This window comes from Ancylobacter mangrovi, from assembly GCF_024752355.1.
Classification (GTDB): Bacteria; Pseudomonadota; Alphaproteobacteria; order Rhizobiales; family Xanthobacteraceae; genus Ancylobacter; species Ancylobacter mangrovi.
This window is the reverse complement of the sequence record NZ_JANTHZ010000004.1, coordinates 113691-333556: the sequence shown is the minus strand read 5'-3', so window position 1 is coordinate 333556 and position 219866 is coordinate 113691. Positions and strand designations below refer to the sequence as shown.

Annotated in this window: 193 protein-coding genes, 1 tRNA gene, 1 rRNA gene and 1 other annotated feature (1 of these 196 only partly in view); of the genes, 124 read left to right on the top strand and 71 right to left on the bottom strand. The window is 69.7% G+C overall.

Annotated elements, in window-relative coordinates:
• The first annotated feature begins 36 nt into the window (after positions 1–36).
• The 4 genes from rrf to NVS89_RS12215 all read left to right on the top strand — a co-directional run bounded on the left by rrf (position 37) and on the right by NVS89_RS12215 (position 7297).
• Positions 37–151, top strand: a 5S ribosomal RNA gene (gene rrf, locus NVS89_RS12230).
• Positions 152–972: 821 nt separating this feature from the next.
• Positions 973–2196: a GGDEF domain-containing protein gene (locus tag NVS89_RS12225; protein WP_258733017.1), complete on the top strand. Its 1224-nt coding sequence runs from the start codon at positions 973–975 to the stop codon at positions 2194–2196.
• A gap of 447 nt (positions 2197–2643) precedes the next feature.
• Complete coding sequence (locus NVS89_RS12220) at positions 2644–4782, top strand: putative bifunctional diguanylate cyclase/phosphodiesterase (RefSeq protein ID WP_258733016.1); 2139 nt, start codon at positions 2644–2646, stop codon at positions 4780–4782.
• 13 nt (positions 4783–4795) lie between these two features.
• Complete coding sequence (locus NVS89_RS12215; RefSeq protein WP_258733015.1) at positions 4796–7297, top strand: hybrid sensor histidine kinase/response regulator; 2502 nt, start codon at positions 4796–4798, stop codon at positions 7295–7297.
• 49 nt (positions 7298–7346) lie between these two features.
• On the opposite strand, the gene NVS89_RS12210 is transcribed toward NVS89_RS12215, so the two are convergent.
• Together NVS89_RS12210 and NVS89_RS12205 are read right to left on the bottom strand one after the other, a co-directional pair.
• Positions 7347–8315, bottom strand: a complete 969-nt coding sequence (locus NVS89_RS12210; RefSeq protein WP_258733014.1) for a crotonase/enoyl-CoA hydratase family protein — start codon at positions 8313–8315, stop codon at positions 7347–7349.
• Between the two features lie 588 nt (positions 8316–8903).
• A tRNA-Arg gene (locus NVS89_RS12205) sits at positions 8904–8980 on the bottom strand.
• Positions 8981–9515: 535 nt separating this feature from the next.
• Between NVS89_RS12205 and NVS89_RS12200 the strand changes: the two genes are divergently transcribed.
• Positions 9516–10355, top strand: a complete 840-nt coding sequence (locus NVS89_RS12200; protein WP_258733013.1) for a HesA/MoeB/ThiF family protein — start codon at positions 9516–9518, stop codon at positions 10353–10355.
• Between the two features lie 250 nt (positions 10356–10605).
• Here NVS89_RS12200 and NVS89_RS12195 read toward each other — a convergent pair whose 3' ends face one another.
• Together NVS89_RS12195 and NVS89_RS12190 are read right to left on the bottom strand one after the other, a co-directional pair.
• Positions 10606–10926 carry a TM2 domain-containing protein gene (locus NVS89_RS12195; RefSeq protein ID WP_258733012.1) on the bottom strand — a complete coding sequence of 107 codons (321 nt, stop codon included), beginning with the start codon at positions 10924–10926 and terminating at the stop codon, positions 10606–10608.
• 105 nt (positions 10927–11031) lie between these two features.
• The gene (locus tag NVS89_RS12190; protein ID WP_258733011.1) at positions 11032–12033 is read right to left on the bottom strand and encodes a 2-hydroxyacid dehydrogenase; all 1002 of its coding nucleotides are present in this window, start codon (positions 12031–12033) and stop codon (positions 11032–11034) included.
• Between the two features lie 361 nt (positions 12034–12394).
• Here NVS89_RS12190 and NVS89_RS12185 point away from each other — a divergent pair, with 361 nt between their 5' ends.
• The gene (locus tag NVS89_RS12185; protein WP_258733010.1) at positions 12395–13021 is read left to right on the top strand and encodes an SH3 domain-containing protein; all 627 of its coding nucleotides are present in this window, start codon (positions 12395–12397) and stop codon (positions 13019–13021) included.
• 19 nt (positions 13022–13040) lie between these two features.
• Here the strand turns inward: NVS89_RS12185 and NVS89_RS12180 are convergent, their stop codons facing one another.
• From NVS89_RS12180 to irrA, 3 genes are all read right to left on the bottom strand, one after another.
• On the bottom strand, positions 13041–13292 hold the full coding sequence (locus NVS89_RS12180; protein WP_258733039.1) for an SH3 domain-containing protein: 252 nt from the start codon (positions 13290–13292) through the stop codon (positions 13041–13043).
• The gene (locus tag NVS89_RS12175; protein ID WP_258733038.1) at positions 13174–13617 is read right to left on the bottom strand and encodes a DUF4236 domain-containing protein; all 444 of its coding nucleotides are present in this window, start codon (positions 13615–13617) and stop codon (positions 13174–13176) included. The genes NVS89_RS12180 and NVS89_RS12175 overlap by 119 nt, the downstream gene beginning before the upstream one ends.
• 153 nt (positions 13618–13770) lie before the next feature.
• Complete coding sequence (gene irrA, locus NVS89_RS12170) at positions 13771–14298, bottom strand: iron response transcriptional regulator IrrA (RefSeq protein ID WP_309486184.1); 528 nt, start codon at positions 14296–14298, stop codon at positions 13771–13773.
• 452 nt (positions 14299–14750) lie between these two features.
• On the opposite strand from irrA, the gene fabA reads away from it, so the two are divergent.
• The 4 genes from fabA (at position 14751) to NVS89_RS12150 (ending at position 18977) form a co-directional block, all read left to right on the top strand.
• Positions 14751–15257 carry a 3-hydroxyacyl-[acyl-carrier-protein] dehydratase FabA gene (gene fabA / locus NVS89_RS12165; protein ID WP_258733036.1) on the top strand — a complete coding sequence of 169 codons (507 nt, stop codon included), beginning with the start codon at positions 14751–14753 and terminating at the stop codon, positions 15255–15257.
• Positions 15258–15350: 93 nt separating this feature from the next.
• Positions 15351–16571: a beta-ketoacyl-ACP synthase I gene (gene fabB, locus NVS89_RS12160; protein ID WP_258733009.1), complete on the top strand. Its 1221-nt coding sequence runs from the start codon at positions 15351–15353 to the stop codon at positions 16569–16571.
• 30 nt (positions 16572–16601) lie between these two features.
• Positions 16602–17435 carry an enoyl-ACP reductase FabI gene (gene fabI, locus NVS89_RS12155; RefSeq protein WP_258733008.1) on the top strand — a complete coding sequence of 278 codons (834 nt, stop codon included), beginning with the start codon at positions 16602–16604 and terminating at the stop codon, positions 17433–17435.
• Between the two features lie 81 nt (positions 17436–17516).
• Complete coding sequence (locus tag NVS89_RS12150) at positions 17517–18977, top strand: alpha/beta hydrolase (protein ID WP_258733007.1); 1461 nt, start codon at positions 17517–17519, stop codon at positions 18975–18977.
• A 122-nt stretch (positions 18978–19099) separates the two neighbouring features.
• Here the strand turns inward: NVS89_RS12150 and NVS89_RS12145 are convergent, their stop codons facing one another.
• From NVS89_RS12145 to phnA, 7 genes are all read right to left on the bottom strand, one after another.
• Positions 19100–19357, bottom strand: coding sequence for a YMGG-like glycine zipper-containing protein (locus NVS89_RS12145; RefSeq protein WP_258733006.1), 258 nt, complete (start codon positions 19355–19357; stop codon positions 19100–19102).
• A 392-nt stretch (positions 19358–19749) separates the two neighbouring features.
• The gene (locus NVS89_RS12140; protein ID WP_258733005.1) at positions 19750–21387 is read right to left on the bottom strand and encodes a dipeptide ABC transporter ATP-binding protein; all 1638 of its coding nucleotides are present in this window, start codon (positions 21385–21387) and stop codon (positions 19750–19752) included.
• Positions 21388–21397: 10 nt separating this feature from the next.
• Positions 21398–22348 carry an ABC transporter permease gene (locus NVS89_RS12135; RefSeq protein WP_258733004.1) on the bottom strand — a complete coding sequence of 317 codons (951 nt, stop codon included), beginning with the start codon at positions 22346–22348 and terminating at the stop codon, positions 21398–21400.
• On the bottom strand, positions 22348–23211 hold the full coding sequence (locus NVS89_RS12130; RefSeq protein WP_258733003.1) for an ABC transporter permease: 864 nt from the start codon (positions 23209–23211) through the stop codon (positions 22348–22350). The genes NVS89_RS12135 and NVS89_RS12130 overlap by 1 nt, the downstream gene beginning before the upstream one ends.
• Entirely contained in the window at positions 23208–24767 is a 1560-nt protein-coding gene (locus NVS89_RS12125) for an ABC transporter substrate-binding protein (protein ID WP_258733002.1), read from the bottom strand. The genes NVS89_RS12130 and NVS89_RS12125 overlap by 4 nt, the downstream gene beginning before the upstream one ends.
• The gene (locus NVS89_RS12120; protein WP_258733001.1) at positions 24767–26107 is read right to left on the bottom strand and encodes an alkaline phosphatase family protein; all 1341 of its coding nucleotides are present in this window, start codon (positions 26105–26107) and stop codon (positions 24767–24769) included. The genes NVS89_RS12125 and NVS89_RS12120 overlap by 1 nt, the downstream gene beginning before the upstream one ends.
• Before the next feature lie 3 nt (positions 26108–26110).
• Positions 26111–27388: a phosphonoacetate hydrolase gene (gene phnA, locus NVS89_RS12115; protein WP_309486543.1), complete on the bottom strand. Its 1278-nt coding sequence runs from the start codon at positions 27386–27388 to the stop codon at positions 26111–26113.
• Between the two features lie 173 nt (positions 27389–27561).
• Here phnA and NVS89_RS12110 point away from each other — a divergent pair, with 173 nt between their 5' ends.
• Positions 27562–28464 carry a LysR family transcriptional regulator gene (locus NVS89_RS12110; protein ID WP_258733000.1) on the top strand — a complete coding sequence of 301 codons (903 nt, stop codon included), beginning with the start codon at positions 27562–27564 and terminating at the stop codon, positions 28462–28464.
• A 57-nt stretch (positions 28465–28521) separates the two neighbouring features.
• Here NVS89_RS12110 and NVS89_RS12105 read toward each other — a convergent pair whose 3' ends face one another.
• On the bottom strand, positions 28522–29352 hold the full coding sequence (locus NVS89_RS12105) for an alpha/beta fold hydrolase (RefSeq protein WP_258732999.1): 831 nt from the start codon (positions 29350–29352) through the stop codon (positions 28522–28524).
• A 228-nt stretch (positions 29353–29580) separates the two neighbouring features.
• Positions 29581–30564 carry a helix-turn-helix transcriptional regulator gene (locus NVS89_RS12100; protein WP_258732998.1) on the bottom strand — a complete coding sequence of 328 codons (984 nt, stop codon included), beginning with the start codon at positions 30562–30564 and terminating at the stop codon, positions 29581–29583.
• 279 nt (positions 30565–30843) lie between these two features.
• Here NVS89_RS12100 and NVS89_RS12095 point away from each other — a divergent pair, with 279 nt between their 5' ends.
• Positions 30844–33816 carry an HD domain-containing phosphohydrolase gene (locus tag NVS89_RS12095; RefSeq protein ID WP_258732997.1) on the top strand — a complete coding sequence of 991 codons (2973 nt, stop codon included), beginning with the start codon at positions 30844–30846 and terminating at the stop codon, positions 33814–33816.
• A 135-nt stretch (positions 33817–33951) separates the two neighbouring features.
• Positions 33952–34881, top strand: a complete 930-nt coding sequence (locus NVS89_RS12090; RefSeq protein ID WP_258732996.1) for a glutaminase — start codon at positions 33952–33954, stop codon at positions 34879–34881.
• Positions 34882–35025: 144 nt separating this feature from the next.
• On the opposite strand, the gene NVS89_RS12085 is transcribed toward NVS89_RS12090, so the two are convergent.
• A complete protein-coding gene (locus tag NVS89_RS12085; RefSeq protein ID WP_258732995.1) occupies positions 35026–35214 on the bottom strand; it encodes a DUF2735 domain-containing protein in 189 nt (62 codons plus the stop codon).
• Positions 35215–35667: 453 nt separating this feature from the next.
• Between NVS89_RS12085 and NVS89_RS12080 the strand changes: the two genes are divergently transcribed.
• Entirely contained in the window at positions 35668–36702 is a 1035-nt protein-coding gene (locus NVS89_RS12080) for a glutamine synthetase beta-grasp domain-containing protein (RefSeq protein WP_258732994.1), read from the top strand.
• A gap of 265 nt (positions 36703–36967) precedes the next feature.
• Here NVS89_RS12080 and NVS89_RS12075 read toward each other — a convergent pair whose 3' ends face one another.
• From NVS89_RS12075 to NVS89_RS12065, 3 genes are all read right to left on the bottom strand, one after another.
• Positions 36968–38401 (bottom strand): phospholipase D-like domain-containing protein, encoded by a 1434-nt coding sequence (locus tag NVS89_RS12075; RefSeq protein WP_258732993.1) that lies wholly within the window; start codon positions 38399–38401, stop codon positions 36968–36970.
• 445 nt (positions 38402–38846) lie between these two features.
• Positions 38847–41261 carry an endopeptidase La gene (gene lon, locus NVS89_RS12070; RefSeq protein ID WP_258733034.1) on the bottom strand — a complete coding sequence of 805 codons (2415 nt, stop codon included), beginning with the start codon at positions 41259–41261 and terminating at the stop codon, positions 38847–38849.
• A 52-nt stretch (positions 41262–41313) separates the two neighbouring features.
• Positions 41314–41736: an Hsp20/alpha crystallin family protein gene (locus NVS89_RS12065; protein WP_258732992.1), complete on the bottom strand. Its 423-nt coding sequence runs from the start codon at positions 41734–41736 to the stop codon at positions 41314–41316.
• 312 nt (positions 41737–42048) lie between these two features.
• Here NVS89_RS12065 and NVS89_RS12060 point away from each other — a divergent pair, with 312 nt between their 5' ends.
• The 7 genes from NVS89_RS12060 to NVS89_RS12030 all read left to right on the top strand — a co-directional run bounded on the left by NVS89_RS12060 (position 42049) and on the right by NVS89_RS12030 (position 47699).
• Positions 42049–43047, top strand: coding sequence for an aldo/keto reductase (locus NVS89_RS12060; protein ID WP_258732991.1), 999 nt, complete (start codon positions 42049–42051; stop codon positions 43045–43047).
• Positions 43048–43302: 255 nt separating this feature from the next.
• Entirely contained in the window at positions 43303–44334 is a 1032-nt protein-coding gene (locus tag NVS89_RS12055; RefSeq protein WP_258732990.1) for a DUF2778 domain-containing protein, read from the top strand.
• Positions 44335–44458: 124 nt separating this feature from the next.
• On the top strand, positions 44459–45718 hold the full coding sequence (gene glyA, locus NVS89_RS12050; protein ID WP_258732989.1) for a serine hydroxymethyltransferase: 1260 nt from the start codon (positions 44459–44461) through the stop codon (positions 45716–45718).
• A gap of 277 nt (positions 45719–45995) precedes the next feature.
• Entirely contained in the window at positions 45996–46670 is a 675-nt protein-coding gene (gene nthA / locus NVS89_RS12045; RefSeq protein WP_258733033.1) for a nitrile hydratase subunit alpha, read from the top strand.
• Positions 46667–47008, top strand: a complete 342-nt coding sequence (locus NVS89_RS12040) for a nitrile hydratase subunit beta (protein WP_258732988.1) — start codon at positions 46667–46669, stop codon at positions 47006–47008. The genes nthA and NVS89_RS12040 overlap by 4 nt, the downstream gene beginning before the upstream one ends.
• Positions 47005–47370: an SH3-like domain-containing protein gene (locus tag NVS89_RS12035; RefSeq protein WP_258732987.1), complete on the top strand. Its 366-nt coding sequence runs from the start codon at positions 47005–47007 to the stop codon at positions 47368–47370. Before NVS89_RS12040 ends, NVS89_RS12035 begins: the two co-directional genes overlap by 4 nt.
• Positions 47371–47372: 2 nt before the next feature.
• Positions 47373–47699, top strand: coding sequence for a nitrile hydratase accessory protein (locus tag NVS89_RS12030; RefSeq protein WP_258732986.1), 327 nt, complete (start codon positions 47373–47375; stop codon positions 47697–47699).
• Between the two features lie 6 nt (positions 47700–47705).
• On the opposite strand, the gene NVS89_RS12025 is transcribed toward NVS89_RS12030, so the two are convergent.
• Positions 47706–48356 carry an HAD family acid phosphatase gene (locus tag NVS89_RS12025; RefSeq protein WP_258732985.1) on the bottom strand — a complete coding sequence of 217 codons (651 nt, stop codon included), beginning with the start codon at positions 48354–48356 and terminating at the stop codon, positions 47706–47708.
• An 80-nt stretch (positions 48357–48436) separates the two neighbouring features.
• Positions 48437–49384, bottom strand: coding sequence for a LysR family transcriptional regulator (locus tag NVS89_RS12020; RefSeq protein WP_258732984.1), 948 nt, complete (start codon positions 49382–49384; stop codon positions 48437–48439).
• A 178-nt stretch (positions 49385–49562) separates the two neighbouring features.
• Here NVS89_RS12020 and NVS89_RS12015 point away from each other — a divergent pair, with 178 nt between their 5' ends.
• The 8 genes from NVS89_RS12015 to rpe all read left to right on the top strand — a co-directional run bounded on the left by NVS89_RS12015 (position 49563) and on the right by rpe (position 58619).
• The gene (locus NVS89_RS12015; RefSeq protein ID WP_258732983.1) at positions 49563–50588 is read left to right on the top strand and encodes a class 1 fructose-bisphosphatase; all 1026 of its coding nucleotides are present in this window, start codon (positions 49563–49565) and stop codon (positions 50586–50588) included.
• A gap of 10 nt (positions 50589–50598) precedes the next feature.
• The gene (locus NVS89_RS12010; RefSeq protein ID WP_258732982.1) at positions 50599–51474 is read left to right on the top strand and encodes a phosphoribulokinase; all 876 of its coding nucleotides are present in this window, start codon (positions 50599–50601) and stop codon (positions 51472–51474) included.
• An 86-nt stretch (positions 51475–51560) separates the two neighbouring features.
• Positions 51561–53516 carry a transketolase gene (gene tkt / locus NVS89_RS12005; protein WP_258733032.1) on the top strand — a complete coding sequence of 652 codons (1956 nt, stop codon included), beginning with the start codon at positions 51561–51563 and terminating at the stop codon, positions 53514–53516.
• 16 nt (positions 53517–53532) lie between these two features.
• Complete coding sequence (fba, locus tag NVS89_RS12000; protein WP_258732981.1) at positions 53533–54618, top strand: class II fructose-bisphosphate aldolase; 1086 nt, start codon at positions 53533–53535, stop codon at positions 54616–54618.
• Positions 54619–54833: 215 nt separating this feature from the next.
• Positions 54834–56303 carry a form I ribulose bisphosphate carboxylase large subunit gene (locus tag NVS89_RS11995; protein WP_258732980.1) on the top strand — a complete coding sequence of 490 codons (1470 nt, stop codon included), beginning with the start codon at positions 54834–54836 and terminating at the stop codon, positions 56301–56303.
• Between the two features lie 26 nt (positions 56304–56329).
• Positions 56330–56749, top strand: a complete 420-nt coding sequence (locus NVS89_RS11990; protein WP_258732979.1) for a ribulose bisphosphate carboxylase small subunit — start codon at positions 56330–56332, stop codon at positions 56747–56749.
• 197 nt (positions 56750–56946) lie between these two features.
• Complete coding sequence (cbbX, locus tag NVS89_RS11985; protein ID WP_258732978.1) at positions 56947–57900, top strand: CbbX protein; 954 nt, start codon at positions 56947–56949, stop codon at positions 57898–57900.
• 47 nt (positions 57901–57947) lie between these two features.
• Positions 57948–58619 (top strand): ribulose-phosphate 3-epimerase, encoded by a 672-nt coding sequence (gene rpe / locus NVS89_RS11980; RefSeq protein WP_258732977.1) that lies wholly within the window; start codon positions 57948–57950, stop codon positions 58617–58619.
• A 102-nt stretch (positions 58620–58721) separates the two neighbouring features.
• Here rpe and NVS89_RS11975 read toward each other — a convergent pair whose 3' ends face one another.
• Positions 58722–59774 (bottom strand): hypothetical protein, encoded by a 1053-nt coding sequence (locus NVS89_RS11975; protein WP_258732976.1) that lies wholly within the window; start codon positions 59772–59774, stop codon positions 58722–58724.
• Between the two features lie 206 nt (positions 59775–59980).
• Here NVS89_RS11975 and NVS89_RS11970 point away from each other — a divergent pair, with 206 nt between their 5' ends.
• Positions 59981–60247, top strand: coding sequence for a DUF2934 domain-containing protein (locus NVS89_RS11970; protein WP_258732975.1), 267 nt, complete (start codon positions 59981–59983; stop codon positions 60245–60247).
• A 92-nt stretch (positions 60248–60339) separates the two neighbouring features.
• Here NVS89_RS11970 and NVS89_RS11965 read toward each other — a convergent pair whose 3' ends face one another.
• On the bottom strand, positions 60340–60612 hold the full coding sequence (locus NVS89_RS11965; RefSeq protein WP_258732974.1) for a hypothetical protein: 273 nt from the start codon (positions 60610–60612) through the stop codon (positions 60340–60342).
• Positions 60613–60663: 51 nt separating this feature from the next.
• On the bottom strand, positions 60664–61101 hold the full coding sequence (locus tag NVS89_RS11960; protein ID WP_258733031.1) for a cupredoxin domain-containing protein: 438 nt from the start codon (positions 61099–61101) through the stop codon (positions 60664–60666).
• A 438-nt stretch (positions 61102–61539) separates the two neighbouring features.
• Between NVS89_RS11960 and NVS89_RS11955 the strand changes: the two genes are divergently transcribed.
• Both NVS89_RS11955 and NVS89_RS11950 read left to right on the top strand, forming a co-directional pair.
• Positions 61540–62670 carry a metallophosphoesterase family protein gene (locus tag NVS89_RS11955; RefSeq protein WP_258732973.1) on the top strand — a complete coding sequence of 377 codons (1131 nt, stop codon included), beginning with the start codon at positions 61540–61542 and terminating at the stop codon, positions 62668–62670.
• A complete protein-coding gene (locus NVS89_RS11950; RefSeq protein WP_258732972.1) occupies positions 62667–65294 on the top strand; it encodes a DNA-binding protein in 2628 nt (875 codons plus the stop codon). Before NVS89_RS11955 ends, NVS89_RS11950 begins: the two co-directional genes overlap by 4 nt.
• Positions 65295–65310: 16 nt before the next feature.
• Here NVS89_RS11950 and NVS89_RS11945 read toward each other — a convergent pair whose 3' ends face one another.
• Both NVS89_RS11945 and NVS89_RS11940 read right to left on the bottom strand, forming a co-directional pair.
• Positions 65311–66099 (bottom strand): sulfite exporter TauE/SafE family protein, encoded by a 789-nt coding sequence (locus NVS89_RS11945; RefSeq protein ID WP_309486542.1) that lies wholly within the window; start codon positions 66097–66099, stop codon positions 65311–65313.
• Positions 66096–67796 carry a bifunctional protein tyrosine phosphatase family protein/NAD(P)/FAD-dependent oxidoreductase gene (locus NVS89_RS11940; RefSeq protein WP_258732971.1) on the bottom strand — a complete coding sequence of 567 codons (1701 nt, stop codon included), beginning with the start codon at positions 67794–67796 and terminating at the stop codon, positions 66096–66098. The genes NVS89_RS11945 and NVS89_RS11940 overlap by 4 nt, the downstream gene beginning before the upstream one ends.
• A 167-nt stretch (positions 67797–67963) precedes the next feature.
• Between NVS89_RS11940 and NVS89_RS11935 the strand changes: the two genes are divergently transcribed.
• The 4 genes from NVS89_RS11935 to NVS89_RS11920 all read left to right on the top strand — a co-directional run bounded on the left by NVS89_RS11935 (position 67964) and on the right by NVS89_RS11920 (position 72110).
• Positions 67964–68617, top strand: coding sequence for a peroxiredoxin (locus NVS89_RS11935; RefSeq protein ID WP_258732970.1), 654 nt, complete (start codon positions 67964–67966; stop codon positions 68615–68617).
• A 5-nt stretch (positions 68618–68622) separates the two neighbouring features.
• Positions 68623–69021: an ArsR/SmtB family transcription factor gene (locus NVS89_RS11930; protein ID WP_309486541.1), complete on the top strand. Its 399-nt coding sequence runs from the start codon at positions 68623–68625 to the stop codon at positions 69019–69021.
• 117 nt (positions 69022–69138) lie between these two features.
• Positions 69139–69194: a sequence feature (sul1 is cis-regulatory element that is thought to sense ions involved in sulfur or methionine metabolism; They are found in Alphaproteobacteria), on the top strand.
• Positions 69195–69258: 64 nt separating this feature from the next.
• Positions 69259–70740, top strand: coding sequence for a SulP family inorganic anion transporter (locus NVS89_RS11925; protein WP_258732969.1), 1482 nt, complete (start codon positions 69259–69261; stop codon positions 70738–70740).
• A gap of 131 nt (positions 70741–70871) precedes the next feature.
• Positions 70872–72110, top strand: coding sequence for a CaiB/BaiF CoA transferase family protein (locus NVS89_RS11920; RefSeq protein WP_258732968.1), 1239 nt, complete (start codon positions 70872–70874; stop codon positions 72108–72110).
• A gap of 19 nt (positions 72111–72129) precedes the next feature.
• Here the strand turns inward: NVS89_RS11920 and NVS89_RS11915 are convergent, their stop codons facing one another.
• The 3 genes from NVS89_RS11915 to uxuA are packed head-to-tail and all read right to left on the bottom strand — an operon-like array spanning position 72130 to position 75748.
• A complete protein-coding gene (locus NVS89_RS11915) occupies positions 72130–73053 on the bottom strand; it encodes a sugar kinase (protein ID WP_258732967.1) in 924 nt (307 codons plus the stop codon).
• On the bottom strand, positions 73050–74534 hold the full coding sequence (locus NVS89_RS11910) for a mannitol dehydrogenase family protein (RefSeq protein ID WP_258732966.1): 1485 nt from the start codon (positions 74532–74534) through the stop codon (positions 73050–73052). Before NVS89_RS11910 ends, NVS89_RS11915 begins: the two co-directional genes overlap by 4 nt.
• Entirely contained in the window at positions 74531–75748 is a 1218-nt protein-coding gene (gene uxuA, locus NVS89_RS11905; protein WP_258732965.1) for a mannonate dehydratase, read from the bottom strand. The genes NVS89_RS11910 and uxuA overlap by 4 nt, the downstream gene beginning before the upstream one ends.
• Before the next feature lie 105 nt (positions 75749–75853).
• On the opposite strand from uxuA, the gene NVS89_RS11900 reads away from it, so the two are divergent.
• The 11 genes from NVS89_RS11900 (at position 75854) to NVS89_RS11850 (ending at position 90085) form a co-directional block, all read left to right on the top strand.
• Positions 75854–76567, top strand: coding sequence for a GntR family transcriptional regulator (locus tag NVS89_RS11900; protein WP_258732964.1), 714 nt, complete (start codon positions 75854–75856; stop codon positions 76565–76567).
• A complete protein-coding gene (locus NVS89_RS11895) occupies positions 76564–77838 on the top strand; it encodes an AGE family epimerase/isomerase (RefSeq protein WP_258732963.1) in 1275 nt (424 codons plus the stop codon). Before NVS89_RS11900 ends, NVS89_RS11895 begins: the two co-directional genes overlap by 4 nt.
• A 73-nt stretch (positions 77839–77911) precedes the next feature.
• A complete protein-coding gene (locus NVS89_RS11890) occupies positions 77912–78904 on the top strand; it encodes a C4-dicarboxylate TRAP transporter substrate-binding protein (RefSeq protein ID WP_258732962.1) in 993 nt (330 codons plus the stop codon).
• Positions 78905–78968: 64 nt separating this feature from the next.
• The gene (locus NVS89_RS11885; RefSeq protein ID WP_258732961.1) at positions 78969–79460 is read left to right on the top strand and encodes a TRAP transporter small permease; all 492 of its coding nucleotides are present in this window, start codon (positions 78969–78971) and stop codon (positions 79458–79460) included.
• A complete protein-coding gene (locus NVS89_RS11880) occupies positions 79457–80746 on the top strand; it encodes a TRAP transporter large permease (RefSeq protein ID WP_258732960.1) in 1290 nt (429 codons plus the stop codon). Before NVS89_RS11885 ends, NVS89_RS11880 begins: the two co-directional genes overlap by 4 nt.
• A gap of 18 nt (positions 80747–80764) precedes the next feature.
• The gene (gene uxaC / locus NVS89_RS11875) at positions 80765–82162 is read left to right on the top strand and encodes a glucuronate isomerase (protein WP_258733028.1); all 1398 of its coding nucleotides are present in this window, start codon (positions 80765–80767) and stop codon (positions 82160–82162) included.
• 270 nt (positions 82163–82432) lie between these two features.
• Positions 82433–83296 (top strand): ABC transporter substrate-binding protein, encoded by an 864-nt coding sequence (locus tag NVS89_RS11870; protein ID WP_374114565.1) that lies wholly within the window; start codon positions 82433–82435, stop codon positions 83294–83296.
• Positions 83297–83369: 73 nt separating this feature from the next.
• A complete protein-coding gene (locus NVS89_RS11865) occupies positions 83370–85010 on the top strand; it encodes an amino acid ABC transporter permease/ATP-binding protein (RefSeq protein WP_258732959.1) in 1641 nt (546 codons plus the stop codon).
• Between the two features lie 62 nt (positions 85011–85072).
• Positions 85073–86320: an acetamidase/formamidase family protein gene (locus NVS89_RS11860; RefSeq protein WP_258732958.1), complete on the top strand. Its 1248-nt coding sequence runs from the start codon at positions 85073–85075 to the stop codon at positions 86318–86320.
• A gap of 79 nt (positions 86321–86399) precedes the next feature.
• Positions 86400–88748, top strand: a complete 2349-nt coding sequence (locus NVS89_RS11855; protein ID WP_258732957.1) for an acetamidase/formamidase family protein — start codon at positions 86400–86402, stop codon at positions 88746–88748.
• A gap of 116 nt (positions 88749–88864) precedes the next feature.
• The gene (locus NVS89_RS11850) at positions 88865–90085 is read left to right on the top strand and encodes a pyridoxal phosphate-dependent aminotransferase (protein ID WP_258732956.1); all 1221 of its coding nucleotides are present in this window, start codon (positions 88865–88867) and stop codon (positions 90083–90085) included.
• Between the two features lie 81 nt (positions 90086–90166).
• Here NVS89_RS11850 and NVS89_RS11845 read toward each other — a convergent pair whose 3' ends face one another.
• The 7 genes from NVS89_RS11845 to NVS89_RS11815 all read right to left on the bottom strand — a co-directional run bounded on the left by NVS89_RS11845 (position 90167) and on the right by NVS89_RS11815 (position 96995).
• Entirely contained in the window at positions 90167–91090 is a 924-nt protein-coding gene (locus NVS89_RS11845) for a dihydrodipicolinate synthase family protein (RefSeq protein WP_258732955.1), read from the bottom strand.
• A gap of 19 nt (positions 91091–91109) precedes the next feature.
• Entirely contained in the window at positions 91110–92285 is a 1176-nt protein-coding gene (locus NVS89_RS11840; RefSeq protein ID WP_258732954.1) for a M24 family metallopeptidase, read from the bottom strand.
• 1 nt (position 92286) lies between these two features.
• Entirely contained in the window at positions 92287–93393 is a 1107-nt protein-coding gene (locus NVS89_RS11835; protein ID WP_258732953.1) for a mandelate racemase/muconate lactonizing enzyme family protein, read from the bottom strand.
• Positions 93394–93396: 3 nt separating this feature from the next.
• Positions 93397–94527, bottom strand: coding sequence for a M20 family metallopeptidase (locus tag NVS89_RS11830; RefSeq protein ID WP_258732952.1), 1131 nt, complete (start codon positions 94525–94527; stop codon positions 93397–93399).
• A gap of 77 nt (positions 94528–94604) precedes the next feature.
• Complete coding sequence (locus NVS89_RS11825; protein ID WP_309486540.1) at positions 94605–95393, bottom strand: amino acid ABC transporter ATP-binding protein; 789 nt, start codon at positions 95391–95393, stop codon at positions 94605–94607.
• 10 nt (positions 95394–95403) lie between these two features.
• Positions 95404–96132: an amino acid ABC transporter permease gene (locus NVS89_RS11820; protein WP_258732951.1), complete on the bottom strand. Its 729-nt coding sequence runs from the start codon at positions 96130–96132 to the stop codon at positions 95404–95406.
• A gap of 53 nt (positions 96133–96185) precedes the next feature.
• On the bottom strand, positions 96186–96995 hold the full coding sequence (locus tag NVS89_RS11815; protein ID WP_258732950.1) for an ABC transporter substrate-binding protein: 810 nt from the start codon (positions 96993–96995) through the stop codon (positions 96186–96188).
• A 308-nt stretch (positions 96996–97303) separates the two neighbouring features.
• On the opposite strand from NVS89_RS11815, the gene NVS89_RS11810 reads away from it, so the two are divergent.
• The 4 genes from NVS89_RS11810 (at position 97304) to NVS89_RS11795 (ending at position 101878) form a co-directional block, all read left to right on the top strand.
• Positions 97304–98206, top strand: a complete 903-nt coding sequence (locus NVS89_RS11810) for a GntR family transcriptional regulator (RefSeq protein WP_258732949.1) — start codon at positions 97304–97306, stop codon at positions 98204–98206.
• A gap of 153 nt (positions 98207–98359) precedes the next feature.
• Entirely contained in the window at positions 98360–99568 is a 1209-nt protein-coding gene (locus NVS89_RS11805; protein WP_258732948.1) for a glutamine amidotransferase-related protein, read from the top strand.
• A gap of 28 nt (positions 99569–99596) precedes the next feature.
• Positions 99597–100571, top strand: coding sequence for a hydroxyacid dehydrogenase (locus NVS89_RS11800; protein ID WP_258732947.1), 975 nt, complete (start codon positions 99597–99599; stop codon positions 100569–100571).
• A 38-nt stretch (positions 100572–100609) separates the two neighbouring features.
• Entirely contained in the window at positions 100610–101878 is a 1269-nt protein-coding gene (locus NVS89_RS11795) for a Zn-dependent hydrolase (protein ID WP_258732946.1), read from the top strand.
• 28 nt (positions 101879–101906) lie between these two features.
• On the opposite strand, the gene NVS89_RS11790 is transcribed toward NVS89_RS11795, so the two are convergent.
• The 4 genes from NVS89_RS11790 to pxpB all read right to left on the bottom strand — a co-directional run bounded on the left by NVS89_RS11790 (position 101907) and on the right by pxpB (position 105165).
• Positions 101907–102422: a c-type cytochrome, methanol metabolism-related gene (locus tag NVS89_RS11790; RefSeq protein WP_374114562.1), complete on the bottom strand. Its 516-nt coding sequence runs from the start codon at positions 102420–102422 to the stop codon at positions 101907–101909.
• A gap of 116 nt (positions 102423–102538) precedes the next feature.
• Positions 102539–103312 carry a LamB/YcsF family protein gene (locus NVS89_RS11785; RefSeq protein ID WP_258732945.1) on the bottom strand — a complete coding sequence of 258 codons (774 nt, stop codon included), beginning with the start codon at positions 103310–103312 and terminating at the stop codon, positions 102539–102541.
• Between the two features lie 16 nt (positions 103313–103328).
• Positions 103329–104405 carry a 5-oxoprolinase subunit C family protein gene (locus NVS89_RS11780; protein WP_258732944.1) on the bottom strand — a complete coding sequence of 359 codons (1077 nt, stop codon included), beginning with the start codon at positions 104403–104405 and terminating at the stop codon, positions 103329–103331.
• Positions 104395–105165, bottom strand: a complete 771-nt coding sequence (gene pxpB / locus NVS89_RS11775) for a 5-oxoprolinase subunit PxpB (protein WP_258732943.1) — start codon at positions 105163–105165, stop codon at positions 104395–104397. The genes NVS89_RS11780 and pxpB overlap by 11 nt, the downstream gene beginning before the upstream one ends.
• 270 nt (positions 105166–105435) lie before the next feature.
• Between pxpB and NVS89_RS11770 the strand changes: the two genes are divergently transcribed.
• The 8 genes from NVS89_RS11770 (at position 105436) to NVS89_RS11735 (ending at position 111881) form a co-directional block, all read left to right on the top strand.
• Positions 105436–106062, top strand: a complete 627-nt coding sequence (locus tag NVS89_RS11770) for a DUF1989 domain-containing protein (RefSeq protein WP_258732942.1) — start codon at positions 105436–105438, stop codon at positions 106060–106062.
• Complete coding sequence (locus tag NVS89_RS11765; RefSeq protein WP_309486539.1) at positions 106062–106889, top strand: amino acid ABC transporter ATP-binding protein; 828 nt, start codon at positions 106062–106064, stop codon at positions 106887–106889. Before NVS89_RS11770 ends, NVS89_RS11765 begins: the two co-directional genes overlap by 1 nt.
• Complete coding sequence (locus NVS89_RS11760; protein ID WP_258732941.1) at positions 106886–107548, top strand: amino acid ABC transporter permease; 663 nt, start codon at positions 106886–106888, stop codon at positions 107546–107548. Before NVS89_RS11765 ends, NVS89_RS11760 begins: the two co-directional genes overlap by 4 nt.
• Before the next feature lie 27 nt (positions 107549–107575).
• Complete coding sequence (locus NVS89_RS11755) at positions 107576–108517, top strand: agmatinase (protein WP_258732940.1); 942 nt, start codon at positions 107576–107578, stop codon at positions 108515–108517.
• An 80-nt stretch (positions 108518–108597) separates the two neighbouring features.
• Positions 108598–109386: a transporter substrate-binding domain-containing protein gene (locus tag NVS89_RS11750; protein WP_258732939.1), complete on the top strand. Its 789-nt coding sequence runs from the start codon at positions 108598–108600 to the stop codon at positions 109384–109386.
• A gap of 99 nt (positions 109387–109485) precedes the next feature.
• The gene (locus NVS89_RS11745) at positions 109486–110160 is read left to right on the top strand and encodes a GntR family transcriptional regulator (RefSeq protein ID WP_258732938.1); all 675 of its coding nucleotides are present in this window, start codon (positions 109486–109488) and stop codon (positions 110158–110160) included.
• Positions 110161–110168: 8 nt separating this feature from the next.
• Positions 110169–111101: a dihydrodipicolinate synthase family protein gene (locus NVS89_RS11740; protein ID WP_258732937.1), complete on the top strand. Its 933-nt coding sequence runs from the start codon at positions 110169–110171 to the stop codon at positions 111099–111101.
• A 3-nt stretch (positions 111102–111104) separates the two neighbouring features.
• The gene (locus NVS89_RS11735; protein ID WP_258732936.1) at positions 111105–111881 is read left to right on the top strand and encodes an SDR family oxidoreductase; all 777 of its coding nucleotides are present in this window, start codon (positions 111105–111107) and stop codon (positions 111879–111881) included.
• Positions 111882–111908: 27 nt separating this feature from the next.
• Here the strand turns inward: NVS89_RS11735 and NVS89_RS11730 are convergent, their stop codons facing one another.
• A complete protein-coding gene (locus NVS89_RS11730) occupies positions 111909–112583 on the bottom strand; it encodes a GntR family transcriptional regulator (protein ID WP_258732935.1) in 675 nt (224 codons plus the stop codon).
• Positions 112584–112643: 60 nt separating this feature from the next.
• Entirely contained in the window at positions 112644–113597 is a 954-nt protein-coding gene (locus tag NVS89_RS11725) for a GntR family transcriptional regulator (RefSeq protein ID WP_258732934.1), read from the bottom strand.
• A 136-nt stretch (positions 113598–113733) separates the two neighbouring features.
• Here NVS89_RS11725 and NVS89_RS11720 point away from each other — a divergent pair, with 136 nt between their 5' ends.
• The 8 genes from NVS89_RS11720 to NVS89_RS11685 all read left to right on the top strand — a co-directional run bounded on the left by NVS89_RS11720 (position 113734) and on the right by NVS89_RS11685 (position 122409).
• Positions 113734–114426: an HAD family hydrolase gene (locus NVS89_RS11720; RefSeq protein ID WP_258732933.1), complete on the top strand. Its 693-nt coding sequence runs from the start codon at positions 113734–113736 to the stop codon at positions 114424–114426.
• Positions 114423–115388 carry a sugar-binding transcriptional regulator gene (locus NVS89_RS11715; protein WP_258732932.1) on the top strand — a complete coding sequence of 322 codons (966 nt, stop codon included), beginning with the start codon at positions 114423–114425 and terminating at the stop codon, positions 115386–115388. The genes NVS89_RS11720 and NVS89_RS11715 overlap by 4 nt, the downstream gene beginning before the upstream one ends.
• A 270-nt stretch (positions 115389–115658) precedes the next feature.
• A complete protein-coding gene (locus tag NVS89_RS11710) occupies positions 115659–116972 on the top strand; it encodes an ABC transporter substrate-binding protein (RefSeq protein WP_374114564.1) in 1314 nt (437 codons plus the stop codon).
• 246 nt (positions 116973–117218) lie between these two features.
• Positions 117219–118091 carry a carbohydrate ABC transporter permease gene (locus tag NVS89_RS11705; protein WP_258732930.1) on the top strand — a complete coding sequence of 291 codons (873 nt, stop codon included), beginning with the start codon at positions 117219–117221 and terminating at the stop codon, positions 118089–118091.
• A gap of 1 nt (position 118092) precedes the next feature.
• On the top strand, positions 118093–118923 hold the full coding sequence (locus tag NVS89_RS11700) for a carbohydrate ABC transporter permease (RefSeq protein WP_258732929.1): 831 nt from the start codon (positions 118093–118095) through the stop codon (positions 118921–118923).
• Positions 118924–118936: 13 nt separating this feature from the next.
• The gene (locus NVS89_RS11695; RefSeq protein WP_258732928.1) at positions 118937–119932 is read left to right on the top strand and encodes an ABC transporter ATP-binding protein; all 996 of its coding nucleotides are present in this window, start codon (positions 118937–118939) and stop codon (positions 119930–119932) included.
• The gene (locus tag NVS89_RS11690; RefSeq protein ID WP_258732927.1) at positions 119933–121375 is read left to right on the top strand and encodes a mannitol dehydrogenase family protein; all 1443 of its coding nucleotides are present in this window, start codon (positions 119933–119935) and stop codon (positions 121373–121375) included.
• Positions 121376–121440: 65 nt separating this feature from the next.
• Positions 121441–122409, top strand: a complete 969-nt coding sequence (locus NVS89_RS11685; protein WP_258732926.1) for a carbohydrate kinase family protein — start codon at positions 121441–121443, stop codon at positions 122407–122409.
• A 61-nt stretch (positions 122410–122470) separates the two neighbouring features.
• Here the strand turns inward: NVS89_RS11685 and NVS89_RS11680 are convergent, their stop codons facing one another.
• The 5 genes from NVS89_RS11680 to NVS89_RS11660 form a co-directional block, all read right to left on the bottom strand.
• On the bottom strand, positions 122471–123394 hold the full coding sequence (locus NVS89_RS11680; RefSeq protein WP_258732925.1) for an acetamidase/formamidase family protein: 924 nt from the start codon (positions 123392–123394) through the stop codon (positions 122471–122473).
• A gap of 42 nt (positions 123395–123436) precedes the next feature.
• Positions 123437–124300: an ABC transporter permease gene (locus tag NVS89_RS11675; RefSeq protein WP_258732924.1), complete on the bottom strand. Its 864-nt coding sequence runs from the start codon at positions 124298–124300 to the stop codon at positions 123437–123439.
• Between the two features lie 13 nt (positions 124301–124313).
• On the bottom strand, positions 124314–125141 hold the full coding sequence (locus tag NVS89_RS11670; protein ID WP_258732923.1) for an ABC transporter ATP-binding protein: 828 nt from the start codon (positions 125139–125141) through the stop codon (positions 124314–124316).
• A gap of 2 nt (positions 125142–125143) precedes the next feature.
• Positions 125144–126166, bottom strand: coding sequence for an ABC transporter substrate-binding protein (locus NVS89_RS11665; protein WP_258732922.1), 1023 nt, complete (start codon positions 126164–126166; stop codon positions 125144–125146).
• 274 nt (positions 126167–126440) lie between these two features.
• Positions 126441–126824 (bottom strand): transposase, encoded by a 384-nt coding sequence (locus NVS89_RS11660; protein ID WP_258732921.1) that lies wholly within the window; start codon positions 126822–126824, stop codon positions 126441–126443.
• A 424-nt stretch (positions 126825–127248) separates the two neighbouring features.
• Between NVS89_RS11660 and NVS89_RS11655 the strand changes: the two genes are divergently transcribed.
• From NVS89_RS11655 to NVS89_RS11625, 7 genes are all read left to right on the top strand, one after another.
• Positions 127249–128490 (top strand): transporter substrate-binding protein, encoded by a 1242-nt coding sequence (locus NVS89_RS11655; protein ID WP_258732920.1) that lies wholly within the window; start codon positions 127249–127251, stop codon positions 128488–128490.
• Between the two features lie 66 nt (positions 128491–128556).
• Positions 128557–130164, top strand: a complete 1608-nt coding sequence (gene urtB / locus NVS89_RS11650; protein ID WP_258732919.1) for an urea ABC transporter permease subunit UrtB — start codon at positions 128557–128559, stop codon at positions 130162–130164.
• Positions 130161–131255: an urea ABC transporter permease subunit UrtC gene (urtC, locus tag NVS89_RS11645; RefSeq protein WP_258732918.1), complete on the top strand. Its 1095-nt coding sequence runs from the start codon at positions 130161–130163 to the stop codon at positions 131253–131255. Before urtB ends, urtC begins: the two co-directional genes overlap by 4 nt.
• Positions 131255–131983: an urea ABC transporter ATP-binding protein UrtD gene (gene urtD / locus NVS89_RS11640; RefSeq protein ID WP_258732917.1), complete on the top strand. Its 729-nt coding sequence runs from the start codon at positions 131255–131257 to the stop codon at positions 131981–131983. Before urtC ends, urtD begins: the two co-directional genes overlap by 1 nt.
• A 2-nt stretch (positions 131984–131985) precedes the next feature.
• Positions 131986–132678 (top strand): urea ABC transporter ATP-binding subunit UrtE, encoded by a 693-nt coding sequence (gene urtE / locus NVS89_RS11635; RefSeq protein ID WP_258732916.1) that lies wholly within the window; start codon positions 131986–131988, stop codon positions 132676–132678.
• A 35-nt stretch (positions 132679–132713) separates the two neighbouring features.
• Positions 132714–133649, top strand: a complete 936-nt coding sequence (locus tag NVS89_RS11630; protein WP_258732915.1) for an acetamidase/formamidase family protein — start codon at positions 132714–132716, stop codon at positions 133647–133649.
• A gap of 193 nt (positions 133650–133842) precedes the next feature.
• Positions 133843–136167 carry a Tex family protein gene (locus tag NVS89_RS11625; protein ID WP_258732914.1) on the top strand — a complete coding sequence of 775 codons (2325 nt, stop codon included), beginning with the start codon at positions 133843–133845 and terminating at the stop codon, positions 136165–136167.
• Positions 136168–136204: 37 nt separating this feature from the next.
• On the opposite strand, the gene NVS89_RS11620 is transcribed toward NVS89_RS11625, so the two are convergent.
• Positions 136205–137047 (bottom strand): polyphosphate kinase 2 family protein, encoded by an 843-nt coding sequence (locus NVS89_RS11620; protein ID WP_258732913.1) that lies wholly within the window; start codon positions 137045–137047, stop codon positions 136205–136207.
• A gap of 267 nt (positions 137048–137314) precedes the next feature.
• On the opposite strand from NVS89_RS11620, the gene NVS89_RS11615 reads away from it, so the two are divergent.
• Positions 137315–138202, top strand: a complete 888-nt coding sequence (locus NVS89_RS11615) for an aldo/keto reductase (RefSeq protein WP_258732912.1) — start codon at positions 137315–137317, stop codon at positions 138200–138202.
• A gap of 62 nt (positions 138203–138264) precedes the next feature.
• A complete protein-coding gene (locus NVS89_RS11610) occupies positions 138265–138729 on the top strand; it encodes a nuclear transport factor 2 family protein (RefSeq protein ID WP_258732911.1) in 465 nt (154 codons plus the stop codon).
• A 54-nt stretch (positions 138730–138783) separates the two neighbouring features.
• Here the strand turns inward: NVS89_RS11610 and NVS89_RS11605 are convergent, their stop codons facing one another.
• Positions 138784–139368 (bottom strand): FMN-dependent NADH-azoreductase, encoded by a 585-nt coding sequence (locus NVS89_RS11605; protein ID WP_258732910.1) that lies wholly within the window; start codon positions 139366–139368, stop codon positions 138784–138786.
• Between the two features lie 88 nt (positions 139369–139456).
• Here NVS89_RS11605 and NVS89_RS11600 point away from each other — a divergent pair, with 88 nt between their 5' ends.
• Positions 139457–139831 carry a winged helix-turn-helix transcriptional regulator gene (locus tag NVS89_RS11600; RefSeq protein WP_309486538.1) on the top strand — a complete coding sequence of 125 codons (375 nt, stop codon included), beginning with the start codon at positions 139457–139459 and terminating at the stop codon, positions 139829–139831.
• A 22-nt stretch (positions 139832–139853) separates the two neighbouring features.
• On the opposite strand, the gene NVS89_RS11595 is transcribed toward NVS89_RS11600, so the two are convergent.
• From NVS89_RS11595 to cyoA, 5 genes are read right to left on the bottom strand one after another with little or no spacing between them, the layout of a single operon-like run.
• The gene (locus tag NVS89_RS11595) at positions 139854–140564 is read right to left on the bottom strand and encodes an SURF1 family protein (protein ID WP_258732909.1); all 711 of its coding nucleotides are present in this window, start codon (positions 140562–140564) and stop codon (positions 139854–139856) included.
• A gap of 35 nt (positions 140565–140599) precedes the next feature.
• Positions 140600–141019: a cytochrome o ubiquinol oxidase subunit IV gene (gene cyoD, locus NVS89_RS11590; protein ID WP_258732908.1), complete on the bottom strand. Its 420-nt coding sequence runs from the start codon at positions 141017–141019 to the stop codon at positions 140600–140602.
• Positions 141016–141642, bottom strand: coding sequence for a cytochrome o ubiquinol oxidase subunit III (gene cyoC / locus NVS89_RS11585; protein WP_258732907.1), 627 nt, complete (start codon positions 141640–141642; stop codon positions 141016–141018). The genes cyoD and cyoC overlap by 4 nt, the downstream gene beginning before the upstream one ends.
• Complete coding sequence (gene cyoB / locus NVS89_RS11580) at positions 141639–143648, bottom strand: cytochrome o ubiquinol oxidase subunit I (RefSeq protein WP_258732906.1); 2010 nt, start codon at positions 143646–143648, stop codon at positions 141639–141641. Before cyoB ends, cyoC begins: the two co-directional genes overlap by 4 nt.
• A gap of 8 nt (positions 143649–143656) precedes the next feature.
• Positions 143657–144856, bottom strand: coding sequence for a ubiquinol oxidase subunit II (gene cyoA, locus NVS89_RS11575; protein WP_258732905.1), 1200 nt, complete (start codon positions 144854–144856; stop codon positions 143657–143659).
• Positions 144857–145052: 196 nt separating this feature from the next.
• On the opposite strand from cyoA, the gene NVS89_RS11570 reads away from it, so the two are divergent.
• Positions 145053–146372 carry an MFS transporter gene (locus NVS89_RS11570; RefSeq protein WP_258732904.1) on the top strand — a complete coding sequence of 440 codons (1320 nt, stop codon included), beginning with the start codon at positions 145053–145055 and terminating at the stop codon, positions 146370–146372.
• 48 nt (positions 146373–146420) lie between these two features.
• Here NVS89_RS11570 and NVS89_RS11565 read toward each other — a convergent pair whose 3' ends face one another.
• The gene (locus NVS89_RS11565) at positions 146421–146918 is read right to left on the bottom strand and encodes a flavin reductase family protein (RefSeq protein ID WP_258732903.1); all 498 of its coding nucleotides are present in this window, start codon (positions 146916–146918) and stop codon (positions 146421–146423) included.
• A gap of 318 nt (positions 146919–147236) precedes the next feature.
• On the opposite strand from NVS89_RS11565, the gene NVS89_RS11560 reads away from it, so the two are divergent.
• On the top strand, positions 147237–148724 hold the full coding sequence (locus NVS89_RS11560) for an aldehyde dehydrogenase family protein (protein ID WP_258732902.1): 1488 nt from the start codon (positions 147237–147239) through the stop codon (positions 148722–148724).
• 7 nt (positions 148725–148731) lie between these two features.
• On the opposite strand, the gene NVS89_RS11555 is transcribed toward NVS89_RS11560, so the two are convergent.
• The gene (locus NVS89_RS11555; protein WP_258732901.1) at positions 148732–149910 is read right to left on the bottom strand and encodes an MFS transporter; all 1179 of its coding nucleotides are present in this window, start codon (positions 149908–149910) and stop codon (positions 148732–148734) included.
• Between the two features lie 358 nt (positions 149911–150268).
• On the opposite strand from NVS89_RS11555, the gene NVS89_RS11550 reads away from it, so the two are divergent.
• The 9 genes from NVS89_RS11550 (at position 150269) to NVS89_RS11510 (ending at position 161874) form a co-directional block, all read left to right on the top strand.
• Positions 150269–151864 (top strand): GMC family oxidoreductase, encoded by a 1596-nt coding sequence (locus tag NVS89_RS11550; protein WP_258732900.1) that lies wholly within the window; start codon positions 150269–150271, stop codon positions 151862–151864.
• A 222-nt stretch (positions 151865–152086) separates the two neighbouring features.
• Positions 152087–153256 (top strand): ABC transporter substrate-binding protein, encoded by a 1170-nt coding sequence (locus NVS89_RS11545; protein ID WP_258732899.1) that lies wholly within the window; start codon positions 152087–152089, stop codon positions 153254–153256.
• A gap of 64 nt (positions 153257–153320) precedes the next feature.
• Complete coding sequence (locus NVS89_RS11540; RefSeq protein WP_374114561.1) at positions 153321–154166, top strand: ABC transporter permease; 846 nt, start codon at positions 153321–153323, stop codon at positions 154164–154166.
• Positions 154167–154195: 29 nt separating this feature from the next.
• Positions 154196–154990 (top strand): ABC transporter permease, encoded by a 795-nt coding sequence (locus NVS89_RS11535; RefSeq protein ID WP_258732897.1) that lies wholly within the window; start codon positions 154196–154198, stop codon positions 154988–154990.
• Positions 154987–156081, top strand: coding sequence for an ABC transporter ATP-binding protein (locus tag NVS89_RS11530; protein ID WP_258732896.1), 1095 nt, complete (start codon positions 154987–154989; stop codon positions 156079–156081). Before NVS89_RS11535 ends, NVS89_RS11530 begins: the two co-directional genes overlap by 4 nt.
• Before the next feature lie 247 nt (positions 156082–156328).
• Positions 156329–157432: an LLM class flavin-dependent oxidoreductase gene (locus NVS89_RS11525; RefSeq protein WP_258732895.1), complete on the top strand. Its 1104-nt coding sequence runs from the start codon at positions 156329–156331 to the stop codon at positions 157430–157432.
• Positions 157429–159000, top strand: coding sequence for an FAD-dependent oxidoreductase (locus tag NVS89_RS11520; protein WP_258732894.1), 1572 nt, complete (start codon positions 157429–157431; stop codon positions 158998–159000). The genes NVS89_RS11525 and NVS89_RS11520 overlap by 4 nt, the downstream gene beginning before the upstream one ends.
• 10 nt (positions 159001–159010) lie before the next feature.
• Positions 159011–160603 (top strand): GMC family oxidoreductase, encoded by a 1593-nt coding sequence (locus NVS89_RS11515; RefSeq protein ID WP_258732893.1) that lies wholly within the window; start codon positions 159011–159013, stop codon positions 160601–160603.
• A gap of 8 nt (positions 160604–160611) precedes the next feature.
• Positions 160612–161874, top strand: coding sequence for an NAD(P)/FAD-dependent oxidoreductase (locus NVS89_RS11510; protein WP_258732892.1), 1263 nt, complete (start codon positions 160612–160614; stop codon positions 161872–161874).
• Between the two features lie 14 nt (positions 161875–161888).
• Here the strand turns inward: NVS89_RS11510 and NVS89_RS11505 are convergent, their stop codons facing one another.
• Complete coding sequence (locus NVS89_RS11505) at positions 161889–163817, bottom strand: sigma-54-dependent Fis family transcriptional regulator (RefSeq protein ID WP_258732891.1); 1929 nt, start codon at positions 163815–163817, stop codon at positions 161889–161891.
• Positions 163818–164190: 373 nt separating this feature from the next.
• Here NVS89_RS11505 and NVS89_RS11500 point away from each other — a divergent pair, with 373 nt between their 5' ends.
• From NVS89_RS11500 to NVS89_RS11405, 20 genes are all read left to right on the top strand, one after another.
• The gene (locus NVS89_RS11500; RefSeq protein WP_258732890.1) at positions 164191–165774 is read left to right on the top strand and encodes a GMC family oxidoreductase; all 1584 of its coding nucleotides are present in this window, start codon (positions 164191–164193) and stop codon (positions 165772–165774) included.
• 3 nt (positions 165775–165777) lie between these two features.
• Positions 165778–167052, top strand: coding sequence for an NAD(P)/FAD-dependent oxidoreductase (locus NVS89_RS11495; RefSeq protein WP_258732889.1), 1275 nt, complete (start codon positions 165778–165780; stop codon positions 167050–167052).
• A 199-nt stretch (positions 167053–167251) separates the two neighbouring features.
• Positions 167252–168358 (top strand): LLM class flavin-dependent oxidoreductase, encoded by a 1107-nt coding sequence (locus tag NVS89_RS11490; protein ID WP_258732888.1) that lies wholly within the window; start codon positions 167252–167254, stop codon positions 168356–168358.
• Between the two features lie 19 nt (positions 168359–168377).
• Positions 168378–169646 (top strand): D-arabinono-1,4-lactone oxidase, encoded by a 1269-nt coding sequence (locus tag NVS89_RS11485; protein WP_258732887.1) that lies wholly within the window; start codon positions 168378–168380, stop codon positions 169644–169646.
• A 130-nt stretch (positions 169647–169776) separates the two neighbouring features.
• Entirely contained in the window at positions 169777–171759 is a 1983-nt protein-coding gene (locus NVS89_RS11480) for a sigma-54-dependent Fis family transcriptional regulator (RefSeq protein WP_258732886.1), read from the top strand.
• Positions 171760–172096: 337 nt separating this feature from the next.
• Positions 172097–173200, top strand: a complete 1104-nt coding sequence (locus NVS89_RS11475) for an ABC transporter substrate-binding protein (RefSeq protein WP_258732885.1) — start codon at positions 172097–172099, stop codon at positions 173198–173200.
• A gap of 38 nt (positions 173201–173238) precedes the next feature.
• The gene (locus tag NVS89_RS11470; protein ID WP_258732884.1) at positions 173239–174318 is read left to right on the top strand and encodes an ABC transporter ATP-binding protein; all 1080 of its coding nucleotides are present in this window, start codon (positions 173239–173241) and stop codon (positions 174316–174318) included.
• Positions 174311–176038, top strand: coding sequence for an ABC transporter permease subunit (locus NVS89_RS11465; protein WP_258732883.1), 1728 nt, complete (start codon positions 174311–174313; stop codon positions 176036–176038). Before NVS89_RS11470 ends, NVS89_RS11465 begins: the two co-directional genes overlap by 8 nt.
• A gap of 249 nt (positions 176039–176287) precedes the next feature.
• On the top strand, positions 176288–176974 hold the full coding sequence (gene paoA / locus NVS89_RS11460; protein WP_258732882.1) for an aldehyde dehydrogenase iron-sulfur subunit PaoA: 687 nt from the start codon (positions 176288–176290) through the stop codon (positions 176972–176974).
• The gene (locus NVS89_RS11455; protein WP_258732881.1) at positions 176971–177921 is read left to right on the top strand and encodes an FAD binding domain-containing protein; all 951 of its coding nucleotides are present in this window, start codon (positions 176971–176973) and stop codon (positions 177919–177921) included. The genes paoA and NVS89_RS11455 overlap by 4 nt, the downstream gene beginning before the upstream one ends.
• 3 nt (positions 177922–177924) lie before the next feature.
• Positions 177925–180135, top strand: a complete 2211-nt coding sequence (gene paoC, locus NVS89_RS11450) for an aldehyde oxidoreductase molybdenum-binding subunit PaoC (protein ID WP_258732880.1) — start codon at positions 177925–177927, stop codon at positions 180133–180135.
• Between the two features lie 264 nt (positions 180136–180399).
• Positions 180400–181617, top strand: coding sequence for a lipase family protein (locus tag NVS89_RS11445; RefSeq protein WP_258732879.1), 1218 nt, complete (start codon positions 180400–180402; stop codon positions 181615–181617).
• A gap of 139 nt (positions 181618–181756) precedes the next feature.
• Complete coding sequence (locus NVS89_RS11440) at positions 181757–182887, top strand: LacI family DNA-binding transcriptional regulator (RefSeq protein WP_258732878.1); 1131 nt, start codon at positions 181757–181759, stop codon at positions 182885–182887.
• On the top strand, positions 182884–183648 hold the full coding sequence (locus tag NVS89_RS11435) for a glucosamine-6-phosphate deaminase (protein ID WP_258732877.1): 765 nt from the start codon (positions 182884–182886) through the stop codon (positions 183646–183648). The genes NVS89_RS11440 and NVS89_RS11435 overlap by 4 nt, the downstream gene beginning before the upstream one ends.
• Before the next feature lie 53 nt (positions 183649–183701).
• Complete coding sequence (locus NVS89_RS11430; RefSeq protein ID WP_258732876.1) at positions 183702–184865, top strand: extracellular solute-binding protein; 1164 nt, start codon at positions 183702–183704, stop codon at positions 184863–184865.
• A gap of 88 nt (positions 184866–184953) precedes the next feature.
• Complete coding sequence (locus NVS89_RS11425; protein ID WP_258732875.1) at positions 184954–186039, top strand: ABC transporter ATP-binding protein; 1086 nt, start codon at positions 184954–184956, stop codon at positions 186037–186039.
• The gene (locus NVS89_RS11420; RefSeq protein WP_258732874.1) at positions 186032–186940 is read left to right on the top strand and encodes an ABC transporter permease; all 909 of its coding nucleotides are present in this window, start codon (positions 186032–186034) and stop codon (positions 186938–186940) included. The genes NVS89_RS11425 and NVS89_RS11420 overlap by 8 nt, the downstream gene beginning before the upstream one ends.
• A gap of 8 nt (positions 186941–186948) precedes the next feature.
• Positions 186949–187779: an ABC transporter permease gene (locus tag NVS89_RS11415; RefSeq protein ID WP_258733022.1), complete on the top strand. Its 831-nt coding sequence runs from the start codon at positions 186949–186951 to the stop codon at positions 187777–187779.
• A gap of 43 nt (positions 187780–187822) precedes the next feature.
• Positions 187823–189343: a UxaA family hydrolase gene (locus NVS89_RS11410; protein ID WP_258732873.1), complete on the top strand. Its 1521-nt coding sequence runs from the start codon at positions 187823–187825 to the stop codon at positions 189341–189343.
• Positions 189344–189408: 65 nt separating this feature from the next.
• Positions 189409–190593 (top strand): AGE family epimerase/isomerase, encoded by a 1185-nt coding sequence (locus NVS89_RS11405; protein ID WP_258732872.1) that lies wholly within the window; start codon positions 189409–189411, stop codon positions 190591–190593.
• A gap of 51 nt (positions 190594–190644) precedes the next feature.
• Here the strand turns inward: NVS89_RS11405 and NVS89_RS11400 are convergent, their stop codons facing one another.
• The 3 genes from NVS89_RS11400 to NVS89_RS11390 form a co-directional block, all read right to left on the bottom strand.
• Positions 190645–190854 carry a BON domain-containing protein gene (locus NVS89_RS11400; protein ID WP_258732871.1) on the bottom strand — a complete coding sequence of 70 codons (210 nt, stop codon included), beginning with the start codon at positions 190852–190854 and terminating at the stop codon, positions 190645–190647.
• A gap of 65 nt (positions 190855–190919) precedes the next feature.
• Positions 190920–191429 (bottom strand): Hsp20/alpha crystallin family protein, encoded by a 510-nt coding sequence (locus NVS89_RS11395; protein ID WP_258732870.1) that lies wholly within the window; start codon positions 191427–191429, stop codon positions 190920–190922.
• A gap of 221 nt (positions 191430–191650) precedes the next feature.
• Entirely contained in the window at positions 191651–192130 is a 480-nt protein-coding gene (locus tag NVS89_RS11390) for a BON domain-containing protein (protein ID WP_258732869.1), read from the bottom strand.
• A 220-nt stretch (positions 192131–192350) separates the two neighbouring features.
• On the opposite strand from NVS89_RS11390, the gene NVS89_RS11385 reads away from it, so the two are divergent.
• Positions 192351–193040 carry a CBS domain-containing protein gene (locus tag NVS89_RS11385; RefSeq protein WP_258732868.1) on the top strand — a complete coding sequence of 230 codons (690 nt, stop codon included), beginning with the start codon at positions 192351–192353 and terminating at the stop codon, positions 193038–193040.
• A 42-nt stretch (positions 193041–193082) separates the two neighbouring features.
• Positions 193083–193520, top strand: a complete 438-nt coding sequence (locus tag NVS89_RS11380) for a universal stress protein (RefSeq protein WP_258732867.1) — start codon at positions 193083–193085, stop codon at positions 193518–193520.
• Between the two features lie 73 nt (positions 193521–193593).
• Here NVS89_RS11380 and NVS89_RS11375 read toward each other — a convergent pair whose 3' ends face one another.
• Both NVS89_RS11375 and NVS89_RS11370 read right to left on the bottom strand, forming a co-directional pair.
• Positions 193594–194418, bottom strand: coding sequence for an aldo/keto reductase (locus tag NVS89_RS11375; RefSeq protein ID WP_258732866.1), 825 nt, complete (start codon positions 194416–194418; stop codon positions 193594–193596).
• Positions 194419–194439: 21 nt separating this feature from the next.
• The gene (locus tag NVS89_RS11370) at positions 194440–195321 is read right to left on the bottom strand and encodes an NmrA family NAD(P)-binding protein (protein WP_258732865.1); all 882 of its coding nucleotides are present in this window, start codon (positions 195319–195321) and stop codon (positions 194440–194442) included.
• A 175-nt stretch (positions 195322–195496) separates the two neighbouring features.
• Here NVS89_RS11370 and NVS89_RS11365 point away from each other — a divergent pair, with 175 nt between their 5' ends.
• Positions 195497–196399 carry a LysR family transcriptional regulator gene (locus NVS89_RS11365; RefSeq protein WP_258732864.1) on the top strand — a complete coding sequence of 301 codons (903 nt, stop codon included), beginning with the start codon at positions 195497–195499 and terminating at the stop codon, positions 196397–196399.
• A 27-nt stretch (positions 196400–196426) separates the two neighbouring features.
• Here NVS89_RS11365 and NVS89_RS11360 read toward each other — a convergent pair whose 3' ends face one another.
• Positions 196427–197974 carry a cation:proton antiporter gene (locus NVS89_RS11360; protein ID WP_258732863.1) on the bottom strand — a complete coding sequence of 516 codons (1548 nt, stop codon included), beginning with the start codon at positions 197972–197974 and terminating at the stop codon, positions 196427–196429.
• A gap of 366 nt (positions 197975–198340) precedes the next feature.
• Between NVS89_RS11360 and NVS89_RS11355 the strand changes: the two genes are divergently transcribed.
• Positions 198341–199135 carry an enoyl-CoA hydratase/isomerase family protein gene (locus NVS89_RS11355; RefSeq protein WP_258732862.1) on the top strand — a complete coding sequence of 265 codons (795 nt, stop codon included), beginning with the start codon at positions 198341–198343 and terminating at the stop codon, positions 199133–199135.
• 44 nt (positions 199136–199179) lie between these two features.
• Here the strand turns inward: NVS89_RS11355 and NVS89_RS11350 are convergent, their stop codons facing one another.
• Positions 199180–199971 (bottom strand): enoyl-CoA hydratase/isomerase family protein, encoded by a 792-nt coding sequence (locus tag NVS89_RS11350; protein WP_258732861.1) that lies wholly within the window; start codon positions 199969–199971, stop codon positions 199180–199182.
• Positions 199972–200172: 201 nt separating this feature from the next.
• On the opposite strand from NVS89_RS11350, the gene NVS89_RS11345 reads away from it, so the two are divergent.
• Entirely contained in the window at positions 200173–201384 is a 1212-nt protein-coding gene (locus NVS89_RS11345) for an MFS transporter (protein WP_258732860.1), read from the top strand.
• 184 nt (positions 201385–201568) lie between these two features.
• Complete coding sequence (locus tag NVS89_RS11340) at positions 201569–202627, top strand: aminopeptidase (protein WP_258732859.1); 1059 nt, start codon at positions 201569–201571, stop codon at positions 202625–202627.
• Positions 202628–202672: 45 nt separating this feature from the next.
• Here the strand turns inward: NVS89_RS11340 and NVS89_RS11335 are convergent, their stop codons facing one another.
• Entirely contained in the window at positions 202673–203518 is an 846-nt protein-coding gene (locus NVS89_RS11335) for a GntR family transcriptional regulator (RefSeq protein WP_258732858.1), read from the bottom strand.
• Between the two features lie 431 nt (positions 203519–203949).
• On the opposite strand from NVS89_RS11335, the gene NVS89_RS11330 reads away from it, so the two are divergent.
• From NVS89_RS11330 to NVS89_RS11305, 6 genes are read left to right on the top strand one after another with little or no spacing between them, the layout of a single operon-like run.
• Positions 203950–204990, top strand: coding sequence for an ABC transporter substrate-binding protein (locus NVS89_RS11330; protein WP_258732857.1), 1041 nt, complete (start codon positions 203950–203952; stop codon positions 204988–204990).
• Between the two features lie 29 nt (positions 204991–205019).
• Positions 205020–206072: an ABC transporter ATP-binding protein gene (locus NVS89_RS11325; protein WP_258732856.1), complete on the top strand. Its 1053-nt coding sequence runs from the start codon at positions 205020–205022 to the stop codon at positions 206070–206072.
• Positions 206073–206075: 3 nt separating this feature from the next.
• A complete protein-coding gene (locus tag NVS89_RS11320) occupies positions 206076–206915 on the top strand; it encodes an ABC transporter permease (protein WP_258732855.1) in 840 nt (279 codons plus the stop codon).
• Positions 206916–206917: 2 nt separating this feature from the next.
• A complete protein-coding gene (locus tag NVS89_RS11315) occupies positions 206918–207736 on the top strand; it encodes an ABC transporter permease (RefSeq protein WP_258732854.1) in 819 nt (272 codons plus the stop codon).
• 17 nt (positions 207737–207753) lie between these two features.
• Positions 207754–208935 (top strand): CaiB/BaiF CoA transferase family protein, encoded by a 1182-nt coding sequence (locus tag NVS89_RS11310; RefSeq protein ID WP_258732853.1) that lies wholly within the window; start codon positions 207754–207756, stop codon positions 208933–208935.
• A gap of 35 nt (positions 208936–208970) precedes the next feature.
• Positions 208971–209486 carry a MaoC family dehydratase gene (locus NVS89_RS11305; RefSeq protein ID WP_258732852.1) on the top strand — a complete coding sequence of 172 codons (516 nt, stop codon included), beginning with the start codon at positions 208971–208973 and terminating at the stop codon, positions 209484–209486.
• 55 nt (positions 209487–209541) lie between these two features.
• On the opposite strand, the gene NVS89_RS11300 is transcribed toward NVS89_RS11305, so the two are convergent.
• Positions 209542–210264 carry an SDR family oxidoreductase gene (locus tag NVS89_RS11300; protein ID WP_258732851.1) on the bottom strand — a complete coding sequence of 241 codons (723 nt, stop codon included), beginning with the start codon at positions 210262–210264 and terminating at the stop codon, positions 209542–209544.
• A gap of 467 nt (positions 210265–210731) precedes the next feature.
• On the opposite strand from NVS89_RS11300, the gene NVS89_RS11295 reads away from it, so the two are divergent.
• The 4 genes from NVS89_RS11295 to NVS89_RS11280 all read left to right on the top strand — a co-directional run bounded on the left by NVS89_RS11295 (position 210732) and on the right by NVS89_RS11280 (position 215150).
• Positions 210732–211712, top strand: coding sequence for a Bug family tripartite tricarboxylate transporter substrate binding protein (locus NVS89_RS11295; protein WP_258732850.1), 981 nt, complete (start codon positions 210732–210734; stop codon positions 211710–211712).
• A 101-nt stretch (positions 211713–211813) separates the two neighbouring features.
• Positions 211814–212272: a tripartite tricarboxylate transporter TctB family protein gene (locus NVS89_RS11290; RefSeq protein WP_258732849.1), complete on the top strand. Its 459-nt coding sequence runs from the start codon at positions 211814–211816 to the stop codon at positions 212270–212272.
• 1 nt (position 212273) lies between these two features.
• On the top strand, positions 212274–213779 hold the full coding sequence (locus NVS89_RS11285) for a tripartite tricarboxylate transporter permease (RefSeq protein ID WP_258732848.1): 1506 nt from the start codon (positions 212274–212276) through the stop codon (positions 213777–213779).
• Between the two features lie 159 nt (positions 213780–213938).
• Complete coding sequence (locus NVS89_RS11280; protein ID WP_258732847.1) at positions 213939–215150, top strand: alpha-hydroxy acid oxidase; 1212 nt, start codon at positions 213939–213941, stop codon at positions 215148–215150.
• An 88-nt stretch (positions 215151–215238) separates the two neighbouring features.
• Here the strand turns inward: NVS89_RS11280 and NVS89_RS11275 are convergent, their stop codons facing one another.
• The 4 genes from NVS89_RS11275 to NVS89_RS11260 form a co-directional block, all read right to left on the bottom strand.
• A complete protein-coding gene (locus NVS89_RS11275; RefSeq protein ID WP_258732846.1) occupies positions 215239–216276 on the bottom strand; it encodes an extracellular solute-binding protein in 1038 nt (345 codons plus the stop codon).
• 75 nt (positions 216277–216351) lie between these two features.
• Positions 216352–217536: a CaiB/BaiF CoA transferase family protein gene (locus NVS89_RS11270; protein ID WP_258732845.1), complete on the bottom strand. Its 1185-nt coding sequence runs from the start codon at positions 217534–217536 to the stop codon at positions 216352–216354.
• Complete coding sequence (locus NVS89_RS11265) at positions 217536–218765, bottom strand: CoA transferase (RefSeq protein ID WP_258732844.1); 1230 nt, start codon at positions 218763–218765, stop codon at positions 217536–217538. Before NVS89_RS11265 ends, NVS89_RS11270 begins: the two co-directional genes overlap by 1 nt.
• A gap of 58 nt (positions 218766–218823) precedes the next feature.
• Positions 218824–219866, bottom strand: the 3' portion of a protein-coding gene (locus NVS89_RS11260) for a putative 2-aminoethylphosphonate ABC transporter permease subunit (protein ID WP_258732843.1). Its footprint extends 688 nt past the window's final position; 1043 of the gene's 1731 nt are visible here — the last part of the coding sequence; its start codon lies beyond the right edge, outside the window; its stop codon occupies positions 218824–218826.

The following is a 219866-nucleotide window of genomic DNA, read 5'->3' as shown; positions in this document are numbered from 1 at the left end:
CTCCGATCCTTGCTTCGCTTCGCTGTCCTTCGCCGGCCTGGTGGCCATTGCGAGGAGCCTGAACCCGATCCCATCCCGAACTCGGCCGTTAAACTCCTCAGCGCCGATGGTACTATGTCTCAAGACCTGGGAGAGTAGGTCGCCGCCAGGCCTGCAAAGAACAGCGCGCTTCTCATACGATACCAAACACCAAAACCCCGCTCGTGGCTCAAACCACAAGCGGGTTTTGTGCGTCTGGGCGCAACGAAGGGGAAGGTGCGGGCGTCGCGCCAGTAGCCGGCACGCCCCCGGGCGGTCCCCAGTACGACATCGACGGCGTGGCCGTCGGCAGTCCCGAGCCGAGCAAATCCGAAACGCCGCAAACTGCCGACGGAACTCTGTGGGCGCCACTGATGAGCTCGCCGTCGGATGCCCATCGGCACACGCACCGCGTCGGGCCGAAGCCGCCGGGACAAGCGGCGTTTGACGATCGCCAGGTCATGTCGACTCCGGGTAACTGTTATTAGGCGACTGCCCATCTGCCGAACAGCCCCGTCCGCCGCTGGCTCTTTTTCCCCACTTCGCGGACAGGAACCCGGCAGGCGACCGGCGCACCATCTTCGCCGATCTGATGCTCCGGGTATGCAGCCATCCAGCGCGCGATTTGGTCCCGCCATCCACGCTAGTTCGCGACCGCCGCTGCGACCAAGGCCAGAGAACTTTCGAATTAGACCGCATCCGTCGTGCCGGCGCGCGAATGGCCGCCGTTTCCGACGAGACGGGCCCGCACCGTGCCATCCGCCGGCAAGGCATAGCCGGCAAATCACCATCCACGCGCTGCTCCCCGCGTCGCTTGGCCCCGCATTAGAGATTGACTTGGCCATGCCGGCAAAGGACGCTTTCGCTTGCACCGTCTCCTTCCACCCGCTCGGGTTGGACCACGTCCGCCATTGCCCGACGTCGACGCAGGACAAGCTCCGATGACGCGGTCCCATGTTCCGATGGATTGACGCCGTCGACGTGCCGCTCCTTGTGGTCGGCGTTTCCTCGTCCCGCGTCGTCGCTGCCAATCCGCCCGCGCGGGCCCTGTTCGGCGGGCGGCTCGACGGCGTGGAGGAGGCGCCGTTGCCGCTGGCCGACGTCGCCGGCGTCGAGGACGCCCTTGCCCTCGGTCGCGCGCTCGCGGCCGCGCCGGGGCGGGAACCCAGCGTCCAGCTCATGCTCCACGATGCGTCGGGGGAGCCGCTGCGGTTCGCGGCGGCGCTGAGCCCGCTGACCGACGAGCACCGCCTGCTCACGCTCGGCGAGCCTTCGTCGCGGTCGCTGCGGCGCGATTTCCTCGAGATCCTCGAACAGCTTCCCGCGCCGATCGAACTCTATGACCGCGACCTCAACGCCCTGTTCTACAACAAGGTGGCGGACGAGTTTTTCCTCTATGAAGACCAGAACATCATCCAACACGACGACTGGTGGGCGGTCGGCTTCCCCGACCCGGCCGAGCGCGACGCGGCCTTTGCCGAGTGGAAGGCGAAGACCGAGGAGACGCGGCTCGACCGCAGCCTCACCGCCACCAGCGAGTGGAAGGTGCTGTGCCGGGACGGGCTGACCCGCATGGTGCAGTTCCGCTATCGCTGGATCGGCGACTATTTCGTCATGTCGTGGTGGGACGTGACCGCGCACCGCCAGACCGAGCAGCAGCTGCGCCAGCTCGCGGTGTCGGACCCGCTGACCGGGCTGTGGAACCGGCGCCGGCTGATCGAGGACACGCAGGCGGCGCTGCTCCAGGCGGCGGCTGGCGACTCGGCCTGCTCGCTGCTGCTGCTCGACGTCGACTGGTTCAAGTCGATCAACGACCGCTATGGCCACAGTGCGGGGGACGACGTTCTGCGTGCGCTCGCCGAGCGCGGTCTTGCGGCGCTGCGGACCTCCGACGTGATGGCGCGCATGGGCGGGGAGGAGTTCGCGATCCTGCTGCCGGGGACGGATACGGAGAGCGCCATGACGCTGGCCGAACGGCTGCTGGCGACGATCCGCACGCCGATTGCCACCGGCACGGGCGCCAACGCCAGCGTTCTGGTCGAGGTGACGGCGAGCATCGGCGGCACCACCAGCCATGGCGCCGACCGTGACGCGCTCGCGCTGATCGAGCGCGCGGACAGGGCGCTCTACCGGGCCAAGGCGGAGGGCCGGAATCGGGTGGCGTTCGATGAACCGTGAGGCGGCGTCGCGCCGCTCGGGCGCGCGGCGAGTGGAGGTGATGTCGGCCGGACGACAGAGCCGCTGGGGAGTGGGCGCCGGGGATTGGGGCGCCAATCGAGGCTGTGAATCGAGGCAGCAGGGATCCGGGCGGCGCTTCCCACATGGCGGAACGAGGCTGTGAGGAAATGGATACCGCCGGGCAGGGTGACGGAATCGGGCCGGACCATCCGCCGGTTTTTCGCAAGCTACTGAATAAAAAGGTATATCAGCTTCCACCTAGCCGGCCGGAGGCGGCCCCTGCGGCCGCGGATTCCCTTGTTCCTCGCGCGCGAAACGCGGCCGGCGACCGGCGCCGGCGCCGTCGCCGACAAGGTGAAATTCAGCGCCGCCTCGTATCGCTTCAAGCTGTTTCACCGTACTGTGAGCAGGAACTGGTTCGTTTCGCGTCCGAAGGCTCAAGCAGTGATGCCCCTAATATTAATAGTCGACGATAGCTCAACGAACCGGCGTATCTACTCGGAGTTGTCGCGGCAGTTGCAGCCGGATGTTCGGGTGCGCGCTTTCGAAAGCGCGCGAAAGGCACTGCACTGGCTGACCGAGAATACTGCCGACCTCATCATCACCGACTACAAGATGCCGCAGTTGAACGGCGCGGCGCTGATCGCCGCCGTGCGGGCGCTGCCCCAGCACCGGGACCTGCCGATCATCGTCGTCACCGCCTATGACGACCGCAGCTTCCGTGTCTCCTCGCTGGAAGCGGGGGCAACGGACTTCCTGCTCAGCCCGGTGGACCATGTCGAGTTCCTGGCGCGGGCGCGCAACCTGCTGAAGCTGCGCGAGCAGCACCTGCTCATCACCCGGCGTGCGCATCTCCTGGAGATGAACCTCAACGCCAAGGACATGCAGCTGCGCGAGAGCCGGGAGGCGCTCGCCCAGGTGGTCGACACCGTTCCCGCGCTCATCAACGCGGTCGACATGGAAGGGCGCTGCGTGCTGGTGAATGCCCATCAGGCCGCCTTCGTCGGCAAGGTGCCCGCCGACCTCGTGGGTCATCCGGTCGAGGTGCTGCTGGGCGAGGAGCGGGGCCAGCTCAACCGCCGGCTCGACCAGCTGGTGCTGAAGACCGAGCGTCCCCTCGCCCCGCGCGAGGAGGAGGTGACGACGCCGGAAGGCGAGCACCGCATCTACCTCACCAGCAAGGCGCCGCTCTATGACGGCGCAGGGCGCATCACCAGCATCCTCACCAGCTCGATCGACATCACCCAGCGGCGGCAGGCGGAAAGGCGTCTCGAATATCTCGCCAGCCATGATTCGCTCACCGGCCTGCCGAACCGGCTGATGCTGCGCGATCATCTGCGGCGCGAGCTGGCGCGCGGGCGCCGCGGCGACCAGAATTTCGCCCTGCACTTCATCGATCTCGACCGCTTTAAGGCGGTCAACGACGCGCGCGGCCACCACTGGGGCGACAGGCTGCTGCAGAGCGTGGCGGAAGGGCTCGAGCAGCTCGTGGGTCCGGGCGTCACCGTGGCCCGGCTCGGCGGCGACGAGTTCGCGGTGCTTCAGCCCGACATCGACGGGGCCGAGGATGCCGGACGCCTCGCGCAGGCGATCCTCGATATGCTCACGGCCGAGGACGAGAACCTGCAACTGCCGAGGATCGGCGCCAGCATCGGCGTCACCATCGCCCCGCTGGACGGTGCCGATCCGGACGAGCTGCTGCGCAATTCCGACCAGGCGATGTACCTCGCCAAATCGGTCGGCGGGAACACGTGGCGGTTCTTCGCCGCCGACATGGCGCCGCGGGCGAGCCAGAAGGCGGAGCTCGAAGGGGAACTGCGCAGCGCGCTGAAGCGCCAGGAATTCGTGCTCTATTACCAGCCGCTGATCGACCTGCGGAGCGGGGGCGTGGTCGGAGCGGAGGCGCTGCTGCGCTGGCGCCATCCCCGGCGCGGGATTCTCTCCCCCGACGCCTTCCTCGGCCTCGCCGAGGAGACCGGCCTCATCCTGCCGATCAACGAATGGGTGTTGAGGGAAGCCTGCCGCCAGGGCGTGGTCTGGCAGGAGACGGGGCTCGGCGTGCTGCGCATCGCGGTCAATCTCTCGCCGATCCAGTTCCGGCGGCAGAAGGTCAGCGAGCTGGTGCGCGACGTGCTGGACAGCAGCAACTTGCCGCCCGCCTCGCTGGAGCTGGAACTGACCGAGGGCATACTGATCAGCCATGACGAGCAGATCGTCACCCAGATGGAGCTGCTGCGCTCGATCGGGGTAAGCCTGTCGGTCGACGATTTCGGCACCGGCTACTCGTCGCTGAACTATATTCGCAACTTCCCGCTGCACCGCCTCAAGATCGACCGTTCCTTCGTCAAGGATCTGGCCAATGATCCGCGCGCGCTCGCCATCGTGCGCACCATCATCGATCTCGGGCACATCCTGAACCTCCAGGTGCTCGCGGAAGGGGTGGAGGAGGAGGCGCAGCTCGCCATGCTGCGGGCGGAAGGCTGCGACGAGGTTCAGGGCTATTATTTCAGCCGTCCGGTCCCGTCCGAGTCCTTCGCCGAGTGGTTGACCACGCGAGGTGGCGAAGGCGTCTGCGGGGCGCTTTAGGCAGGAAGCAGATATGTCGACCTGGTCAGGGGCCGGTCGGCGGCTGGGCGCGTCGTTCCGTCGGCTGGCGGGGCGACTGCGCAACCGCCCCGACAGCGAGCACGAGATGAGCTTCAACCGGCTCATCTTCGCCTCCATCATCGTCGCCGTCCTGCTGGTCAATCGCAGCACGGGCGTGGTGGACGACTCGCTGCGAGTGATGTCGCTCTACATCCCGCTCGCCCTCGCCGTGCTCGGCCACATCGTGCTGTTTCCGGGTGTCTCGCGTGGGCGCCGCCTGTTCTCGCTGCTGCTCGACTGCTGCTTCCTCTCCTGGCAGCTCCATCTCGGCGGCGAGATCGCTTCGCTGTTCTACCCGATCTATCTGTGGGTGATCTTCGGCAACGGCTTCCGCTTCGGCCTCGCCTCGCTCGCCATCGCCATTCCGATCGCCACGCTCAGCTTCGGGGTCGTGGTGTGGACCACGCCGTTCTGGTACCAGCAATGGCATCTCTCGGCCGGCCTGCTGATCGGCCTCGTCATCCTCCCCGCCTATTCGGGCACGCTGATACGCAAGCTCTCGCTCGCCACGCGGGTGGCCGAGGAGGCGAGCCAGGCGAAGAGCCTGTTCCTCGCCAGCGTCAGCCACGAGCTGCGCACCCCGCTCACCGCCATCGTCGGCATGACCGGGCTGCTGCGCGGCACCCCGCTGGCCAGCGAGCAGCGCGAGATGGTGGAGACGGTGGACGTCGCCACCCGCTCGCTGCGCTCCCTCATCAACAGCCTGCTCGACCTCTCGCGCATCGAGGCCGGCCGGATGCCGGTGCCCGACGAGCCCTTCGACGTGCTCGCCCTGCTGCTCGACGCGCGCCGGCTGGTCGAGAGCCAGGTCCGCGAGCGGGGCCTCAGCTTCGACATCCATGTCACGCCGCGCACGCCGCTGATCCTGTCCGGCAGCCGCCAGCACCTGCACGAGGTGCTGATCAACCTGGTCGGCAATGCGGTCAAGTTCACCCATGCGGGCGGCGTGACGCTCGCCATGGACGCGCAGCCGGGCGAGGATGGAAGGCTGCGGCTGGCGGTCGAGGTCACCGACACCGGCATCGGCATCGCGGCGGCCGACCAGGGGCGCATCTTCGAGGATTTCACCCAGGCCAATTCGAGCATCCTCAACCGCTTCGGCGGCACGGGGCTGGGCCTGTCCATCACGCGGCGGCTGATCGAGCTGATGGGAGGCTCGATCTCGGTCGAGAGCGCGCCGGGCGAGGGCAGCACCTTCCGCATCGAGGTGCCACTCGCCACCGTGCCGGACGAGGGGTTCGACGGCGAGGAGCCGTGGCGCCGGCGCGGCGTGGTGCTGGTCTGCCGCGACGCGAAGCCGCTCGCCGGCGTGGTCGCGGCGCTGTCCTCGCTCGGCATCCGGCCGCTGATCGCCAATCCCGCGCTCGGCCCGGCGCGGATGTTCCCGCCCGAGGCTGATGGCGCGATCCGCCTGCTCTACGAGCCCGACACCCACAACCTGCCCTTGCTGGCGCCGGCCTCGAACGGCGCGCCGCCCAAGGCGCTGATGCTGCGGCCCGACGCCGATCCCGGCCTGCCGGACCTCGAGATCCGCCAGCGCTGCGCGGGCCTGCTTGCCACCGGCGCCACGGTGATCGAGCTCAAGCGCGCCATGATGACCGCCTGCCGGCTCGTTGCGCCGCTGGCGAGCCCGGCGGAGCCGCCGCGCGCGCTGCGCCCCGGCGAGCCGCGTCGCCTTCTGCTGGCGGACGACAACCGCATCAACCAGCGCGTGTTCCGGCGCATCCTCGAGGGTGCCGACCATTCGGTGCTGATCGTCGAGAGCGGCGAGCAGGCGCTCGACGTGCTCACCGACAAGGCCGACGATTTCGATCTGGTGCTGATGGATTTCAACATGCCCGACATGGACGGGCTGGAGGCCACCAAGCTCTACCGCATGATGGCGACCGGCGAGCGGCGGCTGCCGATCGTCGGGCTGACCGCCGACGCGAGCGCGCAGCGTGACGGGCGCTGGCAGCAGGCGGGCATGGACGACTGCCTGATCAAGCCGGTCGAGCCGGCGACCCTTCTGGCGGCGGTGGACCGGCTGGCCTCCGGCGGCGAGGGCGGACCCCTGCCGCAGCAGCGCCTGTCGCCCGCCATGCTCGACCCGTTCGGTCCGCCCAGCCTCGACGACAGGGCGATCGAAAGCTTGTGCGACCTCGGCGGTCCGCGCTTCGTGACCGAGCTGATGGAGGACTATCTGGTGGACGCGGAGATGATCCTCGCGCGGCTGGTCGAGACCGCACGGCGCGGCGATCTCCTGGCCTTCCGCGACGAGGCCCACGCCCTCCAGAGCAGTTCGGCCAATGTCGGCGCCCTGTCTCTCAGCGTGCTGTGCGCGCCGTGGCGCGAGCTCCGCGCCGAGGAACTGCGCGCCCGGGCCGCCGAGCTGGAGCGCCAGGCGCGGACCGAGCTGAACCGGACGCGCGAAGCCATGCGCGCCTGCTCGGAGCGCATGGTTGGTCTCGGGTGACGAGATACACCGGCGGGCGCCGCGCCCGCCGGTGCGCCGGACGCAGGCATCACTCCGCCGCCGTCAACATCGGGGTTGGGGTTAACAGGCCCGCCAGTCGCCGGTTCTGCGCGGCGCACAGCCGGTCCATCTTGCGCAGGTCCGCCTCCGTCAGGTTCATGGCCGCCTCGGCCCAGATGTCGACGACGTCGATCAGTTCCTCCAGCGTGACCGGATCGACCCGCCGACGCGCCCGGTAGACCGCCTGGTGGGCGTTCTGCTTGCGGCTGTGGCGGGCGATGTAGTCGATGGTGGCCTGCCGGCCCTGCCCGTCCTCCGCCAGCACGTCGACGACGCCCATCTCGAAGAGCTCCTCGGCGGTGTGCACGCGGCCCGACAGGATGAGCGCCTCCGCCCTGTTGCGCCCCATGCGGCGCTTCAGGAAGCTATAGGCGCCCATGCCGGGGAACATGTTGAACAGGATTTCCGGCAGGCCGAGCTTGGCGCTGCGCTCGGCGACGATCAGGTCGAAGGACAGCGCGTGCTCGAAGCCCCCGCCCAGCGCGTCGCCCTGCACCAGCGCCATGGTGACGACCGGTGCGTCGAAGGCGACGGCGTTGCGGTGGATGGCCTGCACGGCGACATGGCCGTAATGGCGCATGGCGTCGAGGTCGCCGGTGCGGATGCGCTGGGCGAAATGGCCGAGGTCGCCGCCCAGATTGTAGATGCCGGGCACGTCGGAGGCCATGACGAACCAGGAGAACGGCGCGGCGGCGGGGCCGGGCAGTTCGGCGAAGCTGCGGGTGATGGTGGCCTGCATCCGGCTGATGTCGCCCATCAGCTCGTGGGTGTAGGACGGCTTGCCAAGCGGCTTCATGTAGCACCAGCAGATGGCGCTCGCGGCGTCGATGCTGAGGCGAATGTTCTCGTAGCCATTGTCGCAGATTGTGCGGGCCGCTCGTTCCGTCGCCAGGTTGGTGGCGTCGGCGAACGCGCCAGCACGGGCGGGGGTGTCGTTTTCCATGCTGATGAGGGACATCTTCTCGCTCCATGTGGGTTTGTGAACCAGACACTGCCGCTCGGATAACGCCGCGCGGGCAGTTCGCTTCCCATTAGGCGTGCGAGTCGGCGCGAGAGCCAGAAGCGATTCGCGTTTAGCTGCCCTGCCGGTTCCGAATGACCCGAAATTGTGCATTCGCAGGCCTTCGCGTCCCGTGAAGGAAGGCGCTGAGCCGGCGAAGGATGGGCGCCGGGAAGGCGAAGGGGGAGGTGGCGCGATGGGCCCGCGGAGCTCCGGAACGGGCACCGCCGTCAGGAGTGATGAAGAGGGAGCTTGGCCGGTTCAGCGCAGGAGCGGGACGACGATCCGACGGGCCGGGCGCGTGGCGCCATGCCCGGGCTCCGGACCTCCGGCGAGACCCAGGGACTGACCGAGGGACTTCCGGTGCGGCGGGGCACAGGATGTTCGGTCAGATGCGAGAGACGGGTTGCAAAGCGATATCGCGCGCGCCATCGCGATCAGCGCGCCGTGTCGCCGAAAGCGAGCCCGCCGAAGAACCGTCCGGCGACTGTTCACTGGGCGGGCGAAGGGGGCGACGCGCGGTACCGAGCCTGAAGCAGGCCGAACTGGCGCACCCGGCACGATTCGAACGTGCGACCTTTGCCTTCGGAGGGCAACGCTCTATCCAGCTGAGCTACGGGTGCGTCGGGCCGTGACCGGCGCCCGGCTTTCATAGTCGAAGCCGCCGGTACGGGCAACAGGCTCGACGGACCGGCCGATGGATCGATCGCGGACCAATGAGCCTACGCGCTTGACGCGACGCCTTGTCCGCGGCGTGCCGCATCAGGACTGTCAGGCTCCTCGGGCGCCGCTTTCTCCCATGCGGTGGCAATGCCGTCCGAAGCCAGCCCACCAAGACGTGGCAGTCCGATGGCCACCACCCGCCATCAAGGCCTTGATACGCCGTGCGCCGCGATACGCCAGCCATGGCCAACCATACCGCGCTCGGCTGACTGTCGGTCGCCATCCGCCCCGCAGTTCGTCGCTCCGGTATCAAGGTAGGGTTCGTTGACGGCGGCACATGTCGGACGGTTGGCCGCAGCGGGGCAGGGCGCCCCCTCTTCCGGTGGTTTACCCACAGCAACCTTTCCGCCGCCTCATCCCCGCCATCCCCGCGCGAGCACACGACGGACGGACCGCGGCGATGGCGGGGGCGCGGTTCGTTGCTATATAGCGTGCATGAACACCGACGCTCCTCCCGCCGCCGCGCGTGCCCGCTTCTCGCCCGAGGAGGTGGAGCGCTATGCGCGCCATCTCGTGCTGCCGGAAATCGGCGGCCCCGGGCAGCAGAAGCTGAAGAAGGCCAGCATGCTGGTGGTCGGCGCCGGCGGCCTCGGCGCGCCGGTGCTGCTCTATCTCGCCGCCGCCGGCGTCGGGCGGCTGGTGGTGGTCGACGATGACGAGGTGTCGCTGTCGAACCTGCAGCGCCAGGTCATCCACGCCACCGCCGCGGTCGGCCGGCCCAAGACCGAGAGCGCGGCCGCGTTCGTCGCCGCGCTCAACCCGCATGTCGCCTTCGAGGGGGTGGCGGCCCGCCTCACCGCCGACAACGCCATGGAGCTCGTCGCCGGCGTCGACGTGGTGATCGACGGCTCGGACAATTTCGCCACCCGCTACCTCGTCTCGGACGCCTGCGCGCTCGCCGGGCGGCCGCTGGTGACGGCGGCGCTCGGGCGGTTCGATGCCACCGTCACCACGCTGCGCCCGCACGAGAAGGGCCCGGACGGCACGCCCAACCCCACCTACCGCTGCCTGTTCCCCGAGCCGCCGCCGGCCGGCACCGTGCCGAGCTGCGCCGAAGCTGGCATTCTCGGCGCGCTGGCGGGCGTCGCCGGCTCGCTGGTGGCGCTGGAGGCGATCCGCGCGGTGGTCGGCTTCGGCGAGGGGCTGGTGGGGCGGCTGCTGATGATCGACACCCTGTCCATGCGCTTCGAGACGCTGGACTATGGCTGGGACCCGGACAACCCGATCACCGGAGCGAATCCCACCGTCACCGACCTGTCCGCGCACCGGCGCTAGATGGCCGCTTGCGTGACGTGATCCGACTCGCGGAGCAGGGACGCCGGAGGCTGTCCGACGAACTGCGTTGCTCCGGCGGGCTTCGGACGACTCCGGGACCAGGCTGAATCAAGCTCGCGCGGGACAGGCGGGCGGTTACCGTGGGCGGCAGCCCGCCTTCCAGTCAGAGCATGGGAATCGGTTGTCCAAGACCGTAGCCCCCGACCGGAGCGCCCGAACATGCCCCCCGCGCCCGGCCGGCCTCGACCGCTTAGCTCGCGAGCTGGTGGGCGAGCAGATTGTTGTGGCCGGCGATCCAGCCGGGGATCAGGAACGCGTCGACCAGCACCCAGATGCCGACGATCGCCAGCAGCACCAGGCCCACGCCGGCGGCGGCCAGGATGACGCCGGCGACGGTGAGCAGAAGCTGCGCCACCGCGCTGCCGGTCCGCCCGCTGTAGAAGCGGTGGCCGCCGACGCCGCCGAGGAAGAACCACAGCACATAGGCGACGCCCAGCGACTTCTTGTTGGCTTCGTAAAGCATGAGCGAGCGGGCCTCGCCGCCCACCATGCCGACCTTGCCCGTATCCATAAGTAGCCTCCCAGCCCGAAATACAACCAATAATGGCGATAACGGGGCGAATTTGCTACTTAAAAGTGTATGAATTGACGACGACTTTGGACGGCCCGCGCGGGCCTAGAGCATGGCCGGCAGCACGCGGTCGGGCAGGCGGTGCCCGTCCATGAAGGCCTTGATGTTGACGATCACCTTCTCGCCGGTGTCGATGCGCGCCTCGACCGTGGCCGAGCCCATATGCGGCAGCAGCACCACCTTGCCGGCGCGCGCCAGCTTCAGGAGCTTCGGGCTCACCGCCGGCTCGCGCTCGAACACGTCGAGCCCGGCGCCGGCGATCTCGCCGCTCTCGATCATGCGGATCAGCGCGTGCTCGTCGATCACCTCGCCGCGCGCGGTGTTGACGATATAGGCGTCGCGCCGCACCAGCTTCAGCCGCCGGGCCGAGAGCAGATGGAAGGTCGCCGGCGTGTGCGGGCAGTTCACGGACAATATGTCCATGCGCGCCAGCATCTGGTCGAGGCTGTCCCAGTAGGTCGCCTCCAGATCCTCCTCGATATGGGCGGGGAGGGGGCGGCGGTTGTGATAGTGGATCTGCAGGCCGAAGGCCTTGGCGCGGCGCGCCACCGCCTGGCCGATCCGCCCCATGCCGATGATGCCGAGGCGCTTGCCCCAGATGCGGTGGCCGAGCATCCAGGTCGGCGACCAGCCGGGCCACACGCCGTCCTCGTTGATAATCAGCGCCGCGCCCTCGGTCAGCCGGCGCGGCACGGCGAGGATCAGCGCCATGGTCATGTCGGCGGTGTCTTCCGTCAGCACGCCGGGTGTGTTGGTGACGGTGATGCCGCGCTTGCTGGCGCCGACGACGTCGATATGGTCGACGCCGTTGCCGAAATTGGCGATCAGCTTGAGGTTCGGCCCCGCCGCCTCGATCACCTTGGCGTCAATGCGGTCGCAGATGGCGGGCACCAGCACGTCGGCGGTGGCCACCGCCTCGGCGAGCTCGGCCTGGGACATCGGCACGTCGTCGACATTGAGCCGCGCGTCGAACAGCTCGCGCATGCGCGTCTCGATCTTGTCGGGCAGCCTGCGTGTGACGACCACGAGCGGCTTCTTGCGGGCCATTCTACTCCCCGTGTGGACAGGCGCCGGGCGATCAAGCTCCCGTTAACGCTGAGGGGAGACACTCGCGCCGGTAGGCGACGCGATCCTTAGCAGACGGGTTCGGGAAACACAAAAATGCACCCATTTGCGGTGCAGGCGGTGTCCCGTGGTGGCGGCTGGAGGACCGGGGGCGAAAACCGGGCCGCGTTCCCGGACAGGGTGCGGGATGCGGGATCGACGCGCGCGACGGACGTGCGGGACAGGGGTGAACGAGACGATGGCTGAGCACGAGCTTGCGATGAGGGCGGCACGATCCGGCACGCGCCGGGCGGGGGCGAATGTTGCAGGAGCGCGCATTGCCGAAGCACCGGCGAAAGCGCGGATGGTTGCGCGCGGCAACGGGCGGGCCGGCCGGCGGAACGGCGGCCGTATTCTCGGTGCCCGGCTGATCGCGCTGGTGGCCGGGGCGGCAGTGGTCGGCGGCGTGGTGCTGGCGTCGATGGTCGGCGGTACGGTGGCGGGCGGCTCGCCTGCGCATGCGCAGGCCTCGGCCGAGCAGCCTGGCGCCATGGCCGGGCGCGCCAGCGGCCTGCCGGTGCCGCGCTTCGTCAGCATCAAGGCTGACAAGGTCAATGTCCGCTCGGGGCCCTCGCGCGACAACGCGGTCGCCTGGGTGTTCACCCGCGCCGGCCTGCCGGTCGAGGTGACGGCGGAGTTCGAGAACTGGCGCCGGGTCCGCGATTCGGACGGTTCGGAAGGGTGGATCTACCATTCTATGCTGTCGGGCCGGCGTACCGCGCTGGTCACGCCGTGGAGCAAGGGCGAGCCGGTGTCGCTGCACGCCTCGCGCGCCGCCGATTCGGCGGTGACGGCGCGGCTCGAATCCGGCGTGCTCGGCAAGGTCGAGCATTGCGACGGCAAGTGGTGCCGCTTCTTCGGCGACGATTTCGACGGCTTCATCGAGCAGGAGAAGCTGTGGGGCGTCTATCCGGGCGAGAAAGTGGACTGAGGCGGCGGCAAACGCCGTCTCACCAGCGGGCCGCGCGCGAACTCCCTTGGGCCGGGGCGAGATATCTGCCGTTTATCCATCCCTCGAAGGCGCCGACCCGCACCTCGTACCATTCGCCCTGCTGCCGGAGTGGCGAGACTTGCAGGCCCCGGTCAATGACCGCCATGGGCCGGGCGGCATAGGCCGGTCCCGAGCACAAATTCACCTTCGCCGTCGTGTAGAGCGCCTGCCATTGCGGCGTCCCGGCCGGCTCGGCGGAGAGAAAGGGCACGTCGGGCATCGCGCTGGCGGGCGGCGGTGGCTTCCTCGGAAGGTTCTCTCCAGACGATCGGTCCGCTGGCGATCTCGGTCAGGCCGTCCGGAGCGGGCGGGGGACCGGGTTGCGCGCGGGGCTCGGAAAAGGCGTTCGCCGGCCTGTGGGCGGATGGCAGCGTCGCGCGATAGTAGATCCCGCCGAGGCCCATATGGACGTAGTTGCCGCGAGGTCCGGTGCCGACGCGAAATCCCTTGATCCCGACCGACATCCCCACGCCCGAGGAGGACAGGTTGAAACGGAAGGGTCCGGACGAGACCGATTTTCGGATGTAGAAAGGCATGAACAGAGCCGCAGGTTGAACTTCGGTAGCCAACCACCGGCGACTCCTCGAGTCGAGGTGCTTTCTCGAAACGCCACGTGCTGCCAAGCCAGAAACAAAAAGGCCGGTCGCGGGGACCGGCCTTCAACTTTCTCGATCAGGTGAGCCCGTCGCTCAGCCGCGGCGCTTGGGCCTCAGGCGCACCACCACGTCGATCCGCGCCACCTCATAGCCTTCCGGCGGCTCGGGAACCCGCTCCATCTCGACGGCGGCGCTGGGGATGTCGACGAGGTTGTTCTCGCCTTCCAGGAAGAAGTGATGGTGGTCCGAGGGGTTGGTGTCGAAATAGGTCTTCGACCCGTCGATGGCGAGCTCGCGCAGCAGGCCGGCCTCGGTGAACTGATGCAGCGTGTTGTAGACCGTCGCCAGCGAGACCGGGAAGCGCGCCTTGATCGCCTCCTCGTGAAGGATTTCCGCCGAGATGTGACGGTCGCCCTTGGCGAACAGCAGCCAGCCGAGCGCCAGGCGCTGGCGGGTCGGGCGCAGCCCCACCTCGCGCAGCATGTGGCGCACGTCGTGGAACGGGCATCCGGTACGCGGCGCTCCCGCGCCCTCGCGCAGCCGCGCCACGGGCAGCACCGGCTCGTCCTCGACCAGCACGCGCGAGAAGGATACAGGATGGGGACGAACGGCTTCGCTCATCTCGTCTCGACTTCCGACCAATAAAGACCGGCGCGCGCGGAGCGATCGTCTCGCTTCATCGAGCCCGCCGGCATTCCCAACATCACGCCCGCACGGTGCCGAAGAACCAGCACGAAGGCGCATTTTTCATCTGGCATTATATCGGCACGCCCGCCGCTGGGGCAATATGGCGGCGGACGATCGTAATAATTCCAATCTACCGCTCCTCGCGGCGGAGGCGGCCCGGACGCGACGGACGTAGCGGGCGTGGAGGTACGGGGGGCGGCCGGGCCGTCACATGCGTGACATTTTGGGTTCCCTCGCAGCAAGGTCAGCGGCTTTGAGCGCGATGGACGCTGTGATAGGAAGCGCCGAGCGAGCGGTCCCGGGGCCCCTCCCGGGTGCCGGGGGCCGTTCGTGTGTTCCAGCGGCATGGCCGCTCAAGCGACAAGAAATGGATGAGTACGGGGACGATGGTGGAGCGGCAGTCGAGCTTTACGTATGAGGAACTGCTCGCCTGCGGGCGAGGCGAACTCTTCGGGCCGGGCAATGCGCAGCTTCCCGCGCCGCCCATGCTGATGTTCGACCGCATCACCGAGATTTCCGAGGATGGCGGTCCGAGCGGCAAGGGCCATGTGCGCGCCGAGCTCGACATCAAGCCGGACCTCTGGTTCTTCGCCTGCCACTTCATCGGCGATCCGGTGATGCCGGGCTGCCTCGGGCTCGACGCGCTCTGGCAGCTCGTGGGCTTCCACCTCGGCTGGCTCGGCGCGCCGGGGCGCGGGCGCGCGCTCGGCGCGGGCGAGATCAAGTTCTCCGGCCAGGTGCTGCCGACGGTGAAGAAGGTCATCTACGGCATCGACTTCAAGCGCATCATGCGCTCCAAGCTGGTGCTCGGCATCGCCGACGGCTGGCTGGAAGCCGATGGCGAGGTGATCTACCGCGCGGGCGACCTGAAGGTCGGCCTGTTCCAGACCTGACCGGGCCGCCACCGGGCATCTGCCGCTCTCGTGTCGCCCTTGCGAAGTGCCGCCTGCGAGGCCATCTCGCGGGCTTTGAAGGAAAGGAAGCCTATGCGCCGCGTCGTCGTCACCGGAATGGGCATCGTCTCGTCGATCGGCAACTCCACCCAGGAGGTCCTGGCCTCGCTGCACGAGGGCAAGAGCGGGATCAGCCGGTCCGACAGCTATGTCGAGCATGGTTTCCGCAGCCAGGTCCACGGCGCGCCGCAGCTCGACGCCAGCGCCATCGTCGACCGCCGGGCCATGCGCTTCCACGGCGGCGGCACGGCGTGGAACCACGTCGCGATGGACCAGGCGATCCGCGACGCCGGCCTCGAGGCGCACGAGATCTCGAACGAGCGCACCGGCCTCGTCATGGGCTCGGGCGGCTCCTCGACCCGCACCATCGTCGAGGCCGCGGACACCACGCGGCGCACCGGTAGCCCGAAGAAGATCGGCCCGTTCGCGGTGCCCAAGGCGATGGGCTCGACCGCCTCGGCGACGCTGTCGACCTGGTTCAAGATCAAGGGCGCGAGCTATTCCATCTCGGCCGCCTGCGCGACCACCAACATCTGCATCGGCAACGCCGCCGAGATGATCCAGTACGGCAAGCAGGACATCATGTTCGCCGGCGGCTGCGAGGATCTCGACTGGACGCTGTCCTGCCTGTTCGACGCCATGGGCGCGATGTCCTCGGACTTCAACGACCGCCCGGCCGTCGCCTCCCGCCCCTATGACAAGAACCGCGACGGCTTCGTGATCTCCGGCGGCGCCGGCGTGCTGGTGCTCGAGGAGCTGGAGCATGCGCGGGCGCGCGGGGCGCGCATCTATGCCGAGATCGTCGGCTACGGCACCACCTCGGACGGCGCCGACATGGTCGCCCCCTCGGGCGAGGGCGGGGCGCGGGCGATGCGCCAGGCGCTCGCCTCGGTGAAGGGGCCGATCGACTACATCAACCCGCACGCCACCTCGACGCCGATCGGCGATCTCAAGGAGATCGAGGCGATCCGCGAGGTGTTCGGCGACAAGTGCCCGCCCATTTCCGCCACCAAGGCGCTGACCGGCCACTCGCAGGGCGCGACCGGGGTGCACGAGGCGATCTACTCCATCCTGATGATGCAGAACGGCTTCATCGCCGCCAGCGCGCATATCGAGGAACTCGATCCGGCCTTCGCCGACATGCCGATCCCGCGCGAGCGCATCGACAATGCGAAGCTCGGCCGGGTGCTGTCGAACGGCTTCGGCTTCGGTGGTGCCAACGCGGTCCTGGTGCTCCAGCATCCGGATGCGTGAGCCCGTCGACGCGGCGAAAGGAACAGCGGCATGAGCCTGATGAAGGGCAAGCGCGGCCTGGTTATGGGTGTCGCGAACGACCATTCCATTGCCTGGGGCATTGCCAGGGCTCTGGCGGCGCAGGGCGCCGAGCTCGCCTTCACCTATCAGGGCGAGGCGCTGGGCCGGCGGGTCAAGCCGCTGGCGGAGAGTCTCGGCAGCGACACCGTGCTGGCCTGCGACGTCGAGGATCTCGCCTCGGTCGACGCCGTGTTCGCCGCGCTGAAGGAGAAGTGGGGGACGCTGGACTTCCTGGTCCACGCCATCGGCTTCTCCGACAAGAACGAGCTCAAGGGCCGCTACGCCGACACCAGCCGCGCCAACTTCACGCGCACCATGGTGATCTCCTGCTTCTCCTTCACCGAGCTCGCCAAGCGCGCCTCGGCGCTGATGCCAGCGGGCGGCTCGCTCATCACCCTCACCTATGGCGGCTCGACCCGGGTCATGCCGAACTACAACGTGATGGGGGTCGCCAAGGCGGCGCTGGAGGCGAGCATGCGCTATCTCGCGGCCGATTACGGGCCGCAGGGTATCCGCGTCAACGCCATCTCCGCCGGCCCGATCCGCACCCTCGCCGGGGCGGGCATCGGCGATGCGCGGCTGATGTTCAACTATCAGAAGCGCCACGCCCCGCTGCGCCGCACGGTAAGCATCGACGAGGTGGGCGGGGCCGCGCTCTACCTGCTCTCCGATCTCTCCTCCGGCGTCACCGGCGAAGTGCATTTCGTCGATTCCGGCTACAACATCATCTCCATGCCGCATCCCGACGCGCTCAAGGCGATCGAGGACGCGGTGGAGACCGGCGGGATCGCCGCCGCGGAATAGCGACCGGCGCCCCTTCAGGGCGCCAAGGGGGCGGCGCTGCCGGGCAGGGGTGCCCCACGCCGCGGGCGGAGGGGAAGCCTGATGTTTCGTCGTCTCGGCCGCGGCATGCGCCGTCTCGCCCGCTGGGCGATCTTCGGGGTGGTGCTGCTGGGGATCGGCTTCCTCGGGGCGCGCATCTGGTTCGCGAGCAGCGGCGCCCCGCTCGAGCCGTGGCACACCTTCATCCCGCAGGAACTCACCGTCGAGGAGATGGACCAGGGCGACTGGGCCGGCTATCTCGCGCGCGAGGAGGGGATCTTCGAGGAAGTCCGCCGCGAGGTGGTGCAGAAGCTGCCCGAGGACGAGCGCGTTCCCTCCAACCGCTATTTCGAGGGCAGCGCGGTCTATCCCCCGCACCTCTCGCACGACTGGAACCGCTCCTACGAGCTGGTGCCCGAGGGCGAGCCCAAGGGCGCGGTGGTGCTGCTGCACGGGCTGACCGATTCACCCTACAGCCTGCGCCATGTCGGCCGGGTCTACCGCGACGCCGGCTTCGTGGTGGTAGCGCCGCGCCTGCCCGGGCACGGCACCGTGCCGGCGGGCCTCGCCGAGGTCGAGTGGGAGGACTGGCTGGCGGCGACGCGCCTTGCCGTGCGCGAGGCCGCCGCCCGCGCGCCGGGCAAGCCGCTGGAGATCGTCGGCTTCTCGAATGGTGGAGCGCTGGCGCTGAAATACGCGCTCGACGCGCTGGACGATGCCGCGATGGCGCGGCCTTCGCGGCTGGTGCTGATCTCGCCCATGATCGGCATCACCCGCTTCGCGCGCTTCGCCGGGTTCGCCGGGCTGCCCGCGCTGCTGCCGGCCTTCGCCAAGGCGGCGTGGCTCGGCATCATCCCCGAGTTCAACCCGTTCAAGTACAACTCCTTCCCGGTGAACGGGGCGGTGCAGTCCTATCAGCTCACCCAGGCGCTGCAGGGCGCGATCGCCGCCCATGCGGCGTCCGGCCGGCTGGGCGAGCTGTCGCCCGCGCTCACCTTCCAGTCGGTGATGGACTTCACCGTCTCCACCCGGGCGATCGTCGACGCCTTCTATTCCCGCCTGCCGGCCAATGGCAGCGAGCTGGTGCTGTTCGACATCAACCGCAACACCAAGCTTGGGCCGCTGCTGCGCGCCACGTCCTATTCGGCGCTGCTGCGCACCCTGCCGGCCGCGCCGCGCGCTTTCCGCAGCACCGTGGTCACCAATGAGGACGCCGCCACCGACCAGGTGGTGGAGCGCACGGTGGAAGCGGGGCAGACGCAGGAGACCTCGCGGCCGCTGGGGCTTACCTATCCGCGCGACGTGTATTCGCTGTCCCACGTCGCGCTGCCCTTCCCGCCGGACGATTCGCTCTACGGCTCGGACCCCGACCCGACGCAGAATTACGGGCTGGAGCTCGGCGCGATGGCGGTGCGGGGCGAGCGCGGAGCGCTGATCGTCAATCTCGACGCGCTGGTGCGCATGTCGTCGAACCCGTTCTTCCCCTACATGATCGAGCGCATCGCCGACGGCATCGGCCACTAGGTCACGCCGGCAGTCCACCCTGGGGCGCGGCCCTCAAGCAAAAGCCGCGACGGCCGGTCGGGCCATCGCGGCTATGGGATCGGTCAGGAACGATCCGCCGGGGACATGCCCCGGCGAGACGGTCAGCAGCGCACGCGGATCGGGTTGCCCCAGCGGTCGCGGCTCCAGCACTCGCGCGGCGCCGTCGCGGCACCGACCACCGCGCCGGTCGCGGCGCCCACGCCCGCGCCGATGGCCGCACCCGAGCCGCCGCCGGCGATGCCGCCGATGATGGCGCCGGCGCCGCCGCCGATCAGCGCGCCGGTGCCGGCGCGGCGCTCGGTGGTGGTGCAGCCGGCGAGCGCGATGCCGAGCGCGGCGATGGTGATGATCCTGAGCATGAATTGCCTCCCGTTACAGGCGGACGCCAGTCCGAATGACGAAGCCAGTATTCCTCCGCCCCCGTCAGGCCGGCCGCCGGCTTCTCGCGGCCCACCGCCGCCAGCTGTGCGTCGGGAGGGCTGTAAGTCAGAGCACGGCCGTTACGAAAAGACCATCTATATTCGCAAGGACATGCACGCGCGTTCACTGTCCGCGCGGTTGGCGAACGCCCGATGTGACGTAGAGATCGGGTGGGAATGGCAAGAAGTAGCCTGTAAGTTGTATCGGGTTGCACAATACAACTTGGTATGGGCGCCGGCGCGGCCATCCTCATCTTCCCGGCGGCACGGCATCCATGGCGAGGTCATGCACTGACCCTGTCCGGAAGGTATCCGGTGCTGGAGGCGCCGCCTCACGCCGCGCGCGGCAGCAGCCGGGAGGCCAGCAGGCGCTGCGTATAGGGGTCGCGCACATGCGCCTCGTCGAGCGCGTCGGCGGCGCAGCGCTCGACGATCCGGCCCCGGTTCATCACCAGCACCTCGTCGGCGATCCAGCGCACCGCCTCGATGTCGTGGCCGACGAACAGCATGGCGAAGCCGCGCTCCTGCTGCAGCCGCCGCAGCAGGTCGAGGATCTGCACCTTCACGCTCATGTCGAGGGCGGAGATCACCTCGTCGCAGATCAGCACACGCGGCTCGCACAGCAGTGCCCGGGCGATGCAGGCGCGCTGGCGCTGGCCGCCGGAGAGCTGGTGGGGAAAGCGGGCGGCATGCTCGTGCTCCAGCCCGACCTCCTTCAGCGCGAGGGCGATTCGAGCCTCGCGCTCGCGGGCCGGCACGCCCATCAGCGCCAGCGGCTCGGCCAGCGCCCAGCCGATGGTCAGGCGCGGGTTGAGCGCGCCATAGGGATTCTGGAACACCATCTGGCACTGGCGCCGCAGCGTGCGCGGCAGCGGCCGGCCGCCGGGCACCACCTCGTGGCCGAGCAGGCGCACCCGCCCGGCGCTGAGCGGGCGCAGCCCGGCAAGCGCCGCCGCGAGCGTGCTCTTGCCGGACCCGGATTCGCCGAGCAGGCCGACCGTCCGGCCCGGCACGAGGGAGAGCGCGGCCTCGTGCACCGCCCGGTGCGGCGCGCCGAACAGGCGCCGCGCGGCATAGTCCACGCACAGCCCCTCGGCCTCGACGATCACGCCGCCGGCGTCGGGCCGGTGGGGGGCGACCTCGTCGAGGCGCCGGCGCGCGCCGACGAGGCGCGCCGTATAGGGATCGCGCGGCCGGACGAGCACCTCGGCCGCCGGTCCCGCCTCGACGACCCGCCCGCGCTGCATCACGGCTACCTCGTGCGCGAGCGCGCCCGCCACCGAGAGGTCGTGCGTGATGATCAGCAGGGCGAGCCCGCGGCGCGCCTGCAGCCGCGCCAGCAGCGCCACGATTTCCGCCTGCACGCTGGCGTCGAGGGCGCTGGTGGGCTCGTCGGCGATCAGCAGGTCGGGCGCGCCGGCGAGCGCCATGGCGATCATCACCCGCTGCTGCTGGCCGCCGGAAAGCTCGTGCGGGTAGCGCCGCGCCAGCGTTTCCGGCGCGGGCAGCTCGACCTCGGCGAGGCGCTCGGCCGTGCGCTGCCGGCGCTCGGTGCGGGAGGCGATGCCGGCGCGCCTCAGCGCCTCGTCGATCTGGTCGCCGACCCGCATGAACGGGTTGAGGCAGGCCATCGGGTCCTGGAACACCATGGCGATGCGCCGCCCGCGCAGCGCCCGCCAGCCGCGCTCGTCGCGCGGGCCGAGCTCGCGCCCGTCGACGGCGATGCGGGTCGCCTCGTCGATGTCGAGCCCCTCGGGCAGCAGGCCGAGCAGGGCGAGCGCGGTCAGCGACTTGCCCGAGCCCGATTCGCCGATCACCGCCAGGGTGCGCCCGGCCGCGATCTCGAGCGAGACGCCGTCGACCAGCCGGCGCCCGGCCTTGGCGATCACGAGGTTGCGCAGCGAGAGCAGCGGCGCGGGAGCCGGGGGGGCCTTCTTGGCCGGCGTGTTCAGGCTGACTTGGACGTTCATGGCCGCCTTCTCACGAGGACATGCGGGGATCGATCAGGCGATGCAGCAGGTCGGTCGCGGCGTTCATCGCCACCAGCGCCACCGCGACGACGACGATGGTGGCCTGGATCACCGGGTAGTCGCGGCCGTGGATCGCGTTCAGCATCAGGCTGCCGATGCCCGGCAGGCCGAACAGCACCTCCATGGTGATGGTGCCGGCGACGAGGCTGGTGAGCACGAGGCCGGAGAGCGCCAGCGTCACCGGCACGGCGGTGGGCAGCAGGTGGCGCAGCGTGACGCGCCAGCCCGGCAGCCCCTTGGCGCGGGCGGTGCGCACATGGGCGGAGGTCGCCGCCTCGGCGAGCTCCTCATAGAGCGGCTTCACGATCAGCCCGGCGCTGTCGATGCCGATGATGATCACCGGCAGCACCAGCGAGCCGAACACCGGCAGCCAGTTCAGCCAAATCGAGAAGACGAGGATGCCGACCACGCCGACGCAGAAGGTGGGGAGTGCCACCGACCAGACGTTGAAGAAGTTCACCAGCCCCCGCAGCACCGGGTTGCCGGTGGTCACGGCGCCGACCGCGACCCCGGCCGCGAGCAGCAGCCCGAAGGCGAAGCTGAGCCCGGTGAACAGCAGCGTCTCCGGCACCGCGGTCGCCAGCATGCCGGAGACCGGCCGGCCGAAGCGGATGGAATCGCCGAAGTTGCCGTGCAGCGCGCGCCAGCTCCAGGCCGCCATCTGCTCGGCGACCGGCCGGTCGAGGCCGAGCTGGTGGCGCAGTTCGCTCTGTTGGGCGGCGGTCAGGTCGCCCTCCAGCCCCTTCACGTCGACCGCGTCGCCGGGAATGAGGCGGGCGAGCAGGAACACGATCACCACGATCCCCACCGCCTGCGCGGCCATGCGCGCCAGCGCGAGTCCGACCGGCAGCAGGCGGGCGAGAAGGCGGGGAAATGCACGGGAAAGCGTGACGGCGGCCATCACATGCCCCCCCGCATCTCGCGCAGCGGGTCGAGCCCGCGCCGGACCGCCTCGCCGAGGATGGACAGCGAGAGGGTGAGCACGATGATGGCGATCACCGGGGCGAGGATCGCGTGCGGCGACACCTCGATGTAGCGGCTGGCATCCGCCACCATGCGGCCCCAGGTCGGCGCGTCCGGCGAGGAGCCGAGGCCGAGAAAGCTCAGCACCGATTCGGTCACCACGCAGCGCGGCAGCAGGATCGCCGCCTGGGTGACAAGGCCGCCGGCGAGGTTCGGCGCGAGGTGCAGGCGCAGCACATGCAGCCGGCCGCCGCCGAACAGCCTCGCCGCCGCCACGTAGTCCTTCACGCTCTCGCGGTGAAAGGTCGCCCGCGCCACATAGGCGAAGAAGGGGGCGAAGGCGATGCCGAGCGCGATCACCACCGGCCCTGCGCCCGCCCCCAGCGCGACGATGAGCAGCAGCGCCAGCAGCACGTCCGGCAGGGCGCGCACGAGGTCGATGACGGCGAACATCGCCGCTTCCGCCCAGCGCCCGAAGGAGAGCGCGACGAGGCCGAACCCGGCCCCGAGCGCGAAGGCGACCAGCGCGCCGCCGAAACCCACGATCAGCGTCGTGCGCGCGCCAATGACGAGGCGGGAGAACACGTCGCGCCCCATATGGTCGGTGCCGAGCCAGTGCGCCGGCCCCGGCGGCATGTTCAGCGCCAGCAGGTCCTGGTCCAGCGGGTCGAACGGCGCGATCAGCGGCGCGGCGAGCGCCAGCGCGACGATCAGCGCCAGCGCGAGCGCGGCGAGCGCGGTGCGCGGGGAGATCCCCCGGCGCACCGTGCCGCGTGCCTCGGAGGGCAGCGCGAGGGTCACGACCGGCCCGCGAGCCAGGTCTGGGCGACGCCGCCATCCACCCGGTTCGGCGACCAGGTGAAGCCCGGCTCGTAGCCCTGCACGTCCTTGCGGATGACGATCTGGTCGGCGTCGAGGCCGAGCGCGACGACGTAGTACTTGTCCATCACGATCTTCCAGGCGTCGAGATAGAGCTGGCGGCGGGTGGCGAGGTCGGTCTCGGCGACCGCCTTCTTCACCAGCGCGTCGTAGTCCGCGTCCTGCACGCCGCCCCACAGCACCGGGTTCGGGCCGTCGCTCATCATGCGGACATAGCGCAGGAACACGTCGGCGCGCGGGCCCGAGCTCATGCAGTTCATGTCCCAGTCGTACTGGCCGAGCCGCTTCTGGGCGCCGATGTCGTCGAGCGCGACATGGTTCACCTTGAAGCCGAGCTTGCGCACCATCTGCACCACGACCTGCGGGTAGCTCTCCTGCCAGGAGACGAACTCGATGGTCTCCTTGGCCGGGTCGACGCCGGCCTCCTTCAGCAGCGCCTTCGCCTTGTCGAGGTCGGCCTTGGCGTGCGGGTCGGCCTTGAACAACGCCTCGTCGAAATAGAGGTTGCCGGGGCCGACCATCTGGTTGGAGACGACGCCGGTGCCGGCCGAGGCGAAGTTGATGAAGGCGGCCTTGTCGATCGCGTAGCTGATCGCCTTGCGCACGCGCACGTCGTCGAAGGGCGCGCGGGGCTTGCGGTTGTTGAAGGCGACGAAGTACCAGCCGGCATCCTTGAGCTGCGAGACGCGCAGGTTCGGGTCGCTGGCGAGCTGCTTGGCGATGTCGGCCGGCACGCTGGCGATGTCGATCTCGCCGGCGCGCAGCGCAAGCTGGCGGTCGGCGTCGTCGCGCAGGTCGGCCTCGATCGCGGCGAGGTAGGGCATGCCCTTCTGCCAGTAGGCGGTGTGGGCCGGCGCGGTCAGCTTCACCTTGGGCTGCCATTCGCCGAAGGTGAACGGGCCGGTGCCGATCGGGGTCTTGATGGTCTCGTCCCAGCCCTCGGACCTGGGCGAGAGGATCCACAGCTCGCTCATCAGGTTGACGAGCGGGGCGTAGGGCTCGCGCATGATGATGACGACGGTGCGGGTGTCGCTCGCTTTGACGTCGTCGACCAGCTTCATGGCGGAGGCAAGCCAGCCGCCCTTCACCTTCTCCTTCACGCGGGTGACGTTGGCGACCACGTCCTCGGCGTTCATCACGTCGCCATTGTGGAATTTCACGCCCTCACGCAGCGTGAAGGTGTAGGTCTTGCCGTCCGGGGAGATGTCGAAGCTCTCGGCGAGGAACGGTTTCACCGAGCCGTCGTCGCTGATCGAGGTCAGCGCCTCGGCATAGATCTGCTGCACGGCGATGGAGCCGGTGTGGCGGTGCGGGTCGGAGGTGTCGAGGCCGAGCGTCGCATAGCGCAGCACGCCGCCGCGCGCCGGCGCGTTCGCGGCGTGGGCGCTGGCGGGCAGCAGGCCGTTGACGCTGCCGGCAAGGCCGGCGGCGGCGGTGCCGGCGAGGAAGGTGCGGCGGCTGAGGCGTAGCGTGGTCATCAGCGGATCTCCGGGCAGTGGAGCAAGGTGGGGAGGGACGCGGGCGGCGCGGGGATGCGCGGCACGGCGGGAAGCTGCAGGGCGGCGCCGTCCATGCCGGCGGCGGGCAGGCCGAGATGGGTGAGCACGGTCGGCGCGATGTCGACCACGGCGACCGGCGCGTCGCGCCTGCCGCCGGCGGCGAAGCCGGGGCCGTCGACAACCAGCACCGGGGCCTGCTCATGGGCGTTCAGCCCGCCATGCTGGCCGAAGCCGAGCCGGTCGGCCTTGCCGCCCTGCGGCTTCACCGCGAGGCAGGAGCCGGGCACGCCGAAGGCATTGGGGCGGTTGTCGCCCTTCATCGAGACGGCGAAGGCGAGACCGCCGGCGGCCACCTGGCCGACGCTCGGCAGCGTGTCGGCGTCCATCACCGCCCCGGCCCAGGGACGCGAAGCGAGGAAGTCGCCGAGCCGGTCGCGCCGGCCGTCATGGTCGGGATGGAGATAGACGAGCGCCGCAGTGCCGTTGGCGCACACCACCACGTCGTCGGAATCGGGGGCCGCCTTCAGGCCGGCGGCGACCAGCTCGTCCTCGATGTCAACGATGCCGCTCACCGTCTCGTGGCCGTGGTCGGAGCCGGCGATCAGCAGCACGTCCTCGCCGGCCGCGCGCAGCGCGTCGACCGCCGTCACCACGCGGGCGAGATTGGCGTCGGCCGCCTTCAGCACGCCGAGATGCTCGGGCGAGCCGAGCGGCGCGGAATGCTGGACATGGTCGGGCTCGCCGAGCCAAAGCACCGCCAGCGCGGGGCCGCCGGGCACCAGCGCCTCGTTGACGAAGCGGTGGGTCATGATCCGGTCGCCGCCGGCGTCGAGCGTCACGTCGAGCCCGTCGGCGAGCGGCATCCGGCCCGGGCCGAACGAGCCGGCGCGGTGGTAGACCCGCCCGTGCCCGTCCGGGTCGTGGGCATAGGCGGCGCCGGGCGAGACATTGTTGAAGATCACCGCCCCGCCGGTCTTCGCCCCACCCTGCCGGGCCACCCGCTGGGCCAGAGTTGGCACGGCGAGCGAGGCGCCGGTGACGCTCCGCTTGTGCTGCAGGAAGTCGGGATGGCCGGCGTCGTGCCGCACCAGTCGGCCTTCCTCGATCAGCGCCATGGTGTTGCCGGCAAGGCCATGGCGGGCGGGCCAGCAGCCGGTCGCCAGCGTGGAGGAGACCACGCGCGTCGCCGAGGGAAAGGCCGATCGATAGCCGGGAAAATATTCGGCCCGCGCGCTCAGCGCCGCGAGGGCCGGCGTGCGGTGCTCGTCCACGAAATCGCGGCGGAGCCCGTCGAGGATGACGATGACGGCGCGGCGCATCGCTCAGCCCACCCGGTTCAGCGCGACATCGAAGATGTCGAAGTTGCGCAGGCGCGCGGTGTCGCCATCCTGGGTCAGCGGGTGCGAAAGGATGAAGGGCACGCGCTGCTCGTGCAGGCTGCCATGCGAGCGCAGCCGCTCGCCGGCGAGCTGGCCGACATCGTGGTCCTCAGCCCGCGCGCCGAGCGCGGTGCCTTCGGTGCCGGTCACCACGAAGTCGGCCTCGCGGTCGGCCGGCATCTCGAAGCGGGCGGCGGCCTCGGCGCCGGAGAGCACCAGCTCGACCCCCTCCTGGCCGGCGATGGCCGCGCGCACCGCCTGCGGGTCGATGCCCTCCTTCAGGATATGCACCCGCACGAAGCCGCCGAGCGCGCCGTGGTGGCGCACGAAGGGGTCGGTGATCGGGCAGATGACGCGGGTCGCGCCGGCGCCGAAGGCGGCGTCGAGCACGTCGCCGAGATAGGTCACGCGCGGCGTGCCGTCGACCTTCGCCATGTCGGTCATGCCGTGATCGGCGGTGATGGCGATCACCGCGCCGAGCTCGGCCAGCCGGGCGAGGCGCGAATCCACCGCCGCCATGAAGGCCAGCGCCTCGGGCGCCTCGGGCGGGTATTTGTGCTGCACGTAGTCGGACAGCGAGAGATAGAGCAGCCGGGCGTGGCCGGTCTCGATCAGGCGGATGCCGGCGTCGAGCACGTAGAGCGACAGCTCGGCCGAGTACTGGTCCGGCCGGGCGAGGCCGACCAGCCCCGCGGCGTCGGCGATGCCGTGCTCGGCCTCGCTGGTGCCCTCGGCCCGCTCGGCGGAGAAGGCGATGCCTTCCAGCCCGAAGGCCAGCGCCTTGCGCAGCTTGTCCTTGGCGGTGACGACCGCGACCTTCTCGCCGATGCCCGCCAGCCCGGCGAGGATGGTGGGGGCGCGCATCAGCGCCGCGTCGAGCATCATCACCGTCTCGCCGGTGGCGCGGTCGAGGTAGAAATTGCCGGCGACGCCGTGCACGGAAGGCGGAGCGCCGCAGACGATCGAGACGTTGTTGGGATTGGTGAAGGTCGGCATGGCCGCCTCGGCCAGCGCGTCGACGCCCTCGCGCCGCATCCGCTCCAGCGCCGGCGTCACGCCGGCCCGCGCGGCCGCCTCGACATAGGCGGGATCGCAGCCGTCGAAGCAGATCACGACCGTGGTGCGCGCCGGCCGCCGGTAGCGGCGCCCGTTCACGACCATCTCCTCGCGCACGACCTCGTCCTCGCGCGGCGCGCCGGCGCCGGGCAATGCCATATCCATCTGATGATTCCGTAATTAAACTGTCGCAAACAATGCGTATGCTTATCGATTTGCCGACGCATCGTGAGTTATTCTATGTGTTTTATTATTTAGTATTGCCAGCGTGAGTAAAGCGATATTAGTTCCGTCACTATGTGAGCTTTTGGAACAGAAGAGATTTCGGAACACAGGACATGCGACGTACCCTTCCGCCGCTCAAGGCGCTGGTGGCGTTCGAGGCGGTGGCGCGCATCGGCTCGGTGACGGAGGCGGCGGAGGAGCTCGGCGTCACCCACAGCGCGGTCAGCAAGCAGCTCGCGGCGATCGAGGCCTGGTTCGGCACGCCGCTGTTCGAGAACAACCGCCGGCGCATGGTAGCGACGCCCGCCGCGGCCCAGTTCGCCCGCGCCGCCGGCGCCGCGCTCGACCTCGTCGCCTCGGCTGCGGAGGCGTTCCAGCCGCAGGCCGTGCCGCAGGTGCTGGAGGTGATCGCCCCCGCCACCTTCGCCATGCGCTGGCTGATGCCGCGCCTGCCGGACTTCCAGGCGAAGGCCGGCGAGGTCGACGTGCGGGTGCGCCCGATGCACACGGGCGAGGACTGGTCGGGGATTCCGTTCGACGTGGTGATCCGGCGCGGCGAGGCGCTGCAGGGGGATCTGCGCAGCTTCGCCCTGCTGCGCGAGGAGATCGGGCTGATGGCGCGCCCCGACCTCGCGGCGCGGCCCGGTCTCATGCAGCGGCTCGGCGCGCCGGCCGGGCGCGAGGGGGTTCGGCTGCTGGAATCCGTCACCCGCCCGGGCGAGCTCGCGCGCTGGCTGGTGGCCGCCGGCCTGCCGGCGGACCTCGCCGCCGGGGCGGCGCGCTTCGGCCATTTCTACATCGCGCTCGAGGCGGCGCTGGCCGGGCAGGGGGTGATCGCCGCGCCGATCGAGGTGGTGGCCGATCTGGTCGAGCGCGGCGACCTCGCCGAGCCCTTCCCGGAGCTGCGGGTGCACGGGCCGGACTACCGGCTCGGCTACGCGCCGGCGGGCGAGAAGGCGGCGCTGGCCGCCGCCTTCTGCGACTGGGCGGTCGGCCAGGCCGCCGCCGGGCGCTGAGCGCGCAGTGCCGAGTGCCGGCCGCGCCGCGAAAGGCGGGCGGCCGGCGCAGCCGGGTCAGCTCTCGATGAAGGCGAGCAGGTCGGCGTTGATCACCTCGGCATGGGTGGTGCACATGCCGTGCGGGAAGCCCTCATAGACCTTGAGCACGCTGCCCGCGACGAGCTTGGCCGACAGCGGGGCGGAATCGGCGAAGGGCACGATCTGGTCGTCGTCGCCATGCATGACGAGGGTCGGCACGTCGACCGCCTTCAGGTCCTCGGTGAAGTCGGTCTCGGAGAAGGCCTTGATGCCGTCGTAATGCGCCTTGGCGCCGCCCATCATGCCCTGGCGCCACCAGTTCTCGATGACCCCCTGGGAGACCTTCGCGCCCTCGCGGTTGAAGCCGTAGAACGGGCCGGCCGGCACGTCGAGGAAGAACTGCGCGCGGTTGGCGGCGAGCGCGGCGCGGAAGCCGTCGAACACCTCGAGCGGCAGGCCGCCCGGATTAGCCTGCGTCTTCAGCATCAGCGGCGGCACGGCGCCGATCAGCACCAGCTTGGCGACGCGCCCCTTGCCGTGCTTCACCGTGTAGTGGAGCGCCTCGCCCCCGCCGGTCGAGTGGCCGATGTTCACCGTGCCCTTGAGGTCGAGATGCTCGATCACGGCGGCGACGTCGGCGGCGTAGTGGTCCATGTCGTGGCCGTCCCAGACCTGGCTCGAGCGGCCATGGCCGCGCCGGTCATGGGCGACGACGCGGTAGCCCTTGGCCAGGAAGAACAGGAGCTGGGCGTCCCAGTCGTCGGCGGAGAGCGGCCAGCCATGGTGCAAGACCAGCGGCGTGGCGTCCTTCGGACCCCAGTCCTTGTAGAAGATCTCGACGCCGTCCTTGGTGGTGATGCTGGGCATGATGCGTTCCTTCACATGGTGAGACGAACTGCGGGCACGTTAGGCTGAGGCAAGGTCCCGCCGTGGCGGGCCGTCCCCGGAGAGGGACGCCGGGGCGCGCGGGCGAAGATCGGCCGGGCCGGAGCCCTCTGAAGATGGCTCGGACGCGCGGGCACCTGTGTGCCTCGTGGGCGCGCGGGCGTATTGAACAAAAGTGCGCCGTGGCGGCGCAGGCGACGCCGGCCGGCATCAGTGCCGTCCCCGCCAGGCGCCGGGCGTGGTCCCGGTCAGGCGGGCGACCAGCCGCGTCATGTGGCTTTGGTCGGCGAAGCCGCACGAGACCGCGACCTCGGCGAGGGGCAGGCGCGAATGGGCGAGCAGCGCCAGCGCACGGGTCACGCGCTGCACCACCAGCCAGTGATGCGGGGTCGCGCCCGTCGCCTCGCGGAAGCCACGGATGAAATGGCTGCGCGAGACGCCGCAGGCATCGGCGATGTCGGCGATCAGCACCGTGCCGTCCATGCCGGCCAGCAGCATCTCCTTGGCGCGGGCGACCTGACGCGGGGCGAGACGGCGCGGGGCGAGGCAGTGCCCGCAGCGCGGCGGCCGGCCGTGATGGCGGGCGGCGAGATGGGTCTGCATGGCGCACACGACCTGCTCGACGAAGAGCGGCGCGGCGTGATCCGGCCGCTCGAGCGCGGGCAGCAGCGCGCCGGCAAGGGCAGCGAGAACCGGGTCCTTCTCGCCCGGGCGGCAGGCGAGCCCTTCGGCCGCCGGCAGGTCGAGCTCGGCGAAGGTCCGGTCGAGCGCGGCGGGGGCCAGCTCCAGCAGGAAGAAGTCGAAGCCGGTCTCCACATCCGCACGATAGGGGTCGGAGAAGGAGCGCACATAGCAGGCGCCCTCGTCGAACTGGACCGCGGCCGAGCGATTGCCCTCGAAGATGCGGCGGCGATGTCCGGCCGCCAGCGCCACGCCCGCGAGCAGCCCGCGCCGGCTCGCCGGCGTTTCGACCCGGCCGGTCGCCCCGCCGACCGGTGCGCCCGGATGCGGGGCGCCATTCGAGGCGCCGTACGGGGCACCATGCGCCTTGCGGTAGATCGCGAAGCCGGCGCCGTGCAGCTCCTGGTCGCGGCCGAGCGCGGCCTGCGCGCAGCCCAGCCCGTCGCGCCCGAAGGTTCGGGAATCCGGGCACGCAGCGGAGCCGTGCGGCGCGCCTGCGGCCGCGACGCTCACCGCCCGCCCCGCATCGGCCGACCTCCGGCCTGGCCGCGCCCGCGCCGTGCCCTCATCCTGGTACGCCCCCACCTCTGCCCGTGGTTTGATCGTGCGCGATACAAGTCGCACATCGGCCTTCCCCGCGCATCCCCGCCGGAAGTCGAATGCCGGCGCGATCATCCTGTCCACCGGCGGCGCGGGTAGCGAAATACGCTTGTATTGGTTCGAACGTCGTCGTTAATTCGAAACGTAGCGGGTCGCCATTTGGCGAACAGCTCCCGAGGGAGGGCGCCCGTCATGGTGAAGAGGCGCCTTGATACTCACCTCGCGCTGGTGTTCGGCGTCACGGTGACGCTCGCGTTGGCGGGAATCGTGTTCCTCGTCAACAACCGCGCTGCGGCAATACTGGAGGACGCCACCGGGACGCTGTTCGCCCGCATGGCCGGCGAGAGCCGCTCGCATATCGACAAGAGCTTCAACAGCCTCGACCTGCTGACGCAGCTCTTCGCCGCCGATCCGCAGCTCGGCTCGCCCGAGATCGAGGATCGCGGCGAGCTGATCGAGCGGTTCCGCATCGTGATGGACACGATGCCCTACACCTCCGCGATCTATGTCGGCTACGACAATGGCGACTTCCTCCTGCTGCGTCACCTGACCTCCGACGTCGCTCGGCGCAATCTCGGCGCGCGGGCGGACGCGGCCTATCTGCTGCAGAGCGTGACTAACGGCCCCGGCGGGGTCGAAGCCGGCTTCACCTTCCTCGACGGCGCGCTGCGCAAGGTCGGCACGCTCGACCGTCCCGGCTTCAGCTACGACCCGCGCCAGCGCGGCTGGTACGTGGAGGCGATGGCGAAGGGCGGGCCGATCCTCACCCAGCCCTACCGCTTCTTCGCCACCGCCGAGACCGGCGTGACCATCGCGCACCGCCTCGCCAGCGGGCGCGGCGTGGTCGGCATCGACCTCAGCCTCGCCGACCTGTCGAGCGAGCTGAAGCGGATGAAGAGCACCCCGTCCTCCGAGATCCTGATCGCCGACGAGAGCGGCGCGGTGATCGCAGCCAGCAGCGCGAATGTCGCCACGCCCTCGAGCCTGCGCAGCGGGCCGGCGGCACGGCGGGCGGAGGGGCCGGTGCCGCCGGTGGTGCCGTTCATGCTGGCCGCGGTGCGGGCGCATCTGGAAGGCAAGCAGGCCGACAGCTTCAGCGAGCACGGAAGGCGCTGGATGATCCACGTCGCCCCGCTCGCGGTCGGCCCCTGGACCTTCGGCATGGCGGTGGCGATGCCCCATGACGAGGTGATGGCGGGCGTGCGCAGCCTGGTGGCCACGCTCGGCTGGATCAGCCTGGCGCTGATCCTGTTCGTGGTGGTGGCGATCCGCCTCACGGCGCGCGCGGTGAGCCTGCCGCTGGTGGCCATCGCCCACGAGGCGGACGCGATCCAGTCCTTCAACTTCAAGGACGCGCCGGACGAGACCCATTCCTCGGTGGCCGAGATCGACACGCTCTCGCGCGCCATCCGCAATGCGCGCCTCACCATCCAGCGCTTCATCGAGATCGGCCGCGCGCTCTCGGCCGAACGCGATCCCGACCTGCTGGTCCGGCGGCTGCTGGAGGAGACCATCAATCTCACCCATTCGCAGGCCGGGGTGATCCTGCTCAGCGAGGATGGCTGCAAGAGCTTCATCGGCATCGTCCACCGCCGCGGCGAGCCGCTCGGCGCCTTCGCCACAATCGGCCCGTTCGGCGCGGGATCGGCCGGCTTCGGCGGCCGGCTGGTGCATGCGCTGGCGCGCAGGACCGTGGTTCATCTCGAGGCCACGGAGACCGGCGGCGACCCGGTGCTCGCCCAGCTCACCGAAGGCATCACGCTGGGGCCGGGCGAGGTGTTCCGCTGCTCCGTCATCCCCCTGCTCGACCGCGGCGACGAGACCATTGGCGGGCTCGCCCTGCTCCACCGTACCGCGATCGAGGAGACGGTGTCGGACGACAGCCTCGACCTCGCCCGCGCGCTCTCCGGCAATGCGGCGGTGGCGATCGAGACCACGCTGGCGCTGAAATCGCGCAAGGCGCTGCTCGACGCGGTGATCCGCATGGTCGCGCAGGCGATCGACGCCAAGTCGCCCTACACCAACGGCCACTGCCAGCGCGTGCCGGTGCTCACGCTCGGCCTGGTGCGCGCCGCCTGCGAGACGCGCGAGGGCCCGTTCGCCGGCTTCGCGCTTTCGCCCGAGGAGTGGGAGGCGGTGGATGTCGCGAGCTGGCTGCACGATTGCGGGAAGCTCACCACGGCCGAATACGTGATCGACAAGGCGACCAAGCTCGAGACCATCACCGACCGCATCCACGAGATCCGCATGCGGTTCGAGCTGCTGAAATCCGCCGCCGAGACCACCTACTGGAAGGGTCTCGCCGAGGGCGGCGACGAACCGGCCCTGCGCGCCGAGCGCGACCGGACCTGGCGCGAGCTCGACGAGGAGTTCGCCTTCGTCGCCGAGTGCAACATGGGCGGCGAGTTCATGGAGCCGGAGAAGATCGAGCGGCTGAAGCGCATCGCCGGGCGGCGCTGGCGGCGCACGCTGGACGACCGGCTCGGCGTGTCCGCGGCCGAGCGCGGTCGGCGCGCGCGCGGTTCCGAGCGCTCACTGCCGGCGGAGGAGCCGCTGCTGTCCGACGCGCCGCACCACGTCATCGCCCATTTCCCCAACCAGCTCGACGCGCTGGAGCGCGGTCGCGGCTTCACGCTGGCGCGGCCGGAGAACCGGCTCAATCTCGGCGAGATCTACAATCTCTCGATCGCCCGCGGCACGCTGACGGCCGAAGAGCGCTACGAGATCAACCGCCACATCACCCGCACCATCGTGATGCTGGAGGCGCTGCCCTTCTCCGGCCCGCTGACCCGGGTGCCCGAATATGCCGCCGCCCATCACGAGCACATGGACGGCACCGGCTATCCGCGCTCGCTGAGGCGCGACCAGATGAGCGAAGTTGCGCGGATGATGGCGATCGCCGACGTGTTCGAGGCACTGACCGCCGCCGACCGGCCCTACCGCAAGGCGAAGACGCTGAGCGAGGCGATCCGCATCATGGGGGCGATGAAGCGGGACAACCACCTCGACCCGGACCTGCTCGACCTGTTCCTCACCTCCGGCCTTTGGCGCGATTATGCGGACCACCATCTGCGGCCGGACCAGATCGACGAGCCGGACATCGAGGCGGTGCTGGCGATCCGCCCCGCTGGCGCGCCCGAGGCGGCGGCGCCCGCTACGGTCTAAGTCAGCAACCTAATAGCCAGCGGGTCCTGTCGCCTCCGGGTCAATCTCGCCCGCACCACTGGCGGCGGGGACCCCGCATGCTTTATTGCAGCACCGTCTCTATCGAAGTTCCGTCCGCAGCCGCAGGTGCCGCCCGTGCCCGATCTTCAACGTGTCGTCCAGGAAATCGCCGAGGAGATGCGCGCGCGTCCCGACCGCGGCGACGTCGCCACCTACATCCCCGAGCTGGCCGGCGCCGACCCCGCGAGCTTCGGCATCGCGGTGGTGGGCGCGGATGGCGAGGTGGCGGCGGCCGGCGACTGCGACCTGCCGTTCTCGATCCAGAGCGTGTCGAAGGTGTTCACGCTGACGCTGGCGCTCGGCAAGGTCGGCGATCGGCTGTGGCGCCGGGTCGGGCGCGAGCCCTCCGGCAGCCCGTTCAACTCGATCGTCCAGCTCGAGGCCGAGCAGGGCATCCCGCGCAATCCCTTCATCAATGCCGGGGCGATCGCGGTGACCGACATCATCCTGTCGGGCCACCAGCCGCGCGAGGCGCTGGGCGAGATCGTGCGCTTCATGCAGTTCCTCGCCGACGACGCCTCGATCTTCATCGACGAGGCGGTGGCGGCGTCCGAGCAGCGCACGGGCTTTCGCAACCGTGCGCTCGCCAACTACATGAAGTCGTTCGGGGTTCTGGAAAATCCGGTCGACCACACGCTCGGCGTCTATTTCCACCACTGCGCCATCGCCATGTCCTGCCGCCAGCTCGCCATGGCCGGGCGCTTCCTCGCCCATAACGGGCGCAACCCCGAGAGCGGCCTGTCGGTGGTGTCGCCGGAGCGGGCGCGGCGGATCAATGCGGTGATGCTCACCTGCGGCCACTATGACGGCTCGGGCGAGTTCGCCTATCGCGTCGGCCTGCCGGGCAAGAGCGGGGTAGGCGGCGGCATTCTGGCGATCGCGCCGGGCCGGGCCTCGATCGCGGTGTGGTCGCCCGGGCTCGACGCCAGCGGCAACTCGCATCTCGGCCGGCTGGCGCTGGAGGCGCTGACCCAGCGGCTGGGCTGGTCGGTGTTCGGGGGCTGAGCCGGGGGCAATTTCGGCAGGGCGGACGGGGCGGACCCCAGAGACACGAAAGGCCGGGCTCTCACCCGACCTCGGCAGCGATCCGTGCGCGGACCCTCGTCACGCCGGGAGCGGATGCTCCCGGACCCTGTGCTTCGATGCGCGTCAGCGCTTGGGCGAGCGCTCGTCGCGTACCGCTTCCTCGTGATACCAGCTTCCACCCCAGGCGATGTCGGCCCGGGGGGCGATCTCGGCGGTCGGACGGCTCTCTATGCGCCGCGCGGCGAGACCGGCACGGCCGCCGGCCGGGAACGCGAAAATCTTCGCGCTCTCACGTTCATGGCTCGTGTTCATACCTCGTCACTCCTCTCATCCTGCGCGTTCCTGCGTCAGGCAATAAAAGCAATATAGCACAGCCTGCATGGCGTTTGCGCAATATGCCTATTTTAGGATCACAATCAGTCCAGTTTTTGTGCAGTGCCAAAGGCGTCGGGCGCATGATGTCCGGCAACGGCCGGCGGTGCCCTTTGGTTGCATGGCGTGCTGCAACGCCGCAGCGCCGGCGGGGCACTGTGGCGCCGTCAAACGTCCCGGATCGCTGGCGAATCACCTGTTCGCAAGGGCTCGGAGAGGCCGGCCGCCGGCCGCTTGGCGGCCTGCGCGCGGGATTGCCGGCATTTCGTAATGAATTTTGGCACGCTACGTGCTTGCGTGTATCGCCAGCCGTTGGCGGTCGACCATTTCTCGCACGGCCGGCAAAGCGACAGGGTCCTCGGCGCCCGGTCATTAAGCTATGAGAGATACGCAATGACGAAGTACAAACTCGAGTATATTTGGCTCGACGGTTATACGCCGGTCCCGAATCTGCGCGGCAAGACGCAGATCAAGGAGTTCGATCGCTTCCCCTCGCTCGAGGACCTGCCGCTGTGGGGCTTCGACGGTTCCTCGACCATGCAGGCGGAAGGCCGGAGCTCGGATTGCGTGCTCAAGCCCGTCGCGGTCTATCCCGACCCGGCCCGCAAGAACGGCGTCCTGGTGATGTGCGAAGTGATGATGCCGGACGGCGTCACCCCGCACTCGACCAATGCGCGCGCCACCATCCTCGATGACGAGGGCGCCTGGTTCGGCTTCGAGCAGGAATACTTCTTCTACAAGGACGGCCGTCCGCTCGGCTTCCCCGAGCATGGCTATCCGGCCCCGCAGGGCCCGTACTACACCGGCGTCGGCTTCAAGAACGTCGGCAACGTCGCCCGCGAGATCGTCGAGGAGCACCTCGAGCAGTGCCTCGAGGCCGGCATCAACCACGAGGGCATCAACGCGGAAGTCGCGAAGGGCCAGTGGGAATTCCAGATCTTCGGCAAGGGCTCCAAGAAGGCGGCCGACGAAGTGTGGATGGCCCGCTACCTGCTGCTCCGCCTGACCGAGAAGTACGGCGTGGACATCGAGTTCCACTGCAAGCCGCTCGGCGACACCGACTGGAACGGCTCGGGCATGCACTGCAACTTCTCGACCAAGTACATGCGCGAAGTCGGCGGCAAGGAGTATTTCGAGGGCCTGATGGCGGCCTTCGAGAAGAACCTCGACGACCACATCGCCGTCTACGGCCCGGACAACCACATGCGCCTCACCGGCAAGCATGAGACCGCGCCCTGGAACAAGTTCAGCTACGGCGTGGCCGACCGCGGCGCCTCGATCCGCGTCCCGCACTCGTTCATCAAGAACGACTACAAGGGCTATCTCGAGGATCGCCGCCCGAACTCCCAGGGCGACCCCTATGCCATCGCTTCGCAGGTGCTGAAGACGATCTCGGAAGTCCCGACCTCGGCTTCCGCTGCGGCCTGATCCGGCGGCGGATCCATTCCGCCGCTCCGCACTCCCGAGACGACCGCTGAACGGCGTCTCCCTGAGCCAGCCCCGCGAGGGGCTGGCTTTTTGTTTATGCGCTGTCGTCGTGGTGCATGTCTCGTGCGTGCCGCGCCTCCGGCCGTGTCGTGTCTCGACGGGGAGGCGCAGCGGTGCTCCACGCTCGCGGGGCCGCGCGCCGTCGATGCTCGTCGCGCGCCCGGGGTGCCGTCCGGTGCACCTTTGGAAGTACCCGTCCGGCGGCTCAGAGATAGGGCGAGGCGAGCCAGATCGCGCGGTTGCGCAGCCGGCGCAGGAACGGCCGGGCGCCGAGCGTCGCCAGCGTCTCGGCGCTTCCCGCATGCGCCATCTGGGCGATGCGGGCCTCGACCTCGAGCGCGACGGTCGGGTCGTACAGCTCAAGGTCGAGCTCGAAATTCAGCCGCAGGCTGCGCGGGTCGAGGTTGGACGAGCCGACATAGGCCCAGCACCCGTCCACCGCCATCAGCTTGGAATGGTCGAACATGCCGCCGGCCCGCCAGACCCGGCAATTGCCGGCGATCACCTGGTCGAGCTGGGCGGTCATGGCGTAGTCGACCAGCTTCAGATTGTTGGCGGAGGGGATGACGATGTCGACCTCCACCCCGCGCCGTCCCGCAGTCGTCAGCGCGCCGATGAGCTGCTGGTCGGGCAGGAAATAGGGCGAGCAGATGTGCACCCGGCTCTGCGCCACGGAAAGCGCGCCCATGATGGTCGAGTGGGCGTTGGCGAGGTTGTGGTCTGGCCCGGACGGCACCACCCGCACCGCGACCGTCCCGCGCGGCGGCCCGGCCGGCGCCTCGGCCCAGGCCGGCCCGCCGAGATTCTCGCCGCAGGTGAAGGACCAGTCCTGCGCGAACACGCTGAGAAGCTGCTCGACCGCGGGCCCCTCGATCCGGAAATGGGTGTCGCGCGCCGGGTCGTCCTTGCCGTATTCGCTGGTGAACTGGGCGCGGATGTTCATGCCGCCGGTAAAGCCGGTCGCGCCGTCGACGATCAGCATCTTGCGGTGGCTGCGCAAATTCGCATAGGGCAGCCGGAGCCCGATCAGGTTGCCCATGAAGAGCTGGGTCGGCACCTCGCCCTCGCGCAGCCGGCCGACGATGGAGGGCCGCGAATAGCGCGCGCCGATGGCGTCGATCAGCACCCGCACCGCGACCCCGCGCCGGTGCGCGGCGACCAGCGCGTCGGCCACCAGGACGCCGACCGGGTCGTTGTCGAAGATGTAGCTCGAGAGCGCGACATGGCGCTTGGCGGCGTTGATGGCGGCGATCATCTGCGGATAGGCGGCGTCGCCGCTGTCGAGCAGGTTCACCGCATTGCCGGAGACCAGCGGGAAGCTGCCGAGATGGTCGCCGAGCCGCTTCATCGCCGACAGGCTGGGCGAGAGCGCGATGGCGACCGGCGGCGGCTCGTGGCGCCGGCGCGGATGCTGGCTGGCGCGCCGGCGGCCGGCGGTCGAATGGCGGATGCGGTTGATGCCGGCGACCAGATAGAGGATCGCCCCGACGATCGGCGACAGCAGGATGACGCCGACCCAGCCGATGGCGGCGCGCACGTCGTCCTTGGTCATGGCGGCGTGGATCGCCGCCGCGAGGCCGATGGCGGTGCTCGCCACCAGCGTGATGTGTGGCCAGTAATGGGCGAGGAAGCTGCTCATGACGCGGCGCGGACCCGTTCGCGGCCGGCCGGCCGCGGCGCTCGGGCGGGTGCGCGAAACCCCCGGGCGGGCGCGGGAGAAACGCGCCGAAGATGCGTTGCGAACGCCAACAAGCCCCAGCCCCCGCCGATCGATTCGCCGTCCGCCTCGGAGGATGCCGGGCCGGGCGGGCTCCGGGCCACATGCGGCGAATACGGGTTCGCCGGGCATGGTCCAGATCGTTGTTCTTACGCGCTTTCCCGACGCGGGACGGAATCCGCTTCGCGCCGGAGCGCCCTAGGGTCTAGCCGCGATTGGCCTCAGCGTCACCCCCCGCCGTTCGGGGGAGATGACGCAAGGGCAAAAGAGAGGCGGGCGGCACCGGGGATACCCGGGCCGCCCGTCTCGAGGACGATACCGATGTCGGCCGCCGGGCCCGACGAATGCCGAGCCCGGCTGGCGCCGGTCAGACCGCCGCGCGCAGGGGCGGGGCGTCGGTTTCCGGCGTGGCCGGCTCCAGCGCGTTGAAGATGGCGTCGTCCACCTTCTCCAGCCAGACGAATTCCAGCCGGTCGCGCGCGTCCTGAGGAATGTCCTCATAGTCGCGCCGGTTGCGGGCGGGCAGCATCACGCGGGTCAGCCCCGCGCGGGCGGCCGCCACCACCTTCTCCTTGATGCCGCCGACCGGCAGCACCAGGCCGCGCAGCGAGATCTCGCCGGTCATCGCCGTGTCCTTGCGCACCGTGCGGCCGGTGAGCAGCGAGACCAGGGCGGTGAACATGGCGACACCCGCGCTCGGCCCGTCCTTCGGCGTCGCGCCGGCGGGCACATGGACGTGCACGTCGGTCCGCGCGAACAGCTCCGGGTCGATGCCGAGCTCGGCGGCGCGGCTCTTGACGAGGCTCATCGCCGCCTGCGCGCTCTCCTTCATCACCTCACCGAGCTGGCCGGTGAGAATGAAGCCGCCGCGGCCCGGCACCCGGGTCGCCTCGATGAAGAGGATGTCGCCGCCGACCGGGGTCCAGGCGAGGCCCGTAGCCACGCCCGGCACCGAGACGCGCAGCGCCACCTCGTCCTCGAACACGGGCGGGCCGAGCAGCTCGGACAACCCGTCGACGCCGATCCGCGCATGCTCCACGCTGCCCTCGGCGATGCCGACGGCGACGTGGCGGATGGCGCGGCCGATCTCGCGCTCGAGATTGCGCACGCCGGCCTCGCGGGTATAGGCGCGGATGATCGCCTTGAGGGCGTCGTCCTCGACCTCGACCTGCGCGGCGCCGACGCCGTTGGCCTCGAGCTGGCGGCGGACCAGGTAGCGCTTGGCGATCTCCAGCTTCTCCGAGTCGGTGTAGCCGGACAGGCTGATGATCTCCATGCGGTCGCGCAGCGGCCCGGGGATGGTGTCGAGCATGTTCGCGGTGGCGATGAACACCACGCGCGAGAGGTCGAACGGCACGCCGAGATAATTGTCCCGGAACGTCCCGTTCTGCTCGGGATCGAGCACCTCCAGCATCGCCGCCGACGGGTCGCCCTGGATGCCGGAGCCCATCTTGTCGATCTCGTCCAGCATCATCACGCAGTCGCGGGTGCCCGCCTTGCGGATGCCCTGGATGATGTTGCCCGGCAGCGCGCCGATATAGGTGCGCCGGTGGCCGCGGATCTCCGCCTCGTCATGCACGCCACCGAGCGACACGCGCACGAACTTGCGGCCGAGTGCGCGGGCGATCGACTGGCCGAGCGAGGTCTTGCCGACCCCCGGGGGACCGGCGAAGCACAGGATCGGCGCCTTGCCGTTCGGCGCGAGCTTGCGCACGGCGAGATACTCGATGATGCGCTGCTTGATCTTGGGCAGACCGAAATGGTCCTCGTCCAGGATCCGCCGCGCCTCGGCGATGTCGATCGGCGCCTCGTCCGGCAACTTCCAGGGCAGGGCGATCAGCCAGTCCAGATAGGTGCGGACCATGCCGTATTCGGGGCCCGCCTCGGACATGCGGCGCAGCCGGCCCAGCTCCTTGCGGGCCATCTGGGCGACGTCGTCCGGCATGCCGGCATCCTCGATCGCCTTCTCGAGGTCGGCGATCTCCTGGCTGTTGCCCTCGTCCTCGCCGAGCTGCTTCTGGATCGCGGCCATCTGCTCGCGCAGCAGCACCTCGCGCTGGCGCTCGTCCAGCGACGCCTTGGTCTGCTTGCTGATCTCCTGCGACAGGCGCAGCACCTCGATGCGGTGCGCCAGCACGCGCGAGACCTTGTTCATGCGCGCGACGACGTCGACCGTCTCGAGCAGCTCCTGCTTCTCGTCCGGCGAGATGTCCATATAGGCGGCGACGAGGTCGGCGAGGCCCGAGGGCGAGTTCGCCCCGCGCACCGCGGCCATCAGCTCGGGCGGCACCTGCGGCAGCAGCTCCAGCACCTCGCCGGCCTGGTTCTGCAGGTGGACGAAGCGCGCCTCGATGTCGGAGGTGCTTTCCTCGCTCTCCTCGACCCGCGTGACGCGGGCGGTGATGAAGGGCTTCTCGCGCACGAACTCGTCGACATGGAAGCGCTGCTCGCCCTGGCAGACAAGGTGATGCGTGCCGTCCGGCGCGGTGACGTAGCGCAGGATGTTGGCGATCACGCCCATGCGGTGCAGGTCCTGCGCGCCGGGCTCCTCGACGCTCGGGTCGCGCTGCATCAGCATGCCGACGGGACGGCCCTCGCGCACCGCCTGCTGGGCGGCGGCGATGGAGGCCTGGCGGCCGACCGCGACCGGCATCACGACGCCGGGGAACAGAACGAAATTGCGCACCGGCAGGATGATGAGCTGGTCCTCGGGCACGGAGCCGTTGGTGCCGCCGGCAGGGGCGTTGGTGGCCGCGCCGCCATTGCCGCCGGCATCAGCCATGCGGCGGGGCGCGTAAGTCTCGACATCGGGGCGGTTCATGGTGCTCCCCCTTTCAAACCTTGCGCAGCGCGATGGCCAGACAGCCATTCACGACGCGCGGATGGGCGACCTCGTAGCGACCGGGCGGCAGCGCGAGCTGACGCTCGAAACGGCCCTGCGGCAGCTCCATGCGATGGATGGTGGCGCGGTGGAACTCGACCGGAAGTACGCGCTCGCCGGCAATGGTGAGCACGCCGTTCTTGATCGCCACCGTCATGCGCTCGGGATCGACACCCGGCAGCGCGGCGAGCACGAGGATCTCGCGCTCGGTCTCCAGCACGTCGACTGGCGGCTCCCAGCACGGGGCGCGGTGGTGCCTCGGCGCCGTATCGGGCAGGTCGGCGGGACGGAACATCTGCCGGTGCATGCGCTCGGCGCGGTTCAGCATGTCGAGCGCTTCCGACCACATCCAGGCGCGGGGGTCAGTCTTTTTCATGAGGATCTCCTGGGCAGGCCCTGGGGCCCACCGCGCAAGATATAGTGACGTTTATGTCACACGCCAGACGGGCCGGTGCCGCCGCCGGGCGAATACGAAGCCGGACCGTATTCGGTCCGGCTTCGCCGGTCGGCGTTCGCCTTCTGCCGGCCGGGGCCGGCGGAGCGAGGCGCGCGACGAACTGCGAGGCGGCCGGTCCCTCTCGTCGCCGGCCTCATCGGCCCCATATGTGCGCTCGGACGCCGCCGGCAAGGCCGCTGGCAGCGCGGCACGTATGACCATGCGGCGGCCCTCCAGAACGGGAGCATCATCATGGAACAGATCGAACTCGGCAGCTCCGGGATCCGGACCTCCCGCGTCGGCCTCGGCACATGGGCCATCGGCGGCTGGATGTGGGGCGGCTCGGACGAGGCCGAGGCCATCGCCACCATCCGCTCAGCGGTCGAGCGCGGCGTCACCCTGATCGATACCGCGCCGGTCTACGGCTTCGGCCGGTCCGAGGAGATCGTCGGCAAGGCGCTCGCCGAGGGCGGGCTGCGCGACAAGGCGCAGATCGCCACCAAGGTCGGGCTCGCCTGGAAGGACGGAAAGGTGTGGCGCGACAGCCGGCCCGAGCGGCTGCGCCTCGAGCTCGAGGACTCGCTGCGGCGCCTGCGCACCGACGCGATCGATCTCTACCAGGTGCACTGGCCCGACCTCGAGGCGCCGTTCGAGGAGACCGCGCGCGTGCTCGAGGCGATGCGCGCCGAGGGCAAGATCCGCGCGATCGGGGTGAGCAACTATTCGCCCGCGCAGATGGATGCGTTCCGCGCCGAGGCCCGGCTCGACGCCGTGCAGCCGCCCTACAATCTGTTCGAGCGCGAGATCGAGGCCGACGTGCTGCCCTATGCGGCGCGCAGCGGCCTTACCGTGCTGAGCTACGGGGCACTCTGCCGGGGGCTGCTGTCGGGCCGCATGGATTCGGGGACCCGTTTCGAGGGCGACGACCTGCGCAAGGTCGACCCGAAATTCCGCGGCGAGCGCTTCGCCCACTATCTCGCCGCCGTCGAGGAGCTGAAGACGCTGGCACGCGAGCGCTACGGCAGGTCTGTGCTGGCACTGGCGGTGCGCTGGGTGCTCGACCAGGGGCCGACCATCGCCCTGTGGGGCGCGCGCCATCCCCACCAGCTCGACCCGGCGGGCGAGGTCGAGGGCTGGACGCTCGACGACGAGGCGAAGCACGCGATCGACGCCATCCTCGCGCGTCACGTGCCCGAGTCCATCGCCCCGACCTTCATGGCGCCGCCGACGAAACGGCCCGCGCTTGCCTGAAAAAGGTAAGCGGCAGCCGCCACCTGCTTCCCGCAGGGTTCTCGCACTTGCAAGATAGGTACATGCCGGGGGTTGGCGGCGGCATTAAGGAAATGTTACCCAATTCGGGAATAATCGGTATGAGTTGGCTCATGTTGCCCGGCGACATCATGTCGGGGCGCAGGGCCTGTTCGAATGCGGTGAGTGCCGGTACAGTTCGGGTTCTTCGCCGCGAATCCGGTTCGTGCCTGCATCGCGATTCACGCAGAGACGTCCATGCGCTTCGTCGGAACGTTCCTCGTCGGCTCGGCCAGCTTCGTCGCCATGGCGGTGGCTGTCGCCTGGGTTTCGACCACGTCCCTCCCCACCCCGGCCGACGCTGCCCGCGTCGACCCGGAGCTGCGGCTCACGCCCGCGGCGCCGCCGGTGATGGCGAAGGTCAAGGATGCTCCTCCGCCGGCGCCGGTCTACTCCGTCACCGATATCCGTAACTTCTATCCCTCCGGCGAAGTTCCGCAGCCGACCGGCTGGATGTTCAATCCCTCGGTCACGCCGACGCAGCCGGCCGTGGTGGCCGCCGCCCCGGTGCCCCCGCCGGCGAGCGCGCCCGTGGTCGAGACCGTCAGCGCGGTGCCGCTGCCGATGGCGAAGCCGATGTTCGCCGGCCGCGTCATGCCCGGCGACGAGCCCGAGGACACGCTGACCCTCGCCCCGAACCCGCCCAAGCGTAAGCAGCCGGCCGAAGTCGCCATGCTGCCGCCGCCGATGCCGGAAGACGAGGTGCCGGACGATCTCGCCACGCCGGTGCCCCAGGCGGCCAAGCCTGATGTGGCCAAGCCCGAGGCGGAGGACGCGACCCGCCTGCCGCGCGCGGGCGACACCTATGCGATCTACGACATCTCGGCCGGCAAGGTGTACCTGCCGGACGGCCGCAAGCTCGAGGCGCATTCGGGCTATGGCGACAAGTTCGACGATCCCCGTCACGTCGCGGTGAAGATGCGCGGGCCCACGCCGCCCAACCGCTACAAGCTGACCATGCGCGAGAAGCTGTTCCACGGCGTCGAGGCCGTGCGCATGACCCCGGTCGGCGATGGCAAGATGTACGGGCGCAACGGCTTCCTGGTGCACACCTACATGCTCGGGCCGCGCGGCGATTCCAACGGCTGCGTCTCGGTCGCCGACTACGACACCTTCCTCTCCGCCTTCAAGAAGGGCGAGATCGACGAGATGATCGTGGTCGACGCGCTGCCGAAGTCCAAGGGCCCGCTCAACCCGCTGCTGTCCTGGCTGTCCGGCAAGAAGAGCTGATCGGCGGGGCCGAGCGCCAAGGCGCGGCCCGCGCCCCGCGCCGCCGCCGGATCGGGCGCCGGAATTGGCGGCCGGCGGTCGGATGGACTGAAATCTCCCGCTGGCCTTCAGTCCGGACCTTCCCATGTCGACGCTCCATGCCGGCTATTTCACCGAGGGCCTCGAGGCCGATCCCGAGCTCGCGCGCGCCATAGGCGGCGAGCTGGCGCGCGAGCGCCACGGCATCGAGCTGATCGCCTCGGAGAACATCGTCTCGCGCCTCGTGCTGGAGGCGCAGGGCTCGGTGCTCACCAACAAGACGGTCGAGGGCCTGCCCTACGCCCGCTACTATGGCGGCGCCGAATTCGCCGATGCCATCGAGGCGCTGGCGGTGGAACGGGCGAAGAGGCTGTTCGGCTGCGCCTTCGCGAATGTCCAGCCGCATTCCGGGTCCAACGCCAATGCCGGCGTGTTCCTCGGCCTGCTCGGGCTCGGCGACACGCTGCTGTCGATGGACACGGCGGCGGGCGGGCATATCAGCCACGGCCATCCCGCGACGCTGACCGGGCGCGACTACCACGTCGTGCGCTATGGCGTCGCCCGCGGCAGCGAGCGGATCGAGCTCGAGCAACTGCGCGAGCTGGCGCGGGCGCACCGGCCCCGGCTGATCGTCGCCGGCGGCTCGGCCTATCCGCACGCGCTCGACTTCGCCGGCATGCGCGCCATCGCGGACGAGGTGGAGGCGCTGTTCATGGTCGACATGGCCCATTTCGCCGGGCTGGTGGCGAGCGGCCTCTACCCGCACCCGTTCCCGCACGCCCATGTCGTGACCTCGACCACCTACAAGTCTCTGCGCGGCGCGCGGGGCGGCATCGTGCTGTGGAACGACGCGGCGCTGTCGGACCGCATCAATTACGGCATCTTCCCCGGCGTGCAGGGCTCGGTGATGATGCACGCGGTGGCCGGCAAGGCGGCGTGCTTCGGCGAGGCGCTGCGGCCGGAATTCACCGCCTATAACCGCGCCGTGCTGGGCAATGCCCGGGTGCTGGCGGCGCGGCTCGCCGATGCCGGGCTGCGGCTGGTCGGCGGGGGAACCGATTGCGGGCTGATGCTGGTCGACCTGACAGGGATCGGCGTCACCGGCGACGTCGCCTCCAAGGCGCTGGAGAAGGCCGGGCTCGCGGTGAACAAGAACCTCATCCCGTTCGATCCGCGCCCGCCGGAGGCGCCTTCCGGGCTGCGCCTGTCGAGCAATGCCGGCACGGCGCGCGGCTTCGGCGCGCCCGAGTTCGAGGCGATCGGCGGCTTCATCGCCGATATCGTCAAGGCACCGTCCGACGCCGCGCTGATCGCCGATGTCGGCGCGCGGGTGCGGGCGCTGTGCGAGCGGTTTCCCATCTACTGATCTGAGAGCCGTCTCATGCTCGGCATGGCCTTGAGACGAAACGAGGCCCGCCCCGAGCGTCGCTTGCGCAATCTAGCGACACGGGAGCGTCATGATACCGTCGGACGGTCCGGCCGGCGCGGCCAATCGTCTTATCTGCTGGCAGGGCAGCACATTTACGTAGTTTTCCCTATGAACGGCATTGCCGGGCGCCGGAATTGGCGTGAATCTTGTTTCCGTCGGCACCGTGCCGGAGCCACCTGAGCGGGCGCTGCCGCTCGATCGACGGGAAAACGCCATGCCGGGCCATCACCACCCTCACGATCATGATCACGATCACGGGCCGGATGGGGACATCTCCGCCGAGGAGATGCTGACCTCGATCGACGCGGTCGATATCGGCGTGCGGGTGAAGGCGCTGGAGGAATTGCTGGCGCGCAAGGGGCTGATCGACCCGCAAGCACTCGACGCGGTGGTCGACTATTACGAACACAAAGTCGGCCCGCGAAACGGCGCACGCGTCGTCGCGCGGGCCTGGGCCGATCCCGCCTACAAGCAGCGGCTGCTGACCGACGCCACCGCGGCCATCGCCGAGCTCGGCTTCAGCGGCGCGCAGGGCGAGCACATGGTGGTGATCGAGAACACCGACAGCGTCCATAACCTCGTCGTCTGCACGCTGTGCTCCTGCTATCCCTGGCCGGTGCTCGGCCTGCCGCCGGTCTGGTACAAGAGCATGCCCTACCGCTCGCGGGTGGTGCGCGATCCGCGCTCGGTGCTGGAGGAGTTCGGCACCTTCCTGCCCGAGACGACCGAAATCCGGGTCTGGGACAGCAATTCCGAGATCCGCTACATGATCCTGCCGCGCCGCCCGCCGGGCACGGAGGGGCTGAGCGAGGACGCGCTGGCCGCCCTCGTCACCCGCGACAGCATGATCGGCGTAAGCGAGGCCCTCACTCCCGGAGGGGCGGCATGAACTCGGTGCACGACTGCGGCGGCGACGACGGCTTCGGGCGCATCATCCCGGACGGCTATGACGGCACCGAGCCGGTGTTCAAGAGCGAGTGGGAGCGGCGCATGTGCGCGCTGTTCATGGCGACCATCGTCGGCGGGCTGTTCACGGACGAGGATTTCCGCCAGTCGCGCGAGCGCCTCGAGCCCTCGCGCTACCTCACCCGTTCCTATTACGAGCAATGGTGGTTCGCGGTCGCCCGGCTGATGGTCGAGAAGGGCGTGATCAGCCCGGCCGAATACCGCGCCGAGATCGCGCGAATGGATGCGGGCACCGGCACGGGTGCGGAGGCGCGCTCATGACCTACGGTCCCGAGGAGATCGTCCGCCTGCTCGATGTCGGCGCCACCACCCGCGTCGACCCGCCGCCTCACCCCGCGCCCTACGAGGTCGGCCAGGTGGTGGTGACGCGCAACCTCCATCCGCGCACCCATACCCGCCTGCCGCGCTACTGCCGCGGCAAGCGCGGCGAGATCGTGCGCGTGCACGGCATGTACGCGCTCCCCGACCGCCGCGCGCTGGGCGACGAGAGCACGCCGGAATATTGCTACTCGGTGCGCTTCACGATGCGCGAATTGTGGGGCGAGGAGGCCCCGGCCCGCGACAGCCTGCTCATCGACCTGTGGGACAGCTACCTCGAACCGGCCGGCGCGGAGGAGCGCTGACGATGGCCCTGCCCGAGCTCGACGCGCCCGAAGCCTTCGCCGCCCCGTGGGAAGCGCAGATCTTCGCCATGGTAGTGGAGCTGCACAAAAGCGGCATGTTCGAATGGCGCGACTTCGCCGACCGGCTGAGCCGCGAGATCCACGCCCATCCGGACGAGGCCTATTATCATTGCTGGGCCCGCGCCGCGCTCGACCTGCTGATGGAGATGGGGCTGGTGGACGAGGCCGAGCTGCTGGCGCAGTCGCTCGCCGTCATCCGCTACCGGGCGCAGGACCATCATCACGTCGCGCGCACCACGCCGATCACCGTGGTGTCGGGCCGGCGCTGAGCCGCCTCAGGGAATGCGGTAGAACGGGTTCGGCAGCAGGAAGCGGCGCTCGGCGTGGCCGCCCGCGAGGTCGGAGGGCTGGTCGCCGATATTGGCGATGATGCGGAACCCCTTGGCTTCGATCGCCGCGCGCTGCGGCGCCTTGAAGTCGGCGGCGGAAGCGAAATGCGCGCCGCGCGGCACCATGGCGAGCCCGTCATAGCCGCCGAACCCGGTGGCTGCGAGGTTGCGGACCGTCGCGCCGCGCTGGCTCTCGCCGCGCCCGGTGATGAAGAACACCGCGATGCCGAGCCGCTTCGCCTCGCGATAGAGTGCCAGCGTCTGGACGATCGCCGGCGTGCCGGCCCGAAGGTCCCAGGCGGCCCAGCCGCAGGCGCGCTCCGGCAGGGCGGGGCAGGGGCCGCCGATGATACGGCCGTAATCGTCGTCCTCGATCACCTGCCAGTTGCTGAGCGCGGTGTCGTCGATGTCGAACACCATGGCGGGCCGGGCGACCTCGCCGGCGCGGCGTGCGATCCAGCGGCCGGCGGCCTTCGTCACCGCGTCGATGTCGCGCCCGTAGCCTCCGTCGTCATGGTAGCGCGTCGCGGCATTCTTGGCGTCGCCGACATTGGCCGGCTGGTGCAGCGCCGGCTCGGCCGAAGCGCCGCCCGGCATGCCCGTCGCCATCCCGAGAAGAAGCGCGGCGAGGACCAGCGCGCGAGAAACGCAGCCCGCGCGGCGGGAGCGAGGTTTCCTCATATCGGGCTCGCCTCGCGTGCCGGGGCGGGGGCGGCGGGCGAGACGCCCGGCAGGAATTCCGAGCCGCGGCGGCCGAGGAATTCGGCGAGCGCGGCGGCGGGCGGGGTCAGGCGCTTGGCGGTGCGCTTCACCACGAACCATTGCCGCACGACTGGCAGGCCCTCGATGTCGAGTATGGCAAGCCGCCCGTCGGCGACCTCGGCGGCGATGGTGTGCGAGGAGATGAAGGCGAGGCCGAGCCCCGCCATCACCGCCTGCTTGATGGTCTCGTTGGAGCCGATCTCCATGGCGATGCGCGGCTCGATGCCCGATTCCTGGAAGAAGCGCTCCATCAGCCCGCGCGTGCCCGAGCCTGGCTCGCGGCTGAGGAAGCTCGCATTGGCGAGCGCGCTCGGCGCCACCCGGCGCCCGACCAGCGGATGGTCCACCGGCGCGATCATCAGATGCGGGTGGTCGCCGATCAGCGTCTTGTCGACCTCGATGTCGAGCGGCGGGCGCCCCATGATGGCGACGTCGATGGCGTCGCTGCGCAGCGCCGCGATCATCTCCTCGCGGTTGCCGACGGTGAGCGAGACGTCGATGCCCGGATGGGTACGGGCGAAGGCGCCGAGCGCGGCCGGGGCGAAATATTTCGCCGTCGACACCAGCCCGACATCGACGCGCCCGGCCCTGAGGCCGCGCATGGCGTCGAGCGCGGCGCCGCAATCGGCCATGGCCTGCTCGATCCGGGCCACGGCCGCCAGCACCTCGCGGCCCGCGGCGCTGGGCTGGAAGCGGTCGCCGGCGCGGTCGAGCAGGGGCAGGCCGAGATGCTCCTCGAGCTGCTGCACCTGCATGGTCACGGCGGGCGGGGTGACGTTCAGCCTCTTCGCCGCCGCCGTGACCGTGCCGGTCTCGACGATGGCGGCGACGGCCCGCAGCTGCTTCAGGGTGGCATTACGCATGCGGCATTACGTTTCAATGTAATTGAATTTCATAGAAAGATTATTCGAATTTCCTTATTCGAGCAACTCAGGCAGATTAAGCACAACAAGAGGCGTCCGCCGCTTCGGGTCCCCCGCTCGAAGGCTAACGGAAACGACACGCCAAGGGCTCAAGCCCTCACATAACTGGGGAAACGCCATGATATCCCGGACCTTGCAGGACCACCTCGACGGGTGGGCCGGTTCCGATGCGTTGCGTCGCGACGTCGCGACCACCGTTCTCGCCCTTGCAGATGCCGGCCGCGCGCTCGCCGAGCTGCTGGCCGCCGGTCCGCTCGCGGGCGGCCTCGCCGAGGTGCGGGGCTTCCACGCCGACGGCGACAGCCAGAAGGAGCTCGACCTTGTGGCGGACGAGCTGGTGCGCGAGGCGCTCGCCGCCGCGCCGGTCGCCCTGCTCGGCTCCGAGGAGATGGACGAGCCGGTCGAGCTGAACCCCGCCGGCACGCTGGCGGTGGCGGTCGACCCGCTCGACGGCTCCTCGAACATCGACACCGATCTCAGCGTCGGCACCATCTTCACCATCCTGCCCTATACGGGGGCGGATGCGCTGTTGCAGCCGGGCACACAGCAGCTTGCCGCCGGCTTCCTGCTCTACGGCCCGCATGTCGCGCTGGCGCTCACCACCGGCGCGGGTACGCAGCTCTTCGTGCTCGATCGCCCGTTCGGCCAGTTCCGCATGGTCGAGGCCGAGGCCCAGGTTCCGGCCGAGACCGGCGAATACGCGATCAACGCCTCGAACGCCCGCCACTGGGACCGGGCGGTGCGCTGCTACATCGAGGACTGCCTCGCCGGCGGCGAGGGCCCGCGTGACCGCGACTTCAACACGCGCTGGGTCGCCTCCATGGTCGCCGACGCCTACCGCATCCTGATGCGCGGCGGCATCTATCTCTACCCCGGCGACGCCCGCCGCGGCTACGGCCAGGGCCGGCTGCGGCTGGTCTACGAGGCCAACCCGATCGCCTTCCTGATGGAGCAGGCGCAGGGCGCGGCGACCGACGGGCTGCAGCGCATCCTCGACATCGTGCCGGAGAGCCTGCACCAGCGCGTGCCGCTGGTGTTCGGCTCGCGTGGCGAGGTGGAGCGGGTCGCCCGCTATCACCGCGACGCCTCCGCCCTTCCCGAGCGCTCGCCCCTGTTCGGGCGGCGCGGCCTGCTGCGCGCGTGAGGAGCGGGCGATGTCGATCCATCATCCCATCATCTCGGTCACTGGCTCCTCGGGAGCGGGCACGACCTCGGTCCGGCGGATCTTCGAGCAGATCTTCCGCCGCGAGGAAGTGGTCGCCGCCTATATCGAGGGCGACGCCTTCCACCGCTACGACCGCGCCGCGATGCGCGAGGTCATGGCCGAGGAAGCGGGGCGCGGCAACCACCACTACAGCCATTTCGGACCCGATTCGAACCTGTTCGAGGAGCTGGAGGAGACCTTCCGCTCCTATGCCAAGACCGGCACGGGCAAGTTCCGCCACTACGTCCACGACGACAAGGAAGCCGCCGAATATGGCGGCGAGCCGGGCACCTTCACGCCGTGGGAGGAAATCCCCGCGCCCACCGACCTGCTGTTCTACGAGGGGCTGCACGGCGCGGTGGTGAGCGGCAATATCGACGTCGCGCGCTATGCGGACCTGAAGATCGGCGTGGTGCCGGTGATCAATCTCGAATGGATCCAGAAGATCCATCGCGACCGCTCGCACCGCGGCTATTCCACCGAGGCGGTGACCGACACGATCCTGCGCCGCATGCCGGACTACGTGAACTACATCTGCCCGCAGTTCACCTACACCGACATCAACTTCCAGCGCGTGCCGACGGTCGACACCTCGAACCCGTTCATCGCGCGCTGGATCCCGACGGCGGACGAATCGATCGTCGTCATCCGCTTCCGCAGCCCGCGCGGCATCGACTTCCCCTATCTGCTGTCGATGATCCAGGGCTCCTGGATGTCGCGTGCCAATTCCATCGTGATCCCGGGCGGCAAGCTCGACATCGCGATGCAGCTCATCCTCACCCCGATGATCCTCCACCTGGTGGAGAAGAAGCGCCGCGCCGCGTGAACCGGGAGAACATCATGCTCACGAGACACACCGATCCGACGCTCCGCCCCGCGCCCCTGAAGGCGGACGACCTGCCCCATGACGGCATGGCCAACGCGCTGCGCGCGCTCGCCATGGACGCGGTCGAGAAGGCGCAGTCCGGCCATCCCGGCATGCCGATGGGCATGGCGGACGCCGCCACCGCGCTGTTCACGCGCTTCATGAAGATCGATCCCGGCCGGCCGGACTGGGCCGACCGCGACCGCTTCATACTCTCCGCCGGCCACGGCTCGATGCTGCTCTACGCGATCAACCACCTGCTCGGCTATGCCGACATGGGGGGCGGGGAGCTGAAGCGGTTCCGCCAGCTCGGCGCCGTCACCGCCGGCCATCCCGAGCACGGCCACACGCTGGGGGTGGAGACCACGACCGGGCCGCTCGGCCAGGGGCTGACCACCGCGGTCGGCATGGCGCTCGCCGAGCGCATGATGAATGCGCGCTTCGGCGATGAGCTGGTCGACCACTACACCTATGTCATCGCCGGCGACGGCTGCCTGATGGAGGGCATCTCGCACGAGGCGATCGACCTTGCCGGGCACCTGAAGCTCGCCCGGCTGATCGTGCTGTGGGACGACAACGGGATCTCGATCGACGGCTCGACCGCGCTGTCGACCTCGACCGACCAGCCCGCCCGCTTCCGCGCCGCCGGCTGGAACGTGATCGCGGTGGACGGGCTGGCCTATCACGCGGTGGTCGACGCCATCGCCGAGGCGCGCCGCTCCGACCGCCCGACGCTGATCGCCTGCCGCACCACCATCGGCTACGGCGCCCCCACCAAGGCCGGCCGCGAGAGCGCCCACGGTGCCCCGCTCGGCGCCGCCGAGATCGAGGGCGCGCGCGAGAAGCTCGGCTGGACCCATCCGCCCTTCGAGGTGCCGGACGAATTGCGCGCGGCCTGGGCCGAGGTCGCCGCGCGCGGCCGGGCGGCCCGCGAGGCCTGGGAGGCGCGGCTTTCGACCTCTGGCCGGCGCGCGGATTTCGAGGCCGCGGTCGAGGGCGACCTGCCGGCGGATTTCGACGAGAAGCTCGACGCCTACAAGCGCATGCTGGGCGAGGAGGCGCCGAAGGTCGCCACCCGCAAGGCTTCCGAGATGGTGCTCGGCGTCGTCAACGAGGCGAGCGAGCTCACCGTCGGCGGCTCGGCCGACCTCACCCATTCGAACCTGACCCTCACCAGGGGGCTCGGATCGGTCGTGCCGGGCGCGTATGGCGGACGCTATTTGCATTACGGCATCCGCGAGCACGCCATGGCGGCGGTGATGAACGGGCTCGCCCTGCATCGCGGCTTCATCCCCTATGGCGGCACCTTCCTGGTGTTCTCCGACTATGCCCGCGGGGCGATGCGGCTCTCGGCGCTGATGGGCCAGCGCGTCGTCTATGTGATGACGCACGATTCCATCGGCCTCGGCGAGGACGGGCCGACGCACCAGCCGGTCGAGCATCTCGCCATGCTGCGGGCGACGCCGAACATCAACGTGTTCCGCCCCGCCGACGCGGTGGAGACGCTGGAAGCCTGGCAGCTTGCGCTGCACTGCGAGGGCACGCCTTCGGTGCTCGCCTTGTCGCGGCAGAACCTGCCGACCTTCCGCACCGCCTACAGCGAGGAGAACCTCACCGGCTACGGCGCCTATGTCGCGCTGAAGCCGCGCCGCCGGCGGGACGTGACGCTGCTCGCCACCGGCTCGGAGGTGGAGATCGCCTTCAAGGCGGTCGATCTCCTCGCCGCCCGCGGCGTCGATGCCGCGGTGGTCTCCATGCCGTGCTGGGAGCTGTTCGAGAAGCAGAGCGAGGCCTATCGGCGCGCCGTGCTCGGCACCGCCCCGCGGGTCGCGGTGGAAGCCGCCGCCCGGCTCGGCTGGGACCGCTGGATCGGCGATCGCGGGCGCTTCGTCGGCATGACCGGCTTCGGCGCCTCGGCGCCGGCAGGTGAGCTCTACGCGCATTTCAACATCACGCCCGAGGCCGTGGTCGACGCGACCTGCGACCTCCTGACCTGCGCCTGAGACGGAGGACGCGTCCATGGCCCGCATCACCCTTCGCCAGCTTCTCGACCACGCGGCCGAGCATGGCTACGGCGTTCCCGCCTTCAACATCAACAACATGGAGCAGGGCATCGCGATCCTCGAGGCCGCCGACGCGGTCGATGCCCCGGTCATCCTGCAGGCGAGCCGCGGCGCGCGCTCCTATGCCGGCGACATCATGCTGGCGCGCATGATCGACGCGCTCACCGAGATGTACCCCGCGATCCCGATCTGCATGCATCAGGACCACGGAAACAACGAGGCGACCTGCCTCTCGGCGATCCAGCATGGCTTCACCTCGGTGATGATGGACGGCTCGCTCCTGCAGGACGCGAAGACCCCGGCCGATTACGACTACAACGTCGCCATCACCCGGCGCGTGGTCGACGCCGCGCACTGGGTCGGCGCCTCGGTCGAGGGCGAGCTCGGCGTGCTCGGCTCGCTGGAGCATGGCGGCGGCGAGCAGGAGGACGGGCACGGCGCGGAGGGCGAGCTCTCCCGCGACCAGCTCCTCACCGATCCCGGCCAGGCGGTGGACTTCGTCGCCGCCACCCGGGTCGACGCGCTCGCCATCGCCATGGGCACCTCGCACGGCGCCTACAAGTTCTCCCGCCGGCCGGACGGCGACATCCTCGCCATGAACGTGATCGAGGAGATACATAGCCGGCTGCCTAACGTGCATCTGGTCATGCACGGCTCGTCCTCGGTGCCGCAGGCGCTGCAGGACCTGTTCAACGCCTCCGGGGGCCGGATGCCCCAGACCTGGGGCGTGCCGGTGGAGGAGATCGTGCGCGGCATCCGTCACGGCGTGCGCAAGGTCAACATCGACACCGACTGCCGGCTCGCCATGACCGCGCAGTTCCGCAAGGTCGCGGTCGGCGACGCTTCCGAATTCGACCCGCGCAAGTTCCTGAAGCCGGCGATGGACGCGATGCGCGCGCTGTGCCGCGAGCGTTTCGAGGCGTTCGGCACCGCGGGCAACGCCTCGAAGATCAAGGTGCTGCCGCTGGCGGCCATGGCCAAGCGCTACGCCAGCGGCGCGCTCGATCCGGTGATCGGCGGCGCCCGGGCGGCGGCGGAATGAGGACCACGCGGCGCTCCCCCTCATCCGGCCCGCCGGGCCGGGCCCCCCGTGTGGGGGCGAGGTGACGCAGAGCCGGAACGCGAACGTGCCTACCCCCTCTTCGCGAGGGGCGGGATTGGAGTGAGGGGCCTTCGGCCGCTCCTCCGTAGAGGACGCCGGCAGGGTCGGCGCGCAAGCCGCGCACGAGCCGTGCCCATTTCGAACGGAGCAGATCGATGAACGCGATCGACAAGACGACGTCCGCTGATGCACCGCGCAGCCGCTACAGCGCCGGCGTGATGGAATACCGCAAGATGGGCTACTGGCAGCCCGACTACGAGCCCAAGGACACCGACGTCATCGCCCTGTTCCGGGTCACCCCGCAGGACGGCGTCGACCCGATCGAGGCCTCGGCGGCGGTTGCGGGGGAAAGCTCCACCGCCACCTGGACCGTGGTCTGGACCGACCGGCTGACCGCCTGCGACAAGTACCGGGCGAAGTGCTACCGGGTCGACCCGGTGCCCAACTCGCCGGGCTCCTGGTTCGCCTACATCGCCTACGATCTTGACCTGTTCGAGCCGGGCTCGATCGCCAACCTGTCGGCCTCGATCATCGGCAACGTGTTCGGCTTCAAGCCGCTCAAGGCGCTGCGCCTCGAGGACATGCGCCTGCCGGTCGCCTATGTGAAGACCTTCGACGGGCCGGCCACCGGCATCGTTGTGGAGCGCGAGCGGCTCGACAAGTTCGGCCGGCCGCTGCTCGGCGCCACGGTGAAGCCGAAGCTCGGCCTGTCCGGGCGCAACTATGGCCGCGTGGTCTATGAGGCGCTGAAGGGCGGTCTCGACTTCACCAAGGACGACGAGAACATCAACTCGCAGCCCTTCATGCACTGGCGCGACCGCTTCCTCTACTGCATGGAGGCGGTGAACAAGGCGCAGGCGTCCACCGGCGAGGTGAAGGGGACCTACCTCAACATCACCGCCGGCACGATGGAGGACATGTACGAGCGCGCCGAGTTCGCCAAGCAGCTCGGCTCCTCGATCGTCATGATCGACCTGATCATCGGCTACACCGCGATCCAGTCGATGGCGAAGTGGGCGCGGCGCAACGACATGATCCTGCACCTGCACCGCGCCGGCCACTCGACCTATACGCGGCAGAAGACGCATGGCGTGTCGTTCCGCGTCATCGCCAAGTGGATGCGCCTCGCCGGCGTCGACCACATCCATGCCGGCACGGTGGTCGGCAAGCTCGAGGGCGACCCCCACACCACCAAGGGCTACTACGACATCTGCCGCGAGGACTACGTGCCGCAGAACCTCGCCCATGGCGTGTTCTTCGACCAGGACTGGGCCTCGACCCGCAAGCTGATGCCGGTCGCCTCGGGCGGCATCCATGCCGGCCAGATGCACCAGCTCATCGACCTGCTCGGCGAGGACGTGGTGCTGCAGTTCGGCGGCGGCACGATCGGCCATCCGATGGGCATCCAGGCCGGCGCGACCGCCAACCGCGTGGCGCTGGAGGCGATGATCCTCGCCCGCAACGAGGGCCGCGACATCGTGGTCGAGGGGCCGGACATCCTGCAGGACGCCGCCCGCCACTGCCTGCCGCTGCGGCAGGCGCTCGATACCTGGAAGGACGTGACCTTCAACTATTCGTCGACCGACACGCCCGATTTCGTGCCGCAGGCCACCGCGGCCGAGTGAGGCCGGACAGAGCGAGGAGACACATCATGCGCATCACCCAGGGAGCCTTCTCCTTCCTGCCGGACCTCGATGACGGGCAGATCACCCGGCAGGTCCAGTACTGCATCGACAAGGGCTGGGCGGTGAACATCGAGTTCACCGACGATCCCCACCCCCGCAACACCTATTGGGAAATGTGGGGCATGCCGATGTTCGACGTGCCCGACGCCGCCGGCGTCATGTTCGAGCTGAACGCCTGCCGCAAGGCCCATGCCGGCCGGAACTACATCCGGGTCAGCGCCTTCGATTCCACCCATACGTGGGAATCGCTGCGCCTGTCCTTCATCACCGACCGCCCCGCAGACGAGCCCGGCTTCGCGCTGGACCGGCAGGAGGTGGACGGCCGGTCGATCCGCTACACCACGCGCGCCTACGCCGCCGATCGCCCGGAGGGCGCGCGCTACTAGGACTGCCATGACGCGCTCCCGCCGCGCGCGGTCCTCGTGCCGCGTGGGAGCGCTGCCGATCCGTCGGTCTCCCACTACTCCCCCGACGGACTATCGCGGTCGCCTGGTTTCCTCCCCGGCCGCGAAGGACCGGTTCCGGAATGCCGCGCCCGGAACCGGTCCTCTTTCCTTCATCGAAAACAGCGGGAGCCCTTCTCATGGAAGCTGTCATCGACACCCCGCCGACCGCGCCCCTCGCCGCACCCGACGGGGGCGAACAGGCGATCGACCTGCGGGCCGAGTTCACCGAAAGCGGGCTCGCCCGGGTGCTGGACGAGCTCGACACCGACCTCGTCGGCCTGGTGCCGGTGAAGCAGCGCCTGCGCGAAATCGGCGCCCTGCTGCTGGTGGACCGCGCCCGCGCCCGCTTCGGCCTGCAGGCGGTCAGCCCGACCCTGCATATGAGCTTCACCGGTAATCCGGGGACCGGCAAGACCACGGTCGCGCTGCGGATGGCCGAGATCCTCCACCGGCTCGGCTATGTGCGCAAAGGCCACCTCGTCACCGTTACCCGCGACGACCTCGTCGGCCAGTATATCGGCCACACCGCGCCGAAGACGAAGGAGGTGCTGAAGCGTGCCATGGGCGGCGTGCTGTTCATCGACGAGGCCTATTATCTCTATCGCCCCGAGAACGAGCGCGACTACGGGCAGGAGGCGATCGAGATCCTGCTGCAGGTGATGGAGAACCAGCGCGACGACCTGGTCGTGATCCTGGCCGGCTATGCCGATCGGATGGAGCGCTTCTTCACCGCCAATCCGGGCTTCCGCTCGCGCGTCGCCCATCACATCGACTTCCCCGACTATACGGGCGGGGAGCTGGAGGCGATCGGGGCGCGGATCCTCGACGGCATGAACTACCGGCTGAGCCCGGCGGCCGAGGAGGCGTTCCACCGCTATGTCGAGCTGCGCATGGCGCAGCCGCATTTCGCCAATGGCCGCTCGGTCCGCAACGCGCTCGATCGCGCGCGGCTGAGGCAGGCCAACCGGCTGTTCGCCAGCGAGCGGCCGGTGACGGCCGGCGACCTCACCACCATCGAGGCCGAGGACATTCTGGCGAGCCGGGTGTTCTCCGGCGGCATCGACAGCTACCCGCCGCTGCCCGCGCGCTGAAAGCCGCGGGCCGCCGTGCCCCCGACCCCATCGACGGGAGACATCTCATGGCGCTCATCGCCCCTTCCATGCTCGCCTGCGACTTCGCACGTCTCGGCGAGGAAATGCGCGACGTCACCGCCGCCGGCGCCGACTGGATTCATCTCGACGTGATGGACGGGCATTTCGTGCCGAATATCACCTTCGGGCCGGACGTGATCCGCGCCATGCGGCCCCATACCGACCGGACCTTCGACGTGCATCTGATGATCGAGCCGGTGGAGCCCTATATCGAGGCCTTCGCCCATGCCGGCGCCGACGTCATCACGGTGCAGGCGGAGGCCACCCGCCATCTCGACCGCTGCCTGCAGCTCATCCGCTCGCTGGGAAAGAAGGCGGGCGTCGCGCTCAATCCGGCGACGCATGAGAGCGCGCTCGCCTATGTGCTCGACAAGGTCGACCTGATCCTCGCCATGACCGTCAATCCCGGTTTCGGCGGGCAGGCCTTCATCGCCGACGTGCTGCCCAAGCTGCACCGCCTGCGAGCGATGATCGGCGAGCGGCCGATCCATCTGGAGATCGACGGCGGGGTGAACCCGCAGACCGGCGCACTCTGCGCCGCGGCGGGCGCCACCGTGCTGGTGGCGGGATCGGCCGTGTTCCGGGGCGGGGCGGAAGGCTACCGCGCCAACATCGCCGCGCTGCGCGCCGCCGCCGAGCGTCCGGCCGCGGCGGCGTAGGGCGGGACCGGCCCCGGTTCGCGTGGCAGGACCGCCGGAGAACGACGATTCCTGAACCCGTCCGCGCTCGCGGGCGGGCTCCCGGCTGTCACCCCCAGAACGTCAGTTCAGCGCGCCCTCGGTCACGTTGAGGATCAGCACCTGCTTGGCGTCCTCGCGGATCGCGGTCGACGTCCTCAGCTCGAGGTCGAGCGCGGGCCGCTTCGACTGCACCAGCGTCGCCAGCTTCTCCGCCACCCCGGCGGCGGAGGCGTGGTAGGACAGCGTGTTGGCGGTCGGCTGGACCACGCCCGAATCCGACACCACCACTTCGAAGCCGGCATTCTTCAGGATGCTGGTGAAGGCGTTGACCCGGGCCGCCGGCACGGAGCCGGTCGGGGCGAACATCCGCACCACATAGCCGGTGCCGAGCAGGGCCGGCTTGGCGGGCGGGTCGGGCGTCGTGGGCGCGGCCGCCGCGGTCTGCGTCGGCGCGGTTTGCGTGGCCGGGGCCTGCGAATCGCCATCGGGCGCCGGCGTGGCGGCCATGTCGGCCGGGGACGGCGCGGCGCCGTCGCTCGCCGCCGGCCGCGGCGCCGTGGTGGTGGTGGGCATCGAGGTCGGCGCCGGTGCGGACTGGGCCGTGGGGGCCGCGGACTGCAGCGAGGGGCCGAGCGCGGCCAGACGGGTCTCGACCATGGCGGCGAGGCGGTCGTCGAGCCGCTGCTCCAGCCCGGCCTGCGCATCGCGCAGCGTGCCGAGCTCGCCACGCAGCAGGCCGATCTGGATCACCGCCGCGACCAGCAGGAGCAGCATCGCAACGAATCCGGCCGCCACCGCGATCGGCAGGACGCGCCCGCCGGTCCTGGAGGGCGGGGCGGAAGCGGGTGCTTCGCTGCGGCGCGTCTCCAGCTCCAGCCGGCGCATCTCGACCTTCAGCCGCTCGATCTCGATCCAGCGATGAAAGGCCTCCGGGTCCTGCGGCGGGCCCTTGGTACGGCTGCCGGCGGCAGCGGGACGGGGGGCGGCGGAAGCGGGCCGGGCGGCCGCTTGGCGGGGCGCCGGGGGATAGTCCGGCGCTTGCGGTGATTGCCCGTATGAGGGCTGCCCCTCTGCCGTCTGTCCTTGCGGCGGCTGCGCGTGCGGCGGCACCTGCGGCTCGCTGTCTTCCGTCATCTCGCACTCCCGATCGGTCCGCCCGCGATCCCGGAGACCGGATGGGCGAACCTGATGCTTGTAGCCGAGCCCTCCGCTTTTCGCACCCGACTCGCGCCATTTGCATCAAGGACGAGGAACCATGGCCTCGGTTGGGCGGTTGGCCCGGATGCCCGCGCCGTCGGCCGCAAGGGTCGGCCAAGCGGGATTCAACAAGGAGATTCGCCATGGACAGGAACGAGCAGCGGGTACGCGAAGCCGCCTATCGGGTCTGGGAGGCGGAAGGCCGTCCGGAAGGGGCGGCGCTCGACGCCTGGATGTCGGCGCACCGGCTGGAGAAGGGTGAAGCCGGCCGCGCCGGCGACGAGCGCCCGTTCCCCGGCGCCGGCCCGCACGCGCGGCGCGACCTGATCAACGAGGACGCCACTCCCGGTTCGGGCGCACTGCCGTCGGTGGACGGCGACGACCCGGACGTCGCACCGCCGACCGGCTGACGCACGCCATGTGATGCCGCCGGGCCGCATGGCCCGAAAAAGGAAACGGGCGCGGGGTCGCCGCGCCCGTCTTCCCACCCGAGGGCCGGTGTCTAGCCCTTGATCGCCTTTTTCGCGTCGCCGACGAAGTCGAGGCATTCGTCATATTCGCCTTCGCCCATCTCGCGCTGGGCGCCGCGCAGCGCCTTGTTCAGCTTGTCGAGCGTCGCCTTGGGCGGGCCCTTGGCGATCTCCGCCTTGATCATGGCGACGCCGTCCGAGCAGTCCTTGGCGTCGTCCGCCAGGGCGTCGCCGACGGTGGCGAAGGTGGCCGCGCCGGCCAGCAGCGCCGCCGAAAGCAGAATTCTCAGGGTTCTTTCCCGCATGGTTCTTCCTCCCGAATGACGCCGTTGCCGGCTTCCCGTTTGCGCTGCCGCCTATTTGACGGTCAGCGTGCCCTGCATGCCCTTCTCTTCCAGCCCCTCGATCCACCATTTGTAGGTGCCGGTGCGGATCGGCACGAATTCGAGCGAGATCGTGCCTTCGTCGTCGAATTCGATATGGTGCGGCGAGCCGTAGGGATGGATTTCCAGATGGTTGATGACGATCTGGTTCATCCAGATGTTGCGGAAGAATTCCGGCGCCATGAACTTGTATTCCTTGCCGCCATTGGAGGTGACATCGAGCTGGTAGGACTTGCCGCCCTCCATGGTGATGTCCTTCACCGGCACCGCGTAGTCGTTGCCGTTGGTGTCGCCGAGCACGATTTCCGGCAGCCGCTGGCGGCCCTTGGCGATGTCTTCGGCCAAGGCGGCGGGGATGGCGGCGGGGATGGCCGCGAGGCCGACGATGCCGGCGGCACCGAGCGCAAGCATGTGGCGGCGATTTACGAAACGGGCGTTCATGCGTTTCTCTCCCTTCCCTGATGTCGAGCGCGGGTGCCGGCGCCGGCCGGTCCCGTTCTTCTTTTCGCAAGACCGTAGTCACCATGTAACCGCCTGTCTATAATATTGATTCTTATAAAGTTTTTATTCATTTCTCATGAATCTGGAAGTCTTCTCATGTAAAGCCGCCGGGCGGTCATCTTGCCGCGGCGACCGCTCCGCGTGGCGCCCGCGCGCGCCTTGCGCGGGCGCCGGCGCGAGCCCATGGTCGGGGGAGGAAGCGGCGGGGATTCGCGCGACGCGGCGCCTCTCCCGCCCGCAGCAGGAGAACGCGACCGCCGTGCCCGCCGATCGAGCCCAACCCTGCGCCGGCAATCCGACCGCCCGCCGGACCCGTTCCCGGCCTGCGCGGGCGCGACGGGCGGCGCGATGAGCGCATTCCGCTTCCTCCATTCCAGCGACCTTCATCTGGGAAGGCGCTTCGGCAACCTGCCGGAGGAGCTGCGCGGGCGGCTGCGTGAGGCGCGCCATGCGGCGATCGGCCGGCTGGCGGCGCGGGCGCGCGAGAGCGGGGCCTCCACCATCCTGCTGGCGGGCGACACCTTCGACACCGAGACGCCCGCCCCCGACATCCGCCGGCAGGCGCTGGCGGAGATGGGCCATCACGCCCCGCTGCGCTGGGTGCTGCTGCCGGGCAACCACGATTCGCTGCAGGCCTCGCAGCTCTGGGGCGCGCTGCGCCTCGAGGCGCCGGACAATGTCGTGCTCGCCGTCGAGCCGGCCCCGCTGGCGCTGGCCCCCGGCGTCACGCTGCTGCCCGCGCCCTGCACCACCCGCCGGCCCGGACGCGACCTGACCGAATGGATGGACGGGGCGGGCCGGGAGGAGGGGGCGATCCGCATCGGCCTCGCCCATGGCGCGATCCGCGACTTCGCCGAGGAGGGCGGCGCCACCGACGTCATCGCCCCCGACCGGGCGGCCCGCGCCGGCCTCGACTATCTGGCGCTCGGCGACTGGCACGGCTCGCTGGAGGTCGACGTGCGTACCCGCTACAGCGGCACGCCCGAGCCCGACCGCTTCAAGCACGACCGGCCCGGCACGGCGCTGATCGTGAGCATCGAAGCGGCCGGTGCCGCGCCCGAGGTGACGCCGGTCGAGACCGCGAGCTTCGCCTGGCGCACGCTGCGCCTCGACCTGCTGTCGCAGGACGATGGCGCGGCGCTGCTCGCCGGGCGGCTTCCCGAGGGGCGGGAGCGGCGGCAGACGCTCCTGCGCGTCGCCGCGGCCGGCCGGGCAAGCCTTGCCGGCCGCACCGCGCTCGCCGCCGCCATCGCGCAGGCGGCGCCGGAATTCGCCCGCCTCGAACTCGACGAGGCCGGGCTCGCGATCGATTGCGAGGCCACCGATCTCGACCTGATCGACCGTGGCGGCGCCCTGCGCGAGGCGGCCGAGGCGCTGCGGGCGGAGAGCCTCGACGCCACCCGTTCGGCCGCCGAGCGGGAGGTGGCGCGGGCGGCGCTGATGCGCCTGTTCTCCTACAGCCAGCAGGCCGGCGCATGAAGATCGCGGCGCTCCGGCTCTTCAACGTGCGGCGCTTCGCCCGCCGGGGCGTGGCGATCGAGGGGATCGGCGACGGCGTCAACGTGCTGTGCGCGGCCAACGAATACGGCAAGTCGACCAGCTTCGACGCGCTGCACGCGCTGTTCTTCCAGCCCCATACCGGGCAGGCGAAGGAGCTGAAGCGCCTGCAGCCCTATAGCGGCGGCAATCCGCTGGTGGAGGCCGACATCATCGTGCCGGAGGGGCGGTTCCGGCTCACCAAGCAGTTCCTCGGCGGCCGGCGGGCGAGCGTCATGGCGCTCGACAGCGGCCGGCTCGTCGCCCAGGCGGACGAGGCGGAGAACTTCATTGCCGGGCTCATACGCGGGGGCACCGCCGGGCCGGCCGGCCTGCTCTGGGTGCGGCAGGGCAATACCGGCCTCGAGAAGCGCAAGGAGGACGAGGACGAGCGGCAGGTGCGCGAGAGCCTGCTCACCTCCGTGCAGGGCGAGGTCGAGGCGATCACCGGCGGGCGGCGCATGTCGCAGATCATCGAGCTGTGCGCCGGCGAACTTGGCGCGCTGGTCACCGCCACCGGGCGCGCGAAGTCGGGCGGCCCCTATGCCGCGGCGCTGGAGGAACAGGCCCGCCTCGCCGAGGAGGAGGCGCGGCTCAAGGCCGACGTCGACACGCTGCGCGCGGCGCTCGACCGGCGCGCCGGGGCGCTGCGCCAGCTCGCCGAGCTCGACAAGGCCGAGGAGAAGGCGGCCCGCCGCGCCGCCGTGGTCGAGGCCGAGGCGGCGTTCGAGACTGCGAAGAGCCATGCCGAGACGCTGAAGGCGGCGCGGGCGGAAGCGGCACTGGCGCGCAGCCGGTTCGAGGCCGCCGAGCGGGCGCTGAAGGGATTCCGCGCGGCTATGGAGCGTCTCGCCGCGCTGAAAGTCGAGCGGCAGGCGATGGAGGTGCGGCGTGAGGAGGCGCAGGCGAAGCGCGGGGCGGCCACCGCCGCGATGGAGCAGGCGAGTGCCGAGGTGCAGGCGGCCGAGCGCGAGGAGCGCGAGACGCGCGCGCTGCTGGCCCGGCTCGAGCGCGCGCTCGCCGCGCGCAAGGCGGCCGAGGAGCTCGACGCGCTGAAGCAGCGGCTCGGCCGGGCCGAGGCGATCCGCGCGCGGCTGGAGGAGGGCGAGGCCGCGCTGGCATCGATCGCGATCCCCGACGCGGCGATCGAGAAATTGCAGCGGTTGGACGAGGGGATCTTCCGCCTGCGCACGGCCGAGGAGGCGGGGCTGCCTTCGCTGCGCATCGCCTATGAGGGCGAGGCGCCGGCGCGGGTGACGATCGATGGCCGCGCGCTCGCCGATGGCGAGGAACAGGCGGTGAGGGACGTCGCCCGCCTCGACCTGCCCGGCATCGGCACGCTCCATGTGCGCGCCAACCGGCCGGCCGGCGCCGACGGGGCTTTGAAGGTGGCGGAGGAGAAGCGGCGGCGCCTGCTGGCGGAGATTTCCGTCGCCGACCTCGCCGAGGCGCGCCGCCGCTCCGGCGAGGCGCAGAGGCAGGCGGCGGCGCTCGAAGGGCTGCGCATCAAGGCGCGCCATCTGGTGCCGGAAGGGCTGAAGGCGCTGCGCGAGGAGGTCGCGCGGCGTGCGGCGGTGCCGGCGGAGGCGCTGGAGCTGAAGGGCGATCCCGACGAGGTGCGCCAGGCGCTGGAGCGTGCCGAGGCGCGGGTCGGCGCCGGGCGCGCGCGAGCCCACGAGGCCGAGCCGCGGCGCGAGCGGGCGATGGAGGCGCTGATGGCGGCGCAGAGCTCGGTCGCGGCGCTGGACGGCGAGCTCGCGCGGCTCGAGGCCGAGCTGGGGCCGGAGGCGGAACGCGGCGGGCAGGAGACGGCGCTCGCCGCCGCCCATGGCGCGGCCGCGGCCGATCTCGGCACCTGCGAGACCCGCGCCGGCGAGCTGGAAGCCGCCGCGCCGGATCTTGCCTCGGCCGAGGCGGCGCTGCGCCGCGCCCGCTCGGTCGAGGAGGGCGCGCGGCAGGAGGAGGAGCGGCTGCGGCGCGACCTCGCCGGCCTCAACGCCGAGATCAGGACCCGCTCGGACGATGCGGTCGAGGAGGCGTGGCGCGAGGCGGGCGAGGCCCGCGAGGCGGCCGATGCGCGCGTCGGCGCGTTCGCGTCCGAAGTGGCGGTGCTGGACCGCCTGCGCGAGGCTCTGCAGGCCTCGCGCTCGGCGGCGCGCGACCTCTATCTCCAGCCGGTGCTGAACGAGCTGCGCCCGCTGCTCGGCCTGCTGTTCGACGACGTCTCGATCGTGTTCGACGAGAAGTCGCTGCTGCCGCAGACCATCCGCCGCAACGGGCAGGAGGAGGAGGTCGAGCGGCTGAGCGGAGGCATGCGCGAGCAGCTCTCGGTGCTGACCCGGCTCGCCTTCGCCCGGCTGCTGGCGCAGGACGGCCGGCCGGCGCCGGTGATCCTCGACGACGCGCTGGTCTATTCCGACGATGACCGGATCGAGCGCATGTTCGACGCGCTGCACCGGCAGGCGCGGGACCAGCAGATCATCGTCTTTTCCTGCCGCCAGCGCGCCTTCGCGAAGCTCGGCGGCAACGTGCTGCACATGAGCGACTGGGAGCCGGACCTCGGCTGAGCCGGCCGCGGACGGTTCAGGCCAGCAGCACCGAGGCGCTGCGGAACAGCATGTAGGAGGCGACGACGAAGATGATCGCCGCGAACACCGTCGCCAGATGACCGGCCCGTCCGGCGAGATGCTGCGCCACCTTCATGCCGGCAAAGCTTCCCGCTGCGCCGCCGGCGATGAAGACGAGGGCGAGGGCCCAGTCGACGAAGCCCGACAGCGCGTAGTTGAACGCGGTGGTCAGGCCGAAGGCGGTGACCGCGACGAGCGAGGTGCCGACCGCGTTCAGGATCGGCATGCCGGTCGAGCCGATCAGCCCCGGCACGATGAGGAAGCCGCCGCCGATGCCGAAGAAGCCGGAGACCGCGCCGGTGCCGAGCCCGAAGCCGAGCACCCGGGGCGCCTTCTCGCGCGTGCATTCCGCGCCCGGCTCGCCGGGATTGCCGCGCCCGCGCAGCATCAGCACGCCCACCGCCAGCATCAGCAGGGCGAACAGGAACAGCAGCTTCTGGCCGTCGATCAGCTTGCCGAAGGTCGAGCCGGCCAGCGCGCCGAGAATGCCCGCGGCGGCGTACATGCCGCCGCAGCGCCACTTCACCGTGCCCGCCTGCGCATGGCTGAGCAGCCCGACCGCGGCGTTGATGGCGACCGCGAAGGCGCTGGTGCCGATGGCGATGTGCGGGTTGCGCACGCCGACCAGATAGACGATCAGCGGCACGGCGAGGATCGAGCCGCCGCCGCCCACCAAGCCGAGCGTGAAGCCCACCAGCACGCCGGCCCCGCCGCCGAGCGCGTATTGCACCGGTTCGAGCATCACGCCGGCCCGCTTTCCGGCGGTGCCGCGATCGGCTCGGGCGCACACAGCCATTCGCGCCCGCGCAGCATCGCGTACCAGTAGATCGGCGGCAGCATGCGGTCCTTCAGGAACCAGGCCCGGCGCGTCGGCCGGGTGCCGTCCAGCATCCATTTCGGGAAGGTCGGCAGCAGCGCGCCGCCATAGCCGAACTCGGCCAGCACGATCCGGCCGCGCTCGACGGTGAGCGGGCAGGAGCCGTAGCCGTTGTACTGCGCCGCCGGCGCCTTGCCGTCGAGCGCGGCGAGCACGTTGACGGCGACCACGGGCGCCTGCTTGCGCGCGGCGGCGGCGGTCTTGGCGTTCGGCGTGTCGGTGGCGTCGCCGAGCGCGAACACGTCCTCGTGGCGGACATGGCGGAGCGTCGCCGGATCGACCTCGATCCACCCGCCAGGCCCGGCGAGCGGGCTCGCGGCGATGACGTCGAGCGGCGTCTGCGGCGGCACGGCGTGGAGCATGTCGAAGGTGCGCTCGACCCGCTCGGGCCGTCCGTCCGCACCCTTGCGCTCGAAGGTGGCGATGCGGGCCGGCCCGTCGACGGCGACGAGGGTAGAGCCGAAATTGAGGTCGATGCCGTAGCGCTCGACATAGTCCATCAGCGCCGGGACATAGGTCGGCACGCCGAACAGCACGCCGCCGGCATTGTGGAACTCGACCTCCATGCGCGGCAGGATGCCGGCCTCGCGCCAGATATCGCAGCACAGATACATCGCCTTCTGCGGAGCGCCGGCGCATTTGATCGGCATCGCCGGCTGGGTGAACAGCGCCCGGCCGGGGCGCATGTCGCTGGCGAGACGGTAGGTGTAGGGGGCGAGGTCGTAGCGGTAGTTTGAGGTGACGCCGTTCTCGCCCAGCGTTTCCGACAGGCCGGGAATGGCGTCCCAGGCGAGGCGCAGGCCCGGCGCCACGACGAGCGCGCGGTAGCGCACCGAGGCGCCGTCCGCCAGCATCACCTCCCGCATCTGCGGCGCGAAGCCGGCGGCGGCCTGCCGAATCCAGGTGACGCCCGCCGGCATGACCTCGGCCATGGGATGGCGCGTGGTTTCCGGCTTGAAGATGCCGGCGCCGACCATTGTCCAGCCCGGCTGGTAGTAGTGGCAGGTGGCGGGCTCGACGATCGCGATGTCGAGCGAGGGGCGGCGCTTCAGCAGGCTGGAGGCGGTGGCGATGCCGGCCGCCCCGCCGCCGACGATGACGACGTCATGCACGCGGGGCGCCGGCGCGCTCCCGGGGTCCGTCTCCGTTGGCGCGGGTGCGAGGCGCGGGCGCTGGGCCGACAGGTCGAAGCCGGCGCGGCCGGCGAGGCCGAGGATATCCTCGAACGGGCGATGGCCCGCCTCCGCCAGCGCCCAGAGCGTGGCCGCGCGCATGCCGCTTCGGCAATAGCCGAGAATGGGTGAGGGAAGCTTGTCGAGCACGGCCCGCATCTGCGCCACCGCCTCGTCGTCGAAGGCGCCGGGGGCGACCGGGATATGGACGAAGGCCATGCCCAGCGCGTCGGCCAGCAGGGCCATCTCGGCGGCGTCGGGCTGGCCGGGCTCCTCGCCGTCCGGACGGGCGCAGACGATGGTCCGGTAGCCGGCCGAGGCGGCACGGGCGAGGGCGGCGCCGTCCATCTGGTTGGTGACGGAGACGTCCGGCGTGATCTGCCTTGGAGCCATGATGCGTTTCCCTGATCTGTCCGCACCGCCGGACCGGCCGCCGGCGGTCAGCCATGCGGGGGGTCGAGGGCAAGGCGCTTTGCCCGCTCTTTGATTTCATAATTTCAGATATTATGTAATTATAGATACGCATTGCGTCAACGCAACGGCGAAGGCAATCAGGGAGAATGACTGGCGAACACACTTCCGCGATCGGCACCCTCGCCGCTCCACCGCGCCCGCTGCGGATCGGCGATCGCGCGCCGCTGTTCAGCGCCCGCTCGACCCATGGCCCGGTGGAGCTCTCCGCCTATCGGGGGCGCTGGCTGGTGTTCTTCTCGCACCCGGCGGACTTCACGCCGGTCTGCACCAGCGAGTTCATCGCGCTGGCCCGGCTCGCGCCCCGGTTCGAGCAGCTCGGCTGCGCGCTCATCGGCCTGTCGGTGGACAGCCTCTATTCCCACCTCGCCTGGCTGCGGGCGATCCACGCCAGCTTCGGCGTCGAGGTGCCGTTCCCGGTGATCGAGGACCCCTCGCTCGAGATCGCGCGCGCCTACGGCATGCTGGACGAGGAGGCGCGCGATTCCTCCACCGTGCGGGCGAGCTACTTCATCGACCCGGACGGCATCGTCCGGGCGATCAGCTGGTACCCGATGACGGTGGGGCGCTCCGCCGACGAGATGCTGCGCCTCGCCGCCGCGCTGAAGCGGGTGGAGCGCGGCGACGCCGTCACGCCCGAGGGCTGGGAGCCGGGCGACGCGGTGCTGCTGCCGCTGCCCGGCGAGCAGGCGCTGTTCGACGGTGGGGACGACTGGTTCTGCCGGCGGATCGAGGAGAGCTGAGCGCCATGGCGCTGACACGCGAGCAGGCGGAGCAGGCGGTGGAGCGGCTGCGCGCCTATGGCCAGCCGCAGCGGCTGATGATCCTCTCGCACCTGCAGGCGGGCGAATTGACGGTCGGGGGGATCGATGCCGCCACCGGCATCGGCCAGCCGGCGCTGAGCCAGCAGCTCGCCGAGTTGCGCCGCGCCGGGCTGGTGGCGACGCGGCGCGTCTCCAAGCAGGTGTTCTACCGCCTCGCCGACGTCTCGGTCGCCCATTGCGTGCGCAGCATCGAGACCCAGTTCGGCGGCGCCGAGGCCGCGCCCGAGCCGGAGGGTCCCGCCGCCGACACGCGCGGGGCGGGGCGCCCGCCGCAGAAGGGTGCCGCCATGTTCGCCCGCGTCATCCGCGAGGGTTCGCGCTAGAGGCCGCCCATTTGTGGGATCTGCGTCACGCAGGCCGCTTCGGGGGCGCGCGAGACGGCGCAGATGGGCTCTGCGTATTGCATTGCAGCAAAAGCTGATGTAGCCCGGACCTAATCATCCGGACCCGGTGAAATTCCGGGTGGCTCTTCCGGCCGCCGATCCGCCGGACAACGCAGATGCAGCGCCTGCCCGCACCGCCTTCCGGCGGACGGCCGCTCTTTGCGCAGAAACAATTCCATGACGACGAGCTCACGCTATTTCCGCGACTGGTTCTTCAATATCCGCGCCGATGTCCTTGCCGGCATCGTCGTGGCCCTTGCCCTGATCCCCGAGGCGATCGGCTTTTCCGTCATCGCCGGGGTCGATCCGAAGGTGGGGCTGTTCGCCTCCTTCGCCATCGCCTGCGTCTCCGCCTTCGTCGGCGGGCGGCCGGGCATGATCTCGGCCGCCACCGCCGCGACCGCGGTGGTGATGACCTCGCTGGTGCGCGATCACGGGCTTCAGTACCTGTTCGCCGCCACCATCCTGATGGGCGCGATCCAGATCGTTGCCGGCCTCTTGCGCGTCGGCCGGCTGATGCGGTTCGTCTCGCGCTCGGTCATCACCGGCTTCGTCAACGCCCTCGCCATCCTGATCTTCATGGCGCAGCTTCCCGAGCTGATCCACGTGCCGCCGGTGACCTACGCCATGGTCGCGGCCGGGCTCGCCATCATCTACCTGTTCCCGCGCCTAACCCGCGCCGTGCCCTCGCCGCTGGTCGCGATCGCGGTGCTCACGCTGTTCGCCTGGTGGAGCGGGATCGAGCTGCGCACGGTCGGCGACCTCGGCGAGCTGCCCTCCAGCCTGCCGGCGCTGGCGCTGCCCGACGTGCCGCTGAACCTCGAGACGCTGAAGATCATCCTGCCCTATTCGCTGACGCTGGCGGCCGTGGGCCTGCTCGAATCGCTGCTCACCGCGCAGATCGTCGACGACATGACCGACACGATGAGCAACAAGAGCCAGGAATGCATCGGCCAGGGCGCGGGCAACCTGGCCTCGGCGCTGATCGGCGGTATGGGCGGCTGCGCGATGATCGGCCAGTCGGTGATCAACGTCACCTCGGGCGGGCGCGGGCGGCTGTCGACCTTCGTCGCCGGTGCCTTCCTGCTGGTGCTGATCCTGGTGCTCGACGACCTCGTGCGCATCATCCCGATGGCGGCGCTGGTGGCGGTGATGGTCATGGTCTCGATCGGCACCTTCTCCTGGCGCTCGATCCTCGACCTGCGCACCAATCCGCGCTCCTCCTCGGTGGTGATGCTGGCGACCGTCGTCACGGTGGTGGCGACACGCGATCTCGCCATCGGCGTGCTGGTGGGTGTGATGCTCTCCGGCGTGTTCTTCGCCGGCAAGGTGGCGCGGCTGGTGCACGTCTCGGTGAGCGCCGACGAGGCGGCGGGGCGGGTGGTCTACACCGTGACCGGGCAGATCTTCTTCGCCTCGGCCGAGGTGTTCCTGCGCGGCTTCGACTTCGACCGGCGCCCGCGCGAGGTGGTGATCGACGTCACCCACGCGCATTTCTGGGACATCACCTCGATCGGCGCGCTCGACAAGGCGGTCATGAAGCTGCGCAAGGCGGGTGCGGAGGTGACCGTGCTCGGCCTCAACGAGGCGAGCGCCACCATGGTCGACCGCTTCGGCCGGCACGACAAGGACGTGCTGGCGGACGTCTCGCCGCACTAGTTCGGCGAGCGGCGCTTCGCGCGCATCCGACGAGAGACGACGTTCGCGGCGGCGCGGATTGCGCTAAGCAACGCCTGCCGCATCCGCGTCCAGCCTTCCTGGGCGCGGGCGGCGCTACGAACGGACGTCCCATGAGCGACACTGACGAGACCCCGCGCGCCGGGCAGGCGCTGACCGGCATAAGGGTGCTGGACCTCTCCCGCGTGCTGGCAGGCCCCTGGGCGACGCAGGTGCTCGGCGATCTCGGCGCCGAGGTGATCAAGATCGAGCGGCCCGGCGCGGGCGACGACACGCGCGGCTGGGGCCCGCCCTGGCTGAAGGACGGCGAGGGGCGCGAGACCGGCGAGAGCGCCTATTTCCTCGCCGCCAACCGCAACAAGCGCTCGGTGAGCGTGGACATGGCGCATCCCGACGGGCAGGCGCTGATCCGCAGGCTGGCGCAGGCGAGCGACGTGGTGATCGAGAACTTCAAGGTCGGCGGCCTGGCGCGCTACGGCCTCGACCATGAGAGCCTCGCCGCCCTCAACCCGCGCCTCGTCTATTGCTCGATCACCGGTTTCGGACAGGACGGGCCGGAGGCGGGGCGCGCCGGCTACGACTTCATGATCCAGGGCATGTCGGGGTTGATGTCGGTGACCGGCAGCCCGGACGCCGAGCCGCAGAAGATCGGCGTCGCGCTGGTCGACGTGCTGACCGGGCTCAACGCCGCCATCGCCATCCTCGCCGCGCTTCAGCAGCGCCACGGCACCGGGCACGGCCAGCGCATCGACGTCGCGCTGTTCGACGTGGCGATGGCGAGCCTCGCCAACCAGGCGCTCAACTATCTGGTGGGCGGCACGTCGCCGCGCCGGCTCGGCAACGCCCATCCCAACATCGTGCCCTACCAGGCGTTCGAGACCGCAGACGGGCACCTCATCCTCGCGGTCGGCAACGATGCCCAGTTCGCCCGCTTCTGCCGGCTGGCGGATTTCGGCGACCTCGCCGCCGATCCGCGCTTCCTCACCAATGCCGGGCGAGTGGCGCACCGCGCCGAGCTGCTGCCGGCGGTCGGCGCCGCGCTGAAGCGCCAGACCACGGCGGAATGGCTCGCCATGCTGGACGCCGCCGGCATTCCGGCCGGGCCGATCAACACCATCGCGCAGGCCTTCGCCGAGCCGCAGGCGCTGGCGCGTGGGCTGGCGCTCGAACTCCCGCACGTGCTGGGCGGCATCGCGCCCGGCGTGCGCAGCCCGCTGCGGCTGAGCGATTCCCCGCCCGGCGCACCGCTGGCCCCGCCGACGCTGGGCCAGCATACGGACGAGGTGCTCGCCCGCATCCTCGGCGTGCCTCAGGCCGAGCGCGACCGGCTGCGGCGCGAGGGGATCATCTGAGGAGTGGGGCCGCCGGCTCTCAGCCCCGCAGGGCGACGAGCTCCGCCATCGGCATGAGCGCGCCGCGCCGGCCGATGACGCGCGCGGCAAGGGCGTGGGCGCGCCGCGCCGCCTCGGCCGGGGGGAGCCCCTGCAGCCGGGCGGCGAGGTAGCCGCCATTGAAGGAATCGCCCGCCCCGGTGCTGTCGACCGGCGCGACACGCGCGCAGTCGATCACCTCGCTCCCGGCTTCGCCATCGAGCAGCGCGATCGGCCCGCCGCCGTTCTTCACCACCACCTCGCCGGCGCCGGCCTCACACCAGCGGCTGGCGCAGGCGGCGAGGTCGGCATCGCCGAAGGCGGCGGCCTCGTCGTCGAAGCTCGGCAGGGCGATGGCGGCGGTGGCGGCGGCCTTCGTCACCCAGTCCCTCATGGTCGCGGCGTCCTCCCACAGGGCGGGCCGCAGGTTGGGGTCGAACACGGTGGTCGTGCCGGCCCGGCGGGCGCGGGCCACCTCGTCCAGCAGGACGGCGCGGCGGTCGGGAGCGAGGATGGCGAGGGTGATGCCGGAGAAATAGACCAGGCCGGCCGCGTCGATGGCGGCTTGGAGCGCCGTCTCGTCATCGGCGAGGTGGCGCGCCGCCGACTGGCCGCGCCAATAGGCGAAGCTGCGCTCGCCCTCGTGCAGCTCGATCGAGTAGAGCCCGACATTGCGCTTCGGGTCCCGCGCGATGAAGCCGGTGCCGATGCCGTTGGCTTCGAGAAAACCGGCCATACGCTCGGAGAACGGGTCGGTGCCGAGCCGGGAGAAATAGGCGACCCGCCACGCCTCGCCGAGGAAGGCGCGGGCGTACCAGGCGGTGTTCAGCGTGTCGCCGGCAAAGCCCATGCGCCACAAATCGCCGCCCTGCTGCGACAGCTCCACCATCGCCTCGCCGATGGAGAGGAACAGCCGGCTGCTCATCCGGCGGGCTCCAGCCGGGCGAGCTCGCGGCCGATCGCGCCCTTCATCCCCTCCGCCAGCATGGCGGAAAGCGCGTCCTCCACCTCGGCGCGCCAGGATGCGGAGCTCTTCAGCGCCTCCGGGAACAGGCCCGGCAGGCCGTGCAGGGCGAGCGAGATGGCGCCGGGATCGCGCCCGTGGTCGGTCAGGGCGGCCTTGATCTCGGCCTCGCGCGGGTCGCGCAGCGCGTAGGTCTCGCCAGCGTCGCACTCGCCGAGGCAGTAGCGCATCCAGGCGGCGACGGCGAAGGCGAAGGGGCGCAGCGGCAGTCCGGCCTCTTCGGCGCAGACGGCCGGGTTCAGCAGGCGCTGCGGCAGCTTCTCGGTCCCGTCCATCGCGATCTGGTAGGTCTCGTGCGCGATCGCCGGGTTGGCAAAGCGCGTGGCCAGCGCCTCGGCATAGGCGCGAAGGTCGATCCCCTCCAGCGCCGGCAGCACCGCGGCGGCGGCCGCCAGATGGCGCTGCACCAGCCCGGCGAGCGCGGCATCGGCCATCACGTCGCGCACATAGCGGTGCCCGGCGAGGAAGCCGGCATAGGCGAGCATGGAGTGGCTGCCGTTGAGCATGGTGAGCTTCATGCGCTCATAGGGCGTCACGTCGGCGACGAACAGCGCGCCGCCCGCCTCCCAGGCCGGGCGTCCGGCGGGAAAGCGGTCCTCGATCACCCACTGGTGGAACGGCTCGGTCTCGATCGCGGCGAGGTCGGTGCAGCCGGTCAGGCGCTCGGCGTCGACCAGCGTCTGCGCGGTGGGCGCCGGGGTGATGCGGTCGACCATGGAGGAGGGAAAGGCGATCTCGGCGGCGATCCACTCGGCGAGCTCGGGGGCGACCAGCCGGGCGAAGCCGACCACGCCGTCGCGCAGCAGCGCGCCGTTCTCCGGCAGGTTGTCGCAGCTCAGCACGGTGAAGGGGGCGATGCCGGCCGCACGCCGCCGGGCGAGGGCGGCGACGAGGAGCCCGAGCACGCCGGCCGGCGCCTCCGGCGCGGCAAGGTCCGCCGCCACCGCCGGGTGGGTCCGGTCCGGCCCGCGGGTGGCGCGGTCGATGCCGTAGCCCTTCTCGGTGACGGTGATGGTGACGATCTTCACTGCCGGATCGCACATCGCCTCGAGCGTCGCGGCCGGGTCGGCGGCGAGAATGCCGGCGAGGGCGCCGATGACGCGGGCCTGCGTTCCCTCCGCACCGCGTTCGAGCAGCGTGTAGAGGCCGTTCTGCGGGTTCAGCGCTTCCGCGACCTCGCGGCTGCGCAGGCTGACGCCGGTGATGCGCCAGTCCCCGCCGGCCTCGGCCAGCGCCGCGTCGGTATAGGCGGCCTGATGGGCGCGGTGGAAGGCGCCGGCGCCGATATGGACGATGCCCACGCCGTGGGCGGCGGGGTCGTAGGCCGGGCGGAGCGCGGGCTCGCGCACCATGTCCGGCCGGGCGAGGCGGGGCGCGCTCATGCGCCCTCTCCCAGCGCGGGGTGGGACAGGGCGGTCATGATGCCGCGCAGCTCCGCCAGCCCCTTCAGCCGGCCGATCGCCGGATAGCCCGGCTGGCCCTTGCGCTTGAGGTCGTCGAGGATGTCCTGCCCGTGGTCGGGGCGCATCGGGATCGACCAGTCGGCGCGTCCCTCGGCGCGCCGGCGGGCCTCCTCGCGCAGCGCGGCGCCGACGAGGGCGACCATGTCGGTGTGGCCGCCCAGATGCTCGGCCTCGTAGAAGCTGCCGACGACCGCGTCGGTGTCGCGGTGCACGTTGCGCAGGTGCAGGAAATGCACGCGCGGGCCAAGCCGCTCCATCATGCCGGGCAGGTCGTTGTCCGGCCGCGTGCCGAGCGAGCCGGCGCACAGGGTGATGCCGTTGGCGGGAATGTCGACCGCCTCCATGACGGTGCCGTAGTCGGCCTCGGTCGACATGACGCGCGGCAGCCCGAGCAGCGGGAACGGAGGGTCGTCGGGATGGCAGCACAGGCGCAGGCCCAGCTCCTGCGCGAGCGGGGCGACCTCGGACAGGAAGTCGACGAGATGGGTGCGCAGGCGCTCTTCCGAGACCGCGGCATATTCGGCGAGGTGCAGGCGCACGTCGTCGAGGGTGAAGCTCTCCGCCGCGCCCGGCAGGCCGAACACGACGTTGCGCGCCAGCCCGGCGCGGGTCGCCTCGTCCATCTGCGCGAAGCGGACGGCGGCGGCCTCCACCACCTCGGGGGGGAAGCTCTCCGCCGCGCCGGGACGGGCGAGGATGTGGATGTCGAAGGCGGCGAAGTCGACGAGGTCGAAGCGCATGCAGGTCGCGCCGTTCGGCCGCCGCCAGGCGAGATCGGTCCGGGTCCAGTCGAGCACCGGCATGAAATTGTAGCAGATCACCTCGATGCCGGCGTCGCGCAGCACGCGCATCGAGGCCTTGTAGTTGGCGAGATGGGTGCGCCACTCGCCCTTCTGCTTCTTGATGTCCTCGGAGACCGGCAGGCTCTCCACCACCTCCCAGCGCAGGCCCGAGGGCGCGCCGTCGGCCATGCGCCCGATCTGCGCCTGCCGGAGCGCGACCTCCTCCGGCGTCCACACCGCGCCGGTCGGCACGTGGTGGAGGGCGGAAACCACGCCCTCGACCCCCGCCTGCATCATGTCGTCGACCGATACGAGATCCTTCGGCCCGAACCAGCGCCACGTCTGCCGCATTTCCGCGCGTCCCTCTGCCTGCGAACTACCCGCCGGGGAATATCACCTTCCGATATTGTTGACTAGTATGGAAGTATGTAGCTATATCGTCCGCGGGAGGAACGCATGAAGCCGCAGCAGCTGCATTCGACGCGACTGGAAATGGGCGTGGCCGTCGGCCCCCAGCTCTATCGCCTGCTGCGCGAGCGGATCATCCGCGGCGACCTTCCCCCCGGCGCGCGCATCTCCGAGGCCGAGATCGCGGTCGGCTACAATGTCAGCCGCCAGCCGGTGCGCGAGGCCTTCATCAAGCTGGCCGAGGAATCGCTGGTCGAGGTGCGCCCGCAGCGCGGCACCTATGTGCGCCGGATCTCGGTCGCGGCAGTGATGACGGCGCGCTTCATCCGCGAGGCGGTCGAGGCCGACATCGCCCGCCAGGTCGCGGGCGCCTCCACCGAGGCGGCGCTGGCCGCGCTGCGGCGCCTGATCGAGCAGCAGAAAGCGATCGTGCAGGAGAGCGACCCCGCCGTGTTCCTGCGGCTCGACGAGGCGTTCCACCGCACCCTCGCCGAGGCGGCGGGGCAGGTCGCGGTCTGGGACATCCTGCAGGGCCTGAAGACCCAGATGGACCGGGTGCGCTACCTCACCGCGCGCCAGCTCCCGCGCGAGCGGCTGATCGACCAGCACGCCGCCATCGTCGAGGCGATCGCCGCCGGTGACCAGGGCGCGGCCGAGGCCGCCATGCGCGGCCATCTCCAGGAGATCATGACCGACCTGCCGCTGATCGCGCGCACCGAGCCGGAATTCTTCGACGCGCCGGCCGAGGGGGACGCGCGATGACGGCGCGCCCCGTGCTCTCGCCGCTGCACCAGCCCGGCCAGCCGCCGGCGCCGATCCGGCGCGATGCCGGGGCCTGGGCCGCGTGGTTCCGGCGCGAGCTGATGCCCTGGTGGGCGTGGCGCGCGGCCGATCCCGACTTCGGTGGCTTCTTCGACCGCCTGCTGCCTGACGGCAACGTGCCGGCCGGGGAGGCCAAGACCTGCCTCGCGCAGGCGCGCACCCTGTTCACCCTGTCCCATCTGGCGCTGGGCGGCGACGATCGGGCGCTGCTCGCGGGCGCGCATGCGGCGTATCGCTTCCTGCGCGATGACGTCCTCGACCCCGCCACCGGCGGCCATGTGCGGGCAGTCGCCCGCGACGGCCGGCCGACCGGCGTGGCGAGCGACCGCGTCTCGCGCAGCTACGACCAGTCCTTCGTGGTGCTGGCGCTGGCGACCTATGGCCGGCTGGCGCCGTCCGCCGCGGCGGCAACCGAGATCGCAGCCGCGCTCGAGGATTGCTGGTCCTTCATCGAGACCCGGCTGGTGGACCGTGCGAGCGGGCTGCTGCTGGAGGATGACGGCGTTGCCGATCCCGCCGCGCCGGACGCGCCGCTCCGGGCGCAGAACCCGCACATGCACATGTTCGAGGCGGCGCTGCAGGCGTTCGAGATGACCGGCGAGGCGCGCTGGCTCGCGCGCGCGGACGGCCTGCTGGCGGTGGCGCTGGAGCATTTCCTCGATGCCGACACCGGCACGATCATGGAATTCCGCGCACCCGACCTTTCGCCCGCGCCGGGCACGGCCGGGCCGTGGCGCGAGATCGGCCACCAGTGCGAATGGGCCTGGCTGCTGCATCGCTACGAGCGGCTCGGCGGCACGGCGCCGGTGCGCGCTGCCGCCGGGCGCATGATGGACTTCGCGCTCGCCTTCGGCTTCTGCCCGGAGGGACCGATGCGCGGCGCCGCCTATGACGGCGTGGCCGCGGACGGCTCCCTGATGGCCGGGACCTTCCTGCTGTGGCCGCAGACCGAGGCGGCCAAGGCCTTCGTCGCCCGCTTCGAGCGGGGTGGCGAGGCGAGCGATGCGGCGGAGGATGCACGGCGCGCGCGCGAGATCGCGGTGCTGGTGTTCGAGCGCTACTTCGCGGGGCGCACCGTGTGGTGCAACCAGCTCGACGCGCAGGGGCGGGTGCTGCAGCCGGAGGCGCTGAGCCGGCTTCTCTACCACGTGGCGATGTTCGTGACGGAGGGCGAGCGCCTCGGGCTGTGGCCCGGGCCCCGGCACGCGTGAAAGGCGCGTGAACGAAGGCACATGAACCAAGGCGCGGGATGCGCGCCGTCGAAAACACAATGGAGGAAGCCTCATGTTCAATGGCACACTGAGCCGTTTCAAGACCCTGGGCCTGGCCGCCGGCCTCGCCACGCTGTTCGCCGGCACGGCGATGGCCGACTACAAGCTCAACCTCTCGACCTCGCAGACCGCGCAGGACCCGCTGGTGCTCGCCATGCAGAGCGCCAAGAAGAAGATCGAGGAGCGCACCAAGGGCGAGGTGAAGATCACCATCTATCCGAGCTCGCAGCTCGGCTCGGACAATGACGTGATCGAGCAGATCCGCAACGGCGCCAACATCGCCGTGCTGGTCGACGCCGGCCGCCTCGCGCCGTTCAAGAAGGAACTCGGCATCCTCGCCGCGCCCTACCTCGTCGACGACTACACGCAGTACGCCGCCATCACCTCCTCGCCGGTCTATCACGAGTGGGTCGAGGACATGGCCAAGACCTCGGGCCTGCGCCTGCTGAACTACAACTGGTTCCAGGGCACGCGCGAGATGTTCACCAACAAGCCGGTGCACACCCCGGCCGACCTGAAGGGCGTGCGCGTGCGCACCATCGACGCGCCCGGCTGGGTCGCCACCGTCAACGCCATGGGCGCCACCGCCGTGCCGATGCCGTGGTCGGAGGTCTATTCGGCGCTGCAGCTCGGCGCCATCGACGGTGCCGAGGCCCAACTCACCGGCGCCTACGGCATCAAGCTGCACGAGGTGACGAAGAACCTCGCCTTCACCAACCACGTCCAGCTCTTCACCGGCCTCTTGACCTCGGAAGCCTGGTACCAGTCGCTGCCCGAGGACCTGCGCAAGATCGTGGTCGAGGAACTCGCCGCGGCCGGCGACGAGGCGACGCGCAACACCGTGGCCAAGGGCAAGGAAGTGCTGGAGATGATGAAGAAGGCCGGCGTCCAGGTGAACGACGTCGACGTCAGCCAGTTCAGCGCGCTGGTGCCGGTCGTCTACGAGAAGATGGGGCTCGAGGACGCGCGCAAGGCGCTGCAGCCCTACATCAACAAGACCCAGTAACGGGTCCCTCAACCGCGAACCACCGCATGGCCAATGGTGCATCCGCACCATTGGGGAGGGGAAGATGTCGAAGATTTTCGATCGCGTCGAGGAGATCCTCGCCCTCGTGTTCCTGGCCGGCACGGTGACCGCCGTGCTGGTCGGCGCCGTCGGCCGCTCGGTCGGCGTGCCCATCCCGGCGGGGCCCGAGATCGCGCAGCTCTTGCTCATCTGGACCTGCATGTTCGGCGCCGACCTCACGATCAAGCGCGGCGACCATATCCGCATCTCCGCGCTGCCCGACGCTCTCGCGCCGCGCTACCGGCGGGTGCTGATCGTCGTCAGCCTGGCCAGCATCCTCGCCTTCCTTGCCTATGTGGCGTGGCTCGGCTTCCAGCTCGCCATGTCGAACTGGGCGCGCCCGATGGGCACGTCGGGGCTCAGCTATGCCTGGGTGACGCTGGCGCTGCCGGTCGGCTCGGTGCTGATGATCGTCTCGCTGCTGCGCCGGCTGGCGACGCATGGCCTGCTCTACAGCCTCGAGCCGGAAGTCCCCGATCAGGAGTACCCCCTGTGACCTCGGCCCTGATCCTCGTCCTCGCGCTCGGCTACATGGCGATCGGCACGCCGGTGGCGTTCGCCATCGGCATCGCCAGCCTCGTCTATTTCCTGCTGCCGGGCACCTTCATGCCCGACACGGTGGCGGTGCAGCGCATCGTCGCCGCCAGCCAGTCCTTCCCGCTGCTCTCGGTGCCGCTGTTCATCCTGGTCGGGCACCTGATGAACGGCTCGGGCATCACCCCGCGCCTGACGGCCCTTTCCACCACGCTGGCGGGCTGGATGCGCGGGGGCCTCGCGCAGGCGAGCCTCGTGCTCAGCGCGCTGATGGGCGGCATCTCGGGCTCGGCCGTCGCCGACGCGGCGATGCAGTCGCGCGTGCTGGGCGAGCCGATGATCTCGCGCGGCTACTCGCCCGGCTTCACCGGGGCGCTGCTCTCGATCGGCGGCCTGATCACGGCGACGATCCCGCCGAGCCTCGGGCTGATCCTGTACGGCTTCCTGGGCGAGGTCTCGATCGGGCGGCTGTTCATCGCCGGCATCATGCCCGGCGTGCTGCTGACCATCGCGCTGATGATCGCCACCTCCTGGGTCGCGCGCAGGCGCGACTACCGGCCGGTGAACGATCGCCTGCCGACCTTCCGCGAGGTGGCGTCGGGCGTGCGGGCCGGCTTCTGGGCCATCCTGTTCCCGGTGTGGCTGCTGGTGGGCATCCGCTTCGGCGTCTTCACCCCGTCGGAAGCGGGCGCGTTCGCGGTCGCCTACGCGCTGTTCGTCGGCATGGTGATCTATCGCGAGCTCACCTTCGAGCGGCTGGTCGACGCGCTGGTCGCCAGCGTGCGCGACATCGGCATGATCATGCTGATCATCCTGCTGTCGGGCGCCTTCGGCTACGTCATCACCTTCGAGCGCGTGCCGCAGACCATCGCCGAGGTGACGCTCGGCCTGTTCTCCAGCCAGGCGTCGCTGCTGTTCGTCATCGCCGGCTTCCTGCTGGTGTTCGGCATGCTGGTCGAGGCGACGGTGATCGTGATGCTGCTCACCCCGATCCTCGTCCCGGTCGTCACGGCGGCGGGCATCGATCCGGTGCATTTCGGCCTGGTTATGATGACGCTCGTCACCTTCGGCGGGATGACGCCGCCGGTGGGGGTGTCGATGTTCACCGTCTGCGGCATCCTGAAATGCTCCTACAAGGACTACACGGCGGAGATGATCCCGCTCGCCGTGGCGGTGCTGGCGGTGGTGGTGATCATGATCCTGTTCCCGCAGGTGGTCCTGTTCCTGCCCGACTACGTGATGAACTAGGGAACGCCGAGCCAAGGAATCGCCATGCTGCTGCATCCCGACCGGCTGTTCCCGGCCGACCCCGACACCCGCAGCCTCGCCCGGCGCCTGTTCGCCGGCATCGAGCACCTGGCGATCATCTCGCCGCACGGGCACACCGAACCGCGCTGGTGGGGCGAGAACCCGGCCTTTCCGAACCCGGCCGAGCTGTTCGTGACGCCCGACCACTACGTCGTGCGCATGCTGGTGAGCCGGGGCGTGCCGTTCGAGGCGCTGGGCATCGGCGCCGGGGCGCAGGCCGATCCGCGCGCGATCTGGCGCCGCTTCGCCGAGAACTACCACGTCTTCCGCGGCACGCCCTCGCGGCTGTGGATCGACCACGCGCTGTCGCAGGTGTTCGGCCTCGAGGAGCGGCTCGACGCGGACAATGCCGACCGGCACTACGACGCCATCGCCGAGCGGCTGGCCGATCCCGCCTACCGCCCGCGCGCGCTCTATGAGCGCTTCGGCATCGAGGTGATCGCGACCACCGACGGGGCGCTCGACGATCTCGCCTGGCACGCGGCGGTTCAAGCCTCGGGCTGGACCGGCCGGGTGGTGCCGACCTATCGGCCGGATTCGGTGGTCGACCCGGATTTCGAGGGCTTCCGCGCCAATGTGGAGCGCCTCGGCGAACTCGCCGGATGCGACATCGGCCACTGGCAGGGCTATCTCGAGGCGCATCGCCGGCGCCGGGCCTTCTTCCGCTCCATGGGCGCGACCGCCACCGATCACGGCCACCCGACGCCGCGCACCGCCGACCTGCCGGAAGCGCAGATCGCCGCGCTCTACCAGCGCGTCCTCGCCGGCCGTGCCGAGGGCGAGGACGCGGATCTGTTCCGCGCCCAGATGCTCACCGAGATGGCGCGCATGTCGGCCGAGGACGGGCTGGTCATGCAGCTCCATTCCGGCTCGTTCCGCAACCACAGCGCCGGCGTGTTCGCCGCCTATGGCCGCGACCGGGGCTTCGACATTCCCCAGCCGGTGAGCTTCACCGCCGCGCTCAAGCCGCTGCTCGACGCGGTGGGCATGGACCCGCGGCTGCGGCTGATCCTGTTCACGCTTGACGAGAGCGTCTATGCGCGCGAGCTGGCGCCGCTGGCGGGGGCCTATCCGGGGCTGCTCCTCGGTCCACCCTGGTGGTTCCATGACAGCTTCGAGGGCATCAGCCGCTACCGCCGCCGCGTGACCGAGACCGCCGGCTTCCTCAACACGGCCGGCTTCAACGACGACACCCGCGCGCTGTGCTCGATCCCCGCGCGCCACGACGTCAGCCGGCGCGTCGACAGCGCGTTCCTCGCCGAGCTCGTCACCAGCCACCGGCTCGACGAGGACGAGGCGCACGAGATCGCCCGCCTGCTCGCCACCGACCTCGCCCGCTCCGCCTACCGGCTGTGAGCGCGCGCGGGCGTGCGGAACGGGCGTGCGGAAACGGCGGGCGGCCGGTGCCGGCGCCTAACAAACGGGCAATTCCTGCCTGAAACTTGGCGGCGCCCGATCCAATAATCGGTGCGCCCTGAGACAAGCCCGGCGGGCGCGTCTGCGCGACAATCCTCTCCTCGGTACCCGTGACCGTGCCCATGAGCACGCGGAATCAGAGGAGAAGGTTCAGTGGCACTCAAATTCGACACGCCCGCCGGCGTGCGTTCCACGGGCGTCGCCCGGCGCCTGCGGGGCGCGCTGTTCGCCGCACTCGCTCTCGCCGTCGCGGCCGGCGCGCTGCCCCGGAAGGCCGAGGCGGCGATGCCCGATGGCTGCGCCGCGCTGCAGGCGAAATATCCGGACCTGAAGGGCAAGACCCTCACCAACGCCGTCAACCCGCACACGCCGGGCTACGAGACCATCGATCCCCAGGACCCGAGCAAGTATATCGGCTTCGACATCGACCTCGGCGAGGCGATCGGCGAGTGCCTCGGCTTCTCGCTCACCTACAAGCCGGTGACCTTCGCCGCGCTGCTGACGACGCTGCAGGCCGGCCAGGCCGACATCGTCATCTCCGACATCTATGCCACCAAGGAGCGCGCCAAGGCGGCCGACTTCATCACCTATCTGAAGGTGTTCGACGGCGTGCTGGTGGCCAAGGGCAACCCGAAGAAGATCGACGGCATCAACCTGTCGCTGTGCGGCACGGTGGCGGCGGAGAACACCGGCTATGTCGAGGTGCCGCTGATCCAGGCGCTGGAGGAGGAGTGCAAGAAGGCCGGCAAGCCGGCGCCGGAGATCCTCCTGTTCGACAACAACGCCAACTGCATCCAGGCGATCCTCGCCGGGCGCGCCGACACCTACATCAACGACGTGAACACGGTCGACGGCGCGGTGAAGGCCTATCCCGACAAGCTGGCCAAGGCGACCGCGGTGACGCTGCCCTATTCGGTGGGCATCGCCGTGCCGCGCGGCAAGACCGAGTTCCGCGACGCGGTGATGGCGGCGCTGGTCGAGATCCAGAAGTCGGGCATGCAGGCCGAGATGATGAAGAAGTGGAACCTGCCCACCGACCAGATCGAGGCGCCCAAGCTGGTGCTCGCCGACTGACGCAAGGCCCTTGCCGGAACGGCCGCGGCACGCCCCGCGGCCGTTTCCATCCCAACGCCGTGAAAACAGGCCGATGGATCTTTTCGTACATTATCTGAGCATGCCGTACCTCGTGGAAGGGGTCGGCTACACGCTGCTCATCACCGTGCTGGGCCTGCTCGGCGGCTTCGCCATGGGGCTGGTGCTGGCCTGGATGCAGCTCAGCCGCTTCCGCGCCCTCGCCATCGTCGCGCGCGGCTATTCCATCATCTTCCGCGGCACGCCGCTGATCCTGCAGATGGTGTTCTGCTACAACGCCCTGCCGCTGATCGGCATCAAGCTGACCGCCATCTCCGCCGCCAGCCTCGCCCTGGCGCTGAACGAGGCGCCCTTCATCGCCGAGATCCTGCGCGCCAACGTGATCGGGGTCGATCGAGGACAGGTCAGCGCCGGGCAGGCGCTGGGCATGACGCCGGCCGCCATCATGCGCCGCATCGTCGCCCCGCAGGCGATCCGCTCCATGGTGCCCGCGCTCGGCAACGAGACCATCAGCGCGCTCAAGAACTCCTCGCTCGCCTCGGTGGTCGCGGTGCAGGAGCTGACCCTGCGCTCGACCCAGCTCGCCTCGGCGACCTTCGACTTCTTCTCCATCTTCTTCGCCTCGGGGCTGATGTATCTGGTGCTCACCGGCGCCGTCGCGGTAATCCAGATCGTCATCGAGCTGCTGCTCGACCTCGATCGGCCCCCGCCGAAGGAGCAGTTCGCCCGCTTCATGCGCGCGCTGCTGCCGGGTCGCGGCGAGAGCGCGCTCGCCACCGCCGGCGCGGCGCCGCAGACGCCGGCCGACGTCGCCGAGGAGATCCTCGAGGAGATCGAGACCGACCCGCTGCCGCCGGCCTCGCCCAAGGTGGTGAACCTGCATGTGCGCGGCATCGACCGCGAGGCCCGCGCCCGCCGCCTCGCCGGCAACGCGGTGGCGGTCGAGGTGACGGGGCTGCGCAAGTCCTACGGGCCGCAGGCCGTGCTCGCCGGCGTCGACCTCACCGTGCGCGCCGGCGAGATCGTGGCGATGCTCGGCCCCTCGGGCTCGGGCAAGTCGACCCTGCTGCGCTGCATCAACCGGCTGGAGGGCTGGGACGAGGGCGCGATCCGCGTCGGCGGGCGCTTCCTCGGCACCGACGAGGCCGGGCGTGCGCTCTCCCCGCGCGACGTGGCGCAGATGCGCGCCGGCGTGGGCGTGGGCATGGTGTTCCAGCAGTTCAACCTGTTCGGTCACCTGACCGCGCGCGAGAACATCGCCGGGCCGCTGCGCTGGGTGCAGGGGCTCTCGCGCCTCAATGCCGACCGCCGCGCGCAGGAGTTGCTGGAGCGCGTCGGCCTCGCCCACCGCGCCGATGCGCTGCCGCGCCACCTCTCGGGCGGCCAGCAGCAGCGCGTCGCCATCGCCCGCGCGGTGGCGCCGGGCCCGAGCGTGCTGCTGCTCGACGAGCCGACCTCGGCGCTCGACCCCGAACTCGTCAACGAGGTGCTGGAGGTGATCCAGCGGCTCGCCGTGGAGGAGGGGCTCGCCATGGTCATCTCCACCCATCAGCTCCGCTTCGCCGGCGAGGTGGCGGACCGCGTGGTGTTCCTCTCCGGCGGCAGGATCGTGGAGGAGGGCCCGGCCGACCAGGTGCTCAACACGCCCCGCCACCCCCTCACCGCGCGCTTCCTCAGCAAGATGAGCGCCGAATAGCGGCGCGAACCCTGAAGGGCGGCCCGGCCGCCGCGCATACCGCTTCCAGACCGAGGTTTGCCATGACCAAGCACCATTTGCCCGCCACGCCCGAGACCGTCCATTGGGGGTATTTCAGCCGGACCCTGGCGCCGGTGCTGACGCTGAAGTCCGGCGACAGCGCGGTGATCGAGACCATCACCCACCACGCCAATGACGACTACGAGCGCATGATTGCCGGCGACAAGGCGGCGGAGGAGATCTTCCTCTGGACCGGCGAGAAGAAGACCATGCGCCGGCGCGGGGCGGGGGCGACCGACGGGCCGTTCACCTACGGTTCGGGCGAGGGGCTCGGCGTGCACCTGCTGACCGGGCCGATCGCCGTCGAGGGCGCCGAGCCTGGCGACGTGATCGAGGTGCGGGTGATCGACACCTGGCCGCGCCCGAGCGCCAACCCGGCCTATGAGGGCCGCTTCTTCGGCTCCAACCCGGCGGCCAACTGGGGCTTCCAGTACAAGGACCTGATCGAGGAGCCGAAGCCGCGCGAGAGCGTGACTATCTACGAGCTCGACATGGAAGAGGCGGCGGTGAAGGCGCTCTATTCCTATGTCTGGACGCCGCAGACCGACCCGGACGGCATCGTCCACCCGACCATCGACTATCCCGGCGTGCGGGTCGACCACGCGACCATCGCGAAGAAGGAGGGCGTGCTCGCCGGTATCAAGGTGCCCGCGCGGCTCCATTTCGGCACGATGGGGCTCGCCCCGGCCGAGGCCGATTTCGTCAGCACCATTCCGCCCAACTACACCGGCGGCAACATGGACGACTGGCGCATCGCCAAAGGCGCGCGCATGTACTACCCGGTCGCCGTGCCCGGCGGGCTGTTCTCCTGCGGCGACGCCCATGCCTCGCAGGGCGACAGCGAGCTCTCCGGCACCGCGATCGAGATCTCGCTCACCGGCGAGTTCGAGTTCGTCCTGCACAAGAAGGCGGACCTGCCCGGCACGGTGCTCGAAGGGCTCACCCATCCGCTGCTCGAGACCGACGATGTGTGGTCGGTTTACGGCTTCAGCGTCACCAACTATCTCGCCGAGCTCGGTCCCGACCCCCAGAGCGAGATCCTGAATCGCTCCAGCCTCGACAACGCGATGCGCGACGCCTTCCGCAAGCTGCGGCGCTTCCTGATGACGGTGCACAAGCTCACCGAGGACGAGGCGATCTCGCTGATGTCGGTGGCGGCCGATTTCGCGGTGACCCAGGTGGTCGACGCCAATTGGGGCGTGACCGGCACCATCCGCAAGGCGATCTTCGCCGGCCGCGCGGGCGGCTGACCCGGCCGAAGCCGGCGGGCGGAGGTTCCTTGAGGGCACGATCCTTGCTTGGACGAACCCCTGCACAGGGGTTCGAACCATGAATGCGCAGCCGTTCACGAGCGAATCCTATTCCGAGGACTCCCGTGAGCGCGCCTGGCAGGAGGTTCTCGGCGGATTCGGGCTCCAGTCGCTCGCGGGGCGGGCCGCCCTTCCCTCGCACGCGACTGCCATGTGCCGCGCCTCCTCGCTCGGCGTCCGGCTCGGCCGGCTGTCGGCGGAAGCGCAGGCGCTGCGCCCGGTGGCGTCTCGCCCGGGCCCGGGCGGTGCCGGCCTGCCGCTGTTGGTGCTGCCGCTGGAGGGCGGCAGCGTCCTCCACACGGCCGAGGGCCGCAAGATACTCGGCACTGGGCAGTTCCTGCTCGGCCCGCGTAGCGGCGACTGGCAGCTCCAGTTCCCGCGCGGCCTGCGCGCCCTCGTGCTGGCGGTGCCGGCCGACGTGTTCCGCGGCCGCAAGGTCGCGCCGCTGCACCTCGTCCAGCCGCTCATCGTCGACCCCGAGGGCCTGCCGGACGTGCTCGCCCGCACCATCGAGGCGGCGGCGCAGGCGCTCGACCGCCTTTCCGAGCCGGAATGGGAGGCGGTGGCGCAGAGCGCGGCCGAATGGCTGCTGGCGCTGGCGAGCGAGCGCGCGGCCGACAATGTGGACACGCCCTCGGGCCGGGCGGCGCTGCTGCAGCGGCTCTATGCCAGCATCGAGCGCAATCTCGGCAGCGAGGGGCTCAGCGTCTCGGAGATCGCGCAGGGCGAGGGCATCTCCGAGCGCTACGTGCAGAAGCTGTTCGAGGGCACCGGCGACAGCTTCAGCCACTATGTGCGTGAGCGCCGGCTGCAGCGCGCCTGGCACGACCTGGTCAATCCGGCCGAGAGCGCGGTGCCGATCTCGGAGATCGCCTATCGCCACGGCTTCTCGGATTCGGCCCATTTCAGCCGGCTGTTCCGCGAGCGCTTCGGTCTGCCGCCGCGCGAGCTGCGCCGGCGCGAGGCCGACCGCCAGAGCGCCAGCGTGTCGACCGGCGGCCACCGGGGCTGGCCGCAGCAGGCACTTGTGCGCCTTCGCGCGCTGCAGGGCCGGGTCGAGGGCGGCGAGCGCGCCGGGGCCGCGTCCGGCCGCGGCGAGGCCCGGCCGGCGCCCGCCCACGCCCCGCTGCACCATCACCTCGCGGTCGACGCCTCGACCGTGCACTGGGGCTATTTCAGCCGCTCGCTGAAGCCGCTGATCGAGATCGGCTCGGGCGACGCGGTGACGATCGAGACCCTGACCCAGCACGCCTCCGACGATCCCGAGCGCATGATCCGCGGCGATGCCGGCGCGGAAAGCGTGTTCCACTGGACCGCCAAGGCCAAGAATGTCGACCGCCGCGGCGCCGGGCCGCTTGACGCCTCGGTGTTCGGGCGCGGGGCGGGCGAGGGCTTCGGCGTGCACATCTGCACCGGGCCGATCGCGGTGCGCGGCGCCGAGCCGGGCGACGTGCTGGAAGTCAACATACTCGACATCGAGCCGCGGGGATCGCGCAACCCGCGCTTCGCCGGGCAGGTGTTCGGCAGCAGCGTGGCGGCATGGTGGGGCTACCACTATTCCGAGTTCCTCACCGAGCCGCGCCCGCGCGAGACGGTGACGATCTACGAGATCTTCGCCGATGCGGAAGAGCCCTATGCGCAGGCCGTGCACGCCTTCCGCTGGGAGCCGCAGGCCGACCCGTTCGGCGTGCGCCACGCGCTCTACGACTATCCCGGCGTGCCGGTGGACCTTGCCGGCGTCACGCTGCGGCGCGAGGTGCTGAAGGGCATACGCATCCCGCTGCGTCCCCATTTCGGCGTGATCGCGGTGGCGCCGCGCGAGGCGGACCTGATCGATTCCGTGCCGCCGGCCTATTTCGGCGGGAACCTCGACAACTGGCGACTGGGCAAGGGAGCGACGGTCTATCTCCCGGTCTCCGTGCCCGGGGCGCTGCTCTCGGTGGGCGACCCCCACGCCACGCAGGGCGACGGCGAGCTCTCCGGCACCGCGATCGAATGCTCGATGACCGGCACCTTCCGGGTCGTGCTCCACAAGAAGGCCGATACGGTCGGCACCGTGCTCACCGATCTCACCTATCCGCTGATCGAGACGCCGGAGAACTGGGTGCTGACCGGGTTCAGCCACCCGAACTACCTCGCCGAGTTCGGCGCCAACGGGCAGAGCGACGTCTACAACAAATCCTCGCTCGACCTCGCCATGCGTGATGCCTTCCGCAAGGTGCGGCGCTTCCTCATGACCACCAAGGGGCTCGACGAGGACGAGGCGATCGCGCTGATGTCGGCGGCGGTGGATTTCGGCATCACCCAGGTGGTGGACGGCAATTGGGGCGTGCACGCCATCCTTGCCAAGCGCCTGTTCGAACCCTGACGGGCCGCCGGCCCCGCCCTGCGGCCGCGCGGAATCGGGCCCGGCTTTGCCTTCCGTTTAATTGCACATTTTATATCAATCGATACAATGCGGGTTCCTGACTGAGGAGCCATCGAATGTCCCACGCCCGGCTTGCGCCGCGAATGAACGGCGCCGGTTCGTCGCCCACCGCCGAAATCTCCAACAAGGTGCGCGCCCTGACCGCGCAGGGCCATGCGGTGGTCAATCTGGGCGAGGGCGAGCTCGACTTCCCGACCCCGGAGGCGATCTGCGCCGCCGGCATCGCCGCCATCGAGGAGGGCGACACCAAATACACCGCTGTCGCCGGCACGGCGGCGCTGAAGGCCGCGATCCGCGCCAAGTTCGCGCGCGAGAACGCGCTGGACTATTCGGACGAGGAGGTGATCGCCGGGGCGGGCGCCAAGCAGCTCATCTTCAACGCCCTGCTGGCGACGCTGGCGCCGGGCGAGGAGGTGATCGTGCCGGCGCCCTACTGGGTGTCCTATCCCGACATGGTGCGCCTCGCCGAAGGCGTGCCGGTGATCGTGCCCTGCACCCCCGCGGACGGCTGGAAGCTGACCCCGCAGGCGCTGAAGCAGGCGATCACCCCGCTCACCCGCTGGGTAGTGCTGAACTCGCCGAACAATCCCACCGGCGCGGTCTACAGCCCGGAAGAGATGAAGGCGCTGACCGAGGTGCTGCTCGGCTGCCCGCAGGTGCTGGTGCTGGCCGACGACATCTACGAGCACGTCCGCTTCGAGGGCGCGTTCGCCACGCCCGCCGCGGTCGAGCCGGCGCTGCGCGAGCGCACGCTGACCGTCAACGGCATGTCCAAGGGCTATTCGATGACCGGCTGGCGCCTCGGCTATGCCGGCGGGCCGGCGTGGCTCGTCGCCGCGATGCAGGTGCTGCAGTCGCAGAGCACCTCCAACCCGAGCACCATCAGCCAGCGCGCGGGCATCGCCGCGCTGGAGGGCGGGCGCGACTTCATGACCGGATGGCTGGAGACGCTGCGCACGCGCCGCGACATCGTGCTCGACATGATCGCCCGCGTGGACGGGCTCGCGAGCGACGTGCCCGAGGGCGCCTTCTACGTGTTCGCGGACTGCCGGGCGATGATCGGCGCGACGACCCCCGCCGGGCGGGTGATCGCCAGCGATCTCGATGTTGCCACCTACCTGCTCGAGGCCGCCCATGTCGGCGTGGTGCATGGCGCGGCCTTCGGCGCGCCCGGCTATATCCGCATCGCCTATGCGGTGGACACCGAGACGCTGCGCGCGGCCTGCCGGCGGATCGAGGCCGCCTGCCGCGCGCTGTCGCTGAAGGCGGCGGCCTGAGCCTCCCGCCTCCACTCGACGACAAAAGGCCCGGCAGGTCGCCCCGCCGGGCCTTTTTTCGTGCTCGCTCGCAGGCGGTCGTCAGCCCTTCAGCGTGACCCTGGTGCGCGGATCGGCGGCGAGGGCCTGCATCATCGCGGTCACCTCGGCGAAGGCCTCCGCGTCGAGATCGCGCAGCGGGGCGCGCACATGGCCGCCGTCGAAGCCGCGCAAATTCATCGCCGCCTTCACCATCTGCGGCTGGCCGTGCCGGCGGGCGAGGGCGCGGAACGCGTACCAGCATTTGTGCATCTCGCGCGCGGTGGCGGCGTCGCCCGCCTCCAGCGCGCGATAGGTCGCCAGGATCAGCTCCGGCAGCGCGCAGGAATTGGTCGAGGAGATGCCGTCGAAGCCGGCCATCATCGGGCCGAGGAAGGCGAGGTCGGAGGCGCAGAACAGCTTGATGCGCCCGCCGAGCCGGTTGGCGATCCGGTCGATCGCGGTCACCGACAGGTCGCCCTGCTTGATGCCGGCCACGCCGGGAATATCGGCGAGCCGCTCGATCAGATCCGGCGCCAGCGTGATGCCGATGCCGGGCGCGTTGTAGATCAGGATGCCGGTGCGCGAGAGCGGCGCCATCTCCTCGAAGAAGGCGGCGATCTGAACGTCCGTGACCTCGGAGACGAAGGGCGGCGTGACCATGGGCAGGCCGCCCAGCTCGCCGGCGAGCGCGGTCAGCTCGCGCGCGGTGCGCGCATCCGAGGCGGCCGAGCACAGCATGACCGGCACCCGGTCGCCCGCCACCTCCATCGCGGCGCGGAACAGCTCCGCGCGCTCGGCCGGCGACATGGCGGGGAACTCGCCATAGGTGCCGCCGATGAGGATGCCGTCATAGCCGAGCCCGATGACGCGCTCGATCGAGCGGGCGAGGCCCGCCCTGTCGAGCGCGCCGGAGGCGTCGAACGGGGTGACGGTGATGTTGAAGATGCCCGCGAGGCGCGCGCGGCATTCGTTCACGTCCTTCATGGTTCGAGACCTCCCGCGCTCAGGCCGCGACCTGGACCAGCGCCCGGTCGAGCGTGCCCAGCACCCGGCAGCCGGTCTCGGTCACCACGATGGTCTCGCTCACCCCCACGGTGAAGCGGCCATAGATGCGCAGCGCCGGCGGCAGGTGGAAGGTCATGCCCGGCGCGAGCGGCGTCTTCACGCCGGCATTGAGGCTGAGGATGCCGCCCTCGCCCCAATCCGGCGCGAAGGAGATGCCGACGCTGTAGCCGAGCCGCTTGCGGAAATTGTCGGTATAGCCGGCGGCGTCGATGATCTTCTGCCCGGCGAGGTGCGGCACCTCGCAGGCGACGCCCGGCCGGATGGCGTCGAGCGCGGCGTCGAGCACCTCCTGGCAGACCTTCATCATGTCGAGCGCCTCGGCCGGCGGGGTGCCGATCCAGGCCGAGCGCATCAGCGCGGCGTGGTAGCGGTCGTGGCTGGCGGCCATCTCCAGGAAGGCGGGGTCGCCCGCCTCCAGCCGGCGCCGCTTCCAGGTGCCGTGCGGCACGCCGCTGCGCGGGCCGGACGAGACCAGCGGCTCCATGCCCATATATTCCGAGCCGGCCGCGATCGCCGCGCCCATCATGGCGGCGACGATGTCGTTCTCGGTATTGCCGACCTTCACCGCGGCGAGGCCGGCCTTCAGTCCCGCGTCGACATAGGCGGCCGAGCGCTCCAACTTGCCGATCTCCAGCGGCGATTTCACCACGCGCAGCTTCTCGACGATGCCGGCGGCGTCGTGGACCGTGCCGAGCGCGGCCTGCAACGCCTCGTAGGTGGCGATCGGCAGGAACCAGCCGCGCTTGTCGATGCCGACGCGCCGGCCCTTCAGCCCCTTCGCATCGATCAGCGCGACGAGGAAGGCGACCGGGTCGTCCGTGTCCTGGTAGATCGCCGCGTCGGTAATGAAGGTGTTGGCGACGAAGTTGAAATATTCGAGCTGGCGAACCACGAAGACCGGGTCGCCCTCCACCGGCAGCACCAAGGCCTGGAAGGTGTAGTAGCCCGGCGTCTGCTGGCCGGTGAGATAGAACAGGTTCTCCGGCCCGGTGACGATCATCACGTCGAGCCCCGCCTGCGCGAGGCCCTCGCGGGCCTTGGCGACACGCGCGTCGTATTCGGCCTTGGGGAAGGCGGATTCCTGCCCCTGAACCACGCTGCCGGTGGCGGTCATGTCACGAAAACTCCCTGATGAGATGCGTGCGCGACGCATCGAAGCGAAGGCCGAGGCCGGGGGTCGGGGGCGCGCTCACGTGGCCGTCGCCATAGGCGAGGCAAGTGGCGGGATCGCCGGCGGGGTCGTTCTCCAGGCCGTCCGCGCCGTAGAGCTCGGCGAAGCGCGGGCGGGTGGCGCAGGCGAGGTGGAGCGCGGCGGAGGTGGCGAGCCCGCCCTCATTCATCTGGCCGATCATGAAGGGCACGCCGGCGCGGGACAGGAGGCGGGCCGCCTCGAGCGCGGGGGTGAGGCCACCGAGCTTGACCAGCTTGAGATGGGCCATCAGCCCGTTGCCGGCGTCGGCGATGCGGCGCACTTCGTCGAGACCGGTCACGCTCTCGTCGAGCATCACCGGGATCGGGCTCCGCGCCGCGAGTTCGTCCAGCGCCTTCCAGTCGCCGGGGGCGACCGGCTGCTCGACATAGGCGAGATCGTAGCGGGCGAGCGCGTCGAGATGGGCGAGGGCGGCGGGCAGCTCCCAGGCGCCGTTGGCGTCGGCGGCGAGCGTGACGCCGGTGCCGAAGCGCTCGCGCAGCAGCGCCACGCGGCGGAGATCGTCGGCGATGTCGCCGGCGCCGATGCGCACCTTCAGCTCGGTGAAGCCGCGCGCGACATAGGCGGCGGCGCGGGCGAGGAAGGTCTCGTCGGAGGAGACGAACAGCGTCTGGTTGGTGGCGTGGGTGATCGGGGCGCCGTCGGGCGCGCCGAGACGGACCGCGAGCGGTACGCCCGCCTGCCGGGCGCACATGTCGTGCAGCGCGCAGTCGATCAGCGTGCGCACCGGCGCGCTGGCCCGGGCGGCGGCGGGCGGCTCGGCGAGGAGGGACGCGGCGTCGCGGGCAAAATCGAGCCCGCCGAGGACGTCGAGCGCCTCCGCCAGCACCGCTTCGGCGGCGAGGCCGTTGAGATAGGCGATGTTGATGCGCACCTCGCCGGCGGCGACGAGCCCGTCCTGCTCGAGCCGCAGATAGAGCGTGTCGAGCCCGTCGACGCGGCCGGAGGAGGCGGTGTGGAGCACCAGCCCTCCGCGATAGGTCAGCATGGCGCGATGAAGGGATGCCCGCATGGTTCAGCCCGCCAGCATGGCCCGGGCGATGTCGCGGTAGATCAGGCTTGCGGCCGCGAACTCGCCCACCGGCACGAACTCGTCCGCCTTGTGCGCGACCGCGAGCGAGCCCGGGCCGATCACCACGCCCTCCGCGCCGGCGGCGCGGAAATGGACGAGGTCGCAGGCGCCCTGGAAGCCGAACGGCCCCGGCTCGGCGATGCCGTGGGCGCGGCAGGCGGCAAGGCTCGCGGCGACGATCGGCCGGTCGGGCGCGGTCTCGGTCGCCCCGCCGGTGGTCGGCTTCCAGTCGACGATCTCGGCGCGCAGGCCGGTGCGCTCATGGGCGCGGCGCAGCATGGCGGCGATGTCGGCCTTCACCGCCTGCTCGTCCTCGCCGGGCACGAGGCGGCGGTCGAGCAGCATCTCGCAGGCGCCGGGCAGCACGTTGTCGGCGTGGCCGCCATGGATGCGGGTGACGGTGAGGCTCGCCCCGCCGACCAGCGGATGGGTGCGGTGGCGCACGTCGTTCTCATGCGTCTCGGCGACCAGCGCCAGCAATTCGCCGGCGCGGTAGATCGCATTCTCGCCGAGATGCGGCGAGCCGGAATGGGCCGGCACGCCGTGCACGCGCACAAGCGGGCGCAGGCTGCCCTTATGCGCGGAATAGACGGTGTTGGAGGTCGGCTCTCCGACGATGGCGAAGTCGATCTTCGGCCGGCGCGCGGCGTAGAGCTTCGCGCCCTCGCTGGCGATCTCCTCGTCGGCGACGAAGACGGCGAGCAGCGTACCCGACCAGGAGGCGCGGTCGGCGGCGAGCAGGCGCGCCGCCTCCAGCATCGCGGCGAGCGGGCCCTTGCAGTCGCAGGCGCCGCGCCCGTAGAGCCGTCCCTCGCTCTCGCGCAGCACGAACGGGTCCGAACTCCAGCCCTCGCCCGCCGGCACCACGTCCATATGGGTGTTGAAGGCGAAGACCGGCCCCGGGCCGTTGACGAGCCTGGCCTCGATGTTCACGCGTCCCGGCCTGAACTCGTCGAAGGCGATCTCGAAGCCGAGCGGGGCGAGTGCCTCGCGCAGATAGAGCGCGACGTCGTATTCGCGCCCGGGCGGGTTCTCGCTGCGGATGGCGACGAGCTCGGCGAGCTCGCGCTTCATGCGGGCAAGGTCAGGCGCGGAAGAACTGACAGGAGAGGTAGGGGCGTGAGACGCGGGGACGGACATCGGGGCACTCGTCAGTGGAGGATCTGGTCGAGGAAGCGTTGCGCGCGTTCATTGACCGAGCCGCCGAAGAAGGCCTCGCTCGACGCGGTCTCGACGATCCGGCCGTCTTCCATGAACACGATCTTGTCGGCGGCCCGGCGCGCGAAGCCCATCTCGTGGGTGACGACGAGGCTGGTCATGCCCTCGGCGCTGAGGTCCGCCATCACGTCCAGCACCTCGCGGATCATCTCGGGGTCGAGCGCGGAGGTGGGCTCGTCATAGAGCATCAGCTTGGGCTTCATGGCGAGCGCGCGGGCAATGGCGACGCGCTGCTGCTGGCCGCCTGAGAGCTCGTCCGGGAAGGCGTCGGCCTTGTCGGAGATGCGCACCTTGCGCAGCAGGTCGAGCGCGACGTCGTGGGCGTCGGCGCGCGACAGGCCGAGCACCTTCATCGGCGCCAGCATGATGTTCTGGGCCGCGGAGAGGTGCTGGAACAGCTCGAAGTTCTGGAACACCATGCCGATCTCGCGGCGGATGCGCGCGGCGTTGGCGAAGTCGCCGGTGATGTTGGCGCCCTCGAAGAAGATGTCGCCCCCATCGGCGGGCTCGAGCAGGTTCACGCAGCGCAGCAGGGTGGACTTGCCCGAGCCGGACGGGCCGATCAGCACCACGGTCTCGCCGCGCCGCACGTCGAGCGAGCAGCCCTTGAGGATGCGGGACTGGCCGAAGCTCTTGTCGATGCCGACGATCTCCAGCAGCGGCGCGTCGGCGCGGGTGGCGGGGCGCCTCGTCGGCGGGTCGGCGCGGGTCGTGTCGTTCATGGCGGCCCCCTCAGCGGACATCGGCGCTCTCGGTGGCGAGCAGGAGACGGTCGAGCAGCGGGCGCTTCTCGCGGCGGCGGCGCTTCTTCGGGTCGAGGCTGCGCTCCAGCATCGCCTGCAGCGCCATGAAGATGGTGGTGAGCACGAGGTAGTAGACGCCGGCGGCGGTGAGCGCCTCGAGATAGCGGAAGGAGGCGCTGGCGGTCTGGTTGGCGACCAGCAGCAGCTCCTCGACCGCGATCACCGAGACCAGCGCGCTGGTCTTGAGCATGCCGATCATCTGGTTGCCCATGGGCGGCAGCACGATGCGGGCGGCCTGCGGCAGGACGATGAAGCGCATCACCTGCGAGGTGGTGAGCCCGAGCGCGAGGCCGGCGGTGCGCTGGCCCTTCTTCACCGCGTTGAGGCCCGAGCGCAGGATCTCGGCCATGTAGGCGCCCTCGTTCAGCGCCAGCGCGATGACCGCGCTGAGGAAGGCGGACAGGCGGATGCCGTAGCTCGGCAGCACGTTGTAGATGAAGATGATCTGGAACAGCACCGGCGTGCCGCGGAACAGCCAGATGTAGATCAGCGTGAAGAGCTGCAGGGGGCGCGAGCGCGTCTCCTGCATCAGGGCGATGACGAGCCCGGCGAGGACGCCGAAGAACAGCGAGGTGACGGTGATGAGCAGGGTCAGCACCGCACCGTGGAAGAAGGGCGGCGAGACGATGTAGTCGAAGACGAGGTCGAGCGACATCATGCGCGTCTTCTCCCGTTCCGGGGCATTGCGGGCCGGCGATCAGGCGGGTGCCGTCAGTTGAAGATCGACACCGTGGGCGGCAGGTTCCACTTCTTGATCAGCGCGGTGTAGGTGCCGTCGTCGACGATCTCCTTCAGCGCGCCCTTCAGCGCCTCCTGCATGGCGGCGTCGCCCTTGCGGGTGGCCATGCCGACCGAGGTGTTGGATTCGAACTCGTCGCCGACGGATTCGAACACGTCCGGCAACTCCTGCATCAGCTTCACCGAGCCGGGGGTCGAGTCGTAATAGGCGTCGGCGCGGCCCTGGCGCAGGGCGAGCGCGGAATCCTGCGCGGTCGGCAGGGTCAGCACGGTGACCGCGGCCAGCCCCTTGCCCTGGCAGCGCTTGTCGTCGGCGCGGGCCTGGCTTTCCTGGATGCCGCCGAGGGTGACGGCGATGGTCTTGCCGCACAGCGTGTCGTCGCGGCCGGTGATCTTGGCGGGATTCCCCGCCTTCACCATCACCCGGTTGCCGATCTTGAGATAGGGCACGAAGTCGACCTGCTCGGCGCGCTGCGGGTTCATGTACATGGCCGAGTTGATGATATCGATGCGCCCGCCCTGCAACGCCGGGATCAGGCCCTTGAACTCCATGTTCATGGCCTTGGGCGTGGCGCTCAGCTTCTTGCCGAGCGCCTCGATCAGGTCGATGTCGAAGCCGGCGAGCTTGCCGTCCTTCTGGAACTCGAACGGCGCGAAGGTCGCGGCGACGCCGTAGGTGATGGCGCCGTCTTCCACGAGCCCGCTCTTGGGCATCTCGGCGGCGCCTGCGGCCTGCATCATGCCGAGCGGAAGGACGAGGGCAGCGACGATTTTACGAAGCATGTTGGTCCCCTGAGTGCGATCTGGATGGCTCTGGTTGTCGAAGGCGTCTTGTTCTGAATTGCACTTTATGACGACATTTATACAAATCCGTCGGGCCGAACTGTCAAGCGTGCACCTTTGGGGGCGGTGCACAAATGATGGACGATGGATGATGAAAAATGAGCATTTGCGAGAGTCGGCGCGCGCCAGCCAGGATCGGAGGACCGGCGTGGCCGCGCTCCGCCGCGCCTCCGAGATGAGGGAAAGGCTTGCCTCGGCGATTTCATCTATTGTATGCGAGTTCAAATTTCATACAAAGCTGGTGGCCTATGGCGCGCAGTCCGAGCCAGAACCGTTTTCGTCTGGCGAATCAGATTCTTGAGGTGGTTCGCGACGGGCGTTTCGAGGTCGGCCATCACCTGCGCGAGCAGCAGTTCGGCGACCTGCTGCAGGTCTCGCGCACGCCGGTGCGCGCTGCGCTGTCCCTGCTCGCCGAGCACGGGGTGGTGGAGGCGCGGCGCCATCAGGGCTTCTTCCTGAAGGCGACGCCGGAGGAACTGCACCGCTTCAGCCTCGAAGTGCCGCCGAGCGCCGACCAGGACCTCTACAGCGACATCGTGCAGGACCGGCTGGCCGGCCGCCTGCCGGCCTCCTTCACCCAGACCGAGATCGCCCGGCGCTACGACGTCGACCGCGCGCTGCTGCAGCGCACGCTGACGCGCCTCGTCGACGACGGGCTGCTGGAGCGCAATACGGGCCGGGGCTGGACCTTCCTGCCGGCGCTCGACACCGGGATGGCGCTGCAGAACAGCTATGATTTCCGCCTCATCACCGAGCCGCAGGGGCTGCTGGTGCCGACCTTCAAGGCCGATCCGGCGGCGCTGGAGCGGCTGCGCATCCAGCATCTCTATCTCGAGACCCATCCACGCATCGCGACCGTCGACGCGCGGCAATTATTCGACACCGACGCCCATTTCCACGAGACCATCGCCGGCTTCAGCGGCAACGTGTTCCTGCTGCAGGCGATCCAGCAGCAGAACCGGCTGCGGCGCCTCTTGGAATTCGGCGGCTATGTGAACCGCCGCCGCGTGCGCGACTGGTGCCGCGAGCATCTGGCGATCCTCGACGCGGTGGCCGCGGGCGACCAGGCGGGGGCGGCCGAGATCATGCGCCTCCACCTCACCAACGCCTTTTCCGCCGTGCCGAGCTTCGAGACCGGCCGGCGCGCCTGAGCGGGCGGTGGCGGGTCGGCGTCGGGGAGGTCTCCCATTGTCGACCAGTGGTATACCGATTAAGAACCAGTGGCGCGCTTCGTGCAGGCGCGCCGGGCCGGGCCGGCGCCCGCCGGCCAAACAATGCGAGCGGCGTTCGTCCGCGAGGATTTCATGACCATCCTGCTCGTCCGTCATGACACGTGCCTGCCCGCGCTCGACGGCATGGTCGCCGGCGAGTTCGCCGCCGCGCGCGGGGCGCGGTTCACGGCGCTCGCCACCGGCGGGGCCGGCCATGCCCGCTTCGACTGCGCCCAGCACGTGCTCGCCCATGGCGAGCTGGCGCCCAACGGGCTGCTCTGGGCGGAGCGGGCGGGCGACCGGCCGGTCGGCGCGCCGGTCGACCGAGGCGCGGTGGCCCGGATCCCAGGCACCGTCGTCGTGCCGATCAATCCTCATCTGGCCGCCCATCGCGATGCCGAGGCGCGCATCCTCGCCACTGCCGCACGGGCCGGACGGGCGGTCGAGACCCTCGACGTCCGCGAGCTGGACGACCGCCTGGAGCTGCTCACCACCGGCGGGGAAATCGTCGCGGCGTGGCGGCGCAACGGCTTCGGCCGCCCGCTGCCCCTCGACGCGACGCTCCCCGCCCCCGAAGGGCGCGCGCTGCGTGTGCTGATCGTCGGCGACGAGGCGTTGCAGCGCGAGGTCTATCCCGCCCCGCTCGCCGCGCTGGGCGATGCGGCCGAGGCGCTCGGGCTCGACCTGACGCCGGTCTTCGCCGATCCGCGCGCCGAGCCTGCGCCGGTGTGGGATCGGCTCCTCGCCGGCGTCGACGGGCTGCTGCTGCCCGGCGGTTCGGACATGGAGCAGGTGGAGGGGCAGATCGCGGCGGCGCGGGCGGCGATCCGCCGGGACATGCCGACCGCCGGCCTGTGCCTCGGCATGCAGACCATGGCGAGCGCGGTGGCGCAGGAGCTGTGCGGCATGAACGACGCCAATCTCGAAGAGGCCGATCCCGGCGCGCAGACGAAGACCTTCGTGCGCCTGCACGACGAACTGGGCCGTCCCGCGCACCGGCTCGGCCTGCTTGCCAGCCGGCTCGAACCGGGCAGCCGCCTCGCCGCGCTGGCCGGCGGCGCGGAGCGGCTCGACGTGCACTACAACCACCGCTTCGTGCTCGATCCGGCGCTGGAAGGCCCGCTCGCGGCTGCGGGCCTCGCCATCGGCGCCCGGCAAGCCGAGCGCGCCTTCGCCGATGCGATCGAACTACCGGCGCTGCGCTTCTTCGTCGGCATGCAGGGCCATCCCGAGCTTGCCAGCCGCCGCGGCCGGCCGCACCCGCTCCTCGCCGGCCTGCTCGCCGCGATGGCGTCCCGATGACCTCCCCCACCCGTTCCGGAATTCGCCCGTGCCCCGCTGCCTGATCGTCCAGCCCATCCATGCCGCGGGTCTCGAGCTGCTCGAGAAGGCCGGCATCACCCCGGTGCCGGCGCCGGCCTATGATGCCGAGGCCATCGTCGCCGCGATGCCGGGCATGGAGGCGGTGATCACGCGCGATGCCGGGCTGCGCGGCCCGGCGATCGGCGCTTCGGCGGTGCTCCGGGTGATCGGCGTGCACGGCGTGGGCACCGATCCGGTCGACATTGCCGAGGCGAGCCGGCTCGGTGTCTGCGTCGTCAACACGCCGGGCGCCAATGTGCGTGCTGTGGCCGAGCAGACGCTCGCCCTCGCGCTGGCGCTCGCCAAACAGGTTCCGGCGGCGGACGCGGCGGCGCGCGCGGGCGATTTCGGCTTCAAGTACCGGGCGCCGCTGCGCGAGCTCGCCGGCGCGACCTTCGGCATCGTCGGCTTCGGCCATATCGGCCAGGCGACGGCCGCGCTGGCGCGGGCCTTCGGCATGAAGGTGGCCGGCTTTTCGCGCAGCCAGCCGGACGAGGCGTTCGCCCGCGCCGGGGTTGAGCGCATGGCGACGCTCGACGCGCTGCTGCGCGTCGCCGATGTCGTGTCGCTGCACCTGCCGAGCACGCCGGCGACGCGCGGGGTGATCGGTGCGCGCGAATTGTCGCTGATGAAGCCCGGCGCGTTCCTGCTCAACACCTCGCGCGGCGCGCTGATCGACGAGGAGGTGCTGGTGGAGGCGCTGGCGGCGCGGCGGATCGGCGGCGCCGGGCTCGACGTGTTCGCTCTTGAGCCGCTGCCGGCCGGCTCCCGGCTCGTCGCGCTCGACAATGTGGTGCTGAGCCCGCATGTCGCGGGATCGGCGGTGGAGGCGCTGGAGCGGACCGCGCGCCTCGTGGCGGAGCAGGTCGTCGACGTCTTCGCCGGCCGCCGCCCGGCTCATCTCGTCAACCCCGAAACCTGGCCGCCCGGGCCGCGCGCGTGAGCGGCACCGCGAGAGACCGTGCCCCGAAGGAGCGTCGCGTGACCGAGCCGATCGCCATCGACCGCGCCTTCGCCGAACGCCTGTTCGACGAGCTGGCGGCGCGCACCGGCGATGCGCCCGGCATCACCCGCGCCGCCTATGGCGAGGGTGAGCAGATCGCCCATGACGTGATAAGCCGCGAGGCCGCGGCACTGGGCCTCGCGCGCCATGTCGATCCGGCCGGCAACCTCTATTTGACCTATGAGGGGCGCGATCCCTCGCTCGCCGCGTGGGTGGTCGGCTCGCACCTCGATTCGGTGCCGCATGGCGGCAATTTCGACGGTGCGGCGGGGGTGATCGCCGGGCTGTGCGCGGTGCGCGCGCTCGTCGAGGCCGGCATCCGCCCGCGCCGCTCGATCACGGTGATGGCGATCCGGGCGGAGGAGAGCAACTGGTTCCCGCTCTCCTATCTCGGCAGCCGCGCCGCGCTCGGTCTGCTGCCGGAGGAAAGCCTCGCGACGCCGCGCTCGGATACGGGCGTCGCGCTCGCCGAGCACATGCGCCGCCTCGGGCTCGATCCCACCCGCGTCGGCGAGGGCAGGGTCCATCTCGATCCGGCGCGGATCCACGGCTTCATCGAGCTCCATATCGAACAGGGGCCGGTGCTGGAGGCGGCGGACGTGCCGATCGGCCTCGTCACCGGCATCTCGGGCAGCTTCCGCTACCGCCGCGCGCGCATCCTCGGCGAATGGGGCCATTCCGGCGCGGTGCCGCGCGGCCATCGCCACGACGCGGTATTCGCGCTGGCCGACCTCGTCACCGCGCTCGACCGGCTCTGGGGCGAGGTGCTGGCGGAAGGCGAGGGCGCGACCGTCACCTTCGGCGAGGTCGGCACGGATCCGGCGCTGCACGGTTTCAGCAAGGTGCCGGGCGAGGTCTCCTTCTGCCTCGACGTGCGCAGCCTGTCGCCGGCCTGCCTCGATCGCATCCATGCCGGGCTGATGGAGATCGTGGCAGGTATCGAGGCGGCGCGCGGCGTGCGCTTCGAGCTCGGGGCGCGCACCGGCTCGTCTCCCGCCCGGCTCGACGCGGCGCTGCGTGCCCGGCTCGCCGGCGTCGCGGCTGCCCGCGGGGCGGGGCATGTGGAGATGGCGAGCGGGGCCGGGCACGACACGGCGGTGTTCGCCAATGCCGGCGTGCCCTCGGCGCTCGTCTTCCTGCGCAACCAGAACGGCAGCCACAACCCGCACGAGGCGATTGAGATGGCGGATTTCGTCGTCGCCGCCGACGTCATCGCCCACCTGCTGGCGCGCGACGACAACGGGTGACGGCGCCGCCCGCGCCCAGCGATCAGCCTTAGCCCATGCAGGCGTCCTCCGCGGCGCTGTAGCCGGCGGGGCGCGGGGCGCTCTTCTGCGGCTGCCCGCGGCCGAGCGCGCCGTCGGAGCGGGCGCGCAGATAGACGAAGATGGCGTCGATGTAGCACATGACGTTCGGGTTCACCCCGAAGGCGGGCATGACCAGATCCTGGCTCGCGCTCACATTCTTCTTGCCGTTGGTCACGGTGTCGAGGAACTGGCTGTAGCTGAGGTTCTGCAGCGCATCGACCAGCGACGGCGCGAAGCTGGAGCCCAGCCCGTCCGGGCCGTGGCACTGCATGCAGTTCGCCGTGTAGCGGATGTAGCCGACCGAGGTGTACCAGTCGACGGTGCCGTCCTTGTCGATTTTGAAGGTCGGGTTGCCCTGACTGTCGCTATATTCGCCGTCGGACGAGCTGGTGGCGGCGGGATTGCCCGACCCGTCGGCGCAGAGCTGCGACGTCATGAGAAGAAGAGCGGCCGCGATCGCGGCGCCGGTACGCGCTTGAAGCATGTGTAACCTCCCACGCCCCGGCTTCTTGTTGTGCGGCGTGGAAGGCCGGGGGCGGGGGATCATTCCGCCGCCGGGCCCGCGAGGCAAGCGGCGATGAAAGGCGGCGCTGGCCGGCGTCAGGCCAGCCATTCGCCGAAGGGGCGCACCTCGATGCCCGCGCCTTCGAGCCGCGCGCGGATGTGGCGGGCCATCTCCACCGCCCCATGGGTGTCGCCATGGACGCAGACCGTATCCGCCTTCACCTTCAGCCGGCCGCCGCCGGCGGTGACGATCTCGCCGTCCTCGACCATGCGCAGCACGCGGGTGGCGGCGTCGTCGGCGTCGTGGATCACCGCGCCGGGCAGCTTGCGCGAGACCAGGTTGCCATTGTCGGCATAGGCGCGGTCGGCATAGATCTCGCGTGCGAGGCGAAGGTTCTCCGCCTCGCCGGCGCGCTCCATCTCCAGCCCCGGCATCACCACGAAGACGAGGCCGGGATCGACCGCCCGGATGGCGCGGGCGACGGCGCGGGCGAGGCTGGCGTCCTCGTTGGCGAGATTGCCCAGCGAGCCGTGGGTCTTCACGTGCTGGAGCTTCTGCCCGTTCGCGTGGGCGAGCGCCTGCAGCGCGCCGATCTGGTAGATGAGGTGCTTCTCCACATCCTCGGGCCGCTCGCCCATGATCGGGCGGCGGCCGAAGCCCCACAGGTCGAGGAAGCTCGGATGCGCGCCGACGCCGACGCCGTTCGCCTGCGCGGCAGCGAGCGTCTTCGCCATCACCAGTGGGTCGCCGGCATGGAAGCCGCAGGCGATGTTGGCGGAGGTGACGATGCCGAGCATCGCCTCGTCGTCGCCGAGGGAATAGACGCCGAAGCCCTCGCCCATGTCGCTGTTGAGGTCGATCACGGCCATGTCTGTCTCGCTTCGCTCAAGAGGGGTGGCTGGGAGGATGGGGGCAGAAGGGGTCGTGGGCGGCGGAGGCGACGCCGCTGACGAGATTGAGGCCGAGCAGCCGCTCGCTGGAAAGGGCGGCAGTGCCCAGCACCACCGGCTCCATGGCGGCGATGGCGGCCTCAAGCGCGGCGGCGGCGCGGCGTGCCGCCTCGGCGGCCTCCCGGGCGTCGATCGCGGTGAAGCTCAGCGTGTCACCGGGGCGGAGCTGGGCGAGGCGGCCGAGATCGGGGCCGATCACGGTGGCGATCTTGGGATAGCCGCCGGTGCTCTGGCGGTCGGCCAGCAGGACGATCGGCCGTCCGTGGCCCGGCACCTGGACGCTGCCATTGGCGATGCCGTCCGAGACGATGTTGAAGCCGGCGGCGTGTTCGATAGCCGGGCCCTCGAGCTGGCAGCCCATGCGGTCGGCGCGGGTCGAGAGCGTATAGGTCGCCGACAGGAAGGTGGCGAGGCCGGCGGGGGTGAAGGCGTCCGCCTGCGGCCCGAGCACGACGCGCAGCGGTCCTTCGGCGGGCGCGAGATGGCGGCGGCCCTGCCGCAGCAGCGGGCCGGCGCCGCCGCCGCGCAGCGGCAGCACCGTCCCCGGCCGGAGCGGGCCGCCGTCGAGCCCGCCGAGGCCCGAGCGCGTATGGGTCGAGATGCTGCCGAGCACCGGGGCGACGTCGAGGCCGCCGGCAATGGCGAGGCAGGCGCGCATGCCGGTGCGCGCCCGCCCGATGGCGACCCGGTCGCCGCGCGCCAGATCGTGCGCCTGCAGCGGCTCGGCCGGCCGTCCGTTGATGGTGAGCGCCATTTCCGCGCCGGCGAGGGCGATCCGGCAGGTATCGGCGACGACGGTGAAGGCAAGGCCCGTCATGGTCATCTCGACGATGGCGGTGCCCGGCGGGTTGCCGACGAGCGCGTTGGCGAGGCGCATCGCGGGGGGGTCCATCGCCCCCGAGCCGGAAATGCCGAAGCGCTGATAGCCGAACCGCCCGGCATCCTGCAGGGTCGAGAACAGCCCGCCATCGGTGACGGCGAGATGGGGCGCGCCCTGCGGGTCAGGCGTCATGCGCGCCTCCCGCGGATGATGGCACGGGCATCGTCTCGGGCGTGGCGACCATCTCGCCCGCCTCGGCGGCGGCCAGCATGTCGCGATACGCGCCGGCGTCGATGGGCGTGAAGCGGATCGTGTCGCCGGGCGCGAACAGGAACGGCTTTTCGCGCCCGGGATCGTAGGAGCGCACCGGGGTCTGGCCCAGCAGGTGCCAGCCGCTCGGCACCTCGATCGGCGGCGAGACGGCCGCCTGCCGCCCGCCAATGGAGACGCTGCGCGGCGGCGTCTTCGGGCGCGGATCTGTGCGGCGGCTGGTGTGCAGCCGCTCGGGCAGGCCGCCGAGATAGGCGAAGCCGGGCGCGAAGCCGATCATGTAGACACGGTAGAGCGCGCCCGCGTGCAGCGCGACCAGCTCGTCCGGCGTCAGCCCGTGCTGGCTTGCCACCGCCTCGAGGTCGACCCCGTGCGCGCCGCCATAGAGCACGGGCACGCGCCAGAGCGTGCCGGCGGCCTCAGCGCCGGGCGCCGTCTCCAGCGCACGGACGCGCCCGGCGAGGGCGGCGCGGTCGACGACCAGCGGGTCGAACAGGATCAGCAGCGAGCGATAGGTCGGCACCGCCTCGCGCACCCCCTCGATCGCGGCCGCGGCGAGCGCCCGGTCGAGGGCGATGACGCGCGCATTCGCCGTTTCGTCGATGCCGTCGCCGAACTCGACGACGAGCCCGCTTTCTCCGGCGTCGAGCAGGCGGGGGAAGGTCGGGTCCTTCAGCGTCATGGTGCGTGCGGGCGCTCGTGCTTGCGGTCGGTCTCGGGAGAGGTGTTCTAAAATAGTCTTTTATATCAATATATTACGGATGTCATCGCGTGGGCGAGCTGTGCATGATCGATCACGTCCGGCGATCCGCAAAGATCAAATCCAAGGCAGCTCCTGCATAAAAAATCCACTTGAATTCCGACGGTATACCAAAGAAATTCCAACCAGCGACCCCCGATCCACCGCGTCTCCGCCCGCTTTTCGGAGGCGCCTTTTCGATGGCGAGAACTCATGGATTTCGAGGAAGCCGGCACCCTCGTGCTGCCCGCCGCCCACGGCAAGGCCATCTGCCTGCGGGCCGGCTGGCGGGTGCGGGTGGTCAATCCCCACGGCACGCAGGCGCTCGACTTCTGGGCCTTCAACGCGGCGGACCCGTCCGAATTCCTGTCGATGGACAATGTGCGCTCGTTCAACTCCGTCGCCTATGTCGAGAAGGAGACGGCGCTCGTCACCACGCAGCGGCGGCCGATCGTGTGCATGACCGAGGACACCTCGGCCGGCCAGCACGACACGCTGCTGTGCGCCTGCAACCCGGCGATCTACCGCGAGCTCGGCGTGAAGGGCTATCACCGCAGCTGCTCGGACAACCTGCACGAGGCGCTGGGCGAGATCGGCTGGAAGGTGCCCTTCACCCCCGCGCCGCTGAACATGTTCATGAGCGTCGACGTGCGCCCGGACGGCTCGCTCGACCGCATCCTCCCGCGTTCCAAGCCCGGCGCCCATGTCGAGCTGCGCGCGGAGTTCGATGCCGTGCTGGTGTTCTCCAACTGCCCGCAGGACGTGACCACCATCAACGGGCCGGACCGCACGCCGCGCGACTGCGTGCTGAAGATCCTGCCGCCCGCGGACGCGCCCTGATGGCGGCGGCGCCGACACCATCCGCGCCGACATCGCCCGCGCCGCTGCTGCGCATCCGCGAGCTGAGGAAGAGCTTCGGCGCGCATGAGGTGCTGAAGGACATCTCGCTCGAGGTCCATGCCGGGGAGGTGGTGTCCATCATCGGTGCCAGCGGGTCGGGCAAGAGCACCTTCCTGCGCTGCATCAACGTGATGGAGATGCCCGACGGCGGGCTGCTCGACTTCGAGGACGCCCATTTCGACTTCGCGCCCGGCGCGCGCGGCCGGCCGACCCCGGCGCAACTCAGGGCGCTGCGCGCGCGCATCGGCATGGTGTTCCAGAGCTACAATCTGTGGCCGCACATGAGCGTGCTGGAGAACGTCATCGAGGCGCCGATGCGGGTGAAGGGCGTTCCCCGCGCCGAGGCGGTGGCGCTCGCCGAGGGGCTGCTGGAGCGCATCGGCCTCGCCGACAAGCGCGGCGCCTATCCGAGCCGGCTGTCGGGCGGCCAGCAGCAGCGCGTCGCCATCGTGCGCGCGCTCGCCATGAAGCCGCGGCTGATGCTGTTCGACGAGGTGACCTCGGCCCTCGATCCGGAGCTGGTGGGCGAGGTGCTGGCGCTGATGGCCTCCCTCGCCAAGGAGGGCATGACCATGCTGCTCGTCACCCACGAGATCGGCTTCGCGCGCGAGGTGTCGACGCGCACCGTGTTCTTCGACCAGGGCCGCATCGCCGAGGACGGCCCGCCGCGCGAGGTGCTCTACCGGCCGGCGAGCGAGCGGCTGCAGCAGTTCCTCAAGCGCGTGCTGCACGAGCACGTCGCCGGCCCGACGGGAGAGGCGCCATGAGCTTCTCCGAATGGCTCGACTTCTTCCTGCCCTACGTGCCCGGCTTCCTGCACGCCTCCTGGCTGGTGCTGGTGCTCACCGTGCTGGTGATCCTGGTGAGCTGGGCGTGCGGGCTTGTCGTCGCGCTGGGCAAGGCCTCGCAGATCGGCGTGATCCGGCAGGCGAGCGTGTTCTACATCTGGTTCGTGCGCGGCACGCCGGCGCTGATCCAGATCTTCATCGTCTATTTCGGCCTGCCGCAGCTCGGGCTCGGGCTGTCGCCCTTCGTCGCCGGCGTGCTGGCGCTCGGCATCAACAGCGGCGCCTATGTCGCCGAGATCATCCGCTCGGGGCTCTCGGCCATCCCCAAGGGCCAGGTGGAATCCTCGCTGGCGCTGGGCATGAGCCGGAGCGAGACGATGCGGCGCATCGTGCTGCCGCAGGTGGTGCGCATCATCCTGCCGGCGATCACCAACGAGGCGATCTCGACGCTGAAGAACACCTCGCTGCTCTCCACCATCACCGTGGTCGAGCTGACGCTCTACGCGCAGACCATCATCGCCACGACCTTCCGCCCGTTCGAGTTCTACGCCGCGACCGCGGTCATCTACCTGGTCATGACCACGATGCTCTCGCAGGTCGCGGCCATGCTGGAGCGCTACAATGCCCGTTACGTCTGACCGCCGCCCTCTTCTGAGGCACGCGCCATGAGCGTCCTGCCGACGGATTCGCTGGCGACGCCGCGCTTCTGCGGGGTGCCGACCTTCATGCGCCTGCCGCAGGCGACCAGCCTCGAAGGGCTGGACGCCGCCATCATCGGCCTGCCGTCGGATTCCGGCGCGCCGTTCCGCACCGGCGCGCGCTTCGCGCCGAACGCGGTGCGGGCGATGTCGATCATGCTGCGGCCGATCAATCCCTATCGCGGCGGCATCAACGTGTTCGAGCGGCTGCGCGTCGCCGATGCGGGTGATGCGGCGGTGGTGCCGGGCTATCTTGAGGAGACGCTGGCGCAGATCGAGACCGCGGTGCGGGCGCTGGCGCAGGCCGGGCTCACCCCGTTCGGCATCGGCGGCGATCATTCGGTGACGCTGGCGGAGCTGCGCGCGGTGGCGGCGACCCACGGCCCGCTCGCGCTGATCCAGTTCGATTCCCATTCCGACACCTGGGACAGCTATTTCGCCGGCAAGAAGTACAGCGCTGGCACGCCGTTCCGCCGCGGCGTGGAGGAGGGCATCATCGACCCCTCGCACTCGATCCAGATCGGCATGCGCGGCTCGCTCTTCGCCCCGGACGACGTCAGCCAGTCGCTCGATCTCGGCTACGAGGTGGTGACCACCGACGCGATGTTCGAGATGGGCCTGCCCGCGCTGGCGCAGCACATCGCCGCGCGCACCGCCGGGCGCCCCGCCTTCCTGACCTTCGACCTCGACTTCGTCGACCCCGCCGCCGCGCCCGGCGTGCAGACGCCGGAATCGGGCGGGCCGAATGCCCGCGAGACGCTCGCTTTGCTGCGCGCGCTCAAGGACATCAACCTCGTCGGCGCCGACGTGGTCGAGCTGAGCCCGGGCTTCGACCAACCCGCGCAGATCACGGCGCTGCTCGCCGCGACCGTGATGGCCGAGCTGATCGCGCTCCGGGCCGACCGCTGACGCCTTTCGAACAACCAAAAAGACGTGCCGCCACCTTCCACCGTCAGACCTCTCCGCAAGGCCTCACAAAGGGGAACATCATGCGTCTTCCATTTCTCTCCGTGCTCGCCGCCGCCGCGCTCGGCGCGCTGCTCGCCCAGCCGGCCGCCGCGCAGGACCTCGAGCTGATCCAGCCCGGCAAGCTCATGATCGCCACCGAGGGCACCTACCCGCCCTTCTCCATGCGCGCGCCCGACGGCACGCTCGACGGGCTCGAGATCCGCGTCGGCAAGGAGATCGCGCGCCGGCTGAACCTCGAATACACGCCGGTCATCATCAAGTGGGAGTCGCTGCTTGTCGGCCTCGAGGCCGGCCAGTACGACTTCGCCTCCGACGCCATGGACATCACCGCCGAGCGCCAGAAGCAGGTGATGTTCGCCGATGGCTGGCTGGAGTCGGGCGGGCGCGTGGTCGTCAAGAAGGGCTCCGACATCAAGAAGTCGGCCGACATCAAGGGCCGCACGGTGGGCGTGCTGGTCGCCTCCACCTGGCAGAAGCTGGCCGAGGAGCGCGGCGCCAAGGTGAAGACCTACAAAGCCGAATCCGACGCGTTGCAGGACCTCGTCAACGGCAATATCGACGGGGTGATCACCGATTCGATCGCCGCCGCCTATGCGATCCAGGAATCCAAGCTGCCGCTGACCATGACCGAGGACTATGTCAGCCATGTCCAGAAGGGCTTCCCCTTCAAGAAGGGCAAGCCGAACCTCGTCAAGGCGGTGAACAAGGCGCTCGCCGACATGATCGCCGACGGCACCTATGCCAAGCTGACCACCCCGCTGATCGGCTATTCGCCCGCGCCGAAGGACCCCATCCGCACGCAGTTCTGAGCCTTCGGGCGGTCATTCGCGACGGCACGCCGGAGCCTTCCGGCGTGCCCTTCACGTTTCGACGGGACGGCAGGCATCGCCACCGCGACGAGAGTTGAGATGAAGGACAGGGAAGAGGAGACGCGCGCCACGCTGGAGCCCGCGCCGCGGGCGCTGAGCCAGATGGCCTACGACCAGCTGCTCGACCGGCTGATCAAGCGCGAGATCCCGGTCGGCGCCGTGCTTCAGGAGCGCCGGCTGGCCGAATCCCTCGACATCTCGCGCACCCCGGTGCGCGAGGCGCTGAACCGCTTGGAGAGCGAGGGCTTCGTCACCCGCAAGCCCGGGCGCGTGCTGGTGGTGAAGGAGTTCTCGACCCGCGAGCTTATCGAGACGCTGCACGTGCGCCAGATCATGGAGAGCGAGGCGATCTCGCTGGCGGCGCCGCGCATCCCGCCCGGGGAGCTCGACGCGGTCGAGGCCGACATCCACGCCCTGCTGGCGCAGCAGAACCCGAGCGCGGAGGACGACTGGCAGGTCGACAGCGCCCTGCACCGCATGATCGCCCATCACAGCGGCAACGGCGTGCTGGCCGGCATGATCGAAAACCTGCGCGTGAAGACGTATACGTTCAATCTCGACCGCATGCCCGAGCGCTTCGAGATCGGCCATCGCGAGCACCTCGTCATGATCGACGCACTGCGCCGGCGCGACCGCGAGGGGGCGCGCGCGGCGATCCAGCAGCACATCGAGAATGTGAAGCACAGCATCATCCTGAAGCTCAGCAGCATTTGAGGACGCAAATGTCTCAACACCGAATCAGCGAAAGCACGCGCGGCGTGTACATCATCTCGCCGACGCCCTTCACTGAGGACGGGAAGGTCGATCTCGCCAGCACCGATACGCTGCTGGACTTCTACGACGCGAAGGGCGTCACCGGCATCACCATCCTCGGCGTGCTCGGCGAGGCGGGGAAGCTGACGCCGGAGGAGGCCGCGATCTTCCTCGACCATGTGATGAAGCGCGTGGACGGGACCAAGCCGATCGTGGTCGGCGCCAGCAACCCGGGCACCGACAATCTGGTGCGCTTCGCCAACCGGGCGATGGAGAAGGGCGCCGCCGGGCTGATGATCGCCCCGCTGCCGGGGCTGAAGACCGACGAGCAGATCTACGCCTACTGGCAGGCCGTGCTCACCCGGCTCGGCCCGGACATCCCTGTCTGCTACCAGGACTACCCGCAGACCACGCAGGTCGTGACCTCGGTGTCGGTGCTCAACCGGCTGATCGACGACTTCCCGAACTTCGTCATGCTGAAGCACGAGGAGGGCTCGGGGCTTTCCAAGATCAGCCGGCTGCGCGAGCGCTCGGACGCCGGCAAGGGCCGGCGCATCTCGATCCTGGTCGGCAATGGCGGGCTCTACCTGCCGCAGGAGCTGCGGCGCGGCGTCGACGGGGCGATGACCGGCTTCGCCTATCCCGAGATGCTGGTCGGGGTGTGCGACAAGTTCTTCGCCGGCGAGGTCGAGGCGGCCGAGGACCTGTTTGACATCTACCTGCCGATCCTGCGCCACGAGCAGCAGCTCGGCTTCGGCCTCGCGGTGCGCAAGGAGATCCTGCGCCGGCGCGGCGCCATCGCCTGCTCGGCCACGCGCCATCCCGGCCCGAAGATGACCGCACGCGACCATCAGGAGCTTGACGAGCTGATGGCCCGCCTCGACGCCAAGCTGGGGAAGTGAGCCATGGACCTCGGACTTGAAGGGCGCACCGCGCTCGTGCTCGGCTCCAGCCGGGGGCTGGGCGAGGCCATCGCCCGTACCCTGGCGAAGGAGGGCGCGCGGGTGATCGTCACCGGGCGCGATGCGGACCGCGTCGCCAAGGTGGCCGGCGACATCCGCGCGGCCGGCGGCAACGCGGACACGCTGGTGCTCGACCTGTCGGACCGTGCCGGCCTGCTGGCTGCGCTCGACACGATCGCCGTGCCGGTCGACATCCTCATCAACAACAGCGGCGGCCCGCCGCCCGGCCCGGTCGCGCAGGCGAGCGAAGAGCAGTGGAGCGCGAGCTTCGAGGCCATGGTGGGCGCGATCTTCGCGGTCACCACGAAGCTGCTGCCGGGCATGCGCGCGCGCGGCTTCGGGCGGATCGTCAACCTCGTCTCCTCCGGCGTCGCCCAGCCGATCCCCAATCTCGGCCTGTCCAACGCGCTGCGCGCTTCCATCGTCGGCTGGGCCAAGACGCTGGCCGGCGAGGTGGCGAAGGACGGGGTGACGGTGAACTGCGTGCTGCCCGGGCGCATCCACACCTCGCGGGTGGACGAACTCGACGCGGCGGCGGCGAAGCGCACCGGCTCGACCCCGGAAGCGGTGGCCGAGGCCTCGCGCGCGACCATCCCCGCCGGGCGCTACGGCGATTCGCAGGAATTCGCCGACGTGGTGACGTTCCTGGCGAGCGCGCGGGCGAGCTACGTCACCGGCTCGCAGGTGCGGGTCGATGGCGGGCTGATCCGGGGGCTGTGAGGGGCGATCTCTAGGCGGGCGGCGGCGTCAGATCGTCGACAGGTGGCGGATGATGCAGGCCTTCACATTGTCGATGTGGCGGACCATCGCGCCCGCCGCCTCGTCCGCGTCGCCCTTCTCGACCGCCGCAATGATCTCGATGTGCTCGCGATAGACCGCGACCGCGCGGTCCGGCATGCGCCCGAGATCGAAGATGCGGGTGCGCCGGCGCAGGTCGCGGATCATGTTCGCCATCAGCGGGTTGCCGGACGCGGCGGCGATCTCGTCATGCATGGCGGCGTCGATCGCCGCGCTCGCCTCCGGGTCCTCGTCGTGGTGCCCGCCGGCGCCGTCGGCGACCAGTTCCTCCAGCCGCTCGCGCAACTCGCGCAGGCGGGCGAGGTCGGCCCGGCCGATGCACAGCCGCGCGGCTTCCGGCTCCAGCAGGCGGCGGATGTTCAGCACCTGCATGAACTCGGGCACCGTCATCTGGCGCACTTCGAGATAGCGCGTGCCGCGGCGCTTCAGCAGGCCCTCGCTCTCCAGCATCAGAAGCGCGTCGCGCAGCGGCGTGCGCGAGACTTCGAGCGCGTCGGCGAGCCGCCGTTCGGTGAGCACCTCGCCGCCGCGCAGCCGGCCGGAGAAGATCATGTCCTCGAGGCGGCGGTGGACCTCATGGGCAAGGCGGCGCGGGGCGGCTTCGTCGAGGGCCGGCTCGTTCATCGTGTCCTGCATCGGGCGCGGCGGGCCAAGGCGTCCGCTCGCGGAGAATGAGGCTTTTGTCTATCGGCGAACGAGGGGCGAGGCAATTGCGCGCCCGGCGTCCGGCGCGGCTGGCGGCCCCGCTTCTGCCGGAGACGGGGTGGCGGCGACCGCATTGTCGAGATGCGCGCGCATGAGCTCGGCCGCGCGGGCAGGCTCGCCCGCCTCCAGCGCGGCGATGATGGCGAGATGCTCCTGTACCCAGTCGCGCACGCGGCGGCGATTGGCGTAGCCCTGATATTCGAGCAGGCGGCGCAGCCGGTTCTGCTGCTGCACGCTCTGCATGCAATAGGGATTGCCGCCGAAGCCGACGAGCGTCTCGTGGAAGCCGGAATCGAGCTCGAACAGGGCGCGCTCGTTCATGCCCGCCTCGCTGGCGAGCGCGTATTCGTGATCGGCGCGCAGGCGCGCCAGCACCGCCGGGTCGGCGCGGAAGCCGGGCAGCCGCAGCGCCGCCGGCTCCACCATGCGCCGGAAATCGTAGCTGTTGTGAAGCGCGCACTCGGAATCTAGCGTCGGCAGGAAGTGCCAGCCCTGCCCCTTGTTGCGCATGACCAGCCCCTCGTCCCCCATGCGGGTGAGGGCGCGCAGCATGACGGTGCGGTTGACCTTGTAGCGGCGCGCCAGCTCGGTCTGGGTGAAGGAGTTGGCGAGATCGCCGGCGAGCCGGTCGCGCAGCAGCGCCGAATAGAAGGCCTCCTCGGGCGTCGAGGGAATCTCCAGCGCGTGCTGGCGGGTGATCCGGTCCCAGGAGACGGCGAGGAAGAAGCCCTGCCGCGGGCGTGCCACCACCACGCCGCGCTGTGCCAGCAGGGAGAGCGCGGCGCGGATCGGCGTGCGCGAGACCGAGAGCTGCGCCGCCAGCCATTCCTCGGTCATGTGGTGGCCGGCCGCGAGGCGGAGCGTGCCGACGAGCCCGAGGATGAGATTGGCGAGGGCGTGGCGGGCCTGGGTCTTGTCGCGGCGCTGCATCATGTTCGCGGGCGTGAGGAGACCGACAGCTTATCGGCCGGCCGCCGGCGTGCAAGCGAGGCGCGCCGGAGGGTCGCCGCGGGACCCGCCGCCGGCGCGTCACTGGACGACGGGCGGGATGGGGATTAGACCGCTAGCCATGCGCCCGGCCCTCATCATCTTCGACTGCGACGGCGTGCTGATCGACAGCGAGGTTCTCAGCGCCCGTGCGCTGATCGACGAGCTTGCCTGCCATGGCATCGCCGTGGACCTGGATTTCGTCGCGCGCCATTTCATCGGCCGGGCCTATCCGGTGGTGCAGGCCGAGGTACGCGCGCAGTTCGGGCTGGAGCTTCCCGCACGGTTCGAGCACGACTACCGCACGCGCCTGCTCGCCCGCTTCGAGACCGAGCTCGCGGCCATGGCCGGCGCGGTCGAGCTGGTCGAGGCGCTGCGTGTTTCCTATTGCGTCGCCACCTCCTCCAGCCCGGCGCGGCTCGCCGCCTCGCTGCGGATCGCCGGGCTCGAGCGGCTGTTCGCCGGCCGCGCCTTCACGGCCAGCGAGGTCGCCCACGGCAAGCCGGCGCCGGACCTGTTCCTGCATGCCGCAGCGCGGATGGGGTTCGACCCCGCCGACTGCGCGGTGGTGGAGGACAGCGTCGCCGGCCTGCGCGCGGGGCTCGCCGCGGGGATGCAGGTGTGGCATTTCACCGGCGGCAGCCACCTCGCCGGGGCGGCATGGGCGCTGCCCGAGGATGTGCGTCCCCATTCCAGCTATGCGAGCTTCGCCGAGCTGAAGGGGGCGATGCCCGATCTGTTCCACCCGCCCGCTGGGGTCGCTAGCCCGGTATGAACCTGCCCATCACCACCGATTCCTCGACCGACGACCAGGCCGCGCGCGCCGCCTGGCTCTACTATGTCGGCGGCCTGACCCAGGACCAGATCGCCAGCGAGATGGGGCTGTCGCGCCAGCGCGCGCAGCGGCTCGTCAGCCGCGCCGTGGCGGCCGGGCTGATCCATGTGCGGCTCAACCACCACCTCGCGACCTGCCAGGCGCTGGAATCGGCGCTGCGCGAGCGGTTCGGGCTGGTGCGCTGCCGGGTCATGCCGGGGCTGGGGCCGGACCGCGACCCGGTGCGCTCGATCGCGCCCGCCGCGGCGGAGGAGATGGAGCGCGTGCTGCGCGAGCCGCGCTCGCTGGTCATCGCGCTCGGCACCGGCCGGGCGCTGCGCGGCATGGTGGACGCGCTGGGGCCGGCCGAGGCGCCGCAGCACCGGCTGGTCTCGCTGCTCGGCAACATCGCGCCGGACGGCTCGGCCTCGTTCTTCGAGGTCATCATGCGGCTGGCGGAGAAGGTGCGCGCCCCCCACTACCCGATGCCGGTCCCGGTGATGGCCGACAGCGCGGAGGAGAACGCGGCACTGCAGGCGCTCGGCGTGCTGCGCAAGGTGCGCGACCTCGCGCGCAACGCGGACGTCACCTTCGTCGGCATCGGCCAGATGAGCGACGACGCGCCGCTGCTGACCGACGGCTTCCTGACGCCGGAGGAGCTGCGCGAGATCCAGCAGCTCGGCGCCGCCGGCGAGGTGGCGGGCTGGATCTTCGATGAGGAAGGGCGCTATCTCGACCTGTCGATCAACCGCCGGATGACCGGCGTGCGGGTGCCGGAGACGAGCGCCGACCGGCCGGTGATCGGCATCACCGCCGGCGCCTCCAAGGTCGTCGCCGCCACCGCCGCGCTCAGGTCCGGCATCATCAACGGGCTGGTCACGGACGAGCCGACGGCACGCGGAATTCTGGCGCGCAGCCAATAGGCTGGCGCCGAGGCGCACAGGTTCCGCAGGGGTTCCGCACGGTTCCGCACGGCTCTGCCCGCGCCGCCCCTCGCGCCCGCTGCAGCGATATTACCGGCACGGCGGATCCTTTTACCCCCTTCCCGCGTTCCTCTGGAACGCGCCCTCTGGGCGGGGCGCGCCTTCGCGCCTGCAGCATGGAAGAAGCTTGACGATCCGCGAAACGGTATGAATATTTGCCCACAAGGCGATGAATTGCTCAATTCGCCGTTAGGGAGGAGAGACATGACCGTGACGTTCCGCGCTCTTCTGGGCGTGCCGCTGGTGCTTGCGCTCGCTGGTACGGCCTCGGCTGAGACCACCATCACCGTCGCGACGGTGAACAATGGCGACATGATCCGCATGCAGCGTCTCATGCCGGACTTCTACGCCAAGCATCCCGACATCAAGGTCAACTGGGTGACGCTGGAGGAGAACGTGCTCCGCCAGCGCGTGACCACCGACATCGCCTCCAAGGGCGGCCAGTACGACGTGCTGACCATCGGCAACTACGAAGTGCCGATCTGGGCCAAGCAGAACTGGCTGATGCCGCTCGACAATCTCGGTGCCGACTACGACCAGGCCGACCTGCTGCCGCAGGTGGCCGAGGGCCTCACCGTCGACGGCAAGCTCTACGCCGTGCCGTTCTACGCCGAGAGCTCGATGCTGATGTACCGCACCGACCTGCTCGAGAAGGCCGGGCTGAAGATGCCCGAGAACCCGGACTGGGCGTTCATCACCGAAGCCGCCGCCAAGATGACCGACAAGAAGGACGGCGTGTACGGCATCTGCCTGCGCGGCAAGGCGGGCTGGGGCGAGAACATGGCGTTCATCACCTCGATGAACAATTCCATGGGCGGGCGCTGGTTCGACATGCAGTGGAAGCCGCAGTTCGACAGCCCCGAGTGGAAGAAGACGCTCGAGACCTATCTCGAACTGATGACCAAGTACGGCCCGCCCGGCGCCTCCTCGAACGGTTTCAACGAGAACCTCGCGCTGTTCCAGACCGGCAAGTGCGGCATGTGGATCGACGCCACCGTTGCCGCCTCCTTCATCTCCGACCCGAAGGAATCGAAGGTCGCCGACAAGGTCGGCTTCGCGCCGGCGCCGGTGCGCAAGGGCGGTGAGAACCACGGCAACTGGCTGTGGTCGTGGAACCTCGCGATCCCCGCGACGACCTCGAAGGCGGACGCGGCCAAGACCTTCGTCGCCTGGGCGACCTCGCCGGCCTATACCGAGCTGGTGGCGCAGAAGGACGGCATCGCCAACGTGCCGCCCGGCACCCGTACCTCGCTCTACAAGAACCCGGAATATCTGAAGGTCGCGCCCTTCGCGAAGATGACGCTCACCGCCATCCAGTCGGCGAACACGCAGCATCCTTCCGACCAGGACGTGCCCTATACGGGCGGGCAGTTCGTGGCGATCCCCGAATTCCAGGCGATCGGCACCGCGGTCGGCCAGCAGTTCTCCGCCGCGCTCGCCGGCCGGGCTTCGGCCGCCCAGGCGCTGGGCGCCGCCCAGGCGGTGACGACGCGCGAGATGCAGCGCGCCGGCTATCCCAAGTAGGACCGGCCATCGACACGGGCCCGGTTCCCTCGGGAACCGGCCCGGAACACCATCGAAGGGGCGGCTGAACCTCAGGTTCGCCCGCCCCGCGCCGGGGGGCACCGGACGCGGTCGGGGGCGAGCGGCCCGCGAACCGCGGTGAACTCGACCGATCGCGCTTCCGCTGCCCTGCCGCGCCCTGTCCGTTGCCTGCATGTCCGCGGCGAACGCCGCCCGCGGCCTGCTCCAGCCAAGGTAGCCATCCCCATGGCGACGCAAGCCTCCCGCGCAGCAGGCCGGCTCATGCTTTCCCCGGCGGTCGTCCTGCTGTTCCTGTGGATGATCGTGCCGCTCGGCATGACCGTCTATTTCTCGTTCCTGCGCTTCAACCTGCTGATGCCGGGAACGAACGACTTCACCGGGTTCGAGAACTACTACTACTTCTTCACCGACCCCTCCTTCTGGCCGGCGCTGGTCAACACGCTGATCCTCGTCTTCGGCGTGCTGGCGATCACCGTCATCGGCGGGGTCGGGCTCGCGGTGCTGCTCGACCAGCCCATGTGGGGCCAGGGTATCGTGCGGATCCTGGTGATCGCGCCGTTCTTCGTCATGCCGAGCGTGTCCGCGCTGGTGTGGAAGAACATGCTGATGAACCCGGTCAACGGGTTGTTCGCCGCCATCGCGCGCGGGCTCGGGCTCAGGCCGTTCGACTTCTTCGCCGACGCGCCGCTGGCCTCGATCATCGCCATCGTCGCCTGGCAGTGGCTGCCCTTCGCCACGCTGATCCTGTTCACGGCGATGCAGAGCCTCGACCGCGAGCAGATGGAGGCGGCGGAGATGGACGGGGCGGGGCCGGTCTGGCGCTTCGTGCACCTGACCATCCCGCACCTGATGCGCGCCATCACGGTGGTGGTGCTGATCCAGACCATCTTCCTGCTCTCGGTGTTCGCCGAGATCCTGGTGACCACCAATGGCGGCCCGGGCACCGCCTCCACCACGCTGACCTTCCTCGTCTACGTGCAGTCCATGCTGCAGTTCGACGTCGGGCTCGGCTCCGCCGGCGGCATCGTCGCCGTCATCCTCGCCAACATCGTCGCGATCTTCCTGATGCGGATGATCGGCAAGAACCTGGAGGCATGAGATGGCGCGCGAGGCAACAAAGGGCCGCAAGGCCGTGCTCACCGTGGTCGCCTGGGGCATCGGGCTGCTGATCTTCTTCCCGATCCTGTGGACCGTGATCACCTCGTTCAAGACCGAGGCCGAGGCGATCGCCTCGCCCCCGGCCTTCGTCGACTTTCACTGGACGCTGGAGAACTACACCACCGTCAACCAGCGCTCGGACTACCTGCTGCACTTCTGGAACTCGGTGGTGATCTCGATCGGCTCGACGCTGGCCGGTCTCGTCATCGCCGTGCCGGCCGCCTGGTCGATGGCCTTCGTGCCGGGCCGGCGGACCAAGGACCTCTTGATGTGGATGCTCTCCACCAAGATGCTGCCGGCGGTGGGCGTGCTGGTGCCGATTTATCTGCTGGCCCGCGACACCGGCCTGCTCGACAGCAGGATCGGCCTCGTCATCGTGCTGACCATGGTCAACCTGCCGATCATCGTCTGGATGCTCTACACCTACTTCAAGGAGATCCCCGGCGAGATCCTGGAGGCCGCGCGGATGGACGGGGCGACGCTGTCCTCGGAAATCCTCTATGTGCTGACGCCGATGGCGGTGCCGGGCATCGCCTCGACGCTGCTGCTCAACGTCATTCTCGCCTGGAACGAGAGCTTCTGGACGCTGAATCTCACCGCCGCCAACGCGGCCCCGCTCACGGCCTTCATCGCCAGCTATTCGAGCCCGGAAGGGCTCTTCTACGCCAAGCTGTCGGCCGCCAGCACCATGGCCATCGCACCGATCATGATTCTGGGCTGGTTCAGCCAGAAGCAGCTCGTGCGCGGCCTGACCTTCGGCGCCGTGAAATAGGGGGGAAAGAACCATGGGCGAAATCGTCCTGTCCCAGGTCAAGAAGTCGTTCGGCGGCGTGTCGATCATCAAGGGCATCGACCTCACCATTCCCGATGGCGAGTTCGTGGTCTTCGTCGGCCCGTCGGGATGCGGAAAGTCGACCCTGCTGCGCCTGATCGCCGGGCTCGAGGACACCACCTCGGGCACGATCTCGATCGGCGGGCACGACGCGACCCACCTGCCGCCCGCCCGCCGCGGGCTGGCGATGGTGTTCCAGAGCTACGCGCTCTACCCGCACATGACGGTGCGCAAGAACATCGCCTTCCCGCTGCGCATGGCCGGCGTGCCGGCCGAGGAGCAGACGCGCAAGGTGGAGGCGGCGGCGAAGGTGCTGAACCTCACCGCCTATCTGGACCGCCGGCCGAGCCAGCTTTCCGGCGGCCAGCGCCAGCGCGTCGCCATCGGCCGCGCCATCGTGCGCGAGCCGGACGCGTTCCTGTTCGACGAGCCGCTGTCCAATCTCGACGCGGCGCTGCGCGTGTCGATGCGGCAGGAGATCTCCGAACTGCACCAGTCGCTGCGCACGACCATGATCTACGTCACCCACGACCAGGTCGAGGCCATGACCATGGCCGACCGGATCGTGGTGCTCAATGCAGGCCAGATCGAGCAGGTCGGCAGCCCGCTGGAGCTCTACCGCACGCCGGCCAACCTGTTCGTCGCCGGCTTCATCGGCAGCCCGAAGATGAACTTCGTCGAGGGCACCGAGGCGAAGAAGCACGGCGCGCACACCATCGGCATCCGCCCCGAGCATATCGACATCGGCGCGGACGGGCCGTGGAAGGGCAAGGTCGGGCTCTGCGAGCATCTCGGCTCCGACACCTTCCTGAAGGTCGATGTCGAGGGCATCGGCCAGATCAACGTCCGCGCCGGCGGCGAGGTGAGGTTGCGCTTCGGCGACCCCGTCGGCCTCGCGCCGCAGCAGGACAAGCTCCATCGCTTCGACAGTGCCGGGAAGGCCATCTAGATGAGTACGACGCTGCCTGCCGTATCGCTCCCCGCCTATGACCGCGCGCAGCTCACGCCCGGCATCGTCCATATCGGCCTCGGCAATTTCCACCGCGCGCACCAGGCGGTCTATCTCGACGACCTGTTCGCGCTCGGCGAGGGCCATGACTGGGCCATCATCGGCGCCGGCGTGCGCCCGGCCGACGCGGCGATGCGCGACGCGCTGAAGGCGCAGGACTGCCTCTCCACCGTGATCGAGCTCGACCCGACCGGCAAGCGCGCGCGCCGGGTCGGCGCCATGATCGACTTCATCCCGGTGGAGACCGGCAACGGCGCGCTGATCGCCGCCATGTCGCAGCCGGAAATCCGCATCGTCAGCCTGACGGTGACCGAGGGCGGCTACTTCATGGACCATGCCGGCCGGCTCGACACCGGCGCGGCCGAGATCGCGGCCGACGCCGCCGATCCCGAGGCGCCGGGGACCGCCTTCGGCGCCATTCTCGCCTCGCTGAAGGCGCGCCGAGCCGCCGGCATCCCGCCCTTCACCGTGATGTCGTGCGACAACCTGCCGGGCAACGGCAACGTCACGCGGCAGGTGGTGGTCGGGCTGGCGCGGCTGTCCGATCCCGCCTTCGCCGACTGGGTCGACGCCCATGTGGCGTTCCCCAACGCCATGGTCGACCGCATCACCCCCGCCACCGGCGAGCGCGAGCGTGCCATGGCGCTGGCGTTCGGGCTCGACGACCCGGTGCCGGTCACCTGCGAGCCGTTCCGGCAATGGGTGCTGGAGGACGATTTCCCCGCCGGGCGGCCGGCGCTGGAGAAGGTCGGCGTCGTCTTCACCCAGCAGGTCCATGCCTATGAGACGATGAAGATCCGCATCCTCAATGGCGGGCACGCGCTGATCGCCTATCCGGCCGGGCTGATGGATGTCGACCTCGTGCACGAGGCGATGGCCGAGCCGCTGGTCGCCGCCTTCCTTGAGAAGGTCGAGCGCGAGGAGATCATCCCCATCGTGCCGCCGGTGCCGGACACCGACCTCGACGCCTATTACCAGGTGATCCGCGAGCGCTTCGCCAACCCGGAAGTGGCGGACACGGTGCGCCGGCTCTGCCTCGACGGCTCGAACCGGCAGCCCAAGTTCATCGTCCCCTCGATCCGCGACAACCGCGTGGCCGGGCGCCTGCCGCGCGGGCTGATCCTCGGCACCGCGCTGTGGTGCCGCTATTGCGCCGGCACCACCGATTCCGGCACCGTCATCGCGCCGAACGACCCGAACTGGGAGGCGCTGACCGCGCGCGCCCGGGAGGCGCGGCAGAACCCGGCGGCCTGGCTCGCCATGGGCGAGGTCTATGGCGACCTCGGCGCCGACGAGGAGGTGGTCGCGGCCTTCGCCGAGGCGCTGGATGCGCTGTGGACGAATGGTGCGCGCGCGGTGCTGACCGAGTATCTCGAGGGCTGACGCCCTCACAACGGTAGCGCCGGCCCAAGGGCCGGCGCCGCCCTCCCGCGGCAGGGACAGGAAACATGCCCGAGCCTTCTTCGCCGACCCCGTCCTCCCCGCCGGTCATCCTGTGCGCCGGCGAGGCGCTGATCGACATGGTGCCCCGGCAGATATCGGAGGGTCAGGCCTTCCTGCCGCTGCCCGGCGGATCGGTGTTCAACACCGCCATCGCCAGTGCGCGGCTCGGCACCCGGACCTTCTTCTGGTACGGGCTCTCGACCGATATGTTCGGCGACCAGCTTTGCGACGCTCTTGCAGCAGCGGGGGTCGACACGCGGCTGTGCGAGGCGGTCGACCGGCCGAGCACGCTCGCCTTCGTCACACTGTCCGAGGGGCAGGCGCGCTATCTCTTCCTCGACGAGAACACCGCCGGGCGCATGCTCACCCCGGCCGACCTGCCGGAGATGCCGGCGGAGGTGGGGGCGCTGTTCGTCGGGGGCATCAGCCTGGTCGGCGAGCCGGTCGGCTCCACCATGGAGGCGCTGGCGGCCAAGGTGGCGGCGGACGGGATGGGCCGCCTCATCATGCTCGACCCCAACATCCGGCCGGGCTTCATCCGCGACGAGGCGACCTATCGCGCGCGGATCGGCCGCCTGATCCGGCTCGCCCACGTGGTGAAGCTCTCGGACGAGGACCTGTTCTGGCTGACCGGCGCGGGCGATCTCGCCACGCAGGCGCGCAAGGTGCAGGCGCTGGGGCCGCGCCTGGTGCTGGTGACGCTGGGTGGGCGCGGCGCGCGCGCCTTCGGCGAGGGGCTCGACGTCGAGGTTCCGGCGCCCGCGGTCACCGTCGCCGACACGGTCGGGGCCGGTGACACGTTCAATGCCGGGTTCCTCTCGGCGCTGGCCGAGCAGGGCGCTCTGATCCCCGCCGGGCTGGCCGGAATGAGCGCCGACGCGCTGCGCGCGGCGCTCGACTTCGCGGTGCGCGCCGCGGCGGTCTCGGTCACGCGGGCGGGCGCCAACCCGCCCTGGCGGCACGAGCTCGGTTGAGCGGGGAGGGCCGGCACGGGCGATTTTCGCCCCGCCGGCCGCGCTTTGCCGGCGTTTCGGGTCAGCCGGCGAACTGGGCGAGCAGTTTCTTGTCGACCTTGCAGATGTAGGTGTATTTCGGGTTCACCACCTGGGTGCAGCGCGCCTCGGCGATCTGGCCGAGCAGCATGTAGGCCTCCGGCGCGGGGATGCCGTAATCGTCCTCCAGCCAGTAGATCATCTCCTGGAAGGCGATGCGCATCGCGTCCTCGAGCGGGCGGGCGCAGCCGAGCGTGCAGATATGCGTCGGCGTGTCGATGCGCGGATGGCCGAGGCGCTTCGGCGCCGGCTTCAGCGAGACCTTCACGGTGAGGGTGGCGGCGATCTCGATGGCGCCCATGCCGTTGGCCTCGCCGTCGCCCTGCAGCGCGTGGCAGTCGCCGAGGAACAGGTGCGCGCCTTCGTGATTGACGCGGAACATCACCGTGTTGCCGGGCGTGATCTCCTGCACGTCGAGATTGCCGCCATGCGGGCCATTGTCGACGGTGAGCACCGCGCCCGCCACCGGGGCGACGCCGGCGACGCCGATCATCGGGCGCACAGGCAGCTTCACCTTGTCGCTCCAGTGCACCACGCCGTCGCTCACCTCGACCACACGGGTGAGGTGGCCGAACTCCTTCTGGCGCACCCAGTCCGGGAACATGCCGACGCCGGGCCACAGCGCGGTGAAGCCGAGCGTGTCGAGCTCCATGCCGACGATCTCCAGCACCAGCATGTCGCCGGGCTTCGCGCCCTTCACCTCGATCGGCCCGGTCGCGCCGTTGACGAAGGGAAAGGTGACATCCGCCTCGGTGAGCTGCTGACCCACATGGCGGATCGTACCGTCATTGGCGTTGATCGCCGCTTCGACGACGAAGGTCTCGCCCGGCTCGACGCTGGCGACGAAGCCGTCATTCGCCGACAAGGCGTATTTGATGTTGCCGGCCTTGCTGACACGTTGGGTCATGGTCACTCCACGAGGCACTGAAAGGAAGAAGGCGGCGTCGCGTCAGGCGAGGCGGCGCCAGGGCATGAGAAGGCGCTCGACCTTGCCCACCACGAAGGTCAGCAGGAGCGCGAGCACGATGGTCGCCACCAGCGCGGCGAACACTTTCGGGATGATGTAGAGCGAGCCGGCCTTGAAGATCGCGTGGCCGAGCCCCTCGGAGGAGGACATGAACTCGCCGACGATGGCGCCGATCAGCGCGAAGCCGACGGTGAGCTTCAGCCCGGCGAAGATGTCGGTGAGCGAGGCGGGCACCACCAGCTTGCGGAAGATCTGGAACTTCGAGGCGCCGAGCGTGCGCATCAGGTTGATCTGATCCGGGTCGACCCCGACCGCGCCCTTGTAGGAGGTCACCAGCGCGACGATCACCACCGAGAGCGTCGACATGGCGATCTTCGACATCAGCCCGGTGCCGAACCAGATGATGATGATCGGCGCCAGCGCGATGATCGGGATCGAGCCGAGCGCGATGACGAAGGGTTCGATGACGCGCGAGACGAAGCGCGAATACCACAGCGACAGGCCGATCAGCGTGCCGATGACGTTGCCCACGGCGAAGCCGAGCAGCGTCTCCATGCCGGTCACGTAGCTGTCGCGCCACAGGCTGCCGTCCTGCGCCATGGCGATGAGGAAGCCGGCGATCGCGGTCGGCGAGCCGAACATGAAGGCGGCCTGCTTGTCGAAGACCGTCATGTACTCCCAGAACGCCAGGAAGGCGGCGAGCACGACGATCTGCGTCGCGACGACGAGCGCCGTCAGGCGCAGGCGCGAGGAGCGCCGGGCCGAGACCGCCGGCGCGGGCGGCGCCCCGGCGGCGTCGGGCAGCGGGCGGGCGGGGGGCGCGTCGTAACGGGCGGAACTGTCCATGGCCGTTCGCTCCCTATTGCCGGCCGACGTCGAGGTCGGCCCAGATGCGGCGGACATAGTCGGAGAAGCCCGCGCTCTCGCGCGCGGCGATCATGTCGGTGCGCTCGGTGCCGAGCTCGATCTCGTAGACCGCCTTCACCCGCGTCGGGCGCTTGGAGAGCACGATCACCCGGTCGGCGAGCGAGACCGCCTCCTCGATGTCGTGGGTGATGAGCAGCACCGAGCGGCGGCTCTCGCGCACCAGCTTGGCGGTGTCGCTCTCGATCAGCAGCTTGGTCTGGAAGTCGAGCGCGGCGAAGGGCTCGTCGAGCAGCAGCACGTCGGGCTCGTTGACCAGCGTGCGCGCGAGCGCCACGCGCTGGCGCATGCCGCCCGAGAGCGTGGAGGGATAATGCTCGGCGAAGCCGTGCAGGCCGAGCTGGTCGAGCATGACATGGCTGCGCTCCTCGGCATCGGACAGGCCGACGCCGCGGATCTCCAGCCCCAGCATCACGTTCTTCAGCGCCGTGCGCCAGGGCAGCAGCAGGTCCTTCTGCAGCATGTAGCCGACGCCGGCGGGCTGGCCGGCGATATCGCGCCCGTGCCAGCGTATGCGTCCGGTATCGGCGGTGATGAGCCCGCACAGCGTGTTGAGCAGGGTGGTCTTGCCGCAGCCCGAGGGGCCGACGATGGCGACGATCTCGCCCTCGTCCAGCGTCAGCGACAGGTCGCCGATGACGGGCACGATGCGCCCGTCCGCGTCGTAGCTCTTGGCGACGTGCTCGACCACGAGGGGCGGCGCGCCGGTGGGGGCGCCATTCGCGGCGCCCGCTCCGGCGGCGTGGTTGGGGGAACGCACCATGCTCACCCGAGCTGCTTGATCGCCTTCTCCGCGAAGGAGTTGTCGATGATCTGGTCGAAGCTGATCGTGCCCTTGATGTTCTTCAGGTAGAGCTGCATGTCCATCAGGTTCTGCCACTGGTCCTTCTTGGTGATGACGGACTGGGCCGGAATCAGGTACTTCAGCTCGGCGTCGATCGCCTTGTCGACGACGTCGCCCGGCAGGTCCGGGAATTCGGCGCGGGCCACCTTCTTGGAGAAGTCCGGGTCGGCATAGGTCTTGCGCGAGGCGGCCTCGAAGGAGGTGACCAGCGCCTGCACCATTTCCGGGTCGTTCTTGATCGTGCTCGGCAGCACCATGATGCCGGTGTTGCAGAACGGGCCGATATAGTTCGAGAAGTCGAACACGACCTTGGCGCCCTGCGATTCCGCCGCCGCGACGCTCGGCTGGTAGGCGACGGCCATGTCGGCCTGGCCCGCGAGCATGGCGGCGATCTCGGTGCCCGGGTTCACCGTCACGATGGTGACGTCCTCGCCCAGCTTGAGGCCGGCCTGCTCGACCATACGCTTGGTCACCGAATAGTTGGTGTTCGGCTCGGGCGAGGTCACGACCTTCTTGCCCTTGAGGTCCTTCGGGTCGGTGAAGGGCTCCATGGTCTTCGACACGCCGAAATAGTGGGCGCGCTGCACCACCGTGCCGACCACTTCGCCCGGCCCGCCATTCTCGCGCGAGATCACCGCCATGGTGGCGTCGCCGATGGCGAAGTCGGCCGAGCCGCCGAGCACGGCCGCGAAGGTCTGGGTGTCGCCGCCGGCGGCGGAGACCTTCATGTCGAGACCGTTCTTCTCGAAGATCCCGTCATGCATGCCGACATAGAGGTTGATGTAGCCCAGATTGTGCACCGCCTCGCTGAAATTGACCGTCTTCAGCGCCGCCGCGCGCGCGGACCGGCTGACATAGGGCGCGGCGATCAGGCCGCCGGCGGCCAGCGCCGAGGTTTTCAGAAAGCCGCGACGATCAAGGCCGCTGCGCATGAAGCTGGACATCGGGTCGTTCTCCACGTTCCTGGAAGGGCATATGCCTTGGGAAATTAGGAGAAAGCCTCGCCCCCTCGTCCTCAAGTCGAAATAGATCGCAGGAGATGCCCTCGCCATCGGCATGTATCGGCGGTGCTGCCAAAGTGACGCCTTTGACATTTTCGCTGCACAGTTTGCACGCCCCGGCCTGCGCGTGGTGCCGGCAGCATGGCGCATTTATCCGCGCGCCCCGCCCATTGTGGCGCTTTTGACATTTGGGCCGCCCAACAAAAGGGCGTCGCCCTCAGCGGGTGATGCGCACGGAGGCGAAGCGGCCCACCACGGCCCCGCCGCAGCGCTCCGCCGCCAGCATGGAGGCGCGCCCCGGCTGCAGCCGGGTGTCGCTGCGCGTGGCGCGCTCGGGCAGATGCAGCATCTCGCCGGGGAGCGGCGCGTGCAGGCGCTCGGACAGGTTGCTGACCAGCGAGCGCAGCCGGCGGTTTTCCGCCTCCAGCTCCTTCATCTGCATCACGGCCGGCGCCGTCAGCCCGCCGAAGCGCCGGCGCCAGCGGTAGAAGGTGCGCAGGGAGACCTGGGCGGTGCGGCAGATCTCGCCGACCGGGACCCCGGAATCGGCTTCGCGCAGGAGGTGGATGATTTCGCTGTCGGTGAATTGCGAACGTCGCATCGGATCGCCCTCGGAAGGTGTTGACGGATCGGATGACGGTCGGCCCTCGCGCGAGGACGATCTCCCCCTGTGCCTGCCCGGTTGACGATACGCGCGGCGGCCGTCAGCCGCACATTGTGTGGGCATGCGTTTATCGTGAGCAGCACTATAGCCGATCGGCTCGTTAAGTGAATGCTCAATCGTTGCCGCGCCGGCCGATCCGGGCCTTGCGGGCGCACGGCCGCCGTCGGTGCCGGGGCACGGGACGGCGGCGCGTCCGGGCGAGGCGGGGTAGGCCCCGCCACAGGGATGACAATAGTGCCAGAAAGTGCCGCAGCGGGACGCGGTTGGCGCCGCTTTGGGCAGGGCTGAACATTATATGAAGTTGCGCCCGCGCCGTGTCTCAACAGAATTCGCGGCATCTTCGAACATTGAGGTGTCGTCCATGGTCAAGATCTCGCGGCGTTCACTCCTGCAGGCGAGCGGCCTTGCCGTTGCAGGGCTCGCCTCCCCCGCCATCCTGCGCAGCGCGCAGGCGCAATCCGGCCCGGTCAAGCTCGGCTGCCTGTTCTCCTCCTCCGGCACCATGGCCAATCTCGAGGGCCGCCTGAACTACGTGGTGAAGATGGCGGCCGACGAGATCAACGCCAAGGGCGGCGTCAACGGGCGCACCATCGAGGTGATGGTGTCCGACCCGGCCTCCGACTGGCCGCTCTACGCCCAGACCGCCAAGCAGATGCTGCAGCAGGAGAAGGCCGCGGCGCTGTTCGGATGCTGGACCTCGGTGTCGCGCAAGACCGTGCTGCCGGTGGTCGAGCAGGAGAAGGGCCTGCTCTACTACCCGCTGCACTTCGAGGGCGACGAGAACTCCAAGAACGTCGTCTATGTGAACTCGCCGCCGGCGAGCTCGGTGCTGCCCGCGGTCGACTACCTGATGAGCGACGACGGCGTCTCGGCCAAGCGCTTCTTCATGCTCGGCTCGGACTATGTGTGGCCGCGCACCATCAACAAGCAGCTCAAGGGCTACTGGAAGACCAAGGGCATCACCGAGAGCGCCTGGAAGGAGGAATACGTCCCCTTCGGCTTCTCCAACTTCCAGACCTTGGTGAACCAGATCCGCGCCTTCGCCGACGAGGGCGGCGGGCAGCCGATCGTGGTGCTGACCGTGGTCGGCTCCTCGATCCCGGACTTCCTGCGCGAATTCGCCAACCAGGGCATCCTCGCCACCGACATCCCGGTGCTCGGCCTCGACATGGTTGAGGCCGACCTCGAGGGCCTCGACACCCAGAAGCTGGTCGGCCACCTGAACTGCTGGGCGTATCTGCAGAACGCCAAGGGTCCGGCCAACCAGACCTTCCTGAAGAACTGGGCGGACTATGTGAAGGCCAACAACGTGCCCTTCAGCGGCGACGTCTCGATCGACCCGATGGTGTCGGCCTACGACTCGGTGCATCTGTGGGCGATGGCGGCGCAGAAGGCGGGCTCGTTCGACGTGCCGGAGGTCACCAAGGCGTTCGATGGTCTGACGTTCGACTGCCCGTCGGGCTACAAGATCTCCATGACCGGCGAGAACAACTACGTCGCGCGCGGCGTGTTCATCGGCTCGGTCAACGACAAGCAGGGCTTCGACGTGCTCTGGCAGTCGGAAGGCACGCCGAAGCCGGTGCCGTTCAGCCCCTACAGCTGATCCCCCGGCATTCCCGCAACATGAAGGGGCGGCCGTCCTGTCCGGGGCGGCCGTCTTGATGGCCTGATGAGCTTCTGGCGCCTGCCGATCCTCCTGTCCTGCCTCCTGCTGCTGGCCTCCGGTGCCCAGGCGGCGCCGCTCGACCGCGCCGCGCTCGTCGCCGACCTGTGCGGCGATGCGGGGCAGATGGGGCAGGCGGGCACGGCGCTGCTCGACGTGGCGGCGAACGGCAGCGCGGAGGACCGCGCCTGGGCCGCGCCGCTCGCCGGGGCGGTGCTGGCGCGCGGCCTCGCCTGCGACGAGGAGAGCGCGGTGCTGGCGGAAGCCGGGCTCGACGCGCTCACCCGCGCCCCGCGCGAGCCGGGTGACAAGGCGCGCAAGCCGCTCGCCAGCCTCAAGAACCGCTCCGTGTTCCAGCTCGCCGATGCCGCCCTCGCCCTGCGCAGCGCGAGCGCGGTCGGCGCGCGCGAGGCGGCGCTGAAGACGCTGGAGCGCAAGCCGTCGCAGATCCCCGACGGGCTCCTCGAGGCGGCCGCGGCCAGCGAGACCGATGCCGGCCTGCGCGAGCAGATCGACGCGCTGGCGCAGACCGCCGCGCTCAACGCCTCCGATCCCGCCGCCCGCATCCGGGCGCTGGCGAGCATCGCGGAGAACCCCAGCCGCCGGGCGTTGACCAAGGTCTCGGCGCTGACCAGCGATCCCGCCTACGCCTCGAATGACGACTTCCGGCGGGCAGTGGACGCGGCGAGCGCGCGGATCGAGCGCGGCATCGCCATCGGCGACGCGCTGGCGACGCTCTATAACGGGCTGAGCTTCGCCTCGATCCTGTTCATGGCGGCGATCGGCCTCGCCATCATCTTCGGGCTGATGGGGGTCATCAACCTCGCCCAGGGCGAGCTGATCATGATCGGCGCCTATGTCACCTGGCTGGTGCAGCAGGGGCTGCGCTACGCCGCGCCCTCGCTGCTCGACTGGTACCTCGTGCTCGCCATCCCGGCTGCCTTCCTCGTCACCGCCGCCATCGGCATCGCCATCGAGGTCTCGCTGCTGCGCCATCTCTACCGGCGCCCGCTGATGAGCCTGCTCGCCACCTGGGCGGTGAGCCTGTTCCTGATCAACCTGGTGCGGGTCGTGTTCGGCACCCAGAACCTCCAGTTCGAGACGCCGTTCTACGTCTCCGGCGGGGTGCCGGTGATCGGCGACTTCATCTTCACCTGGAACCGCATGTTCGCGATTGCCTTCGCGATCGTGACGCTCACCCTGACCTGGCTCGTGGTGCGCAAGACGCCGCTCGGGCTCAACATCCGGGCGGTGACGCAGAACCGCGACATGGCGGCCTGCATCGGCATTCCCACGCGCCGCGTCGACATGATGGCGTTCGGGCTCGGCTCCGGGCTCGCGGGCCTCGCCGGGCTCGCCCTGTCGCCGATCTATTCGGTGAACCCGCAGATGGGGCAGAACTTCATCATCGACAGCTTCATGGTGGTGGTGCTCGGCGGGGTCGGCACCATCGCCGGGACCGTCGTCGCCGCGCTCGGCATCGGGCAGATCAACGTGCTGATCGAGCCGCTCTGGGGCGCGGTTGCGGCCAAGGTGATCGTGCTGCTGATGATCATCGCCTTCCTGCAATGGCGGCCCGAGGGCCTGTTCGCGGTGAAGGGGCGGCGCAAATGAAACGCTGGACCGCGGACTGGCCCTTCCTCGGCCTCGTCGGGCTGCTCGTCGTGGTGGCGCTGGCGATGGCGCTGTTCGCCGGCACGCCGTTCGGCCTGTCGCGCTACCTCGCCAACGCGATCGGCCAGCTCGCCGCCTTCGCGGTGCTGGCGCTCTCGCTCGATCTCATCTGGGGGTATCTGGGCATATTGTCGCTCGGCCACGGCCTGTTCTTCGCCGTCGGCGGCTATGTCGTCGCCATGTACCTGCTGAAGCACTCCTTCGTGGTGACGGGCACGGTGCCGGACTTCCTCCAGTTCATGGGCTGGAAAGACTTCCCCTTCTACTGGGCCGGCTTCGATTTCTTCCCCTATGCGCTGCTGGCGGCGGTCGTCGTCACGCTGCTGATCGCCGGCGTGTTCGGCTACGTCTCGTTCCGCTCGCGGGTGAGCGGGGTCTATTTCGCCATCATCACCCAGGCGCTGGTCTATGTGGCGATGCTGCTGATGTTCCGGAACGACACCGGTTTCGGCGGCAATAACGGCATGACCGGCTTCACCGTCATGTTCGGCTGGCCGATGGGCACCAGCGGCATGATCACCGGGCTCGCCGTGGCCTCGCTGGTGGTGCTGGCGGGGGTGCTTGTCGGCTGCCGCTGGCTGGTGGGCAGCCGCTTCGGCGCGCTGATGCTGGCGACGCGGGACGACGAGACCCGCCTGCGCACGCTCGGTTACGAGACGCTGCGGCTCAAGCTCACCGTCTGGTGCCTGTCCGCCGTGATCGCGATGATCGCCGGCATGCTCTACGTGCCGCAGGTCGGCATCATCAACCCGCGCCTGCTCTCGCCGGAGCTGTCGCTGGAGATCGCGGTGTGGGTGGCGATCGGCGGGCGCGGCCATCTGGTCGGCGCGGTGATCGGAGCGCTGCTCGTCAACGCGGTGAAGTTCTGGCTCTCCTCGGCGGCGCCGGACGTGTGGCCCTTCATCCTCTCCGGCCTCATCGTGCTGGTGGTGCTGGTGTTCCCCAACGGGCTGATCGACCTCGCCCGGCTGAAGCTGGTGCGCCCCATGGGGCCGAAGCGGATCGCGGCCGAAGTCGGGGAGGCGCGCTGATGGCGATGACCGCGCTTCTCGTCGACGGCCTGAGCGTGCGCTTCGGCAGCTTCCAGGCGATCGACGACCTCTCGCTCGCCATCGACTATGGCGAGGTGCGCGCGGTGATCGGCCCCAACGGGGCGGGCAAGACGACGCTGCTCGACGTCATCTCCGGCATCACCCGGCCGAAGCAGGGGCGGGTGCTGTTCGACGGCGCGCATGAGATCGTCGGCCGCAGCGAGGCGGCGATCGCGCGGGCCGGCATCCGCCGCAAGTTCCAGAAGCCGAGCGTGTTCGAGGGGCTGAGCGTGCGCCAGCACATCGCCATCGGCGCCGATGTCGGCTTCCGCAGCCGGCTCGACACGCCCGCGCTGGAGGACCGCGTCGGCGAGGTGCTGGAGACGGTACGGCTCGCCGACAAGGCGGACGCGCTCGCCGGTGCGCTCAGCCATGGCCAGAAGCAGTGGCTGGAGATCGGCATGGTGCTCGCCTCCGAGCCCAAGGTGCTGATGCTCGACGAGCCGGTCGCCGGCCTCACCGACGAGGAGACCGAGCGCACGGCGAGCCTGGTGCGTGCGCTGAAGCGCCCGGACCGGGCGATCGTGGTCGTCGAGCACGACATGGATTTCGTCGAGCGCATCGCCGACCGGGTGACGGTGCTGCACGAGGGGCGCACGCTGTTCGAAGGCTCGATGGACAGGGTGCGGGCGGACCCGGCGGTGGTCGAGGTCTATCTGGGGCGCTGAACATGCAGTTTCGCATCGAAGAGCTCGACCAGCATTACGGCTCGGCCCAGGTGCTGCGCCATGTCGGCTTCGGCATCGCGCCGGGCGAGTGCCTCGCCGTGCTCGGCCGCAACGGGGCGGGCAAGACCACGCTCCTGCGCTGCATCATGGGCCTGCTCGCGCCCACCTCCGGCCGGGTGCTGCTGGACGGGCAGGACATCACCGGCTGGTCGCCGCACCGGCGTTCGCGCGCCGGCATCGCCTATGTGCCGCAGGGGCGCGAGATCTTCTCCGAGCTCACCATCGGCGAGAACATCGAGGCCGCCGCCCGCGCCCACGGCACCTACGGCACCGGGGTGGTGGAGGAGGCGGTGAGCCTGTTCCCGGTGCTGCGCGAGATGTGGAAACGCTCGGGCGGCGCGCTCTCGGGCGGCCAGCAGCAGCAGCTCGCCATCGCCCGCGCCCTCGTCACCCGCCCGCGGCTCCTCATCCTTGATGAGCCGACCGAGGGCATACAGCCCAACATCGTCGCCGCTATCGGCGAGGTGCTGCGCGCGCTGAAGGGGCGGATGTCGATCCTGCTGGTCGAGCAGTATCTCGACTTCGCGATCGCCACCGCCGACGCCTTCGTGGTGCTGTCGCGCGGTGCGGTCGTGGAGACCGGCCGAGCCGAGGTGATGAGCCGGGAGAACCTCACCCGCTTCATCGCCGTCTGATCCTCGTTTTTTGCCCACCGCATCGGGAGTTACGCATGTCGCGCCGCTTTGAAATCCCCTCCACGCCGGAAAACATGGTCTGGGGCTATCTCGACAGCTCGACCCCGCCGATCCTGGAGGTGAGCTCCGGCGACGTGGTGACGCTGCATTCCTTCCCCGCCGGCGGCAAGGAGACGCTGCCCGACAACCTTCCCGTTCCCGAGGACTACGCGCTGGCGCTGGACACGCTGCCGCAGGGCGCGGGCCCGCACTTCATCACCGGCCCGGTATTCGTGAAGGACGCCCGGCCCGGGGACGTGCTGCAGGTCGACATCCTCGACGTGAAGGTGCGCCAGGACTGGGGCTTCGTCTCCATCCTGCCGCTGCTCGGCACGCTGCCGGACGACTTCACCGACTACGAGACCATCCACCCGGTGGTCGACCATGCGCGCAATGTCTGCGTCATGCCCTGGGGCACGGAGATCCCGCTCGACCCGTTCTTCGGCATCATCGCCACCGCCCCGCCGCCGGCCTGGGGGCGCTGCGGCTCGCCGGTGCCGCGCGCCTTCGGCGGCAACATGGACAACAAGGAGCTGCGCGCGGGCACCACGCTCTACCTGCCGGTGTTCAACGAGGGCGCGCTGTTCTTCGCCGGCGACGGCCACGGCGTGCAGGGTGACGGCGAGGTGTGCATCACCGCGCTGGAGACCGGCGTCACCGGCACCTTCCGGCTGACGCTGCGCAAGGACATGGAGCTCGACTGGCCGTTCGCCGAGAGCGCGACCCATCTCATCTCGATCGGCCTCGACGAGGATCTCGACGACGCCGCCAAGCAGGCGACGCGCCAGATGGTCAAGCATATCTGCGAGCGCACCAATCTCTCGCGCAACCAGGCCTACATGCTCTGCTCGCTGGCGGGGAACCTGCGGGTGACGCAGCTCGTCGACGGCAACAAGGGCATCCACATGATGCTGCCCAAGTCGCTGCTCTGAGGAAGTCGCTGCTCTGAGGAGGGCGCGGCCCGCGCGGGTGCCGGGACTCCGGCCCGCGTGAGGCGCGGCGGCGCGGCGCGCCGTCCACGGCGAGGGCGCTGCCCACAGGCCGGCGGTGCCCGGGTCGGGGGGCGTGGCGCGGGCGGGCCGGGCTGACTATGGTCTCGCTTCCCGAAGCGATTCCGTGTTGCGCATGACCGACAGCTCTTCCCTCGCCGCCCGCCTTGCCCGCCAGATCGCCGACGAGATCGGCGCGCGTCCCCCGCAGGCCGCCGCCGCCATCGCCCTGCTCGACGAGGGGGCCACCATTCCCTTCATCGCGCGCTACCGCAAGGAGGCGACCGGCGGGCTCGACGACACCCAGCTCCGCCTGCTCGGCGAGCGGCTGATCTATCTGCGCGAGCTGGAGGCGCGGCGCGGCGCAATCCTCGAATCCGTGCGCCAGCAGGGCAAGCTGACCGACGAGCTGGAGGCGGCGATCGCCGGCGCGGCGACCAAGGCCGAGCTCGAGGACATCTACCTGCCATTCAAGCCCAAGCGCCGGAACCGGGCCGACATCGCCCGCGAGCGCGGCCTCGGCCCGCTGGCCGAGGCGATCCTGGCCGACCGCGCGCAGGTGCCGGCGGAACTCGCCAAGGCCTATATCACCGACGAGGTGCCGGACGCGAAGAGCGCGCTGGAGGGCGCGCGCGACATCCTCTCCGAGCAGTTCGCGCAGAACGCGGAGCTGATCGGCCGGCTGCGCGGCTACCTGAAGGCCAATGCCAGCCTGCGCGCGCGCGTGGTCGACGGCAAGCAGGAGGCGGGCGCCAAGTTCTCCGACTATTTCGACCATGTGGAGCGCTGGGCGAACGTCCCGAGCCACCGCGCCCTCGCCATGCTGCGCGGGCGCAACGAGGAGGTGCTGGCGCTGGAGATCGAGGCGGATGCGGACGATCCCGCGCCGGTGAAGCCGGCGGTGCGGATGATCGCCGAGGCCTACGACATCGGCGCGCGGCTGCCGGCCGATGTCTGGCTGATGGAGGTGGCCGGCTGGACCTGGCGGGTCAAGCTGGCGCTCCATCTGTCGATCGACCTCATGACCGAACTGCGGATGCGGGCGGAGACCGAGGCCATCAACGTCTTCGCGCGCAACCTCAAGGACCTGCTGCTCGCCGCGCCGGCCGGCTCGCGGGCGACGATGGGGCTCGATCCGGGCATCCGCACCGGCGTCAAGGTGGCGGTGGTGGACGGCACCGGCAAGCTGTTGACGACGTCCACCGTCTATCCCTTCCCGCCGAAGAACGACGTGCGCGGCACGCAGGGCGAGCTCGCGAACCTGATCCGCCGGCACGGCGTCGAGCTGGTGGCGATCGGCAACGGCACCGGCAGCCGCGAAACCGAGAAGCTGGTGGCCGAGATGCTCGCCGACATGCCGCCGCCCAAGCCGATCAAGGTGGTGGTGTCGGAGGCCGGCGCCTCGGTCTATTCGGCCTCGGAGGCGGCGGCCGCCGAGTTCCCCGGCCTCGACGTCTCGCTGCGCGGCGCGGTCTCGATCGCACGGCGGCTGCAGGACCCGCTCGCCGAACTGGTGAAGATCGAGCCGAAGTCGATCGGCGTCGGCCAGTACCAGCACGATGTCGACCAGTACCATCTGGCGCGCGCGCTGGACGGTGTGGTCGAGGACGCGGTGAACGCGGTCGGCGTCGACCTCAACACCGCCTCCGCCTCGCTGCTGGCGCGGGTGTCGGGGCTCGGCGCCTCGCTCGCCGAGGCGGTGGTGGCGCATCGCGACGCCAACGGACCCTTCGCCAGCCGCCGCCAGCTTCTCGACGTGGCGCGGCTCGGCCCGCGCACCTTCGAGCAGTGCGCCGGCTTCCTGCGCATCCGCGACGGTTCCGAGCCGCTCGACGCCTCGGCCGTGCATCCCGAGGCCTATGGCGTGGCGCGCCGGATCGTCGCCGCCTGCGGGCGCGACCTGCGCACGCTGATGGGCGACAGCGCGGCGCTGGGAGCGGTGGACCCGCGCGCCTTCGCCGACGAGCGCTTCGGCCTGCCGACGGTGCGCGACATCATCGCCGAGCTGGAGAAGCCGGGCCGCGACCCGCGCCCGGCCTTCCGCACCGCGACCTTCGCCGAGGACGTCTCGGAGATGAAGGACCTCAAGCCCGGCATGGAGCTGGAAGGCACGGTGACGAACGTCGCCGCCTTCGGCGCCTTCGTCGACATCGGCGTGCATCAGGACGGGCTGGTGCACGTCTCCCAGCTCGCCGACCGCTTCGTGAAGGACGCCCATGAGGTGGTGAAGGTCGGCGACGTGGTGAAGGTGCGGGTGCTGGACATCGACCTGAAGCGCAAGCGCATCGCCCTCTCCATGCGCCGCGAGGCCGGCGGGCCGGCCGGGCGGGACGCGCCCGGGCGCGGCGCCCGCGAGGAGCGGGGCAAGCCGGGCGGCGGCCGCCCGCCCGCCAAGGCGCCAGCACGCGAGCCGCAGGGCGCGCTCGGCGCCGCGCTGATGGACGCGCTGAAGCGGCGGTGAGGGGCCGGCGGGCTCGTCCTTAGCCGGCTATTTACGGTCACTGCGGCGAACCTTCCTTCGCCGCCTGATGGTATTTGCGGCGGATCTCGTCGATGTCGACGCTCGGCTCGGGCAGTTGCAGCTTCATGTCGTCGAGCGTCGCCTCGATGATGCTGGAGACGGCGAGGTTGCGGAACCATTTGTGGTTGGAGGGGATGACATACCACGGCGCGTGCGCCGTCGAGCACTTCTCCAGCATGTCCTCATAGGCGTCGATATACTGGTTCCAGCAGGCGCGCTCGGTGTAGTCGGATTCGCTGATCTTCCATTGCCGCGCCGGGTCGTCGAGACGCTGGCGGAAGCGCTCGAGCTGCTCCTCGGGCGTGATGTAGAGGAAGAATTTGAGGATGGTGACGCCGGCATTGGCGAGCGTCGTCTCGAAGGCGTTGATGGTGTCGTAATAGGTCGACCAGACCGGCTTCGGCGTCAGCTCGTGCACGCGCACCACCAGCACGTTCTCATAATGCGATCGGTTGAACACCGCGACCTGGCCGAGCCCGGGCGCGAAGGGATGCACGCGCCACAGGAAATCGTGGCGCAGCTCCTGCTCTGTCGGCTGCTTGAAGCTCTTCACATAGGTGCCGAGCGGGTTCATCGCTGCCATGACGTGCCAGCAGGTGCCGTCCTTGCCGGCGGCGTCGATGCCCTGCAGCACCACCAGCAGCGCGTGCTTCTTCTCGGCGAACAGCTTCTGCTGCAGCTCGGCGAGGCGTGCCACGTTGCGCGCGAGGTCCGCCTTCGCGTGCTCGGCGGAAGCGTAGTCGCCGTGGAAGGAGGCGTCGACGTCCTTCAGCCTGATCCGGGTGCCGGGCTCGACGACGAATTTCTTGCGCAGGCTCATGCGGCCCTCCTCGCTGCGGGACGTCAGCGACGTTTCCCGCCATCTTAACCGCGCAGGGTGACGCCGGGATCGAGAAAAAACCGCATCCGGTCGGCGGGCAGCCCAACATGGCACCGCGCGCGATAGTGTTCGCGTACACGAAGAGATGATTCCGGCGTTGCCCTTGCTGGCGTCGCGGCACGTTCGGATCGGGAAGACAGGGCGGCAGAAAGGAGTACCTTGCGGCCAGCAATTCTGTCCGTTCGACCGCGACATCAAGGGTGCTTCATGTCTCCCACCTCCGCTTCCCCCACCTCCGCCATCAGTGCTTCCGCCGCCGGCTCGTTCCGCATCGGCGGCGAGCGGGCGGTCCATCGTCTCGGCTTCGGCGCCATGCGCCTGACCGGCCCCGGCATCTGGGGCGAGCCCGCCGACCGCGCCGAGGCGCTGCGCACGCTGAAGGCGCTGCCCGAGCTCGGCGTCGACTTCATCGACACCGCTGATTCCTACGGCCCCGAAGTCTCGGAGAAGCTGATCCGCGAGGCGCTGCATCCCTATGAGGGGCTGTTCGTCGCCACCAAGGCCGGGCTGCTGCGGCCGGGGCCGAGCGTCTGGACGCCCAATGGCAAGCCCGACTACCTGATCGGCCAGGCCCATCGCAGCCGCGAACTGCTCGGCGTCGAGCGGATCGACCTGTGGCAGCTCCACCGCATCGACCCGGCGGTGCCGCGCGACGAGCAGTTCGCGGCGGTGCGCCAGCTCCTCGACGAGGGCGTGATCCGCTTCGCCGGCCTCAGCGAGGTCTCGGTGGAGGACATCGAGGCGGCGCGCAGGGTCTTCCCCGTCGCCACGGTGCAGAACCGCTACAACCTCGCCGACCGCGCCAGCGAGGCGGTGCTGGACTATTGCGAGCGCAACGCCATCGGCTTCATCCCGTGGTTCCCGCTCGCCGCGGGCGATCTCGCCCGTCCCGGCGGCGTGGTCGACGCGCTGGCCCACAAATACGCGGCGAGCCCGGGCCAGATCGCACTCGCCTGGGTGCTGAAGCGCAGCCCGGTGATGCTGCCGATCCCGGGCACCTCGAAGCGGGCGCATCTGGAGGAGAACGTCGCGGCGGCCTCGATCGCGCTCTCCGAGGAGGATTTCGCCGGCTTGAGCGCGCCCGCCCGTCCCTGAGCGCGAGCGGGCCGTCGCAGCGTGCTGCGGCCCGCATTCGTTGAAGCTGAAGGAAACAGCCCATGTCCCGTCCGCCCCTTCCCCCCTTCACCGAAGAGAGCGCGACCGAGAAGGTCCGCCTCGCCGAGGACGGCTGGAACAGCCGCGACCCGGCCAAGGTGTCGCTGGCCTATACGGTCGACAGCGCCTGGCGCAACCGCGCCGAATTCGTCAACGGCCGCGAGGCGATCGTCGCCTTCCTCACCCGCAAATGGGCGCGCGAGCTCGACTACCGCCTGATCAAGGAATTGTGGGCGTTCACCGGCAACCGCATCGCGGTGCGCTTCGCCTATGAGTTCCACGATGACAGCGGCACCTGGTTCCGCGCCTATGGCAACGAGAACTGGGAGTTCGACGCGGACGGGCTGATGCGCCGGCGCCTCGCCTCCATCAACGAGCATCCGATCCCGGAGAGCGAGCGCAAGTTCCACTGGCCGCTCGGCCGGCGCCCGGACGAGCACCCCGGCCTCAGCGATTTCGGCTTCTGAGCCGAACCCCGCTCCCGGCACGACGATGCGCGGGAGCGGGGCGCCGGTGCGTTCTCAGGCGGCGCGCGCCAGCACGCTGCCGGCGACCGGCGCGGAGCGGGCGAGCGCGGCCTCCAGCGCCGCCTGCCGCTGGTCCGGGCCGAGCGCGACGCCCTCGGCGACGATGAACTCGGGATCGGCGATGCCGATGAAGCCCAGCACGGCGCGCAGATAGGTCTCGGCGTGCTCGTTCGCTGCGCCCGGCATTCCCTCCGAATAGAGCCCGCCGCGCGAGAGCGCGACCACGACGCGCTTGCCGCCGGCGAGGCCGGTGACGCCCTCCGGCCCGTAGCTGAAGGTGCGGCCGGCGATCAGGATGTGATCGAGCCACGCCTTGAGCTGGCTGGAGATGGTGAAATTGTACATCGGCGCGCCGATGACCACGATGTCGGCGGCGAGGAAGTCCTCCAGCACCGCCTGCGCTTCGGGTGTGGCGAGGCCGGCGAAGGAGAGATGGGGCAGCGGCGCGGCGGCGAGGTCGCGATAGTCGATCTCGAGGCCGGGATCGCGCGCGCGGAACTGCTTGACGATCTCGGAGGTAATCGCTCGACTGGCGGACGAATCGGCCTGGATGCTCGAATCGATGTGCAGGAGTTTCATCGGGTAGGTCCATGTGAAAACGTGTCCACATGGAGGTACGAAGCCCCGGCAGATCTCACAAGAACGCATATTTTTGAGGTGAGGTCATATGGATATGACCGACATGACGCCATCGCACCATGAATGTACGCAGATCGGCGAGCTTCTGGGCCGGATCGGCGACCGCTGGACCTTGCGGGTGGCGGTGGCGCTCAATGACGGGCCGCTGCGCTTCAACCGCATCCGCCGCGCGGTCGAGGGCATCTCGCAGCAGATGCTGACCCGGACGCTGAAGGCGCTCGAGCGCGACGGCATGGTGACGCGCACGGTCCACCCCACCGTGCCGCCGCAGGTCGAATATAAGCTGACCCCGCTCGGCCTCTCGCTCGCCGCCGAGGGCATGCGGCTGGGGAGCTGGGTGAGGGAGCACCTGTCCGAAATCGACACCCGGCGGGCCGAATTCGACGCCCGCGAGCCGCGCTGACGGAACGCCGTGCGCCGGCCGGTCAGATCCGGCGGCGCCAGACCAGCACGCCCGCCGCGACGCTCATGGCGGCGAGGGCGAACCAGGTCAGCGCGTAGCTGAGATGGTTGTTGGCGAAGCGCACCACGGTGAGCCCGCCGACCGGGTAGCCGGTGCCTCCCGGCGCCGCCTCGGCATCGACGAAATAGGGCGCGACGGTGCCGAGCCCGCGGGCGCTTGCGATGGCGGCGACGTCGCGCGAGTACCAGCGGCCGGCCTGCGGATCGTTGGAGCGCAGGAAGGCGCCGCCGGGCTCGGTGAGCCGGATCAACCCAGTGACGCTCACGGGCGCGTCGTCCGGCGCCGGCCCGCGGCTGTCGGGGGAGCGCCGCTCGGGCGGGACGAAGCCGCGATTTACCAGCACGGTGAAGCCCTCGTCGGTGACGAAGGGCGTGACGACCCAGAACCCGCCGCCGAACTCGGTCACCGCCTTCGCCAGCGTCTCGCGCCCGTTCAGGAAATGCCCGGTGAGGCGCACGCGGCGATAGGCGTCGTCGGGCGTGAAGGCGGCCGGCGAGGGGGGCGGGCCCGGCTCGGCGTGGATCCGCGTCTCGACCCGGTGGATCAGGTCGAGCTTCCAGGAAAGGCGCTGCACCTGCCAGACGCCGAGCGCGGTGAAGACGAGCGCGAACAGCGCGCACAGGACCAGCGGCAGTCCCCGTCCTCGGCGCGGGAGCGGGTCCCGCGCGGGCATCGTCGTCTCCCCCCGCGCCCCGGCAGGCGCATGGCTCACGGCATCGGTCTCGATTCGTAGGCGCCGGGCATCATGTTGGTGTTGAGGTGGTACATGACCCACAGCGAGCCGGCGAGCGTGATCACCACCAGGATCAGGGTGAACACCAGAGCCAGCATGGTCCAGCCGCCCTCGGAGCGGAAGTTCATGTGCAGGAAGTAGATCATGTGCACCACGATCTGCACGGCGGCGAAGCCCATGATGGCCAGCGCCGTCGCGGTCGCGTTGCCCAGCACCCCGGTCATCACCAGCCAGAACGGGATGGCGGTGAGGACGACCGACAGGCCGAAACCGATGAGATAGCTGCGCAGCGAGCCGTGCGGCTCGGCGCCGTGGTCCTCGTGCCCGTGATGGACGGGCGAGAGGGCGCCGGTGTCGTCGTGCGCGGGACCGGCGGTGGTGTCGTGAGCGCTCATCGCACCATTCCCATCAGATAGACGAAGGTGAAGACGCCGATCCAGATCACGTCGAGGAAGTGCCAGAACATGGACAGGCACATCAGCCGGCGCTTGTTGGCGGTGATCAGCCCGCGCCGGGCGACCTGGACCATCAGCGTCACCAGCCAGATGGTGCCGAAGGTGACATGCAGCCCGTGCGTGCCCACCAGCGTGAAGAAGGCGGACAGGAACGCGCTGCGCTGGGGCGTCGCGCCCTCGGCGATGAGGTGGTGGAACTCGTAGAGCTCGATGCCGAGGAAGGCGAGGCCGAACAGCGCGGTGACGACGAGCCAGGCCTGGGTCGCGGCGACGCGGTCCTTCTCCATCGTCAGCATGGCGAAGCCATAGGTGATGGAGGAGAACAGCAGCATGGTGGTGTTGAGCGCCACCAGCGGCAGCTCGAACAGCTCCTTCGGCCCCGGGCCGGCGGCGAAATTGCCGCTCAGCACGCCATAGACCGCGAACAGCGCCGCGAAGATGAGGCAATCGCTCATCAGGTAGATCCAGAAGCCCAGCGAGGTGCTGTGGCCTTCCGGGTGCGGGTGCTCGTCAACCTCGTAGAAGACGGGCGCCTGGTCGGCGGTCGTCACGACGGAATTCATGCGTTCACCTGCGCGAGCAGCCGGGTGCGCGCGTCCTCCGTGCGGGCGACGTCATCGGCGGGGATGTCGAAGTCGCGGTTGTAGTTGAAGGTGTGGCCGATCGCGGTGCCGATCAGGGCGACGAAGGCGATCGCGGCGAGCCACCAGATGTACCAGATCAGCGCGAAGCCGAGGACGAAGGAGATCGCCGCCAGGATCGGGCCGGTGCCGGAGCTCCGGGGCATGTGGATCGGCTTGAAGCCGGCGAGCGGACGGCTGTAGCCGCGGGCCTTCATGTCCCACCACGCGTCGAGGTCGTGCACCACCGGCGTGAAGGCGAAGTTGTAGTCCGGCGGCGGCGAGGAGGTCGCCCATTCCAGCGTGCGCGCGTCCCACGGGTCGCCCGTGGTGTCGCGAAGCTGCTCGCGCCGCAGGATGCTGACGCCGATCTGGATCAGCAGGCAGGCGATGCCGCAGGCGATGAGCGCCGCGCCGAAGGCCGCGATGATGAACCAGATGTGCAGCGAGGGGTCGTCGAACACGCGCAGGCGCCGCGTCACGCCCATCAGGCCGAGCACGTAGAGCGGCATGAAGGCGAAGTAGAAGCCCACCACCCAGAACCAGAACGAGCACTTGCCCCAGAACTCGTCGAGCTTGAAGCCGAACGCCTTGGGCCACCAGTAGTTCATGCCGGCGAAGGCGCCGAACAGCACGCCGCCGATGATCACGTTGTGGAAGTGCGCGATCAGGAACAGCGAGTTGTGCAGCACGAAGTCGGCCGGCGGCACCGCGAGCAGCACGCCGGTCATGCCGCCGATGACGAAGGTCAGCATGAAGGCGATGGTCCACATCATTGGCAGCTCGAAGCGGATGCGGCCGCGATACATGGTGAACAGCCAGTTGAACATCTTCGCGCCCGTGGGGATCGAGATGATCATGGTCGTGATTCCGAAGAAGGAATTCACGCTGGCGCCGGAGCCCATGGTGAAGAAGTGGTGCAGCCACACCAGGTACGACAGGATGGTGATGACCACCGTCGCGTAGACCATGGAGGTGTAGCCGAACAGCCGCTTGCCGCAGAAGGTCGAGGTGACCTCGGAATAGATGCCGAAGCACGGCAGGATGAGGATGTAGACCTCCGGGTGGCCCCAGATCCAGATCAGGTTCACGTACATCATCGGGTTGCCGCCGAAGTCGTTCGTGAAGAAGTTGGTTCCGAGGTAGCGGTCGGCGGCGAGCAGGGCGAGCACCGCGGTCAGGATCGGGAAGGCGGCGACGATCAGGACGTTGGTGCAGAGCGCGGTCCAGGTGAAGATCGGCATCTTCATCATGGTCATGCCGGGCGCGCGCATCTTCACGATGGTGCAGATGAGGTTCACGCCGGACAGCAATGTCCCCACGCCCGCGATCTGCAGCGACCATATGTAGTAGTCGACGCCGACATCCGGGCTGTAGGCGATGCCCGAGAGCGGGGGATAGGCGAGCCAGCCGGTGCGCGCGAACTCGCCGACGAACAGCGAGGTCATGACCAGGATCGCGCCCGACACCGTCATCCAGAACGAGAAGTTGTTCAGGAACGGGAAGGAGACGTCGCGCGCGCCGATCTGCAGCGGCACGACGTAGTTCATCAGCCCCGTGACCATCGGCATGGCCACGAAGAAGATCATGATAACGCCGTGGGCGGTGAAGACTTGGTCGTAATGGTGGGCCGGCAAATAGCCGTCGCTGCCGCCGAAGGCGAGCGCCTGCTGCAGGCGCATCATGATGGCGTCGGCGAAGCCGCGCAGCAGCATGATGGTTCCGAGCACCATGTACATGATGCCGATCTTCTTGTGGTCCACGCTGGTGAACCACTCCTTCCAGAGATAACCCCACAGGCGGAAATAGGTGATCGCCCCCAGCACCGCGATGCCGCCGATGGCGACCGCGATGAAGGTCACCACGAGGATGGGCTCGTGATAGGGGATGGCCTCGAGGGTGAACCGGCCCAGGAGGAAGCTCGGCTCGATGGCTTGTGTCTCGTTCATGGGGGCCGTCAGGAGTTGGAGGGCCGGCGCGGGCCCGCGAGGGCCTCGCTCGACGGCAGTCGGATCGGGGTGAAGGTGGACGCCGGCGAGAACAGGCCGGGCAGCGGCAGGCCGGCGCCGTGCACCGCCTCGCGCAGTTCGGGCGCGATCGGCGCGGCGGGCGCGCGGCCCATCTGCATGTCGGCCATGTCCTCGGGCGAGCACACGCCTATGACATAGCTCGCCGGACCGCCGAAGACGGTGCCGCGGCGGGCATATTTGTCATAGTTGAGCGGCAGCGTGTTCGACACGCTCTCCAGCCCGAGCCCGCCCTTGGCGTCGATCGCCATCATGTCGCTCATGCACATCTTGCCCGGCTGGACGCACAGGTTGACGATGGCGTTGAACAGGGTCGGGTCAACGTCCGAGAAGTAGCGGGCCGGCACGTTCTGGCTCGGCCGCTCCAGCTCGAGATAGGCGGCGCGGGTGAGCTGGTCGGTGCCCTGCTTGGCCTTGGCGATCCAGGCCTCGAAGCCGGCATCGTCGACCGCGCGGAAGCGGAAGTTCATGCCGGAGAAGCCGGCGCCGGAATAGTTGCTGGAGAAGCCGCGCGATTCGACCGGGGCGTTGGCGACCGCGTTGAGCTCGGTCGTCATGGCCGGCATGGCGTAGATCATTCCCGCCAGCGTCGGCACGTAGAAGGCGTTCATCACCGAGGAGGAGGTGATGTGGAAGCGCAGCGGGCGGCCGACCGGGGTCACGAGATCGTTGACGGTGGCGATGCCCTGTTCGGGGTAGATGAAGAGCCACTTCCAGTCGAGCGCGACCGCCTCGACCTCCAGCGGCTTGGCGTCGCCGGGCACCACGGTGTCAGCCGCGAGCCGGTCGAGCGGGCGATAGGGGTCAAGCAGATGCGTGCCCATCCAGGTGAGGGCGCCGAGGCAGATGATGATCACCAGCGGCGCGGCCCAGATGACCAGCTCCATCTGGGTGGAGTGGCTCCAGTTCGGCTCGTAGCGGGCCTCGGTGTTGGACGCGCGGTACTTCCAGGCGAAGAACACCGTCAGGGCCATCACCGGTATGATGATAAGCAACATGAGCAGCGTGGACACGACCAGAAGGTCACGCTGCTGTGCAGCAACGTCACCCGTAGGGTCAAGAACGACGAAGTTGCAGCCACCAAGAGCGAGCGTCAGCGGAAGCAATGCGAGAAGATGAAGGCGACGCAACGGAATGTACACCTATGATATCGGATCGCTGTAGGCATAGCTGCACCGCAGCAATCGAAATATCAAGTCTGGCATACCACGTCGAAGTGTCGCATCCCCCTCGGGGGCCGGGGGTGATAACCGTGTCGGACGGAATCGGAATGCCCGCATAGGCATCTTGATAAGAGTTATATTTATTCCAGTTTCGGTAAGATCTATGACGACATCGACCTCTACGCTTACGCACGATCCGCGGCGAATTCATGCGCATGACGATGATGTGCATCCGGGCGAGATCGCGGTCGGCGTTCTCATCGGTCGCGCCTCGGAGTTCTTCGACTTCTTCGTCTACGCCATCGCCTCCGTGGTGGTGTTTCCGAAGCTGGTCTTCCCCTTCGTCGATCCCCTGACGGGCACGCTCTATTCCTTCGGGATCTTCGCGCTGGCGTTCGTCGCGCGGCCCTTCGGCACGACGCTTTTCATGGCGATCGACCGGCAGCACGGGCGCGGCGCCAAGCTCATTTCGGCGCTTTTCCTGCTCGGCACCTCGACCGTGGTGATCGCCTTCCTGCCCTCCTATGACAGCCTGGGCCCGGCGGTGATCTGGCTGCTCGCGGCGCTGCGCATCGGCCAGGGCATCGCCTGGGGCGGCACCTGGGACGGGCTCGCCCCGCTCCTCGCGATCACCGCGCCGGAGGGACGGCGGGGCTGGTTCGCAATGTTGCCGCAGCTCGGCGCGCCGATCGGCCTCATCATCGCCAGTGCGCTGTTTGCCTTCTTCCTCGGCAGCCTCACCGCGGCCGACTTCCTCAGCTGGGGCTGGCGCTACCCGTTCTTCGTCGCCTTCGCCATCAACGTGGTGGCGCTGTTCGCGCGGCTGCGCATGGCGGTGACGCCCGAATACAAGAAGCTGTTCGAGAGCGGCGACCTGGAGCCGCAGCGCGTGTCGGACACGGTGCGCGCCGAGGGCAAGGGCATCCTGGTGGGCGCCTTCGCGCCGCTCGCCACCTTCGCGCTGTTCCACATGGTGACGGTGTTCCCGCTGTCCTGGGTGTTCCTGTTCACCCCGGAGCGGCCGACCCGCTTCCTGCTGATCGAGGCGATGGCGGCGTTCTGCGGCCTGATCGCGGTCGTCGTCTCCGGCACGGTGGCCGACCGCATCGGGCGGCGCACGCTGCTCGGCGGCTCGGCGCTGGCAATCGCCATCTTCAGCGGCTTCGCGCCGCTGCTGCTGGCCGGCGGCGTGGTCGGCGAGACGGTGTTCATGGTGCTCGCCTTCAGCCTGCTCGGGATCTCGTTCGGCCAGTCCTCGGGCGTGGTGGCGACCAACTTCGCGCCCCGCTTCCGCTACACCGCCTCGGCGCTGACCAACGATCTCGCCTGGCTGTTCGGCGCCGGCTTCGCGCCGCTGGTGGCGCTGCTGCTCTCCAGCCATTTCGGGCTCGGGGCCTCGGGCGCCTACCTGCTCTCGGGCGCGCTGTGCACGCTGCTGGCGCTGCGGTTCAACCGCAATCTGGAACTGGCCGCGGCCGGCTGAGCCGCCCGCGCCCCCGGCCGGCCTGATGCGTCAGGCCGGCTTGGCGCATCAGGCCCGCATGCGCGAGCCCAGCGTGTCGAACTGCCCGCCGGCATAGATCAGCGGGTGGAGCGGGCCGTCGGGCAGGACGATATCCACCACGCTGCCCAGGAAGATGGTGTGCGTGTGCACCGACATGCGCTCGGTCAGCACGCAGTCGAAGCTCGCCAGCGCGCTGGCCAGCGCCGGCGCGCCGGTCGAGAGCGGGCGCCATTCATGCGTGCTGAAGCGCAGGTGCCGGTCCCGGCCGGAGCTGAACGCCTTGGCGAGCTCGAGGTCGGGCTCGGCCAGCAGGTTCACGCAGAACGAGCCGGACTTGTCGATCACGTCGTGGCAGGACACCGAGCGGTTGACGCAGACCAGCAGGGTCGGCGTCGGATCGGCGGCGACCGAGGTCACGGATGTGGCGACGAAGCCGTGCGGCTGGCCGTCCTCGCAGGTGGTGATCACCGACACGCCGGCGGCGAGGCGCCGCATGCCGTGCTTGAAATGGACTGGATCGATCATGGCGAACTCCGCTTCGCGGCCCGCGCGGGCACGTTGCCGCCGGGACCGCAAGTCGCGTGCCACGTCGCGATCGCACGCAGTTGCGGGCCGTAGAGGGTCCCTGTCTCGGCACCGGCTGCGACAAGTGTCGCTGAACTGAGACGGCCGCCGGCGCCGGCGGAGACGCTTCGCCGGGGCGCGGAACAATCGGAAAATCGAGCAGCCACGTCGGGTTAACCCGCGCGCACCGGGCGTGCGCCGGGGCCGGGCGCGCGCGACCTGGGGGTGGCATATCTCTTGCGGACCTCCCCGCATCCCTTTCGGACCGAAAGTACCGCCATGACCATCAATGTAGACGTCACCGCCAATGTCGTCGGGGGCCTTCCCAAGCAGCTCCTGATCGATGGCAAGTTCGTCCCCGCCCTGTCGGGCCGGACCTTCGAGACCCGCAACCCGGCGACGGGCGAGCTGCTGGCCAACGTCGCCGAGGGCGACGCCGCCGACATCGACCTCGCCGTCGCCGCCGCGCGGCGCGCCTTCACCGGGCCGTGGAGCCGCTTCACCCCGTTCGAGCGCCAGCAATGCCTGCTGCGCTTCGCCGACCTGGTCGAGAAGCACTTCGAATCGCTGGCCCTGATCGACGTGCTCGACATGGGTGCGCCCATCACCTCGATGCATGCGCGCCGCCAGCGCGCGCTCGGCCTGCCGCGCTTCTATGCCGGCATGTGCACGGTGATCCAGGGCGGCACGCTGCCGAACTCCTTCCCGGGCGAGGTGTTTTCCTACACGCTCAAGGAGCCGGTCGGCGTGGTGGGCGCCATCACCCCGTGGAACGCGCCGCTGACCTCGACCATCTGGAAGATCGGCCCGGTGCTGGCGACCGGCTGCACCATGGTGCTCAAGCCCGCCGAGGACGCGCCGCTGACCGCGCTGCGCCTCGGCGAACTGCTGCTCGAGGCCGGCGTGCCGGAAGGCGTCGTCAACATCGTGCCCGGCTTCGGCGACAAGGCGGGCGCCGCGCTCGCCCGCCACATGGACGTCGACAAGGTCGCCTTCACCGGCTCCGACATCACCGGCCGCAAGGTCATCGAGGCCTCGAAGGGCAACATCAAGCGGGTGACGCTGGAGCTCGGCGGCAAGTCGCCGGACGTCATCTTCGCCGATTGCGACATGGACGCGGCCGTCGCCGGCGCCGGCATGGGCGTGTTCGCCAATACCGGGCAGATCTGCTGCGCCGGCACGCGGCTCCTGGTGCAGCGCCCGATCTACCAGGAGTTCGTCGCGCGGGTGAGCGACTATGCGAAGTCGCTCAAGGTCGGCAACGGACTCGACCCGGCGACCCAGATCGGCCCGGTGGTGAACGCCAAGCAGCTCGACCGCGTCAGCGACTACATGGAGATCGGCCTCGGCGAGGGCGCGACCGCCACCACCGGCGGGCGGCGCCTGACCGAGGGCGCCCTGAAGGACGGCTTCTTCTTCGAGCCGACCGTGCTGAGCCGCGTGGACAACACCATGCGCGTCGCCCGCGAGGAGATCTTCGGCCCGGTGGCCGCGGCCATCCCCTTCGACACGCTGGAGGAAGCGGCCACGATCGCCAACGACACGGTGTTCGGGCTCGGCGGCGGCGTGTGGACCAGCAGCGTCACCACCGCCCACCGCATGGCCAAGGCGATCCGCACCGGCACGGTGTGGGTGAACACCTATGGCGGCCTCGACCCGGTGGTCCCGTTCGGCGGCTACAAGACCAGCGGCTACGGGCGCGAGTCCGGCACCGAGCATCTCGACGCCTATCTCGAGACCAAGGCGGTGGTGATGAAGCTCGCCTGAGGGCGGGTCACTTTCGCAGGTTGCGCGGGATGATCCAGCGCACCAGCGCCGTGATGACCAGCGCGCCGCCGATCAGCATGACGAAGGCGGCGCGCATGCCCTGCGTATGGGCGACGAAGCCGACCAGCGGCGGCCCGAACAGGCCGCCGCCATAGGCGATGGTCACGGTCATGGCGATGCCGGCGGTCGGCGCCACTCCCGGCATCCGGCCGCTGAGTGAGAACAGGATCGGCACCATGTTGGCGATGCCGAACCCCGCCACCGCGAAGCCGGGCAGGGCGATCAGCGCCGTGGGCGCCAGCACGATGGCGGCGATGCCGATGATGGCGATCACCGCCGAGACCCGGATCGTCGCCACCTCGCCGTAGCGATGCACGATCCGGTCGCCGCGGAAGCGCCCGATCGCCATGGCGAGCGAGAACGCCGCCACGCCATAGGCCGCCTGCGCCGGCGGGGAGCCGGTGACCTGCACCAGATACAGCGCGCCCCAGTCGATCAGCGCCAGCTCGACGATGAAGGCAAGCACGGTGAGCACGCCGAGGCCGATGATGGTCCGGCTCGGAAGCTGGAACACCGAGGTGCTGTGCGCCTCGCGCACATGGGCTTCGGGAAGCCACAGCCAGGACGAGGCGATCGCGGCGATCGCGATCAGCAGCAGGCTGGCGATGCCGAGCCCGGCGGGTATGCCGAGCCCGGCGCCGATCAGCGCGCCGCCGATCAGCGCCCCCGACACGTTGCCGACGCTGAAGAAGGCGTGGGCGGACGACATGATGGGCCAGCCGAGTTCGCGCTCGAGCGCGGAGACATGGGCGTTGATGCACACGTCGAGGAAACCGAAGCTCAGCCCGATGAGATAGGCCGCGCCCATCAGCAGCGGCATCGACCAGCCCAGCCCCGGCGCGCATATGGCGGCGGCGAAGGCGAGGCCCGCCAGCGCGCCGGAGCGGATCGGCCCGAGGCGCGGGCGCAGCACGCCGGCCGCCGGCATGCCGCACAGGCAGCCGAGCGAGACGCAGAGCAGCACCATGCCGATCTGCGCGTCGTCAAGCCCGGCCCGCACCTTCAGCAGCGGGATGAAGGTCGCCCACACCGTCAGTCCGGCGCCACCCACGAAGAAGATGGCCGACGCGGCCAGACGCGACGCAGCCAGCGCGCGTTCCTCGCGCGTGGCGGAATACTCAATCATGCACGTTCCCAACCGATCTCGACGACGGCGCCGCCGCCTGCCATGCGCCTGCCCCGGCACGATGCGTGCCATTCGACCGCCCGGGCGGCGTCGGCCCCGCATCAACGCCAGCGGCCGGCGAACCGCAACAGGCGCGGGGCGTTCGCGGCAAATTATGCCCGGCGGTCCGCAGAAAACGGGCCGGCCGGGCGATCGGGACCACGCAGGACGTCTCGCCGTTGCGCGGCGTGTCGCAGAATCTCAGGCGTGGCTTGAGAAAGCGGGCGCGCCCCGGCGCGAAACCGCGCCGCCGGTCGCGGACCGGGACTTGCTAGCGGGTCCCGCGCGGCGCGATCGCGCCCGTGGCAGGGAGAGCGGCATGTACGACTATGTGATCGTCGGCGGCGGATCGGCCGGCTGCGTGCTGGCGGCCCGGCTGTCGGAGGACCCGGCCGTCTCGGTGCTGCTGCTGGAGGAGGGGCCGCGCGACCTGTTCCCCTCCATCCACCTGCCGGCGATGGTCTACCGCACCGCCACCGGCAGTCTCCTGCAGCGCATCGCCTGGGAGCCGGCCAACGGGGCGTCGTCCGGCACGCCGGCGCCGCACATGGTGCAGGCGCGCGTGCTCGGCGGCGGCAGCTCGGTCAACGCGATGGTGTATGTGCGCGGCATTCCCTCCGATTTCGACGGCTGGGCGGCGCAGGGCGCGACGGGCTGGGACTATGCCGGCGTGCTGCCGTTCTTCCGCAGGGCGGAGAGCAACGACACCTTCTCCGACGCCGCGCACGGCACGGACGGCCCGCTCTGGGTGTCGAGCCAGCCCTCGCCGCACCCGCTCGCCAAGGCGTGGCTGAAGGCGTGCCAGGAGTTCGGCATCCCTCCGACCGCCGACTTCAATGCCGGGATGCAGACCGGCTGCGGCCTCTACCAGATCACCGCGCGCGACGGGCGACGCGCCTCGAGCGCCGTCACCTACCTCAAGCCGGCACGGCGCCGGCCGAACCTCACCGTGCGCACCGGTTGCCGGGCGACGCGCATCCTCCTCGACAAGGGGCGGGCGCGGGGCGTCGAGTACCTCGCGCGCGGGCGGCGGCGCGAGGTCGCGCAGGCCTCGCGCGAGGTGATCCTCTCGGCCGGCGCCCTGCAGTCGCCGCGCCTGCTGCTGCAGTCCGGCATCGGGCCGGCCGACCATCTGCGCCGGGTCGGCGTGGAGGTACAGCAGGAGCTTCCTGGCGTCGGGCGCGGCCTTCAGGATCACATGGACGTCTACATCGTCCACGAGCTCGACGGGATCGAGAGCTACGACGCCTATCGGCGGCTCGACCGCAAGCTGATGGCGGGGCTGCAATGGCTGCTGTTCCGGCGCGGCCCGCTGTGCTCCAACCTGATCGAGGCGGGTGCGTTCTGGTGGGGCGACGCGCAGAGCGCCGAGCCCAACCTGCAGTTCCATTTCCTGCCCGGCACCGGGATCGAGGAGGGCGTGGCGACGGCGCGCGGCTGCGGTTCGACGCTGAACATCTGCCTCACCCGCCCGCGTTCGCGCGGCGTGGTCGAGCTGACCTCGGCCGATCCGCTCGCCCCGCTCAGGGTGGCGCCGAACTATTTCGCCGAGCCCTACGACCTCGACTGCATGGCCGAGGGGGTGCGGCTCGGGCAGGAGATCATGGCGCAGCCCTCCATGGCCGGCCGGCTGGCGTGCGAGCAGCTGCCCGGGCGGGTGCTGCGCACGGTGGAGGAGCGGCGGGAATATGTGAGGGAGCGCGCGCAGGGGGCGCTGCACCCGGTCGGCACCTGCCGGATCGGCACCGACGACGACGCGGTGGTCGATCCGCAGCTCCGGCTGCGCGGCATCGTCGGCCTCAGGGTCGCCGACGCCTCGGTGATGCCCTCCGTCCCCTCGGGCAACACCAATGCCTGCGCCATCATGATCGGCGAGAAGGCGGCCGAGCTGATCCGCGGCGCCCCCGCGCCCTGACGCTGCGGCGCTGTCGCGGCGCCTTGCCGGTCGCGATTTCTCGTTTCCGCCGCGGCCTGAGATTCCCTGCGACAGGACGCGCCCATCCGCCACTGCCGATATTTCTAAGGGATTGATATTTATCAAGGATATTTCAGAAAATCGCAGTGGCACACCTCTTGCTGTCACCTCCCCCCGGAAGTCCGCGGCTCCATCACGCACAAAACCAACCAGGGGAACAGCATGGTCGATACGCCTCACGGGCGCCCGTTCGGGAGCCCCAACATATTCCGCAACGACGTCCTGTCCCGTCGCGGCTTCCTCGGCACGAGCCTGGCGCTCGGCGCAGGGGCGACGCTCGGCAGCTGGCCGGGCCCGATGCCCGCGCAGGCCGCGGTCGGCGGCGACCTGAAGATCATGGCGTGGGAGGGCTTCACGCTCGACAACGAGCTGAAGGGCTGGCGCGAGGCGAACAACGTCCAGGTCGATGCGGCGATCATCAGCACGCAGGACGACGTCCACGCCAAGCTGATCGGCGGCAGCCCGGTGCGGCTCGACCTCGCCGAGTATTCGCAGGGCTTCGAGCACTTCTATGTCGACGAGCTGAAGATCGTGAAGCCGCTCGACATCGCCAAGGTGCCGAACTTCACGCCCGAGAACATCCAGCCCGAATTCTACAACGCGCCGACCTGGTACTGGAACGACACCCACTACGCCATTCCGTGGGTCTGGGGCCTCAACGCGCTGGTCTACAATCCGGAGATGACCCAGCCCATCAAGTCCTACAAGGACCTGCTGGCGCCGGAGCTCAAGGGCAAGCTGACCTTCTGCGACGACACCATCGCCACCTGGCCGATGATCGCGCGCATCGCCGGGCTGGGGCCGAAATTCCCGAACCTCACCAAGGACGAGATGAAGACGGCCTTCGAGGGCCTCGGTCCCTATCGCGACCAGTGCCGCGTTTTCGGCTCCTCCAATGGCGACGTGATCTCGCTGTTCTCCTCCAAGGAGATCGCCGCCTGCTTCTGCGTGTGGAGCGGCACGCCGGTGGAGACCGCCAAGCGCGGCGTGAAGACCATCTACGCGGTGCCGGAGGAAGGCGCGGTGATGTGGTGCGACGCGTGGTTCATGCCGATCAGCGCGCAGAACATGGACACCGGCTACGCCTTCATGAACGAGGCCATCAGCGCCAAGGTGCAGGCCGAGGTCTGCAAGGCGGTGACGGGCGGCGCGGTGAACAAGCACGCGCCGGAGCTGATGGACGCCCATACGCGCGCGTTGTTCGACTACAGCGACCTCCAGCAGGTGTTCAAGAAGTCGCCGCTGCAGGGCCAGCCGCCGCGCACCTCCGACGTCTACGCCACCTATGACGAGTGGACGCAGGCCTGGACCGACTTCAAGTCCTCGTTCTGATCAGGCCGAACCGCGACCAGAGGAGACCGTGCCGGAGATGCTGAAGGGAAGTCGGCGTGAGGCAATGGGATTGGCGCTCGTCACTCCCTCCTTCCTTTTTCTGCTCGTGTTCTTCATCGTCCCGGCAGCTCTCCTGTTCGTCTGCAGCTTCTGGTTGGCCCACTCGTTCCGGCTGATCCCGGCCTTCAGCTTCGACAATTACAGCCGGGCGCTCTCAGCGTCCGGCTTCTACGTGCTGACCTGGAACGCGCTCAAGAACGGCCTGTGCACGGCGGCGTTCACCGTCGCGCTCAGCTTTCCCACCGCCTATTTCATCGTCTACCGCACGCGCGGAAACCTGCTGTTCTACCTGATCCTGGTGTCCTGGTTCTCCAGCTATCTGGTGCGCATCTACGCCTGGCGCGTGATCCTGGGTTCGAACGGGCTGATCAACACCACGCTGATGCAGCTCGGGCTGATCGACCACCCGATCGAGGTGCTGCTGTTCAGCCCCTTCGCGACCATCCTCACCCTGATCCACATCATGCTGCCCTTCGGGCTGCTGCTGCTGGTCTCGGCGCTGCGCGACGTGCGGCGCGAATATATCGAGGCCGCGCGCGACCTCGGCGCCAGCCCGTTCGAGGTGCTGACCCGGGTGATGCTGCCCATGTGCTACAAGGGCATCATCGGCGCCTTCATGTTCACCTTCGTCATCTCGGCGGGGGACTTCGTGACGCCGCAGCTCCTGGGCGGACGCGAGGGGATGACGACCGGCATCCTCATCGCCAACCAGTTCCGCTCCTCCGGCAACTGGCCGTTCGGCGCCGCCATGGCCTTCCTCCTGCTCGCGGCCTTCCTGCTGGTCTACTTCGTCTTCGTGCGGCTGTTGCACCTGCTGCGGCTCGCCCCGGGGCGCCGTTTCCACGATTGATCCGCGACGTTCCGGCCCACGGAGGTCTCATGCTGAGAATCTATGTCTGGCTCTACGTGGCGTTCCTCTACGCGCCGATCGCGATCATCACGCTGTTCAGCTTCCACAGCTCGCCGAGCCTGACCTTCCCGTTCGAGGGCTTCAGCCTGCGCTGGTACGCGCGGATCTTCACCAACACGACCTTCATGGATTCGCTGTGGAACAGCATCCTGGTCGGCACCGCCACCGCCGCCACCACCACCGTGCTCGGCTCGCTCACCGCGCTCGGCCTGGCCCGGCTGAAGGGGCGCGTGCAGACGCTGTTCGGGCTGCTCTCCTTCGGGCCGGTGGCGCTGCCGGGCCTGTTCCTCGGCATCGCGCTGGTGATGCTGTTCTCGCAGATCGGCCTCGCGCGGTCGCTGTTCACCGTGACCATCGCGCATGTGCTGTTCACGCTGCCGTTCTTCCTCGAGGCGGTGCGCTCGCGGATCGAGTATTTCGACCTTTCGCTCGAGGAGGCCGCGCGCGATCTCGGCGCCACGCCGGCGCAGGCGTTCCGGCTGGTCACGCTGCCGATCATCGGCCCGACCATCGGCGGCGCGGCGATCCTCTCCTTCGCCCTGTCCTTCGACGAATTCATCATCACCGTCTTCGTCAGCGGCAACAACACGACGCTGCCGCTGACCATCTGGTCGATGATGCGCCGCGCCGTCAGCCCGGACATCAACGCGGCGTCGGTCCTCTCCCTCTCGCTGTCGATCGGCATCATCCTGCTCGGCGGACTGCTGGTCTGGTACCAGCGGCGATCGGCCCTGAACGCTCGTGCCAAGGACATCCAGGAATGACCGCTTCCAACATCGTCGAGCTCTACGGCGTCACCAAGGCCTTCGGCGCGCTCACGGTCCTGCACGACATCGATCTCAACATCGTCGAGGGTGAGATTCTCACCCTTCTCGGCCCCTCCGGTTGCGGCAAGACCACGCTGATGCGCATCATCGCCGGCTTCGAGCCGACGACGCACGGGCGGGTCATCATCAAGGGCGCGGACGTCTCCAACCTGCCGCCCGACCGGCGGCCGGTGAACATGGTGTTCCAGCGCTACGCGTTGTTTCCCCATCTCGACGTGTTCGACAACGTCGCCTTCGGCCTCCGGCTGAAGAAATGGCCGAAGGACCGCATCCGCGAGGTGGTGCGGAACATGCTGCAGCTGGTGCAGCTCGGCGACTACGGCAACCGCTGGATCCACGAATTGTCGGGCGGCCAGGCGCAGCGCGTCGCGCTGGCGCGCGCACTCGTCAACTCGCCCTCGGTGCTGCTGCTCGACGAGCCGCTCGCCGCGCTCGACCTGAAGATCCGCCACCACATGCTGGCCGAGCTCAAGCGCATCCACCAGGAGACCGGGACCACCTTCATCTATGTGACGCACGACCAGGACGAGGCGACCATCCTCTCGGACCGGATCGTGCTGATGAATGGGGGCCGCATCGAGCAGATCGGCACGCCGGAGGAGATGTATGCCCATCCACGCTCGCTGTTCTGCGCCCGCTTCCTCGGCGAGACCAACATCCTCGACGGCGCGGTGCGGGCCTGCGAGAGCGAGGTGACCTATGTCGACCTCGGCACGGGCACGGTGAAGGTGCCGACCAACGGCACCGCGCTCGCGGTCGGCCAGAAGGTCTCGCTCGCCATCCGGCCCGAGGCGCTGCAGGTGTGCCGGCGCGCCCAGCCCGCCGCGACGGAGGGTGACGCCAACGCGCTGGAAGGCACGGTCGAGGACGTCGTCTTCATGGGCAGCCGGGTGCTCTATTCGATCCGCACCCCGGTCGAGACGCTCAAGTACCAGGCCACCCGCTCGGTCGACGGCGTCATGCTGGCCCAGGGCGAGGAGGTGCGCGCCTGCTGGCGGCCGGAGGCGGCGGTGCTGCTCACCCACTGACGGCGCCGGCGGTCTCACGCAGGAGAAACGTCTCATCGCGCCGGCGTCTCACGGGTGCCGTACCGGAATCCCTCGATCGATCTACCTCTCTGATTCAAAGCACTTTTTTCCGCTGGCACGGCGCTTGCGCCAGAGAGGCAGGCGGCGCGCAAGGCCGCAGGGGACGCCCCGGCGGGGCCGTCATTGGTGACACAACAGCGATGGGGCCGGTCCGCGCCGGGCCGGGAATCGCGCCAGGGAGAGGCAGATGGATCTCGGGCTTTTCATGCAACCGCTTCACAACCCGGAGCGGAGCATCACCGACATGCTGGCCGAGGACCGCCAGGCGGCCATTCTCGCCGACAAGCTCGGCTATGCCGAGGTCTGGGTCGGGGAGCACTACTCGTCCAGCATCGAGCCCATCGTGAACCCGCTCCAGTTCTTCGCCTCGCTGATCGACGTGACGGCGAATATCAAGTTCGCGACCGGCGTGCTGGCGCTGCCCCAGCACCATCCCGCCAAGATCGCCGGCGACGTGGCGCAGTTCGACCATCTGAGCCGGGGGCGGCTCATCATGGGCATCGGCCCGGGCGGGCTCGCCAGCGATTTCGAGCTGTTCGGCATCATGGACAAGAACCGCGCCGACATGCTGGTCGATTCGATCGACATCATCCATCGGATCTGGGCCTCGGACGCGCCCTACGACATCAAGGGCAAGTACTGGCACGTCAAGATCGAGGAGACCGTGGTGCCCAAGCTCGGCTTCGGCCCGATGGCCAAGCCCTACCAGAAGCCCTATCCGGAGGTCGCCATCTCGGCGATGACGCCCAATTCCGGCAGCGCCCGGCAGGCGGGCCTGCACGGCTGGGGCTTCGCCTCGGCCAACTTCATCCAGGACTGCTGGGTGAAGTCGCACTGGGAGCAGTACGTCATCGGCTCGGAGCAGGCGGGCCGCAAGCCGGACCGCAAGAAGTGGCGCGTGGCCCGCTCGATCCTCGTCACCGGCACCGATGCCGAGGCGGCCGAGTATCTGGCGAGCGAGGGCAACGCCTATCGCTGGTACTACGACTTCGTGCTCGACGACATGCGCACCTACGACATCCTGCCGGTGCTGAAGCGCGACCCCTCGATGAGCGACGCGGAGGTGACGCTGAAATACTGCATGGACACGATGATCATCGCCGGCTCGCCCGCGAGCGTGCTCGATCAGCTGGTGGCGCTGGTCGACTATCTCGGCGGGCCGTTCGGCACGCTGCTGCAGGGCTTCAAGGAATGGGACAAGCCGGCGCTGCAGCAGAACTCGATGCGCCTGCTGGCGCAGGACGTGATGCCGAAGCTGCGCGACTACTGCGCCTCGAAGGCCGCCGCATGACGATCGTTGGCGCGGGGGCCAGAGCCGGGATGCCGGAAGCCGCGATCGCGGCCTTCCGCGCAGGCCCGCGCGCCACTTCCCCGCGCGCCACTTCCCCGCGCGCCACTTCCCCGCGCACCGCCCACGCCGCGTTCGCCACGACGGGGGAGGAACGGCTTCCGGGCGGACGCTTTCCCTCCTGGTGGCTGAACGAGGCGCTGGAGAGCGAGGGGCCGGTGCGTCCCTGCCCGACGCTGTCCGGCATGGTGCGCACCGACATCGCCATCGTCGGTGGCGGCTTCACCGGGCTGTGGGCGGCGCTGGCGCTGCGCGAGCGCCGGCCCGACCTGTCGGTGACGCTGATCGAGCGCGAGATCTGCGGTGCCGGCGCCAGCGGCAAGAATGCGGGCAAGGTCCACGGCTACTGGTCGTCGCTGCCGCGCCTCGCCCGGCTGCTGGGGCCCGACGACGCCTGGGAGATGGCGCGCCTCGGCTCGTGCGCGCAGGCGGCGATCCGTGCCTTCGCCCGGGATTGCGGGCATGACCTGTGGTGGCGCGAGGGCGGCGGGCTCAAGGTCTCCGCCGCGCCGGCGCAGGACCGCGCCGTCACGGAGGCGGCGCGTGCCATGGCCGCCCTCGGCGCCGGGCACCAGGCGCGCCTGCTCTCGCACGCCGAGGTCGCCGGCATCTGCGAGGCGCCGGCGTTCCGGGCCGGCATCTACTATCCCGAGGAGGCGACGGTCCACCCGGCGCGGCTGGTGCGGGCGCTGTGCGCGGCGGCGCTGGCGGCGGGCGTGCAGATCCACGAGCACACGCCGATGACCGGGCTCGACCGCGCCGCGCCCAGCCGGATCTCCACGCCCGGCGGCGAGATCGTCGCCGATGCGGTGATCCTCGCGAGCAATGTCGGCCAGCTCGGGCAGGACGAGCTTGCCCGCCGCTTCATGGCGTTCTCCAGCTACGCGATGATGACCGGGCCGGCGCCCGAGCGGCTCGCCGGCATCGGCTGGACATCGGACATCAGCATCGTCGATGCGCGCTCCTTCCTGCACTATTTCCGCCGCACCCCCGACGGGCGCGTGCTGATGGGCTCCGGCTCCGGACCGATCGCCTATGGCGGCCATGTCGAGGCCGCGGCGATGACCGGCGACGCGGCCTCCTTCACGCGCACCGCGCGCGGCCTCGCCCGCCTGCTGCCAGCGCTGGCGGACGTGCCGGTGGCCGGGCGCTGGGGCGGGGCCATCGACGTGTCGTCCGACCGCTTCCCCTTCGCCGGGCTGCTGGAGCGCGGGCGCGTCGCCTACGGGCTCGGCTATTCCGGGCACGGGGTCAATCCGAGCTGGATCATCGGCCAGTGCCTCGCCTCGCTGGTGCTGGGGCAGGCCGACGAATGGACCCGCTCGCCCTTCTGCGCCCGCCGGCTGCCGGCACTGCCGCCCGAGCCGGCGCGCTATCTCGCCGGCTGCGCCATAAGGCGGGCCATCCTCGCCTGCGAGGATGCGGAGGAGGAGGGGCGGGCCCCACCGGCCGCCGCCCGCGCCATCGCCGCGCTGCCGCGCCTGCTCAATCTCACGATCGGAACGCGTTGACGGAGCCAAGATGACCAACGGCACATGCGACTACATCGTCGTCGGCGGCGGCTCCGCGGGCTGCACCATCGCCGCGCGCCTGTCGGAGGACGCGGACGCCTCGGTGGTGCTGTTCGAATCCGGCCCGTCGGACAGCAGCCCGTTCATCCACATGCCGGTCACCTACTACAAGACCCAGCGCATGCTGCGCCGGCTCCAGCTCGAGCCGCTGACGCACCAGTTCAACATGACGCCGACCACCGGGCAGGCGCGTGTGCTGGGCGGGGGCAGCTCGGTCAACGCCATGGTCTATATCCGCGGCTGCCCGGAGGATTACGACCGCTGGGAGGCCTCCGGCGCCGACGGCTGGTCCTATCGCGAGGTGCTGCCCTATTTCCGCAAAGCCGAATCCAACGAGAGCCTCTCCGGCGAGGCGCACGGCACCGAAGGCCCGCTCTCGGTCTCCGACCAGCGCTACACCAGCCCGCTGACCAAGGAATGGCTGAAGGCGTGCCAGGAGGCGGGCCTGCCCTACAACACCGACTTCAATTCCGGCCGGCAGGCCGGCTGCGGGCTCTACCAGGTGACGATGCGCGACGGCCGGCGGTGCAGCGCGGCGGTGGCCTATCTAAAGCCGGCGCGCGGGCGGGCCAATCTGACCGTGCTCACCGGCAAGCCGGTGGTGCGCATCCTCGCCGAGAAGGGGCGGGCGGTCGGCGTCGAATATCGCGACGGGCGGGAGCGCAAGGTGTTGAGGGCCGAGCGCGAGGTGATCGTCAGCGCCGGCGCGATCGGCTCGCCGCGCCTGCTGCTGCTCTCCGGCATAGGCCCGGCCGACGACCTGAAGGGCGTGGGCGTCGAGGTGAAGCAGGACCTGCCCGGTGTCGGGCAGAACCTGCAGGACCACACCGACTGCTTCCTGATCTACGACCTCAACGGCCCCTACAGCTACGACAAGTACAAGAAGTTGCGCTGGCAGGCGGTGGCGGGGCTGGAATACGCCCTGTTCCGTACCGGGCCGGTGACCTCCAATGTCTGCGAGGGCGGCGCCTTCTGGTGGGGCGACAGCGCCGACCCGCTGCCGGACCTGCAGTACCACTTCCTCGCCGGCGCCGGGGTGGAGGTGGGTGTCGACGGCACGCCGAGCGGAAACGGCTGCACGCTCAACGTATATGGCTGCCGCCCGCGTTCGCGCGGCACTGTGAGCCTGCGCTCGGCCGACCCCTCGGTGCCGCTGAAGATCGACCCGCGCTATCTCGCCGACCCGCACGATGTCGAGGTGCTGATCGAGGGGGTGAAGAAGGGCGAGGAGATCATGTCGAAGCCCTCCATCGCCAAATACATCAAGGCCTCGCACAAGCCGTCCGGGCCGCTGCGGACCCATGCCGACTATGACGAGTATGTACGTCGCGAGACGCAGGGCGCGCTGCACCTGTCCGGCGCCTGCAAGATGGGGACGGACCCGATGGCGGTGGTCGATCCGCAGCTTCGCGTGCACGGCGTCGACGGGCTGAGGGTGGCCGATTCCTCGATCATGCCGTTCGTGGTCTCGGGCAACCTCAACGGACCCACCATCATGATCGGCGAACGGGCGGCGGATTTCATCCGCGGCAACAGGGGTTGAGGGACAGCATGTCTTCGGAACGCCAGAGCGACGTTGTCATCGTCGGGGCCGGCATCGTCGGGCTGTGCGCCGGGCTGCTGCTGCAGCGCGCGGGCCGGTCGGTCACCATCGCCGATCCGCTGCCGCCGGGCACGGCCACCTCCTACGGCAATGCCGGGCTGCTCAGCGCCGGCACCAACATGCCCGCCGCACTGCCCGGCATCTGGCGCAACGTGCCGAAATGGCTGCTCGACCGGCAGGGGCCGCTGGCGGTGCGCTATTCCTACCTGCCGAAGGCCGCGCCGTGGCTGGCGAAATGGATCCTCGCCAGCGGCACCTCGACCGTTCATGCGGCGTCCGACGCGCTGCGGGCGCTGCACAAGGACACGATGGATGCCTATCGCGAGGTCCTCGGCCCCGAGCCCTTCGCCGACCTGATCCGCACCGAGGGCAGCCTCAACGTCTTCTACAATGACGCGCCGGGGCGGAACGAACTGTTCATCCGCCACCTCATCGCCCGTCACGGCATCGCGATCGACGAGCTCGACCATGCCGACCTCAAGGAGATGATGCCGGAGATCGGGCCGATCGCCCAGCGCGGGCTGTTCTTCCCCCATAATGGCTGGACCGTGAATCCCGGCCGGCTGGCCGCGACCGTGGCGCGGCTCTTCGCCGAGGCCGGCGGCAGGATGGTGTCGCAGAAGGTGCTGTCGGTGCGGCCCATGGAGGGAGGCATCGAGCTGTTCGGCAATCTCGGCGACTGGCGGGCCGACACGGTCATCCTCGCCGCCGGCGCCTGGACCGGGCGGCTGCTCCACCCGCTGGGGGTGAAGCTGCCGATGGAGACCGAGCGCGGCTACCACCTGATGCTCGAGGACGCCAACATCTCGCCCCGGCTGCCGCTGCTGCTGCGCGACGGCGGCCTCGCGATCACGCCGATGGAGGAGGGACTGAGGCTGGCGGGAACGGTGGAGATCGCCGGGCTCGACGCGCCGCCGGACGAAAAGCGCGCACGCCAGCTGCTCGACCGCGCGCGGCAGGTGTTTCCGACGCTGCGCAGCGCCTCGTATCGCAAATGGCTGGGCTTCCGCCCGTCCCTGCCCGACAGCGTCGCCGCCATCGGCCCGGTGCCGGGCATGCGGGGCCTGTTCGTCGCCGCCGGCCACGGCCATACCGGCATCGTCGGCGCCAGCACGACGGCCCGCCTCGTGCGCGACCTCGTCACCGGCGCGGCGCCGGTCATCGATCCCGCCCCCTACAGCCTGACGCGGTTCAATCGCGGGGGCCGGTGAACGGGAGCGGGGCGCTAGCCGCGGCGGGTGATGCCGTGCGCCTTGAGGCGGCGGTAGAGCGTCGCCCGGCTCATGCCGAGATTGTGCGCGGCGGCCGCCACGTCGCCGCGACAGGCATTGATGTTGTCGAGGATCGCCGCGCGCTCCGCCTCGTCGAGCCGCGCCCGCACGTCGGCGGAGGGGCCGGCCGGTGCCCGCGCCTCGGGCTGCGCGTGGAGCGGGTCGGGCGGCATGGCCGGAACGGTGAGGAGGAGATCGTGCGGCTCGATCAGCTTGCCCTCGGCGAGCGAGACCGCACGGCTGACCACGAGGTAGAGCTCGCGCAGATTGCCCGGCCAGCTGTGCTGCAGCAGGATCCGCCGCGCCGCCGGCGCCACCCGCACGCCGAGCCGGCCGGCGGTGCAGGCGATGCAGGCGTCGATCACCGCCTCCTTGTCCGCCCGCTCCCGCAACGTCGGCACGTGGATGATGACGCCGGCCAGCCGGTAGTAGAGGTCGGCCCGGAACGCGCCGTCGGCGATGCGCTGCTCCAGCCGGTGGTTGGTGGCGGCGATCACCTGGACGTCGACCTTGCGGATCTTGCCCGAGCCGAGCGGGGCGACCTCGCCCGATTCCAGCACCCTCAGCAGGCGGGTCTGCAGGTGCGGGGGCATGTCGCCGATCTCATCGAGGAAGAGCGTGCCGCCATGGGCCTGCACGAAGCGCCCGGCCGAGCCCTCCTTGCGTGCACCGGTGAACGCGCCGCCGGCATAGCCGAACAGCTCGCTCTCGATCAGCGTCTCGGGCATCGCCGCGCAGTTGAGGGCGACGAAGGGCTGGGCGGCGCGCGGGGATTCGGCGTGGTAGGCGCGCGCCAGCGTGTCCTTGCCGACGCCGGTCTCGCCGAGCAGCAGGATCGGCAGGCCGGTGCGGCTGAGCCGGCGCAATATGTCGACGCTGCGGGTCATGCGCGGCTCGGCGCCGGCCCACTGGTCGAGCGTGACGCCGCCCGCCTCGGCAGCCCCGGCGGCCGCCCGAGCGGGGGCCGGGCGGGCACGCGGCGCGGCGTTGGGCGCGCTCGGGCCGTAGACGTAGCCGCGCAGCTCCGTGCCGTCGAGGCGGGTCAGGCGCATCGGCAGCGACGGGCCGGGATCGTTGCGGATCGCGGCCGGGTCGCGGGCGAACAGGCGCCACAGCGAGAAGGGTGAGAAATCGGTGCGCGGCAGCTTCAGGAAGGCGCGCGCGGCGACGTCGGCGCCGACGACGGCGTGGTCGGCGTCGACCGCCAGCAGGCAGGGCTCCCCGTCCGGCTTCCACAGCTTGAGGATGGTGCGCTCGCCATGGCTGCGCCGGAAGATCGCCTCCGAGAGCCGCTCGGCGGACTTGCGGACCACCTCCAGCGCGATGGCGTGGGTCTCGCGCTGGAGCGAGGGATTGCGCACGGTGACGTTGAGCGCGGCCCAGAGCGAGGCGTCGGGCGCGAACAGCGGCACCGCCGCGCAGGACATCTCGATGAAGTCCTCGAAGAAGTGCTCGTCCTGATAGACCGAGGTCACCGCGCCGTCGCGCAGGCAGGTGCCCACGCCGTTGGTGCCGGCGAAGCGTTCGGTCCACACCGAGCCGGGGCGCTCGGTGTCCGAATAGAAACGCGAGGAACGGTCGGCCCGCTCGGCGAGGGTGAGGCCGTCGGCATTGGTCAGCGTCACGCAGTAGCCGATCTTGCCGACCACGGAATAGAGGAAGTCGACCTCCTCATAGGCGAAGACCAGCTTGTCCTCGAGCGCCTCGCGCGCCGTGTTGATCTCGCGGTGGCTGACAAGGGGGATCGGTCCGCAGCGGCCGGGCTCGAGCCCGTATTCCTCGACGCAGCGCGACCAGGACCGGTAGGGGAAGTCCTGCCCGAGCGGCAGCCGGCCCGGCCCGAGGCGCACCGCCTCCAGTATCTTTCGACCGTGATGCATCATGACGCTCGATCCCGCTCTGTAGGTGAGCCATTCGGGTCGACGGCGCGGTGCGCGCCAGCGCCGGCTCACATCCGAAGCTGCGTGACAGCAGCCAGGTCCCTGGCAGACGAACCGGATTCCCGTTCGGCTTTCCGGCGCACGATTTGACCCATAATGCGGCACGCCCAAATTCATAGCAAGATGAATATGGCGATCGTCATTCGCGATGTCGTGCCTCGAGACGTGCCACGCTTTTCTCATTCCTGAGAACAATCTGTCTCACGAGTGAGAAGTAATGAAATAAAGAATTATGCTATACTTAACGTGTTCGCCAACATATCGTAGCGCTGTATCCAGCATAAGCCGATAAGCTTTCAGTCAAGCGTGCAGGTCTATGGAAGTCGACTATATCGTGATCGGGTCCGGCTCGGGCGGCAGCGCCGTCGCCGGACGTCTCGCGGAGCAGGACGGCGCGCGCGTGCTGGTGCTGGAGGCGGGCGGGTCGGATCGCCGCCTGCCGGTGCTGATGCCGGCCGCGACCTATCTCTACGCGATCGGCAACCCCGCCTTCGACTGGCGGCTGACCTCGGCGCCCGACCCCTCGCGCAACGGGCGCACCGACTACATGCCGCGCGGCAAGGTGCTCGGCGGCTCCAGCTCGATCAACGGCATGCTCTATGTACGCGGCCAGCCGGAGGATTTCGATGGCTGGGCGGCGGATGGCTGCCCCGGCTGGGACTTCGCCAGCGTGCTGCCCTATTTCAGGCGGGCGGAGGCGAACGAGAACGGCGGCAGCGACATCCACGGCGCCGACGGGCCGCTCAGCGTGGAGAACCTGCGCACCTCGCACCCGCTGTCGGAGGCGTTCCTGCGCGCCGGCGTCGAGCGCGGGCTCGCCGAGACGGCCGACCTCAACCGCCCGCCGCAGCAGGGCATCGGCTTCGTGCAGGCCACGCAGCGCCGCGGCTGGCGGTGCAGCTCCGCGCGCGCCTATCTCTGGCGCCGCCGCCCCAACCTCACCGTTCTCACCAACGCGCATGCCCGCCGCGTACTGTTCGAGGGCAAGCGGGCGAGCGGGGTCGAGTTCGAGCGCGGTGGGCGGGTCGTCACGGCGCGGGCGGCGAAGGCGGTGGTGCTGGCGGCCGGCGCGTTCGGCTCGCCGCAGCTCTTGATGCTCTCGGGCGTCGGGCCGCAGGCGCAGCTGCGCACCCACGGCATCGACGTGGTGCACGACCTGCCCGGCGTCGGCGAGAACTTCCACGACCATCCCGGCACCAGCCACATCGTCTGGGTCGACCAGCCGACCTACAATGTGCAGCACACGCTGTTCCACGCGCTCCTCTATGGTGCGCAGTGGCTGTTCGCCGGGCGCGGGCCGGGAACGACGCCCGACACCCATGTGCTGGCCTTCCTGCGCTCCGATCCCGACCTGCCGCGCTGCGACCTGCAGTATCACTTCACGCCGGTGGGCTACGATCTCACCGACACCGGCCCGATCCTGTTCGACCGGCCGGCGGTGACGGCGCTGAACAACATCCACCGGCCCTGGTCGCGCGGTCATGTCCGGCTGCGCAGCGCCGATCCGAAGGCGCCCGCGGCGATCCAGCCGAACCTTCTCGGCGACGCGCGCGACGTCGCGACCCTCGTCGCAGGCGGATGCAAGCTGCGCAGCATCTTCCAGTCGCCGGCCATGGCCCGCCACGTGCTCGGCGAGTTCAAGCCGGGCGACGAGGTGCGCAGCGACGACGAATGGGCGGACTATGTCCGCTCCACCGCGATCGGCATCTATCACCCCGCCGGCACCTGCAAGATGGGCAGCGACCCGATGGCGGTGGTGGACGAGACGCTGAAGGTGCGCGGCCTCGCCAATCTCTACGTCGCCGACGCCTCCATCATGCCGGTCATCGTCAGCGGCAACCTCAACGCGAACTGCATCATGATCGGCGAGCGATGCGCCGACTTCGTAAGGGCGGCCTGAACCATGGCTTCATCACCACGGACGAACGGGCGGCGCACCGTCGCCGTCATCGGCGGCGGCGCGGTGGGCGTCGCGACGGCGAGCTTCCTCCTGCGCGACGGCCACGACGTGGTGCTGATCGAGCGAGGTGGCATCGGCGAGGGCGCCTCGTTCGGCAATGCCGGCTGCCTCAACCCGTCATCGGTGGTGCCGATGTCGATGCCCGGCACGCTGGCCAAGGTGCCGGGCTATCTGATCGACCCGCTGGGTCCGCTGTCGATTCGCTGGCGCTACCTGCCCACGCTCGCCCCCTGGCTCGCCCGCTTCGTGCGGGCCGGCACGCGGGCGCGGGTGGAGGCGCAGGCGCGCGCGCTGAAGCCGCTGCTCTACGATTCCTACGGCGCCTGGCTGCCGCTGGTGCGCCATGCCGGCGCCGAGGGGCTGATCCTGCGGCAGGGGCATCTGGTGGTCTACCGCACCGAGCAGGACTTCGCCGGCGATGCGCTCGGCTACCAGCTGCGCCGCGACAACGGGATCACGTTCGACGTGCTGCGCGAGGACGAGCTGTGGCAGTTCGAGCCCAGCATCTCGCACGACTATACGATCGGTGTGCTGTTCCAGCAGAACGGCCACACGGTGAACCCGAACCGACTCGTGCGAACCGTCGCCGAGGCCTTCCAGCGCGATGGCGGGCGGATTCTCGCCGCCGAGGCGAAGGGCTTCCTGCGCGAGGGGGCGACGCTGAGAGGCATCGAGACCGATGCCGGCGCGATTCCGGCGGATGCCGCGGTGGTCGCGGCCGGTGCCCATTCGCGCCGGCTGGCCACGAGCCTCGGCGACGACGTCCCGCTCGACACCGAGCGCGGCTACCACGTGCTGATCGCCGACCCCGAGACCGCACCGCGCCTGCCGATCCTCGACGCCAGCGCCAAATTCGTCTCGACTCCGATGGAGACCGGGCTGCGCCTCGCCGGCACGGTCGAGTTCGCCGGGCTGGACGCGCCGCCCAACTGGCAGCGGGCGGACTATCTGCTCACGCTCGGGCGCCGGCTGTTCCCGGGCCTCGCCGCGCATTACCCGGAAGGGCGGGTGTCGCGCTGGATGGGCTTCCGCCCCAGCATGCCCGACTCGCTGCCGGTGATCGGCCGCGCCAGCCAGTGCCCCGACGTCGCCTACGCCTTCGGCCACGGCCATGTCGGCCTCGCCGCGGGCGCGCGCACCGGGCAGGCGGCGGCGGACCTGATCGCCGGGCGGGCGCCGGCCTTCGACCTCACCCCCTTCGCGCCGACCCGGTTCTGACGCAAGGCCGCGGATGCGTCCGGGCGCCGGCGTGTTCGCATCCGCGTGGCGGCTTTCTCCGCGATGAGACGCGGTGTCTCGCATGGCTACGACGATGCGGTGATAATTCATATATTTCAATTAATTAGGCAAATGGCACAGCCCTTGCCGAGAAAGGCGCGATCGGCCACGCGCCGGTCGCAGTCAAGGGAGTCCGGTCGTGCTGCTTTCCTTCTTCATGATGCCGCTTCACTCGGTCCAAAGGGACTATGCCACCTCGCTGCGGGAGGACATCCAGGCCTTCAAGCTCGCCGACGAACTCGGCTTCGAGGAAGGCTGGATCGGAGAGCACTACTCGGCTTCCATCGAGCAGATCTCCTCGCCGCTGATGTTCCTGGCGCACATGGCGCCGCAGACCAAGCGCATCAAGCTCGGCACCGGCGTCATGACGCTGCCGCTCTATCATCCGGTGATGGCGGCCGCGCATATCGCGCTGCTCGACCACCTCGCCCCCGGGCGGCTCATCCTCGGCATCGGCACCGGCGGCCTCGGCTCGGACTTCGAGGTCTACGGCATGGAGAACGCCGATCGCACCGCGATGATGCTCGACTCGATCGACATGATTAAGCGGATCTGGGCCGCCGATCCGCCCTACGACATTCCCGGCAAGTTCTGGGACGTGAAGCTGAGCAAGATGTACTGGCCCGATCTCGGCGTCGGCATCCTGCCGAAGACCCTGACCAAGCCGCACCCCGCGCTGGCGGTCTCGGTCTCCAGCCCCAATTCGAACTCGATCCGCGTCGCCGCGCGCAACGACTTCATGCCGATCTCGGCGAACTTCGTCGCCTCCTGGGTGGTGAAGACCCACTGGGAAACCTATTGCGACGAGCTGGCCAAGCTCGGCAAGGTGCCGGACGGCTCCAAATGGCGCGTCGCCCGCTCGATCCATGTCGCCGACACCGACGAGGCGGCGGAGCGCTACGTGAAGAAGCCGGGCGGCGCCTATGACTGGTATTACGACTACATGTACAAGGTCTATGACCGCATGGGCGCCGGCGCGCTGCTCGCCCCGTTCCGCGACACCGATCCGGCGACCATCACCCACGAGCTGGTGCGCGACAATTTCGTGATCTACGGCAGCCCGGAGACGGTGACCCGCAAGATCCTCGAGCTGCGCGACGAGGTCGGCCCGTTCGGCACGCTGATGATGACGTCGCACGAATGGGAGGACGAGAGCGTCATGCGCCGCTCGATGGAGCTGCTCGCCCGGCGCGTCATGCCCGCGGTCAACGAGGCTCTGGGCGAAGCGCCGGCAATGGCGGTCTGAGCGAGTGGAAGGGATCGATATGCTGAGCGTGGACAAGGGCGGATTGCTGCAGCCGGGCAAGCTCTGGTGGAACTGGTTCGGCGAGCAGTATTTCGTGCCGCGCTACACGGCGCGGCCGACCTCCGAGGAGGAGGTCTGCGCGATCGTGCGCGAGGCGCGCAGGCTGGGCCTCCCGATCCGCGCCAGCGGGGCGGGGCACTCCAATCCCGCCATCGTGCCGACGCCGGGCGTGCATGTCGATTTCGACGATTTCAACCAGGTCGTCTCGGTCGACAGGGAGAAGCTCCAGGTCACGGTGCGCCCGGGCATGCGGGTGAGCGCGCTCACCGCCTTCCTGCGCGAGCAGGGCATGTCGCTGAACAACCAGGGCGACATAGACCGTCAGGCGATCATCGGCGCGCTGATGACCGGCACGCATGGCGCGGGCAAGACGCTGCCCTGCATGTCCACCGCCATCGCCGGGGCGCGGATCGTGACCGCGGACGGCGAATTGCGCGACCTGTCGCCGGCCGATGGCGAGCTGTTCAAGGCATTCCGCACCTCGATCGGCATGTTCGGGCTGGTGGTGTCGGTCACTATCCAGGCGGTGCCCTCCTACAACATCTACAAGCGCTCCTGGAACGCCGACGTGGAGGACTGCATCGGCAACCTGCACAAGCGGCTCGACGAGAACCGCACCTTCTGGTTCTTCTGGCTGCCGCTCAAGAAGTCGGCCGAGCTCTACGAGCTGCCGGGCGGCGTGGTGCCCTCGACCGCGACCCGCGAGCACGACATCTGCCACATGCGCACCTACAACGCGGTGCCGGTGGACCAGCCGGCGCCCGAGCTCGGGCCGGGCGAGGAGTTCGACCATTCCTCGATCATCTACCCCAACGACTACATCCCGAACTTCCGCGAGATCGAGTACGCGGTGCCGTTCGGGCGCTTCGAGGAGTGCTTCGCCGAGGTCCGGCACATGTTCCAGACCAAATATCCCGACGCGCTCTACCCGGTGGAGTGCCGGGCGGTGAAGGCCGACGACACCTACCTCTCCGCCTATGCGGAGCGGGACGGCTATGCGCTCTCGATCTCCGGCCCGCTCGAGGAATGGACCTGGGGCATGCTGCGCGACGCCGACGCCATCCTCGACCGCTACGACGCGCGCCCGCACTGGGGCAAGCACCACTTCATGACACCGGAGCGGCTCGAGCGGATCTATCCGAAATACGACGCCTTCAAGCGTCTGCGCCGCGAGATGGATCCCGACGGCGTGTTCCTCAACGATCATCTGAGGATGCTGTTCGCGTGAGAGGGGCGGGCCGGCGGTGCCGGCCCGTCGCGCCTCGTCGCGGGGCTGCCGAAGCGAAAGGGAAGGCGGGTTGACGGTTAAGAATTGTGCTGCGCAGAATTTAGGCGGGGGGTCGGAGCTGGAGCCCGCGATGCTGGATCTTCGCAGTCACGTTTCACGGATCGTTTCGAGCGCGAACCAGCTTTCCCTGCCGCCCGAGGAGACGCGGGCGCTACGCACCGCCGACACCATGGCCGCCTCCTGGCGGCGCTGCATGGAAGGCTACCGCTTCGACCCGGCGGCGAAGTTCCTGATCGAATCGGTAAGTGACGCCGAGCTCAAGCGCCACCGCGAGGCGAATGACGAGCTGGTCCATTTCGCCGGCCCGGAGATCGACGCCGCCTTCGGCGCCGTGTCGCTGTCCGGCTTCAGCATCAGCCTTGGCAATCTCGACGGTTACGTCATCGCCGAGCGCGCCAACTACAACCCGCAATTCTACAGCGAGGTCGAGCGCGCGGGCACCGCCTGGGCCGAGCCGTCCGCCGGGACCAACGCCATCGGCACCTGCCTGGTCGAGGGCCGGCCGGTCGGCGTGCACACCAACGACCATTTCTTCTACGAATTCTCGGCCCTGTCCTGCGCCAGCGCGCCGCTGTTCAGCCCCAACGCCGAGCTGATGGGGGCGATCAACATCTCCATCCGCAATCCGGAGCTGCAGCGCGAGACGCTGAAGGTGGTGCTCGGCCTCACCACCGGCCTTGCCGACCGCATCGGCGAGCGGATGTTCCGGCACACCTTCCGCCGCAACTACATTCTCAAATTCGCGACCGGGCCGGTCGATCACGGCCTGATCGCGGTCGATGGCGACTTCCAGCTCGTCGGCCTCAACCGTGCCGCCCGCGAGATGCTGCGCGACCGGGTGCAGCTCGGCCGCGTGCGCAGCCTGTGGGCGATTTTCGAGCGCGACCACCGCCTGCTCGACCTCACCCGGCTCGCGGGTGCCGAGCTGACGCTGCACCTGCAGAAGGGCGGCGACGCGCTCAGCGTCCTGCTCAGCGGCCCGGCCGAGGCGCCGCCCGCCTCCAGCCGCTTCACCGCGGCCGACGCCGCCAGCGCGCCGCGCCGCCCGGCCGCGCCGCTCGCTGCTGCGGACCGGCGGCTGACGCTCGACGACTGCGCCGGCGGCGACCCGCGCATGAAGGCCAATGTGCGCTTCGTGCGGCGGGTGCTGGGCGGCTCGCTGCCCATCCTCCTGCTCGGCGAGACCGGCGCCGGCAAGGACGTGTTCGCCCGTGCGGTGCACGCGGAGAGCCCGCGGCGGGGTGGCCCGTTCGTCGCCTTCAACTGCGCCTCGGTGCCCGACACGCTGATCGACAGCGAGCTGTTCGGCTATGGCAGCGGCGCCTTCACCGGCGCGCGGCGCGAGGGCAGCCCCGGCCGCCTGGTCGAGGCCGACGGCGGCACACTGTTCCTCGACGAGATCGGCGACATGCCGCTCGGCCAGCAGACGCGCCTGCTGCACGTGCTGGAATCGGGCGAGGTGACGCCGCTCGGCTCCGGCAAACCGCGGCGCATCGACGTCCAGGTGGTCGCCGCCACCAACCAGAACCTCGAGGAGCAGATCGCCAGCGGCCTGTTCCGGCAGGACCTCTACTACCGGCTCGCCGGCGCGGTGATCGACATTCCGCCGTTCCGCGAGCGCGCCGACCGCCGCGAGCTGATCGAGGCGGTGTTCGCTCGGCTGGTCGGGGAGCGCGCCATCGAGCTCGCGCCCGACGCCATCGCGCTGCTTCTCGGCCATCCATGGCCGGGCAATCTGCGCGAGCTCGGCCATGTGCTGAACCGCGCGATCCACATGTGCGAGGGGCCCGTGCTCCAGGCGCGCGACATCATGATCCGTCCGGCGGGCCGCATGCCCATGCCGGCAACGGCGGTGCCCGAGCCGGTGCCGGAATCGGCAGAGCCGCCCGGCGAGGCGGGCAGCGCGCGCCACGCCATCGCCGCCGCCGAGCGCGAGGCGATCGTCTCCACGCTGGCGCGCTGCGGCGGCAATGTGAAGGCGGCGGCGGTCGCGCTCCAGCTCAGCCGCGCCACGCTCTACCGCAAGCTCCAGCGCTATCAGATCGCCCACTGACGACCGTGACCATGCTCGCGGTGCACGCACGAGACCGCGCGGGCCGGCGACCTGTCGCGCCGGTGCGACTCCCCTGGCTCGTCCATGCAACATTCCCGCCCATGCGACGAAATCGCTTTATTAAGACAGGCGGAGAGACATGTCGCAGTGTCGAGTTTGCCTTTATCCCTTGAATTCTGGTTATATGACGATGAATAGGCCGCGCTAAGTTTAGTGAATAAAAGAATTTTATCATCAAGAACGAAAAATATTCTTTCGGAATAGCGGCGCCCCCGGGTGGCACGTTTGTTGCCGAACCCGAAACCGGCCGCCAGGGCCCCGAACAGAGGGAATAAAAATGACCTTCCGAAAGAATGATCGAGCGCCGTCGCGGCGCAGCGTCATGAAAGGCATGGGACTTGCGGCCGCGACGCTGGCAGCGCCGGGCGTGCTGCGCCGGGCCTACGCGCAAGAGCCGATCGTGCTCCTGACCTGGGAGACCTATCACGACCCGGCCTGGTGCCAGGAATGGAGCGAGGCCAACGGCGTCGAGGTGAAGCCGGTGGTGATCGGCTCGGTCGACGAGCTGTTCTCCCAGCCCTTCTCCGGGGCGATCCAGCCGGACGTGATGTATATCGAGACCGGCTCGCTGCCGCGCTTCCACGAGGCCGGCCTCATCACCACCCTCGACACGTCGAAGGTGCCGAACACCTCCAACATCACCTCCAAGCTCGACTGGAAGAAGTTCACCACCGTGGACGGCTCGATCGTCGGCATTCCCTACAACTGGGGAACCCAGCCGCTGATGTTCGATGCCGACGTCACCAAGTCTCCCGACACCTGGGCGGTGCTGTGGGACGAGAAGTACGAAGGCAAGGTGAACGTGTTCGACGACTGCACGATCGTGTTCCCCATGATCGCGCTCTACATCGGCGCCAAGGACCCGTTCAACCTGACCGACGCCGAGTTCGACAAGTGTGCCGACGCGCTGCGCGCGCTGCGCAAGCAGGTGCGCACCATCGCCCGCGGCTTCGACGACGCGGTGAACATCTACGCCGCCGGCGACGCCGTGATCGGCTACTGCCAGAACATCGCCGTGGTGACCTCGCTGCAGGACAAGGGCAAGAACTTCGACTACTCGCTGCCCAAGGAAGGCACCCCGACCTGGATCGACTGCACCGGCGTCTCCAAGAAGGGCGACCGCGACATCGTCTACAAGTTCATCAACGACAACCTGTCGGTCAAATGGCAGTCCCGCTTCATCGAAGCCTCGACCAATAACGGCGTGCTCGACCTTGCCGAGGCCAAGGAAGGCGGGGTGAGCGAGAAGACCCTCAAGCGCACCAACATCCCCGACTCCCAGGCCGGCGACTTCTGGGAGAAGCTCGTCATCCTGCAGAAGCCGGAAGATTTCGACCGCCGCCTGCAGATGTGGAACGACTTCAAGGCCGGCACGCTCTGACGAGCGTGCCATCCTCAGACGAGCATCGGAGCACAGGGATGGAAAAGGCTTCGCGGACGATCCTCGCCGTCGCGGGGGTCGACAAGACCTTCGAGGGCGCGACCCGGCCGGCACTCGACCGGATCTCCTTCTCGGTCGAACCGGGGGAGTTCTTTTCGATCCTCGGCCCGAGCGGCTCGGGCAAGACCACGCTGCTGCGCATGATCGCGGGCTTCGAGCGTCCGGACGTCGGGCGCATCATCATGGATGGCGAGGACATCACCGATGTGCCTCCCTTCCGCCGCGACGTGCGCACGGTTTTCCAGAGCTACGCGCTGTTCCCGCACATGAGCGTGCTGGAGAACGTCGCCTACCCGCTGCGCATGGCGGGCGCGCGCAAAAGCGAGCGGCTGGCCAAGGCGCGCGAGTGCCTGGAACTGGTCAGCATGGGGGACTTCGCGCAGCGCCTGCCGCACCAGCTCTCGGGCGGCCAGCGCCAGCGCGTGGCGCTCGCCCGCGCCATCGTCTGCCGCCCGCGCATCCTGCTGCTCGACGAGCCGCTGGGCGCGCTCGACCTGCGCCTGCGCCAGCAGATGCAGCACATGCTGGTCTCGCTGCAGAAGGACCTCGACATCGCCTTCATCTACGTGACCCACGACCAGGGCGAGGCGCTGTCGATGTCCGACCGGGTGGCGGTGATGAGCGAGGGGCGCATCTCCCAGCTCGGCACGCCGCGCGAGATCTACTTCGATCCCTCCTCGGAGTTCGTCGCCCAGTTCGTCGGCCGCTCCAACCTGCTGCCGATCGAGTGCGTCGACCGCAACGGCGCCATCACCGCGCTGCTCGAGGGCAAGCCGCTGTCGGGCATCGCCGCGCCGCGCACCGGGCCGGCGCGGATGGCGATCCGCTTCGAATGCGTGCGCCTCGACGCGCCCGACAGGCCGGCGGACGGGGCGTGCAGCATCGACGGGACGGTGAAGGACGTGCTGTTCCTCGGCAATGCGCTCGAGGTCAATGTGCGCTGCGGCGGGCTGAATATCATCGCCGCCGTCCCCGCCGCCAGCGAGGAGCGCTTCACGCCTGGCAAGCAGGTGCGCGTGCTGTTCGATGCCAACAACGCGACGGTATTCCATGGCTGACATCGCCTCCGACATGACGATGAGCCCCGCCCGCGCCTTCCGGCCGAGCCGATTCAGCATGATGGGCTGGCCGGTCTATGCCTGGTTCGTCGCGCTGGTGCTGGTGCCGAACCTCCTGCTGGTGGGGGCGAGCTTCCTGCGGACCCGCAGCGGGCGCATCGTGTTCGAGCCGACCGTCGCCAGCTATGCGCGGCTGTGGGATTCGCACAGCTTCCAGTACCTGCTGCTGAAGACGCTCGGCACCAGCTTCGGCGCGGCACTGCTCGGCTGCCTGATCGCCTATCCGATGGCCTATTACGCCGCCCGGGTGGTGCGCGGGAACAGGTCGATCCTGGTGCTGCTGGTCATCATCCCGCTCTGGATCAGCCTGCTGATGCGGGTGTTCGCCTGGCGGATGATCCTCGGCCAGAGCGGGATCCTGAACACCTTCCTCGTCACCACCGGCATACTGGCCGAACCGAGCGAGGCCTTCCTCTATACCGGCTTCTCGGTGCTGCTCACCTATACCTACATCTCGATCCCCTACGCCTTCATCTCCATCTTCACCGCGCTGGAGAAGATCCCGCATTCGCTGGTCGAGGCCTCGCAGGACAGCGGCGCCTCCGGCTGGCGGACCTTCCGCCATGTGATCTGGCCGCTGTCGCGGCCGAGCGTCGCCATCGGCTTCTCGCTCGCCTTCCTGATGACAGTTGGCGATTACATCACCCCCTCCATGGTCGGCGGCATCGACGGCACCATGATCGGCATGGTGATCGCCTCGCAGTTCGGCATCGCCAACAACTGGCCCTACGGCTCGGCCATCGCCGTCTGCCTGCTGGTGAGCGTCGGCGTGGTGCTGGCCCTGGTGATGTGGTTCGGCCAGAGCAAGGGCGTGCTGACGGGCGACGAGGGCGCGCAGCCGGCCTCGTCCGGTCCGCAGACGCAGGGCGGCCGGCTGCTGCGCATGCTCGCCAACATCGCCTTCGCCATCCCCTACCTGTTCCTCTACGCGCCGCTCGCCATCATGGTGCTGATGTCGTTCAACGAGTCCAAGGTGCAGGCCTTCCCGCTGCAGGGGATGACGCTGCAATGGTATCGCGAGCTGGGCGAGAACGCCGCGATGCTGGACGCGGTGCAGCGCAGCCTGATCGTCGGCTTCCTCGTGGTGCTGGTCTCGACCGTGGCGGCGATCGGCTTCGCCTTCGCGATCCATTACGGGCGGGTGAAGCAGGCGCGCTTCTTCGAGTTCGCGCTGGCGATCCCCGTGGCGATCCCCGGCGTGGTGCTCGGCATCGTGATGGTGCTGGCGACGCAGCTCGTGCAGATACCCTCGGGCGTCGCGCGGATCGTGATCGGCCAGTCGAGCTTCGTCATGCCGGTGATCCTGATGATCATCCTCGCCCGGCTGCGCCGGCTGGACGCGGCGCTGCTGGAGGCCTCGATGGATTCGGGCGCCAATCACTGGCAGAGCTTCGTCCATGTGCTGTTCCCCTCGATCCGCGGTGCGGTGATCGGCGGCGCGCTGCTGGGGTTCACGCTCTCGGCCGACGAGGTGATGGTGACGCTGTTCCTCAGCGGCACCGCGCCCACCCTGCCGGTGTGGGTGTGGAACCAGATGCGCTTCGGCTTCACCCCGTCGGTGAACGCGATCTTCACCCTGGTCGGGGTCGGCTCGCTGCTGGCGATCATCATCTGCAACCGGCTGGTGTTCCGCTCACAGGCCCGCCGCGCGGAAGCCTGAGCGCCCGCCTCGCGCCGCCTCTCACCCGTCCCTGCCGGTCACATGGCCGGTGGGAGAGGCCGCCCTTTCCCGCTCCCGCCCGCCGGACCCGTTCACGCGATTCGTGATGCGGGCCGGCCGGCGAAGAGGGGAACGCATCGCCCGAACAAACATTGCGCCTCTGACATGCTCGTTCCGACGGACGGCGATCGCCTCCGCGCGAGCTCCTCTCCACATGCCAGCCGGCTGCACATCGATTGGATCGGAACCATGCAGGGGCAATCCCATCATGATCTTTCGCGGCGGGATCTTCTCGCCGCCGGCGCCGCGACCCTGGCGGGCAGCAGCGCGGGCTCGCCCGCCAACGCCGCCCCCGCCAGCCCCGGTGCGGCGCCCGCCAGCGAGGCGCGCAATGAGCCTTCATCCGCACCCACGCCCGGGCCGGTGCGCATGCCGGTGCACCTCACCGTCAACGGCACGACGCGCGACCTCGAGGTCGACACCCGCACCACCCTGCTCGATGCGCTGCGCGAGCATCTCAGCCTGACCGGCACCAAGAAGGGCTGCGACCACGGCCAGTGCGGCGCCTGCACGGTGATCGTCGACGGCGTGCGGATCAATTCGTGCCTCACCCTCGCGGTGATGCACGAGGGCGCCGAGGTCACCACCATCGAGGGGCTCGGCACGCCCGGGCACATGCACGAGATGCAGGCCGCCTTCGTGAAGCATGACGGCTACCAGTGCGGCTACTGCACGCCGGGCCAGATCTGCTCGGCGGTGGCGGTCCTCGAGGAGATCAAGGCCGGCATACCGAGCCACGTCACGCAGGACCTCGTCTCGGCGCCCCCGCTCTCGGAGGACGAGCTGCGCGAGCGCATGAGCGGGAACATCTGCCGCTGCGGCGCCTATTCGAACATCGTCGCCGCCATCACCGAGGTTGCCGGGAGCCCAGCATGACACCCTTCACCTTTGAACGCGCCGCGTCCCCGGCGCAGGCGGCGGCCGCCGCGGCCGCCACGCCCGGCGCCAAGTTCATCGCCGGCGGCACCAACCTGCTCGACCTGATGAAGCTGCAGATCGAGACCCCGACCCACCTCATCGACGTCAACGGGCTGGCGCTCGACACGATCGAGCCGACGCAGGAGGGCGGGCTGCGCATCGGCGCGCTGGTCAGCAACACCGAGCTCGCGTCCGACGCGCGCGTCCGGCGCGACTATGCGCTGCTGTCGCGGGCGCTGCTGGCGGGTGCCTCCGGGCAGCTCCGCAACAAGGCGACGACGGCGGGCAATCTGCTCCAGCGCACGCGCTGCCCCTATTTCTACGACACCAACCAGGCGTGCAACAAACGCAGCCCCGGCAGCGGCTGCTCGGCCATCGAGGGCTTCACCCGCCAGCTCGCGGTGATCGGCGCCAGCGACGCCTGCATCGCCACCCATCCCAGCGACATGGCGGTCGCCCTGCGCGCGCTCGACGCCGAGGTCGAGACCATCCATGCCGACGGCAGCGGCCGGCGCATCCCCATCGCCGAGTTCCACCGCCTGCCCGGCGACACGCCCCATGTCGAGACCGTGCTGGAGCCGGGCGAATTGATCACCGCCGTGATCCTGCCGAAGCCGGTCGGCGGGCGGCATGTCTACCGCAAGGTGCGCGACCGCGCGTCCTACGCCTTCGCGCTGGTCTCGGTCGGGGCGATCGTGCAGGAGGACGGCAGCGGGCGGGTTGCGCTGGGGGGCGTCGCGCACAAGCCCTGGCGGGTGGAGGAAGCCGAGATCGAGCTGCCGCGCGGCGCGCGCCCGACCACCGAGCGCCTGCTCGCCAATGCCCGGCCCACGCGCGACAACGCGTTCAAGGTCACGCTGGTGGAGCGAACGCTCGGGTCGATCCTCAAGCAGGCGAGGGGGTGAACCATGAAGTTCGATACTCCCGCCACTACCAACCCGATCGATCACCTCAAGGTCGTCGGCCATCCGCACGACCGCATCGACGGCCCGCTCAAGACCACCGGCACCGCGCCCTACGCCTATGAGCGCCACGACGTGGTCGCCGAGCCGGCCTATGGCTACGTGCTCGGCGCGGCGATCGCCAAGGGCCGCATCGCCCGGCTCGACACCTCCGCCGCCGAGCGCGCACCCGGCGTCATCGCCGTGGTGACGGCGGACAATGCTGGCAAGCTCGGCAAGGGCAACTTCAACACCGCCCGCCTGCTCGGCGGACCCGAGGTCGAGCACTATCACCAGGCCATCGCCCTCGTGGTCGCGGAAAGCTTCGAGCAGGCCCGCAGCGCCAGCACGCTGGTGAAGGTCGACTACAAGGCCGAGCCCGGCGTGTTCGACCTGCGCGCGGCACGCGGATCCGCCTCGCCGCCGGAGGAGACCGCCATCTCCGGCCCGCCCGACACCAGCGTCGGCTCCTTCGCGAGCGCCTTCACCGAAGCGCCGGTGACGCTGGACGAGACCTACACGACGCCGGACCATTCGCATGCGATGATGGAGCCGCATGCCACGCTCGCGGCCTGGGAGGGGGACGCGCTGACGGTGTGGACCTCCAACCAGATGATCGCCTGGGCCACAGGCGACCTCGCCGCGACGCTCGGCATCGACCGGTCGAAGGTGCGCGTGGTCTCGCCCTATATCGGCGGCGGCTTCGGCGGCAAGCTGTTCCTGCGCGCCGACGTGCTGCTCGCGGCGCTGGGCGCGAAGGCCGCCGGCCGGCCGGTGAAGGTGGCGCTGCAGCGCCCGCTGATTCCCAACAACACCACCCACCGGCCCGCCACCATCCAGCGCATCCGCATCGGCGCCGAGCGCGACGGCACCATCACCGCCATCGGCCATGAGAGCTGGTCCGGCGACCTGCCGGGCGGCGGGCCGGAGACGGCGGTGGGCCAGACGCGCCTGCTCTATGCCGGGGCGAACCGGATGACGGCGATGCGGCTCGCCGTGCTCAACCTGCCCGAGGGCAACGCCATGCGCGCCCCCGGCGAGGCGCCGGGCCTGATGGCGCTCGAGATCGCCATGGACGAGATGGCCGAGAAGCTCGGTATGGACCCGGTCGAGTTCCGTGTCCGCAACGACACCCAGGTCGATCCAGAGCATCCCCAGCGCCCGTTCTCGTCCCGGCCCTTCGTGGAGTGCCTGCGGCTCGGCGCGGAGCGCTTCGGCTGGAGCCGGCGCGATCCGCGCCCGGCGCGGGTGCGCGAGGGGAACTGGCTGGTCGGCATGGGCATGGCGGCGGCGTTCCGCAACAACCTGCTCATGAAGTCCGGCGCGCGGGTGCGGCTGGCCGGCGACGGAAGCCTGACGGTGGAAACCGACATGACCGACATCGGCACCGGCAGCTACACCATCATCGCCCAGACCGCGGCGGAGATGACGGGGCTGCCGATCGAGAAGATCGCGGTGCATCTGGGCGATTCCGACTATCCGGTCTCCGCCGGCTCGGGCGGTCAGTTCGGCGCCAACAACGCGACCTCCGGCGTGTTCGCCGCCTGCGCGAAGCTGCGCGAGGAGGTGGCGCGCCGCCTCGGCTTCAATTCGGAGGAGGCCGAGTTCGCCGGCGGACAGGTGCGGGTGGGCAACCGCTCGGTGCCGATCGGCGAGGCGGCGGGCGAGGGCGAGATCGTCGCCGAGGACGCGATCGAGTATGGCGACCTCGACAAGACCTACCAGCAGTCGACCTTTGGCGCTCATTTCGTCGAGGCGGCGGTGGACGTCGCCACCGGCGAGGCGCGGATCCGGCGCATGCTGGCGGTGTGCGCGGCCGGACGCATCATCAACCCGAAGTCCGCCCGCAGCCAGGTGATCGGCGCCATGACCATGGGCGCCGGCGCCGCGCTGATGGAGGAACTCGCCGTCGACACGCGGCGCGGCTTCTTCGTCAATCACGACCTCGCCGGCTACGAGGTGCCCGTGCATGCGGACATCCCGCACCAGGAGGTCATCTTCCTCGACGAGACCGACCCGATCTCCTCGCCGATGAAGGCGAAGGGGGTGGGCGAGCTCGGCATATGCGGGGTCGGCGCGGCGGTGGCGAACGCGCTCTACAACGCCACCGGCGTGCGCGTGCGCGACTACCCGATCACGCTCGACAAATATCTTGACCGTCTGCCCGACGTCGCCTGATCGGCGCCGCCGCAGCGCACCGCATGAAGGACAGCCTCGCGCCGGCATGAAGCCGGCCGCGGGGCTGTTTTCTTGCGCGCCTGCCGCATGGCTCGCGCGACGTTCCGGCCTTCCGTGCCGCTTCCCCCGTCTTCCCAAAGGGCAGATCGGACAGTTCCGGCGCGGTTTCGAAAGAGCCGGGGTGCCTCCTCCCCTTAAGTAACTCCGCCGCCGCTCGGGCGGCCCGGCTCCCGCGCGGCGGGGGCCAAGGCGGAGGATCGTCCCATGCTTGGCGTGATGAGCTTTGTGCGCGCGATGCGCCGGTCGGCGTTCCGTCTGGGGATCGGCCTGCTCGGCCTTTATCCGGGTGCCGTGCGCGCCGATACGACGACGAATTTCTACCAGGTGCCCGCGGCGCTGATCGCCGGCCGGGCCGGCACGCTGATCCGGGCCGAGCCGCTGACACCGCCGGCGGGCGCGGCGGTCGCCTACCGCATCCTCTACCGCTCGCGCGACGTCGACGGGCGCCCGATCGCCGTCTCCGGCGTGGTCGCGGCGCCGCCGGCGGCGAAATTCCGCCGGCCGGTGGTCACCTGGGGCCACGGCACCAGCGGTATCGCCCCGGGCTGTGCGCCCTCGCGTTTTCCGGGGCATGATTTCAGCAGCATAGGCGGCCTTGGCACGCTGCTCGCCGATGGCGACATCGTGGTCGCCACCGACTATCAGGGGCTCGGCGCCGGCAAGGTGCATCCCTATCTGGTCGGGCCGAGCGAGGCCCATGCCATGATCGACGCCGTGCGCGCGGCGCGGGCGCTGCCGGGTCTCGACGCCGGCCGGCGGTTCGCGAGCTGGGGCTTTTCGGAAGGCGGGCAGGCGGCGCTGTTCACCCGGGCACTGGCACGAAGCTACGCCCCGGAACTGCGTTTCGAGGGAGCGGCGGCGGTCTCGGCACCGACCGAGCTGCGCCGTCTGCTCGCGCACGACATCGGTTCGCCGGCGGGCGAGGTGGTCGCCTCCTACGCCGCCTGGTCGTGGAGCCATGCCTATGACCTGCCGATCGGCCAGGTGGTGCGCCCGCAGGCGCTGCCGGCGCTGGAGCATCTCGCCACGCTGTGCAGCCTCGACCTGCCGGAACGGCTCGGGCTGGGGCTCGCGACCTTCGCCTACGGACGGGACGGGTTCCTGCGCCGCCAGGCCGAGAATCGCCCCGACTGGGCGCGGGTGATCGCGCGGAACTCAGTGCCCGCCCAATCCGGCACGCCGGTGTTCCTCGCCCAGGGCGGCGGCGACGCGCTCGTTTCGCCCTCGACCACGCGCGACTTCGCCCACCGGCTGTGCCGCGACGGCGTGGCGCTCGACTACGACCCGATCCCCTTCGCCTCGCATGGCGGCGCGGAGGCCTCGAGCGTCGAGGCGGCGACGCGCTGGCTGGCCGGGCGGCTGTCCGGCGCGCGGGCGCCGACCGACTGTGAAAGCCTCGAAGGCCGACCGCAGCCGCTCTAGCGGAAGACGGTATCGGGCGGCGCGGAAACGTCGTCTCGCGGCCTTCACGGCTTTCCGCGCGCAACGCTCATTATGGCTGTTGACAGGCAATGAAAGCGGTTTCATTCTCTTATGTAACCGCTTTCATTAGGGATGAGCCGTGGTCAAGCCGCCGCACACCTCCGCGCCCACCATCCGCCTCGTCGCCCGCGAGGCCGGGGTGTCGCAGGCGACGGTGTCGCGGGCCTTCTCGCAGCCGGAACTGCTGGCGCCGGCGACGGTGGAGAAGGTGCTGAGCACGGCCAAGCGCCTCGGCTACGTGCCCAACCAGGTGGCGCGGGCGCTCTCCACCGGGCGCACCCACAACATCGCGCTGATCCTGCCGGACGTCGCCAACCCGTTCTTCTCGGCGCTGATGCGCGGCGCGCAGGCGCAGGCCTACAAGCGCGGCTACGCCACCTTCCTCGGCGATTCGGACGAGACCGCCAGCCTCGAGGACCTGCTGCTCGACAAGCTCGCGGTGCAGGTGGACGGCTTCGTGCTCGCTTCGCCCCGCCTCGACGAGGAGCGCATCCGCCGCCACGCCGGCCGCCGGCCGCTGGTGGTCATCAACCGCGAGCTCGAAGGCATCGAGCGGGTGCTGGTCGACACCGCCAGCGGCTTCGCCGACGCGGTGAAGCTGCTCGCCGGCTTCGGCCACCGCGTCATCGCCTATGTCGGCGCGCCGCGCTCCTCCTGGTCGAGCCAGCAGCGCGCGCGGGCGGTGTGCGAGACCGGGGCGGCGCTCGGCCTCAAGGTGGCGCAGATCGACGCCGCGCGGCCGAGCCACGAGGCGGGCCGGGCCTGCGTCGACCAGCTTCTGAACACCGGCGCCACCGCCGCGCTCGCCGTCGACGACGTGGTGGCGCAGGGCATCATGGCCGGCCTCGCCGACCGCGGGCTCTCGGTGCCGCACGATTTCAGCGTCATCGGCTGCGACGACATCATCGCCACCACCACCTATCCGCCGCTGACCACGGTCAACGCCTATTGCGGCCTCGCCGGCGCCAAGGCGGTCGACCTGCTGCTCAACGGGCTGTCGGAGCCGGCGGCGCCGGTCGACACGCCGGTGATCGTCGGCGAGCTGATCGTGCGCGGCACCACGGGTCCCGCGCCGCAAGGAGGCGTGCCGAACGCCGGCGCGCCGGCGGATCGCGATCCGTCCTCCCCCACCACGTCCCGCCGCCGTCCCCGGCGGCCCAAACCGGAGCCGCAGGCGGCCGGGCCTTCGTCCAGCAGGAAGAGCATATGATCGACGTTCGCTACTTCGAGACCAAGCAGGAAAGCGGCAGCGCCGCCGCGGCGCTGGGCGCCGAGGCCATCCGCCAGACGATCGCCGCGCGCGGCAGCGCCAATATCGTCATCGCGACCGGGGCGAGCCAGTTCGAGATGCTGGAGGCACTGGTGGCGGCCGAGGCGATCGACTGGTCGCGCGTCACCGCCTTCCATCTCGACGAATATATCGGCATGCCGGACACGCATCCGGCAAGCTTCCGGCGCTACCTGAAGGAGCGCTTCACCGGCCGGCTGCCCGCGCTCGGCGCGTTCCATTTCGTCGAGGGCGACGCGCCCGGCCTCGCCGCCGAGCTCGCCCGCATCAACGCGCTGATCGACCGGCACCCGATCGACGTGACCTTCGCCGGCATCGGCGAGAACGGGCACCTCGCCTTCAACGACCCGCCGGCCGATTTCGAGAGCACGGTCGCCTACAAGGTGGTCGAGCTCGACGAGCGCTGCCGGCGCCAGCAGTTCGGCGAGGGCTGGTTCCCGACCTTCGACGACGTGCCGACCGAGGCGATCTCTATGACGGTGCAGCGCATCCTGTCGAGCCGCGCCGTCATCCTCACCGTGCCGGACGAGCGCAAGGCCGAGGCCGTCCAGCACGTGCTGGAAGGGCCCGTCACCAATATGTGGCCGGCCTCGATCCTCCAGCAGCACGCAGCCTGCCACCTTTTCCTCGACCGTGCCGCCGCGAGCAGGCTCGCCAAGAAGCCGACCGCAGCGGACGCCTGATCTGCACCAGCCGGTGTCGGTCCCTTGACTGCTAACCAGAGTGGAGAGAACGAATGTCCTATGAGCGCTGGAAATCCAGCCTGTTTGCCGCAAGTGCCCTGCTCGTCTCGACAACCATCGGCGCCATGGCCGAGCCGGTCGTCATCAACGTCATCGACGTCGCCGGCGATCTGCAGATCAGCCAGCCGGCGCTGGAGAAGTTCCAGGCCGAGCATCCCGACCTGGTGTCGAAGTTCGTGTTCACCCAGGCGACCGCGCCCGAGCTCGCCGGCAAGCTGAAGGCGCAGCAGGATGCGGGCCGGGTCGACATCGACTTCGTGCTCACCGGCAACGACGCGCTCGCCGCCGGCATGGAGCAGGGCCTCTGGCTCGAGATCCTGCCGAAATACGCCGACATGTTCCCGGACCTGAAGAAGCTCTATCTCCCCGGCGCCTACCAGATGCAGGAGATGACGCGCGGCCAGGCCTTCGTGCTCGACTGGTACCCCTCCGGCCCGCTGCTCGAATACGCCCCGGACCGGGTGAAGGACGTGCCCGACACGCCCGAGAAGCTGATGGCCTACTGCAAGGCCAATCCGGGCAAGTTCATGTACGCGCGGCCGGCCAATTCCGGCCCCGGCCGCACCTTCGTGATGGGCCTGCCCTATCTGCTGGGCGACAAGGACCCGATGGACCCGGTGAAGGGCTGGGACAAGACCTGGGCCTATCTGAAGGAGCTCGACGGCTGCATCGAGTACTACACCTCGGGCACCACCGCCTCGATGAAGGAGCTGGCCAACGGCACGCGCGACATCATCGCCACGACGACCGGCTGGGACATCAACCCGCGCTACCTCGGCATCGTGCCTGAGGAGTACAAGGTCGGTGCCTTCAAGAACTTCCACTGGGTCGGCGACGCCAACCTGATGGCGATCCCGAAGGGTGTGCCGGAGGAGAAGCTGAAGGTCGTGCTCCAGCTCATGGCCTACCTGCTCAAGCCCGAGCAGCAGGCCTTCATGTTCGACCACGGCTACATGTATCCCGGCCCGTCCATCAAGGGCGTGACGCTCGACATGGCACCGAAGGAGAGCCAGGAGACGATCGAGAAGTACGGCCGTCCCGAATATGCGAGCCTGATCGCCGACAACCCGACCGAGCCGCCGCTCGACGCGAAGGAGCTGGTCGAGATGTTCGACAAGTGGGACCGCGAGATCGGCGCCGCCAAGATGCAGAAGTGAGCCTGCGGCCGGGCGGGCGGCGTCGCGCCGTCCGCCCTGTCCGCTGCCGCCCGATGCCTTTCCACGACAAGAAACGGGATTGAAAGCGATGGCGATCGCGTCCACCGGCTTTCGCGAGCTGCGGCTCGACCGGATGAGCCGGAACTTCGGCTCCCACAATGCGCTGAAGGAAATCAGCCTCACCGTGCAGCGCGGCGAGTTCATCGCCCTGCTCGGGCCCTCGGGCTGCGGCAAGTCGACGGCGCTCAACTGTCTCGCCGGCCTGCTGTCGCTCAGCGGCGGGGCGATCTGGCTCGACGACCGGCGCATCGACACGCTGAAGCCCGAGGAGCGCGGCTTCGGCATGGTGTTCCAGAACTACGCCCTGTTCCCGCACATGGACGTGCGCCGCAATGTCGGCTTCGGCCTGCAGATGCACGCCGTTCCCCGGGCCGAGGTGCAGCGGCGGGTCGACGAGGCGCTCGATGTGGTGCGGCTCGCCTCGCAGGCGGGCAAGCTGCCGGGCCAGCTCTCCGGCGGCCAGCAGCAGCGCGTCGCCATCGCCCGCGCCATCGCGGTGGAGCCACCGCTGGTGCTGATGGACGAGCCGCTCTCTAATCTCGACGCCAAGCTGCGGCTGGAGATGCGGGCGGAGATCCGCCGCATCCACCGGCTGCTGGGCTCGGCGACGATCTACGTCACCCACGACCAGGACGAGGCGCTCTCGCTCGCCGACCGCATCGTGGTGCTGCGCGACGGCGCGGTGCGCCAGGTCGGCACGCCGCAGGAGCTCTATCGCCGGCCGCTCCATGCCGACGTCGCCGAGTTCATGGGCTTCCGCAACGCGCTGGCGGGCCGGCTGGTGGCACGCGAGGGGGCGGGGGTCGCGGTCGATTGCGGCTTCGCCGGCCCGATCCACGGGCAGCCGGTCGACATCGGCGACGCGGCGGCGGGGGCCGGCGTCACGGTTGCGATCCGGCCGGCCGACCTCGTCCCGGCCCCGGACGGGCCGATCGAGGCGGTGGTCAGCGGCATCGAGTATCGCGGCGAATCCTATTTCGGCACGGCGACCGGGCCGGGCGGGCAGGAGCTGTTCTTCCGCGCCGACCAGCCGCTCGCCCCCGGCGAGGCGGTCCGCCTCGGCGCGCCGGCCGAGCGCGTGCTCGTCTATGAGGGGGGAGGCGCGAATGGCTGACGCCGCCGCCTCCTCCACGACCGCCCCCTCCACCCGTCGGCGGCCGAGCCTCGCCGACCGCGGCCTCGACGGCGTCACGCTGCTGCTGCTGCCGGCGGCGCTCTTCATCGTGCTGCTGTTCGTCTACCCGTTTCTCTACGGGCTGGTGCTGTCCTTCATGCCGAAGGAGGGCGGGTGGCTCGGAAACTACACGCGCTTCTTCTCCGACCCGTACATGTACGGCACGATCTGGCTGACGGTGCGCCTCGCCCTGCCGGTGACGGTGCTCAACATCGCGCTCTCGGTGCCGATCGCGATGCAGGTGCGGCACATGACGCGCCAGCGGCTGCTGACCACGATCCTGGTATTGCCGATCACGCTCGGCACGGTGCTGGTCGCCGAGGGGCTGCTGAACTATCTCGGCCCGCAGGGCTGGCTGAACCGCACGCTGATCCTGTTCGGCCTGATCGACCGGCCGATCCGCCTCGTCCACAATTACTGGGGCGTGTTCATCTCGCTGGTGATCACCGGCTTTCCCTTCACCTTCCTGCTCACCCTGTCGATGATCTCCGGCATCGACCCGGCGCTGGAGCAGGCGGCGGCGACGCTGGGCGCGCGGGCGCGGCATCGCTTCGCGCATATCGTCTTCCCGCTGATCGTGCCCGGGCTCGCCGTCACCTTCTGCCTCGCCTTCGTCGACGCGTTCTCGGTGTTCCCCTCGGCGGTGATGCTGGGCGCGCCGGCCGGCGAGACGCGGGTCATCTCCTTCGCGGCGGCGCAGGCGGCGTTCGAGCAGTACGACTACTCCTACGCCTCGGCGATCGCGATGATCATGGCGCTGGTGCAGTTCGGCTTCGTCGGCCTCGTGCTCGGGCTGCGCGGCCTGTTCTACAAGGGCCCGGTCGGCGGCGGAAAGGGCTGAGCATGAACATGGACAATGTCCTCGAGAAGCTCTGGAAGACGGCGGTCTGGGCCTTCGTCATCCTGTTCGTGGTGAACGTCGTCGCCATGATCGCCACCGTCGTCGTCAACTCGTTCGGCACGCGCTGGCTCAATTCGTGGCTGCCCGTCGCCTTCACCTTCCGCTGGTATGCGGCGGCGTGGAAGGAGTTCCAGCTCGGCGACGTGCTCACCGTCACCTTCCAGATCGCCGGCGCCGTGGTGGTGCTGTCGGCGCTGTTCGGCGTGCCGGCGGCCTATGCGCTGGCGCGGCGCGACTTTCCCGGCAAGCCGCTGGTGATGGTGCTGTTCCTGCTGCCGCTGCTGGTGCCGCCGATCACCTTCGGCGTGCCGCTGGCGACCGTGCTCTACAAGGTCGGGCTCGCCGGCACGATGTGGGGCGTCATCATCGCCAACCTCGTGCCGACATTGCCGTTCACGGTGATCCTCATGATCCCGTTCATCGAGCAGATCGACCCGAAGGTGGAGGCGGCGGCGCGGGTGTTCGGCGCCGGCACGGGCCGGCTGTTCTTCCACGTGCTGGTGCCGCTGCTGCTGCCCGGCCTCCTCGCCGCGTCGCTGCTGGCGATGGTGCGCACGGTGTCGATGTTCGAGCTCACCTTCCTCACCGCCGGCCCGTCGAGCCAGACGCTGGTGGTCGCGCTCTACTATTCGGTGTTCGCCGCCGGCGTGCGCGCGGGCCAGTCGATCGACGCCATGGCGGTGATCTACATGATGAGCACGCTGATCTGGCTCATCATCGCGCTGCGCTTCGTCAACCCGACCCAGATCGTCGCGCGGGTGAAGAAGTCGCCGGCGTGAGGTTCGGCAATACGAGCGTGCCAAGAGACAGGACGTGCCGGCGATGAGTGCCACACCGAGGACGCTGAGGCTCGACGCGAGGGACAATGTCGTCATCGCCCTCGATCCGCTCGAGCCCGGCATGCAGGCGGACGGCCTCACCGCCCGCGCGCGGATACCGCGCGGCCACAAGATGGCGGCGCGGCCCATCGCGGCGGGCGAGCCGCTGGTCAAGTTCGGCCAGCCGATCGGCACCGCCAGCGCCGACATCGCGCCCGGGGACTGGGTGCATGTCCACAATGTCGAGGCGGTGGTGCGGCCCAGCGCGGCGCGGGGCGAGGCCGCCGGTGCTGCGGCCGAACGGCCGGCCGCGGCGGTGCCGGCGACCTTCCAGGGGTTCCGCCGCAGCGACGGGCGGACCGGCACGCGCAACTATATCGGCATCATCGCCTCGGTGAACTGCTCGGCCTCGGTCGCGCGCTTCGCCGCGCAGGAGATCGAGCGTTCGGGCCTGCTCGCCGATTATCCCTCGATCGACGGGGTGGTGCCGATCGTGCACGGCACCGGCTGCGGGCTCGCCGACCGGGGCGAGGGCTACGACGTGCTGCTGCGCACCCAATGGGGCTATGCCTGCCATCCCAATTTCGGCGCCGTCGTCATGGTGGGGCTGGGCTGCGAGGTGTTCCAGATCGCGCGGATGAAGCGCGAATGCGGCATCGAGGAGAGCGACGGTTTCCGCAGCCTGTCGATCCAGGAGGCCGGCGGCACGCGCCATGCCGTGGCGCAGATCGTCGGCGCGGTGCGCGAGATGCTGCCCCATGCGGGCGCGGCGCGACGGCAGGCGCGGCCGGCGGGCGAGCTGGTGCTCGGCCTCCAGTGCGGCGGCTCGGACGGCTATTCGGGGCTCACCGCCAACCCGGCGCTGGGCTTCGCCTCGGACCTGCTGGTGAGCGAGGGCGGCACCTCGATCCTTTCCGAGACGCCGGAGATCTACGGCGCCGAGCACCTGCTGATCCGCCGCGCGGCGCGCCCGGAGGTCGGCGAGCGGCTGATGGAACGGCTGCGCTGGTGGGAGGCCTACACCGCCCGCAACGGCGCGGAGATGAACAACAATCCCTCGCCCGGCAACAAGGCCGGCGGCATCACCACCATCCTCGAGAAGTCGCTCGGCGCGGTGGCCAAGGGCGGCCACGCGCCGCTTGAGGCGGTCTATGAATATGCCGAGCCGGTGCGCGCGCATGGGCTGGTCTTCATGGACACGCCGGGCTTCGATCCGGTCTCGGCGACCGGGCAGGTGGCGGGCGGGGCCAACCTGATCTGCTTCACCACCGGGCGGGGTTCGGCCTTCGGCTGCAAGCCCGCCCCCTCGCTCAAGCTGGCCACCAACAGCGAGATGTACTCCCGCATGCGCGACGACATGGATATCGACTGCGGCGAGATGCTGGAGGGCGTGTCGCTGGAACGCAAGGGACGGGAAATCTTCGACACGCTGTTGCGCGTCGCCTCGGGCGAGCCTACCCGATCCGAGCAGCTCGGCTATGGCGACAACGAGTTCGTGCCCTGGCAGATCGGCGCGGTCATGTAGCCGCCAGCCGGCTTCGCTTTCTCGCCTCCGTTGCCGCCGCCTCCCGCCGTTTCAGTGATGTCCCGATGAACCAGCATTCCGCGCAATTCGGCGCCCCGGCGCGCGCCCGCCCGGCGCGGCTCTCCGCCTGGCTGACGGAGCTCTTCCTGCCGCGCTGGATCGAACGGACCATCGTGCCGGGACGGCCCGGCTATGTCGAGGAGGTGTTCCGGAAGGACGGCACGCCCGTCCCGGGGGAGATGCGTGGCACGATGCTGACGGGCCGGCTCGTCCATACGTTCTGCCTCGCGCACGGTTTCGACGGCGCGCCGGCGACGCGGCGGGTGGCGGAGCACGGGCTCGGCTTCCTCCTCGACGCCTGCCGCCTCGCACCCGGTCGCTTCGCCCATGCGGTGGATGCGGATGGCGGCGTCCTCGATGCCGAGGCCGACCTCTACGATCTCGCCTTCGTGCTGCTCGCCCTTGGCAGCTACGCGGCCATGAGCGGGGAGACCCGCCTCATCGCCATCGCCGGCGAGATCGGGGCCCGGCTCGACGGCGAGCTTTCCGATCCCCGGGGCGGCTATCGCGAGCCGGCGGGCGGGGAAGGCTTGCGCCGGCAGTTTCCGCAGATGCATCTGTTCGAGGCCTTCCTTCAGCTCGCCGACCTCGACCCGGCGGGCGGATGGGACCTGAGGGCGGAACGCGTGCTCGATCTTGTCGGCCGCCTGACGGCGCCGGAAGGCGGAACCGCTCCGGGCATCGACGAATGGTACGAGCCGGACTGGCGCCCGCTTGCGGATACGCGGCAGCGCGAGAGGGAGGTGGGCCACCATTTCGAATGGGCGTGGCTGCTCTATCGCCATGCGGAAACAGGTGGGCCGGCGCGGGCGGCGGAGATCGGCGACGCGTTCTACCGTGCGGGCCTGAAGGCTACGGGTGTCGGCGCGGGGCGGCTGGCGCGGCCGGTGCCGAACCGCCTCGACGGCGCGGGCCGCCCGCTGCCGCTCGGCCGGCCACTCTGGCCAACGGGCGAATTGCTGCGCGCCTCGCTCGAAGCGCAGGCTCTCGGGCAGGACATCGATCGCGGCGCGCTGGCCGAGACGGCGCTCGACGCCCTGTTCGAGCATGCGCTCGACACGCAAACCGGGCTGTGGATCAACGAGACCGACGTGGACGGGCAGCCGGTGGGCGACACCGTGCCGGCGCGGGTGCTCTACCATATCGTCCCGCACCTCATCGCCTATCTCCGGGCGCTGCCCGGCGGCTGACGGCAGGCGTCGCGCCCGCGAGGTGCGGCGCGGTTCCGCGCCGGGGCCGCGCTAGTAAGGCTCGACCTTCACCTTGTCGATGATGGTGAAATCGGGAGCGAGCCGGCCGACCGCATCCTCGATCCGGATCTGCTCGCCGCGCGAGGTCACCTTGCCCTTCAGCGTGATGATCCGTTTGTCGAGCGACACGTCGACGGCGATGTCGTCGGACTGGCGGCCGATCGCCTCGGCGAGGCGCTGGGTCAGGTTGGCGTTTTCCATGGGCTCCTCCTCATCTGCCGGCGGAGCCGAGCCGGCCCTGCCGACCCGGACCCGCAAGGACGCCGTCAGGCGGCGCGTATCGGTATCGTCGTCTCGGCCGGGGCCGCGGCGGTCTTGGGCAGCCTGATCGTCAGCACGCCCTTGGCGAAGCGGGCCTCGATCTTGCCGGGGTCGATCCCTTCCGGCACACGGAACGAGCGCAGGAACGAGCCGTAGCGGCGCTCGGAGAGGTGGTAGCCCTTCTCGCGCTGCTCCTTCTCGTCCTTCTTCTCGCCCCGGATGGTCAGGGTGCCGTTCGACAGCTTGACCTCGACGTCCTTCTCGTCGAGGCCGGGCAATTCGGCGGTGATCTCGAATTCCTTGTCCTTCTCGGCGACGTCGACCGCCGGCGCGAGGCTGCGGCCGCGGAACACGTCGTCCTGGAAGACGGAGCGCGCCAGCGGCCAGGACGGCAGGCCGAAACGGTCGAACAGCTGTTCCATCTCCCGACGAAGCGGGTCGAACGGCATCCAAGTCTCCGGGGACGAGGCGGGGCCGGATGGCGGTTTGGCGGGAAGCTTGGTGGGCACTGCCATGACACTCTCCCTGATGCACCGATGATGAAATGGGAGGACGCCCGCACGCGGGCTCCTTCGGTGGTGAACAGATACCCCGCTACCCGTGCCCGCATTGACATGCAGCAAGCGGCGGCAGCCGCCGGACCACAAAATCGCGTGTTCGGGCCGCCGACTTCGGGCTGCCGCACGCGCGCATGAAGGCGATGGCGGGGGCATCTCTTACAGCGCCGGCAGGCCCGTCAGTGCATGCGCGAGGCGGGGCGGGGCTGCGGGCCGTTCGCGGGCGCCGAGCCGATGGTCAGCAGATTGTCGACGCCGGTGACGCCGCGAATGTCCTCGACCGCCGCTTCGGCGAGGGCGGCCTGATGCCAGTTGGCGACGCAGCCCTTCAGCGTCACCCTCCCGTTCCGCACCGTGACCTCGATGCCGCCGGGAAAGGTGGGCGAGCGCAGGAGCCGCACCCTGGCGCGGAGGGCGATCGCGTGGTCGACCGAGGGCGAGGGGCGGCGGCAGGCGATGCCCAGATCCTCCTCGACATGGCGGACCCCGGGAAGCGCCGTGACGATGCGCGCGGCGATCGCCTTCTCGGCATAGCTCCCCACGCGCCCGCTCAGCGTGACGACACCGCCCTTGGCGGCGACACTGATACGGCTGGCATCGATCCGGCCGTCGCGCCGAAGCGCATCGGCGGCCCGCTCCTGAAGCATCCTCTCGCTCATCTTTCCGCTCCACGGTTCCACGGTCATGGCGGCGACCGGGTGAGCGTAACGCCGCGGGCGGGCGGGACTCTTGAGATGCATCAACCGTGGGATGCATCGACCGTGCGGCCGCATGGCGCGCGGCCGGGCCTTCCGGGGCCCGCAAAGGCCGTTGATCGACATCAAGGGACCGCGCCGCCGGCCGTGAGAACGTGGTGCCAATCATAAATGGGAGGTGACAATGAAGGCTCGTGACGTAATGACGGCGCCGGTGATAACGGCGAAGCCGACCGACACCGTGGCGCAGGTGGCGAAGACGCTTCTGGAGCACCGCATCGGTGGGGTGCCGGTGGTCGACGATGCCGGCGCGCTGATCGGCATCGTCAGCGAGGGCGATCTGATTCGCCGGATCGAGGCGGGCACGGCGCGCCGGCGCTCGTGGTGGCTTGAGGCGATGCTCGACGACGCGACGCTGGAGCTCGAATATGTGAAGTCGCACGGCCGCACCGCCTCCGACGTGATGCGCCGCTCGGTCGTCACCGCCACGCCCGACGCCCCGCTGCACGAGATCGCCTCGCTGTTCGAGGGGCACGACATCAAGCGGGTGCCGATCGTCGAGGACGGCCGGCTGGTCGGCATCGTGAGCCGCTCCAACCTCATCCAGGCCGTGGCCACGCCGCGGGCGGCGAATCTCGACATCCCGGTCACCGACAGCGCGATCCGCAGCCGGGTCATGGAGCGGCTGCGCGAGCAGCCATGGGCCCATACCTGGCGGCTCAACATCACCGTCGACGACGGGGTGGTCGGCCTGTGGGGTATCGCCAATGCCGATGCCGAGCGCCACGCGCTGCGCGTCGTCGCCGAGACCACTCCCGGCGTGCGGGCGGTGCAGGATCACCTGATCAAGGAGCCGCCGGGCGGCTGGGCGTGACATCGCGCCCCGCCCGCCCGCGGCCCGAGCGAGGGTCCGAGCATGTACAGACACATCCTCATCCCGGTGGACGGTTCCCCGCTCTCCATGACGGCGATGGAGACGAGCATGGCCTTCGCGCGCGACGCCGGCGCGAAGGTGACGGCGCTGATGGTGGTGGAGCCGTTCCACCTGTTCACCATGTCCCCCGAGCAGATCGAGGCGACGCGCGAGGAATATGAGCGCCTCTCGCACGCGCAGGCGGACCATTGCCTCGCGGCAGCGGCGCGCGAGGCGGAGCGGTTCGGCGTGCCCTGCGAGGTGGTGCAGCTCGAGAGCGACGATCCCTATCTCGGCATCATCGACACGGCGACGCAGCGCGGGTGCGACCTCATCGCCATGGCCTCGCACGGGCGGCGCGGCATCGCCGCGCTGATGCTCGGCAGCGTGACGCTGAAGGTTCTCACCCATTCCAGCATCCCGGTGCTGATCTACAGGTGAGGGGACGCCCGCGCCCCGGCAGACCCGTGCGGGACTTAAGACCCGTCTTCGGGCGGTGCCTTCCGGTTCGAGGCTAGGCGGCGTCCCATTCCGGCGCGAAGGGCGGGCGGACGAAGCGCTGGTCCTTCGGCAGGGCGGCGATGGCGGCACGATCGCGCTCGTCGAGCCGGATGCCGAGCGCGTCCAGATTGGCCTGCTGGCTTTCGGGCCGCGCGGCCTTCGGGATCACCGCGACGCCGGGCTGGTCCAGCAGCCAGGCGATCGCCATCTGGGCGGCGCTGGCGCCGCGGCGGCGGCCGAGCGCGGCGAGCGTCGGGTCGTCCGCCGCACGCCCCTGGGCGAGCGGGGCGTAGGCCGTGAGCGGAATGCCCTTCCCGCGCAGATAGGCCAGCATCGGCGCCTGCGTCAGGAACGGGTGGTACTCGACCTGCAGGCAGGCGATGGGGGCGCCGATCTCCTCGACCGCGCGGCGCGTCATCGGCAGGTTGAAGTTGCACACGCCGATGGCCCGGGTCAGGCCCTTCTCGCGCAGCGCCGTCATCGCCTCCAGCGTCGCCGCCATGTCCATGCCGCGCGCGGGCCAGTGGACCATGTAGAGATCGACATGGTCGAGCCCGAGCCGGCGCAGGCTGGCGTCGAACGCCCTTGCGAGCGCGTCCGGCGCGAGCTGGTCGTGCCAGACCTTGGTGGTGACGAAGAACGCCTCCCGCGCGATGCCGGACGCGGCGATGGCGGCGCCGACCGCGGCCTCGTTCTCGTACATGGCGGCGGTGTCGATGTGCCGGTAGCCGAGCGCGATCGCGCTCTCGACCGCCGGGCGGGCATCGGCGCCCGGCATGCGGAAGGTGCCGAAGCCGAGGCGGGGGATCGCGACGCCCTGGGTGCCGATGGTCTCCATGATGATTGCCTTTCGCGGTTCTCAGCCGTTCGTCCGCGCCCTGTCGGCCTCGACGAGGCCGGCGATCACGGTTTCGAGCGTGGTCGTGCCCTTCTGGGCCGAGGCGCCGTGGTCGCGGAACTCTATCCAGCCCTCGTTGAAGCCATCGAGCATGCGGATGCGCGGCAGCGGGTTGCGCGCGCCCTGCGAACGGAACATCGCCTCCCAGCTCCCGCGCGGCACCAGCTCCACCCGTACGGGGCGGCCGACTGCATCGGCGAAGGCGCGGGCGAGGTCGTCCGGCGAGACGCGTGCCGGGCCTTCGAGCTCGACGATGCGCGTGCCGCTCCATGTCTCGCGAAGCAGCGCGGCGGCGGTGCGCCCGACATCCTGCGTCGCGACCATCGGGAATTTCCGGTCCGCCGGCTGCAGGAAGCTGCGCAGCACGCCCTCCTCGCGCGCGGCCGGAACGTCCCAGAGCGCGTTCTCCATAAACCAGCCGGGCCGCAGGAAGGTGACCGGAAGGCCGAGCCCGCCGAGCGCTTCCTCCAGCAGGGTGCGCTGGGTCAGGAGGTTCTCATGCGGCGCGTCGGCGCCGATGGTGGAGAGGCACACCACGCGGGCGGGGCGGGCCTGCGCCAGGGCGGCGGCGATCGCGTCGACGACGCGCCGCGCTTCGGGAAAGCCGGGTTCGGGATCGAACTCGGACGGCGGCAGGACGAAGACCGCCTCGGCGCCCACGAAGGCGGCGGCGAGGCTTGCCGCGTCGTCCATGTCGGCGAGGGCGATGGCGCAGCCCTTCGCCTCCCACGGCCCGGCCTTGGCCGCGTCGCGCAGGACGGCGCGGACGGGCAGCCCTTCGGCGAGGAGCGTGCGCGCGAGCGCACCGCCGACCTGGCCGGTGATTCCGGTGATGGCGTACATGACGGTTCTCCAGATGATGGTTCGGGGGCCTGGCTCAGGCGAGGCCGTGATAGAGCCCGCGCTCGCCAGTGCCTCAGGGATGGGCCTTTGTAGGCTTGGCAATGGCGTGATTCACGCGCATTAAGATCAGTGCTATCATGACTTAAAATCACCTTCAGCGAGGACGCGGGACCCGATGTCGTTCGATACGCGGCTTCTCGCCGGCGTCGGCGTGCTGGCCGCCGTGAGCGAGGCCGGCAATTTCGCGCGCGCGGCCGAGATGCTGGGGCTGACGCCATCCGGCGTGAGCCGCGCGGTCGCCCGGCTCGAGGCCCGCGTCGGGGTGCGGCTGTTCGACCGCAACCCGCGCGAGGTCAGCCTCACCGAGGAGGGCCGGCGCTTCCACGCGCAGGTGATGCCGCTGCTGGCCGGGCTGGAGGAAGCCGCCGCCGAGGCCGCCGGTGCGGCGGCGCTGGTGCGTGGGCGGCTGCGCGTCTCGGTCGATCCGTGGTTCGCCCGCACGGTGCTGGCGCCCGAGCTGCAGCGCTTCCTCGCCCGCTATCCGGCATTGTCCGTGGATTTCTCCACCAGCAATTATCGCGAGGAAATGATGGCCGGCGTGGATGTGGCTGTTCGCTTCGGCCCGCCGGACGCCTCATCGCTGATCGCCCGCAAGCTGCTCGACACGCCGGTACTGACGGTCGCCGCGCCGGCCTATCTCGAACGGCATGGCGAGCCGCGCTCGCCCCACGACCTCGTCCATCACGAGGCGCTGCTGTTCCGCGATCCGCAGACCGGGCTGCCCTTTGCCTGGGAGTTCCATCGCGGCGGGAAGGCGGTCGAGGTGAAGGTGTCGAGCCGGCTGGTGCTGGACGACCCTTCCGTCGCGGTGTCGGCCTGCGTCGCGGGGCAGGGCATCTTCCAGAGCCTCGCGCTCGGGCTGGGGCCGTTGCTGGCGCGCGGGGAGCTGGTGCAGATCCTGCCCGACTGGTCGGAGGAGCTCTATCCGCTCTACGCCTACCACCCCTCGCGCCATCTGCCGCCGGCGAAGGTGAGGGCCTTTCTCGACTTCATCCAGGAGATCGCCGCGCGCGGGTGAACCGGGCGCATTCGGGACGCGAAGAACCTACTCCAGCGTTCGCGGGGCGGCGCCGAGCTCGAGCCAGTCGAGCTCCTCCTCGATCCGGTGGAAGGCGTCGTCGCCGATGGTGCCGTTGCGCCGCAGCTCGAGCGCGGTGTCGCGGGCGGCGGCGAGGGCCTGGCGGCGCAGCCGGTTCTCCGTCGTGTCGAACTCCTGGCGGTCCCGCGTCTGCCGGGCCATGTCGCCATATTCGCGGCGCACTGCCTCGGCGGTGTCGGAGGTGTCGTCGCCGATGGCCGAGATGGCGGCCTTGAGCGCCAGCTTGCGGGCCGTGCGGAATTCCTGCTCGACCGAGTGGTCGTCGCCCAGCGGCAGGCGCCGCAGCAGCAGCGGCAGGGTCAGGCCCTGCACCAGCAGGGTACCGACCACCACCACGAAGGCGCACATCACGATGAGCTCGCGATAGGGGAAGCCGTCCGGCAGGGCATAGGCGGTCGCTAGCGTGACGATGCCGCGCATGCCGCACCAGCCGATGATGAGGCTGTCGCTGCCGCTCAGCGTGTCGGGCGTCCGTCCCGCGCGCAGGCGACCGGCGAGGCGGCCGGCCCATCGCGTGATCACCTGGTAGCTCACCACCCAGACCAGCCGCACCAGAATGACCGTGAGCAGCACCACCAGCGCGACGCCGGCATAGGTGGTGCTCTGCCAGGGGCCGAGCTGCGCGAGGATCGGGCGGAGCTGCAGCCCGATCAGCACGAAGGCCATGGTCTGCAGCACGAAGACGGTGGTCTCCCACACCGCGTAGGAGGGCACGCGCAGGCGCGCGCTCATGCGCAGTCCGCTCGTGCGCGCCAGCACCATGGCGTAGACGACGATGGTGATGACGGCGGACAGGTGCAGCCGTTCGGCGAGGATCCACACGCCGAAGGTGCTGATGAATTGCAGGATGATGGAGCTCGGCGCGTCCTCGTTGAAATAGGCGAGCGGCCGGGTGATGAGCCTGGCGAGCGCCACGCCGAGCGCGAGGCTGCCGACGATGACGAGGCCGAAGGTCGGCAGCGCGCCGGCGGGGGAGAAGCCGCCGGCGAGCACCGCGGCGACGGCGAGCCGGTAGATCAGCAGCGCCGAGGCGTCGTTGAGCAGGCTCTCGCCTTCGAGGATGACGACGAGGCGGTGCGGCGGGCGCACGCGGCGCAGGATCGCCGTCGCCGCGACGGCGTCGGGCGGGGCGACGATGGCGCCGAGCGCCACCGCCGCGCCCCAGGGCAGGTCCGGCACCAGCCAGCGCGCGACCGCGGCGACGGCGAGCGTCGTCACGCCGACCGCGATCACCACCAGGCTGCCGACGGAAAGCCAGTTGCTGCGCAGGTCGCGGGGCGAGGAATCGTAGGCCGCATCGAGCAGGATCGGCGCCACGAACAGCGCCAGCACCAGCTCCGGCTCGAGCGCGATGGCGGGGATGTCCGGCACCAGCGCCAGCGCGGTTCCGGCGATGGCGAGCACGACCGGGTAGGGAATGCCGGCGCGCCGCGCCCCGTCCGACAGCAGCACCGCGCCGAGCATGAGCACAAGGACCGACTCGAAGAGGATCATCGCCGGCGCCCTGCATGCGTGGTCGGGATTGATGTCGTTCGCCATCAATCAGACGGTAGATGCCCGGCTCGTGCAAGCATCCACGGCCGCGGGCCGGTGTGCCGTAGGGCTGCGCGAGGGGCGCGCGGGCGCCGGGGCGCATAGCGATTCACGCTTCGGCATTCGTTTCAACGACGGCGCCATGCCGGGAAATGTAGATCCCGCGGAGCCTCTACGAGCAAAGAAGATTTTCCGCATGGACGCATAATGAAACGTTTACCCGAACGGTCGGTTCGACCATAGTGCGGGGCCAGCAGAGTTGCGCCGTCGGCGGCGCGGGCGCCGCCCCGCATGCCGCCGTAAGGCCGGAGACAGGAATTGCCGTCCATGCCCCAGGAACCGACATTCGAGTTCTTTCACCTCGAGGCCAGCGACGGCGTCGCCGTCCTCACCGTCGACCGGCCGCCGGTGAACGCCTTCTCGCGGGAGGTCTACGAGGATCTCGCCCGGGTGATCGACCATATCGAGGCGACGCCGGCGATCCGGGTGGTGGTGCTGGCCTGCAAGCCGGACGCCAAGGCCTGGATTGGCGGCGGCGACCTCAAGGAGTTCCTCTCCTTCACCGCCGAGACCCGCCGGGCGCGGCACGACTATGTCGAGGGCGTCACCGACCGCTTCTACCGGCTCTCCTGCCCGACGGTGGCCGCCATCACCCGCCCCGCGCTCGGCGGCGGCATGGTGTTCGCGAGCTTCTGCGACATCCTCGTTTCGGCCGACACCGCCTTCTTCGCCATGCCGGAGGTCGACCGCAGCCTTACCGGCGGGGCGGGGGCCTATTTCAACCGGCTCAACCTGCCGGTCAGCTTCATCCGCGAGATGATCCTCACCGGGCGCCGGCTCAGCGCCGCCGAGCTGCGCGAGGTGGGCTTCCTTAACCACGTGCTGCCGGAGGACCAGGTGATGGACAAGGCGATGGAGATCGCCCGCATCATCGCGGCCAAGAGTTCGGCGGCGGTGCGGGCGATCAAGCAGAGCGCCAACCTCATCGACACGGTCGGCTGGGACGAGGGCCGCGCGGCGGCGCACGAGATGAGCGCGACCAAGCTGGTCGACGGGCCCGACTACAAGGAGGCGATCTCCGCCTTCCTCGAGCGCCGCAAGCCCGCCTTCAACGCCGACTGAAGGCGCGTCGACACGTTGCGGCGGCACGCCTTCGCCGCCGCGCGCTACTCGCCGTGGAACACCGGCTCGCGCTTCTCGGCGTAGGCGGCGATGGCCTCGACCCGGTCGCGCGACTGCGCGGTGGGGTAATGGGCCTCCAGCTCGAAGCGGAAGCCGGTGGCGAAATCGGTGTCGAGGGCGATGTCGAGCGCCTTCTTTGCCTGGCGCACCGCGAGCGGCGCGTTGGCGGCGATGGTGCGCGCCACCGCCAGCGTCTCCTCCATCAGCTCCGGGCCGGGCACCACCTTGTTGACCAGCCCCCATTCGAGGGCCTGCCGGGCCGGGAACATCTCGCCGGTGAGGATCATCTCCTTGGCGCGCCGCAGGCCGCAGGCGCGCGGCACGTTCTGCGTCGCCCCGGCGCCCGGCGAGATGCCGCGCTTCACCTCAGGGAGCGAGAAGCGGGCGCTGTCGCTCGCATAGGCGAAGTCGACCGCCGCCACGATCTCGCAGCCCCCGCCGACCGCTGCCCCGTTCACCGCGGCGATGATCGGCACCGGGCAGTCGGCGATCTGGCGGATCAGCCGCTCGGTCAGCGCGCGATGGCGGCGCACGGCCGCCGGCGCCATGTCCTGGCGCTCCTTCATGTCGCCGCCGCCGCAGAAGATGCGCTCGCCCGCGCCGGTGAGGACGACACAGCGCGTCGCGCCCGCGTCGACATAGAGCTCCCAGAGCCAGTGGTTGAGCTCCTCGACCATGGCGAGGTTGAGCGCATTGCCCGAGGCGGGGCGGTTGAGCGTCACCACGAGGACGTGGTCGAGCGGCTGCACCAGCAGCGTCTCATAGGTCGCGGCCACAGGGATCTCCGTCAGTTCAGGTAAACGTTACACGACGCTCATCGGAGCACCGTTTCGTTCGGCCATATTGACATTGGCACGTGGACGCGCGCTAGTGGGAAAACGTTTTAATGAGGCGTGTTCCGACGGCACACTCGTCCGGCCGGGGCGATCCTCGGGCGGCCCCGGCCGCGCTTCCCGCCTCCCTTCGCGGAAATCTCCATGTCCCGGCACGGCCCGTCGGCGCTCCTGTTCGCCACCATGTATCCGCAGACCGTCATGTCGATGATGGTACTGACGCCGCCGGTGGTGGCCGAGCAGGTGACGGCCGCCTACGGCCTGCCGGCGGAAACGGCGGGGCTCTATGCGGCGGTGAGCTATTTCTTCGTCGCCGTCGGCGCGCTCTCGACGGCGTCGCTGATCTCGCGCGTCGGGCCGTTGCGGCTGAGCTTCGCCTGCATCGTCGCCGGCGGGCTGGCGCTGGCGATCTTCGGCCTCGGCTCCTTCGCCTGGGTGGTGCTGGCGACGGTGTTGATGGGGCTGTGCTACGGCCCGCTGACCCCGGCGAGCCAGCAGGCGATCGCCAATGCCGACCCGATCGCCAATATCGCGCTGTTCCTGTCGGTCCGGCAGACCGCGGTGCCGCTCGGCGGCATGCTGGCGGGCCTGATCGTCCCGGCGCTGGTGGTGCGCTCGAACCTCGAGACCGCGCTTCTCGTGCTCGGCCTCGGCGTGACGCTGTCCGGCCTCCTCGCCGGCAGCCTGCTCGGCGTGGTGCGCCACGAGCCGCGCGCGCCGCGCGCCCCGGTGCGGGCAGGCTTCTTCGCGCCGCTGCGGCTGATGCTGACCCATCGCTCGCTGCTCGCCATCTCCTTTGCCTCGACCGTCTATGGCGCGCTGCAGCTCGTCGTGTCCTCGCTGCTGGTGGTGTTCCTGATGCGCGAGCTCGGCCGCGACCTGGTGACCGCCGGCCTGATGCTGGGCATCAGCCAGGCGGCGGCGGTGATCGGGCGGATCGGCTGGGGCTTCGTCGCCGACCGGGTGGGGCGGCTGCGCGGCACGCTCGGCGCCATCGGCCTCGGCATGGCGGGCGCCTGCACCGCGGCCTGGCTGCTCACCCCGGCAAGTCCGGACCCGGTGGTGGCGCTGGTGGCGTTCCTCCTCGGCGCCACCACCAGCGGCTGGAACGGGGTGTTCCTCGCCAGCCTGATGCAGGCGGTGCCGACCGCGCAGGCCGGATTCGCGGCGAGCGGGGCGCTGCTGTTTTCCTATCTCGGCATCGTGCTCGGCCCGCCGCTGTTCGGGGCGCTGGCGGCGTTCATCGGCTTCCCGGCGGCCTTCCTGCTGCTCGGCGTGCTTGCCGTCGGCGGTACCGCGCTATGCTGGCTGCCGCCCTCGCCGGGCGCGCCGCGCCGACAAATAGTCGACATTTAAGGGCGCGGCCCTCGGCCAGGGAAATGACCAATCCTACGAAGATGCCGATACGGCTTTAATTATGCGGCATGAATCCACCAGACGGGTGACGGGCCGCCACAGTGCTCTTGACCGCTAATCACAAAATGTCGACACTATTGCAGCGGGGCCGGAGCGTGCCGGTTCGCCGACAAGGAGAGAGAAAATGACGGGAGTGAGCGGCCTGATCACGGGCACCCTGGAACATCTGCGCCGCCCGCTGGTGCGCAACATCACCAAGGGCCAGCGCGTGCTGGTGCTGTCCGACACCGAACACGACCCGCGGGTGTGGCAGGCCATCATGACCATCCTCGCCGACATCGAGGCGGACGCGACGCTCTGCCTGTTCGGCCGCCGCCCGGCCGACTATTACGACCCGCCGGCGGCCGTGTGCGAGGCGATGATGAAGTCGGACGTGAACGTCCTGTGCTCGTCGACCGGCATGCTGCACTGCGCGGCGAGCCTGCGCTCCATGGAGGCGGGCATCCCCTCGATCTGCCTCGACGGCGGCATGAAGCTCGAATGGCTGCAGTCCGGCGCCATCACCGACGACATGAAGCAGATCGCGGTGCGCAAGCACTATGTCGGCAAGAACGTGTTCGGCGCCGAGGCCAAGACCTGCCGCGTGACGTCGCGCTATGGCACCGATTTCAGCTATTCGGTCGAGAACATGATCTGGATCCCGCCGCTGCCGTCCGACAGCTTCGATCCCTACAAGATCATCAATTTCCAGAAGGACGAGAACCGGCCGGCGGGCAAGCTCTATTACTATCTGTACCCGACCGGCGAGTTCAACGTCGCCCCGATCGAGGGCACGGCCGAGGGCAAGCTCGTGATCGACCTCACCATGCACCATCTCGGCCTGCTCGGCTCGCCGATCGAGCTCACGGTGGAGAAGGGGCGCATTGTCGACATCGACGGCGGCGTGGACGCGCGCATCCTGCGCGACTTCCTCGCCACCTATGGCGACGAGAACGCCTATATGTGCCCGGCCGAGGCCTCGGTCGGTGTCAACGCCAAGGCGGTGGTGCGCGGCATCCAGCGCGAGGACAAGAACATCATGGGCACGATGCACTTCGGCCTCGGCACCAATGTCGATGTCGGCGGCTCGATCATGTCCAAGATCCACATGGACGGCGTGATCCTCGAGCCCACGCTCTATGTCGACGGGGTCAAGCGCATCGACAATGGACGCTTCCTCGTTCCCATCGAAGGCAACGAGTGAGGCGGCGCGGCCGGGTCGCGCGCCCGGCCGCTTTCCAGGCCCGGACTAGGCCGCCGCAGCGGCCTGACGGCGGCGGCGGCGCGAGCGCATCGGCAGGGGAACGCCGCCATCGGCATAGAGCTGCTCGAGCGCTGCCAGCGCGTGCAGGTGGTTGGAGCGGATCAGCACGTCGGCGAGCGGCGCGTCCTGTTCCTCGATGGCGGCCAGGAGCTGCACATGGTGGGCCATGGAGCGCTCGCGCCGCGTGGGCTGCGTGAGCGAGAGCCGGCGCAGGCGCAGCGTGCGCAGCAGCAGCGAATCCAGGATGCGTTTGGCCGTATTGTTGTAGGCGGCCATGGTCAGCCGGTTGTAGAACTCGACATTCGCCCAGAGATAGGCCGACAGATCGTGCGCGTCGTGCGCCGCGCTCAGCCGCGCGAGCTGCTCGCGCAGGGATTCGAGGTCGGCGTCGGTGCGAAGGCGCGCCGCGTCGGAGGCGACGGCGCCGAACAGCACCGCGCGCACGCGGTAGATCTCGCGTGCCTCGGCGATGTCGAGCACGGCGACATGCGGGCGGCGGCGCTGGGGAATGCGCACCAGCCCTTCCTTCTCCAGCAATAGCAGCGCTTCGCGGATCGGCGTGCGGCTGGTCTCGTAGCGCTCGGCGAGCTCGACCGAGCTGAGATCCTCGCCGCTCTGGCGGATGTTCTCGACGATCTCCGCCCCGACCTCGCAGGCGACGCGTGAGACCAGCGAAGGCCGGTCATGGTGCTCGGCGACGATGCGGCGGATCACCAGCACGGCATTGAGAAAGGATTCGGACTGGCTTGAAGGTGCGGTCGCGATCCAGGCGTCGGCCTGCTCGAAGTCGGGCCTGTTCAACGATGTGCCGCCTTCCATGTCAGCGCCCATGGCCACGTCCCGGCCGGGCTTCGGGCCTCCAGTGTAGCCGCGGGCGGCCAATCCTGTCGACAAAATAGGGTGTGGGCGAGAATCGGCCGGCGGGCCGTACGACCTCGGGCGACCCGGGTCCGAGATGCGGCTGCTCGTATATTTGTCGACATTATTTGGCGACGACGTGTGGAAACGAGTGCATCGAAGGCGGGCGGATCGTGTATCGACGGCCGGTTTTCAGGCGATTTCATCCACCTAAATCATGAAAAACGATATGTTTTCCATGAACTGACAGCGGAGCAAAGCCGAGGGTGGGCGCTGCCCGGCCTGGCTGCCTCAACGCCCGAAATGTCAAATCTGTCGACACATAACTTGACGCTCTGGAAGCGATCCGGTTCAATGACGGTGCCAACGCCAAGACCACGAACAAGGCACAAGGGAGGAACTTCATGAAACTGGGCCATTCCTGGCTCCTGGGCGGTACGCTCGCGGCCTCGCTGGCTGCGACGCCGGTGCTCGCGCAGGATTCGCTCGTCGTCGCCGCCTTTGGCGGCAAGCACGGCGAGACGCTGCAGAAATGCGTCATCAAGCCGTTCATGGACAAGACCGGCGTGCGCGTGACCGTCGACCAGGGCGTGTCGACCGTCACCGTCTCCAAGCTGAAGCAGCAGCGCGACAACCCCTCGCTCGACATCGTCTGGCTCGACGGCGAGGTCTCGCAGGTCGCCGAGGCCGACGGGCTGTTCGCCGACATCGACCCGGCCAAGGTGCCGAACGTCGCCAACATGATCCCGGAGGGCGTCTACAAGAACAAGGACGGCAAGATCACCGGGCTGAGCGACGGCTATTATTCCGTCGGCATCGTCTACAACAAGGACGAGATCAAGCAGGCGCCGACGTCCTGGTTCGACCTGTGGAAGCCCGGCTTCGCGGGCAACGTGACCTGGCCGTCCATGTCCGACGGCTCCGGCCCGGCGATGCTGGTCTATGTCTCCGAGCTGCTCGGCGGCGGGGTGACCAACCTCAAGCCCGGTGCCGACAAGCTGAAGCAGCTCGACGTCGCGGCCTTCTACGATTCCGGCGGCAACGCCAGCAACATCCTCGCCCGCAAGGAGGCCACCATCGGCGTGCTGGACAGCGGCGCGGTGTGGGCGCTCGCCGACGCGCATCCGTTCGAGGTCGGCTTCGTCATCCCGAAGGAGGGCGGCCTCGCTTCCGACGCCCGGCTGCACCTCATCAAGCCGTCCAAGGCGGCGTATGACTTCCTCAACTACGCGATGACCGCCGAATCCCAGGGCTGCATCGCCGAGAACTACTTCTACGGCCCGGCCGTGAAGGACGTGAAGCTGAGCGAGAAGGCGCGCTCGCGCCTGCCCTGGGGCCCGGAAGGCTCGATCAAGGACCTGCGCTTCTCCGACGTGAACGCCATCAACGCGCATCGCCAGGAGATCCTCGACACGTGGAACCGCGACGTCCTCGGACGACGCTGAGCCCGAGTGCTTCAGGAGCAGGCCCGACCATGCCCCTCATCGCCATCGACCGAGTGACCAAGTCCTACGGCTCGCTGAAGGTCCTGAAAGGGGTTTCGCTCGACGTCGAGGAGGGCGAGTTCGTCGCCCTCCTCGGCCCTTCCGGCTGCGGCAAGACCACGCTGCTGCGCGCCATCGCCGGATTCGTCGACACCGATGGCGGCGATATCCGCATCGCCGGCCGGTCGATGACCGGCGTGCCGCCGAACCGCCGTCCGGTGAACATGGTGTTCCAGAACTACGCGCTGTTCCCGCATCTGAGCGTGCGCGACAACGTCGCCTTCGGCCCGCGCCGGAGCGGCGTCGCCTCGGGCGAGGTCGCCGGCATCGTCGATGGCGCGCTCGCCACCGTCGGCATGAGCGCCTATGCCGACCGCCTTCCCCAGCAGCTTTCCGGCGGCCAGCAGCAGCGCGTCGCGCTCGCCCGCGCCATCGCCAACAAGCCCAAGGTGCTGCTGCTCGACGAGCCGCTCGGCGCGCTCGACCTCAAACTGCGCAAGCGCATGCAGATGGAGCTGAAGCACCTCCAGCAGAAGCTCGGCATCACCTTCCTGTTCGTGACCCACGACCAGGAGGAGGCGCTGGTGATGGCCGACCGCATCGTCGTCATGCATGACGGCGCCATCGCCCAGATCGGCAGCGGCGAGGACATCTACGCGCGCCCGCAGAGCCGCTACGTCGCCGACTTCATCGGCGAGGCCAACATCCTTCGCTGCGCGGTGGCGGCCGACGGCAGCCTGAGGCTGGCGGGGGAGGGGATCGATCTTCCCTATCGCGTCGCCCCCGGCACCGCCGAGCCGGCGCTGCTGGTGCGGCCGGAGGAAGTCCGGGTCGGCGCGGCGGCGCAGGGCGGGGTCGAGCTCGCCGCCACCGTGATGGACCGGGTCTTCGTCGGCAATGCGACGCGCATCTTTGCCCGGCTCGGCAGCGGGCAGGAGATCGTCATCCACCAGACCGGTACGGGCGAGGGCGCGGGGCCGAGCGAGGGCGACGCGATCCGCATCGGCTGGGCGCACGATGCCGCCCGCGTGCTGACGAGCTGAGCGATGCGCATCACTCGCTTCTGGGCGGCGATCCTGCTCGGCATTCCGCTGATCTACCTGGTCGTCTTCTTCGTCACGCCGCTTTGCATGGTGCTGGCGGACAGCTTCTCGAACAAGGCGGGCGAGCTGACCTTCGAGAACTACGCCACCGTGCTCGGCGACATCTATTACTGGGAAGTGCTGGGCTACACGCTGTGGCTGGCGCTGGTGACCTGCGTCGCCACGCTGCTGCTCGGCTACCCGCTCGCCTACTATCTCACCCTGGTCGAGCGCCGGGCCTTCGTGAAGCGGCTGTGCTTCATCCTGATCCTGATGCCGCTCTTCACCTCGAGCATCGTGCGCTCCTTCGGCTGGCTGGTGCTGCTCGGGCGCGAGGGGCTGATCAATGACGGGCTGCTGATGCTCGGCATCATCGGCCGGCCGCTGCGCCTGCTCTCCACCCAGACCGCGATCATCGTCGGCATGATCTACGTCATGCTGCCCTTCATGGTGCTGGCGATCGCCAGCGTGCTGCAGAACCTCAACCCCTCTCTGCGCGAGGCGGCGCGCGATCTCGGCGCCTCCGCCTTCTCCACCTTCCTGCGCGTGACGCTGCCGCTGAGCGTGCCCGGCATCGTCGCCGGCACGCTGATCGTCTTCACCCTGTCCATTTCCAGCTACGTGACGCCGCGCATCATGAGCGGGGGGCGCTCGGTCGTCTCCTCGATGCTGATCTACGACCAGTTCCTGCTGGTGTTTAACCCCTTCCTCGGCAGCGCCATCGCGGTCGTGCTGCTCGTCACCTGCTTCGTGCTGATCATCGCCTACACGCTAATCCTCGAACGCAAGCCGGTGCGGAGCTGACCATGGGCGGGCTGTTCGAGAAGCTCGGGGACCGCGCCGGCATCCTGGCGCTGTCGCTGCTCGCCTGGGCGGTGCTGGTGTTCCTGATCCTGCCGCTGTTCGTGGTGATCGCGATCTCCTTCACCACCACGGAATTCCTCGCCTTCCCGCCGGTCGGCTTCACACTGCGCTGGTACCAGCGCTTCCTCGCCGATCCGTCCTATGTCGATTCCATCCTGCTGAGCGCGCGGCTCGCCTTCGGCTCGACGCTGATCGGCTTCCTGCTCGGCGTGCCGGCGGCGCTGGCGCTGAAGCGCAGCACGATGCCGGGCATCAATTTCCTCGCCAGCCTGTTCCTGTCGCCGCTGATCCTGCCGGCCATCATCATCGGCGTCGGCGTGCTGCAGATCACCACGGCGCTCGACTTCCCGCGCAGCTTCGCCGCCATGCTGGCGGGGCACGTGGTGATCATCCTGCCCTACATCGTGCGCACCACGCTGGCCTCGCTCGAAGGCTTCGACGCCTCGCTCGAGGAGGCGGCGCGCGACCTCGGCGCGTCGGGGCTCGTCACCTTTCTCCATGTGACGCTGCCGACCATCAAGCCGGGCATCATCGCCGGCTGCCTGTTCGGCCTCATCATGAGCTGGATCGACGTCGAGGTGAGCATCTTCAACACGGTGATCGCCACCTCGCCGATCCCGGTGAAGGTCTTCAACTACGTGCAGTACTCGGTCGATCCGATGATCGCCGCAGTCTCCGCCGGCACGATCTACATCGCCTTCATCTTCGTCTTCCTCCTCGACCGCCTGGTGGGCCTCGAAAAGGTCACCGGCCGGAAATGATCTGCGGAGCCGTTCCCATGTCCCAGCCGTCCGAGCCTCAGCCGTCCGACCCTCGACCTTCCAAACCGCGGCGCGGCCCGCTCGCCGACATCCTCGTGGTGGCGGTCGAGCAGGCGGTCGCCGGCCCGCTCTGCACGCTGCGCCTCGGCGATGCCGGGGCGCGGGTCGTCAAGATCGAGGCGAAGGAGGGCGACCGCGCCCGCGACTACGACACCGCCATGGGCAGCACCTCGGCCGCCTTCGGCTGGCTCAACCGCGGCAAGGAAAGCGTGGTGCTCAACCTGAAGGAGGCGGGCGACCTCGCCCTCGTGCGGTCGATGCTCGCGCGGGCCGACGTGTTCGTGCAGAACCTCGCCCCCGGCGCCAGCGAGCGGCTCGGGCTCGGCGCGGCGCAACTCACGGCCGAGTTTCCCCGGCTGATCGTCGTCGACATCATGGGCTACGGGCGCGGCACGCCTTACGAGACCAAGCGCGCCTACGACATGCTGGTGCAGTCCGAGAGCGGCATCTGCGCGGTGACCGGCACGCCCGAGGTGCCCTCCAAGGTCGGCATCTCGATCGCCGACATCGGCACCGGCACCAACGCCTATTGCGCGGTGCTGGAGGCGCTGTTCGAGCGCGAGACGACCGGGCGCGGCCAGGCGATCGAGGTCGCCATGTTCGACTGCATGGCCGAGTGGATGTCGCTGCCGCTGCTGCACTACGACTATATGGGCGTGGAGACCGCGCGCTACGGCCTTTCCCACGCCTCGGTCTATCCCTACCGGCCCTACCACGCCGCAGACGGCGACATCGTGGTCTCGATCCAGTCGACCGCCGAGTGGACGCGCTTCTGCACCACCGTGCTGCGCCGCCCCGAGCTGGTGCGCGATCCGCGCTTCGCCGACAACTGGGCGCGGGTGCAGAACCGCCACGCGCTCGACGGCGCGGTGCATGAGGTGTTCGGCAGCCATAGCTGCGAGGAGCTGATCGCGCGCCTCGAGGAGGGGCAGATCGCCTGGGCGCGTGTCTCCACCCTGCACGACCTCTCGGTCCACGGCGCGCTGCGCCGGCTCGACGTCGAGATGCCCGGCGGCGAGCACAGCCGGATGCCCCGGCCGGCCGGGCGGCCCGTCCCGTCCGGCCGCAAGGTGCCCGCGCTCGGCGCCGATACGGCGCGCGTGCGGGCCGAGTTCGCCGCGGACGCGCTGGCGCGCTGAGCCGCAGATTTCCGATAGATCGAAGGGAGGCCAAGGTGGCAGAGAAGATCGGCTGGCAGGGACGTTTCTACGAGGATTTCGAGGTCGGCGACGTCTATCCGCACCAGATCGGCCGCACGCTGCTCTCCTGCGACAATTCCTGGTTCACGCTGCTGATGGGCGCGCCCTCGCCGGTGCATTTCGATCATCACTACGCGGCGCAGACCGAGTTCGGGAAGCCGCTGGTGAACTCGGTGCTGACGCTCGCCACCGTCATGGGCCAGAGCGTCTCCGACCTGTCGCAGAACGTGTTCGGCAATCTCGGCTGGGACGAAATCCGCCTGCCGCACCCGGTGTTCGAGGGCGACACCATATATTCGCAGTCCGAGGTGCTGGAGAAGCGGCGCTCCAAGTCGCGCGAGAGCGTCGGCATCGTGCGGGTCTCGACCGTCGGCTTCAACCAGGACGGGGAGGTGGTGATCACCTTCAGGCGCACCTTCATGCTCTACCGCCGCGGCTACAAGCCGACCCTGCCGAGGCCGAAGCTGGACGAGGCGAAGAAGAGCGGCTGAGGCGGCTGCCCGCCGCCGGTCGCCTGCCACCCGCGTTCGAGGGGCGGCGGGTCGGCTACATCGACCAGCCGCCGTCGATGATGTGGATCGCGCCGGTGGTGTAGGTGGCGCCGGCGAGATGGAGGGCGAGGTCGGCGATCTCCTGCGCCGTGCCGATGCGCCCGATCGGCTGGCGGGCGATGAAGGCGGCGCGCGCCGTCTCATAGTCGCCGAGCGCGCGCAGGCGGTCCTCCAGCGAGGGGCTCTCGACCGTGCCGGGGCAGATGGCGTTGCAGCGGATCCCGCGCCCGACGAAATCGGCAGCGACCGATTTGGTGAGGCCGATCACGGCCGCCTTGGTGGTGGCGTAGGCGAAGCGGTTCGGCACGCCCTTCACGCTGCTCGCCACCGAGGCGATGTTGATGATCGCGCCCTCGCCGCGCGCCAGCATGCCCGGCAGCGCCGCGCTGATGGTGCGGTACATCGACTTTACGTTGAGGTCGAAGGCGAAATCGAGCTCGTCGGGCGTGCAGTCGAGCACCGTGCCCGCGTGCACGAAGCCCGCGCAGTTGCACAATATGTCGATCGGGCCGATCTCCGCGATCAGGGCGGCGACCGCCGCGCCGTCGCGCACGTCGAGCCGGCGGGTGCGGGCGCCTTCAAGGCCCTCGAGGCCGGCCTCGTTGATGTCGCTCGCCCACACATCCGCCCCGGCCGCGACGAAGGCGCTCGCGATGGCCCGGCCGATGCCCTGGGCGGCGGCGGTGACGAGGACGACGCGGTTCTCAAGCTGGGACACGGCACTCTCCTGACGGGATGGGAAGCGGAACGGCAACGCGACGAGGCGCCCCGCGGGCGGCCCCGGTGTCGATGGTGAGGCGCGCGCCGGCGGATGTCACCCGCTCCCGGACGTGCCGTGACGCGCCAGCGTTTTCATGTCGCGGCGAACTCATGAGTGTCGACATAAACATGGATTGACGATGGGTAATGAGGGGAGGAGGTCCGCACCAGATGCCCCATTCCCTCGCAACCAGCGTAAATATGACGGTTCTTCGCGCGTGTTTCTGTGCTCGGCGGGCGTGTTTCGACGCAATCATAATGTGTCGACAGATTCGTTGACAAGGTCGAAGCAATGGGCTTCCATAACGTCAAGGGACGCAGGTTCCGGGCGCGGGGAGTCCGAGCGGACGAACCCCGGCGGCCGGGCGTGACGAGCCCGGCGCAGCGCGCCGCAAGAGCGCGCATTCAGCCAATCGGGAGGAATCAATGACGAAGATTGCAAGGCGCGACGCGCTGAAGATGGCCCTTGCCGCGCCGATGGTGCTGGCCGCAGGGCGGCTCGGCGCGCAGACCGCATGGCCGACCCGGCCGGTGCAGGTCATCACCGGCTTCGGCCCCGGCGGCGGCGGCGACATCGCCACCCGCGTCACCTTTCAGGCGGTGTCCGACATTCTGAAGCAGCCGATGGTGGTCGAGAACCGCACCGGCGGCAATTCCGTCGTCGCCGCCCAGGCGGTGCTCGCCCTGCCGCATGACGGCTACGCCTACCTCATGAACGGCCTGCAGCAGCTCGTCACCCCGCTGCTGATGAAGGACATTCCGATCGACTACGCGGCGGACTTCCAGCCCGTCACCCAGATGGTGAAGTACCCCGAGACCATCTCGGTGGCGAAGGATTCGCCGTGGAAGACCTTCGAGGAGCTGATGGCCTATGCGAAGGCCAATCCGGGCCGCATCCGCTACGGCACCTCCGGCATCGGCGGCGTGCCGCACATCGTCGCCGAGGCGATCCAGCTCTATGGCGGGGTCAAGTTCCGCAACATCTCCTACCGCGTGGCGCCGGAGATCGCGCGCGATCTCGTCGGCGGCCAGCTCGACCTCGCGGTGCTGAACGTCTCGACGCTGACGCCGATGATCCAGTCCGACAAGGTGCGCCTGCTCGCGGTCGGCAACGACACCCGGCTCAAGCCGTTCCCCGACGTGCCCACGCTCGCCGAGCTCGGCCTGCCGAAGGCCAACCACGCCGACTGGGGCGGCATCTTCACCGCCACCGGCACGCCGGACGACATCATCGCGCAGATGCAGGCGGCGGTGGCCAAGGCGGCCAAGACGCCCTCCGCCTACGACAAGCTCGCCGCGCAGGGCACCTTCATGGTCGGCAGCTCGACCGAGGACTTCAAGGCGTTCCTGGCCAACTGGAAGGGCGTCGTCGAGGAAGTCGTGCGCGAGGCGAAGATCTCGCTCTGAGCCCGCCCTGACGTGACGCGCGCCCGGGCGCCTTGGGCGCCCGGGAGTCCGCCGGCCGCGGGAGCCGCTTCTTCCGCGCCGCCGGCCATCGGTGGAAAGCCATGTCCCGGATCAAGAACCCCAACGACGTGATGGTCGGGATCGTGCTGGTCGCGATCGCGGTCTTCGCCCTCATCCTCGCCTGGCATCTCAACGTCGGCACCGTCGACGCCATGGGCCCCGGCTTCTTCCCGCGCATGCTCGCCTTCATCGAGATCGGGCTCGGCCTCGCCATCATCGGCCAGGGCCTCGTCACCGAGGGCGAGCCGTTCGAGCGCTGGTTCCCGCGGCAGATCTTCTTCGTGCTGGCGAGCATCGCCTTCTTCGCCCTCACCATCGACCGTCTCGGCGTGGTCATCGCCGTGGTCGGCATGGTCTTCGTCGCCTGCCTCGCCCGCCGCCAGACCCGGTTCCACGAGGCGGCGCTGGTCGCCGTCGGCATGGCCGTCTTCATCGTGCTGGTGTTCCGGGTCGGGCTCGGCCTGCCGATGCGCGTCTGGCCCATGGGGAACGTCTACTGACATGGACAGCTTCGTCTCGCTCTTTCACGGCCTCTTCATCGCCCTGCAGCCGGGCAACGTGGTCTACTGCCTCATCGGCACGCTGGTCGGCACGCTGATCGGCGTGCTGCCCGGCATCGGCCCGCTCTCGGCCATCGCCATCCTGCTGCCGATCACCTTCTATCTGGAGCCGGTGTCGGCGCTGATCATGCTCGCCGGCATCTATTACGGCGCGCAGTATGGCGGCTCGACCTCGGCGATCCTGATCAACATCCCTGGCGAGAACTCCTCCGTCGTCACCTGCCTCGACGGCCACCAGATGGCGCGGCGCGGCCGGGCCGGCTCGGCGCTGGCGGTGGCGGCGCTCGCCTCGCTGTTCGCCGGCATCTTCGCCACGATCGTCATCACGCTGTTCGCCCCGCCGGTCTCCCGGCTGGCGCTGATGTTCGGCCCGGCGGAGTACTTCTCGCTGATGGTGCTCGGCCTCATCGCCGCGATCGTGCTGGCGCACGGATCGGTGCTGAAGGCGCTGGGCATGATCCTGCTCGGGCTGCTGCTCGGCTGCGTCGGCACCGACGTCGCCTCCGGCTCGCTGCGCATGGCGCTCGGCATTCCCGAGCTGTTCGACGGCATCGGCTTCATCCCGCTGGCGATGGGGCTGTTCGGCGTCGGCGAGATCATCCGCAACATCGAGAACGAGCATCACCAGTCGGTGCTGGAGGCACGGGTGCGCAACCTGTGGCCCTCTGCCGAGGAATTCCGCCGCGCCTGGCCGGCGGCGACGCGCGGCACGCTGATCGGCTCTGTGCTCGGCATCCTGCCGGGCGGCGGCGCCATGCTCTCCTCCTTTGCCGCCTACACGATCGAGAAGAAGATCTCGAAGGAGCCCGGCCGCTTCGGCAAGGGCGCGGTGGAGGGCGTGGCGGCGCCGGAGGCCGCCAACAATGCCGGCGCGCAGACCTCGTTCATTCCCCTGCTCACGCTCGGCATCCCCTCCAACGCCATGATGGCGCTGATGGCGGGCGCGCTGCTGATCCACGGCATCCAGCCGGGACCGCGCGTCATCACCAACAACCCGGAGATCTTCTGGGGCCTGATCGCCTCGATGCTGGTCGGCAACGCGCTGCTGGTGGTCATCAACCTGCCGCTGATCGGCATCTGGACGCAGCTTCTGCGGGTTCCCTACCACCTGTTCTATCCGATGATCCTCGTCTTCTGCTGCATCGGCGTCTACACGGTGAACTCCAGCGTGCTCGACGTGATGCTGCTGATGATCTTCGGCTTCTTCGGCTACATGTTCATCAAGTGGCAGTGCGAGCCGGCGCCGCTCCTCCTGGCCTTCATCCTCGGGCCGCTGATGGAGGAGAATCTGCGCCGCGCCATGGAGGTCTCCTATGGCGATCCCGCCATCTTCGTCACGCGTCCGATCAGCGCGGTGCTGCTGATCGCGGCGGCCGGGTGCCTGGTGCTGGTGCTGCTGCCGGCGTTCCAGCGCACCCGCGAGGTCGCGTTCCAGGACGAGAGCTGAACCGGCGCCAAAAGCCGCCGGCATCTGCGTGGACCGGCCTCTACGGATCGGCCCGGGCGGACCGCGGCGGCCGGCTTTCCGGCGTCGCCCCTCTGCCCGTCATCCCTGCACCGCCCATCCGGGCCGCTGTTCCGTCCGGTCGTCGTTTCGAGGTCCCCCATGTCCGCTTCAACCCGTTCCTCCGCCTCGCCCGCGCTTTCCGAGAAGCTGCGGCGCGAGGCGATCAGCGTTCCGGCCCTGCGGGCCATGGCGCGGCGCACCCTGCCGCGGCCGGTGTTCGACTTCTCCGACGGCGGGGCGGAGGACGAGCATACGCTGCGCCGCAACGAGGCGGCCTTCGCGCGCTATGCCTTCCTGCCGCGCCCGATCAACGGCGCGCCGGTCCGCGACCAGTCGGTGAAGCTGTTCGGCATGGATCTCTCCATGCCGGTGATGATCGGCCCGACGGGTCTCGCCGGCCTGTTCTGGCCCGGCGCCGAGAAGCTCGCCGTGCGGGCGGCCAACAATGCCGGCACCGCCTATTGTGCCAGCCACGGCTCGGTCTGCACGCTGGAGGACATCGCCGCCGCGGGCGGGCCGAACCGCATGATGCAGGTCTTCGTCTATCGCGACCGCGGGTTCACGCGCGAGCTGGCGGAGCGGGCGGCGGCGGCCGGCTTCAAGGCGCTGGTGCTGACCGTCGACAACCAGCTGCATGGGCGGCGTGACCGCGACCTGCGCAACGGCTTCACCATTCCCCCGCGCTTCGATGTGTCGGGCCTGCTCGCCATGGCGACCAAGCTGCCCTGGCTGATGCGCATGGGCCCGGAGCTGCCGACGCTCACCTTTGGCAATTACCGGCGCGAGAACGGCCCCTCGGACATCCGCACCCTCGCCGCGCGCATGCACGACATGTTCGACCCGGCCATGAACTGGTCCGACGTCGACGAACTGCGCCGGATCTGGAAGGGTCCGCTCATCCTCAAGGGCGTGCTGCACCCGCAGGAGGCGGCCGAGGCGGTCGCGCATGGCGTCGACGGCGTGATCGTCTCCAACCATGGCGGGCGGCAGCTCGACCATGCGGTGAGCTCGCTCGAGGCGCTGCCGGGCATCGTGCGCGCCGTCGACGGGCGCATCCCGGTGCTGCTGGACGGCGGCATCCGGCGCGGCGGCGACGTCGTCAAGGCGATCGCGCTCGGCGCCTCGGCCTGCCTGATCGCGCGGCCCTATCTGTGGGCGCTCGCGGTGGGCGGGGAGGCGGGCGTCGCCCATGTGCTGGAGCTGTTCCGCGACGAGATCGACCGCACCATGGGCCTGCTCGGCGTCACCGAGCTTAGCCAGCTCAATTCCGACCTGCTGATGCGGCTCGACGCGATCGGGCAGACGGCCTGAGCGGCCGGCCTTCGCGTTGGGGGGCGGAGGCGCCGGCGCGAAAGGAAAAGGGACCCGGCGTGCCGGGTCCCTTCATCGTTTTGGCCGGTCAGTTCGACTTCGGCTCGGACTTGGAATCGTAGCGCTTGGCCCATTCGCTGAGGATGCGCTGGCGATTGTCGATCGACCATTCCACGCTGTAGTCCTGGGCCTTGGAGGCGCCGTCCGGGATCGAGTTCGGCGGGCCGTTGTTCAGCCCGTCCATGCCGACCGCCCCGTAATACTTGTTGAACACCTTGTGCGCCTCGCGGCTGGCGCCCCAGTCGATCAGCACCTTGGCGGCCTCGGGGTTCTTGCTGCCCTTGATCATCGCCGTCGATTCGATGTCCCAGGCGGTCTCGTCGTCCGGCACCAGCAGCACGATCGGCGCGCCCTTGGTCTTCAGGAACGGGCCGGTGAGGTCGGTCGAGAGGCCGACCACATACTCGCCATTCGCCGCGTATTTGCACGGGGTGGAGGACGAGTTGGTGTAGACCGAGACGTTCTGGTGCAGCTTGTCGAGGAAGTCCCAGGCCTTCTCGTCGCCCATCTTCTGGATCCAGCTATGCACATAGCCGTATCCGGTGTTGCTCATGGTCGGGTTCGGCATGGCGATCTGGCCCTTGTAGACGGGGTCGGCGAGATCGGTCCAATGCTTGGGAATGGGGATGCCCTTCTTCTCGGCCTCCACCGTATTGAAGCAGACGACGTTGAGATACATCTCGAGCCCGACCCAGTAGGGCGGATCGGCATCGTCGCGGAACTTCGACTGAAGCTGCTTGTAGTCCTTCGGCGCGTAGGGCTCGATCAGTCCTTCGCGCTTCAGGCTGACGATATTGGTGACCGGCATGCCGAAGATCACGTCGGCGCGCGGGTTGTCCTTCTCGGCCATGATGCGGGCCTGCATGACGCCGCCTGCATCGCGCACCCAGGTGATGTCGATGTCGGGATGGGCCGCCTCGAAGGCCTGTTCGTAAGGGGTGAGCACTTCCTTCTGCAGCGTCGAATAGACCGTGAGCTGGGTCTTCGCCGCCGCCGGCGTCGCCACGGCCGCCGCGACGAAGGCGACGGCGGTTGCGGACGACAGCAGGTAACCAAAATTGCGCATGTTTTCCTCCTGGTTGTTCTGCCCTTTTCTGCCCGCCTTGAGGCGGGTCTCGTTCAAGCTTCGGCGGGTCTCGCCTCAGCGAATGGTGCCCGCCTCGGCGAGCTCGGCGCGCCTTTCGGGCGAAAGTCCCAGCAACTCGCCGAACACGTAGTCGTTGTGCTGGCCGATGGCCGGGGTCGGGGCGAAGTCGCCGCGCCAGGCCCCGCCGGCGGCACTGCGGTCATCGGCGAGCCAGGGCAGGGTGGCCATCTGCACCTCGCCGTCGATCTGCTGGAACATCGAGCGCGCGCGCATGTGCGGGTCGTCGACGATCTCGGCCATGTGGCGCGAGCGCGAGGCCGGCACCCCGGCCGCGTGCAGCGCCGCCTCGGTCGCGGCAGCGTCGCGCGTGCGCAGCCAGGCGGCGAGCCGCCCGTTGAGGTCTTCCTTGGCGGCGAGGCGCGGCTGTGCGCCGGCGAGCCCGGCATCGGCGGGAGCGGCCTCGCCCATGACGCGGCGCAGCCCCTCCCATTCCTGCGGCGTGCGCACGGAGAGCGCGAGCCATTCGTCCTCGCCCGCGCAGCGGAAGCAGCCGGACGGCGCGGCCCCCGCTTCCGTCACGCTGCGCCGCTCGGGCACCTGCCGGCCGAGCGCGGCATGCAGAAGCGCCTCCGGCAGCAGGGCGACGGTCGCCTCCAGCATGGAGAGGTCGACATAGGCGCCCCGTCCGGTCTGGCGCCAGTGGCGGATGGCGGCGAGGATCGCCGTGGTCTCCCACAGCGCGGTGATCGGGTCGGTCCAGGCCGGCAGGATACCCATCGCCTCGAGCGCCGGGTTCGGCTCGCCGATCATGCCGACCCGCCCGCTATAGCCCTGCAGCAGCGAGCCATAGGCGAGCAGGTCCTTTTCCGGCCCGGTCCGGCCCATGCCGGAGGCGGAAACGAAGATGATGTCGGGCCGGATCTCGCGCAGCGTGTCGTAGGACAGGCCGTATTTGGCGAGCACGCGCGAGGAGAAGTTCTCCACCACCACATGGCTCGAGCGCACCAGCTCGCGGATCATCTCCTGGCCCTCGGGCGTGGTGATGTTGAGCGTGCAGCTCTTCTTGTTGTTGTTGATGACCGCGAACATGCCGTCGCGGACCGAGAATTCGGGGCGGGTGGAGGATTCGATCTTGATGATCTCCGCGCCCATGGCGCCGAGCATCTTGGTGGTCATCGGCCCGGCCATGACCCAGCTGAAATCGACGACGCGGATGCCTTCAAGGCTGAGCGGGTTCATCACAGGCCTCCTGCGGCGCGGTGTCTGGCCGGCCCGCCGCGGGTGGCGAGCAGGGCCTCGAACAGGTCGGCTCCATCCTCCGCGCGGGCCGGCGCGAGCGCTTCGCCGCCACGGGCGAGTTCCTCGCCGCCCTGGTCGATGAAGCGGAACGGCAGCGAGGGCATGGGCAGCACCGTCCCGTCGGCGAAGCGGACCTCGTCGAAGAAGCGCCGGGCGCGGAGCTGCACGTTCTCGATCAGGTCGTGCGGCGTGCTCACCGGGAAGCAGGCGACGCGCGCCGCCTTGGCGGCCTCGACCACGTCGCGGTTGGCCTGCGTGACCGACCACTGCGCCATCAGCGCCTGAAGCCGCGCGGCATTGGCGGTGCGCACGATACGGTCGCCGCACAGGCTTTCGTCACGGGTCCAGTCGGGATGGCCCATCACCTCGCACCAGCGTGCCCATTGATGGTCCTCGCGTGGGGAGACCATGACCGCGCCGTCGGCGCAGGGCAGGTACCAGACGAGGCCGCCGGCGATGGTCAGCCCCTTCTCGGGGTCGCGCCGGCGGTTGGTGACGTCGAGCCCGGCCTGCCAGTCGGCGAAGGGTTCGACCAGCATGTAGACCAGCAGGTCCTCATGCGAGACGTCGACCAGAGGCCCCGGCCGCCGGCCCTCGCCCGCCTCGAGCGCCCACAGCGCGGCGATGGCGACCACGAGGCCGCCGGCCATGTCGCCCTCCCAGTCCGCGCAGCCGACCGGGGCGGTGGCCTCCGGCTCGGTGACCGGGCTCGCCTGGTGGAAGGCGAAGCCGCTGGCGTGCTGGAGCACGAAGGAGGAGGAGGGGCGCTCCGTCGACGGGCCGGAAAGCCCATGCGGCGAGATCACCAGCGTTGCCGGGCGCTGCGCCCAGTCCGGCTCGGCTCCGCGCACCGCCTCGGCCGTGGCGATCACCAGATCGGAGCGCCCGGCGAGATCGTCCAGCAGCCGCCAGCCCTCTTCAATCGAGCCATCGAGCGATATCAGTGCCTTGCCGCGGTTGAGATAGGCGAAGAGCGCGCTCTCCCCTGCGGGCGTCAGCGGCGCCTCGCGGCGGAGCGGGTCGCCTTCCGGCGGCTCGACCTTGATCACCTCGGCCCCGAGATCGGCCAGCAGCCGCGCGCCGAAGGCGACGGAGATGTCCGACCCCAGCTCCAGCACCTTGAGGCCAGCCAGAGGTCCGCGGAAGGGATGGGGAGTGAAACGATTCATTTGGTTCTCAGAGTTTCATCGGGCTCGATGTCGGGTCGCTGCGGGGGGGAGGGCCGCGCTAGGCCTCGCGCAGGCTGGAGCGCCATTGCTGCTGGCGGTGCAGCAGCAGGCGGGTCGCGATCACCTGCAGGAGCTTCACGCCGGCGGAGGTGTAGAGGATCATCATCGCCATCGCGCAGGCCGCGCCCTCGTCGCCGGTGTCGTTGAGCGCGACCACCGCGATCGAGGCCACCTTGGTGGTCGAGCCGTAGATGAAGATGACGCCGGCCACCGTGGTCATCGCATTGACGAAGAAGAAGGTGGCGATGTCGATGATGGCGGGGATCGAGATCGGCACCGTCACCCGCCGCAGCGTGGTCCAGAACGATACGCCGAGCGCCTGCGAGGCGGCCTCGAACTCGGAATCGATCTGCTTCAGCGCGGTGAGCGCCATCAGGTGCGGCACGGTGTAGTAGTGCCCGATGGTGCACATCACCATGATCGTCATGGTGCCGTAGACCACGTTGAGCGGGTTGCTCGGCATGTTGAAGAAGAAGATGTAGCCGAGGCCGAGCACGATGCCGGGCACCGCCAGCGGCACCATCGCCACGATGTGGTAGCCGAGCAGCACCCGCGAGCCGCGGCGGTGCTTCTCCGTCAGATAGCCGCCGCAGAAGGCCATGATCGTGCCGAACAGCGCCGTCCACGCCGCCATCTCGACGCTGTTCCAGTAGGACAGCCAGCCGCCCGGGTCGAACGCGCCGAAATTGAAATTGGCGAGCGAGAACGAGAGGTTATAGGGCCACAGCGTGACGAAGGAGGCGAAGATGGCGGTGCCGATGATGCCGAGGATCGGCACGGCGAGCACCGCGACGGCGAGCAGCATCAGCCGGTCGAAGCCGCGCGAGGGCTTGGGCTGCAGCATCACCGCCCGCGCGGTGAGCTGCGAGGTCTGGTGCTTGTAGGTGACGCGCTCGACGATGAAGGTCAGCACCGCCGGGAACAGCAGGATGACGCCGATCACCGCGCCCATCTGGAAGTTGGCCTGGCCGATGATCTGCCGGTAGACGTCGATCGCCAGCATGTTGAACTTGCCGCCGATCACCTTGGCGATGCCGAAAT

Coding starts and splice junctions, on each gene's coding strand:
- NVS89_RS11670 (WP_258732923.1), bottom strand. CDS start 125,141: ATGGTGCGTTCCCCCAACCACGCCGCCGGAGCGGGCGCCGCGAATGGC.
- irrA (WP_309486184.1), bottom strand. CDS start 14,298: ATGAGCGAAGCCGTTCGTCCCCATCCTGTATCCTTCTCGCGCGTGCTG.
- NVS89_RS11755 (WP_258732940.1), top strand. CDS start 107,576: ATGAGCGTCCTGCCGACGGATTCGCTGGCGACGCCGCGCTTCTGCGGG.
- NVS89_RS12095 (WP_258732997.1), top strand. CDS start 30,844: ATGGTGAAGAGGCGCCTTGATACTCACCTCGCGCTGGTGTTCGGCGTC.
- NVS89_RS11930 (WP_309486541.1), top strand. CDS start 68,623: ATGGCGCTGACACGCGAGCAGGCGGAGCAGGCGGTGGAGCGGCTGCGC.
- NVS89_RS11420 (WP_258732874.1), top strand. CDS start 186,032: ATGGCTGACGCCGCCGCCTCCTCCACGACCGCCCCCTCCACCCGTCGG.
- NVS89_RS11915 (WP_258732967.1), bottom strand. CDS start 73,053: ATGAGCAGCCGGCTGTTCCTCTCCATCGGCGAGGCGATGGTGGAGCTG.
- NVS89_RS11515 (WP_258732893.1), top strand. CDS start 159,011: ATGACCAACGGCACATGCGACTACATCGTCGTCGGCGGCGGCTCCGCG.
- NVS89_RS11375 (WP_258732866.1), bottom strand. CDS start 194,418: ATGGAGACCATCGGCACCCAGGGCGTCGCGATCCCCCGCCTCGGCTTC.
- NVS89_RS12065 (WP_258732992.1), bottom strand. CDS start 41,736: ATGAAAAAGACTGACCCCCGCGCCTGGATGTGGTCGGAAGCGCTCGAC.
- NVS89_RS11735 (WP_258732936.1), top strand. CDS start 111,105: ATGGACCTCGGACTTGAAGGGCGCACCGCGCTCGTGCTCGGCTCCAGC.
- NVS89_RS11285 (WP_258732848.1), top strand. CDS start 212,274: ATGGACAGCTTCGTCTCGCTCTTTCACGGCCTCTTCATCGCCCTGCAG.
- NVS89_RS11830 (WP_258732952.1), bottom strand. CDS start 94,527: ATGAAGCGCGAGCTCGCCGAGCTCGTCGCCATCCGCAGCGAGAACCCG.
- NVS89_RS12025 (WP_258732985.1), bottom strand. CDS start 48,356: ATGCCGGGCGGCGCTTCGGCCGAGCCGGCGCTGCACCAGCCGGCCAAT.
- NVS89_RS11940 (WP_258732971.1), bottom strand. CDS start 67,796: ATGGCTCCAAGGCAGATCACGCCGGACGTCTCCGTCACCAACCAGATG.
- NVS89_RS12080 (WP_258732994.1), top strand. CDS start 35,668: ATGACGAAGTACAAACTCGAGTATATTTGGCTCGACGGTTATACGCCG.
- NVS89_RS11730 (WP_258732935.1), bottom strand. CDS start 112,583: ATGAACGAGCCGGCCCTCGACGAAGCCGCCCCGCGCCGCCTTGCCCAT.
- NVS89_RS11500 (WP_258732890.1), top strand. CDS start 164,191: ATGGAAGTCGACTATATCGTGATCGGGTCCGGCTCGGGCGGCAGCGCC.
- pxpB (WP_258732943.1), bottom strand. CDS start 105,165: ATGACGCTGAAGGACCCGACCTTCCCCCGCCTGCTCGACGCCGGAGAA.
- NVS89_RS11685 (WP_258732926.1), top strand. CDS start 121,441: ATGCCCGAGCCTTCTTCGCCGACCCCGTCCTCCCCGCCGGTCATCCTG.
- NVS89_RS12145 (WP_258733006.1), bottom strand. CDS start 19,357: ATGCTCAGGATCATCACCATCGCCGCGCTCGGCATCGCGCTCGCCGGC.
- tkt (WP_258733032.1), top strand. CDS start 51,561: ATGGCCAACGCGCTGCGCGCGCTCGCCATGGACGCGGTCGAGAAGGCG.
- NVS89_RS11595 (WP_258732909.1), bottom strand. CDS start 140,564: ATGCCCGCGCGGGACCCGCTCCCGCGCCGAGGACGGGGACTGCCGCTG.
- NVS89_RS11855 (WP_258732957.1), top strand. CDS start 86,400: ATGAATGCGCAGCCGTTCACGAGCGAATCCTATTCCGAGGACTCCCGT.
- NVS89_RS11555 (WP_258732901.1), bottom strand. CDS start 149,910: ATGATTGAGTATTCCGCCACGCGCGAGGAACGCGCGCTGGCTGCGTCG.
- paoC (WP_258732880.1), top strand. CDS start 177,925: ATGAAGTTCGATACTCCCGCCACTACCAACCCGATCGATCACCTCAAG.
- NVS89_RS11615 (WP_258732912.1), top strand. CDS start 137,315: ATGTCTCCCACCTCCGCTTCCCCCACCTCCGCCATCAGTGCTTCCGCC.
- NVS89_RS11925 (WP_258732969.1), top strand. CDS start 69,259: ATGACGACGAGCTCACGCTATTTCCGCGACTGGTTCTTCAATATCCGC.
- NVS89_RS11600 (WP_309486538.1), top strand. CDS start 139,457: ATGGATATGACCGACATGACGCCATCGCACCATGAATGTACGCAGATC.
- NVS89_RS11345 (WP_258732860.1), top strand. CDS start 200,173: ATGTCCCGGCACGGCCCGTCGGCGCTCCTGTTCGCCACCATGTATCCG.
- NVS89_RS11435 (WP_258732877.1), top strand. CDS start 182,884: ATGATCGACGTTCGCTACTTCGAGACCAAGCAGGAAAGCGGCAGCGCC.
- NVS89_RS11665 (WP_258732922.1), bottom strand. CDS start 126,166: ATGTCCAGCTTCATGCGCAGCGGCCTTGATCGTCGCGGCTTTCTGAAA.
- NVS89_RS11960 (WP_258733031.1), bottom strand. CDS start 61,101: ATGCTTGCGCTCGGTGCCGCCGGCATCGTCGGCCTCGCGGCCATCCCC.
- NVS89_RS11395 (WP_258732870.1), bottom strand. CDS start 191,429: ATGGCAGTGCCCACCAAGCTTCCCGCCAAACCGCCATCCGGCCCCGCC.
- glyA (WP_258732989.1), top strand. CDS start 44,459: ATGTCGACGCTCCATGCCGGCTATTTCACCGAGGGCCTCGAGGCCGAT.
- NVS89_RS11995 (WP_258732980.1), top strand. CDS start 54,834: ATGAACGCGATCGACAAGACGACGTCCGCTGATGCACCGCGCAGCCGC.
- NVS89_RS11470 (WP_258732884.1), top strand. CDS start 173,239: ATGGAAAAGGCTTCGCGGACGATCCTCGCCGTCGCGGGGGTCGACAAG.
- NVS89_RS11535 (WP_258732897.1), top strand. CDS start 154,196: ATGCTGAGAATCTATGTCTGGCTCTACGTGGCGTTCCTCTACGCGCCG.
- NVS89_RS11990 (WP_258732979.1), top strand. CDS start 56,330: ATGCGCATCACCCAGGGAGCCTTCTCCTTCCTGCCGGACCTCGATGAC.
- NVS89_RS11760 (WP_258732941.1), top strand. CDS start 106,886: ATGAGCTTCTCCGAATGGCTCGACTTCTTCCTGCCCTACGTGCCCGGC.
- NVS89_RS11475 (WP_258732885.1), top strand. CDS start 172,097: ATGACCTTCCGAAAGAATGATCGAGCGCCGTCGCGGCGCAGCGTCATG.
- NVS89_RS11495 (WP_258732889.1), top strand. CDS start 165,778: ATGGCTTCATCACCACGGACGAACGGGCGGCGCACCGTCGCCGTCATC.
- NVS89_RS11950 (WP_258732972.1), top strand. CDS start 62,667: ATGAAGATCGCGGCGCTCCGGCTCTTCAACGTGCGGCGCTTCGCCCGC.
- NVS89_RS11355 (WP_258732862.1), top strand. CDS start 198,341: ATGCCCCAGGAACCGACATTCGAGTTCTTTCACCTCGAGGCCAGCGAC.
- NVS89_RS11605 (WP_258732910.1), bottom strand. CDS start 139,368: ATGAAACTCCTGCACATCGATTCGAGCATCCAGGCCGATTCGTCCGCC.
- NVS89_RS12175 (WP_258733038.1), bottom strand. CDS start 13,617: ATGCCTTTCTACATCCGAAAATCGGTCTCGTCCGGACCCTTCCGTTTC.
- NVS89_RS11625 (WP_258732914.1), top strand. CDS start 133,843: ATGACCGACAGCTCTTCCCTCGCCGCCCGCCTTGCCCGCCAGATCGCC.
- NVS89_RS11280 (WP_258732847.1), top strand. CDS start 213,939: ATGTCCGCTTCAACCCGTTCCTCCGCCTCGCCCGCGCTTTCCGAGAAG.
- NVS89_RS11900 (WP_258732964.1), top strand. CDS start 75,854: ATGAAGCCGCAGCAGCTGCATTCGACGCGACTGGAAATGGGCGTGGCC.
- NVS89_RS11330 (WP_258732857.1), top strand. CDS start 203,950: ATGAAACTGGGCCATTCCTGGCTCCTGGGCGGTACGCTCGCGGCCTCG.
- NVS89_RS11845 (WP_258732955.1), bottom strand. CDS start 91,090: ATGAAGGACGTGAACGAATGCCGCGCGCGCCTCGCGGGCATCTTCAAC.
- NVS89_RS12215 (WP_258733015.1), top strand. CDS start 4,796: ATGTCGACCTGGTCAGGGGCCGGTCGGCGGCTGGGCGCGTCGTTCCGT.
- NVS89_RS11370 (WP_258732865.1), bottom strand. CDS start 195,321: ATGTACGCCATCACCGGAATCACCGGCCAGGTCGGCGGTGCGCTCGCG.
- NVS89_RS11360 (WP_258732863.1), bottom strand. CDS start 197,974: ATGATCCTCTTCGAGTCGGTCCTTGTGCTCATGCTCGGCGCGGTGCTG.
- NVS89_RS12040 (WP_258732988.1), top strand. CDS start 46,667: ATGAACTCGGTGCACGACTGCGGCGGCGACGACGGCTTCGGGCGCATC.
- NVS89_RS11325 (WP_258732856.1), top strand. CDS start 205,020: ATGCCCCTCATCGCCATCGACCGAGTGACCAAGTCCTACGGCTCGCTG.
- NVS89_RS12060 (WP_258732991.1), top strand. CDS start 42,049: ATGGAACAGATCGAACTCGGCAGCTCCGGGATCCGGACCTCCCGCGTC.
- NVS89_RS11720 (WP_258732933.1), top strand. CDS start 113,734: ATGCGCCCGGCCCTCATCATCTTCGACTGCGACGGCGTGCTGATCGAC.
- NVS89_RS11805 (WP_258732948.1), top strand. CDS start 98,360: ATGACCATCCTGCTCGTCCGTCATGACACGTGCCTGCCCGCGCTCGAC.
- NVS89_RS11970 (WP_258732975.1), top strand. CDS start 59,981: ATGGACAGGAACGAGCAGCGGGTACGCGAAGCCGCCTATCGGGTCTGG.
- NVS89_RS11465 (WP_258732883.1), top strand. CDS start 174,311: ATGGCTGACATCGCCTCCGACATGACGATGAGCCCCGCCCGCGCCTTC.
- NVS89_RS12195 (WP_258733012.1), bottom strand. CDS start 10,926: ATGGATACGGGCAAGGTCGGCATGGTGGGCGGCGAGGCCCGCTCGCTC.
- NVS89_RS11270 (WP_258732845.1), bottom strand. CDS start 217,536: ATGAACCCGCTCAGCCTTGAAGGCATCCGCGTCGTCGATTTCAGCTGG.
- NVS89_RS11310 (WP_258732853.1), top strand. CDS start 207,754: ATGTCCCAGCCGTCCGAGCCTCAGCCGTCCGACCCTCGACCTTCCAAA.
- nthA (WP_258733033.1), top strand. CDS start 45,996: ATGCCGGGCCATCACCACCCTCACGATCATGATCACGATCACGGGCCG.
- NVS89_RS12140 (WP_258733005.1), bottom strand. CDS start 21,387: ATGAACGTCCAAGTCAGCCTGAACACGCCGGCCAAGAAGGCCCCCCCG.
- NVS89_RS11320 (WP_258732855.1), top strand. CDS start 206,076: ATGCGCATCACTCGCTTCTGGGCGGCGATCCTGCTCGGCATTCCGCTG.
- NVS89_RS11965 (WP_258732974.1), bottom strand. CDS start 60,612: ATGCGGGAAAGAACCCTGAGAATTCTGCTTTCGGCGGCGCTGCTGGCC.
- NVS89_RS11765 (WP_309486539.1), top strand. CDS start 106,062: ATGGCGGCGGCGCCGACACCATCCGCGCCGACATCGCCCGCGCCGCTG.
- NVS89_RS11540 (WP_374114561.1), top strand. CDS start 153,321: ATGGGATTGGCGCTCGTCACTCCCTCCTTCCTTTTTCTGCTCGTGTTC.
- NVS89_RS12110 (WP_258733000.1), top strand. CDS start 27,562: ATGCGACGTACCCTTCCGCCGCTCAAGGCGCTGGTGGCGTTCGAGGCG.
- NVS89_RS11620 (WP_258732913.1), bottom strand. CDS start 137,047: ATGAGCCTGCGCAAGAAATTCGTCGTCGAGCCCGGCACCCGGATCAGG.
- NVS89_RS11935 (WP_258732970.1), top strand. CDS start 67,964: ATGACTGGCGAACACACTTCCGCGATCGGCACCCTCGCCGCTCCACCG.
- NVS89_RS11740 (WP_258732937.1), top strand. CDS start 110,169: ATGTCTCAACACCGAATCAGCGAAAGCACGCGCGGCGTGTACATCATC.
- NVS89_RS11340 (WP_258732859.1), top strand. CDS start 201,569: ATGACGGGAGTGAGCGGCCTGATCACGGGCACCCTGGAACATCTGCGC.
- NVS89_RS11480 (WP_258732886.1), top strand. CDS start 169,777: ATGCTGGATCTTCGCAGTCACGTTTCACGGATCGTTTCGAGCGCGAAC.
- NVS89_RS11430 (WP_258732876.1), top strand. CDS start 183,702: ATGTCCTATGAGCGCTGGAAATCCAGCCTGTTTGCCGCAAGTGCCCTG.
- cyoC (WP_258732907.1), bottom strand. CDS start 141,642: ATGAATTCCGTCGTGACGACCGCCGACCAGGCGCCCGTCTTCTACGAG.
- NVS89_RS11390 (WP_258732869.1), bottom strand. CDS start 192,130: ATGAGCGAGAGGATGCTTCAGGAGCGGGCCGCCGATGCGCTTCGGCGC.
- NVS89_RS11815 (WP_258732950.1), bottom strand. CDS start 96,995: ATGCTTCGTAAAATCGTCGCTGCCCTCGTCCTTCCGCTCGGCATGATG.
- NVS89_RS11810 (WP_258732949.1), top strand. CDS start 97,304: ATGGCGCGCAGTCCGAGCCAGAACCGTTTTCGTCTGGCGAATCAGATT.
- urtE (WP_258732916.1), top strand. CDS start 131,986: ATGCAGTTTCGCATCGAAGAGCTCGACCAGCATTACGGCTCGGCCCAG.
- NVS89_RS11695 (WP_258732928.1), top strand. CDS start 118,937: ATGGGCGAAATCGTCCTGTCCCAGGTCAAGAAGTCGTTCGGCGGCGTG.
- NVS89_RS11690 (WP_258732927.1), top strand. CDS start 119,933: ATGAGTACGACGCTGCCTGCCGTATCGCTCCCCGCCTATGACCGCGCG.
- NVS89_RS11410 (WP_258732873.1), top strand. CDS start 187,823: ATGAGTGCCACACCGAGGACGCTGAGGCTCGACGCGAGGGACAATGTC.
- cyoD (WP_258732908.1), bottom strand. CDS start 141,019: ATGAGCGCTCACGACACCACCGCCGGTCCCGCGCACGACGACACCGGC.
- NVS89_RS12190 (WP_258733011.1), bottom strand. CDS start 12,033: ATGGCCCGCAAGAAGCCGCTCGTGGTCGTCACACGCAGGCTGCCCGAC.
- NVS89_RS11530 (WP_258732896.1), top strand. CDS start 154,987: ATGACCGCTTCCAACATCGTCGAGCTCTACGGCGTCACCAAGGCCTTC.
- fabB (WP_258733009.1), top strand. CDS start 15,351: ATGCGCCGCGTCGTCGTCACCGGAATGGGCATCGTCTCGTCGATCGGC.
- NVS89_RS12185 (WP_258733010.1), top strand. CDS start 12,395: ATGGTTGCGCGCGGCAACGGGCGGGCCGGCCGGCGGAACGGCGGCCGT.
- NVS89_RS11550 (WP_258732900.1), top strand. CDS start 150,269: ATGTACGACTATGTGATCGTCGGCGGCGGATCGGCCGGCTGCGTGCTG.
- NVS89_RS11835 (WP_258732953.1), bottom strand. CDS start 93,393: ATGCGGGCATCCCTTCATCGCGCCATGCTGACCTATCGCGGAGGGCTG.
- NVS89_RS11680 (WP_258732925.1), bottom strand. CDS start 123,394: ATGACCCAACGTGTCAGCAAGGCCGGCAACATCAAATACGCCTTGTCG.
- NVS89_RS11485 (WP_258732887.1), top strand. CDS start 168,378: ATGCTGAGCGTGGACAAGGGCGGATTGCTGCAGCCGGGCAAGCTCTGG.
- NVS89_RS11770 (WP_258732942.1), top strand. CDS start 105,436: ATGGATTTCGAGGAAGCCGGCACCCTCGTGCTGCCCGCCGCCCACGGC.
- fabI (WP_258733008.1), top strand. CDS start 16,602: ATGAGCCTGATGAAGGGCAAGCGCGGCCTGGTTATGGGTGTCGCGAAC.
- NVS89_RS12220 (WP_258733016.1), top strand. CDS start 2,644: ATGCCCCTAATATTAATAGTCGACGATAGCTCAACGAACCGGCGTATC.
- NVS89_RS11920 (WP_258732968.1), top strand. CDS start 70,872: ATGAGCGACACTGACGAGACCCCGCGCGCCGGGCAGGCGCTGACCGGC.
- NVS89_RS11385 (WP_258732868.1), top strand. CDS start 192,351: ATGAAGGCTCGTGACGTAATGACGGCGCCGGTGATAACGGCGAAGCCG.
- NVS89_RS12010 (WP_258732982.1), top strand. CDS start 50,599: ATGTCGATCCATCATCCCATCATCTCGGTCACTGGCTCCTCGGGAGCG.
- urtD (WP_258732917.1), top strand. CDS start 131,255: ATGGCGATGACCGCGCTTCTCGTCGACGGCCTGAGCGTGCGCTTCGGC.
- fabA (WP_258733036.1), top strand. CDS start 14,751: ATGGTGGAGCGGCAGTCGAGCTTTACGTATGAGGAACTGCTCGCCTGC.
- NVS89_RS11955 (WP_258732973.1), top strand. CDS start 61,540: ATGAGCGCATTCCGCTTCCTCCATTCCAGCGACCTTCATCTGGGAAGG.
- uxuA (WP_258732965.1), bottom strand. CDS start 75,748: ATGCGGCAGACGTGGCGCTGGTTCGGGCCGAAGGATCTCGTATCGGTC.
- lon (WP_258733034.1), bottom strand. CDS start 41,261: ATGGCTGATGCCGGCGGCAATGGCGGCGCGGCCACCAACGCCCCTGCC.
- NVS89_RS11660 (WP_258732921.1), bottom strand. CDS start 126,824: ATGCGACGTTCGCAATTCACCGACAGCGAAATCATCCACCTCCTGCGC.
- NVS89_RS12015 (WP_258732983.1), top strand. CDS start 49,563: ATGATATCCCGGACCTTGCAGGACCACCTCGACGGGTGGGCCGGTTCC.
- NVS89_RS11510 (WP_258732892.1), top strand. CDS start 160,612: ATGTCTTCGGAACGCCAGAGCGACGTTGTCATCGTCGGGGCCGGCATC.
- NVS89_RS12085 (WP_258732995.1), bottom strand. CDS start 35,214: ATGAACACGAGCCATGAACGTGAGAGCGCGAAGATTTTCGCGTTCCCG.
- NVS89_RS12120 (WP_258733001.1), bottom strand. CDS start 26,107: ATGCGCCGCGCCGTCATCGTCATCCTCGACGGGCTCCGCCGCGATTTC.
- NVS89_RS11700 (WP_258732929.1), top strand. CDS start 118,093: ATGGCGCGCGAGGCAACAAAGGGCCGCAAGGCCGTGCTCACCGTGGTC.
- rpe (WP_258732977.1), top strand. CDS start 57,948: ATGGCGCTCATCGCCCCTTCCATGCTCGCCTGCGACTTCGCACGTCTC.
- NVS89_RS11265 (WP_258732844.1), bottom strand. CDS start 218,765: ATGAATCGTTTCACTCCCCATCCCTTCCGCGGACCTCTGGCTGGCCTC.
- NVS89_RS11405 (WP_258732872.1), top strand. CDS start 189,409: ATGAACCAGCATTCCGCGCAATTCGGCGCCCCGGCGCGCGCCCGCCCG.
- NVS89_RS11705 (WP_258732930.1), top strand. CDS start 117,219: ATGGCGACGCAAGCCTCCCGCGCAGCAGGCCGGCTCATGCTTTCCCCG.
- NVS89_RS11785 (WP_258732945.1), bottom strand. CDS start 103,312: ATGGCCGTGATCGACCTCAACAGCGACATGGGCGAGGGCTTCGGCGTC.
- NVS89_RS11505 (WP_258732891.1), bottom strand. CDS start 163,817: ATGATGCATCACGGTCGAAAGATACTGGAGGCGGTGCGCCTCGGGCCG.
- NVS89_RS11610 (WP_258732911.1), top strand. CDS start 138,265: ATGTCCCGTCCGCCCCTTCCCCCCTTCACCGAAGAGAGCGCGACCGAG.
- NVS89_RS11290 (WP_258732849.1), top strand. CDS start 211,814: ATGTCCCGGATCAAGAACCCCAACGACGTGATGGTCGGGATCGTGCTG.
- NVS89_RS11910 (WP_258732966.1), bottom strand. CDS start 74,534: ATGAGCGCGCCCCGCCTCGCCCGGCCGGACATGGTGCGCGAGCCCGCG.
- urtB (WP_258732919.1), top strand. CDS start 128,557: ATGAGCTTCTGGCGCCTGCCGATCCTCCTGTCCTGCCTCCTGCTGCTG.
- NVS89_RS12105 (WP_258732999.1), bottom strand. CDS start 29,352: ATGCCCAGCATCACCACCAAGGACGGCGTCGAGATCTTCTACAAGGAC.
- NVS89_RS11400 (WP_258732871.1), bottom strand. CDS start 190,854: ATGGAAAACGCCAACCTGACCCAGCGCCTCGCCGAGGCGATCGGCCGC.
- NVS89_RS11865 (WP_258732959.1), top strand. CDS start 83,370: ATGGATCTTTTCGTACATTATCTGAGCATGCCGTACCTCGTGGAAGGG.
- NVS89_RS11415 (WP_258733022.1), top strand. CDS start 186,949: ATGGACAATGTCCTCGAGAAGCTCTGGAAGACGGCGGTCTGGGCCTTC.
- NVS89_RS11560 (WP_258732902.1), top strand. CDS start 147,237: ATGACCATCAATGTAGACGTCACCGCCAATGTCGTCGGGGGCCTTCCC.
- NVS89_RS11745 (WP_258732938.1), top strand. CDS start 109,486: ATGAAGGACAGGGAAGAGGAGACGCGCGCCACGCTGGAGCCCGCGCCG.
- NVS89_RS11455 (WP_258732881.1), top strand. CDS start 176,971: ATGACACCCTTCACCTTTGAACGCGCCGCGTCCCCGGCGCAGGCGGCG.
- NVS89_RS11630 (WP_258732915.1), top strand. CDS start 132,714: ATGTCGCGCCGCTTTGAAATCCCCTCCACGCCGGAAAACATGGTCTGG.
- urtC (WP_258732918.1), top strand. CDS start 130,161: ATGAAACGCTGGACCGCGGACTGGCCCTTCCTCGGCCTCGTCGGGCTG.
- cyoB (WP_258732906.1), bottom strand. CDS start 143,648: ATGAACGAGACACAAGCCATCGAGCCGAGCTTCCTCCTGGGCCGGTTC.
- phnA (WP_309486543.1), bottom strand. CDS start 27,388: ATGGATATGGCATTGCCCGGCGCCGGCGCGCCGCGCGAGGACGAGGTC.
- NVS89_RS11520 (WP_258732894.1), top strand. CDS start 157,429: ATGACGATCGTTGGCGCGGGGGCCAGAGCCGGGATGCCGGAAGCCGCG.
- NVS89_RS11445 (WP_258732879.1), top strand. CDS start 180,400: ATGCTTGGCGTGATGAGCTTTGTGCGCGCGATGCGCCGGTCGGCGTTC.
- NVS89_RS11850 (WP_258732956.1), top strand. CDS start 88,865: ATGTCCCACGCCCGGCTTGCGCCGCGAATGAACGGCGCCGGTTCGTCG.
- NVS89_RS12150 (WP_258733007.1), top strand. CDS start 17,517: ATGTTTCGTCGTCTCGGCCGCGGCATGCGCCGTCTCGCCCGCTGGGCG.
- NVS89_RS11545 (WP_258732899.1), top strand. CDS start 152,087: ATGGTCGATACGCCTCACGGGCGCCCGTTCGGGAGCCCCAACATATTC.
- fba (WP_258732981.1), top strand. CDS start 53,533: ATGGCCCGCATCACCCTTCGCCAGCTTCTCGACCACGCGGCCGAGCAT.
- NVS89_RS12055 (WP_258732990.1), top strand. CDS start 43,303: ATGCGCTTCGTCGGAACGTTCCTCGTCGGCTCGGCCAGCTTCGTCGCC.
- NVS89_RS11365 (WP_258732864.1), top strand. CDS start 195,497: ATGTCGTTCGATACGCGGCTTCTCGCCGGCGTCGGCGTGCTGGCCGCC.
- NVS89_RS11820 (WP_258732951.1), bottom strand. CDS start 96,132: ATGATGTCGCTCGACCTCGTCTTCGACTACATCGTCTCGCCGCCCTTC.
- NVS89_RS11525 (WP_258732895.1), top strand. CDS start 156,329: ATGGATCTCGGGCTTTTCATGCAACCGCTTCACAACCCGGAGCGGAGC.
- NVS89_RS11860 (WP_258732958.1), top strand. CDS start 85,073: ATGACCAAGCACCATTTGCCCGCCACGCCCGAGACCGTCCATTGGGGG.
- NVS89_RS12020 (WP_258732984.1), bottom strand. CDS start 49,384: ATGCGTAATGCCACCCTGAAGCAGCTGCGGGCCGTCGCCGCCATCGTC.
- NVS89_RS12225 (WP_258733017.1), top strand. CDS start 973: ATGTTCCGATGGATTGACGCCGTCGACGTGCCGCTCCTTGTGGTCGGC.
- NVS89_RS11780 (WP_258732944.1), bottom strand. CDS start 104,405: ATGACGCCTGACCCGCAGGGCGCGCCCCATCTCGCCGTCACCGATGGC.
- NVS89_RS11840 (WP_258732954.1), bottom strand. CDS start 92,285: ATGACCGCCACCGGCAGCGTGGTTCAGGGGCAGGAATCCGCCTTCCCC.
- NVS89_RS11825 (WP_309486540.1), bottom strand. CDS start 95,393: ATGAACGACACGACCCGCGCCGACCCGCCGACGAGGCGCCCCGCCACC.
- NVS89_RS11725 (WP_258732934.1), bottom strand. CDS start 113,597: ATGATGCAGCGCCGCGACAAGACCCAGGCCCGCCACGCCCTCGCCAAT.
- NVS89_RS11295 (WP_258732850.1), top strand. CDS start 210,732: ATGACGAAGATTGCAAGGCGCGACGCGCTGAAGATGGCCCTTGCCGCG.
- NVS89_RS12200 (WP_258733013.1), top strand. CDS start 9,516: ATGAACACCGACGCTCCTCCCGCCGCCGCGCGTGCCCGCTTCTCGCCC.
- NVS89_RS12035 (WP_258732987.1), top strand. CDS start 47,005: ATGACCTACGGTCCCGAGGAGATCGTCCGCCTGCTCGATGTCGGCGCC.
- NVS89_RS11715 (WP_258732932.1), top strand. CDS start 114,423: ATGAACCTGCCCATCACCACCGATTCCTCGACCGACGACCAGGCCGCG.
- NVS89_RS11275 (WP_258732846.1), bottom strand. CDS start 216,276: ATGCGCAATTTTGGTTACCTGCTGTCGTCCGCAACCGCCGTCGCCTTC.
- NVS89_RS11975 (WP_258732976.1), bottom strand. CDS start 59,774: ATGACGGAAGACAGCGAGCCGCAGGTGCCGCCGCACGCGCAGCCGCCG.
- cbbX (WP_258732978.1), top strand. CDS start 56,947: ATGGAAGCTGTCATCGACACCCCGCCGACCGCGCCCCTCGCCGCACCC.
- NVS89_RS11565 (WP_258732903.1), bottom strand. CDS start 146,918: ATGATCGATCCAGTCCATTTCAAGCACGGCATGCGGCGCCTCGCCGCC.
- NVS89_RS11790 (WP_374114562.1), bottom strand. CDS start 102,422: ATGCTTCAAGCGCGTACCGGCGCCGCGATCGCGGCCGCTCTTCTTCTC.
- NVS89_RS11750 (WP_258732939.1), top strand. CDS start 108,598: ATGCGTCTTCCATTTCTCTCCGTGCTCGCCGCCGCCGCGCTCGGCGCG.
- NVS89_RS11425 (WP_258732875.1), top strand. CDS start 184,954: ATGGCGATCGCGTCCACCGGCTTTCGCGAGCTGCGGCTCGACCGGATG.
- NVS89_RS12125 (WP_258733002.1), bottom strand. CDS start 24,767: ATGACCACGCTACGCCTCAGCCGCCGCACCTTCCTCGCCGGCACCGCC.
- NVS89_RS11890 (WP_258732962.1), top strand. CDS start 77,912: ATGTTCAATGGCACACTGAGCCGTTTCAAGACCCTGGGCCTGGCCGCC.
- NVS89_RS12075 (WP_258732993.1), bottom strand. CDS start 38,401: ATGAGCAGCTTCCTCGCCCATTACTGGCCACACATCACGCTGGTGGCG.
- NVS89_RS12135 (WP_258733004.1), bottom strand. CDS start 22,348: ATGGCCGCCGTCACGCTTTCCCGTGCATTTCCCCGCCTTCTCGCCCGC.
- NVS89_RS11570 (WP_258732904.1), top strand. CDS start 145,053: ATGACGACATCGACCTCTACGCTTACGCACGATCCGCGGCGAATTCAT.
- NVS89_RS11895 (WP_258732963.1), top strand. CDS start 76,564: ATGACGGCGCGCCCCGTGCTCTCGCCGCTGCACCAGCCCGGCCAGCCG.
- NVS89_RS11675 (WP_258732924.1), bottom strand. CDS start 124,300: ATGGACAGTTCCGCCCGTTACGACGCGCCCCCCGCCCGCCCGCTGCCC.
- NVS89_RS12030 (WP_258732986.1), top strand. CDS start 47,373: ATGGCCCTGCCCGAGCTCGACGCGCCCGAAGCCTTCGCCGCCCCGTGG.
- NVS89_RS12210 (WP_258733014.1), bottom strand. CDS start 8,315: ATGTCCCTCATCAGCATGGAAAACGACACCCCCGCCCGTGCTGGCGCG.
- NVS89_RS11335 (WP_258732858.1), bottom strand. CDS start 203,518: ATGGGCGCTGACATGGAAGGCGGCACATCGTTGAACAGGCCCGACTTC.
- NVS89_RS11885 (WP_258732961.1), top strand. CDS start 78,969: ATGTCGAAGATTTTCGATCGCGTCGAGGAGATCCTCGCCCTCGTGTTC.
- paoA (WP_258732882.1), top strand. CDS start 176,288: ATGCAGGGGCAATCCCATCATGATCTTTCGCGGCGGGATCTTCTCGCC.
- NVS89_RS11380 (WP_258732867.1), top strand. CDS start 193,083: ATGTACAGACACATCCTCATCCCGGTGGACGGTTCCCCGCTCTCCATG.
- NVS89_RS11315 (WP_258732854.1), top strand. CDS start 206,918: ATGGGCGGGCTGTTCGAGAAGCTCGGGGACCGCGCCGGCATCCTGGCG.
- NVS89_RS11655 (WP_258732920.1), top strand. CDS start 127,249: ATGGTCAAGATCTCGCGGCGTTCACTCCTGCAGGCGAGCGGCCTTGCC.